General features: G+C 59.2%; 201 protein-coding genes, 6 tRNA genes, 3 rRNA genes and 3 pseudogenes (1 of these 213 cut by a window edge). 131 read left to right on the plus strand and 82 right to left on the minus strand.

Annotation, left to right across the window (positions count from 1 at the left end; all coding sequences use genetic code 11):
• The 52 genes from LT42_RS20805 to bfr all read left to right on the plus strand — a co-directional run.
• Nucleotides 1-515: ribosomal RNA gene (locus LT42_RS20805) — 16S ribosomal RNA — on the plus strand; the annotation flags it as partial.
• A gap of 121 nt (nt 516-636) precedes the next feature.
• Nucleotides 637-713: transfer RNA gene (locus tag LT42_RS20810), tRNA-Ile, on the plus strand.
• A gap of 10 nt (nt 714-723) precedes the next feature.
• Nucleotides 724-799: transfer RNA gene (locus LT42_RS20815), tRNA-Ala, on the plus strand.
• Between the two features lie 231 nt (nt 800-1,030).
• A 23S ribosomal RNA gene (locus LT42_RS20820) occupies nt 1,031-3,921 on the plus strand.
• A gap of 146 nt (nt 3,922-4,067) precedes the next feature.
• Nucleotides 4,068-4,183, plus strand: a 5S ribosomal RNA gene (rrf, locus tag LT42_RS20825).
• Between the two features lie 197 nt (nt 4,184-4,380).
• Entirely contained in the window at nt 4,381-5,337 is a 957-nt protein-coding gene (gene birA / locus LT42_RS20830) for a bifunctional biotin--[acetyl-CoA-carboxylase] ligase/biotin operon repressor BirA (RefSeq protein ID WP_037018507.1), read from the plus strand.
• A gap of 76 nt (nt 5,338-5,413) precedes the next feature.
• Nucleotides 5,414-5,743, plus strand: a complete 330-nt coding sequence (locus LT42_RS25800) for a hypothetical protein (RefSeq protein WP_152597718.1) — start codon at nt 5,414-5,416, stop codon at nt 5,741-5,743.
• Between the two features lie 230 nt (nt 5,744-5,973).
• Nucleotides 5,974-6,058 (plus strand) — tRNA-Tyr (locus tag LT42_RS20835).
• Between the two features lie 27 nt (nt 6,059-6,085).
• Nucleotides 6,086-6,159: transfer RNA gene (locus LT42_RS20840), tRNA-Gly, on the plus strand.
• 27 nt (nt 6,160-6,186) lie between these two features.
• A tRNA-Thr gene (locus tag LT42_RS20845) sits at nt 6,187-6,262 on the plus strand.
• Between the two features lie 176 nt (nt 6,263-6,438).
• Nucleotides 6,439-6,514: transfer RNA gene (locus tag LT42_RS20850), tRNA-Trp, on the plus strand.
• A 45-nt stretch (nt 6,515-6,559) separates the two neighbouring features.
• Nucleotides 6,560-6,928, plus strand: a complete 369-nt coding sequence (gene secE, locus LT42_RS20855; RefSeq protein WP_037017694.1) for a preprotein translocase subunit SecE — start codon at nt 6,560-6,562, stop codon at nt 6,926-6,928.
• Nucleotides 6,929-6,937: 9 nt separating this feature from the next.
• Complete coding sequence (gene nusG, locus LT42_RS20860) at nt 6,938-7,471, plus strand: transcription termination/antitermination protein NusG (protein ID WP_003317113.1); 534 nt, start codon at nt 6,938-6,940, stop codon at nt 7,469-7,471.
• Nucleotides 7,472-7,590: 119 nt separating this feature from the next.
• Nucleotides 7,591-8,022 (plus strand): 50S ribosomal protein L11, encoded by a 432-nt coding sequence (gene rplK, locus LT42_RS20865; protein WP_037017696.1) that lies wholly within the window; start codon nt 7,591-7,593, stop codon nt 8,020-8,022.
• On the plus strand, nt 8,022-8,717 hold the full coding sequence (rplA, locus tag LT42_RS20870; RefSeq protein ID WP_037017698.1) for a 50S ribosomal protein L1: 696 nt from the start codon (nt 8,022-8,024) through the stop codon (nt 8,715-8,717). Before rplK ends, rplA begins: the two co-directional genes overlap by 1 nt.
• A gap of 197 nt (nt 8,718-8,914) precedes the next feature.
• Nucleotides 8,915-9,415 carry a 50S ribosomal protein L10 gene (gene rplJ, locus LT42_RS20875; protein ID WP_037017701.1) on the plus strand — a complete coding sequence of 167 codons (501 nt, stop codon included), beginning with the start codon at nt 8,915-8,917 and terminating at the stop codon, nt 9,413-9,415.
• Nucleotides 9,416-9,492: 77 nt separating this feature from the next.
• The gene (gene rplL / locus LT42_RS20880; protein ID WP_019409897.1) at nt 9,493-9,858 is read left to right on the plus strand and encodes a 50S ribosomal protein L7/L12; all 366 of its coding nucleotides are present in this window, start codon (nt 9,493-9,495) and stop codon (nt 9,856-9,858) included.
• 220 nt (nt 9,859-10,078) lie between these two features.
• Nucleotides 10,079-14,152, plus strand: coding sequence for a DNA-directed RNA polymerase subunit beta (gene rpoB / locus LT42_RS20885; protein ID WP_037017706.1), 4,074 nt, complete (start codon nt 10,079-10,081; stop codon nt 14,150-14,152).
• 63 nt (nt 14,153-14,215) lie between these two features.
• Nucleotides 14,216-18,415, plus strand: coding sequence for a DNA-directed RNA polymerase subunit beta' (rpoC, locus tag LT42_RS20890; protein WP_037017708.1), 4,200 nt, complete (start codon nt 14,216-14,218; stop codon nt 18,413-18,415).
• Nucleotides 18,416-18,617: 202 nt separating this feature from the next.
• A complete protein-coding gene (gene rpsL / locus LT42_RS20895) occupies nt 18,618-18,989 on the plus strand; it encodes a 30S ribosomal protein S12 (protein ID WP_002555494.1) in 372 nt (123 codons plus the stop codon).
• A 116-nt stretch (nt 18,990-19,105) separates the two neighbouring features.
• A complete protein-coding gene (rpsG, locus tag LT42_RS20900) occupies nt 19,106-19,576 on the plus strand; it encodes a 30S ribosomal protein S7 (RefSeq protein ID WP_002555493.1) in 471 nt (156 codons plus the stop codon).
• Between the two features lie 30 nt (nt 19,577-19,606).
• Nucleotides 19,607-21,712, plus strand: a complete 2,106-nt coding sequence (gene fusA, locus LT42_RS20905) for an elongation factor G (RefSeq protein WP_037017711.1) — start codon at nt 19,607-19,609, stop codon at nt 21,710-21,712.
• 31 nt (nt 21,713-21,743) lie between these two features.
• On the plus strand, nt 21,744-22,937 hold the full coding sequence (gene tuf, locus LT42_RS20910) for an elongation factor Tu (RefSeq protein ID WP_037017712.1): 1,194 nt from the start codon (nt 21,744-21,746) through the stop codon (nt 22,935-22,937).
• A gap of 139 nt (nt 22,938-23,076) precedes the next feature.
• The gene (gene rpsJ, locus LT42_RS20915) at nt 23,077-23,388 is read left to right on the plus strand and encodes a 30S ribosomal protein S10 (RefSeq protein WP_003186070.1); all 312 of its coding nucleotides are present in this window, start codon (nt 23,077-23,079) and stop codon (nt 23,386-23,388) included.
• Between the two features lie 81 nt (nt 23,389-23,469).
• Nucleotides 23,470-24,105: a 50S ribosomal protein L3 gene (gene rplC / locus LT42_RS20920; protein WP_037017715.1), complete on the plus strand. Its 636-nt coding sequence runs from the start codon at nt 23,470-23,472 to the stop codon at nt 24,103-24,105.
• A gap of 12 nt (nt 24,106-24,117) precedes the next feature.
• Nucleotides 24,118-24,720: a 50S ribosomal protein L4 gene (rplD, locus tag LT42_RS20925; RefSeq protein WP_037017717.1), complete on the plus strand. Its 603-nt coding sequence runs from the start codon at nt 24,118-24,120 to the stop codon at nt 24,718-24,720.
• A complete protein-coding gene (rplW, locus tag LT42_RS20930; RefSeq protein WP_008374165.1) occupies nt 24,717-25,016 on the plus strand; it encodes a 50S ribosomal protein L23 in 300 nt (99 codons plus the stop codon). Before rplD ends, rplW begins: the two co-directional genes overlap by 4 nt.
• 14 nt (nt 25,017-25,030) lie before the next feature.
• Nucleotides 25,031-25,855, plus strand: a complete 825-nt coding sequence (rplB, locus tag LT42_RS20935) for a 50S ribosomal protein L2 (protein ID WP_003210080.1) — start codon at nt 25,031-25,033, stop codon at nt 25,853-25,855.
• Between the two features lie 16 nt (nt 25,856-25,871).
• Nucleotides 25,872-26,147 (plus strand): 30S ribosomal protein S19, encoded by a 276-nt coding sequence (rpsS, locus tag LT42_RS20940; RefSeq protein WP_002555486.1) that lies wholly within the window; start codon nt 25,872-25,874, stop codon nt 26,145-26,147.
• Between the two features lie 13 nt (nt 26,148-26,160).
• Nucleotides 26,161-26,493 carry a 50S ribosomal protein L22 gene (rplV, locus tag LT42_RS20945; protein WP_003103908.1) on the plus strand — a complete coding sequence of 111 codons (333 nt, stop codon included), beginning with the start codon at nt 26,161-26,163 and terminating at the stop codon, nt 26,491-26,493.
• Nucleotides 26,494-26,506: 13 nt separating this feature from the next.
• Nucleotides 26,507-27,193 carry a 30S ribosomal protein S3 gene (gene rpsC, locus LT42_RS20950; protein WP_003176422.1) on the plus strand — a complete coding sequence of 229 codons (687 nt, stop codon included), beginning with the start codon at nt 26,507-26,509 and terminating at the stop codon, nt 27,191-27,193.
• A gap of 12 nt (nt 27,194-27,205) precedes the next feature.
• Nucleotides 27,206-27,619 (plus strand): 50S ribosomal protein L16, encoded by a 414-nt coding sequence (rplP, locus tag LT42_RS20955; RefSeq protein ID WP_003186052.1) that lies wholly within the window; start codon nt 27,206-27,208, stop codon nt 27,617-27,619.
• On the plus strand, nt 27,619-27,810 hold the full coding sequence (gene rpmC, locus LT42_RS20960; RefSeq protein ID WP_002555481.1) for a 50S ribosomal protein L29: 192 nt from the start codon (nt 27,619-27,621) through the stop codon (nt 27,808-27,810). Before rplP ends, rpmC begins: the two co-directional genes overlap by 1 nt.
• Nucleotides 27,811-27,812: 2 nt before the next feature.
• On the plus strand, nt 27,813-28,079 hold the full coding sequence (rpsQ, locus tag LT42_RS20965) for a 30S ribosomal protein S17 (RefSeq protein ID WP_003194644.1): 267 nt from the start codon (nt 27,813-27,815) through the stop codon (nt 28,077-28,079).
• Between the two features lie 23 nt (nt 28,080-28,102).
• On the plus strand, nt 28,103-28,471 hold the full coding sequence (gene rplN / locus LT42_RS20970) for a 50S ribosomal protein L14 (protein WP_002555479.1): 369 nt from the start codon (nt 28,103-28,105) through the stop codon (nt 28,469-28,471).
• Between the two features lie 11 nt (nt 28,472-28,482).
• On the plus strand, nt 28,483-28,797 hold the full coding sequence (rplX, locus tag LT42_RS20975) for a 50S ribosomal protein L24 (RefSeq protein ID WP_002555478.1): 315 nt from the start codon (nt 28,483-28,485) through the stop codon (nt 28,795-28,797).
• Nucleotides 28,798-28,817: 20 nt separating this feature from the next.
• Nucleotides 28,818-29,357, plus strand: a complete 540-nt coding sequence (rplE, locus tag LT42_RS20980) for a 50S ribosomal protein L5 (RefSeq protein ID WP_037017720.1) — start codon at nt 28,818-28,820, stop codon at nt 29,355-29,357.
• A gap of 13 nt (nt 29,358-29,370) precedes the next feature.
• The gene (gene rpsN, locus LT42_RS20985; RefSeq protein ID WP_003186042.1) at nt 29,371-29,676 is read left to right on the plus strand and encodes a 30S ribosomal protein S14; all 306 of its coding nucleotides are present in this window, start codon (nt 29,371-29,373) and stop codon (nt 29,674-29,676) included.
• A 213-nt stretch (nt 29,677-29,889) separates the two neighbouring features.
• Complete coding sequence (gene rpsH / locus LT42_RS20990) at nt 29,890-30,282, plus strand: 30S ribosomal protein S8 (protein ID WP_037017722.1); 393 nt, start codon at nt 29,890-29,892, stop codon at nt 30,280-30,282.
• A gap of 12 nt (nt 30,283-30,294) precedes the next feature.
• Nucleotides 30,295-30,828, plus strand: coding sequence for a 50S ribosomal protein L6 (gene rplF / locus LT42_RS20995; RefSeq protein WP_037017725.1), 534 nt, complete (start codon nt 30,295-30,297; stop codon nt 30,826-30,828).
• Nucleotides 30,829-30,838: 10 nt separating this feature from the next.
• A complete protein-coding gene (rplR, locus tag LT42_RS21000; RefSeq protein ID WP_037017727.1) occupies nt 30,839-31,189 on the plus strand; it encodes a 50S ribosomal protein L18 in 351 nt (116 codons plus the stop codon).
• 3 nt (nt 31,190-31,192) lie between these two features.
• On the plus strand, nt 31,193-31,693 hold the full coding sequence (rpsE, locus tag LT42_RS21005) for a 30S ribosomal protein S5 (RefSeq protein ID WP_037017729.1): 501 nt from the start codon (nt 31,193-31,195) through the stop codon (nt 31,691-31,693).
• A gap of 2 nt (nt 31,694-31,695) precedes the next feature.
• Nucleotides 31,696-31,872 (plus strand): 50S ribosomal protein L30, encoded by a 177-nt coding sequence (gene rpmD / locus LT42_RS21010; protein ID WP_028621547.1) that lies wholly within the window; start codon nt 31,696-31,698, stop codon nt 31,870-31,872.
• A 3-nt stretch (nt 31,873-31,875) separates the two neighbouring features.
• Nucleotides 31,876-32,307: a 50S ribosomal protein L15 gene (rplO, locus tag LT42_RS21015; protein ID WP_037017733.1), complete on the plus strand. Its 432-nt coding sequence runs from the start codon at nt 31,876-31,878 to the stop codon at nt 32,305-32,307.
• Nucleotides 32,308-33,639, plus strand: coding sequence for a preprotein translocase subunit SecY (gene secY / locus LT42_RS21020; RefSeq protein WP_037017736.1), 1,332 nt, complete (start codon nt 32,308-32,310; stop codon nt 33,637-33,639).
• A gap of 28 nt (nt 33,640-33,667) precedes the next feature.
• On the plus strand, nt 33,668-33,784 hold the full coding sequence (gene rpmJ, locus LT42_RS25445; RefSeq protein ID WP_002555468.1) for a 50S ribosomal protein L36: 117 nt from the start codon (nt 33,668-33,670) through the stop codon (nt 33,782-33,784).
• Between the two features lie 131 nt (nt 33,785-33,915).
• Entirely contained in the window at nt 33,916-34,272 is a 357-nt protein-coding gene (rpsM, locus tag LT42_RS21025; protein WP_037017739.1) for a 30S ribosomal protein S13, read from the plus strand.
• A 30-nt stretch (nt 34,273-34,302) separates the two neighbouring features.
• Entirely contained in the window at nt 34,303-34,692 is a 390-nt protein-coding gene (rpsK, locus tag LT42_RS21030) for a 30S ribosomal protein S11 (protein WP_002555466.1), read from the plus strand.
• Between the two features lie 18 nt (nt 34,693-34,710).
• On the plus strand, nt 34,711-35,331 hold the full coding sequence (rpsD, locus tag LT42_RS21035) for a 30S ribosomal protein S4 (protein WP_037017742.1): 621 nt from the start codon (nt 34,711-34,713) through the stop codon (nt 35,329-35,331).
• A gap of 22 nt (nt 35,332-35,353) precedes the next feature.
• Nucleotides 35,354-36,355, plus strand: a complete 1,002-nt coding sequence (locus LT42_RS21040) for a DNA-directed RNA polymerase subunit alpha (RefSeq protein WP_007970428.1) — start codon at nt 35,354-35,356, stop codon at nt 36,353-36,355.
• Between the two features lie 42 nt (nt 36,356-36,397).
• Nucleotides 36,398-36,784 (plus strand): 50S ribosomal protein L17, encoded by a 387-nt coding sequence (rplQ, locus tag LT42_RS21045; protein WP_037017745.1) that lies wholly within the window; start codon nt 36,398-36,400, stop codon nt 36,782-36,784.
• Nucleotides 36,785-37,036: 252 nt separating this feature from the next.
• The gene (bfr, locus tag LT42_RS21050) at nt 37,037-37,501 is read left to right on the plus strand and encodes a bacterioferritin (protein WP_037017748.1); all 465 of its coding nucleotides are present in this window, start codon (nt 37,037-37,039) and stop codon (nt 37,499-37,501) included.
• Between the two features lie 70 nt (nt 37,502-37,571).
• On the opposite strand, the gene uvrA is transcribed toward bfr, so the two are convergent.
• Nucleotides 37,572-40,406, minus strand: coding sequence for an excinuclease ABC subunit UvrA (gene uvrA, locus LT42_RS21055; protein ID WP_037017751.1), 2,835 nt, complete (start codon nt 40,404-40,406; stop codon nt 37,572-37,574).
• A gap of 189 nt (nt 40,407-40,595) precedes the next feature.
• Here uvrA and LT42_RS21060 point away from each other — a divergent pair, with 189 nt between their 5' ends.
• Both LT42_RS21060 and LT42_RS21065 read left to right on the plus strand, forming a co-directional pair.
• Nucleotides 40,596-41,990, plus strand: coding sequence for an MFS transporter (locus LT42_RS21060; protein WP_037017754.1), 1,395 nt, complete (start codon nt 40,596-40,598; stop codon nt 41,988-41,990).
• A gap of 9 nt (nt 41,991-41,999) precedes the next feature.
• Nucleotides 42,000-42,539 carry a single-stranded DNA-binding protein gene (locus LT42_RS21065; protein WP_037017756.1) on the plus strand — a complete coding sequence of 180 codons (540 nt, stop codon included), beginning with the start codon at nt 42,000-42,002 and terminating at the stop codon, nt 42,537-42,539.
• 90 nt (nt 42,540-42,629) lie between these two features.
• On the opposite strand, the gene LT42_RS21070 is transcribed toward LT42_RS21065, so the two are convergent.
• The 3 genes from LT42_RS21070 to LT42_RS21080 are packed head-to-tail and all read right to left on the minus strand — an operon-like array spanning nt 42,630 to nt 46,146.
• Nucleotides 42,630-43,109 carry a nuclear transport factor 2 family protein gene (locus LT42_RS21070; RefSeq protein WP_037017759.1) on the minus strand — a complete coding sequence of 160 codons (480 nt, stop codon included), beginning with the start codon at nt 43,107-43,109 and terminating at the stop codon, nt 42,630-42,632.
• Nucleotides 43,110-43,157: 48 nt separating this feature from the next.
• A complete protein-coding gene (locus tag LT42_RS21075) occupies nt 43,158-43,736 on the minus strand; it encodes a TetR/AcrR family transcriptional regulator (protein WP_037017762.1) in 579 nt (192 codons plus the stop codon).
• A gap of 55 nt (nt 43,737-43,791) precedes the next feature.
• On the minus strand, nt 43,792-46,146 hold the full coding sequence (locus LT42_RS21080) for an FdhF/YdeP family oxidoreductase (protein ID WP_037017764.1): 2,355 nt from the start codon (nt 46,144-46,146) through the stop codon (nt 43,792-43,794).
• 235 nt (nt 46,147-46,381) lie between these two features.
• Between LT42_RS21080 and LT42_RS21085 the strand changes: the two genes are divergently transcribed.
• Nucleotides 46,382-48,517: a mechanosensitive ion channel family protein gene (locus LT42_RS21085; RefSeq protein WP_081955435.1), complete on the plus strand. Its 2,136-nt coding sequence runs from the start codon at nt 46,382-46,384 to the stop codon at nt 48,515-48,517.
• Between the two features lie 384 nt (nt 48,518-48,901).
• Here the strand turns inward: LT42_RS21085 and LT42_RS21090 are convergent, their stop codons facing one another.
• On the minus strand, nt 48,902-53,215 hold the full coding sequence (locus LT42_RS21090) for a DEAD/DEAH box helicase (protein WP_037017768.1): 4,314 nt from the start codon (nt 53,213-53,215) through the stop codon (nt 48,902-48,904).
• 177 nt (nt 53,216-53,392) lie between these two features.
• On the opposite strand from LT42_RS21090, the gene LT42_RS21095 reads away from it, so the two are divergent.
• Both LT42_RS21095 and LT42_RS21100 read left to right on the plus strand, forming a co-directional pair.
• Nucleotides 53,393-54,277 (plus strand): sugar nucleotide-binding protein, encoded by an 885-nt coding sequence (locus LT42_RS21095; RefSeq protein WP_037017771.1) that lies wholly within the window; start codon nt 53,393-53,395, stop codon nt 54,275-54,277.
• Nucleotides 54,270-55,199, plus strand: coding sequence for an NAD-dependent epimerase/dehydratase family protein (locus tag LT42_RS21100; protein WP_037017773.1), 930 nt, complete (start codon nt 54,270-54,272; stop codon nt 55,197-55,199). The genes LT42_RS21095 and LT42_RS21100 overlap by 8 nt, the downstream gene beginning before the upstream one ends.
• A 67-nt stretch (nt 55,200-55,266) precedes the next feature.
• Here LT42_RS21100 and LT42_RS21105 read toward each other — a convergent pair whose 3' ends face one another.
• The 5 genes from LT42_RS21105 to LT42_RS21125 all read right to left on the minus strand — a co-directional run bounded on the left by LT42_RS21105 (nt 55,267) and on the right by LT42_RS21125 (nt 59,475).
• Nucleotides 55,267-55,953: an OmpW/AlkL family protein gene (locus LT42_RS21105; RefSeq protein ID WP_037017776.1), complete on the minus strand. Its 687-nt coding sequence runs from the start codon at nt 55,951-55,953 to the stop codon at nt 55,267-55,269.
• 367 nt (nt 55,954-56,320) lie between these two features.
• Entirely contained in the window at nt 56,321-56,845 is a 525-nt protein-coding gene (locus LT42_RS21110; RefSeq protein ID WP_037017778.1) for a DUF3299 domain-containing protein, read from the minus strand.
• Nucleotides 56,846-56,855: 10 nt separating this feature from the next.
• Nucleotides 56,856-58,121, minus strand: coding sequence for an ABC transporter permease (locus LT42_RS21115; protein WP_037017780.1), 1,266 nt, complete (start codon nt 58,119-58,121; stop codon nt 56,856-56,858).
• 1 nt (nt 58,122) lies between these two features.
• Nucleotides 58,123-58,833 carry an ABC transporter ATP-binding protein gene (locus tag LT42_RS21120; protein WP_037017783.1) on the minus strand — a complete coding sequence of 237 codons (711 nt, stop codon included), beginning with the start codon at nt 58,831-58,833 and terminating at the stop codon, nt 58,123-58,125.
• Between the two features lie 63 nt (nt 58,834-58,896).
• Nucleotides 58,897-59,475, minus strand: a complete 579-nt coding sequence (locus LT42_RS21125) for a DUF2796 domain-containing protein (protein WP_037017786.1) — start codon at nt 59,473-59,475, stop codon at nt 58,897-58,899.
• Between the two features lie 289 nt (nt 59,476-59,764).
• On the opposite strand from LT42_RS21125, the gene LT42_RS21130 reads away from it, so the two are divergent.
• Entirely contained in the window at nt 59,765-60,118 is a 354-nt protein-coding gene (locus LT42_RS21130) for a hypothetical protein (protein ID WP_037017788.1), read from the plus strand.
• A 146-nt stretch (nt 60,119-60,264) separates the two neighbouring features.
• Here the strand turns inward: LT42_RS21130 and trxA are convergent, their stop codons facing one another.
• The 3 genes from trxA to LT42_RS21145 form a co-directional block, all read right to left on the minus strand.
• The gene (gene trxA, locus LT42_RS21135) at nt 60,265-61,137 is read right to left on the minus strand and encodes a thioredoxin (RefSeq protein WP_037017791.1); all 873 of its coding nucleotides are present in this window, start codon (nt 61,135-61,137) and stop codon (nt 60,265-60,267) included.
• A 136-nt stretch (nt 61,138-61,273) separates the two neighbouring features.
• Nucleotides 61,274-61,939, minus strand: coding sequence for a class I SAM-dependent methyltransferase (locus LT42_RS21140; RefSeq protein WP_037017795.1), 666 nt, complete (start codon nt 61,937-61,939; stop codon nt 61,274-61,276).
• Nucleotides 61,936-62,388: a YbaY family lipoprotein gene (locus LT42_RS21145; protein WP_037017798.1), complete on the minus strand. Its 453-nt coding sequence runs from the start codon at nt 62,386-62,388 to the stop codon at nt 61,936-61,938. The genes LT42_RS21140 and LT42_RS21145 overlap by 4 nt, the downstream gene beginning before the upstream one ends.
• A gap of 175 nt (nt 62,389-62,563) precedes the next feature.
• Between LT42_RS21145 and nrdR the strand changes: the two genes are divergently transcribed.
• From nrdR to ribA, 10 genes are all read left to right on the plus strand, one after another.
• Nucleotides 62,564-63,028 (plus strand): transcriptional regulator NrdR, encoded by a 465-nt coding sequence (gene nrdR / locus LT42_RS21150; protein ID WP_037017800.1) that lies wholly within the window; start codon nt 62,564-62,566, stop codon nt 63,026-63,028.
• 2 nt (nt 63,029-63,030) lie between these two features.
• Nucleotides 63,031-64,170: a bifunctional diaminohydroxyphosphoribosylaminopyrimidine deaminase/5-amino-6-(5-phosphoribosylamino)uracil reductase RibD gene (ribD, locus tag LT42_RS21155; RefSeq protein ID WP_037017802.1), complete on the plus strand. Its 1,140-nt coding sequence runs from the start codon at nt 63,031-63,033 to the stop codon at nt 64,168-64,170.
• Between the two features lie 46 nt (nt 64,171-64,216).
• A complete protein-coding gene (locus LT42_RS21160; protein WP_037017805.1) occupies nt 64,217-64,888 on the plus strand; it encodes a riboflavin synthase in 672 nt (223 codons plus the stop codon).
• 17 nt (nt 64,889-64,905) lie between these two features.
• Nucleotides 64,906-65,997, plus strand: a complete 1,092-nt coding sequence (ribBA, locus tag LT42_RS21165) for a bifunctional 3,4-dihydroxy-2-butanone-4-phosphate synthase/GTP cyclohydrolase II (RefSeq protein WP_037017807.1) — start codon at nt 64,906-64,908, stop codon at nt 65,995-65,997.
• Between the two features lie 147 nt (nt 65,998-66,144).
• The gene (ribH, locus tag LT42_RS21170) at nt 66,145-66,621 is read left to right on the plus strand and encodes a 6,7-dimethyl-8-ribityllumazine synthase (protein WP_037017809.1); all 477 of its coding nucleotides are present in this window, start codon (nt 66,145-66,147) and stop codon (nt 66,619-66,621) included.
• Nucleotides 66,618-67,118, plus strand: coding sequence for a transcription antitermination factor NusB (gene nusB / locus LT42_RS21175; RefSeq protein WP_037017811.1), 501 nt, complete (start codon nt 66,618-66,620; stop codon nt 67,116-67,118). The genes ribH and nusB overlap by 4 nt, the downstream gene beginning before the upstream one ends.
• A gap of 37 nt (nt 67,119-67,155) precedes the next feature.
• Nucleotides 67,156-68,121, plus strand: coding sequence for a thiamine-phosphate kinase (thiL, locus tag LT42_RS21180; protein ID WP_037017813.1), 966 nt, complete (start codon nt 67,156-67,158; stop codon nt 68,119-68,121).
• Complete coding sequence (locus LT42_RS21185; RefSeq protein WP_037017816.1) at nt 68,118-68,627, plus strand: phosphatidylglycerophosphatase A family protein; 510 nt, start codon at nt 68,118-68,120, stop codon at nt 68,625-68,627. Before thiL ends, LT42_RS21185 begins: the two co-directional genes overlap by 4 nt.
• Before the next feature lie 52 nt (nt 68,628-68,679).
• Nucleotides 68,680-69,426 (plus strand): substrate-binding periplasmic protein, encoded by a 747-nt coding sequence (locus LT42_RS21190; RefSeq protein WP_052075372.1) that lies wholly within the window; start codon nt 68,680-68,682, stop codon nt 69,424-69,426.
• A gap of 106 nt (nt 69,427-69,532) precedes the next feature.
• The gene (ribA, locus tag LT42_RS21195; RefSeq protein WP_037017819.1) at nt 69,533-70,150 is read left to right on the plus strand and encodes a GTP cyclohydrolase II; all 618 of its coding nucleotides are present in this window, start codon (nt 69,533-69,535) and stop codon (nt 70,148-70,150) included.
• Between the two features lie 864 nt (nt 70,151-71,014).
• On the opposite strand, the gene dxs is transcribed toward ribA, so the two are convergent.
• The 6 genes from dxs to LT42_RS21225 form a co-directional block, all read right to left on the minus strand.
• Nucleotides 71,015-72,904 carry a 1-deoxy-D-xylulose-5-phosphate synthase gene (dxs, locus tag LT42_RS21200; RefSeq protein ID WP_037017822.1) on the minus strand — a complete coding sequence of 630 codons (1,890 nt, stop codon included), beginning with the start codon at nt 72,902-72,904 and terminating at the stop codon, nt 71,015-71,017.
• Nucleotides 72,905-73,061: 157 nt separating this feature from the next.
• Nucleotides 73,062-73,949 carry a (2E,6E)-farnesyl diphosphate synthase gene (gene ispA / locus LT42_RS21205; protein WP_037017826.1) on the minus strand — a complete coding sequence of 296 codons (888 nt, stop codon included), beginning with the start codon at nt 73,947-73,949 and terminating at the stop codon, nt 73,062-73,064.
• Complete coding sequence (locus LT42_RS21210) at nt 73,946-74,188, minus strand: exodeoxyribonuclease VII small subunit (RefSeq protein WP_037017828.1); 243 nt, start codon at nt 74,186-74,188, stop codon at nt 73,946-73,948. Before LT42_RS21210 ends, ispA begins: the two co-directional genes overlap by 4 nt.
• Before the next feature lie 1,246 nt (nt 74,189-75,434).
• Complete coding sequence (gene nfsB, locus LT42_RS21215; protein ID WP_037017831.1) at nt 75,435-76,088, minus strand: oxygen-insensitive NAD(P)H nitroreductase; 654 nt, start codon at nt 76,086-76,088, stop codon at nt 75,435-75,437.
• 28 nt (nt 76,089-76,116) lie between these two features.
• Entirely contained in the window at nt 76,117-77,316 is a 1,200-nt protein-coding gene (locus LT42_RS21220) for an L-dopachrome tautomerase-related protein (protein WP_037017834.1), read from the minus strand.
• 45 nt (nt 77,317-77,361) lie between these two features.
• Nucleotides 77,362-78,375, minus strand: a complete 1,014-nt coding sequence (locus tag LT42_RS21225) for a zinc-binding alcohol dehydrogenase family protein (RefSeq protein ID WP_037017837.1) — start codon at nt 78,373-78,375, stop codon at nt 77,362-77,364.
• A gap of 115 nt (nt 78,376-78,490) precedes the next feature.
• Between LT42_RS21225 and LT42_RS21230 the strand changes: the two genes are divergently transcribed.
• Nucleotides 78,491-79,396, plus strand: a complete 906-nt coding sequence (locus LT42_RS21230; protein ID WP_037017840.1) for a LysR family transcriptional regulator — start codon at nt 78,491-78,493, stop codon at nt 79,394-79,396.
• A gap of 186 nt (nt 79,397-79,582) precedes the next feature.
• Here the strand turns inward: LT42_RS21230 and LT42_RS21235 are convergent, their stop codons facing one another.
• Nucleotides 79,583-81,367 (minus strand): IlvD/Edd family dehydratase, encoded by a 1,785-nt coding sequence (locus LT42_RS21235; RefSeq protein WP_037017843.1) that lies wholly within the window; start codon nt 81,365-81,367, stop codon nt 79,583-79,585.
• Nucleotides 81,368-81,499: 132 nt separating this feature from the next.
• Complete coding sequence (locus tag LT42_RS21240) at nt 81,500-82,675, minus strand: fumarylacetoacetate hydrolase family protein (protein ID WP_037017845.1); 1,176 nt, start codon at nt 82,673-82,675, stop codon at nt 81,500-81,502.
• A gap of 122 nt (nt 82,676-82,797) precedes the next feature.
• On the opposite strand from LT42_RS21240, the gene LT42_RS21245 reads away from it, so the two are divergent.
• Entirely contained in the window at nt 82,798-83,739 is a 942-nt protein-coding gene (locus LT42_RS21245) for a LysR family transcriptional regulator (protein WP_037017847.1), read from the plus strand.
• 535 nt (nt 83,740-84,274) lie between these two features.
• On the plus strand, nt 84,275-85,660 hold the full coding sequence (locus LT42_RS21250) for an MFS transporter (RefSeq protein ID WP_052075361.1): 1,386 nt from the start codon (nt 84,275-84,277) through the stop codon (nt 85,658-85,660).
• Nucleotides 85,661-86,081: 421 nt separating this feature from the next.
• On the opposite strand, the gene LT42_RS21255 is transcribed toward LT42_RS21250, so the two are convergent.
• Nucleotides 86,082-87,053 carry an IS110 family RNA-guided transposase gene (locus tag LT42_RS21255; RefSeq protein WP_037011250.1) on the minus strand — a complete coding sequence of 324 codons (972 nt, stop codon included), beginning with the start codon at nt 87,051-87,053 and terminating at the stop codon, nt 86,082-86,084.
• 511 nt (nt 87,054-87,564) lie between these two features.
• Between LT42_RS21255 and LT42_RS21260 the strand changes: the two genes are divergently transcribed.
• The 3 genes from LT42_RS21260 (at nt 87,565) to LT42_RS21270 (ending at nt 90,307) form a co-directional block, all read left to right on the plus strand.
• Complete coding sequence (locus tag LT42_RS21260) at nt 87,565-88,317, plus strand: maleate cis-trans isomerase family protein (protein ID WP_037017849.1); 753 nt, start codon at nt 87,565-87,567, stop codon at nt 88,315-88,317.
• Nucleotides 88,318-88,374: 57 nt separating this feature from the next.
• A complete protein-coding gene (locus LT42_RS21265; protein WP_037017852.1) occupies nt 88,375-89,262 on the plus strand; it encodes a LysR family transcriptional regulator in 888 nt (295 codons plus the stop codon).
• 208 nt (nt 89,263-89,470) lie between these two features.
• Nucleotides 89,471-90,307 carry an MBL fold metallo-hydrolase gene (locus LT42_RS21270; RefSeq protein WP_037017855.1) on the plus strand — a complete coding sequence of 279 codons (837 nt, stop codon included), beginning with the start codon at nt 89,471-89,473 and terminating at the stop codon, nt 90,305-90,307.
• A 64-nt stretch (nt 90,308-90,371) separates the two neighbouring features.
• On the opposite strand, the gene LT42_RS21275 is transcribed toward LT42_RS21270, so the two are convergent.
• Nucleotides 90,372-91,643 (minus strand): cytochrome P450, encoded by a 1,272-nt coding sequence (locus LT42_RS21275; RefSeq protein ID WP_037017857.1) that lies wholly within the window; start codon nt 91,641-91,643, stop codon nt 90,372-90,374.
• Between the two features lie 105 nt (nt 91,644-91,748).
• The gene (locus LT42_RS21280; protein ID WP_037017861.1) at nt 91,749-92,018 is read right to left on the minus strand and encodes a DUF2934 domain-containing protein; all 270 of its coding nucleotides are present in this window, start codon (nt 92,016-92,018) and stop codon (nt 91,749-91,751) included.
• 446 nt (nt 92,019-92,464) lie between these two features.
• Here LT42_RS21280 and LT42_RS25960 point away from each other — a divergent pair, with 446 nt between their 5' ends.
• Complete coding sequence (locus LT42_RS25960; protein ID WP_070356540.1) at nt 92,465-93,154, plus strand: SOS response-associated peptidase family protein; 690 nt, start codon at nt 92,465-92,467, stop codon at nt 93,152-93,154.
• Nucleotides 93,155-93,272: 118 nt separating this feature from the next.
• On the opposite strand, the pseudogene LT42_RS21290 reads toward LT42_RS25960, so the two are convergent.
• Nucleotides 93,273-94,031: pseudogene (locus LT42_RS21290) on the minus strand (ZIP family metal transporter); the annotation flags it as partial.
• 725 nt (nt 94,032-94,756) lie between these two features.
• Here LT42_RS21290 and LT42_RS21295 point away from each other — a divergent pair.
• The 3 genes from LT42_RS21295 to LT42_RS21305 all read left to right on the plus strand — a co-directional run bounded on the left by LT42_RS21295 (nt 94,757) and on the right by LT42_RS21305 (nt 96,749).
• Nucleotides 94,757-95,182 carry an HPF/RaiA family ribosome-associated protein gene (locus LT42_RS21295; protein ID WP_037017867.1) on the plus strand — a complete coding sequence of 142 codons (426 nt, stop codon included), beginning with the start codon at nt 94,757-94,759 and terminating at the stop codon, nt 95,180-95,182.
• A 17-nt stretch (nt 95,183-95,199) separates the two neighbouring features.
• On the plus strand, nt 95,200-96,375 hold the full coding sequence (locus LT42_RS21300) for a baeRF3 domain-containing protein (protein WP_037017868.1): 1,176 nt from the start codon (nt 95,200-95,202) through the stop codon (nt 96,373-96,375).
• 80 nt (nt 96,376-96,455) lie between these two features.
• Nucleotides 96,456-96,749, plus strand: coding sequence for a hypothetical protein (locus LT42_RS21305; RefSeq protein ID WP_037017871.1), 294 nt, complete (start codon nt 96,456-96,458; stop codon nt 96,747-96,749).
• Nucleotides 96,750-97,082: 333 nt separating this feature from the next.
• Here the strand turns inward: LT42_RS21305 and LT42_RS21310 are convergent, their stop codons facing one another.
• The 5 genes from LT42_RS21310 to LT42_RS21330 form a co-directional block, all read right to left on the minus strand.
• Nucleotides 97,083-97,535 (minus strand): REP-associated tyrosine transposase, encoded by a 453-nt coding sequence (locus LT42_RS21310; protein ID WP_037017873.1) that lies wholly within the window; start codon nt 97,533-97,535, stop codon nt 97,083-97,085.
• A 397-nt stretch (nt 97,536-97,932) separates the two neighbouring features.
• On the minus strand, nt 97,933-98,658 hold the full coding sequence (locus LT42_RS21315) for a ferritin-like domain-containing protein (protein ID WP_037017875.1): 726 nt from the start codon (nt 98,656-98,658) through the stop codon (nt 97,933-97,935).
• Between the two features lie 10 nt (nt 98,659-98,668).
• Nucleotides 98,669-99,838 (minus strand): hypothetical protein, encoded by a 1,170-nt coding sequence (locus LT42_RS21320; RefSeq protein ID WP_037017877.1) that lies wholly within the window; start codon nt 99,836-99,838, stop codon nt 98,669-98,671.
• A 134-nt stretch (nt 99,839-99,972) separates the two neighbouring features.
• Complete coding sequence (locus tag LT42_RS21325) at nt 99,973-100,707, minus strand: DUF421 domain-containing protein (protein WP_052075363.1); 735 nt, start codon at nt 100,705-100,707, stop codon at nt 99,973-99,975.
• Nucleotides 100,708-100,709: 2 nt separating this feature from the next.
• Entirely contained in the window at nt 100,710-101,396 is a 687-nt protein-coding gene (locus LT42_RS21330) for a DUF421 domain-containing protein (protein ID WP_052075364.1), read from the minus strand.
• Between the two features lie 299 nt (nt 101,397-101,695).
• Here LT42_RS21330 and LT42_RS21335 point away from each other — a divergent pair, with 299 nt between their 5' ends.
• Nucleotides 101,696-102,748 (plus strand): M42 family metallopeptidase, encoded by a 1,053-nt coding sequence (locus LT42_RS21335; RefSeq protein ID WP_037017879.1) that lies wholly within the window; start codon nt 101,696-101,698, stop codon nt 102,746-102,748.
• Nucleotides 102,749-102,976: 228 nt separating this feature from the next.
• Nucleotides 102,977-103,228 carry a hypothetical protein gene (locus LT42_RS21340; RefSeq protein WP_037017882.1) on the plus strand — a complete coding sequence of 84 codons (252 nt, stop codon included), beginning with the start codon at nt 102,977-102,979 and terminating at the stop codon, nt 103,226-103,228.
• Here LT42_RS21340 and LT42_RS21345 read toward each other — a convergent pair.
• The 6 genes and pseudogenes from LT42_RS21345 to LT42_RS21370 all read right to left on the minus strand — a co-directional run bounded on the left by LT42_RS21345 (nt 103,225) and on the right by LT42_RS21370 (nt 109,431).
• A complete protein-coding gene (locus tag LT42_RS21345) occupies nt 103,225-103,776 on the minus strand; it encodes an ATP-dependent Clp protease proteolytic subunit (protein ID WP_037017885.1) in 552 nt (183 codons plus the stop codon). The genes LT42_RS21340 and LT42_RS21345 overlap by 4 nt on opposite strands.
• A gap of 2 nt (nt 103,777-103,778) precedes the next feature.
• Nucleotides 103,779-105,974 (minus strand): ATP-binding protein, encoded by a 2,196-nt coding sequence (locus tag LT42_RS21350; protein WP_037017888.1) that lies wholly within the window; start codon nt 105,972-105,974, stop codon nt 103,779-103,781.
• A gap of 208 nt (nt 105,975-106,182) precedes the next feature.
• On the minus strand, nt 106,183-106,533 hold the full coding sequence (locus LT42_RS21355; RefSeq protein ID WP_037017891.1) for a con-10 family general stress protein: 351 nt from the start codon (nt 106,531-106,533) through the stop codon (nt 106,183-106,185).
• A gap of 342 nt (nt 106,534-106,875) precedes the next feature.
• Nucleotides 106,876-107,031, minus strand: a pseudogene (locus LT42_RS25460) (con-10 family general stress protein); the annotation flags it as partial.
• A 388-nt stretch (nt 107,032-107,419) separates the two neighbouring features.
• On the minus strand, nt 107,420-108,589 hold the full coding sequence (locus LT42_RS21365; protein ID WP_037017895.1) for a zinc-dependent alcohol dehydrogenase: 1,170 nt from the start codon (nt 108,587-108,589) through the stop codon (nt 107,420-107,422).
• Nucleotides 108,589-109,431: an SRPBCC family protein gene (locus LT42_RS21370; protein ID WP_037018523.1), complete on the minus strand. Its 843-nt coding sequence runs from the start codon at nt 109,429-109,431 to the stop codon at nt 108,589-108,591. The genes LT42_RS21365 and LT42_RS21370 overlap by 1 nt, the downstream gene beginning before the upstream one ends.
• A 360-nt stretch (nt 109,432-109,791) precedes the next feature.
• Between LT42_RS21370 and LT42_RS25465 the strand changes: the two genes are divergently transcribed.
• The gene (locus LT42_RS25465) at nt 109,792-110,055 is read left to right on the plus strand and encodes a DUF1652 domain-containing protein (RefSeq protein ID WP_081955440.1); all 264 of its coding nucleotides are present in this window, start codon (nt 109,792-109,794) and stop codon (nt 110,053-110,055) included.
• A 38-nt stretch (nt 110,056-110,093) separates the two neighbouring features.
• Here the strand turns inward: LT42_RS25465 and LT42_RS21375 are convergent, their stop codons facing one another.
• Both LT42_RS21375 and LT42_RS21380 read right to left on the minus strand, forming a co-directional pair.
• Nucleotides 110,094-111,155, minus strand: a complete 1,062-nt coding sequence (locus LT42_RS21375) for a chemotaxis protein CheB (RefSeq protein ID WP_037017897.1) — start codon at nt 111,153-111,155, stop codon at nt 110,094-110,096.
• A gap of 143 nt (nt 111,156-111,298) precedes the next feature.
• On the minus strand, nt 111,299-111,520 hold the full coding sequence (locus tag LT42_RS21380; RefSeq protein WP_037017900.1) for a PLDc N-terminal domain-containing protein: 222 nt from the start codon (nt 111,518-111,520) through the stop codon (nt 111,299-111,301).
• Between the two features lie 474 nt (nt 111,521-111,994).
• Between LT42_RS21380 and LT42_RS21385 the strand changes: the two genes are divergently transcribed.
• Nucleotides 111,995-116,125 carry a CheR family methyltransferase gene (locus LT42_RS21385; RefSeq protein ID WP_037017902.1) on the plus strand — a complete coding sequence of 1,377 codons (4,131 nt, stop codon included), beginning with the start codon at nt 111,995-111,997 and terminating at the stop codon, nt 116,123-116,125.
• Nucleotides 116,126-116,167: 42 nt separating this feature from the next.
• Complete coding sequence (locus LT42_RS21390; RefSeq protein ID WP_152597721.1) at nt 116,168-116,917, plus strand: DUF6933 domain-containing protein; 750 nt, start codon at nt 116,168-116,170, stop codon at nt 116,915-116,917.
• 220 nt (nt 116,918-117,137) lie between these two features.
• Here LT42_RS21390 and LT42_RS21395 read toward each other — a convergent pair whose 3' ends face one another.
• The 7 genes from LT42_RS21395 to exaC all read right to left on the minus strand — a co-directional run bounded on the left by LT42_RS21395 (nt 117,138) and on the right by exaC (nt 123,191).
• On the minus strand, nt 117,138-117,647 hold the full coding sequence (locus LT42_RS21395) for a TIR domain-containing protein (protein ID WP_037017908.1): 510 nt from the start codon (nt 117,645-117,647) through the stop codon (nt 117,138-117,140).
• A 103-nt stretch (nt 117,648-117,750) separates the two neighbouring features.
• On the minus strand, nt 117,751-118,008 hold the full coding sequence (locus tag LT42_RS21400; protein WP_037017910.1) for a hypothetical protein: 258 nt from the start codon (nt 118,006-118,008) through the stop codon (nt 117,751-117,753).
• A gap of 8 nt (nt 118,009-118,016) precedes the next feature.
• On the minus strand, nt 118,017-118,739 hold the full coding sequence (locus tag LT42_RS21405; RefSeq protein WP_037017912.1) for a LexA family transcriptional regulator: 723 nt from the start codon (nt 118,737-118,739) through the stop codon (nt 118,017-118,019).
• Nucleotides 118,740-119,175: 436 nt separating this feature from the next.
• Nucleotides 119,176-119,703, minus strand: coding sequence for an inorganic diphosphatase (gene ppa, locus LT42_RS21410; protein WP_037017915.1), 528 nt, complete (start codon nt 119,701-119,703; stop codon nt 119,176-119,178).
• Between the two features lie 114 nt (nt 119,704-119,817).
• Entirely contained in the window at nt 119,818-120,642 is an 825-nt protein-coding gene (locus LT42_RS21415; RefSeq protein WP_037017918.1) for a M90 family metallopeptidase, read from the minus strand.
• Between the two features lie 4 nt (nt 120,643-120,646).
• Complete coding sequence (locus LT42_RS21420; RefSeq protein ID WP_037017920.1) at nt 120,647-121,294, minus strand: DedA family protein; 648 nt, start codon at nt 121,292-121,294, stop codon at nt 120,647-120,649.
• A 376-nt stretch (nt 121,295-121,670) separates the two neighbouring features.
• Nucleotides 121,671-123,191 carry an acetaldehyde dehydrogenase ExaC gene (gene exaC, locus LT42_RS21425; protein ID WP_037017923.1) on the minus strand — a complete coding sequence of 507 codons (1,521 nt, stop codon included), beginning with the start codon at nt 123,189-123,191 and terminating at the stop codon, nt 121,671-121,673.
• Between the two features lie 733 nt (nt 123,192-123,924).
• Between exaC and mpl the strand changes: the two genes are divergently transcribed.
• From mpl to LT42_RS21440, 3 genes are read left to right on the plus strand one after another with little or no spacing between them, the layout of a single operon-like run.
• A complete protein-coding gene (gene mpl, locus LT42_RS21430; protein ID WP_037017926.1) occupies nt 123,925-125,274 on the plus strand; it encodes a UDP-N-acetylmuramate:L-alanyl-gamma-D-glutamyl-meso-diaminopimelate ligase in 1,350 nt (449 codons plus the stop codon).
• Nucleotides 125,271-125,900: a flavin prenyltransferase UbiX gene (gene ubiX / locus LT42_RS21435; protein WP_037017930.1), complete on the plus strand. Its 630-nt coding sequence runs from the start codon at nt 125,271-125,273 to the stop codon at nt 125,898-125,900. Before mpl ends, ubiX begins: the two co-directional genes overlap by 4 nt.
• Nucleotides 125,901-125,909: 9 nt before the next feature.
• A complete protein-coding gene (locus LT42_RS21440) occupies nt 125,910-126,197 on the plus strand; it encodes a YceK/YidQ family lipoprotein (RefSeq protein WP_037017933.1) in 288 nt (95 codons plus the stop codon).
• 214 nt (nt 126,198-126,411) lie between these two features.
• On the opposite strand, the gene LT42_RS21445 is transcribed toward LT42_RS21440, so the two are convergent.
• The 3 genes from LT42_RS21445 to LT42_RS21455 all read right to left on the minus strand — a co-directional run bounded on the left by LT42_RS21445 (nt 126,412) and on the right by LT42_RS21455 (nt 129,713).
• A complete protein-coding gene (locus LT42_RS21445) occupies nt 126,412-127,053 on the minus strand; it encodes a Rossmann-fold NAD(P)-binding domain-containing protein (RefSeq protein ID WP_037017936.1) in 642 nt (213 codons plus the stop codon).
• 349 nt (nt 127,054-127,402) lie between these two features.
• Complete coding sequence (locus LT42_RS21450; RefSeq protein ID WP_037017939.1) at nt 127,403-129,097, minus strand: C13 family peptidase; 1,695 nt, start codon at nt 129,095-129,097, stop codon at nt 127,403-127,405.
• Nucleotides 129,098-129,257: 160 nt separating this feature from the next.
• Nucleotides 129,258-129,713, minus strand: coding sequence for a MaoC family dehydratase (locus LT42_RS21455; protein WP_037017942.1), 456 nt, complete (start codon nt 129,711-129,713; stop codon nt 129,258-129,260).
• 192 nt (nt 129,714-129,905) lie between these two features.
• Here LT42_RS21455 and LT42_RS21460 point away from each other — a divergent pair, with 192 nt between their 5' ends.
• From LT42_RS21460 to LT42_RS21470, 3 genes are read left to right on the plus strand one after another with little or no spacing between them, the layout of a single operon-like run.
• A complete protein-coding gene (locus LT42_RS21460) occupies nt 129,906-130,268 on the plus strand; it encodes a CidA/LrgA family protein (RefSeq protein WP_037017944.1) in 363 nt (120 codons plus the stop codon).
• Nucleotides 130,269-130,270: 2 nt separating this feature from the next.
• Nucleotides 130,271-130,981 carry an LrgB family protein gene (locus LT42_RS21465; RefSeq protein WP_191945689.1) on the plus strand — a complete coding sequence of 237 codons (711 nt, stop codon included), beginning with the start codon at nt 130,271-130,273 and terminating at the stop codon, nt 130,979-130,981.
• 10 nt (nt 130,982-130,991) lie between these two features.
• Entirely contained in the window at nt 130,992-131,582 is a 591-nt protein-coding gene (locus LT42_RS21470) for an LON peptidase substrate-binding domain-containing protein (protein ID WP_037017948.1), read from the plus strand.
• Nucleotides 131,583-131,652: 70 nt separating this feature from the next.
• Here LT42_RS21470 and LT42_RS21475 read toward each other — a convergent pair whose 3' ends face one another.
• Nucleotides 131,653-132,969, minus strand: coding sequence for a bifunctional DedA family/phosphatase PAP2 family protein (locus LT42_RS21475; protein WP_037017950.1), 1,317 nt, complete (start codon nt 132,967-132,969; stop codon nt 131,653-131,655).
• A gap of 4 nt (nt 132,970-132,973) precedes the next feature.
• Nucleotides 132,974-133,669: a DNA-3-methyladenine glycosylase gene (locus tag LT42_RS21480; RefSeq protein WP_037017953.1), complete on the minus strand. Its 696-nt coding sequence runs from the start codon at nt 133,667-133,669 to the stop codon at nt 132,974-132,976.
• 1,300 nt (nt 133,670-134,969) lie between these two features.
• On the opposite strand from LT42_RS21480, the gene LT42_RS21485 reads away from it, so the two are divergent.
• The 12 genes from LT42_RS21485 (at nt 134,970) to lipA (ending at nt 146,506) form a co-directional block, all read left to right on the plus strand.
• Entirely contained in the window at nt 134,970-136,244 is a 1,275-nt protein-coding gene (locus tag LT42_RS21485; protein WP_037017956.1) for a glutamate-5-semialdehyde dehydrogenase, read from the plus strand.
• Between the two features lie 43 nt (nt 136,245-136,287).
• Nucleotides 136,288-136,971 carry a nicotinate-nucleotide adenylyltransferase gene (gene nadD / locus LT42_RS21490; protein ID WP_037018525.1) on the plus strand — a complete coding sequence of 228 codons (684 nt, stop codon included), beginning with the start codon at nt 136,288-136,290 and terminating at the stop codon, nt 136,969-136,971.
• 67 nt (nt 136,972-137,038) lie between these two features.
• Nucleotides 137,039-137,458: a ribosome silencing factor gene (gene rsfS, locus LT42_RS21495; RefSeq protein ID WP_037017958.1), complete on the plus strand. Its 420-nt coding sequence runs from the start codon at nt 137,039-137,041 to the stop codon at nt 137,456-137,458.
• A 9-nt stretch (nt 137,459-137,467) separates the two neighbouring features.
• Nucleotides 137,468-137,935, plus strand: coding sequence for a 23S rRNA (pseudouridine(1915)-N(3))-methyltransferase RlmH (gene rlmH, locus LT42_RS21500; protein ID WP_037017961.1), 468 nt, complete (start codon nt 137,468-137,470; stop codon nt 137,933-137,935).
• Between the two features lie 31 nt (nt 137,936-137,966).
• Entirely contained in the window at nt 137,967-139,865 is a 1,899-nt protein-coding gene (mrdA, locus tag LT42_RS21505; protein WP_037017964.1) for a penicillin-binding protein 2, read from the plus strand.
• Nucleotides 139,866-139,896: 31 nt separating this feature from the next.
• Entirely contained in the window at nt 139,897-141,000 is a 1,104-nt protein-coding gene (gene rodA / locus LT42_RS21510; RefSeq protein WP_052075374.1) for a rod shape-determining protein RodA, read from the plus strand.
• Nucleotides 141,001-141,017: 17 nt separating this feature from the next.
• The gene (gene mltB / locus LT42_RS21515) at nt 141,018-142,028 is read left to right on the plus strand and encodes a lytic murein transglycosylase B (protein ID WP_037017968.1); all 1,011 of its coding nucleotides are present in this window, start codon (nt 141,018-141,020) and stop codon (nt 142,026-142,028) included.
• A complete protein-coding gene (locus LT42_RS21520; protein WP_037017970.1) occupies nt 142,028-143,068 on the plus strand; it encodes a septal ring lytic transglycosylase RlpA family protein in 1,041 nt (346 codons plus the stop codon). The genes mltB and LT42_RS21520 overlap by 1 nt, the downstream gene beginning before the upstream one ends.
• A 193-nt stretch (nt 143,069-143,261) precedes the next feature.
• Nucleotides 143,262-144,422, plus strand: coding sequence for a D-alanyl-D-alanine carboxypeptidase family protein (locus LT42_RS21525; protein ID WP_037017972.1), 1,161 nt, complete (start codon nt 143,262-143,264; stop codon nt 144,420-144,422).
• Between the two features lie 98 nt (nt 144,423-144,520).
• Nucleotides 144,521-144,796 carry a DUF493 domain-containing protein gene (locus tag LT42_RS21530; RefSeq protein ID WP_037017974.1) on the plus strand — a complete coding sequence of 92 codons (276 nt, stop codon included), beginning with the start codon at nt 144,521-144,523 and terminating at the stop codon, nt 144,794-144,796.
• Nucleotides 144,796-145,443: a lipoyl(octanoyl) transferase LipB gene (gene lipB, locus LT42_RS21535; RefSeq protein ID WP_037017977.1), complete on the plus strand. Its 648-nt coding sequence runs from the start codon at nt 144,796-144,798 to the stop codon at nt 145,441-145,443. Before LT42_RS21530 ends, lipB begins: the two co-directional genes overlap by 1 nt.
• Before the next feature lies 1 nt (nt 145,444).
• Nucleotides 145,445-146,506, plus strand: coding sequence for a lipoyl synthase (lipA, locus tag LT42_RS21540; protein ID WP_052075365.1), 1,062 nt, complete (start codon nt 145,445-145,447; stop codon nt 146,504-146,506).
• A 485-nt stretch (nt 146,507-146,991) separates the two neighbouring features.
• Here lipA and LT42_RS21545 read toward each other — a convergent pair.
• The 5 genes and pseudogenes from LT42_RS21545 to leuS form a co-directional block, all read right to left on the minus strand.
• Nucleotides 146,992-148,137 (minus strand): annotated as a pseudogene (locus LT42_RS21545) (lytic murein transglycosylase); the annotation flags it as partial.
• Between the two features lie 279 nt (nt 148,138-148,416).
• Entirely contained in the window at nt 148,417-148,575 is a 159-nt protein-coding gene (arfA, locus tag LT42_RS21550; RefSeq protein ID WP_037017982.1) for an alternative ribosome rescue factor ArfA, read from the minus strand.
• Nucleotides 148,576-148,851: 276 nt separating this feature from the next.
• Nucleotides 148,852-149,889, minus strand: coding sequence for a DNA polymerase III subunit delta (holA, locus tag LT42_RS21555; protein WP_037017985.1), 1,038 nt, complete (start codon nt 149,887-149,889; stop codon nt 148,852-148,854).
• A 42-nt stretch (nt 149,890-149,931) separates the two neighbouring features.
• Nucleotides 149,932-150,537: an LPS-assembly lipoprotein LptE gene (locus tag LT42_RS21560; protein WP_037017987.1), complete on the minus strand. Its 606-nt coding sequence runs from the start codon at nt 150,535-150,537 to the stop codon at nt 149,932-149,934.
• An 85-nt stretch (nt 150,538-150,622) separates the two neighbouring features.
• Nucleotides 150,623-153,229 carry a leucine--tRNA ligase gene (leuS, locus tag LT42_RS21565; protein WP_037017990.1) on the minus strand — a complete coding sequence of 869 codons (2,607 nt, stop codon included), beginning with the start codon at nt 153,227-153,229 and terminating at the stop codon, nt 150,623-150,625.
• A 301-nt stretch (nt 153,230-153,530) separates the two neighbouring features.
• On the opposite strand from leuS, the gene LT42_RS21570 reads away from it, so the two are divergent.
• Entirely contained in the window at nt 153,531-153,902 is a 372-nt protein-coding gene (locus tag LT42_RS21570; protein ID WP_037017993.1) for a hypothetical protein, read from the plus strand.
• An 85-nt stretch (nt 153,903-153,987) separates the two neighbouring features.
• The gene (locus LT42_RS21575) at nt 153,988-154,749 is read left to right on the plus strand and encodes a YdcF family protein (protein WP_037017995.1); all 762 of its coding nucleotides are present in this window, start codon (nt 153,988-153,990) and stop codon (nt 154,747-154,749) included.
• A gap of 900 nt (nt 154,750-155,649) precedes the next feature.
• Here the strand turns inward: LT42_RS21575 and lnt are convergent.
• The 5 genes from lnt to miaB all read right to left on the minus strand — a co-directional run bounded on the left by lnt (nt 155,650) and on the right by miaB (nt 161,144).
• Nucleotides 155,650-157,170 (minus strand): apolipoprotein N-acyltransferase, encoded by a 1,521-nt coding sequence (lnt, locus tag LT42_RS21580; RefSeq protein WP_037017998.1) that lies wholly within the window; start codon nt 157,168-157,170, stop codon nt 155,650-155,652.
• A 27-nt stretch (nt 157,171-157,197) separates the two neighbouring features.
• Nucleotides 157,198-158,040 (minus strand): HlyC/CorC family transporter, encoded by an 843-nt coding sequence (locus LT42_RS21585; protein WP_037018000.1) that lies wholly within the window; start codon nt 158,038-158,040, stop codon nt 157,198-157,200.
• Nucleotides 158,041-158,045: 5 nt separating this feature from the next.
• Nucleotides 158,046-158,546, minus strand: coding sequence for an rRNA maturation RNase YbeY (ybeY, locus tag LT42_RS21590; RefSeq protein ID WP_037018004.1), 501 nt, complete (start codon nt 158,544-158,546; stop codon nt 158,046-158,048).
• Nucleotides 158,539-159,555, minus strand: coding sequence for a PhoH family protein (locus LT42_RS21595; protein ID WP_037018006.1), 1,017 nt, complete (start codon nt 159,553-159,555; stop codon nt 158,539-158,541). Before LT42_RS21595 ends, ybeY begins: the two co-directional genes overlap by 8 nt.
• Nucleotides 159,556-159,815: 260 nt before the next feature.
• Nucleotides 159,816-161,144 carry a tRNA (N6-isopentenyl adenosine(37)-C2)-methylthiotransferase MiaB gene (gene miaB, locus LT42_RS21600; RefSeq protein WP_037018008.1) on the minus strand — a complete coding sequence of 443 codons (1,329 nt, stop codon included), beginning with the start codon at nt 161,142-161,144 and terminating at the stop codon, nt 159,816-159,818.
• 129 nt (nt 161,145-161,273) lie between these two features.
• On the opposite strand from miaB, the gene LT42_RS21605 reads away from it, so the two are divergent.
• Complete coding sequence (locus LT42_RS21605; protein ID WP_037018011.1) at nt 161,274-161,600, plus strand: DUF1820 family protein; 327 nt, start codon at nt 161,274-161,276, stop codon at nt 161,598-161,600.
• Between the two features lie 24 nt (nt 161,601-161,624).
• Here LT42_RS21605 and LT42_RS21610 read toward each other — a convergent pair whose 3' ends face one another.
• From LT42_RS21610 to LT42_RS21625, 4 genes are all read right to left on the minus strand, one after another.
• A complete protein-coding gene (locus LT42_RS21610; RefSeq protein WP_037018530.1) occupies nt 161,625-162,194 on the minus strand; it encodes a tetratricopeptide repeat protein in 570 nt (189 codons plus the stop codon).
• A gap of 191 nt (nt 162,195-162,385) precedes the next feature.
• Nucleotides 162,386-163,669, minus strand: a complete 1,284-nt coding sequence (hemL, locus tag LT42_RS21615) for a glutamate-1-semialdehyde 2,1-aminomutase (protein WP_037018014.1) — start codon at nt 163,667-163,669, stop codon at nt 162,386-162,388.
• Between the two features lie 56 nt (nt 163,670-163,725).
• On the minus strand, nt 163,726-164,352 hold the full coding sequence (thiE, locus tag LT42_RS21620; RefSeq protein ID WP_037018016.1) for a thiamine phosphate synthase: 627 nt from the start codon (nt 164,350-164,352) through the stop codon (nt 163,726-163,728).
• A 24-nt stretch (nt 164,353-164,376) separates the two neighbouring features.
• A complete protein-coding gene (locus LT42_RS21625) occupies nt 164,377-165,174 on the minus strand; it encodes a hydroxymethylpyrimidine/phosphomethylpyrimidine kinase (RefSeq protein ID WP_037018533.1) in 798 nt (265 codons plus the stop codon).
• Between the two features lie 1,795 nt (nt 165,175-166,969).
• Here LT42_RS21625 and LT42_RS21630 point away from each other — a divergent pair.
• From LT42_RS21630 to LT42_RS21645, 4 genes are all read left to right on the plus strand, one after another.
• Complete coding sequence (locus LT42_RS21630; RefSeq protein ID WP_037018019.1) at nt 166,970-168,931, plus strand: sensor histidine kinase; 1,962 nt, start codon at nt 166,970-166,972, stop codon at nt 168,929-168,931.
• A 584-nt stretch (nt 168,932-169,515) separates the two neighbouring features.
• Nucleotides 169,516-171,162 (plus strand): acyl-CoA dehydrogenase family protein, encoded by a 1,647-nt coding sequence (locus tag LT42_RS21635; RefSeq protein ID WP_037018535.1) that lies wholly within the window; start codon nt 169,516-169,518, stop codon nt 171,160-171,162.
• 60 nt (nt 171,163-171,222) lie between these two features.
• Nucleotides 171,223-172,719, plus strand: a complete 1,497-nt coding sequence (gene amn / locus LT42_RS21640; protein ID WP_162835424.1) for an AMP nucleosidase — start codon at nt 171,223-171,225, stop codon at nt 172,717-172,719.
• Between the two features lie 91 nt (nt 172,720-172,810).
• Nucleotides 172,811-173,443, plus strand: coding sequence for a pseudouridine synthase (locus tag LT42_RS21645; protein WP_037018025.1), 633 nt, complete (start codon nt 172,811-172,813; stop codon nt 173,441-173,443).
• 860 nt (nt 173,444-174,303) lie between these two features.
• Here LT42_RS21645 and LT42_RS21650 read toward each other — a convergent pair.
• The 3 genes from LT42_RS21650 to LT42_RS26350 all read right to left on the minus strand — a co-directional run bounded on the left by LT42_RS21650 (nt 174,304) and on the right by LT42_RS26350 (nt 175,854).
• Nucleotides 174,304-174,498, minus strand: a complete 195-nt coding sequence (locus LT42_RS21650; protein ID WP_037018027.1) for a DUF2788 domain-containing protein — start codon at nt 174,496-174,498, stop codon at nt 174,304-174,306.
• 24 nt (nt 174,499-174,522) lie between these two features.
• The gene (locus LT42_RS21655; protein ID WP_037018030.1) at nt 174,523-175,002 is read right to left on the minus strand and encodes an Lrp/AsnC family transcriptional regulator; all 480 of its coding nucleotides are present in this window, start codon (nt 175,000-175,002) and stop codon (nt 174,523-174,525) included.
• Nucleotides 175,003-175,257: 255 nt separating this feature from the next.
• Entirely contained in the window at nt 175,258-175,854 is a 597-nt protein-coding gene (locus LT42_RS26350) for a hypothetical protein (RefSeq protein ID WP_070356542.1), read from the minus strand.
• Between LT42_RS26350 and LT42_RS26055 the strand changes: the two genes are divergently transcribed.
• The gene (locus LT42_RS26055; protein WP_208855926.1) at nt 175,840-176,631 is read left to right on the plus strand and encodes a DUF6515 family protein; all 792 of its coding nucleotides are present in this window, start codon (nt 175,840-175,842) and stop codon (nt 176,629-176,631) included. The genes LT42_RS26350 and LT42_RS26055 overlap by 15 nt on opposite strands.
• A 133-nt stretch (nt 176,632-176,764) precedes the next feature.
• Here the strand turns inward: LT42_RS26055 and LT42_RS21670 are convergent, their stop codons facing one another.
• Nucleotides 176,765-177,682: a cation diffusion facilitator family transporter gene (locus LT42_RS21670; RefSeq protein WP_052075366.1), complete on the minus strand. Its 918-nt coding sequence runs from the start codon at nt 177,680-177,682 to the stop codon at nt 176,765-176,767.
• A 24-nt stretch (nt 177,683-177,706) separates the two neighbouring features.
• Nucleotides 177,707-178,132 carry a hypothetical protein gene (locus LT42_RS21675; RefSeq protein WP_037018032.1) on the minus strand — a complete coding sequence of 142 codons (426 nt, stop codon included), beginning with the start codon at nt 178,130-178,132 and terminating at the stop codon, nt 177,707-177,709.
• Between the two features lie 534 nt (nt 178,133-178,666).
• On the opposite strand from LT42_RS21675, the gene hrpB reads away from it, so the two are divergent.
• Together hrpB and LT42_RS21685 are read left to right on the plus strand one after the other, a co-directional pair.
• Nucleotides 178,667-181,198 (plus strand): ATP-dependent helicase HrpB, encoded by a 2,532-nt coding sequence (gene hrpB / locus LT42_RS21680; RefSeq protein WP_037018036.1) that lies wholly within the window; start codon nt 178,667-178,669, stop codon nt 181,196-181,198.
• A 131-nt stretch (nt 181,199-181,329) separates the two neighbouring features.
• Nucleotides 181,330-183,459, plus strand: a complete 2,130-nt coding sequence (locus tag LT42_RS21685; protein ID WP_037018038.1) for a TonB-dependent siderophore receptor — start codon at nt 181,330-181,332, stop codon at nt 183,457-183,459.
• Nucleotides 183,460-183,552: 93 nt separating this feature from the next.
• On the opposite strand, the gene LT42_RS21690 is transcribed toward LT42_RS21685, so the two are convergent.
• Together LT42_RS21690 and LT42_RS21695 are read right to left on the minus strand one after the other, a co-directional pair.
• Nucleotides 183,553-184,647: an endonuclease/exonuclease/phosphatase family protein gene (locus tag LT42_RS21690; RefSeq protein ID WP_037018041.1), complete on the minus strand. Its 1,095-nt coding sequence runs from the start codon at nt 184,645-184,647 to the stop codon at nt 183,553-183,555.
• A gap of 9 nt (nt 184,648-184,656) precedes the next feature.
• Complete coding sequence (locus LT42_RS21695; protein ID WP_037018042.1) at nt 184,657-185,310, minus strand: YciC family protein; 654 nt, start codon at nt 185,308-185,310, stop codon at nt 184,657-184,659.
• A 189-nt stretch (nt 185,311-185,499) separates the two neighbouring features.
• On the opposite strand from LT42_RS21695, the gene LT42_RS21700 reads away from it, so the two are divergent.
• The 5 genes from LT42_RS21700 (at nt 185,500) to LT42_RS21720 (ending at nt 191,882) form a co-directional block, all read left to right on the plus strand.
• Entirely contained in the window at nt 185,500-186,327 is an 828-nt protein-coding gene (locus LT42_RS21700; RefSeq protein WP_037018044.1) for a DUF2076 domain-containing protein, read from the plus strand.
• A 303-nt stretch (nt 186,328-186,630) separates the two neighbouring features.
• Nucleotides 186,631-187,110: an NYN domain-containing protein gene (locus LT42_RS21705; protein WP_037018047.1), complete on the plus strand. Its 480-nt coding sequence runs from the start codon at nt 186,631-186,633 to the stop codon at nt 187,108-187,110.
• 556 nt (nt 187,111-187,666) lie between these two features.
• Nucleotides 187,667-188,293 carry a 3'-5' exonuclease gene (locus LT42_RS21710; protein ID WP_037018050.1) on the plus strand — a complete coding sequence of 209 codons (627 nt, stop codon included), beginning with the start codon at nt 187,667-187,669 and terminating at the stop codon, nt 188,291-188,293.
• Between the two features lie 1,291 nt (nt 188,294-189,584).
• Nucleotides 189,585-190,484, plus strand: a complete 900-nt coding sequence (gene yedA / locus LT42_RS21715; RefSeq protein WP_037018052.1) for a drug/metabolite exporter YedA — start codon at nt 189,585-189,587, stop codon at nt 190,482-190,484.
• A gap of 60 nt (nt 190,485-190,544) precedes the next feature.
• The gene (locus LT42_RS21720; RefSeq protein ID WP_037018054.1) at nt 190,545-191,882 is read left to right on the plus strand and encodes an RNA helicase RhlE1; all 1,338 of its coding nucleotides are present in this window, start codon (nt 190,545-190,547) and stop codon (nt 191,880-191,882) included.
• Between the two features lie 383 nt (nt 191,883-192,265).
• Here the strand turns inward: LT42_RS21720 and LT42_RS21730 are convergent, their stop codons facing one another.
• From LT42_RS21730 to gmd, 3 genes are all read right to left on the minus strand, one after another.
• Nucleotides 192,266-193,387 carry a glycosyltransferase family 4 protein gene (locus LT42_RS21730; RefSeq protein WP_037018546.1) on the minus strand — a complete coding sequence of 374 codons (1,122 nt, stop codon included), beginning with the start codon at nt 193,385-193,387 and terminating at the stop codon, nt 192,266-192,268.
• Nucleotides 193,388-193,522: 135 nt separating this feature from the next.
• On the minus strand, nt 193,523-194,419 hold the full coding sequence (locus LT42_RS21735) for a GDP-mannose 4,6-dehydratase (protein ID WP_037018059.1): 897 nt from the start codon (nt 194,417-194,419) through the stop codon (nt 193,523-193,525).
• A complete protein-coding gene (gene gmd, locus LT42_RS21740) occupies nt 194,419-195,450 on the minus strand; it encodes a GDP-mannose 4,6-dehydratase (RefSeq protein WP_037018062.1) in 1,032 nt (343 codons plus the stop codon). The genes LT42_RS21735 and gmd overlap by 1 nt, the downstream gene beginning before the upstream one ends.
• Nucleotides 195,451-195,885: 435 nt before the next feature.
• On the opposite strand from gmd, the gene LT42_RS21745 reads away from it, so the two are divergent.
• From LT42_RS21745 to LT42_RS21785, 9 genes are read left to right on the plus strand one after another with little or no spacing between them, the layout of a single operon-like run.
• Nucleotides 195,886-196,989: an FAD-binding oxidoreductase gene (locus LT42_RS21745; RefSeq protein ID WP_276209560.1), complete on the plus strand. Its 1,104-nt coding sequence runs from the start codon at nt 195,886-195,888 to the stop codon at nt 196,987-196,989.
• Nucleotides 196,990-197,001: 12 nt separating this feature from the next.
• Nucleotides 197,002-197,775, plus strand: coding sequence for a glucose-1-phosphate cytidylyltransferase (rfbF, locus tag LT42_RS21750; protein ID WP_037018069.1), 774 nt, complete (start codon nt 197,002-197,004; stop codon nt 197,773-197,775).
• 8 nt (nt 197,776-197,783) lie between these two features.
• Nucleotides 197,784-198,872, plus strand: a complete 1,089-nt coding sequence (rfbG, locus tag LT42_RS21755) for a CDP-glucose 4,6-dehydratase (RefSeq protein WP_037018072.1) — start codon at nt 197,784-197,786, stop codon at nt 198,870-198,872.
• Between the two features lie 21 nt (nt 198,873-198,893).
• Nucleotides 198,894-200,207 (plus strand): lipopolysaccharide biosynthesis protein RfbH, encoded by a 1,314-nt coding sequence (gene rfbH / locus LT42_RS21760; protein WP_037018075.1) that lies wholly within the window; start codon nt 198,894-198,896, stop codon nt 200,205-200,207.
• Between the two features lie 3 nt (nt 200,208-200,210).
• Nucleotides 200,211-201,926 carry a thiamine pyrophosphate-binding protein gene (locus LT42_RS21765; protein WP_037018078.1) on the plus strand — a complete coding sequence of 572 codons (1,716 nt, stop codon included), beginning with the start codon at nt 200,211-200,213 and terminating at the stop codon, nt 201,924-201,926.
• Nucleotides 201,923-202,858, plus strand: coding sequence for an NAD-dependent epimerase/dehydratase family protein (locus LT42_RS21770; RefSeq protein ID WP_037018081.1), 936 nt, complete (start codon nt 201,923-201,925; stop codon nt 202,856-202,858). Before LT42_RS21765 ends, LT42_RS21770 begins: the two co-directional genes overlap by 4 nt.
• Nucleotides 202,845-203,249 carry a GtrA family protein gene (locus LT42_RS21775; protein WP_037018083.1) on the plus strand — a complete coding sequence of 135 codons (405 nt, stop codon included), beginning with the start codon at nt 202,845-202,847 and terminating at the stop codon, nt 203,247-203,249. The genes LT42_RS21770 and LT42_RS21775 overlap by 14 nt, the downstream gene beginning before the upstream one ends.
• Nucleotides 203,242-204,174, plus strand: coding sequence for a glycosyltransferase family 2 protein (locus tag LT42_RS21780; RefSeq protein WP_037018086.1), 933 nt, complete (start codon nt 203,242-203,244; stop codon nt 204,172-204,174). Before LT42_RS21775 ends, LT42_RS21780 begins: the two co-directional genes overlap by 8 nt.
• Before the next feature lie 18 nt (nt 204,175-204,192).
• Nucleotides 204,193-206,487 (plus strand): DUF7024 domain-containing protein, encoded by a 2,295-nt coding sequence (locus LT42_RS21785; RefSeq protein ID WP_276209561.1) that lies wholly within the window; start codon nt 204,193-204,195, stop codon nt 206,485-206,487.
• 147 nt (nt 206,488-206,634) lie between these two features.
• Here LT42_RS21785 and LT42_RS21790 read toward each other — a convergent pair whose 3' ends face one another.
• The 5 genes from LT42_RS21790 to LT42_RS21810 all read right to left on the minus strand — a co-directional run bounded on the left by LT42_RS21790 (nt 206,635) and on the right by LT42_RS21810 (nt 215,659).
• Complete coding sequence (locus LT42_RS21790; protein WP_037018089.1) at nt 206,635-210,357, minus strand: glycosyltransferase; 3,723 nt, start codon at nt 210,355-210,357, stop codon at nt 206,635-206,637.
• Complete coding sequence (locus LT42_RS21795) at nt 210,357-211,958, minus strand: class I SAM-dependent methyltransferase (protein ID WP_052075367.1); 1,602 nt, start codon at nt 211,956-211,958, stop codon at nt 210,357-210,359. Before LT42_RS21795 ends, LT42_RS21790 begins: the two co-directional genes overlap by 1 nt.
• Nucleotides 211,955-213,172 (minus strand): ABC transporter ATP-binding protein, encoded by a 1,218-nt coding sequence (locus LT42_RS21800; RefSeq protein WP_037018092.1) that lies wholly within the window; start codon nt 213,170-213,172, stop codon nt 211,955-211,957. The genes LT42_RS21795 and LT42_RS21800 overlap by 4 nt, the downstream gene beginning before the upstream one ends.
• Entirely contained in the window at nt 213,169-213,963 is a 795-nt protein-coding gene (locus LT42_RS21805) for an ABC transporter permease (RefSeq protein ID WP_037018095.1), read from the minus strand. Before LT42_RS21805 ends, LT42_RS21800 begins: the two co-directional genes overlap by 4 nt.
• Before the next feature lie 253 nt (nt 213,964-214,216).
• Nucleotides 214,217-215,659 carry a mannose-1-phosphate guanylyltransferase/mannose-6-phosphate isomerase gene (locus LT42_RS21810; protein WP_037018098.1) on the minus strand — a complete coding sequence of 481 codons (1,443 nt, stop codon included), beginning with the start codon at nt 215,657-215,659 and terminating at the stop codon, nt 214,217-214,219.
• Between the two features lie 578 nt (nt 215,660-216,237).
• Here LT42_RS21810 and LT42_RS21815 point away from each other — a divergent pair.
• From LT42_RS21815 to LT42_RS21825, 3 genes are read left to right on the plus strand one after another with little or no spacing between them, the layout of a single operon-like run.
• A complete protein-coding gene (locus LT42_RS21815) occupies nt 216,238-218,001 on the plus strand; it encodes a type I secretion system permease/ATPase (RefSeq protein WP_037018100.1) in 1,764 nt (587 codons plus the stop codon).
• A gap of 12 nt (nt 218,002-218,013) precedes the next feature.
• Complete coding sequence (locus tag LT42_RS21820) at nt 218,014-219,339, plus strand: HlyD family type I secretion periplasmic adaptor subunit (RefSeq protein WP_037018103.1); 1,326 nt, start codon at nt 218,014-218,016, stop codon at nt 219,337-219,339.
• A complete protein-coding gene (locus LT42_RS21825) occupies nt 219,336-220,727 on the plus strand; it encodes a TolC family outer membrane protein (protein ID WP_037018105.1) in 1,392 nt (463 codons plus the stop codon). Before LT42_RS21820 ends, LT42_RS21825 begins: the two co-directional genes overlap by 4 nt.
• A gap of 11 nt (nt 220,728-220,738) precedes the next feature.
• Here LT42_RS21825 and LT42_RS21830 read toward each other — a convergent pair whose 3' ends face one another.
• Nucleotides 220,739-221,899 (minus strand): glycosyltransferase family 4 protein, encoded by a 1,161-nt coding sequence (locus tag LT42_RS21830; RefSeq protein WP_037018107.1) that lies wholly within the window; start codon nt 221,897-221,899, stop codon nt 220,739-220,741.
• A gap of 169 nt (nt 221,900-222,068) precedes the next feature.
• On the opposite strand from LT42_RS21830, the gene lapG reads away from it, so the two are divergent.
• The 3 genes from lapG (at nt 222,069) to LT42_RS21845 (ending at nt 225,456) form a co-directional block, all read left to right on the plus strand.
• On the plus strand, nt 222,069-222,764 hold the full coding sequence (lapG, locus tag LT42_RS21835; protein WP_081955445.1) for a cysteine protease LapG: 696 nt from the start codon (nt 222,069-222,071) through the stop codon (nt 222,762-222,764).
• Between the two features lie 8 nt (nt 222,765-222,772).
• Nucleotides 222,773-224,719, plus strand: a complete 1,947-nt coding sequence (gene lapD / locus LT42_RS21840; protein ID WP_037018109.1) for a cyclic di-GMP receptor LapD — start codon at nt 222,773-222,775, stop codon at nt 224,717-224,719.
• 416 nt (nt 224,720-225,135) lie between these two features.
• Entirely contained in the window at nt 225,136-225,456 is a 321-nt protein-coding gene (locus LT42_RS21845; RefSeq protein WP_037018111.1) for a YceK/YidQ family lipoprotein, read from the plus strand.
• Between the two features lie 522 nt (nt 225,457-225,978).
• Here LT42_RS21845 and LT42_RS21850 read toward each other — a convergent pair.
• Entirely contained in the window at nt 225,979-226,317 is a 339-nt protein-coding gene (locus LT42_RS21850; protein WP_037018113.1) for a hypothetical protein, read from the minus strand.
• Nucleotides 226,318-226,400: 83 nt separating this feature from the next.
• Nucleotides 226,401-230,686: the 3' end of a retention module-containing protein gene (locus tag LT42_RS21855; protein WP_037018115.1), read on the minus strand. It continues 5,998 nt past the right edge of the window; only the last 4,286 of its 10,284 coding nucleotides appear in the window; the start codon falls outside the window, past its right edge; its stop codon occupies nt 226,401-226,403.

Below are 230,686 nucleotides of genomic sequence, written 5' to 3' on the forward strand. Positions count from 1 at the left end.
TCGGGAACATTGAGACAGGTGCTGCATGGCTGTCGTCAGCTCGTGTCGTGAGATGTTGGGTTAAGTCCCGTAACGAGCGCAACCCTTGTCCTTAGTTACCAGCACGTTATGGTGGGCACTCTAAGGAGACTGCCGGTGACAAACCGGAGGAAGGTGGGGGATGACGTCAAGTCATCATGGCCCTTACGGCCTGGGCTACACACGTGCTACAATGGTCGGTACAGAGGGTTGCCAAGCCGCGAGGTGGAGCTAATCCCAGAAAACCGATCGTAGTCCGGATCGCAGTCTGCAACTCGACTGCGTGAAGTCGGAATCGCTAGTAATCGCGAATCAGAATGTCGCGGTGAATACGTTCCCGGGCCTTGTACACACCGCCCGTCACACCATGGGAGTGGGTTGCACCAGAAGTAGCTAGTCTAACCTTCGGGAGGACGGTTACCACGGTGTGATTCATGACTGGGGTGAAGTCGTAACAAGGTAGCCGTAGGGGAACCTGCGGCTGGATCACCTCCTTAATCGAAGACTCAGCTTCTTCGCAAGTTCCCACACGAATTGCTTGATTCATTGAAGAAGACGATAGAAGCAGCTTTAAGCTCCAAGCTGATAGCTCACGCTAACAGTTACAAGCTCGAAATTGGGTCTGTAGCTCAGTTGGTTAGAGCGCACCCCTGATAAGGGTGAGGTCGGCAGTTCGAATCTGCCCAGACCCACCAATTTTGTTATGGGGCCATAGCTCAGCTGGGAGAGCGCCTGCCTTGCACGCAGGAGGTCAACGGTTCGATCCCGTTTGGCTCCACCATAACTGCTTCTGACTGCTGAAAGCTTAGAAATGAGCGCTCCATCCGATGGATGATGAGTGTTGATTTCTAGTCTTTGATTAGATCGTTCTTTAAAAATTTGGGTATGTGATTGAAATATAGACTGGGCACCTCTTTCACTGGTGCGTGTCCAGGCTAAGGTAAAGTTTGTGAAATGCAAACTTTCGGCGAATGTCGTCTTCACAGTATAACCAGATTGCTTGGGGTTATATGGTCAAGTGAAGAAGCGCATACGGTGGATGCCTTGGCAGTCAGAGGCGATGAAAGACGTGGTAGCCTGCGAAAAGCTTCGGGGAGTCGCAAACAGACTGTGATCCGGAGATGTCTGAATGGGGGAACCCAGCTGTCATAAGACAGTTACCTTACACTGAATACATAGGTGTATGGAGCGAACCAGGGGAACTGAAACATCTAAGTACCCTGAGGAAAAGAAATCAACCGAGATTCCCTTAGTAGTGGCGAGCGAACGGGGACCAGCCCTTAAGTTGATTTGAGATTAGCGGAACGCTCTGGAAAGTGCGGCCATAGTGGGTGATAGCCCTGTACGCGAAAATCTCTTGTCAATGAAATCGAGTAGGACGGGGCACGAGAAACCTTGTCTGAACATGGGGGGACCATCCTCCAAGGCTAAATACTACTGACTGACCGATAGTGAACCAGTACCGTGAGGGAAAGGCGAAAAGAACCGCGGAGAGCGGAGTGAAATAGATCCTGAAACCGTATGCGTACAAGCAGTGGGAGCCCACTTTGTTGGGTGACTGCGTACCTTTTGTATAATGGGTCAGCGACTTATTTTCAGTGGCGAGCTTAACCGAATAGGGGAGGCGTAGCGAAAGCGAGTCTTAATAGGGCGTCTAGTCGCTGGGAATAGACCCGAAACCGGGCGATCTATCCATGGGCAGGTTGAAGGTTAGGTAACACTGACTGGAGGACCGAACCGACTACCGTTGAAAAGTTAGCGGATGACCTGTGGATCGGAGTGAAAGGCTAATCAAGCTCGGAGATAGCTGGTTCTCCTCGAAAGCTATTTAGGTAGCGCCTCATGTATCACTGTAGGGGGTAGAGCACTGTTTCGGCTAGGGGGTCATCCCGACTTACCAAACCGATGCAAACTCCGAATACCTACAAGTGCCGAGCATGGGAGACACACGGCGGGTGCTAACGTCCGTCGTGAAAAGGGAAACAACCCAGACCGTCAGCTAAGGTCCCAAAGTCATGGTTAAGTGGGAAACGATGTGGGAAGGCTTAGACAGCTAGGAGGTTGGCTTAGAAGCAGCCACCCTTTAAAGAAAGCGTAATAGCTCACTAGTCGAGTCGGCCTGCGCGGAAGATGTAACGGGGCTCAAACCATGCACCGAAGCTACGGGTATCACGCAAGTGATGCGGTAGAGGAGCGTTCTGTAAGCCTGTGAAGGTGAGTTGAGAAGCTTGCTGGAGGTATCAGAAGTGCGAATGCTGACATGAGTAACGACAATGGGTGTGAAAAACACCCACGCCGAAAGACCAAGGTTTCCTGCGCAACGTTAATCGACGCAGGGTTAGTCGGTCCCTAAGGCGAGGCTGAAAAGCGTAGTCGATGGAAAACAGGTTAATATTCCTGTACTTCTGGTTATTGCGATGGAGGGACGGAGAAGGCTAGGCCAGCCTGGCGTTGGTTGTCCAGGTTTAAGGTGGTAGGCTGAAATCTTAGGTAAATCCGGGGTTTCAAGGCCGAGAGCTGATGACGAGTGTTCTTTTAGAACACGAAGTGGTTGATGCCATGCTTCCAAGAAAAGCTTCTAAGCTTCAGGTAACCAGGAACCGTACCCCAAACCGACACAGGTGGTTGGGTAGAGAATACCAAGGCGCTTGAGAGAACTCGGGTGAAGGAACTAGGCAAAATGGCACCGTAACTTCGGGAGAAGGTGCGCCGGTGAGGGTGAAGGACTTGCTCCGTAAGCTCATGCCGGTCGAAGATACCAGGCCGCTGCGACTGTTTATTAAAAACACAGCACTCTGCAAACACGAAAGTGGACGTATAGGGTGTGACGCCTGCCCGGTGCCGGAAGGTTAATTGATGGGGTTAGCTAACGCGAAGCTCTTGATCGAAGCCCCGGTAAACGGCGGCCGTAACTATAACGGTCCTAAGGTAGCGAAATTCCTTGTCGGGTAAGTTCCGACCTGCACGAATGGCGTAACGATGGCGGCGCTGTCTCCACCCGAGACTCAGTGAAATTGAAATCGCTGTGAAGATGCAGTGTATCCGCGGCTAGACGGAAAGACCCCGTGAACCTTTACTATAGCTTTGCACTGGACTTTGAATTTGCTTGTGTAGGATAGGTGGGAGGCTTTGAAGCGTGGACGCCAGTCTGCGTGGAGCCAACCTTGAAATACCACCCTGGCAACTTTGAGGTTCTAACTCAGGTCCGTTATCCGGATCGAGGACAGTGTATGGTGGGTAGTTTGACTGGGGCGGTCTCCTCCTAAAGAGTAACGGAGGAGTACGAAGGTGCGCTCAGACCGGTCGGAAATCGGTCGTAGAGTATAAAGGCAAAAGCGCGCTTGACTGCGAGACAGACACGTCGAGCAGGTACGAAAGTAGGTCTTAGTGATCCGGTGGTTCTGTATGGAAGGGCCATCGCTCAACGGATAAAAGGTACTCCGGGGATAACAGGCTGATACCGCCCAAGAGTTCATATCGACGGCGGTGTTTGGCACCTCGATGTCGGCTCATCACATCCTGGGGCTGAAGCCGGTCCCAAGGGTATGGCTGTTCGCCATTTAAAGTGGTACGCGAGCTGGGTTTAGAACGTCGTGAGACAGTTCGGTCCCTATCTGCCGTGGACGTTTGAGATTTGAGAGGGGCTGCTCCTAGTACGAGAGGACCGGAGTGGACGAACCTCTGGTGTTCCGGTTGTCACGCCAGTGGCATTGCCGGGTAGCTATGTTCGGAAAAGATAACCGCTGAAAGCATCTAAGCGGGAAACTTGCCTCAAGATGAGATCTCACTGGAACCTTGAGTTCCCTGAAGGGCCGTCGAAGACTACGACGTTGATAGGTTGGGTGTGTAAGCGCTGTGAGGCGTTGAGCTAACCAATACTAATTGCCCGTGAGGCTTGACCATATAACACCCAAGCAATCTGCAGACAGACAGCAGATTGCGGTGTGTGAAGACGCATGAAGACGAAAGTTTGCGACCACACAGACAGACACCTGATCACATACCCGATTTGCCGAAGCGTTCGAGAGGACGAGTCGGCACCCGAATTTCTTGACGACCATAGAGCGTTGGAACCACCTGATCCCATCCCGAACTCAGCAGTGAAACGATGCATCGCCGATGGTAGTGTGGGGTTTCCCCATGTGAGAGTAGGTCATCGTCAAGATTAAATTCCAGAACCCCATCTGCTTACGCAGATGGGGTTTTGTTTTTGCGCGCGATTAAGTGCCAGTGCCAGTGCCCAGCCATTAGGCGAGTTGGGACATCAGGAGGGGGCGGGGCTTCCTGCGGATGTCTTACGCACCCTTGTTTGGCCTGACTAAGCGATTATCATGCGCTGCTTACTCCCACACGGTCGAAACCATGCAAACGCTGCTGAAGCTACTAGGGGATGGTGAATTTCACTCTGGCGAGGATCTCGGGCTGGCACTTGGTGTAAGCAGAACCGCAGTTTGGAAGAAGCTGCAGCAAATCCAGAACGAATTGGGGATCGAATTTCATAAGGTGCGGGGTCGTGGTTATCGTCTGGCGTCGCCGCTCTCTCTGCTGGATGCCAGTGCTCTTGATATCGAGCATGCGCGGCTTGGTTGGAAATGTAAGGTTCACGTAATCATTGACTCGACTAACGCGGAAGCATTGCGACTACTCCAGACCCAGGAGACGCTTCCTGCTCTGGTGGTAGCAGAGCAGCAGACCGCCGGCAGAGGTCGGCGGGGTCGGCAGTGGGTGAGTCCCTTCGCTCAGAACCTCTATTACAGCATTGCGCTCAGGCTGGACGGAGGAATGCGTCGACTCGATGGTCTGAGTCTATTGGTTGGTCTTGCAGTAGTGGACACGGTACGGGACCTCGGTGTCACGAGCGCTGGCTTGAAATGGCCCAATGACATTTTGGTCGGTCCCAAGAAGCTTGCAGGCGTCCTGTTAGAGCTTACTGGGGATCCTGCCGATGTCTGCCATGTAGTGATTGGTATTGGCCTTAACATCAACATGCGTGAGTCCGACGGCGTGGGGCAGGCTTGGACGTCAATGTCCCTGGAGCTGGGTCGCGTTTTAGACCGCAATGAAGTGATTTGCGCGCTTAGCCACAAACTCAGCTTATATCTGGCAGGGCATCAACGCGATGGATTTACCGCATACAGACAGGGTTGGGAGAGCAAGCACCTCTGGCAGGGATTGATGGTCACGTTGTCTACAGGCGCTGAATCCATTGAGGGGCGTGTGCTGGGAGTGGGGGTCGATGGCGCTCTGCGTTTGATGGTAGACGGACGAGAGGAGCACTTTAGCGGCGGAGAGGTGAGCCTTCGACTCGCCGGCGATTAGTCGGATACATGTCCTCAAACTGCAGCGATTGCCACCTGGCGCGGGTTGATGAGGTAGATATGCCCTGGGCATTTTGATGTTGGTTTTGATAAATGTTCTATACGTTGCTTGGCGCTATCGGGATGCGGCGCTGCAACCGAAAGAACTTGCGCCGCTGCTGACCAATCGCTCCTATGGCGGGTCAATCCGCCTGCTCAACGAGTCAGTTCCGGAAGCAGTAACTTTAGGTTCTCTAAGCGGCGAGCAAGCATGCCTGTATTTAGGGGGTATGGCCAACGAGCGCGCGGCCCACCTGATTGCGCGACGCCTTAAAAGTTTGGACATCGACGCTCGTCGTAGCAAGAGGACTGAGGTCCGTACTGATGATCTGTGGCTCAGCATTTCGCCCAAAGCAAGCGCTTGGTGAGTGACCCGGCCTTGGCAGATCTGCATTCTGATTTTCCGGGACTAAAAACTAAAATAATGTCATGCGCAGGCATTGCAACTGAAGATTAGTTTGAATAGAATGGCGCCCGCTTCGCAGTGCAGATCGAAAGAACGCGGCGAAGAGTGTGAAGTCAATCGTTGTAACCTCAAGTTTTTATTGAGAAAAAGGTTGACAGAAGGGTGGCATGGTATAGAATGCTGCCTCGCTTAGGAGGGGTTCCCGAGCGGCCAAAGGGATCAGACTGTAAATCTGACGTCTACGACTTCGAAGGTTCGAATCCTTCCCCCTCCACCATAATTTGAGCGTAAGCATCAAAGCTCAGCGGGTATAGTTTAGTGGTAGAACCTCAGCCTTCCAAGCTGATGATGCGGGTTCGATTCCCGCTACCCGCTCCAGGTTTTGTTGGTTGTGCAGCGTGTTTTGCTCTTGTAGCTCAGTTGGTAGAGCACACCCTTGGTAAGGGTGAGGTCAGCGGTTCAAATCCGCTCAAGAGCTCCATGAATAAGGCAGGTACAGAAGTATCTGCCTTTGCTTTAAGCGTCGGTGCAGCTGCATCAAGATAGCTGCTACAGCGGCGACGCGACAGCGCAGCGACGTAGCCTCAGGGCTGTTTTCGAGGCGGTGTTGAAATCTTCCCGTCGGGTCCGCATAATACGCGGCCTGATTTTGCTTTTAGGTCAGTAGCTCAATTGGCAGAGCGACGGTCTCCAAAACCGTAGGTTGGGGGTTCGATTCCCTCCTGACCTGCCAGATTTCGAAAAGTTATCTGGCTTTCTTTTCACAGGATTTTAGTAGATGAATCCAAAGGCTGAAGCCCAAGACTCCCGTTTTGATCTCGTTAAGTGGCTTGTTGTAGTGCTTTTGGTGGTCGTGGGTGTCGTTGGAAATCAATACTACTCCGCGCAGCCAATCCTGTATCGCGTTCTCGCCTTGCTCGTTATTGCCGCTGTGGCTGCCTATGTGGCGCTGCAGACTGGTAAGGGCAAGGCTTTTTTCGTGTTGGCCAAGGAAGCTCGCGCTGAGATTCGCAAAGTCGTGTGGCCTACGCGTCAAGAGACAACCCAAACCACGTTGATCGTGGTGGCTGTTGTTCTTGTTATGGCGCTGCTGCTGTGGGGTTTAGATTCCCTGCTCGGCTGGCTTGTTTCCTTGATTGTCGGCTAAGGGTGTCCCGTGGCTAAGCGTTGGTACGTAGTGCACGCCTACTCAGGCTATGAGAAGCATGTCATGCGCTCTCTGGTTGAGCGTGTAAAGCTTGCAGGCATGGAAGATGGCTTCGGCGAGATTCTGGTCCCCACTGAAGAAGTAGTGGAGATGCGTAACGGCCAGAAGCGCAAGAGCGAGCGGAAGTTCTTCCCTGGCTATGTGCTTGTCCAGATGGATATGAATGAGGGTACCTGGCACTTGGTCAAGGACACTCCTCGTGTTATGGGCTTTATCGGTGGCACAGCTGACAAGCCTGCGCCGATTACCGACAAAGAAGCCGAAGCCATCCTGCGTCGCGTGGCCGATGGTAGCGATAAGCCTAAGCCCAAGACTCTTTTTGAGCCTGGCGAAGTAGTGCGCGTGACTGACGGTCCGTTCGCTGATTTCAATGGCACGGTTGAAGAAGTTAACTATGAAAAGAGCCGGATCCAAGTGGCGGTGCTCATTTTCGGACGCTCTACCCCGGTAGAGTTGGAGTTCAGTCAGGTCGAAAAGGCGTAACTGAGCTCAGAATCCCATACCCCGCAGCCTTGGGCTGTGGGGTTTTTTCGTCACCGGGATAAACGCGCAAGTAACCGGGGAGCCTTTCGAGGCGCTAGAACCCGTAATTGGAGTGCCTCATGGCCAAGAAGATTACCGCTTACATCAAGCTTCAAGTGAAAGCCGCTCAGGCTAACCCGAGCCCACCTGTTGGTCCTGCACTGGGTCAGCACGGCGTGAACATCATGGAATTCTGCAAAGCGTTCAACGCCCGTACTCAGGGTATTGAGCCAGGTCTGCCGACTCCTGTGATCATCACTGTCTACAGTGACCGCAGCTTCACCTTTGAAACCAAAAGCACCCCGGCTTCGGTACTGCTGAAAAAAGCGGCTGGCCTGACCAGCGGCTCGGCTCGTCCGAACACCGTAAAAGTTGGCACAGTGACCCGTGCTCAGCTGGAAGAAATCGCCAAGGCAAAAAATGCCGACTTGACCGCTGCTGATATGGACGCCGCCGTGCGCACCATCGCCGGTTCCGCTCGTAGCATGGGCCTTAACGTGGAGGGTGTGTAATGGCTAAGCTGACTAAGCGCCAAAAAGCTATCGCTTCCAAGGTTGAAGCTGGCAAATCGTATAACTTCAACGACGCTGCTGCCCTGCTGGCAGAGTTGTCGACAGTGAAGTTCAGCGAATCTGTAGATGTTGCTGTGAACCTCGGTGTCGATCCTCGTAAATCCGACCAGGTCGTACGTAGCGCTACCGTGCTGCCGCATGGCACTGGCAAGACCGTTCGTGTAGCCGTGTTTACTCAGGGTCCAGCTGCTGAAGCTGCTCTGGCTGCCGGCGCTGATCGTGTTGGTATGGACGACCTGGCTGCTGAAATGAAAGGCGGCGACTTGAACTATGACGTCGTAATTGCTTCCCCGGACGCAATGCGGGTTGTTGGTCAGTTGGGTCAGATCCTCGGTCCACGCGGCCTGATGCCTAACCCTAAGGTCGGTACCGTTACTCCGGACGTCGCCACTGCGGTTAAAAACGCGAAGGCTGGTCAGGTTCGTTATCGCACCGACAAAAATGGCATTATCCACACTTCCGTTGGCAAGGTCGGCTTTGAAGCAGACAAGCTGCGTGAGAACGTTGAAGCGCTGATCGCTGACCTTAAGCGTATCAAGCCAGCTTCCTCTAAAGGTATTTATGTCAAGCGCGTGACACTGAGCACTACTATGGGCCCAGGCCTGGTCATTGACCAAGGTTCGTTGGACGCGTAAGACCGGCATGGCGTGGGTAACTGCGCTATTGCAAAAATTGGGGTCCCTGCCTGGCGGGGGCTATCCAAGACCGTAGGCGGCGCGAGCCTTAAACCAAAAGCCTACGCAGATGGTGCTCCCGGTTCCTTACCGAATCAGACACCAAAACGACATTTGGCTTCGGTCAGATGAAACGGTAACAAGCAGGAGTTAGACCCGTGGCAATTAAACTCGAAGACAAGAAGGCCATCGTCGCTGAAGTCAACGAGGCTGCCAAAGTCGCTCTGTCTGCTGTTGTGGCTGATGCCCGCGGTGTGACAGTAGGCGCGATGACCGGACTCCGTAAAGAGGCTCGTGAAGCTGGCGTGTACGTACGTGTTGTGCGTAACACCTTGCTCAAGCGCGCAGTTGCTGACACTGAATACAGTGTTCTCAACGATGCGTTCACCGGCCCGACCTTGATCGCTTTCTCCAACGAACATCCAGGTGCTGCTGCCCGCTTGTTCAAAGAGTTCGCAAAAGGTCAGGACAAGTTCGAGATCAAGGCAGCTGCGTTTGAGGGCAAGTACCTCGCAGCTAATCAGATCGACGTACTGGCAACACTGCCAACCCGCAACGAAGCGATTTCGCAGCTGATGAGCGTGATTCAAGGCGCTACCAGCAAGCTCGCTCGTACGTTGGCGGCAGTCCGCGAACAGAAAGAAGCCGCCGCAGCCTAAGGGCTGGCACTTCCTCTCGCGTAATTTGTTTATTTTGATGGTCGCGTAGGCCGTCCCCCAATTCAGGAATTAGAGTCATGTCTATCTCTCAAGACGATATCCTCAACGCCGTAGCTGAAATGTCTGTTCTGCAGGTTGTAGAGCTGATCAAAGCATTCGAAGAAAAATTCGGTGTCAGCGCTGCCGCTGCTTCCGCTGGTCCAGCTGCTGCTGCTGCCGTTGTTGAAGAGCAAACTGAATTCAACGTCATGCTGCTGGAAGCTGGCGAGAAGAAAGTTAACGTCATTAAAGCAGTTCGTGAACTGACCGGTCTGGGCCTGAAAGAAGCCAAGGCAGTCGTTGACGGCGCGCCAGCAATGGTCCTGGAAGCAGTAGCTAAAGACGCTGCTGACAAGGCCAAGGCCACCCTGGAAGAAGCAGGCGCTAAAGTCGAGCTGAAGTAAGCATCGACTTTGCGTTTCCAGCCCAAGCGTTAAGCGAAAGGCTGATGGCTGGTGGCTTCTGCCACCGGCCTTTTTCCGTTGTTGGCAGCTGATTCGGTTAGCGCTGATTACGTGATCTACCCACCTCGACGGTGGCGCGAACCATGGGGTTCGCAAGATTTTTCTGGCTGCTCCCGTCGGGGGGAGCCAAACAAGCAGGTGACCAAGCTGGGGAACGCTGATGGCTTACTCATATACTGAGAAAAAACGTATCCGCAAGGACTTTAGCAAGTTGCCGGACGTCATGGATGTGCCTTACCTCCTGGCCATCCAGCTGGATTCGTATCGTGAATTCTTGCAAGCGGGAGCGACTAAAGATCAGTTCCGCGACGTGGGCCTGCATGCGGCCTTCAAATCTGTTTTCCCGATCATCAGCTACTCCGGCAATGCTGCTCTGGAGTATGTGGGCTATCGTCTGGGCGAACCGGCTTTTGATGTCAAGGAATGCGTGCTGCGCGGTGTGACTTACGCCGTACCGTTGCGGGTAAAAGTACGTCTGATCATTTTCGACAAAGAATCGTCGAATAAAGCGATCAAGGACATCAAAGAGCAAGAAGTCTACATGGGTGAAATCCCCTTGATGACCGAAAACGGTACCTTCGTTATCAACGGTACCGAACGAGTAATTGTTTCCCAGCTGCACCGTTCCCCGGGCGTGTTCTTCGACCACGACCGCGGCAAAACGCACAGCTCCGGCAAGCTGTTGTATTCGGCTCGCATCATTCCTTACCGTGGCTCGTGGCTGGACTTCGAATTCGATCCGAAAGACTGTGTCTTCGTTCGTATCGACCGTCGCCGCAAACTCCCTGCATCGGTTTTGCTCCGTGCACTGGGTTACACCACTGAGGAAGTGCTTGATGCCTTCTACACCACCAACGTATTCCATGTTCAGGGCGAGAACCTGAACCTGGAGTTGGTGCCTCAGCGCCTGCGCGGCGAAATTGCCGTCCTGGACATCCTGGATGACAAGGGCAAGGTAATTGTTGAGCAAGGCCGTCGTATTACGGCTCGCCACATCAACCAGCTCGAAAAGGCGAACATCAAGACGCTTGAAGTTCCGCTCGACTACGTTATTGGCCGCACTAGCGCCAAGGCCATCGTGCATCCGGCAACGGGTGAGATCATTGCCGAGTGCAATACCGAGCTGAATACCGAGATCCTCGCGAAAATTGCGAAAGCTCAGGTTGTTCGCATCGAGACGCTGTACACGAACGACATCGATTGTGGTCCGTTCATTTCCGACACTCTGAAGATCGACTCGACAGGCAATCAGCTGGAAGCCCTGGTCGAAATCTATCGGATGATGCGTCCTGGTGAGCCACCTACCAAGGACGCTGCAGAGACCCTGTTCAACAACCTGTTCTTCAGCCCGGAGCGTTACGATCTGTCGGCTGTAGGTCGGATGAAGTTCAACCGTCGTATTGGCCGTACCGAGATCGAAGGTTCCGGTGTCCTGCACAAAGACGACATCGTTGCCGTGCTGAAAACCCTGGTAGACATCCGTAACGGTAAAGGCATCGTCGATGACATCGACCACCTCGGTAACCGTCGCGTTCGATGCGTAGGCGAGATGGCCGAGAACCAGTTCCGTGTAGGTCTGGTACGAGTCGAGCGTGCGGTCAAAGAGCGCCTGTCGATGGCGGAAAGCGAAGGTCTGATGCCTCAGGATCTGATCAACGCCAAGCCTGTTGCTGCGGCGGTGAAAGAGTTCTTCGGTTCCAGCCAGCTGTCGCAGTTCATGGACCAGAACAACCCGCTGTCCGAGATCACTCACAAGCGTCGTGTCTCTGCACTCGGCCCTGGTGGTTTGACCCGTGAGCGTGCCGGCTTTGAAGTTCGAGACGTACACCCGACTCATTACGGTCGTGTATGCCCGATTGAAACTCCGGAAGGTCCGAACATCGGTCTGATCAACTCCCTGGCTGCTTATGCTCGCACCAATCAGTACGGCTTTCTTGAGAGTCCGTACCGTGTAGTGAAAGAAGGCCTGGTTACCGACGAGATTGTTTTCTTGTCAGCGATTGAAGAAGCCGATCATGTGATCGCGCAGGCTTCTGCTGCCATGAACGATAAAGGCCAGCTGATTGACGAACTGGTAGCAGTGCGTCACTTGAACGAGTTCACCGTCAAGGCGCCGGAAGACGTCACCCTGATGGATGTTTCGCCGAAGCAGGTAGTTTCGGTTGCAGCATCGCTGATCCCGTTCCTTGAGCACGACGACGCCAACCGTGCGTTGATGGGTTCAAACATGCAGCGCCAGGCTGTTCCAACATTGCGCGCTGACAAGCCGCTTGTTGGTACCGGCATGGAGCGCAACGTTGCGCGCGACTCCGGCGTTTGCGTCGTGGCCCGTCGTGGCGGCGTGATCGATTCGGTAGATGCTAGCCGTATCGTGGTTCGCGTTGCTGATGACGAAGTTGAGACAGGCGAAGCCGGTGTCGACATCTACAACCTGACCAAATACACGCGCTCGAACCAGAACACATGCATCAACCAGCGTCCGCTGGTGAGCAAGGGTGATCGTGTACAGCGCAGCGATATCATGGCTGATGGCCCGTCCACCGATATGGGTGAACTGGCGCTGGGTCAGAACATGCGCATCGCGTTCATGGCATGGAACGGCTTCAACTTCGAAGACTCCATTTGCCTGTCCGAGCGTGTTGTTCAAGAAGATCGCTTCACCACAATCCACATTCAGGAACTGACCTGTGTGGCGCGTGACACCAAGCTGGGTCCTGAAGAGATCACTGCTGACATCCCTAACGTGGGTGAAGCAGCACTGAACAAGCTTGATGAAGCCGGTATCGTTTATGTAGGTGCTGAAGTAGGCGCTGGAGACATTCTGGTAGGTAAGGTCACTCCGAAAGGCGAGACCCAGCTGACTCCGGAAGAGAAGCTGCTGCGCGCAATCTTCGGTGAAAAAGCCAGTGACGTTAAAGATACCTCCCTGCGCGTACCTACAGGTACCAAAGGCACCGTCATCGACGTCCAGGTCTTCACGCGTGATGGCGTTGAGCGCGATGCTCGTGCGCTGTCGATCGAGAAGAGCCAGCTTGACGAGATCCGCAAGGACTTGAATGAAGAGTTCCGCATCGTTGAAGGCGCAACCTTCGAGCGTCTGCGTTCTGCTCTGGTAGGTCGTACCGCCGAAGGTGGTGCTGGCCTGAAAAAAGGCCAGGAAATCACTAACGAAGTTCTGGATGGTCTGGAACATGGTCAGTGGTTCAAGCTGCGCATGGTTGAAGATGCGCTGAACGAGCAACTCGAGAAGGCCCAGGCGTATATCGTTGACCGTCGCCGTCTGCTTGATGACAAGTTTGAAGACAAGAAGCGCAAGCTGCAGCAGGGCGATGACCTTGCGCCGGGCGTGCTCAAGATCGTCAAGGTCTACCTTGCCATTCGCCGCCGCATCCAGCCGGGCGACAAGATGGCCGGTCGTCATGGTAACAAGGGTGTGGTCTCCGTGATCATGCCGGTTGAAGACATGCCGCACGATGCCAACGGCACGCCGGTGGATATCGTCCTCAACCCGTTGGGTGTACCGTCGCGTATGAACGTCGGTCAGATTCTCGAAACTCACCTGGGCCTCGCGGCTAAAGGCTTGGGCGAGAAGATCAACCGCATGCTCGAAGAGCAGCGTAAAGTTGTTGAGCTGCGCAAGTTCCTGAACGAGATCTACAACGAGATTGGCGGCCGCCAGGAAAGTCTTGATGACCTGTCTGATCAGGAAATTCTGGACCTGGCTAAAAACCTGCGTGGCGGCGTTCCAATGGCTACCCCGGTATTCGACGGTGCCAAGGAATCCGAGATCAAGGCGATGCTCCGCTTGGCGGACATGCCGGACAGCGGCCAGATGCAGCTATTCGACGGCCGTACCGGTAACAAGTTTGAGCGTCCGGTCACCGTTGGCTACATGTATATGCTGAAGCTGAACCACTTGGTGGACGACAAGATGCACGCGCGTTCCACTGGTTCGTACAGCCTCGTTACTCAGCAGCCGCTGGGTGGTAAGGCTCAGTTCGGTGGTCAGCGTTTCGGGGAGATGGAGGTCTGGGCGCTGGAAGCATATGGCGCGGCGTACACTCTGCAAGAAATGCTCACAGTGAAGTCGGACGACGTGAACGGCCGTACCAAGATGTACAAGAACATCGTGGACGGCGATCACCGTATGGAGCCGGGCATGCCCGAGTCCTTCAACGTGTTGATCAAAGAAATCCGTTCGCTCGGTATCGATATCGATCTGGAAACCGAATAACACGTGACGCGAATCGAGGGTGGGTCAGTATGACCGCCCTCTGCTCCGCCAGGAGGAAAGGCCTTGAAAGACCTACTGAATTTGCTGAAAAACCAGGGTCAAGTCGAAGAGTTCGACGCCATCCGTATCGGATTGGCATCGCCTGAGATGATCCGTTCGTGGTCGTTCGGTGAAGTTAAAAAGCCGGAAACCATCAACTACCGTACGTTCAAACCTGAGCGTGACGGCCTGTTCTGCGCCAAGATCTTTGGCCCGGTCAAGGATTACGAGTGCCTGTGCGGTAAGTACAAGCGCTTGAAGCATCGTGGCGTCATCTGCGAGAAGTGTGGCGTTGAAGTCGCACTGGCCAAAGTCCGTCGTGAGCGTATGGCTCACATCGAGCTGGCGTCGCCGGTTGCTCACATCTGGTTCCTCAAATCGCTGCCTTCCCGTATCGGTTTGCTGATGGACATGACCCTTCGTGATATCGAGCGCGTTCTCTACTTCGAGAGCTACGTCGTTATCGACCCGGGCATGACCACGCTCGAAAAAGGCCAACTGCTGAACGACGAGCAATACTTCGAAGCCCTCGAAGAGTTCGGTGATGACTTCGACGCCCGCATGGGTGCCGAGGCTGTCCGCGAGCTGCTGCACGCCATTGATTTGGAGCACGAGATTGGCCGTCTGCGCGAAGAGATTCCGCAGACCAACTCGGAAACCAAAATCAAGAAGCTGTCCAAGCGTCTGAAGTTGATGGAAGCCTTCCAGGGTTCCGGCAACCTTCCAGAGTGGATGGTGTTGACCGTTCTGCCGGTTCTGCCGCCAGATCTGCGTCCACTGGTCCCACTGGATGGTGGTCGTTTCGCGACCTCCGACCTCAACGATCTCTATCGTCGGGTGATCAACCGTAATAACCGCTTGAAGCGCCTGCTGGATCTGTCAGCTCCTGACATCATCGTGCGCAACGAAAAGCGCATGCTGCAGGAAGCTGTGGATGCATTGCTCGATAACGGTCGTCGCGGTCGCGCTATTACAGGTTCGAACAAGCGTCCTCTGAAATCCCTGGCTGACATGATCAAGGGTAAGCAGGGTCGTTTCCGTCAGAACTTGCTCGGTAAGCGTGTTGACTACTCTGGCCGTTCGGTAATTACCGTAGGTCCGACGCTGCGTCTGCATCAGTGCGGTTTGCCGAAGAAGATGGCACTTGAGCTGTTCAAACCGTTCATTTTCGGCAAGCTCGAAATGCGTGGTCTCGCTACCACCATCAAAGCTGCCAAGAAAATGGTCGAGCGCGAGCTGCCGGAAGTATGGGACGTTCTCGCCGAAGTCATTCGCGAACACCCAGTGCTCCTGAACCGGGCACCTACACTCCACCGTCTGGGTATCCAGGCGTTTGAGCCGGTTCTCATCGAAGGTAAGGCGATCCAGCTGCACCCGCTGGTCTGTGCGGCATACAACGCCGACTTCGACGGTGACCAGATGGCCGTTCACGTGCCGTTGACGCTGGAAGCCCAGCTCGAAGCCCGTGCGCTGATGATGTCGACCAACAATATCCTGTCGCCAGCTAACGGTGAGCCAATCATCGTTCCTTCGCAGGACGTTGTACTGGGTCTGTACTACATGACCCGTGAAGCGATCAACGCCAAAGGCGAAGGCCGTGTGTTCGCGGATCTGCAGGAAGTTGACCGTGTATTCCGTGCCGGCGAAGCCGCACTGCATGCAAAAGTAAAAGTACGCATCAACGAAACGGTCAATGACCGTGATGGTGGCAGCGTCAAGAACACTCGTATTGTCGACACAACCGTCGGCCGTGCGCTGCTGTTCCAAGTGGTTCCGGCCGGCCTGTCATATGACGTCGTCAACCAGCCGATGAAGAAAAAAGCGATCTCCAAACTGATCAACCAATGCTATCGCGTGGTTGGCCTAAAAGAGACCGTTATCTTCGCTGACCAGTTGATGTACACCGGTTTCGCCTATTCGACGATCTCGGGTGTTTCCATCGGCGTTAACGACTTCGTTATCCCTGATGAAAAAGCTCGCATCATCGACGCCGCAACCGACGAAGTGAAAGAGATCGAAAGTCAGTACGCCTCCGGCCTGGTTACTCAGGGCGAGAAGTACAACAAGGTGATCGACCTCTGGTCCAAGGCCAACGATGAAGTTTCCAAGGCGATGATGTCGAACCTCTCGAAAGAGAAGGTTGTCGACCGTCACGGCGAGACCGTTGACCAGGAATCCTTCAACTCGATGTACATGATGGCCGACTCTGGTGCGCGGGGTTCCGCAGCACAGATTCGCCAACTGGCAGGTATGCGTGGTCTGATGGCCAAGCCTGACGGCTCGATCATCGAAACGCCGATTACTGCGAACTTCCGTGAAGGTTTGAGCGTACTTCAGTACTTCATCTCTACTCACGGTGCTCGTAAAGGTCTGGCTGACACCGCGTTGAAAACCGCCAACTCCGGTTACCTGACTCGTCGTCTTGTAGACGTGGCGCAGGATCTGGTTGTGACCGAGGTGGATTGCGGTACTGAGCATGGCCTGGTCATGACTCCGCACATCGAAGGCGGTGATGTCGTAGAGCCGTTGGGTGAGCGCGTATTGGGTCGAGTAATCGCCCGTGACGTATTCAAGCCTGGCACCGAAGACGTCATTGTTCCAGGCGGTACGCTGGTAGACGAGAAGTGGGTCGAGTTCATTGAGCTGAACAGCATCGATGAGGTGATCGTACGTTCGCCAATCAGCTGTGAGACCCGCTACGGCATTTGCGCCAAGTGCTACGGCCGTGATCTGGCTCGTGGTCACCAGGTGAACATCGGTGAAGCTGTCGGCGTTATTGCAGCCCAGTCGATCGGTGAGCCAGGTACACAGCTGACCATGCGTACATTCCACATCGGCGGTGCGGCAAGCCGTACTTCTGCAGCGGACAGCGTACAGGTCAAGAACGGCGGTATCGTTCGTTTGCATAACCTGAAGCACGTCGAGCGTCTCGACGGCCATCTGGTCGCGGTTTCGCGTTCGGGTGAGCTGGCAATCGCCGATGAATTCGGTCGTGAGCGCGAGCGTTACAAGCTCCCGTACGGCGCCGTAATTCTTGTGAAGGAAGGTGACAAGGTCGACGCTGGTGCCATCGTGGCCAAGTGGGATCCGCACACTCACCCAATCGTCACCGAGATGAAAGGTACCGTGACGTATGTGGGCATGGAAGAAGGTATTACGATCAAGCGCCAAACCGACGAGCTGACCGGTTTGACCAACATCGAAGTACTGGATGCGAAAGACCGTCCGGCAGCAGGCAAAGACATTCGTCCTGCGGTCAAGATGGTTGGGGTCGATGGCAAGGATCTGCTGCTGCCAGGTACAGACGTACCGGCTCAGTACTTCCTGCCAGCGAACGCCCTCGTCGGTGTTGCGGATGGTGTGCAGGTAGGTGTGGGTGACGTTATTGCCCGTATCCCGCAAGAAACCTCCAAGACCCGTGACATCACCGGTGGTCTGCCGCGCGTTGCCGACTTGTTCGAAGCGCGTCGCCCGAAAGAAGCATCGATTCTGGCTGAGGTCAGCGGTACGATCGCGTTCGGTAAAGAGACTAAAGGTAAGCGCCGTCTGGTGATTACACCAAACGACGGTACTGATCCGTATGAAGAGCTGATTCCGAAGTGGCGTCACTTGAACGTCTTCGAAGGTGAGCAAGTTAGCCGTGGTGAGGTTATCTCCGACGGCCCTAGCGATCCGCACGACATCCTGCGTCTGCTGGGTGTTAGCGCGCTGGCGAAATACATCGTCAACGAGATTCAAGACGTTTATCGCCTGCAAGGCGTGAAGATCAACGACAAGCATATCGAGACGATCCTTCGTCAGATGCTGCGTAAAGTTGAGATCGCTGAGTCGGGTGATTCCAGCTTCATCAAGGGCGACCAGATGGAGTTGACGCACGTACTGGTTGAAAACGAGCGATTGGCAGCAGACGAGAAATTTGTTTCCAAATTCACTCGTGTGTTGCTGGGTATCACCAAGGCCTCGCTGTCCACCGAGTCGTTCATTTCGGCGGCCTCCTTCCAGGAGACCACACGAGTACTGACCGAAGCGGCGGTTACCGGCAAGCGCGATTACTTGCGCGGCCTGAAAGAAAACGTGGTCGTGGGTCGTTTGATCCCGGCAGGTACCGGCTTGGCATATCACAGCGAGCGTAAGCGTCGTCGTGAGGCTGATAAGCCGATGCGTGTGAGCGCGAGCGAAGTTGAAGCCGCGCTGACCGAAGCGTTGAACTCAAGCACTAATTGAGAGTAGGGCCCCGGTTCTAATGGTCATTTGGCTCACCCGGTTTCGACGGGTGGCCACTGGCTGTTGACATCGGGGCTTTGCCTTGACTGGGGGCGGGATCCTCTTTAGACTCTTGTACCCCTAAATCTGGCGGGACGCTTGTCCTGCCATTTTGCTTTTCTTGTAAGACAATAGCGTCGCAAGACAACAGTGGAGCTAGTAGATGGCAACTATCAACCAGCTGGTACGTCAGCCGCGTAAGCGTATCGTCGAGAAATCCGACGTGCCTGCGCTGCAGAACTGCCCGCAGCGTCGTGGTGTGTGCACTCGTGTGTACACAACTACGCCGAAGAAACCTAACTCGGCATTGCGTAAGGTCTGCCGTGTGCGTCTGACCAACGGTTTCGAGGTTTCCTCGTACATCGGTGGTGAAGGCCACAACCTGCAAGAGCACAGCGTCGTACTGATTCGCGGCGGCCGTGTAAAAGACTTGCCAGGTGTTCGTTATCACACCGTTCGCGGTTCGTTGGATACTTCCGGTGTTAAAGGTCGTAACCAGGGTCGTTCGAAGTACGGTACCAAGAAGCCTAAGTAGTAGTGGCTTTTTGTAAAAACTGAATCATCTTATTTTCTGAGTCGATAAGAGTAAGGTCGGAGGCGCCAGTAGGTGCTGATTCCGAGCGAACCTGAAGACCGTTTGAGGGCTTATCCATGCCAAGAAGACGCGTAGCAGCCAAGCGCGAAGTGCTTGACGATCCAAAATACGGCAGCCAGATTCTGGCCAAGTTCATGAACCACGTTATGGAAAGCGGCAAGAAAGCCGTTGCCGAGCGTATCGTTTATGGCGCGCTGGAAAAGGTTAAAGAACGCAAGAACAGCGATCCCCTGGAAATCTTCGAGAAAGCTCTCGACGCCATCGCTCCGCTGGTCGAAGTGAAGTCGCGCCGTGTAGGCGGTGCTACTTACCAGGTTCCGGTCGAAGTTCGTCCGTCCCGTCGTAATGCTCTGGCAATGCGTTGGCTGGTAGACTTCGCGCGCAAGCGCGGTGAGAAGTCTATGGCTCTGCGTTTGGCCGGCGAATTGTTGGACGCCGCCGAAGGTAAAGGTGCTGCGGTCAAGAAGCGTGAAGACGTGCACCGTATGGCTGAAGCCAACAAGGCTTTCTCGCACTACCGCTTCTAATTTCAGCGTCACTAATTTTGCGAGGGCTTTATGGCTCGTACTACACCGATCAACCGTTACCGTAACATTGGTATCGTTGCTCACGTGGATGCTGGTAAAACCACCACCACCGAGCGCGTCCTTTTTTACACCGGTAAAAGCCACAAGATGGGCGAGGTGCATGACGGCGCCGCGACCACCGACTGGATGGTTCAGGAGCAGGAGCGTGGTATTACCATTACTTCTGCTGCTATTACTGCCTTTTGGCAGGGTTCCGAGAAGCAGCACAAAGACCAATACCGCTTCAACGTCATTGACACGCCGGGCCACGTAGACTTCACCATTGAAGTTGAGCGTTCCCTGCGTGTACTCGACGGCGCGGTTGTGGTGTTCTGTGGTACTTCAGGGGTTGAGCCTCAGTCCGAAACCGTATGGCGTCAGGCCAATAAGTACGGTGTTCCGCGTATCGTTTACGTGAACAAGATGGACCGTGCTGGTGCCAACTTCCTACGCGTTATCGCGCAGATCAAGCAGCGTCTGGGTCACACTCCAGTGCCGATCCAGTTGGCAATTGGCTCCGAAGACAATTTCCAGGGTCAGATCGATCTGATGTCCATGGAAGCGGTCTACTGGAACGATGCCGATAAAGGTATGGTCCCTGTACGCAAGCCTATTCCTGCTGAATTGCAGGAGCTGGCTGATGAGTGGCGCAGCAACATGGTTGAGGCTGCGGCTGAAGCCAGCGAAGAGCTGATGAACAAATACCTCGAGGGTGAAGAACTCACCAACGAGGAGATCAAGGCTGCTCTGCGTCAGCGTACTATTGCTGGTGAGATCGTTCTTGCTGTTTGCGGTTCTTCCTTCAAGAACAAGGGTGTTCCCCTGGTTCTCGACGCCGTGATCGACTACCTGCCGGCTCCAGTCGACATTCCTGCTATCAAGGGTTCCAACCCTGATAACGAGGAAGAAGAAATGGAGCGTCATGCGGACGATAACGAGCCGTTCTCGGCCCTGGCGTTCAAGATTGCTACCGACCCATTCGTGGGTACCCTGACGTTCGTCCGTGTGTACTCGGGCGTACTGGCCTCCGGCGACGGCGTGATCAACTCCGTTAAGGGCAAGAAAGAGCGCGTGGGTCGTATGGTGCAAATGCACGCAAACGCCCGTGAGGAGATCAAGGAAGTACGCGCTGGTGACATCGCGGCCTTGATCGGCATGAAGGACGTCACCACTGGTGAAACCTTGTGCAACGCTGACAAGCCAATCATTCTGGTTCGGATGGACTTCCCGGAGCCGGTTATTTCGGTTGCCGTAGAGCCTAAGACTAAGGATGACCAGGAAAAAATGGGTATCGCACTGGGCAAACTTGCTCAGGAAGACCCTTCTTTCCGCGTTAAAACTGATGAAGAGACGGGTCAAACGATCATCTCTGGCATGGGCGAGTTGCACCTGGACATCCTGGTTGACCGGATGCGCCGTGAGTTCAACGTCGAAGCCAACATCGGTAAGCCTCAGGTTTCGTATCGTGAGCGCATCACGAAGAACTGTGAAATCGAAGGCAAGTTCGTTCGTCAGTCCGGCGGTCGTGGTCAGTTCGGCCACTGCTGGATCCGTTTTGCCCCTGCTGACGAAGGTCAGGAAGGTCTGCAATTCGTGAACGAAGTGGTGGGTGGTGTTGTTCCTAAGGAATACATCCCGGCTATCCAGAAGGGTATCGAAGAGCAGATGAAGAACGGCGTCGTTGCCGGCTATCCGCTGATCGGCCTGAAGGCTACCGTGTTTGATGGTTCTTACCACGACGTCGACTCGAACGAGATGGCGTTTAAGGTGGCTGCATCCATGGCGACAAAGCAGCTGGCCCAGAAGGGCGGCGGTGAGTTGCTTGAGCCGATCATGGCTGTAGAGGTTGTTACGCCTGAAGACTATATGGGTGACGTGATGGGCGACCTTAACCGTCGTCGCGGCATGATCCTGGGTATGGAAGATACGGTTTCCGGCAAGGTAATTCGCGCCGAGGTTCCGTTGGGTGAGATGTTCGGTTATGCGACCGACGTTCGCTCCATGTCCCAAGGTCGCGCAAGCTACTCTATGGAATTCAAAAAATACAATACAGCTCCGTCGCACATCGTCGAAACTGTAACCAAAAAACAAGGCTGATTCAGCGCCTTTAGGCTAGGAGTTATTTGTCGTGGCTAAAGAAAAATTTGATCGTTCCCTTCCGCACGTCAACGTTGGCACCATTGGTCACGTTGACCACGGTAAAACCACACTGACCGCTGCTCTGACCCGTGTTTGCTCCGAAGTTTTCGGTTCGGCTCGTGTTGACTTCGACAAGATCGACAGCGCACCAGAAGAAAAAGCTCGTGGTATCACCATCAACACCGCGCACGTTGAGTACAACTCGGCAACGCGTCACTACGCTCACGTTGACTGCCCAGGTCACGCTGACTATGTGAAGAACATGATCACTGGTGCTGCCCAGATGGACGGCGCTATCCTGGTCTGTTCGGCTGCCGATGGTCCGATGCCACAAACTCGTGAGCACATCCTGCTGTCTCGTCAGGTTGGCGTTCCGTACATCGTGGTCTTCCTGAACAAGGCTGACCTGGTAGACGACGCTGAGCTGCTGGAACTGGTTGAGATGGAAGTGCGCGATCTGCTGAGCACTTACGACTTCCCGGGCGACGACACTCCAATCATCATCGGCTCTGCCCGTATGGCGTTGGAAGGCAAAGACGACAACGAGATGGGCACCACTGCCGTCAAGAAGTTGGTTGAAACTCTGGACAGCTACATTCCTCAGCCAGAGCGTGCTGTTGACAAGCCGTTCCTGATGCCAATCGAAGACGTATTCTCGATCTCTGGTCGCGGTACTGTTGTGACTGGTCGTGTTGAGCGCGGTATCGTCAAGGTTCAGGATCCACTGGAAATCGTTGGTCTGCGTGACACTACTGTCACTACCTGCACCGGTGTTGAAATGTTCCGTAAGCTGCTCGACGAAGGTCGTGCTGGCGAGAACTGCGGCGTTCTGCTGCGCGGCACCAAGCGTGACGACGTTGAGCGTGGCCAGGTTCTGGTCAAGCCAGGCACTGTCAAGCCGCACACTCAGTTCGAAGCTGAAATCTACGTGCTGAGCAAGGAAGAAGGCGGTCGTCACACTCCGTTCTTCAAAGGCTACCGTCCACAGTTCTATTTCCGTACTACCGACGTTACTGGTAGCTGCGAACTGCCGGAAGGCGTTGAGATGGTTATGCCAGGTGATAACGTGAAAGTTTCCGTTACCCTGATCAAGCCAATCGCAATGGAAGACGGTCTGCGTTTCGCTATCCGTGAAGGCGGTCGTACCGTCGGCGCTGGCGTCGTAGCCAAAATCATCGCGTAAGCGTTGATCTTCAAAAAGAGCCCCCGCTTGCGGGGGCTTTTTTATTGGGTTGACACCCTGTTAGCTCGTCTATAGAATTGCGCCTCCTTTAAACGGGCGTATTGCGCTCGGTGGGACGTAGCCTGGAGTCTGAAATCCAATGCAAAATCAGCAAATCCGTATCAGGTTGAAGGCTTTTGACCATCGCCTGATCGACCAATCAACCCAGGAAATCGTGGAAACCGCGAAACGTACTGGTGCTCAAGTGCGTGGTCCAATTCCATTGCCAACCCGTAAAGAGCGGTTCACCGTTCTGGTCTCCCCGCACGTCAACAAAGACGCGCGTGACCAGTACGAGATCCGCACTCATAAGCGTGTTCTGGACATCGTCCAGCCAACGGATAAAACCGTTGATGCGCTGATGAAGCTTGACCTTGCGGCAGGTGTGGAAGTGCAGATCAGCCTCGGCTAAGACTTGGGTCTTAGTCGTGTAACGCTCTGAAATGGGCGGCCATAGCGGGTGAAAGCCCCGTACACTCATGAGGTTTACAACATGACTATTGGTGTAGTCGGTCGTAAATGCGGTATGACCCGTATTTTCACCGAAGAAGGTGTCTCCATTCCGGTTACGGTCATTGAGATCGAGCCGAATCGCGTCACCCAGTTCAAAACCGAAGAAGTCGATGGCTATCGTGCAGTGCAAGTCACTGTCGGCGAGCGTCGCGCTTCCCGTGTGACTGCTGCTCAGGCAGGTCACTTCGCTAAAGCGAACGTTGCCGCGGGTCGTACCGTCCTGGAATTCCGTCTTGAAGAAGGCGAATACAAGGCAGGCGATCTGATCAATGCAGAAATCTTCGCCGCTGGCCAGATGGTAGATGTTACCGGTCAGTCCAAAGGTAAAGGTTTCCAGGGTACGATCAAGCGCCACAATTTCCGTGGCCAAGATAATACTCACGGTAACTCCGTGTCCCACCGCGTCCCAGGCTCTATCGGCCAGTGCCAGACTCCTGGTCGTGTATTCAAGGGCAAAAAAATGTCCGGTCATATGGGCGCTGAGCGCGTGACCGTGCAGTCCCTGGAAGTAGTGCGCGTGGACGCTGAACGCAATCTGTTGTTGGTCAAAGGTGCTGTTCCTGGCGCTACTGGCGGCAATGTGGTTGTACGTCCAGCAGCCAAGGCTCGCGGTTAAGGGGAAGCTGACATGCAATTAAATGTAAATGACGCTCAAGCGATCGAAGTTTCCGAACTGACATTTGGCGGCGAGTTCAACGAGACGCTGGTTCACCAAGCGGTCGTGGCCTACATGGCTGGCGGTCGTCAAGGTAGCAAGCAGCAAAAGACCCGTTCTGACGTATCCGGTGGCGGTAAGCGCCCTTGGCGTCAAAAGGGTACTGGCCGTGCTCGTGCCGGTACTATCCGTAGCCCGATCTGGCGCGGCGGCGGTACCACATTCGCAGCGCGTCCTCAGGATCACTCGCAAAAGCTGAACAAGAAGATGTATCGCGCAGCACTGCGCTCCATTCTTGCTGAGCTGGTGCGTACTGATCGTCTGGTCGTAGTTCAGGATTTCGCTGTTGAATCGCCGAAAACCAAAGATCTGCTGGGCAAGCTGAACGACATGAGCCTGACCGACGTTTTGATCGTGTCGGACGCTGTTGATCAGAACCTGTACCTGGCTGCTCGCAACCTGCCGCACGTTGATGTGCGTGATGTTCAAGGTTCCGATCCAGTTAGTCTGATCGCATACGACAAAGTGTTGATCACTGTGTCGGCCGTGAAGAAATTCGAGGAGCTGCTGGGATGAACCAGGAACGCGTATTTAAAGTTCTGCTTGGCCCGCACGTTTCCGAGAAGGCTACGGTTCTGGCAGACAAAAAAGGTCAGTTCGTTTTCAAGGTTGCTACTGATGCAACCAAGCTGGAAATCAAGAAGGCCGTCGAAAGCCTGTTCAGCGTGAAAGTAGAGCGTGTCACTACCCTGAATGTTCTGGGTAAGACCAAGCGCACTGCTCGCGGTCTGGGCAAGCGTAATGACTGGAAGAAGGCAGTTATCTCCCTTCAGCCAGGCCAAGATCTCGATTTCAGCAGCAGTGCTGAGTAAGGAAGGGGTGCATCATGGCAATCGTTAAATGCAAACCGACTTCCCCTGGCCGCCGTTTTGTGGTCAAGGTGGTCAACCAGGAGCTGCATAAAGGCGCTCCTCACGCACCGCTGCTCGAGAAAAAATCGAAGACTGGTGGTCGTAACAACAATGGCCGTATTACTACCCGTCACATCGGTGGTGGTCATAAGCAGCATTACCGTCTGGTCGACTTCCGTCGCAACGATAAGGATGGCATCGCTGCCACCGTCGAGCGTATCGAATACGATCCAAACCGTACTGCACACATCGCACTGCTGCTTTACGCAGATGGCGAGCGTCGTTACATCATCGCGCCTAAAGGCGTGAGTGCTGGCGACCAGCTCATCGCAGGTGCTCTGGCTCCAATCAAGCCAGGCAATGCTCTGCAGCTGCGTAACATTCCAGTGGGTTCTACCGTTCACGGCATCGAGTTGAAGCCGGGTAAAGGCGCTCAGATCGCTCGCTCCGCTGGTGCTTCTGCTCAGCTGATCGCTCGTGAGGGTGTCTACGTAACCTTGCGTCTTCGCTCCGGTGAGATGCGTAAAGTTCTGGCTGAATGCCGTGCGACTCTGGGTGAGGTCTCGAACTCCGAGCACAGCCTGCGTTCGCTGGGTAAAGCTGGTGCCAAGCGCTGGCGTGGCGTTCGCCCAACCGTTCGTGGTGTTGCCATGAACCCGGTTGACCACCCACATGGTGGTGGTGAAGGTCGTACCTCTGGTGGTCGTCATCCGGTATCGCCGTGGGGCTTCCCGACTAAGGGCGCGAAGACTCGTGGTAATAAGCGTACCGACAAAATGATCGTCCGTCGTCGCAAGTAAATAGAGGGATACGACAGTGCCACGTTCTCTGAAAAAAGGTCCTTTTATTGATCTTCACCTACTGAAGAAGATCGAAGTGGCGGCGGAAAAGAACGATCGCAAACCAGTTAAAACCTGGTCGCGTCGCTCAATGATCCTGCCACAAATGGTCGGTTTGACCATTGCAGTGCATAACGGTCGTCAGCATGTTCCTGTTCTCGTGAACGAAGACATGGTCGGCCACAAACTAGGCGAGTTTGCCGGTACCCGCACTTATCGTGGGCACGTGGCAGACAAGAAAGCCAAGCGTTAAGGGGTAAGGAACGATGGAAGTAGCCGCTAAGTTGTCGGGCGCTCGAATCTCCGCCCAGAAAGCCCGCTTGGTCGCCGACCAGATCCGCGGGAAGAAGGTGGGCGAAGCGCTCAACCTGTTGGCTTTCAGCAGTAAGAAAGCCGCCGAGATCATGAAGAAAGTGCTGGAGTCGGCCGTAGCCAACGCCGAGCATAACGAAGGCGCAGACGTTGATGACCTGAAGGTCTCCACCGTTTTCGTCAACGAAGGGCGTTCGCTGAAGCGCATCATGCCACGTGCCAAAGGCCGTGCTGATCGCATCGTCAAGCGGTCTTGCCATATCACTGTCAAGGTTGCTGACAAGTAACGGAGTCGAAGAGATGGGTCAGAAAGTACATCCCATTGGCATTCGCCTGGGAATCGTCAAGGAGCACACCTCCGTCTGGTACGCAGACGGTCGGACTTATGCGGACTACTTGTTCGCTGATCTGAAGGTGCGTGAGTATCTCCAAGACAAACTAAAAAGCGCGTCCGTAAGCCGTATCGATATCCATCGTCCGGCTCAGACTGCACGCATCACCATCCACACTGCTCGTCCGGGTATCGTTATCGGGAAGAAAGGTGAGGACGTTGAGAAGCTGCGTCAGGACCTGACCAAGCAAATGGGTGTGCCTGTGCACATCAATATCGAAGAAATCCGCAAGCCGGAGCTCGACGGTATGCTGGTTGCGCAGAGCGTAGCTCAGCAGCTGGAGCGTCGCGTTATGTTCCGTCGCGCTATGAAGCGTGCAGTTCAGAACGCCATGCGCATTGGTGCCAAAGGCATCAAAATCCAAGTGAGCGGTCGTCTCGGCGGTGCTGAAATCGCACGTACTGAATGGTATCGCGAAGGTCGTGTGCCATTGCACACCCTGCGTGCCGACATCGACTATGCCAACTACGAAGCTCACACCACATACGGTGTGATCGGTGTAAAGGTTTGGATCTTCAAAGGCGAAGTAATTGGTGGTCGCCAAGAAGAGCTGAAACCACAAGCACCAGCGCCTCGTAAAAAAGCTGCTAAGTAAGGGGTACGCCAAATGTTGCAACCTAAGCGTACGAAGTTCCGCAAGCAGATGACCGGCCACAACCGTGGTCTGGCACTGCGCGGTAGCAAAGTCAGCTTCGGCGAGTTCGCGCTGAAGTCTGTTGCTCGTGGTCGTCTCACCGCTCGTCAGATCGAGTCAGCGCGTCGTGCACTGACCCGTCACGTTAAACGTGGCGGCAAGATCTGGATCCGTGTATTCCCGGACAAGCCTGTCACCAAAAAGCCCCTCGAAGTTCGTATGGGTAAAGGTAAGGGTAACGTGGAGTACTGGGTTGCCCAGATTCAGCCAGGCAAAGTCCTGTATGAGATCGAGGGTGTTTCCGAAGAGTTGGCGCGTGAGGCTTTCGCCCTGGCTGCTGCAAAGCTGCCGCTCGCCACCTCCTTTGTTAAGCGGACGGTGATGTGATGAAAGCGAATGAACTTCGTGAAAAATCAGCACAGCAACTGAACGAGCAACTGCTCGGCTTGCTGCGCGACCAGTTCAATCTGCGTATGCAGAAAGCAACTGGCCAGTTGGGGCAGTCTCACCTGCTCTCGCAAGTTAAGCGTGACATCGCTCGCGTGAAGACTGTGCTCAACCAGCAGGCAGGTAAGTAATCATGGCTGAAGCCGAAAAAACCGTCCGTACGCTGACTGGCCGTGTCGTCAGCGACAAGATGGACAAGACCATCACCGTACTGATCGAGCGTCGCGTCAAGCACCCAATCTACGGTAAATACGTTAAGCGTTCGACTAAGCTGCACGCGCACGACGAAACCAATCAGTGCCACATCGGCGACAAGGTCACTATTCGTGAAACTCGTCCGATGGCCAAGACCAAATCTTGGGCACTGGTTGATGTTCTCGAACGCGCTGTGGAAGTCTAAGGGCTAGGGGTCGGAGAAATTATATGATTCAGACTCAATCCATGCTCGATGTGGCCGATAACAGCGGCGCACGCCGCGTTATGTGCATCAAGGTGCTTGGTGGCTCTCATCGTCGTTACGCTGGTATCGGTGACATCATCAAAGTTACCGTCAAGGAAGCAATTCCGCGCGGTAAAGTGAAGAAAGGCCAGGTGATGACTGCAGTAGTAGTCCGCACCCGCCACGGTGTTCGTCGCGCAGACGGCTCCATCATCCGCTTTGATGGCAACGCTGCTGTTCTGTTGAACAACAAGCAAGAGCCGATCGGCACCCGTATCTTTGGGCCAGTGACCCGTGAACTTCGTACTGAGAAGTTCATGAAGATCGTCTCGCTCGCCCCAGAAGTGCTGTAAGGAGATCCGACATGCAAAAGATTCGTCGTGACGACGAGATCATCGTGATCGCCGGCAAAGACAAAGGTAAGCGCGGTAAGGTGCTCAAGGTTCTCGCTGATGACCGTCTGGTCGTTGGTGGGATCAACCTGGTGAAGCGTCATACCAAGCCAAACCCGATGTCGGGCGTACAGGGCGGTATCGTCGAGAAAGAAGCGCCATTGCACGCTTCTAACGTCGCCATTTTCAACGGCGCAACCAACAAGGCTGACCGCGTTGGTTTCAAAGTTGAAGACGGCAAGAAAATTCGTGTCTTCAAGTCGACCCAAAAAGCGGTTGATGCTTGAACACTGCTAGGTAGAAGACCATGGCACGACTAAAAGAGATTTACTGGAAAGAAATCGCACCGAAGCTTAAGGAAGAACTTAAGCTCTCGAACGTGATGGAAGTTCCACGCGTTACCAAGATCACCCTGAACATGGGTCTGGGCGAAGCGATCGGCGACAAAAAAGTCATCGAGCACGCTGTTGCAGACCTGGAAAAAATCACCGGCCAAAAAGTCGTTGTGACCTACGCTCGCAAATCTATCGCTGGCTTTAAAGTCCGTGAAGGTTGGCCGATCGGCGTCAAAGTGACTCTGCGCCGTGAGCGTATGTACGAATTCCTGGATCGTCTGCTGTCGATCTCCCTGCCTCGGGTTCGCGACTTCCGCGGCCTGAATGCCAAGTCCTTTGATGGTCGTGGTAACTACAGCATGGGCGTTAAAGAGCAGATCATTTTCCCGGAAATCGACTACGACAAGATCGATGCCCTGCGCGGTCTGGACATTACCCTGACCACCACTGCTCGTACGGACGAAGAAGGTCGCGCATTGCTGCGTGCTTTCAAGTTCCCGTTCCGCAACTGATTGGAGTAGGACCATGGCCAAGAAGAGCATGAAAAACCGTGAGCTGAAGCGTCAGCTCACCGTTGCCAAGTACGCTACCAAGCGTGCTGCGCTGAAAGCGATCATCGTGGATCTGAACGCAAGTCCAGAAGCACGCTGGGAAGCAACGGTCGCACTGCAGAAGCAGCCACGTGACGCAAGCGCCTCGCGCATGCGTAACCGTTGCCGCCTGACAGGTCGTCCGCACGGCGTATACCGCAAATTCGGCCTCGGCCGTAACATGCTGCGTCAAGCAGCAATGCGTGGCGACGTACCAGGTCTGGTTAAAGCCAGCTGGTAAGCAGTTATTCTCGTAATGCGCACTTCGTGTTCATCCCGAACCGATGTTCGTAAAGCCTGAATTTGAATCAAGCCCCTTTTGGGGCTTGATTCATTTCTGGGGTGCGCCTAGAATTGCCGGCTCGCCAGAGCCCGTGCTTGCACGTGCCCGGAATTTTAAGGCGATAGGTTGTAGCCGCAAGGCTCATTTTTTTGTATCAGGAGCGTCTAGCCCATGAGTATGCAGGACCCGTTAGCGGACATGCTAACTCGTATCCGTAATGCCCAGATGGCTGAAAAGCCCGTCGTAAGCATGCCATCTTCCACGTTGAAGGTTGCTGTAGCCAAAGTCCTGAAGGACGAAGGTTACATTGCGGGTTATCAGATCAGCAGCGAAACCAAGCCGTTGCTGTCCATCGAGCTGAAGTACTTCGAAGGCCGTCCGGTCATCGAAGAAGTGAAGCGCGTTAGCCGTCCAGGCCTGCGTCAGTACAAGTCCGTCGATGAGTTGCCAAAAGTTCGTGGCGGCCTCGGTGTGTCTATCGTCTCCACCAACAAAGGTGTGATGACGGATCGTGCTGCGCGCGCTGCCGGTGTCGGCGGCGAAGTGCTTTGCACAGTGTTCTAAGGGGGGATAAGCATGTCACGCGTAGCTAAGAACCCCGTTAAGTTGCCAGCAGGCGTCGAAGTCAAACTCGTCGGTCAGCAGCTTTCGGTGAAGGGTGCCAAGGGCACTCTAGACCTGAACATTCATTCGTCCATTGAAATTGTTGAAGAGTCCGGTGAGCTGCGTTTTGCTGCTCGCAACGGCGATCAGCAAACTCGCGCAATGGCCGGTACCACTCGTGCGTTGGTAAACAACATGGTCCAAGGCGTAAGCCAAGGCTTCGAGCGCAAGCTTCAGCTGGTCGGTGTTGGTTACAAAGCGCAAGCAAAAGGCACGGTGCTGAACCTGGCCCTTGGCTTCTCGCACCCAGTGGACTACGAATTGCCGGAAGGCATCACCGCTGAGACTCCCAACCAAACCGATATCGTTATTCGCGGTATCGACAAGCAGTTGGTTGGTCAAGTGGCCGCTGAGATCCGCGACTTCCGCCGTCCAGAGCCGTACAAAGGCAAAGGCGTGCGTTACGCGGACGAAGTCGTCCGTCGTAAAGAAGCCAAGAAGAAGTAGGGCATAGCAAATGACCGTCAAAAAAGTTACCCGACTGCGTCGCGCTCGCAAAGCACGCCTGAAAATGCACGAACTCGAAGTCGTGCGTCTCTGCGTGTACCGCTCTTCGCAGCACATTTATGCCCAGGTCATCTCGGCCGACGGCAGCAAAGTCTTGGCAAACGCCTCGACTTTGGACAAAGAACTGCGTGATGGGGCCACTGGCAACATCGACGCGGCCACTAAAGTTGGCCAGCTGATCGCTGAGCGTGCGAAAGCCGCTGGTGTATCGCAAGTGGCTTTTGATCGTTCTGGCTTCAAGTACCACGGTCGCGTTAAGGCGCTGGCTGATGCTGCTCGTGAAGGCGGGCTGGAGTTCTAAGTTATGTCAAATAACGACCAAAAACGCGACGAAGGCTACATCGAGAAGCTGGTTCAAGTTAATCGCGTAGCAAAAACCGTTAAAGGCGGCCGTATCTTCACTTTCACCGCGTTGACCGTGGTGGGTGATGGTAAAGGGCGCGTTGGCTTCGGCCGTGGCAAGTCACGTGAAGTGCCTGCTGCGATCCAGAAGGCAATGGAAGCTGCTCGCCGCAATATGATCCAGGTTGATCTGAACGGCACAACTCTGCAGTACGCCATCAAGTCCGCTCATGGGGCTTCGAAGGTCTACATGCAGCCTGCGTCTGAAGGTACTGGCATCATCGCTGGCGGCGCAATGCGTGCTGTCCTCGAAGTTGCTGGCGTTCATAACGTTCTTGCCAAGTGCTACGGTTCGACCAACCCAGTCAACGTTGTTCACGCAACGTTCAAGGGTTTGAAGACCATGCAGTCCCCTGAGTCCATTGCTGCCAAGCGCGGCCTGAACGTCCAGGAGATCTTCTGATCATGGCTACCGTTAAAGTAACGCTGATCAAAAGCATGACCGGCCGCATCCCTAACCACAAATTGTGCGTTAAGGGTTTGGGTCTGCGTCGCATCGGTCACACTGTAGAAGTCGTTGATACCCCGGAAAACCGTGGGATGATCAACAAGGCTTACTACATGCTGCGAGTCGAGGGTTAATCGATGAAACTCAATGATCTGAGTCCAGCGCCGGGTTCCCGTCGCGAAAAGCATCGTCCGGGCCGTGGTATCGGTAGTGGTTTGGGTAAGACCGGTGGCCGTGGCCACAAGGGTCAAACCTCCCGCTCCGGTGGCACTATTGCTCCGGGCTTTGAAGGCGGTCAACAGCCGCTGCATCGTCGTCTGCCTAAGTTCGGCTTCGTCTCCTTGAAGGCTATGGACCGTGCTGAAGTTCGCACTTCCGAGCTGGCAAAGGTTGAAGGCGTCGTCACTGTGCAGTCCCTGAAGGATGCCAACGTGATCAACCAAAACGTACAGCGTGTGAAAATCATGCTGTCCGGTGAAGTTACTCGCGCAGTCACCCTCAAAGGTATCGCAGCCACCAAAGGTGCGCGTGCGGCTATCGAAGCAGCTGGCGGCAAGTTCGAGGAATAAATGGCTAAGCAAGGTGCTCTCTCATCGCTCGGCAAAAGCGGCGGGTTGTCCGAACTCTGGGCTCGTCTGCGTTTCCTGTTCCTGGCGATTATCGTCTATCGGATCGGTGCGCATATCCCAGTTCCGGGTATCAACCCTGACCGCTTAGCCGACCTGTTTCGACAGAATGAGGGGACCATTCTTAGCTTGTTCAACATGTTTTCCGGCGGTGCGCTGGAGCGGATGAGTATTTTTGCGTTGGGGATCATGCCGTACATTTCGGCATCGATCATCATGCAGCTCATGACCGCAGTCAGCCCACAGCTGGAACAGTTGAAGAAGGAAGGTGAAGCTGGTCGTCGCAAGATTAGCCAGTACACCCGCTACGGCACCGTCGTCCTTGCTCTGGTTCAGGCTATTGGCATGTCCATTGGTCTAGCCGGGCAGGGCGTTGCGTTTTCGGCAGATATCGGCTTCCACTTCGTTGCAGTCACCACATTTGTTGCTGGTGCCTTGTTCATGATGTGGTTGGGCGAGCAGATCACCGAGCGCGGTGTTGGCAACGGTATCTCGATGTTGATTTTTTCGGGTATCGTGGCCGGTCTTCCGAGAGCGATCGGGCAGTCTTTCGAGTCTGCGCGCCAAGGCGATATCAATATTTTTGCCTTGGTCGCCATCGGTTTGCTGGCAGTAGCGATTATCGGTTTCGTGGTGTTCATCGAGCGTGGCCAGCGACGTATTGCTGTGCATTACGCCAAGCGTCAGCAGGGCCGTAAGGTCTTTGCAGCGCAGACAAGCCACTTGCCGTTAAAAGTGAATATGGCCGGCGTCATTCCGGCCATCTTTGCAAGCAGCATTCTGCTGTTTCCGGCTTCGTTGGGTGCCTGGTTTGGTCAGTCCGAGGGCATGGGCTGGTTGCAGGACATCTCGCAGTCGATCGCTCCTGGTCAGCCGTTGAATATTCTGCTGTTTAGTGCAGGGATTATTTTCTTCTGCTTCTTCTATACGGCGTTGATGTTCAATCCGAAAGACGTAGCGGAAAACCTGAAGAAGTCCGGTGCCTTTATTCCGGGTATTCGTCCTGGTGAGCAGTCTGCGCGCTATATTGATGGCGTCCTGACTCGTCTGACCATGTTCGGTGCTCTATATATGATGGCCGTGTGCTTGCTGCCCCAGTTTCTCGTGGTAGCCGCAAACGTGCCGTTTTACCTTGGCGGGACCTCGTTGCTGATCGTGGTCGTGGTTGTGATGGACTTCATGTCCCAAGTGCAATCTCACCTCGTTTCGCACCAGTATGAATCCCTGATGAAGAAAGCCAACCTGAAGGGCTACGGCAGCGGCATGCTGCGCTGAAGCACCCATAAGGTTAGAGGAGTTCGTGATGAAAGTTCGTGCATCGGTGAAAAAGCTGTGCCGTAACTGCAAGATTATTCGCCGCGAAGGTGTTGTTCGAGTAATTTGCAGCGCGGAACCACGTCACAAGCAGCGCCAAGGCTAAATGTGATCTGTGCTAAAAGCCCAGCAGCTAGTGCGCTGCTGGGTTGATTATTTGTTATTACAGCGATATTATCTCGCGCCCTATTTCTTGGCTTCCGGGGCGTAGGTAGCTGTCAATTGGAGTCCCACTGAATGGCCCGTATTGCAGGCGTTAACATTCCAGATAACAAGCATACTGTTATCTCGCTGACCTACATCTATGGTGTCGGTCGCACAACTGCACACAAAATCTGTGCTACCACCGGGGTAAACCCGGCGGTCAAGATCAAAGATCTGAGCGACGAGCAGATTGAACAGCTGCGTGGCGAAGTCGCGAAGTTCACCACTGAAGGTGATCTGCGTCGCGAAATCAACATGAAAATCAAGCGCTTGATGGACCTCGGTTGCTATCGCGGTCTGCGTCATCGTCGTGGTCTTCCAGTACGCGGTCAGCGTACCAAGACTAACGCGCGTACCCGTAAAGGTCCGCGTAAGCCGATCCGCAAGTAATCGCCCCAGCGAATCGACAGGAATTAAATCATGGCAAAACCTGCTGCTCGTCCTCGTAAAAAAGTTAAAAAGACAGTGGTTGATGGCATCGCCCACATCCATGCATCTTTTAACAACACAATCGTGACCATCACCGACCGTCAAGGTAACGCTCTTTCCTGGGCAACCTCCGGTGGTTCGGGTTTCCGCGGTTCCCGCAAGTCCACCCCGTTCGCTGCTCAGGTAGCTGCTGAACGTGCTGGTCAAGCTGCGCTGGAATACGGCCTGAAAAACCTCGACGTTAACGTCAAAGGTCCAGGCCCAGGTCGTGAATCTGCTGTCCGTGCTTTGAACGGCTGCGGCTACAAGATCGCCAGCATCACCGACGTGACGCCAATCCCGCACAACGGGTGCCGTCCGCCGAAGAAGCGCCGCGTGTAATCCAGGAGATTGTAAAGAATGGCTCGTTACATTGGTCCAAAATGCAAACTCGCTCGTCGCGAAGGCACCGATCTCTTCCTGAAGAGCGGCGTGCGCGCGATCGAATCGAAGTGCAACATCGAAGCAGCACCTGGTATCCACGGCCAACGCCGCGGTCGCCAGTCCGACTACGGCACCCAACTGCGTGAAAAGCAGAAGGTCCGTCGTATTTATGGCGTTCTCGAGCGTCAGTTCAGCGGTTACTACAAAGAAGCTGCCGGCAAGAAAGGCGCTACAGGTGAAAACCTGCTGCAACTGCTCGAATGCCGTCTGGACAACGTTGTATACCGCATGGGCTTCGGTTCGACTCGTGCCGAATCGCGTCAGCTGGTCTCGCACAAGTCGGTAAGCGTCAACGGCAAAACCGTTAACGTTCCGTCCTACCAGGTTCGCGCTGGTGACGTGGTGGCAATTCGTGAAAAGGCGAAGAACCAACTGCGTATTGTCCAGGCTCTCGATCTGTGTGCCCAACGTGGCCGCGTAGAATGGGTAGAAGTAGACACTGAGAAAAAATCTGGCGTCTTCAAAAGCGTCCCAGCTCGCAGTGATCTGTCCGCCGACATCAACGAAAGCCTGATTGTCGAGCTCTACTCCAAGTAAGGGCTAGAAAATAGGTGCATCCATGCAGATTTCGGTAAATGAGTTCCTGACACCCCGCCACATTGATGTGCAGGTTGTCAGTCCGACCCGCGCCAAGATCACACTCGAGCCTCTCGAGCGTGGTTTCGGCCATACCCTGGGCAACGCGCTGCGCCGCATCCTGTTGTCCTCCATGCCCGGCTGTGCAGTAGTCGAGGCCGAGATTGACGGTGTACTCCATGAGTACAGCGCCATCGAAGGTGTACAGGAAGATGTCATTGAAATCCTGTTGAACCTTAAAGGTCTGGCTATCAAGCTGCACGGTCGAGACGAAGTTACGCTGACCTTGTCGAAGAAGGGTTCGGGGGTGGTTACCGCTGCCGATATTCAGCTGGATCATGATGTCGAGATCGTTAACCCCGATCACGTAATCGCTAACCTGGCGTCTAACGGCGCCCTGAACATGAAGCTCGTGGTAGCTCGTGGTCGCGGTTATGAACCAGCAGACTCGCGTCAGAGCGATGAAGACGAAAGCCGCAGCATTGGTCGCTTGCAGCTCGACTCTTCGTTCAGCCCGGTTCGTCGTATCGCATACGTGGTGGAAAACGCCCGTGTCGAGCAGCGTACCAACCTGGACAAGCTGGTTATTGATCTGGAAACCAACGGTACTCTGGATCCTGAAGAGGCTATCCGTCGTGCAGCAACCATTCTGCAACAGCAGTTGGCTGCGTTCGTCGACCTCAAAGGTGATAGCGAACCGGTTGTAGTCGAACAGGAAGACGAGATCGATCCGATCCTGCTTCGTCCGGTTGACGATTTGGAACTGACCGTACGTTCGGCCAACTGCCTTAAGGCGGAGAACATTTACTACATCGGCGACCTGATTCAGCGCACCGAAGTAGAACTGTTGAAGACTCCGAACCTGGGCAAGAAATCCTTGACCGAGATCAAGGACGTTCTGGCTTCTCGTGGTCTCTCCCTCGGCATGCGCCTCGACAACTGGCCGCCTGCAAGTCTTAAGAAGGACGACAAGGCGACTGCCTGATCGTCGTAATCACCGAACGTAGTGTTTGGTAAGGAATGAACCATGCGTCATCGTAAAAGTGGACGTCACCTGAGCCGTACCAGCTCCCACCGTAAGGCCATGTTCCAAAACATGGCGGTGTCGCTGTTCGAGCACGAGCTGATCAAAACTACCCTGCCAAAAGCCAAAGAACTGCGTCGCGTTGCTGAGCCGCTGATCACTTTGGCCAAGGTTGACAGCGTAGCTAACCGTCGTCTGGCATTTGACCGTACTCGTTCGAAAGAAATGGTCGGCAAGCTGTTCAACGATCTGGGCAAGCGTTATGCGACTCGTGAGGGTGGCTACCTGCGCATCCTCAAGTGCGGTTTCCGCGCTGGCGACAACGCGCCTATGGCGTACGTCGAGCTGGTCGATCGTCCTGTCGGTGGTTCGGTAGAAACCGCTGAGTAAGACGTCAGTCAGTACAAAAAACCGGGCCTAGTGCCCGGTTTTTTGTTGTCCCCCAAAATTATTCTTGTAGCCTGGCGATGCCACAAGCACGCTGTGATTCTAAGTGATAAACGGAACCTGCCTCATTTACCTGCGTTTTCGGCACCTAGTGTCAGAGAATCGCTGCATTTGCGCATTTATTTACTTATTCGCAGCGTGACCTCAGGGACATGTTGGTTCAAACTACTGCCTTTCCCGAGGAGATGTACGGCGATGCAAGGCCACCCGGATGTAATCGATTACCTCAACACGCTACTCACTGGTGAACTGGCTGCGCGCGACCAGTATTTCGTCCATTCACGGATGTACGAAGACTGGGGCTTCGGTAAGTTGTACGAACGCATTAATCACGAGATGGAAGAAGAGGCGCAACACGCTGATGCATTGATGCGCCGGATTCTCATGCTTGAAGGGACGCCGCGTATGCGGCCCGATGATCTCGACGTGGGCACGACGGTGCCAGAGATGCTCGCAAGCGACCTTCGTCTTGAATATAAAGTACGAGCTGCGCTGTGTAAGGGCATTGCGCTCTGCGAGCAGCATAAAGACTATGTCAGCCGAGACATTCTGCGGATACAGCTGGCCGACACGGAAGAGGATCACACCTACTGGCTTGAGAAGCAGTTGGGACTGATCAAATCAATTGGGCTTGAGAATTACTTGCAGTCCCAGTTCTGAGCGACTCGCACATCATAAAAAGCCCCTGCCGCTTGAGAGCGTCAGGGGCTTTTCTATTCCTGGGGGCTGGTTATGCGCGATCCCGCTCCAGCAGTGGCTTCAGATAGTGACCCGTGTATGACTGCTTCATCTCAGCCACTTGCTCTGGCGTACCTGTTGCGATGATCTGACCGCCCTTTGACCCTCCTTCCGGCCCCAGGTCCACCAGCCAGTCGGCCGTCTTGATCACGTCCAGGTTGTGCTCGATGACGACGACGGTATTGCCGTGGTCTCGCAACCGGTGCAAGACGTCCAGTAGCTGCTGGATATCCGCGAAGTGCAGCCCTGTCGTCGGCTCGTCCAGAATGTAGAGCGTTTTGCCCGTATCACGTTTGGAGAGCTCACGGGACAGCTTGACCCGTTGAGCCTCGCCTCCCGAAAGGGTCGTTGCAGACTGGCCCAGCTTGATATACGACAGACCCACGTCCATAAGCGTCTGCAGCTTACGGGCGAGGGCAGGCACGGCGTCAAAAAACGCCCGGGCCTCCTCAATCGTCATCTCCAGGACTTCATGGATGCTTTTGCCCTTGTATTTGACTTCAAGCGTCTCGCGGTTATATCGCTTGCTCTTGCACACGTCGCAAGGCACATAAATATCAGGCAGGAAATGCATCTCGACCTTGATCAGGCCGTCACCCTGGCATGCTTCGCAGCGTCCGCCTTTTACGTTAAAGGAGAACCGGCCAGGGCCGTACCCCCGTGACCGCGATTCAGGCACGCCGGCAAACAGCTCCCTGATCGGCGTAAAGAGGCCGGTGTAGGTGGCGGGGTTGGACCGTGGCGTACGTCCAATGGGGCTCTGGTCAATGTCCACGACTTTGTCCAGATGCTGCAGGCCGTCAATGCTGTCATGCGCCGAAGCTTCAAGGGTCGTAGCACCGTTAAGCGCCGTGGCGCTTAGAGGGAACAGCGTGTTGTTGATCAGCGTCGACTTGCCTGACCCGGAAACGCCCGTTACGCACGTCAGCAAGCCGATCGGGATCTCAAGGTCCACATTGCGCAGATTATTGCCGCGTGCGCCTTTGAGTTTGAGCGACAGTTTCTTGTTGCGCGGCGTGCGCTTGGCAGGCACCTGGATTTTCACGCGTCCGGAGAGGTATTTGCCGGTTAAAGAGTCCGGGTGATCCATCACTTCCTGCGGCGTGCCCTCTGCGACGATGTGACCGCCATGAACGCCCGCGCCCGGGCCGATGTCGACGACGTAGTCAGCCAGCCGAATCGCGTCCTCGTCGTGCTCCACCACAATGACCGTGTTGCCGATGTCCCGTAGGTGTCGCAGGGTGTCCAGCAGACGATCGTTGTCGCGCTGGTGCAGCCCGATGGAGGGCTCATCGAGGATATACATGACGCCGACAAGTCCGGCGCCGATCTGGCTGGCAAGACGAATGCGCTGTGCCTCACCGCCCGAAAGGGTGTCAGCGCTACGATCCAGTGTCAGGTAATCGAGCCCGACGTTCACGAGGAACTGCAGGCGTTCGCGGATTTCCTTGAGGATCTTGTCAGCGATTTCTCCCCGTCGGCCGGTCAGCTTCAGGTCGCCGAAGTAATGGGTCGCGTCACCAATTGGCATATTAGTCACTGCTGGAAGAGTCTTTTCCCCCACCCACACGTGACGTGCCTCACGACGCAAGCGAGTCCCTCGACACTCAGGGCAAGGCTGTGTACTGAGAAACTTTGCCAGCTCCTCGCGTACGGTGGTCGACTCGGTTTCGCGATAGCGGCGCTCAAGATTGGGAACGATGCCTTCAAACGGGTGCGCGCGCTTGACGATGTCGCCGCGGTCGTTCAGGTATCGGAAGTCAACGTTCTCCTTGCCGCTGCCACCCAGAAGCACTTTCTGCAGGTCAGTTGGTAATTCTTTGAACGGCACTTCAAGACTAAAACGGTAATGCTTGGCCAGCGAACCGAGCATCTGGAAATAATAGACGTTTCTTCTGTCCCACCCGCGTATCGCGCCTTCCGCCAAAGTCAGCTCACCGTTGACGAGTCGCTTGGTATCGAAAAATTGCTTAACGCCCAAACCGTCGCACGTCGGGCACGCGCCAGCAGGGTTGTTGAATGAGAAAAGCTTTGGCTCCAGCTCGCTGATGGCGTGGCCACAGATTGGGCAGGCGAAGCGGGCCGAGAAGATCATCTCCTCGCCGGGCTCGTCATCCATTGGAGCGACCAGCGCAATGCCATCGGCAAGCTTGAGCGCGGTTTCGAAAGACTCGGCCAGACGTTGTTGCAGGTCAGAGCGGACCTTGAAGCGGTCAACGACGACATCGATCGAGTGCTTCTTCTGCTTGTCGAGCTTGGGCAATTCGTCAAGCTCACACAGCCGGCCGTTAACCCGCGCACGCACGAAACCCTGCGCACGCAACTCTTCGAATACCGCCAGATGTTCGCCTTTGCGCTCGCGTACCACGGGAGCAAGCAGCATCAGCTTGGCGCCTTCCGGCTCGGCGAGAACCAGGTCTACCATCTGGCTGACTGTCTGCGCTTCCAGCGGGATATCGTGATCAGGGCAGCGCGGTTGACCGACGCGCGCATACAGCAGGCGCAGGTAGTCGTAGATCTCAGTGATGGTGCCGACGGTCGATCGCGGGTTATGCGATGTGGACTTCTGTTCGATCGAAATCGCAGGCGACAGGCCTTCGATAGTGTCGACGTCCGGCTTTTCCATCATGGAGAGGAACTGACGCGCATAGGCGGACAGCGATTCGACATAACGCCGCTGGCCCTCGGCATAAAGCGTATCGAACGCCAGGGACGACTTTCCTGAGCCGGACAACCCGGTGATGACGATCAGCTTGTCGCGTGGAAGGGTCAGGTCGATGTTTTTCAGGTTGTGGGTTCGAGCCCCACGAATCAAGATCTTGTCCAAAGCTGGCCTCGCACGGCGGGCGTGTAAAACGTGGAAGTATACGGGGAAATACTGGATGGATACACACTATCGAGATTAGCGCCGCCTCACTCGGAAATCAGAAAATTCCTGCGATGCGCGGCAAACCGTCGTATGTGCTCTACACGATGGGACTGGTAGAATCGCCGCCGGTTCATACGAGGTTCCTTCATGCACGATTCTCACAGCGAGCGCATGAGCGGCAGCGAAACCCGCGCGGCGGGCGGTCTGGCGCTGGTGTTTGCCTTCCGTATGCTAGGCATGTTCATGGTGCTGCCCGTCCTTGCAACTTACGGGATGGACCTTGCCGGCGCGAGTCCCGCGCTGATCGGGCTGGCCATTGGCGCCTATGGTCTGACCCAGGCTGTGCTCCAGATTCCATTCGGCATCATCTCTGATCGCATTGGCCGTCGCCCCGTCATCTACCTGGGGTTAATCGTCTTCGCGCTCGGCAGTGTGCTGGCCGCTCAGTCCACATCGATCTGGGGCGTGATCGCCGGGCGGATCCTGCAGGGTGCCGGCGCTATTTCTGCAGCGGTAATGGCGTTGCTTTCTGATTTGACTCGCGAGCAGCACCGTACCAAAGCGATGGCGATGATTGGCATGACCATCGGGGTGTCGTTTGCCGTAGCCATGGTCGTAGGGCCGATTCTGACCGGTGCGTTCGGGTTGTCGGGGCTGTTTCTGGCCACGGGTGCGATGGCGCTGGTCGGCATTGCCATAGTCGCCTTCATTGTCCCCAAATCAACCGTGACGCTGCAGCATCGTGAGTCAGGGCTGGCACGACAGGCATTGGGCGCTACGCTCCGTCATCCCGATCTGCTGCGTCTGGACCTCGGTATCTTTGCGTTGCACGCCATGTTGATGTCCAGTTTCGTGGCGTTGCCGCTGGCGTTGGTCGAGAAAGCGGGCCTGCCCAAAGAGGAGCACTGGTGGGTCTACCTGACTGCTCTGTTGATTTCGTTCTTCGCCATGATCCCGTTCATCATCTATGGCGAAAAAAAGCGGCAGATGAAGCGCGTCTTGCTAGGCGCGGTGCTGGTGCTGCTGCTGACCGAGCTCTTCTTCTGGGAGTTCGGGGACACGCTGCGAGCGCTGGTCATCGGCACCGTGGTGTTCTTCACCGCGTTCAATTTGCTTGAAGCGTCACTGCCTTCGCTGATCAGCAAGGTGTCGCCGGCGGGGGGAAAGGGGACTGCGATGGGGATCTACTCCACCAGCCAATTCCTCGGCTCCGCAGCTGGGGGCATCCTGGGTGGGTGGCTTTTTCAGCACGGTGGACTGGATGTGGTGTTCCTCGGCGGCGCCGGTCTTGCCGCCATCTGGCTGGCGTTTGCTGTTACCATGCGCGAACCTCCCTACGTAACCAGCCTTCGCTTGCCGTTGTCGCCCGAGGCTCAACGCGACACAGGCCTTGCCGACCGCGTGATGGCCGTACGGGGAGTAACAGATGCCGTAGTGGTTGCCAATGAGGCAGCTATTTACATCAAATTTGACAAAGAACTGTTGGATCGGGCGTCTTTCGACGAAGTGGTCAATCCAGCGTCGGAAACGTGTAAAGCCTAGGAGAACGTTATGGCCCGTGGGGTTAACAAAGTCATATTGGTCGGCACATGCGGCCAGGATCCCGAAGTCCGCTACATGCCTAACGGTAATGCCGTGACTAACCTGAGTCTGGCAACAAGCGAACAGTGGACCGACAAGCAAACCGGTCAGAAGGTCGAAAAGACCGAATGGCACCGTGTCTCGATGTTCGGCAAGGTCGCCGAAATCGCTGGCGAGTACCTGCGCAAAGGTTCGCAGGTCTATATTGAAGGCAAGCTGCAGACCCGCGAGTGGGAAAAAGACGGCATCAAGCGTTACACGACTGAAATCGTTGTCGACATGCAAGGCACCATGCAATTGCTGGGCGGCCGTCCTCAAGGCGATGGCGCTCCTCAGGGCCAGGGTGGTGGCGGTTATCAGAACTCCCAGAACTCCGCGCCGCGTCCACAGCAACAGGCGCGCCCGCAGCAGTCCGCCCCTCAGCCACAGCGTGAGTCGCGCCCCGCGCCACAACAAGCGCCGCAGCCGGCTCCTGATTTCGACAGCTTTGACGACGACATTCCCTTCTAAGAAGCGCGTCATCCAGGCACGTGAATAACGTAAACAAAAGCCCCCGCACAGTTTCGCTGTCGGGGGCTTTGTTTTGGGGCTGCGGGTTGGCTACAAGCCCAACTCTGACAAGCCTGGATGGTCATCGGGGCGGCGCCCGAGGGGCCAGCGAAAGTTGCGCTCCGCTTCCTTGATGGGCATGTCGTTGATGCAAGCGAAGCGACGTGCCATCAGGCCGTCTTCGTTGAATTCCCAATTTTCATTGCCGTACGAGCGAAACCAGTTCCCGGAGTCGTCGTGCCATTCGTAGGCGTAACGCACGGCGATCCGGTTGTCGGTAAATGCCCAGAGCTCTTTGATCAGGCGGTAATCGAGTTCCTTCTTCCACTTGCGGGTAAGAAAGTCCTTCGCCTCGTCACGGTTCTCGACGAATTCCGCACGGTTGCGCCAGCGCGTGTCGAGCGTGTACGCAAGAGAGACCTTCTGCGCATCGCGGCTGTTCCAGCCGTCCTCAGCCAATCTAACCTTCTCGATGGCGGATTCGTGGGTGAAAGGGGGAAGTGGCGGGCGAGTCTGAGCATTGGACGACATGGTGGACCTCCAGGCAGGGTTGTATCGGCGTTGGTGAGATGTCTTGGACTAGGCCTCAGCGGCCAAGTGTTTTTCGAGAATCAGTCGCGCGACGGCTTGGGCGTTGTCAGCACTGCTGTAGTCGCCCATTACGCGAGCAACCGTAATCGCGCCCTCCATGAGGATCAGTAGCTGATTGGCTAAGGGATCGGGGTCGGCAATGTCCAGCTGTTCACATAGTTCGAGCGTGTAGGCGAGCAGCTTCTGCTTGTGCAATTTGGCGATCAGGCGGATCGGGTCTTGAGGATCGCCCACTTCGCCTGCGGTGTTGATGAACGCACAACCGCGAAAGCCTTCGGATTCGAACCAGCGCTTGAGGACCGTGAACATATTCAGGATGCGCGCCCGGGCGTCGGGCGCCTGATCGGACTCGGCGCGAAACCAGTTCATCCAGCGCACGTCACGCGCGTTTAGCGCAGCAGCGGCTACTTCGTCTTTGGTGGCGAAATACCGATAAATGCTCTTCCGCGCGACGCCCGACGTCTTCACCAGGAGATCCATGCCCGTGGCCTGGATCCCGTTTTGGTAAATGAGCTGTTCGGCGGTCGCGAGTATTTTCTCGCGGGTGATGCTCGTTGATGTATTCATGCCTCGAAAGGTAGAACGTCCGTTCTCCCTCGTCAAGGCATTGGCCGGAAATACCTCAATGCACCTGATCAGCTTCTGGCAGGGCGCGCTTCAATACGGCCGCGTCGGGGGTGGCTTTAACAAGCGTTACCGGGATGGATTTTGCTGCGGGCACTTTGCTGCGGTCGGCGTGGTGCCAGAGCGGCACGAGTGCGTTGCATTCCGGGTAATACGCCGCGCAGCAGGCTTCGGGGATGTCGTACGCGATGATCTGCAATGGTCCTACCGAGCGGTGAACCTGCGGCTCGATCGCTGTAGTGACGGTGACCCAGCCGCCCGGTTCGAAGCCCATCCGGACCACGTCATTGCGATTCATGAAGATAACCGCCCGCGTCCCACTGACGCCGCGGAAGCGATCTTCGTATCCGTAGATGGTGGTATTGAACTGGTCATTGCTGCGTAACGTCATCAGCTGCAAGACATCGCGCCGATCATGGTTGGGGTAGACATCGTCGTTTTCCTCAAGCCGTTCAGGCGTAACAAACATCGCACGCCCGCTCTCCGTCTTCCATTCACGCTTCGCTGCGGGAATAGGCCGGTGGAAGCCGCCTGGCTCCCACATGCGGGTCTCCATGTCATGGAATATTTCCGGGAAAACCTGCGCAATGCCCTGACGGATGAGGGCGTAGTTGCTGCGCCAGGCGTCCCAATCAATGCGCGAAGTACCGGGTAACGTCGCTTCCGCGATGCCTGCAAGGATCGTGATTTCGGCGCGCGCATGTTCGCTGGCAGGTTCGCTCTGTCCCCGCCAGGCCCGGACGCAGCCGGTGCTGTCTTCGGTGGTGTTAACCTGCTCCACGCCATTTTGCCGATCCAGCTCGATGCGTCCCAGACATGGCAATATCCAGGCGTTTTTACCTGGCACCAGGTGAGTGCGGTTCAGTTTCGTGGCGATTTGCACGTTCAGGTCAAGCGTGTTCCAGGCGGGTTCCATCCGGGAGGTATCAGGAACGGCACGCAAGAAATTCCCGCCGAGCCCGATAAAGCCGCGCACGCTGCCGTCCAGAATGCCCTCGCACGCTTCAACGGTATTCACGCCTTTGTTCTCAGGAACTGCAAAGCCATACAACTCCTGAATCTTGTCCGCTGGCACCTTTTTCGGGTCTTCGGTGATGCCAACGGTGCGCTGCCCTTGCACATTCGAATGGCCGCGCACAGGACAAATACCAGCGCCGCGCTTACCGATGTTGCCGCGCAGCAGGAGCAGATTGACCAGCATTTGAACATTGATGACGCCGCGACGGTGCTGGGTGATGCCCATGCCGTAGATGATCATGACGCGCTCGTGTCTTGCGTAAACGGTAGCCACCGCCTCCAGCGCACTGCGGCTCAATCCCGCCTGACGTTCAATCGCCTCCCAGGGCGTTTCAATCGCGCGGTTGCAGAACTCACCAAAACCTTCGGTGTGCTGGGCAATGAAGGCCTGATCGATGATTCCAGGTCGCCCATTCGCAAGAGCTATTTCGTCCATTTCAAACAACGCCTTGGCGATGCCAAGAACAGCTGCGGTGTCGCCGCCGATCGCCAACTGATGGTACTGCGTACTGATAATCGTCGACTTCGGCCCGAGCATTTCCACCGGGGACTGTGGATTAACGAAGCGCTCCAGACCCCGCTCGCGTATGGGGTTGAACGTGATAATGGGCACATCGCGCTGCCGGGCTTCTTGCAGTTGGTGCAGCATTCGGGGGCTGTTGCTGCCCACGTTCTGCCCGAAAAACAGGATGCAGTCAGTGTGTTCGAAGTCGTCCAGCGTGACGGTGCCTACCGGCACGCCAATGCTCTCCTGCAAACCCACCGACGTGCTTTCGTGGCACATGTTCGAGCTGTCGGGCAGGTTGTTGGTGCCGTATGCGCGTGCGAAGAGCTGATACATGAACGACGTCTCCAGCGACGCCCGGCCGGAGGCATAGAACACAACGCTGTCCGGCGTCATGCCTTTCAACTGCGCACCGATATCCCGATAGGCCTCGGCCCAGGATGTTTCCTGATACCGGTCAGTCGCGGCGTCGTAGCGCATCGGATGCGTGAGGCGACCTTGTTGTTCAAGGTCGTAATCAGGCCACTGGCGCAATTCGGTCACGGTATGACGAGCAAAAAACGCGGGATCGGTTTTCAGCGACGTCAGCTCCCAGGCAGTGGCTTTTGCCCCGTTTTCGCAAAATTCGAGGCTGTGCGGCTTGCCGGGCTTGGCCCATGCACAACTGACGCAGGCAAAGCCGTCAGGTTTGTTCTGCTTGATCAACGCCACGCCTGCACGAACCATTGCCTGCTCGCGCCTGAGGATCTCCGTCACTGACTTCGCCGAACCCCAGCCGCCAGCTGCGGAGGTATAGGGGCGATAACGTGCTTTGGGATGGATGAGCGTCATGGAGAGGTCCTCGGCATAGCGGGCGCACTGGAGACAGTCGCCTTCGTAGAATCTACGACGAAGCGCTTTGGTAAAGGTTCGTTACATTTCGCCGTCAGCAGACCGCCAACGATGAACATGACGATCGGGTGATCGGAGCGAACTTGCCCCGGCGAATCCGATCAGTTCCATTAAGCCGTTTTTTCTGCGGTTAGCTGACCGAGGAGTGACTTGAGTTTTGCCGAACTTCAAATCCATGCTGTTTATTGTCCTGCTGCTGACCGTTGGCAGCGTTCCTGTGTTTGCTGCTGATGCCCCGGCCGCAGCGTCTGCTCCGGCTGCCGCCCCCGCCGACGCTGCCCCGGAGGACCCCGCCAAAGCGGAGATTCTGGTCAAAGGCGGTCTGCTGGGCGCCATTAGTACCAGCATCGACAGCGTGCAAGACAAACTGGACGTTGATGGTCACTTGCTGGACTCGTGGCGCCTGCGCGCAGACCGGGCGGCCGACGAGATCGACGCACTGGTCAGCAAACCCCAATCGCGGCCCACGTGGCAGATCGCCGGCGACTTCGCGATGCTTTCTCTGGTGTGGGCGGGGGCCTTCATTGTGCTCAACCGCATCGGCGCATTCATCGCGGCGCGGCTGGCACGTCATCGGTTTCTGGCCAGGCGCACCCGGGTACTTGGGGTTTTTGGCTATGTATTACCGTACACAGTGCCTGCACTTATTTGCCTGCCGCTGACACTGTACGTGAGCCACTTCATGCCAACATCGGTCGGGCGCGCGCTGGCGCTGTGTCTGGCCTATTCGACGAGCAGCGGTATCTTCTCCACCTCGGTGCTGCTGTCGCTGATCATGCTGTTCAACTGGGACCACAAGCGCCGGGCCGTGGCGATCATCCGTCATTACGCACCGCACCCGCTGTTCGTCATTGGATTTCTCGCTGCGCTGAGCGACGCGCTGACCAGCCCGCAGATCGCCAGGCTTTTTGGTGGCAACGTGACCACCAGCATTGCAGCCGTCACTGGGCTAATGGCCTCGGTGATATTTGGCATCGTCGTCGTCCGCATGCGCCGCCCCGTCGCGCATCTGATTCGCAACCGCTCATTGAGCGCACGTCTGGCCCGGCCAGCGGTGCAGCAAACGCTGAAAATCTTCTCTAACCTGTGGCACTTGCCGATTCTGTTGATGGTGCTGGTCTCGGCAGTGAGCCTGATCGGCGCTGGCGAAGGCAGTCAGGAGGCCCTGCGTTGCGCATTGCTGACTACCGTGTTGCTGATCGGCGCGGTGTTTCTCAGCACGTTGTTTCAGCACATGTTCAAGCCTACCCAGCAGCATACCGGGCGCGTGTACAAGGAGCGCCTGTTAAGTTTGTTGCATGCGGTCCTGCGCATCGCACTGGCTATCGGCTTCATCGAGCTGCTGGGGCGAATTTGGGGGATTTCTCTGTTCGAATTTGCTCAGCGCAATGCCTTGGGGAAAGTCATCAGCGACTCGTTGAGCAGCATCGGCCTGATCCTGTTAGTGACCTGGCTGCTTTGGGTGGTCATGGACACAGCGATTCAGGAAGCGCTGAAGCCACCGACAAACGGACGTTCGGGGCATCAGCCGAGCACTCGGGTCAAGACCATCCTGCCACTGCTGCGTAACGCCATGAAGATCATTCTGGTGGTGATCTGCACCATCACGACCATGGCCAATCTGGGCATCAATGTTGCGCCGTTGCTCGCAGGCGCCGGCGTCGTCGGTCTGGCGATTGGTTTCGGATCACAACAGTTGGTACAGGACGTCATCACCGGGCTGTTCATTATCATTGAAGACACCATCTCGATCGGCGACTGGGTGGTGCTGGATTCAGGCCATGCCGGCACGGTGGAGAGCCTGACGATCCGCACTCTACGCCTGCGTGACGGCAAGGGCTTCGTGCACTCGGTGCCATTCGGGCAGATCAAGGCCGTGACGAACCAGTCCAGACAGTTCGCGTACGCTTTCTTCTCGTTCCAGTTCACCTACGACACAGACGTCGACTCGGCGACTTCACTGATTCGCGAAGCGGGCCAGGCAATCAGCGATGATTTGCTGCTGTCGAGCAAGCTGCAAGGCCCGCTGGAAATTTTCGGGCTGGACCGCATGGACATGAACGGTATCGTGATCACCGCGCAGTTCAGAACTTCCTCGGGTGGGCAGTACGCGGTGAGTCGCGCGTTCAATGACCGACTCAAGCGGCTTGTGGATAAATCAGAAAGTGTCCGGTTCGCCCAAACTTATCCACAGCTAGTGATGAGTCCATACAATCGTCAGGCGCCTGGAGACGATAATGTTCCTGAGCAACCGGCGCTGCCGGGCAGGGCATCAGTGGTGAACAAGGACGGCTCAGAAAGTCCAGCTTGAGTTAAGCAGTGGCGGGCGCCGTTTCAGGCGATCGAAGGCACCATGGCTGGCGCTGATAGGCTGCAAGGGCGCCCTTGCCCGCTAAGGCGTCAGCACATCCGACCTCGTACGTGCCTGGCGCACCGGGTTCGCCAGCAAGCCGGCTCCTACAGATTTGTGTACGCCGCACATTTCAAAGGTTGCCTGGATCGACTGTAGGAGCGCGCTTGCCCGCGAAGGCGTCAGCACATCCGACCTCGTACGTGCCTGACACACTGGGTTCGCCAGCAAGCCGGCTCCTACGCATTGGGGGGGCAATCTCACATCATGGGCGATGTTCAGGATGGATGCGCCCAACCGACCCACAACCTACCTGAACTACCTGAACTACCCGAACTACCTGAACTACCTGAACAACCGATCCCGCACCTGCAGCATCAGCGCCTCATCCACCTCGCCCCAATAGTGCGGCTTGCCAGCGATGATCGCGGCGATAGGGATGCCATCGCGATACACCAGTTTGTTACCCACCACCGCCGGGACTTTCGCACCGGGAAGCAAGGTGCCGGCGAGGTTGAGCGGGTCGACTCCACTGACAGCGACAAGGCTGCCATCCGGCGGACGTTTGCGGACTTCCCGCAGCAGAGGAATAGCCTCGGGCAGGGCAAATTGTTCACCCGCCAGCCCTGCCACAAAGCGACCACCGCGAATCTCGCCCCGCGCTTCGAGACGATGGAACGTGCGCAGCAGTTCGCGCCACGTCGGCAGCCATTCGGCCTCTCGTTCCAGCAGCCGCCAGAACACCACGCCGTATCGGCGCAGCAAAGTCAGGGCGATGTGCTCCAGGGTGTCGCTGTCGATCCGCTGCGAAGCGCCTTCCGCCTTCGCCGGGGCGCGGCGCAACAACGCCCAACGCCCAGCGTCGTCCATGCCGCCGATGAAAGCGCCGCGGTTGCGGCGACTGGTGTGACTGGTGCGCTTGCTTGCCGGCGTAATCAGCGCCCGTAGTCCGGCGAAACTGTCAGCGTTGACCAACCCTGCACCGACCAGCTCCTGCAGTGCGGTTTCCAGCTCGGCGCGCAACAAGCGAGCTTCGCTGGTGAGCTCATCAAAAAACATCGCGCCTTGACTCGACAGCACTTCATGAACCCGTTGAGCCCGCAGTGACAACTCGGTCGGCGCCGGCTGCTCTGTCAATTCGGTCCACAAACGAACCTGCGAGCGCGGCAGAAGCACAATCGGCGTACTGCGCAGCGCGGCACTCCCCACCTTGCTTCGGCTGGTCAGACGCATCCATACCATCTTGCCGGACCGACACAGGTCGTCCAGCCAGATCGATGAATAGTCCTTCAAGCGTGCGGGAAGCAGCTCACTGTCCCACGCGCCGGCCGCAGATGAAAAACCCTCAAGCTGGGCAACGACCTCCGGGAGCGCCGCTTTGCCCTGGCTCTGGGTAGAGGCCGAAAGGTGCTGCCAGTCAAACAGAAACCGGGTGAAATCCTGCAGCGACACCGGTTCGATTTCCCGGCGCAGACGCTTGACCGTGTAACGGTGGATACGCGAAAGCAGATGCCGCTCACACCATTCTTCCGCGCGGGCGTCAGGGTTGAACTGGCCGCGCAGCACGTACCCCTCGTTCTCCAGCCGCGCCAGTGCCTGTTCCACCTCGCTGGAAGTCAGCGCCAGCGGCTCGGCAATCGCCTTAACGGTGAGTGGGCCGAATCCGCCGAGCCGCGCGCGTACCAATTCCAAGCGCGCTTCCTCCTCATTCCAGGCTTCATCGAACCCGGGCAACACCGCCAGCGGCGGGTGCATTTCGGCGGCAGGATAGACCGCTTGCAGACAGCTCAGGCGCTCGAGCGGGATCCACAGGGCCTGATCGGGCGTGATCTGCAAGCGCGTGGCGCGTCCTGAGCGGGCAAGGCTTTCCAGCCATTTCATCCAGTTGACTTGCTCGCGTGCTTCAACGCCCGTAATGCACCCCAGCGTCATCAGCGCCTCGTGCATCTCGTCGACGTTTTGCGGCCGCGGCCAGGCTTCTTCCGCTACCGCTTTGATAGCATCGGCATCCAGCGCACCGAGGTCGTCGGAAGATTCCGGGTCGGTCCAGCGGCGATTGAGCACCGCCTGGGTGCGACGCTCTTCCAATGGTGCGTTGTCCAAAAACGCGTATGGCTTGGCGTTGAGTATTTCGGCAGCCAGTGGGGAGGGTGCCGGCAGGTCACGGCTGACCAGACGCACCTCGCCGTTTTCCATGCGCCGCAGCAGGGTCAGCCAGCCCTCGGCATCCATGGCTTCGTGCAGGCAATCGTCTAGCGTCTGCTCGACTAACGGATGCTCCGGCACCTCGCGCTCGCCTACCAGATTCTCCAGGCAGGCGATCTGATCCGGAAACAGCGTAGCGATCAGGTCGTCGCTTTTGATTCGCTGCAACTGAGGCGCCACTTTTCGCCCGCCGGCGTAACGCGGCAGCGCCAATGCCACTCCCGCGTTCCAGCGCCAGCGCACACCAAAAAGCGGCGCATCCAGTACGGCTTGAATCAGCAAGTGCTCAGCGGTGCTGGAAGTGAGATAACGCCAAACCTCATCAAGCGTGAAGCTGTGGACCGTGGACAACGACAGCACGATGGCGTCTTCGCTGGCGGCGGCCTGTAGCTCGAAGTTGAAGGTGCGGCAGAAGCGCTTGCGCAACGCCAGCCCCCACGCCCGATTGACCCGGCTGCCAAACGGCGAATGAATCACCAATTGGGTGCCGCCGGACTGATCAAAAAAACGCTCCATGACCAGCGTGTCCTGAGACGGCAACGCTCCCAGAGCCGAATGCGCGCGGGCCAGGTATTCGACGATCTGCTCAGCGCTGGGGAGGTCCAGGCCCAGCGAGTTCATCAGCCAGTCGGTGCAGGGGTGCAGGTCACCGGGGTGGGCGCTGAGCTGTTGATCGATATCGGCCTGCAACCGTGCAACGGCGAAAGACAATTCATCGCTGCGCCCTGGCGCCTCGCCCATCCAGAACGGAATGTTTGGCGGCATACCATGGGCGTCCTCGACGCGGACGCGGCCGGACTCGACCCGCAGGATCCGGTACGACGTATTGCCCAACTGGAAGATGTCGCCCGCTGCGCTTTCCACGGCAAAGTCTTCGTTGACCGTGCCGATGTTCAGCGCCTGGGGTTCGAGGACCACGCTGTAATCGGCGTTGTCCGGGATCGTGCCGCCACTGGTGACGGCTGTGAGTTTGCTGCCGCGTCGGCCGCGCAAAGTGCGTGTCACCGCGTCACGATGCAGGTAAGCCGCGCGTACGCCCTGGCGACCGGTAAAGCCCTCGGCGAGCATGCTCAACAGCGCCTGGTAATGGTCCTCGTCGACATCGGCGTAGGGAGAAGCCTTGCGGAACAGGCTTAGCAACTCATCTTCCTGCCACTCCTGACAGCTGACCTCGGCGATGATTTGCTGCGCCAGCACGTCCAGCGGCGCCTTGGGGATGACCAACGTGTCGAGCTCGCCACGACGCACACAATCCAGAAGCGCTGCACATTCAATCAGATCGTCGCGTGAAACAGCGAACAGGCGACCTTTGGGTGTCCCGCCAACGTGGTGGCCGGAGCGACCGACACGCTGCAAAAAAGCCGCGATGGAGCGGGGCGAGCTGATCTGGCACACCAGATCGACGTCGCCGATATCAATGCCCAATTCCAGCGACGCTGTAGCGATCAGCACCTGGAGGTCGCCGCGTTTGAGTCGCTGCTCGGCATCCAGCCGTTGCTCCTTGGCCATGCTGCCGTGGTGCGCGGCGACCGCATCCTTGCCCAGGCGCTCGCTCAGATGCCGAGCCATGCGTTCGGCCAGGCGCCGTGTGTTTACAAACACAAGCGTGGTGCGGTGTTCTCGCGCGAGTGTCGCCAGCCGGTCGTAAACCAGCTGCCAGACGTCGCTGGACATGACCGCGCTCAAGGCAACCGGCGGCACTTCGATAGCCAGGTCCCGTGGCCGCGCATGGCCAATGTCGACGATGGCGCACGGGCGGGTGACCGGGTCGCTGCCCACCAGAAAACGCGACACCCGCTCGATGGGTTTTTGCGTCGCAGACAGCCCGATGCGCAGCAGCGGCTTTTTGCACAGCGCCTGCAGTCGCTCCAGCGTCAGCGCAAGATGACTGCCGCGCTTGCCGGCCGCGATGGCGTGAATCTCATCGACGATGACGGTCTGTGTGCTCGCCAACATACGCCGGCCGGAGTCGGAGCCCAGCAGCACATAAAGCGATTCCGGCGTCGTGACCAAAATGTTCGGCGCGGTCTTACGCATGGCCGTGCGTTCTTTCTGCGGCGTGTCCCCGGTGCGCACGGCGGTGCTGATGCGCAGCCCGGGCAGGCCTTGTTGCTCCAACTGATCAGTGATGCCGGCCAACGGATTTTGCAGATTGATCTGAATGTCGTTGGACAACGCCTTAAGGGGCGAGACATACACCACGAACGTCTCGTCCGGCAGCTCGCCGCCATTTTCCAGGCCTTGATGCACCAGATCATCGATAACCGCGAGAAACGCCGTGAGGGTTTTGCCGGAACCGGTGGGGGCGGCGATCAACGTCGATTGGCGCCGTTTGATCAACGGCCACGCCTGGGCCTGTGCAGCCGTGATGGCCGGAAATGTAGAGCGAAACCACGCGCTGACCGCCGGATGGAAGGCGTCGAGCACGGGGTCGGGCGTTTGCGGAAGGTTCATGCCCAATTAATGCGGGCGCATGCGCACAGATGCAAGGGCCAGTGATCGGGCACGTCATCAGAGCCCAAGTGCAGGCGCGCTGGCCCGGGGCAGTTGGGACTTGCCCGTTGACGTGTTATGTTTGCGGACGTTTTTCACCTATTTTTAATCGATCTGAAGACTGAGCCTGCTGACTCTATGCGAATGCGCCTTATGCTGTTGGGCGGCGGGAATGCCCTTGGGCAGGCGTTGATTCGTCTGGGTGCCGAGGAGGACATTGGTTTCCTCGCACCGCGTCCACCGCAAGATGGTTGGGATGCGGCAAGCCTGACGCAACTGCTCGATGACACCCGCCCGGATGCCCTGATCAATCTCGCCTACTACTTCGACTGGTTCCAGGCGGAGCGGGTGAGCGCCGACAGGCTGGACAATCAGGAACGCTCCGTCGAGCGTCTGGCCGAGCTGTGCCAGCACCACAATATCGTTCTCGTTCAACCCTCCAGTTACCGGGTTTTCGACGGTTCGCGGGCCACGGCCTACAGCGAAAAAGACGAACCCGTACCGCTGGGCTCTCGCGGCCAGGCCTTGTGGCGCATCGAGCAGAGCGTGCGCGCGACCTGTCCGCAGCACGTGCTGCTGCGCTTCGGCTGGCTGCTGGACGACAGCGCCGAGGGTGTTCTGGGACGCTTTCTGACTCGCGCCGAAACGACCGGTGAGCTGCTGCTGGCAGATGACCGTCGTGGTAATCCGACGCCGGTCGATGATGCCGCCAGGGTGATCATTTCGGTGCTCAAGCAACTGGATTGCGCGGCGCCGTTGTGGGGCACTTATCATTACGCGGGACATGAAGCGACCACGCCGTTGGCATTCGGTCAGGCGGTGTTGACCGAAGCCCGGTTGACGCGCACGTTGGCGATTGAAACACCCACTGCGCAGGCCCATGCCGCGCGCCCGGACGCCAGCGAAGAACCACAAAACGCCGTACTGGCCTGCAAGAAAATCCTCCACACTTTCGGTATCAAGCCACGCGCCTGGCGCGCAGGCCTGCCCAACTTACTGGACCGCTATTACCGCCATGTCTGACGCCCCTGTCCTGATCACCGGCGGCGCCGGTTTCATCGGTTCGCACCTGACCGACGCGCTGCTCGCCAAGGGCTATGCCGTACGCATTCTCGACGACCTGTCCACGGGCAAACGCAGCAACCTGCCGCTGGACAACCCGCGTGTCGAGCTGATCGAAGGCGATGTGGCTGACGCTGAGCTGGTGGCCCGTGCGGCGGTGGGCTGCCAGGCCGTTGCGCATCTGGCTGCGGTGGCGTCGGTGCAGGCTTCGGTCGATGACCCGGTGAAGACCCACCAAAGCAATTTCATCGGCACGCTGAATGTCTGCGAGGCGATGCGGCAGGCGGGCATCAAACGGGTGGTCTTCGCGTCCAGCGCGGCCGTTTACGGCAATAACGGTGAAGGCGAGGCGATTACCGAGGACACTCCGAAGGCGCCGCTGACTCCTTACGCCTCAGACAAACTGGCCGGTGAGCAGTACTTGGATTTCTATCGCCGCCAGCACGGTTTCGAGCCCGTCGTGTTCCGCTTCTTCAACATCTTCGGCCCGCGCCAGGATCCTTCTTCGCCCTATTCAGGGGTGATCAGTATCTTCGCGGAGCGCGCCGTGAAGGGCCTGCCGATTGCGGTGTTTGGCGACGGCGAGCAGACGCGCGACTTCTTCTATGTCCAGGACCTGGTTGATCTGGTGGTGCAAGGCATTGAGAAACCAGTGGTGGAGGAGGGAGCGGTGAACGTTGGCTTGAACGCGACGACCTCGCTGAACCAACTGCTGGCAGCCCTCGCTGACGTGGTGGGTAATCTGCCCACAGTCAGCTATCTGCCGGCGCGCTCGGGTGACATCAAGCATTCGCGCGCCAGCAACCAGCGGCTGCTTGCGCGCTTTGACGTGCCTGAGCCGACACCGCTGAAAGTCGGGCTGGCGCGTCTTCTGGGCCGCTGATACTGCGCAACAAAGAAAGGCACCGATGAGGTGCCTTTTTCATGCCTGACCGCACGAGCGCAATCGCTCAGAACTTGTAACCCACGCCCACCATGTACACCCATGGATCGACGTCCACGTTCACCTTAGTCCGGCCAACGCTCAGCGCAGAAGGGCCGTCGAGCGTGGCTTGCGTGTCGATGTCCACGTACCAGACCGCCGCGTTGAGCATGATCGTGTCGGTCAACATGTAGTCCGCGCCGACTTGGCCAGCCCAGCCCCACGAGTTCTTGATGTGCAGGTTATTCATGCCCTGGCCTTTGCGTTCGCTGCTCAGGTTTTCATCATAGAACCAGGTGTAGTTCACGCCGACACCGGCGTATGGCTGGAATTTCGACGTCGCGTCCATGGGGTAGTACTGCAACGACAGCGTCGGCGGCAGCTGCTTCACGTCAGCCAGCTTGCCATCCAGCCCCGGGCCCAGGCCTTTGAGCGCGACGGTGTGCTGGAACGGTGTCGCCGCCAGCAGCTCGACGCCGACGTGGTCGGTCAGCATGTACGCGAAAGCCAGACCGAGCTGGGTGTCGCTGTCGAGGGTCGCTTTGGTGCCAGGCACTTTGGCCCCATCAAGCTTGAGGTTTCCACTTTGTTCGTTGGGCGCCGTCGTCGCTGCACCTGCGCGGATAATGAAATCACCGGCCTGATGGGCGTGAGCAGCGAGGGGGATACCGAGTGCAAGCGCAAGCAGGGGCGCGCTGAGCAGGTACTTGTGCATAGGGGCTCCGTAAGGGCATAAAAAAGGGATGCCATATGTTACGAAGCGTCTACATCGCGGTTTTTGACCTGGCTCAATGAAAAGGCGATTAAGGGGTGGCCGCCTGAATGTCCACGCTCCCGGGATGGACAGGGGGCACGGCATTCGAGCCGGGCTATAGATTATGCGGGGTGCATGAGCAAGTCCCCGGGTCTGCGCTGGCAGGATGTTGAAATGGCGATGTGCAGCTATCCCCCTGTAGGAGCCGGCTTGCTGGCAAATGCGCCCGTTCAGACGCAGCAGCTTAGCCCGTCTAGGCCGGTTCGCCAGCAAGCCGGATCCTGCAGTTCCGCGTCCAATCGAGCTCATCGGTGTATGGGATCAGTGCTCACTGCTCATCCGGCATTTCGTACACCAGAATCTTGTCCGCCTCCATCTGATACCCCGCATCAGCCAGTTCGCTGGTGGACGCCTTGACTTGCATCGGGCCTTCGATCCAGTACGGCTGGTACAGCTCATCCACCTTGACCCCCAGTTCGCTGGTCACGTGAACGATCTGGTTCGGCGGCGGCGGTGGGACGTGAATGCATGCGCCGAAATACGGCACAAGCAAAAACTCCGTCACCCGGCCTTCTTCGCTGACTTCCAGCGGCACGATGTACCCCGGCAGCCGCACCTGTTGGCCGTCCAGCGATTTGACCACCGGCGCATGGGGTGCGAGTTGATGCGCGGCGGGCGCCGATTCGACTGACAGCGTGTCCGCCATGCTCGACAAATTATGAATGGGCGCCGTGATCAGCTTCACCGGCGGGGCGTCGGGCGGGATCATTTCCTGCCAGGTCAGCACGCGCAGATCCTGTGCCCACAGCGGCGCCGCGACGAGCATCAACAGCAGCATCCAACCCACTCGCATTACCACGCCCTCATAAACGAATCGACAACCCGTCCGCCAGCGACTGACGGTAGGCACGCCACGCCGGAACAGTCCCCATCAACAACGCGGCGCACAGAATACCCGCCAGCAACGTCCACTCGTACGCGCTGGGCAGTGACAACGGCAAATACAGTCCGTAGTTCGCCTGGACGTAACCCTGCGCGGACGCGATGCCGATGTAAAGCAGCGCCAGCCCGCAGACCGAGCCCGCCAGCGCCAGCGCAAACGCTTCCAGCACCAACAGGCTGGCGATATGCCAAGGCCGCGCGCCTACCGAGCGCAGAATGGCCATCTCCCGGCGCCGCTCGTTCAAGCTGGTCAGAATCGCCGTTAGCATGCCGATCAATCCCGTGAGTACGACGAACAAGGAGATCACGAACAGGGCTTTCTCGGCCGTGCCCATCAGGCTCCACAGCTCCTGCAATGCAACGCCCGGCAAAATCGCCAGCATGGGCTCGCCGCGAAATTCATTGATGTCCCGCTGCACCGCGAACGTCGCAATCTTGCTGTTCAGCCCGAGCATGAACGCAGTGATGGCAGTGGGCGTGAGGTCCATGTTGCGCGCCTGATCGGCGCTGATACGCCCGGCCCCTTGCGCCGGCACGCCGTTATGCCAGTCGATGTGAATGGCCTCCATGCCGCCCAGGCTGATGTGCAGGGTTCGATCAACCGGTGTGCCGGTGCGTTTCAAAATACCCACGACGGTGAAGGGTTTGTCGTCGTGCTTGACCAGGCTCACGGTCGCGACGCCATGGGCCAGCACCAGCTTGTCCCCCAGTTTGTAATGCAGCGCGTCAGCCACCTCGGCGCCCAGCACGACTTCGAACGGGTCGGTGGCGAATGCTCGGCCGTCCGCCAGCTCCAGATGCTGCTGCCGGCCGTACTGGTAGTGCTCGAAGTACGATTCGTTGGTGCCCATGACCCGATAACCACGATGGCTGTCACCGAGCGAGATCGGGATGGCCCATTTCACCTGCTTGCTGTTGGCGAAGTGCTCGAAGCTGTCCCAGCGAATGTTGTTGGTGGCGTTGCCGATGCGGAACACCGAGTACAGCAGCAAATTGACCGAGCCGGAACGCGCGCCCACGATCAGGTCGGTCCCGCTGATGGTGCTGGCAAAGCTGGCACGGGCTTCGGTGCGCACGCGTTCGACCGCCAGCAGCAGGCAGACAGACAGGGCGATGGCAAAAGCGGTCAGGAACGCGGTGAAGCGGCGGTTGGCGAGACTGGCGAGCGCCAGGCGAAGAAGATACATCTCAAACCTCTGCAGCGACGGCGGCGCGATTAAGGTCGGCCAGTGACAGGTGACGGTCGAACAGCGGTGCCAGGCTTTGATCATGGCTGACAAATAACAGGCTGGCGCCGGCGTCGCGGCATTCGGCGAACAGCAGCTGGATGAACGCTTCGCGAGTGTCAGCATCCAGCGCCGATGTCGGTTCGTCGGCGATGACCAGTTCCGGCTGGCCGATCAGGGCGCGGGCAGCGGCGACGCGTTGCTGCTGGCCGATGGACAGCGAGTCGGCGCGTCGGTTGAGCAGGCCCGCGTCCTTCAAACCCAAATGAGCGAGCAACGTCTCAGCGGCCTTATCCACGCTGCCATGGCGCTGCGTGGCCCGTTGCGTGCGCAACCTGGAAAAACGGCAGGGCAGCTCGACGTTCTCGCGCACCGACAGGAACGGCAGCAAATTGAACTGCTGGAAGATGTAACCGGTGTGATCGACGCGAAAGTGATCGCGAGCGCTGGCCGACAGCTGGGTCAGTTCCTGGCCCAGCAAGCGAACACTGCCACGGCTGGGGCGCTGCACACCGCCCAGCAACCCCAGCAGCGTGGTTTTGCCGCTCCCACTGGGGCCTTTGAGGAATAACGTTTCGCCGGCCTCCAGGCGAAAAGTCGGGATATCCAGCAGTTGCGGATGCCCCGGCCAACTGAAACCGAGTTCGGACAATTCAATAAGAGCTTGAGTCATGACCACACGTGCGTCTGAAAAGTGATCGGCCGGGAGGCCCGGCCGCCGAATAAGCCGGGCTGGTTAGAATTTGACCACCGGATTGCTCGGACGCACTTCGGCGCCCATCTGCCGTTTTGGTGTCACCAGTTGTACTTGAATGGTCTGGGTGGCAGGGAAACTCTTGAACAGCTGCGTCAGGTCAAGCTTGTTGATAACCGTCGGCACGCTGCAGGTGAACTGATAGTGGCCGTGAATTTCGCTGTGCTCGTGTTCGGCAGCGTCGCCATCGGCGTGATCATGGTCATCGTCGTCCTTGTCGCCGAACAATGTGCTTTCAACACGCTGTTTGGTCACCGTGCATCCAGCCGCTTCGGGGATGCTGAACAGGGCATGGGGCTTGAGCAGGGTTTCCTTGGCCAGCGCCAGGGTCATTTTGTCCGCGTCGGTCGTTGCCGCATGTTCAAAGCCGACGATGTTCATCGCTGGCGTGTCCAGTTCCAGCTCCAGTGTGCGGCCGTCCAGCGCCATGTCCAGCCGCGCGACGCCATGCACATGTGCGCCAAGGCTGCCGTGCTCATGATCGTGGTCATGTTCGTCCGCGGCGTGGGCGATGGCGAGGGGCAGCAAGGCAAAGGGCAGGGCGAGTAGTAAACGACGCATGAGAAGGGCTCCGGAGGCAGGTCTGAAATTTGTTATGTGATCTTATAACAATGTATTGCGAGGTTTCTTAACTTTTTCCGTGCAGCTTCTTGCGACGAGTTTCCCCCGAGCCTTTTGCAGGCGCGTGCTTGCTTGCGATCTCGGTACGCCTGAAGCAATTACGTCTTACGAACAGGAGCAATCGGGGACAAGCGCGCCCCTACAGCGGAGATTCGTGGTGGCGGGATCGCGTGCGGCTCTTCAATTCCTGTGGGACCATGCCGGTCCGCTCTATCAGAGGACACACCTCATGCTGCGAATCCGTGGAACCGTTGGCGACCTGCCGGTGGACCTGACTGTGGAAATGGATGAGTCCGACTGGGCCCGGTTGGGAAGCCACCTGGGTATTCAAGTGCAGGACCCTGTGCCGCAAGGTGACATGCCTGCCAAGCCTGCCGCCAGCCGAAACGACGCCATTTGGGACATCGCTCAGGAACTGCTGCGCAAAGCGGGCCACATGACCGGGCCTGACTTGCTCGGTCAGCTTGAAGGTTTGTCTGGCAGCACCGCTGCGGGCAAGCGCCTGATGGTACGCATGCGCCACAGCGCCAGCGTGAAGGTTGAGAGCCAAGGCGACACGCCGGTCTATCACTGGATCGAGTGATATGGCTCTGTCTCGTCACGCCTCTACCGATCGACAATCTGGCCATGTGGGAGCGAGCTTGCTCGCGAAGGCGGTAGTCCCGAAACATGTTCGAGCCTGACACACGGCCTTCGCGAGCAAGCTGTCACCCACAGGGTTTGACGCTGTCAGTAGAGCGCCGCAAACAACCGGCGGCGATAGGTGGTCACCAGCGGATGGTCGTTGCCCAACAGGTCAAACACCTGCAGCAGCGTCTTGTGCGGCTGGCCTTCGTTGTAGCTGCGGTTGCGGATGAACAGCTTGAGCAAGCCTTCCAGCGCCGCTTCGTATTGCTGGCGGGACAGTTGCTGTATCGCTAACTGGTGGGCGGCTTCGTCGTCCTGCGGGTTCTGCGCCAGACGCGATTTAAGGTCCGCGACGTCAGGCAGCGCTGCGGCTTCAGCCAGGAAGGTCAATTGAGCCTTCGCACCGGCCAGCGCAGCCTTGTGATCATCACCCTTGACCGCGTCGAGCACGGTGCGCGCTTCCGTGAGCTCGCCACGCTCGGCCAGGCAGCGCGCGTACAGAATCAGCGCGGCCGCGTTGGTGTTGTCCTCGGCAAGAATCGTCTGCAGTACGGCTTCGGCTTCCGCAAAATGGCTTTCGGCAAACATCGCTTGGGCCGTTTCCAGAGGATCGGCTGCGGCGGGAGGCGGCATCTGCACATGAGGCTCAAGCAGCGCGCGAATCTGTGATTCAGGCTGGGCGCCGGCGAAACCATCGACCGGCTGCCCGTCCTTGAACAGCACGACGGTCGGCAGGCTGCGAATGCCAAAGCGCGCAACGATGTCCTGCTCGGCGTCGCAGTCGACCTTGGCCAGCAATAATTCGCCCTGATAACTCTCGGCGATCTGTTGCAGCAGCGGCATCAGCACCTTGCACGGCGCGCACCACTCGGCCCAGAAATCCACCAGCACGGGTTTGTGAAACGAATTCTCGATGACCATCTGATCGAAAGTGGCAGTGGTCGCATCGAAGATGTACGGCGTGTCCTGGCTCATCGCTAGTCTCGAAAAAAGGCTTGATGGCGCGAACTATAAAGGGCTGGGGGGAATGTCGAAAGCAGGCTTGATGCCCTGCCTCAAATGCAGGAGCGCGCTTGCCCGCGATCGGCGACGAAGTCGTCGTAGAACCGGCTTATTCGATAAGGGGCCGCTGCGCGTGATAAAGGCTAACCTTGCGAAACTCCCAAGGCTCTGCCAGATCCGGCAGCGTCAGCGCTTCAAGAATGCCCAGGCGTCTATACAGAGGATGCTGAAAATCCCGAACGCGGGAGTCGGCCACCAACGCCTGTTTCCCACGACTGAGAAACTGATCCAGCAAAGGTAGATTGGCCCGGTCGTATAGCACGTCAGCTACCAGGATCAGATCAAAGCGGTCTTCCTCGGCAAAGAAGTCGTTCGAATACTGCAGGGTCACGCCATTCAGCTCAGCATTGGCCCGGCAGGCCTGAATGGCCACGGGATCAAGATCACAGGCGACCACTTCAAGGGCGCCGGCTTTCATCGCCGCAATGCCTGCTACACCGGAACCCGCGCCGAAATCCAGAATTCGTTTGCCTTTAACCCACTGCGGCTGCTCGGCGAGGAACCGCGCCAGTGCCAGGCCGCTCGCCCAACAGAAACTCCAATAGGGTGGGTCTTCGAGGATGCGCCGGGTTTCCTCGGGGCTGAAGGCACGGTCCATATTGTTCGCGTCGATCAGCCATAACCTCAGGTCCGTGCCGGGCAGCGGCTCGGCGACCAGTTGCGCGTCGCCCAGCAGCTCGCTCAGTGCGGCTTGTAGTTGACGCGGGGCGGTCACGGCGCAGGAGCGAATTGCAGCTGGCCCAGCGCCTGTGTGGTGGGTTGAGCGATCAGGACCGAAGGCAGGTGCAGAATCAACTGCCCTGATTGGCTGGCGCGGCCACGCAGCTCAACACGGGCACCCACCGGGAATGCTTCCGGATTGAAGCGCAGCTGGAACGGCAGCGACTGGTTGTTACCCATCAGCTTGGTACTGCTCAGCAGTTTTTGCGGGCGATTGCGGTCATCGATCACCAGCAAGGCCAGCTCGACTTCGGCGCCCGCCGGCACGCCCAGCAACTGACCGCTCAATTCGCGCTGGAAGGGCTGCAACGGGCCTGGGCCGTCCGGCAATTTAATAGCGTTGGGCGCCGGTTTGGCAGGTGTTGCAGGTTTTGGCGCCTCGGCCGTGCTGCAGGCGGCGAGCAGGCCCATAAGGCTGATTACAGCAAGCGTACGTAGCGTCATGAACAGCTCCAGACAAAAGCAGAATGCGGGCGAGGTATGCACGGCAACGCGCAGTATCGCCGAGTGTGGCGGGTTTCACCGCATCGGATGCGCGTCTATATACCTCAAACCCCGAGACTTGTCTTGCCGGCGAGATGCGCTACCATGGCCCTCCCTTTTTTTGTTGCCTGCCACCATGCACTGTCCCTTTTGCGGTGCCAACGACACCAAAGTCATTGACTCGCGCCTCGTTGCCGAAGGCGACCAGGTTCGCCGCCGCCGTGAATGCGTCGCCTGCGGTGAACGCTTCACCACGTTCGAAACCGCTGAGCTGGTTTTGCCCCGGTTAATCAAGCAGGACGGCAGTCGCCAGCCCTTCGACGAAGAGAAGCTGCGCGCGGGCATGCAGCGCGCACTGGAAAAACGCCCGGTCAGTGTCGAGCGTCTGGAAGCTGCTCTGGCCCACATCAAAAGCAAGCTGCGAGCGACCGGCGAACGCGAAGTGAAATCGCTGATCGTCGGTGAGCTGGTCATGGGCGAACTGCAGAAACTCGACGAAGTGGCTTACATCCGCTTTGCTTCTGTTTACCGGCGGTTTCAGGATCTCAACGAATTCCGCGAAGAAATCGACCGACTGGCACGCGAGCCGGCTAAAGAGTGAGCATGACCTCCACAGAGCAAAGCGTGCTGGACGCTGCCTACATGGCGCGGGCGCTGGAGCTGGCGCGCAAGGGCGTCTACTCGACCCATCCCAATCCGCGTGTGGGCTGCGTGATCGTCAAGGACGGCGCGATTGTCGGCGAAGGCTGGCACGTGCGCGCCGGTGAGCCCCACGCCGAGGTGCATGCGTTGCGTCAGGCGGGCGACAAGGCCAAAGACGGTACCGCTTATGTCACCCTCGAACCCTGTAGTCATCACGGGCGCACGCCGCCGTGCGCCGATGCGTTGGTCAATGCCGGCGTAGCGCGTGTGGTCGCGGCCATGCAAGACCCCAATCCCGATGTCGCCGGTCGCGGCCTGTTGCGACTGATGAACGCTGGCATTGCGGTGCAGAGCGGCGTACTCGAAGGCGAGGCGCGAGCGCTGAACAAGGGCTTTCTCAAGCGCATGGAACACGGCCTGCCGTATGTGCGGGTCAAGCTGGCGATGAGCCTGGACGGAAGGACGGCGATGGCCAGCGGCGAAAGTCAGTGGATCACCGGCCCCCAGGCTCGCTCGGCTGTGCAGCGCCTGCGTGCGCAATCGAGCGTGGTGCTGACCGGCGCCGACACCGTGCTGGCCGACAACGCCCGGCTCACCGTTCGCCCGGATGAACTGGGCCTCAACGCTGAGCTGACCGCACTAGCCTCGACCCGGCCGCCGCTGCGCGTGCTCATCGACGGTCGCTTGCGCGTGCCACTTGACGCACCGTTCTTCAAAGCGGGCAGTGCACTGGTGGCAACCTGCGCAGCAGCCTCGGCGCGCGGTCGCTATCACGACGAAGGCCATGAAATGCTGGCGCTGGCCAGCAGCGGCGGTCACGTCGATTTGCGCAAACTGCTGACCGAACTGGCGGCACGTGGCGTCAATGATGTGCTGGTCGAGGCCGGGCCCAAACTGGCTGGCGCTTTTACCCGGCTGGGCCTGGTGGATGAATTCCAGCTCTTTGTGGCGGGCAAGTTCATGGGCTCCTCGGCGCGGCCGTTGCTGGACCTGCCGCTCGCGCAGATGAGCGAGGCGCTCGAACTCAAGATCATCGAAATGCGCGCCGTGGGGGATGACTGGCGAGTCATTGCGATACCCGCGCCGCACCCCGGCGTATAATTTCGGCTTTCGCGCCCTGCGCTGGCCCTGTTTTCCAGGAGCACCCATGTTTACCGGCATCATTGAATCCATCGGCAGCATCCGCGCCATTACTCCGAAAGGCGGCGATGTCCGCGTTTACGTAGAGACCGGCAAGCTCGACCTTTCCGACGTCAAACTGGGCGACAGCATCGCGGTCAACGGCGTCTGCTTGACTGCCGTTGACCTGCCTGGCGACGGCTTCTGGGCGGATGTCAGCCGCGAGACGCTCAACGTCACCGCCTTTGTCGATCTCAAAACCGGCAGCCGCGTCAATCTAGAAAAGGCCCTGACGCCGACCACCCGCCTGGGTGGGCACCTGGTCAGTGGTCACGTTGATGGTGTCGGCGAAGTGTTGTCGCGGGAAGAGAACGCCCGTGCGATTCAGTTCCGCATGCGCGCCCCCCGCGAACTGGCCAAGTACATCTCGCACAAGGGCTCGATCACCATCGACGGCACCAGTCTGACCGTAAACGCGGTCAATGGCGCCGAGTTCGAGCTGACCATCGTCCCGCACACGCTGGCCGAAACCATCATGGGCGACTACCGCCCGGGCCGGAAGATCAACCTGGAAGTCGACCTGCTGGCACGTTACCTCGAGCGTCTGCTGCTCGGTGACAAGGCCGCCGATCCGACGCCAGCCCAGGGCGGCGGCATCACTGAAAGCTTTCTGGCCTCCAACGGCTACCTCAAATCCTGAATTGAAGGGGGTGCCGCGTGGCGCTCAACAGCATCGAAGAACTGGTTGAAGACATTCGCCAAGGCAAGATGGTCATCCTCATGGATGACGAAGACCGCGAGAACGAAGGCGATCTGATCATGGCCTCCGAGTGCGTCAAGGCCGAGCACATCAACTTCATGGCCCGTTACGCGCGCGGTCTGATCTGCATGCCAATGACCCGTGAGCGCTGCGAGACTCTGAAATTGCCGCTCATGGCGCCGCGTAATGGCTCCGGCTTCGGCACCAAGTTCACCGTGTCCATCGAAGCCGCCGAGGGCGTGACCACCGGTATTTCCGCTGCTGACCGCGCGCGCACCGTGCAGGCCGCTGCGGCGAAAGGCGCCAGAGCCGAAGACATCGTCAGCCCGGGGCACATCTTCCCGCTGATGGCGCAGGCCGGCGGCACGCTGTCCCGCGCCGGCCATACCGAAGCGGCCTGTGACCTGGCGCGCATGGCCGGTTTCGAACCCACGGGCGTGATCTGCGAAGTCATGAATGACGATGGCACCATGTCCCGCCGCACGGAGCTGGAAGCCTTCGCCGCCGAGCACAACATCAAGATCGGCACCATCGCCGACCTCATTCATTACCGGATGATCCACGAGCGTACCGTTCAGCGGATTGCCGAGCAGCCGCTCGACAGCGAATTGGGCCAGTTCAATCTGGTGACCTACCGTGATTCCGTTGAAGGCGACGTGCATCTGGCGCTGACGCTGGGCAGAATTTGCGCAGAAGAAGCCACGCTGGTTCGCGTCCATAACATGGACCCGCTGCGCGACCTGTTGATGGTCAAACAGCCCGGCCGCTGGAGCCTGCGCGCGGCCATGACCACCGTGGCCGAGGCTGGAAGCGGCGTGGTGCTGTTGCTGGGGCATCCCCTCGACGGCGACACGGTGCTGGCCCATGTGCGTGAGACTGCGGGCGGCACGCCCATCAAGACGCCGACCACTTACAGCACGGTCGGGGCCGGTTCGCAGATTCTTCGTGACCTCGGCGTGCGTAAAATGCGCCTGATGAGTTCACCGATGAAGTTCAATGCGATATCCGGTTTCGATCTGGAAGTTGTAGAATACGTGCCCTCCGAATAAAGACCGGCAGGCGACAGGCCCCGACAGCGCTCCGCTGTGGGTGGTTCTTGCCCCTGCGGTCCCCCGATTCGTGGCCTAAAATCCCTGAGAGCGCGCACTGATGCGCGCTTTCATGCTCTTTAATACGAGAACACGAGACTCAGCCGAATGACCCTGAAGACCATCGAAGGTACCTTCATCGCCCCCCAAGGCCGCTATGCCCTGGTGGTTGGCCGCTTCAACAGCTTCGTCGTCGAAAGCCTGGTGAGCGGTGCCGTTGATGCCCTGGTTCGCCATGGCGTGAGCGAGAGCGACATCACTATCATCCGCGCACCGGGCGCGTTTGAAATCCCGCTGGTTGTGCAGAAGGTCGCTCAACGCAGCGAATTCGCCGCCATTATCGCGCTTGGCGCCGTCATTCGTGGCGGCACCCCGCACTTTGAATACGTCGCTGGCGAATGCACCAAGGGCCTGTCCCAAGTGTCCATGGAGTTCGGCGTGCCTGTTGCTTTCGGCGTGCTGACGGTCGACTCCATTGAGCAGGCGATCGAGCGTTCCGGCACCAAGGCGGGCAACAAAGGCGCTGAAGCAGCCCTTTCCGCTATTGAGATGGTCAGCCTGTTGGCGCAGTTGGAGGCCAAGTGATTAACGACGAAAGCGATCAGTTCAACCCACGCGATCCCCGTGCCGCAGACGCTGGCAAGCCCTCTAAAAGCGAGAAGCGTCGTGCAGCTCGGCAGATGGCGACCCAGGCGCTGTATCAGCGCCACATGGCGGGTCAGGCGCTGAACGAAATCGAAGCACAGTTTCGTGTCGACAACGACTTCACCACGGTCGATGCCAGCTATTTCCACGACATTCTGCATGGCGTCCCGGCCAATCTGGACAAGATCGACGCGGCGCTGGCGCCGTGTCTGGATCTGACCATCGAAGAACTGGACCCGGTGGAGCTGGCGGTATTGCGTCTGTCGACCTGGGAGCTGCTGGAGCGCATCGACGTGCCGTACCGCGTGGTCATCAACGAAGGTATCGAGCTGGCGAAAGTCTACGGTTCGACCGACGGCCACAAGTTCGTCAACGGTGTGCTCGACAAGCTGGCTCCGCGCCTGCGTGAAGTCGAAGTAAAGGCTCACAAACGCTAAGGTTTCCGGGTTTCCCCGGAACCTGAGCGTCTGCGCCATGGGCGAGTTCGAGCTGATCCGCAATTACTTTGCCGCTGCGCCCTGTGCGCAGCCAGGCGAGGGCGTTGCCTTGGGCATCGGCGATGACTGTGCTCTGTTGTCGGTGGCAGCTGGCGAGCAACTCGCCATCTCCACTGACACGCTGGTCGCGGGGGTGCACTTCCCCGAGGTCTGCGATCCCTTCCTGCTTGGCCAGCGCGCACTCGGCGTGTCGGCCAGCGACCTGGCTGCCATGGGCGCCAGCCCCCTCGCATTTACCCTTGCTCTGACTCTGCCGCAGGTTTCCGCAGACTGGCTGGAAGCCTTCGCGCGCGGTTTGAACACAATGGCCCAAGGCTGCGGCTTGCGCTTGATCGGTGGCGATACGACACGCGGGCCGTTAAGCATTACTGTCACCGTGTTCGGCACCGTTCCTGCCGGGCAGGCATTGACCCGAAGCGGCGCCAGGCCAGGCGATCTTCTGTGCGTGGGAGGTCCGCTGGGGGACGCCGCAGGGGCGTTGCCGCTGGTGTTGAACCAGCGAAGCACCGAAGCGTCTACCACTCAGGCCTTGCTGGCGCGTTACTGGTCGCCGCCGCCGCAGTTTGGTTTGGGAATGGCGCTGCGGGGCAAAGCCAGCGCAGCGCTGGATATCTCCGACGGGCTGCTCGCCGATTGCGGTCATATCGCAACGGCATCGGGCGTACGCTTGCTCGTTGAGCGCGAAAAAGTGCCCATGTCTGACGCGCTGCTGAGCTTTTTCGGATATGACGCGGCGTTGAATGCCGCGCTCAGTGGGGGCGATGACTACAGACTGGCGTTCACACTGCCGCCATCATGGCTGGCTGAGTTACAGGCCGCAGGCTGGCCTGTCTTCGTTCTGGGTCGAGTGGTCGATGGGCAGGGTGTGGCGCTGATCGATTCACTCGGGCAAGACGTCACTCCGTTGACTCGGGGCTATCAACATTTTCAGGAGACACGGTGACAGATCATCCTAATCAGGTCCCGGCGGAAAACGTTCCTCCGTCCGTATGGACCAATCCGTGGCATTTCCTGGCCTTCGGTTTCGGCTCCGGCACGCTGCCCAAAGCGCCGGGCACCTGGGGCTCCATGGTCGCTGTGCCGTTTATTCCGCTCTGGCAGATGCTGCCCGACTGGGGTTACTGGCTGGTCCTCGGCATCACCATCCTGTTTGGCTTCTGGCTGTGCGGCAAAGTGGCGGACGACCTGCGCGTCCACGACCACGAAGGCATCGTCTGGGACGAAATGGTCGGGATGTGGATTACCTTATGGTTAGTGCCCGAAGGTTGGGTCTGGCTACTGGTGGGTTTTCTGGTGTTCCGCTTTTTCGACATTCTAAAACCCTGGCCCATCCACTGGATCGACAAACACGTGCACGGCGGTGTCGGCATCATGCTCGACGACGTTCTAGCCGGCGTCTTCGCCTGGTTGGCGATGCAGGGGCTGGTCTGGCTGTGGGCTGTGATGTAGGCCGCCTATGAACCGTGTCGTGGCGCGTCTTCTGTTAAGCCTCGGGCTGCTGATGCTCGCCGCTTCGGCGACTGTATTTGGGACGACGCCTGCATCGGCCGACGAGAAGCCTTCCGATATTCTGCTGGTGAGCGAGCACTGGATTGGCTACACCGAAGCCGACGGCACCGGCTTGGGCTGGGAACTGATGCGCGAGATATTCGAGCCGGCCGGCGTCAAGGTCGAGCAGCGCATCGAGCCCTATACGCGGGCGGTCGGCCTCGTGCAGCGGGGCGAAGCCGATGCCTGGATTGCCGCATACAAGGATGAAGTGGAAGGTACGCTTTACTCGGTGTGGCATTACGACATCGACGAGATTTACGGCCTGGGTCTGGCATCGAAACCGGCGCCTTCCCTCAATACGCTCGCCAAGTATCGCCTGGCATGGGTGCGCGGTTACGAATACCAGCACTACCTGCCCAATGTGTTGCACTTCAACGAAGTCGCCCGACGCGATCACATCCTGCCCATGCTTGAATACGGTCGCTCCGACTTGTACATCGATGCCAGGCCGGAGATGGATTTCATCCTTGCTCAAAGCAGCGATCCGCAGCGCTACCGTTTGACGTACCTGACTTCCATCCCTTTGTACCTTAGCTTCGCTGATACGCTGCGGGGGCATGCCTTGCGCGATCTGTTCGATGCCCGGATGAGTGAACTGGTGCGCAGCGGCAAGCTGAGGCCTGTATTTGCAAAGTGGAAGCATCCCTATCCGTTCGATGTGTCCGCTGGTGAGGCTCGGACGGGTGCGAGCCACTGATCAAACATGTTGATCTGATTGGTCGGTAATTCGGCCTAAGCGTCCGCGGGAACCTGCTGTTACAATGTTGCGAATTTCCAGCCCTCATACTGATCAGGAGCACACGGTGCCTGTCGTATTTGTCGCGGCTTCCAAGCTGCCTACGCCTTTTGCCACTTTCAAGATGAACGGCTTTCTCGAGCAGGAAAACGGCCGTGAGCATGTCGTTCTTACCCTCGGGGATGTAGCAGACGGCGCCCCGGTCCTTGGCCGTGTGCATTCCGAATGCCTGACCGGTGATGCGTTGTTCAGTCAGCGTTGCGACTGCGGTTCTCAGCTCGAAGCGGCATTGCGCGCCATTGCCACAGAAGGTAGGGGCGTGCTGCTGTATTTGCGTCAGGAAGGCCGGGGTATTGGTTTGATGAACAAGATCCGCGCTTATGAACTGCAGGACGGTGGCGCTGATACCGTCGAAGCCAACGAACGCCTGGGCTTCGCCGCTGACCAGCGCGATTACGCCATCTGCCTGCCGATGCTTGAACACCTGGGCATCAAGTCGTTGCGTCTGATGACCAACAACCCGCGGAAGGTCAAAGCACTGACCGACATGGGCATCACCGTCGCCGAGCGAGTGCCGCTGCATACCGGCCACAATCCGCACAACAAGCTCTATCTAGCCACCAAGGCGGGCAAACTGGGCCACATGATGGGCAACGAGCATCAGAGCGAAGTTGACCCGGCCTGACGCTTCGCAGCTTATGCCACCACGACCACAGACATGCCGCTTCGCGAGCAAGCTCACCCCCACAAAATGGCGGTTGTTCCTGAAATAAGGGGCGACGAACAACTGTAGGAGCGCGCTTGCCCGCGAAGGCGTTGTATCAGCCAGCACCGCAACCCCAGACTCACCGCTTCGCGAGCAAGCTCACTCCTACAAGGGTGCCGGTCTCCGGAAATAAGGGGCGACAAGCAACTGTAGGAGCGCGCTTGCCCGCGAAGGCGTCATATCAGCCAGCGCCACAACCCCATACACACCGCTTCGCAAGCAAGCTCACTCCCACCAAATGGCGGTTGTCCTTGGGCTAGGGGTCGACGAGCAACTGTAGGAGCGCGCTTGCCCGCGAAGGCGTCGCATCAGCCAGCACCGCAACCCCAGACACACCGCTTCGCAAGCAAGCTCACTCCCACCAAATGGCGGTTGCCCCTGAAATAAGGGGCGACGAGCAACTGTAGGAGCGCGCTTGCCCGCGAAGGCGTCGTATCAGCCAGCACCGCAACCCCAGACACACCGCTTCGCGAGCAAGCTCACTCCTACAAGGGTGCTGGTCCCCTAAAATAGGTGGCGACGAGCAACTGTAGAAGCGCGCTTGCCCGCGAAGGCGTCATATCAGCCAGCACCGCAACCCCAGACACACCGCTTCGCGAGCAAGCTCACTCCCACCAAATGGCGGTTGTCCCTGAAATAAGGGGCGACGAGCAACTGTAGGAGCGCGCTTGCCCGCGAAGGCGTCTTACCGGCTTACGACGTGGCGGCAGGTATATAGCTTCGCAAAAAAGCCCACTCCCGCCACAGCATCGCTGCGTCAGGAGTGGGCTTTGTCGGCAAATACTACATTTTGAGCAGGCGTTGATTGATCGAAGCTTCGATACCAGCAGCATCCAGCCCGCATTCTGCAAGCATCTGCGCCGGCTTGGCGTGTTCTACGTAGGCATCCGGAAGACCCAGATGCAGCACTGACTTCAGGATGTTTTCCCGAGCCAGAAACTCGCTGACTGCCGCACCCGCGCCGCCCATGATGGCGTTCTCTTCCACAGTGACCAACAAGTCGTGGCTGCTGGCCATTTCAATCACCAGTGCCTCGTCCAGCGGTTTGACGAAACGCATATCTACGACGGTCGCATCGAGCTTCTCTGCGACGAGCATTGCCTCGGTCAGCTGTACGCCGAATGCCAGAATGGCGATCTTGCTGCCAGTGCGGCGAACCACGCCCTTGCCGATTTCCAGCGGATCGAGTCCGCTTTCGATGACGGCATTCGGGCCATTACCGCGCGGATAACGCACAGCCGCAGGGCCTTTGAATAGGTGGCCGGTGGTGAGCATTTTGCGCAGCTCGTTTTCATCGCTCGGCGTCATGATCAGCATGCCGGGGATGCAGCGCAGGTAAGAGAGATCGAAACTGCCGGCATGGGTCGGACCGTCTTCCCCGACGAGGCCTGCTCGGTCGATGGCGAACAGCACGTCCAGATTCTGCACCGCAACGTCGTGGATCAACTGGTCGTAGCCGCGCTGCAGGAAGGTCGAGTAAATCGCAACGACCGGCTTGGCGCCCTCGCAGGCCATACCCGCCGCCAGTGTAACGGCGTGCTGCTCGGCGATGGCCACGTCGAAATACCGATCGGGGAACCGCTCACTGAACGCAACCAGATCGGAGCCTTCCTTCATGGCGGGCGTGATGCCGACCACGCGCTCGTCGGCCTCGGCCATGTCGCACAGCCATTGCCCGAAGACGCCCGAATACTTGGGCCCGCCGGCTTTTTTAGGCAAAACCGGAGCGTTCAACGGGTCCAGTTTGGTGATCGCGTGATAGCCAATCGGGTCCACCTCGGCCGGCGCGAAGCCTTTACCCTTTTTGGTAACCACGTGCAGAAATTGCGGGCCTTTCAGATCACGCATGTTGCGCAACGTGGCGATCAGGATCGGCAAGTCGTGGCCGTCGATCGGACCGATGTAGTTCCAGCCCAGCTCTTCGAACAAGGTACCGGGGACCAGCATGCCTTTAGCGTATTCCTCGGTACGACGAGCGATTTCCCACGCGCCGGGCAGACGCGACAGCACCTTCTTGCTGCCCTCGCGCATGCTGCTGTACGTGCGACTCGAAAGGATTTTCGCCAGGTAATTGGACAGCCCGCCCACATTGCGCGAGATAGACATGTCGTTGTCGTTGAGGATCACCAGCATGTCGGCGTTGACTTCGGGCGCGTGGTTCAGCGCTTCGAAGGCCATGCCGGCAGTCAGTGCGCCGTCGCCAATCACGGCAATTGACTTGCGCTCGCTGCCCTGCAACCGGGACGCAACTGCCATGCCCAGCGCTGCACTGATAGACGTGCTGGAGTGGCCGACGCCGAAGGTGTCGTACTCACTCTCGCTGCGACGCGGGAATGCCGCCACTCCGCCTTTCTGGCGCAGGGTCGACATATTCTCGCGACGGCCTGTAAGGATTTTGTGCGGGTACGCTTGATGACCGACGTCCCAGACCAGCCGGTCGTCGGGGGTATCGAAGACGTAGTGCAGCGCTACGGTCAGCTCGATGACACCAAGGCCTGCGCCGAAGTGACCGCCGGTCTGGCCAACGGTATAGAGCAGCTCCAGGCGCAGTTCGTCGGCCAGGGCTTCAAGCTCTGCTTCACCTAACCGGCGCAGGCCGTCCGGCGTCACTGCCTTGTCGAGCAGAGGCGTGGACGGGCGCTCGCGGGGAATCTCTTTGAACGTCGTGGGCATCAGGCGAATCGTTATAAGTAAAAGAGGCGGCAGTTTACCTGATGCATTGCAGGCTGCGCACGATGTGCAGCATTGCGATGTTCACAGGCAACGATTGCCGAAGGGAACGGGCAGCAGCGATGTGCCGTTTGTGCCCGTCAAGTCCTATGACCTGCGCTCAGTTGCGGCGTTCGACGATATAACGCGCCAAGGCTCGCAGCGGCTCGGCGCCATCGTCGAATGGTCGTAGCGCAGCGAGGGCCTGATCACGCAATTCGAACGCGTAATGCTTGGCTTCTTCCAGACCCAGCAGCGCCGGATAAGTCGGCTTGTCGCGTGCGATATCGGCGCCCTGGCGTTTGCCAAGCGTCGCGGTATCGCTCTCGACGTCCAGAATGTCATCCTGCACCTGGAAGGCCAAACCCACGGCACGCGCGTAGATCTGCAGGGAATCGAGCTGGACCTGCGTCGGGTTGCCGCTGGCTAAAGCGCCGAGCCTGACACTGGCTTCGATCAATGCGCCTGTCTTGTGCCGGTGCATGAACGCCAACGCCGTCTGGTCGAGTTTGAGTCCCACCGAGCCCAGGTCAATGGCCTGACCGCCGACCATACCGGCAGGTCCTGCCGCGTGGGCGAGGGCGGCGACCATCTTCAGGCGGGTGTCGGCGTCTTGGGGTGTCAGCTGTTTATCAGTCAGCACGCTGAAAGCCAGCGTCTGAAGGCCATCGCCAGCGAGAATGGCGCAGGCTTCGTCGAAGGCCTTGTGGGTCGTTGGCAGGCCGCGACGCAAATCGTCGTCGTCCATGGCCGGCAAGTCGTCATGTACCAGCGAATAGGCATGGATCAACTCGACCGCGCAGGCCGCGCCGTTTGCGTGTTCGGCATTGCCGCCCAGAGCTTCGCAGGCGGCGTAGACCAGCAGCGGGCGCACGCGCTTTCCGCCATTGGTCACGCTGTAGCGCATGGCGTCATAAAGACGGGTGAGTTCGGGGGCGGGCGCGTTGAACAGGGTCTCCAGCGCCGCATTGACGCGCGCTTGGCAGAGAGCCTGATACGCCGCGATCATTCCGGCTGATCCGCTTCGAATGGCTCTTCGGCCAATTCGCCGTCGCGCTCCAGCAAAACCTGAACCTTTTGCTCAGCCTGGGCTAGCGCACTTTGACACTCTCGCGTCAGGCGGATGCCTTGTTCGAAAGCGGTCAACGAGTCTTCGAGCGACAGCTCGCCGTTCTCCAGACGCTCGACGAGCACTTGCAAATCCGTGAGGGACTGTTCGAAATCCAGTGCAGCTTTCTTGCGGGCCATGGCGGCTATCCCGGTAGACGTTAAACCGGCAGGACACTAGCAGAGCTCAGGCATCGGGGCAAATGAGAAGGTGAGGCACGATCCCTGGCAACAGGCATGCTGGCGAAGGCGCGGGCCAACAAATGGAATTTCCTGACGCCCGGCCCGTAGTAGCCGGCTTGCTGGCGAAAGCGTCGTGTCAGCAAATGGGATTTTATCTGACCGAACCCGTTCGCCAGCAAGCCGGCTCCTACAGGTCATGTGCCAGGGCATGCACCGCGTGTTGTCCGAGCCAGCGTTGTTGCGCCAGGTGCGGTCATGCGAACGTTATCTTCCACCCTCAATGCAGCGCATGACGCACCATTCGTAGGAGCCGGCTTGCTGGCGAAAGCGCCGCGTCAGCAAACGGAAATTCATCTGACCGAACCCGTTCGCCAGCAAGCCGGCTCCTACAGGTTATGTGCCATGGCATGCACCGCGTGTTGTCCGCGCCAGCGTTGTTGCGCCAGGTGCGGTCATGCGAAGGTTATCTTCCACCCTCAATGCAGCGCCTGACACACCATTCGTAGGAGCCGGCTTGCTGGCGAAAGCGCCGTGTCAGCGAACGGAAATTTATCTGTCCGAACCCGATCGCCAGCAAGCCGGCTCCTACAGGTCATGTGCCAGGGCATGCACCGCGTGTTGTCCGAGCCAGCGTTGTTGCGCCAGGTGCGGTCATGCGAAGGTTATCTTCCACCCTCAATGCATCGCCTGACACACCATCCGTAGGAGCCGGCTTGCTGGCGAAAGCGTCGTGTCAGCAAACGGAAATTCATCTGATCGAACCCATTCGCCAGCAAGCCGGCTCCTGCAGGTCATGCGCCATGGCGTGCATCGCGTGTTGTCTGCGCCAGCGCAGTTGCGGCAGGTTGCGGCCATGCGAAGGTTTATGTTCAACCCCCAATGCGCGGCCTGACACACCATTCGTAGGAGCCGGCTTGCTGGCGAAAGCGTCGTGTCAGCAAGGGAAATTCATCTGACCGAACCCGTTCGCCAGCAAGCCGGCTCCTACAGGTTATGTGCCATGGCATGCACCGCGTGTTGTCCGAGCCAGCGTGGTTGCGGCAGTTGCGGCCATGCGAGGGTCTATCTTCAGCCCTCAATGCGCCGCCTGACGCCCGGCCCGTAGGAGCCGGCTTGCTGGCGAAAGCGCCGTGTCAGCAAACGGAAATTCATCTGACCGAACCCGTTCGCCAGCAAGCCGACACCGCGACGCGGAAGATTGCGATCAGATAAACGTAAACACCGCCTCGGCCGGCAAGCGTGATTTTGGCAGTTTGGCGTTGAAGTCGCTGTCGCTGCGATAGCCCAGGCTGACCACCACCAGACTGGTAAGCCCCTTGTCCCGCAAGCCCAGTTCTTCGTCGAGATTTTTGAAGTCGAAGCCTTCCATGGGGGTGGCGTCCAGGCCCAGCGATGCGGCGCCCAGCAATAAAGTGCCCAGCGCCAGATAGGTCTGCTTCTCCATCCAGTGCTGCACGTCTTTCTGATCGTACTTGTGCATGCTCACGTAGCCGCGCCGGGTCTTGTCCTGACCGGCTTTGGCCTCGTCACTGGCAAAACGCCCGTCGAGTGCTTCCTGCGCCAGCAGCGCTTGCAGGTGCGACTCCGGCATTTCAGTGAGCGTGCACAGGACGATCAAGTGCGAGGCGTTGAGCATTTTCGCTTCGTTATAGGCAAATGCGCCTTCAGCGGACTTGGCCACGCGCCCCTTGCCCTGCTCGTCAGAGGCAACGACGAAATGCCAGGGCTGTGAATTCACCGATGACGGGCTGTGACGCAGTTGATCGAGCAGCTCGTTGATCGTTTCCTGAGGGATCTTGCGTGAAGCGTCGAACGCTTTGGTGGTGTAGCGCGATTTTGCGAGGGCGGTCATCTGCATGATGGAGCTCCGAAATTAAACGATGAGATCAGCGAGTGGGGGCTGGCGCGGCGTCGATCTTCACCCGCAGCAGGCTGTAAGGTTTCTCGCGCAGGTCCTTGCCGTCATGGAAGCCGGCCTGGCGCTGCAACTGGTTGGCAGTGAAATACAGATAGCCGTCCGGGCCCACCGACAAGGTGTCAGGCCACAACACGCGGGGGTCGTGGACGATGGTCTGCCAGCTGCCGTCGGCAAGGCGTTTGCGGATGCCGTTATGCTCGTAGTCGCCGGCGTACACCGCGCCGTTGGCGTCCGCTTCCAGGCCGTCGGAGGCGCCTTTCTCGCCGAGGTCTTTGACCGCAGCGCTCAGTTGCGCCTCGCTGACCTTTGCATCGCGCAACAGAGCCGTCGGTACCGCGAACAAGTGGCGGCTGGAGAGTGGGCTGAAATACAGCGTCTTGCCGTCAGGCGACAGCGCGATGCCATCCGATGCCACGCCCAGTGTCTTCGGCTTGCCATCAGGACCTTTGCTGACAAGAGCAGCCTGACCTTCCACCACCGGCACGAACGTCGGGTCGACCGAGGTGGATTTTGCCCCGCTCAAGCGCCGGGTCGCTTTGCCGCTGGCGATGTCCATGACGATGATCGCGCCGGGGCCCGAGACCGATGAGTCGGTCACGTACACCGTGCCTTCCTTGCCGGCACGGAAATCAAAGCGCATGTCATTGACGTAGGTGCTCGGCAAGATGACGTTGGCCGGGAAGACCAGGGTCTTCACCACTTTGTTCGTGGCCAGGTCCACCGCGACCAGCTTGGCGCCCCCGGCTTTGGGCGCTGCGAAATTCGGCGCCGCGGTGTCCAGCAACCAGACGCGGCCCTGTCCGTCGGCAACCACACTCTGCACGCTGATCAGCCCCTTGGCCGGATCTTTAGGGTCCGCCTTGTTGAAGGACGCGTCGGGGTAAGCGACCACTTTGCCGTCGCGTATTTCACCGACGGTAAACGCCACGTCATCGCCCCACTGCGGGAAGTTGACGAAGATGCGCCCGGTCTCCGTGACCGTCACGCCCGTTGGCATCGCGTCATGGAAGGTAAAGACCTGCTCCAGCTGACCGATGGTTTTCTCTGCCGGCGCGTTGGCGGGGAAGGATGAAGCGCTGGCGGCTACTGCAGCGGCCGAGCTGTTCTGGCTGATCAGGGCGACTGAAAGCGCCAGCGTCGACCAGAGGATGTTGTGTTTAGCGGACATAAGCGAACTCCAGGCCTGCCGCGGCAGGCCATTCAAAAAATATGATCAGGCCGAGAAACCTTCGAGGACGATCTTGCCTCGGGCCTTGCCGCTTTCGATCACGGCATGGGCGCGGCGCAGGTTTGCAGCGTTGATGGCACCGAAGTGTTCACCGAGGGTGGTCTTCAGCACGCCTTGATCAATCAGTTCGGCGACACGGTTGAGCAGTTCGTGCTGAGCGATCATGTCCGGCGTTTCGTACAGCGAACGAGTGAACATCAGCTCCCAGTGCAGCGACAGCGCCTTGCGCTTCATCGGTACGACGTCGAGCGCTTTCGGATCATCGATCAGTGCCAGCTGGCCTTGCGGCTTGAGGGCTTCGATGAGCTGAGTGAAGTAGGTGTCGGTGTGCGTCAGGCTGGCGACGTGGCTCACTTGGCCGACGCCAATCTGCTCCAGTTGCTCCACCAATGGCTGACTGTGGTCGATGACGTGATGAGCGCCCAGGCTTTGGACCCACTCGCGGGTTTCCGCGCGCGATGCGGTGCCGATCACGGTCAGCTTGGTCAACTGACGCGCCAGCTGTACCAGGATCGATCCGACGCCACCGCCGGCGCCGATGATCAGCAGGCTTTCACCTTCGCCACCGCCTTCCTCGACACCCAGCCGATCGAAGAGCAATTCCCAGGCGGTGATCGAGGTCAGCGGCAGTGCGGCGGCGTGGGCGTCGTCGAGGGATTTTGGCTTGTGCCCGACGATGCGCTCATCGACCAGGTGGAATTCGCTGTAGCTGCCCGGGCGGGCAATGGAGCCGGCGTAGAACACTTCATCGCCCACCTTGAACAACGTCACTTCGTTGCCGGTTTCGCGAACCACACCGACAGCGTCCCATCCGACCACTTTGGGTTCGGTAGCAGCAGAGCCAGCGCGAATTTTGGTATCGACCGGATTCACCGAAATCGCTCTGACTTCGACCAGCAGATCACGGGGACCGGGCGTCGGCTTGGGCAGGTCCATGTCGATCAGCGCGTTGGGGTCTTCGATGGGCAGGCCGTGCTGGGTGAAGGCAATGGCTTTCATGGTGATCTCTCTGAATGGGATGAAATGGGGTTAGCAAGGTTGGACCTATCTTGTTCTTGTTCGTCAGGCAGAAAAACCCGCAGAATCCGGGAACACTTTCACGGCTGGAGTGAAAATGATCCGCATTGATGACCTTGCGCTGTTCGTCCGCACTGCTGCACTGGGCAGTTTTTCCAATGCGGCGAGGGAAGTGGACCTGTTGCCGGGCCAAGTGGCAGCGGCCATCAAGCGTCTCGAACGCGAGCTGGATATCCGGCTGTTTGCTCGCTCGACGCGCAGCTTGCGCCTTACCGCAGAGGGCGAGCAGTACCTGCCAACCGCACAGACAGTGCTTGATGCTCTAAAGGACGGCCGGGAAAAGCTGCGGCGTGAGAGTGCTGAACTCCAGGGCACGCTGCAAGTGGCGGCTCCGTCGGACCTTGGGCGCAACCTGCTGCTGCCCTGGCTTACGGAGTTTCGCAGTCAGCACCCGGCGCTGAGCTTGCGCCTGTTCATCTCCGATCAAGTCGCCGATCTTTTCCGCGATCCAGTGGACGTGGCCATTCGCTACGGGGTGATCGAAGACGCCAATTACATCGCGCTTTCGCTGGCCTCCTGGAACCGGCGAGTGCTGGTCGCTTCGCCGGAGTATCTGGCGCGCAAAGGCCGGCCGATGGTGTCCGACGATTTGCTGCGGCACGAGTGCTTGCTGTTCACCCTGGGCGGGCGGGTGTACGACAAATGGCGGCTTGGGGGGCGCGTGTTTTCGGTGTCGGGGCCATTGCTCACCGATGACGCCGATCTGGTAAGGCGCTGGGCAGTGGCGGGGCAGGGCGTGGCATACAAGTCGTGGCTGGATGTCTGCGAAGACGTGCGCGCCGGACGGCTGGAACTGTTGCTGCCCGATTACCCAGGCGAGCCGACCCCGCTCAATCTGGTCTGCCCGCACCGCAAGCAGTTCTCACCGGCGGTGCAGCAGTTGCACTCGCTGCTGCGCAACCGGTTTGCCGAGATGGAGAAAGGGCTGCCGGTGTTGTTGTGATGCGTTGAAGATGCTTGCGCCTCGTCGTCCATACGCCCCGCTATCGCTCAGCAAATGCAGCCCTTGTGGGAGTGAGGTTGCTCACGAAGACTGCATCCCGGCCGCTGAACATTCTGCAGATACACGGCTATCTTCGCGAGCAAGCTCACTCCCACAATTCAGATGGCCGCCGACAGGTTTATGGCATCAATGCGAATGCCGCGGCTCGCCGCTTCGTGCAATCACCCGCAGGTGCAACGTCGCAGGCTCCAGACAGCCGCCTGTGGATAACTGCCCCACCAATTGGCGATACAGCTCCTGCCACGGCGTTTGCGAGGCAGGCATCTTCGGTTCGAATTGCGCGCGGCGCTCAGCCATTTCTTCATCGCTGACCAGCACGTTGACGCTGCGGTTGTTCAGGTCCACGCGCAGGCGGTCGTTGGTTTTAAGCAGCGCCAGACCGCCGCCGATTGCCGCCTCCGGTGACATGTTGAGAATCGACGGGCTGGCGGAGGTGCCGCTCTGCCGTCCATCCCCCAGACACGGCAATGAGTCGATGCCCTGTTTGATCAGCGCAGACGGCGGCGCCATGTTCACGACCTCGGCGCTGCCGGGATAGCCAACGGTCCCCGCGCCACGAATCACCAGGATGCAACGCTCGTCGACTTCCAGCGAAGGGTCGTTGATGCGTGCGTGGTAGTCCTCCGGGCCCTCGAACACAATGGCCCGCGCCTCGAAGCTGTTTTCGGCGCCCGGCTCTGACAGGTAGGTTTTGCGGAAAGCCTCGCCCACCACTGACATCTTCATGATCGCGCTGTCGAAAAAGTTGCCGCTCAATACGATAAAACCGGCGCGGTGTTTGAGCGGGTCTTCGTAAGGGCGAATCACGTCAGTGTCATGGGCGACCGCGTTGCGCACGATGTCACCAATGGTTTTGCCAGAGACCGAGCCGCACGCCTCGTGCAGCTTGCCGGCCTTCTGAAGCTCGTGCATGACCGCCGGGACGCCGCCTGCGCGGTGGAAGCCTTCGCCGAGGTATTTACCGGCGGGCATGCAGTTGACCAGCAGTGGCACGTCTTCGCCGATGCGCTGCCAATCGTCCAGGCTCAGCTCCACGCCCATGTGCCGGGCAATGGCGATGAGGTGCGGCGGGCAGTTGCTGGAAGCGCCCAGTGCCGAGGCAACCGCAATCGCGTTTTCGAAAGCTTCCCGGGTCATGATTTGCGAAGGGCGCACGTCTTCGCGCACCAGATCGCAAATCCGCTTGCCGGTCATGTAGGCCATCTGCCCACGCTCGCGGTAGGCCGCCGGAATGCTCGCGCAGCCTGGCAACGACATGCCCAGCGCTTCAGCCAGTGCATTCATCGAAAGGGCGGTGCCCATGGTGTTGCAATGGCCCACCGATGGCGATGCCGCCGTGGTCATTTCCATGAAGCCTTCATAATTGATCTCGCCCGCCGACAGCAGGTTGCGCGCATGCCACAGCACGGTGCCGGAGCCGATCAACTCGCCCTTGTGACGACCGTCCAGCATCGGCCCGCCGGACAAGACGATAGCCGGCAGGTCAGTAGTCGCTGCCGCCATCAGGCAGGCCGGAGTGGTTTTGTCGCAACCGGTGGTCAGCACCACGCCGTCGATGGGGTAGCCGTGAAGAATCTCGACCAGCCCCAGGTACGCCAGGTTGCGGTCAAGGGCGGCGGTGGGACGGCGGGTCTGCTCGGCCATCGGGTGGACCGGAAACTCCATGGGAATGCCGCCTGCGTCGCGGATGCCGGCCTTGACCCGCTGCGCCAGTTCCAGGTGATGACGGTTGCAGGGCGCCAGGTCGCTGCCGGTCTGGGCGATGCCAATGATCGGCCGGCCCGATTGCAGCTCCTCGCGGGTCAGGCCGTAATTCATGTACCGCTCGACGTACAAGGCCGTCATGTCGGCGTGATCCGGGTCATCGAACCATTGCTGGCTGCGAAGGGGGCGTTTAGGCGTGTCGGACATGATTCGGGTCTCTCTTGGAATTAGGGGGGGTGAGTCGCGATGACAGGACGCGTTTGTGTAGGATCCGGCGTGCTGGCGAACCCGCGGTCTAGCTGACGGAACTGCGCCGCCTGACACATCAATCGCTCAGGATTACAACAAGCCGCGCACCGCAAGATTGCGCATCAGTGCGCCGACGCCGAACTTCCACGGCGCTGCTTCGCTGCTGTGGGTAACCTCGTTGTGCAGGCTGCCGAACAGGCTGCTGCTGATACTGACCTGATCGCCGAGTTTGTGGGTGAAGCCGCCGCCAGCGTGGTCGCGGTCTTCGGTCGGGGCGAAGAGGGTGCCTAAGAACAGCAGGAACCCGTCGGGGTATTGATGATTGGCGTTAAGCGCCTGACCAGCAATATCTGCCGGGTCGCGACTGATTTGCGCCATCGAGCTTGAGCCTTTCATCACGTAGCCGTCTTCGCCCTTGACCTGCAGATCGACCACGCAATTGCGCACGTCGTCGAGGGAAAACGTCTCGTCGAACAGGCGAATGAACGGGCCGATGGCGCACGATGCGTTGTTGTCCTTGGCCTTGCTCAGCAAAAGCGCGCTGCGGCCCTCGAAGTCACGCAGGTTGACGTCATTGCCCAGCGTCGCACCGAGAATCTGTCCGGCGCTGTTGACCGCAAGCACGACCTCCGGCTCGGGGTTGTTCCATTCGGATTTGGGATGAATGCCGACCTGGCTGCCGCTGCCAACCGCCGCCAGCACCGGGGCTTTGGTGAAGATCTCGGCGTCTGGCCCGATGCCGACCTCAAGGTATTGCGACCACATGCCTTGCTCAATCAGCAGCGCCTTGAGGGTGCTGGCTTGCTCCGAGCCCGGCTTGATAGCGCGCAGGTTGTCGCCAATGGCGTTCTGCACAATGGCCCGCACGCTCTCGGCCTTTGCGGGATCACCTGCGGCCTGTTCCTCGATGACCCGCTCGATCATGCTCGCGGCGAACGTCACGCCTGCAGCCTTGATGACCTGCAAATCCGCCGGGGCCAGTAAGTAAGGCTTGGTGGCGTCGGGGGTTGTGGTCGAATTGGCCAGTAATTCTTCGATGCTGGCGATGCGCGTGCCTTGAGCGTCGCGCACGGCGTTAAGCGGGGATTCCAGCTCCAGCAACTCGCTCAAGGTGGCGAAGCTGGACGACAGATCGAACACGCCATCGTTACGCAACACCACCGGCGACGGACCACTGACTTTACCGGGCACCCATGCGCGGCCGATCAATGTGCCGTTCAGGCCGTCGGCGGGGAGGGTGTTTTCAGGGGTGAGCTGGATAGGCATGGGGACATCCTCGAACATTTTTGTGGTTTTGATCACGACCCTAATCAGCGCTGGCGATAAACTCCAATGACATCTGCTCAATTATCGATAACACTGGGTTATCGCTTCTGGAGGGCGCTCGCGTGTCGGACATTTCTTTTTCCACTGTCTGTAATTGGCTGAAGTTCAAGCATCTCGTGCTCATCGAAACGTTGGCTCGGACCCGAAATATGCACGCCGCCGCGCAGCACATGAACCTCAGTCAGCCCGCGGTGAGCAAAATGCTGCGCGAGATCGAGCGGTTGCTGGGATTTGATGTGTTCGAGCGTCTGCCGCGCAACATGCCACCGACCGCGCTCGGCGAACACGTGGTGCGCTACGCGCAAATCGCGCTGAATGACGCGAGCAAGTTCGTTGACCAAATCAGCAGCCTGCGCGAGGGCGGGCATGGTTTTCTGAAAGTGGGGGCGATCTTTGCAGCGACCGCGGTGGTACTGCCAGAAGCCATCGTGCAGTTGAAACAGCGCTGGCCGCTGCTGTCGATCGAGGTGGTGGAGCAGACCAGCGACCATCTGATGGAGATGCTCGACGACAAGAAACTCGACCTGGCAGTGGCGCGCTATACCCATGAGAACCAGCAGCAGGTGTATGACTTTCAGGCGCTGGCGCCGGAGCCGTTCTGCATGGTGGTCAACAGTCGTCATCCACTGACCGAATTGGCGCAGACCCCATTGCAGGAGCTGGGCAACTGGCCGTGGATTCTTTATCCGCTGGGTACGCCGATACGCGCGCGGATGGAGCTGGCGTTTGCCAAAGCCGGGATCGCTACGCCGACGAACACCATCGACACCATTTCGATGCAGACCTTTTTACAGGTTCTACAGGCCGGACCCATGATCGCCATGCTGCCGGCGTCCATGGCCCAGCCGCATCTGGACTCTGGCCTGCTTAAAGTGCTGAACACGCCCCTTAAACTGGCGCCTCAGGACTACGGCATTCTGACCCGCCGAGGTGAGCCATTGCTCGGGGCTGCGTCGGAATTTGCCGCGATACTGCTCGCCAACGCGCACCTGGCGCGTGGGTAGTTCGCCAGACGAGGATGGCTTTAATACGCAGCGAGCCGCCCAGGCAGGCGACGTTATGCCGAAGTTTTCGGGTTTGCCCGATCAATTGTAGGAGCACGCTTGCCCGCGAAAAATATCCGCCGTGGCAGTGGAGGATCCGACCCACCGCGTTCGCCAGCAAGCCGGCTCCTACAGATTTGCGTACGCCTATGGTCTCCGGGGTTGCCCGATAAACTGTAGGAGCGCGCTTGCCCGCGAAGAATATTTCAGCCACCACATGAGCCACTGACCCACCGCCTTCGCGAACAACCGCGCCCTTCAAGCGGGCGCGCTTCCGCAATCGATGTGGCGCTGCCCTCGCTTTTGCAACCGTCCTGCACCCTACCAAATGGCTGCGACGTCACACTCAACTGGCGCCTACTTACGATAACCAATCGTTATCAATCAATGGAAACAAGTCATTATCCTAATCAAACCTGTTATCGGTAACATCCGTCCGTGTTTCGACCCTCCATAACAACAATACAGGCGCGTCCGAGTGCCTGGAGGTCCCATCATGGAAACCGCTTCCCATCGCCTGCCCGAGTCCTCGGGGCCCGGGCACGCCAGCTTTGAAGACCGCACCTATCGCAAAGTCATTTTCCGCATCCTTCCGGTTCTGTTGCTGTGCTACATGGCCGCCTACCTGGACCGCGTGAACATCGGCTTTGCCAAGCTGGACATGCTCAACGACCTGCAATTCAGCAACACCGTCTACGCCCTCGGCGCGAGCATGTTTTTCTGGGGCTATTTCATCTTTGAAGTCCCGAGCAACCTTCTCTTGCATCGCTTCGGCGCTCGCTTCTGGATTGCCCGGATCATGCTCAGCTGGGCAATCGTGTCCATGGCGGTCGCCTTCACCGTTCCGCTGGCGAAGTTTTTCCATGTCGAATCTGAAACCATGTTCTACGTGCTGCGCTTTTTGCTCGGCATCTGTGAGGCCGGGTTCTTCCCGGGCGTAATCCTCTACCTCAATTACTGGTTTCCAATACGTCGGCAAAGCCGTGTGATGGCAGGCTTCCTGATGGCAATGCCGATCAGTCTGACGCTGGGCGGTGTGATTTCCGGCTGGCTAATGACCCATATGCAAGGCGTCAACGGCATGGCCGGCTGGCAGTGGCTGCTCATCATCGAAGGCATCCCCTCGGTGGTGATGGCATTCGTGGTGCTGGCGTTCATGGCCAACAACATCGACGCTGCCAAATGGCTCTCGCCCCAGGAAAAGGCCATGCTCAAGGCCAATCTGGAAAGCGACAGCAAGGGCAAGGCGTCGAGCCTGCGCGAGGTGTTTTTCAACGGGCGAGTGTGGCTGTTGGTGTTGATACTGCTGACATTCAACACCGGTTTCTACGGCTTGGCGTTCTGGATGCCGTCGATCATCAAAAGCGCCGGCGTCTCCAACCCGCTGGACATCGGCCTGCTGACCGCCATTCCCTACGGCATCGCGGTGATCGCCATGACCCTCAACGCGCGGCACTCCAACAAGACCGGCGAGCGGCGCCTGCACGCAGCGATTCCAGCCATCATCGGCGGCATCGGCCTGATTCTCAGCGCCTACTTCGCCAGCAACGTCGTGCTGTCGATCATCTTCCTCAGCGTATCCGCCTCCGGCGTGTTGAGCCTGATGCCGATCTATTGGACCCTGCCTGGGACTGTCTTGTCGGGTGTCGCCGCCGCCGCGGGGATCGGCATGATCAACGCCATCGGTAACCTGTCGGGTTTCACGGGCTCGATGATCACCGCTGTGGCTGAAAACTTGACGGGCAACATCAACAACGGCACCTACGTACTAGGCGCTTGTTTGTTCATCAGCGCCGGGCTGATTTTGTCGATCCCACGGGCGATGCTGGGCAATCACAAGGCGCAAGCGCCTGCGTCGACCGAGGCGCTTTCTCACGCGTAGTCATGATAGCGCGCTCCTGCATCGGGATTGCGCCGTACAAACCCCTCTGCGGCAAACGCCTACACCGGGTTTGCCGCCGAACACACCCTTCTGCGGCAAACGCCTGCACTGGGTTTGCCGCCGTACAAACCCTTCTGCGAAAAACGCCTGCACTGGGTCTGCCGCGGTACAAATCCTTTTTGCGACAAACGCCTGCACTGGGTTTGCCGCCGTACACATCCTTCTGCGACAAACGCCTGCACTGGGCTTGCCGCCGTACAAACCCTTCCGCGGCAAACGCGATCTGTAGATATCGTCTTAATGCTCCTACTGCAAGCCCAGCAGCGCGCTAGCGCTGCTGCTTTTCAAGCAGGCACGAATATACGCCCGCGGCCCATCCCGCAGCGACATCCTAGCCATTCAAGTCCTACTTGATCAGCCGTTAATGAGCCAAAGCAATTTCAGGTTCGAAAGGCCTGTTGCTTTTAAGCACGCCATAGACCAAGTGCAACATCTTACGCATCACTGCACAGATAATTTGCCGGGGAGCCTTTCCGTTCGCCTTCAATCTCTTGGCGAACTCTCTCAGCACCACATTGTGTTGTATTCCTACGATCGCGGGCATGTAAAGGCCGCCCCTGAGTCGCGACGAGCCGGTTCGACTTATGCGGGTTGGACCCACGTAGCCTCCAGAGCGGTCCTGTCTGGGCGATAATCCAGCGAAGGCAGAAAGTTTTTTCGGTCCTTCGTAGTCCAGAGGGTCTCCCAGTTCCGCGAGGATCAGCGCGGCGGTCTTCTCGCCTAGACCATCAATGGAGGTCATCAACTCGCTCTTGCCGCGTAGGTCAGGATCATCGTCGATGTGTTGCTTGATCGCTTTTTCCGTTTTGGTGATTTCTTCCAAGACATGAGCAATCACCGATTCGATCGACGTTACGACGTTCGGGCTGGCAACTTCCAAGCGGTTTTTCTCCATCTGGCGGATCTCGTTGAGATCTTCCAAGCGGCGGACCAAAGCCCTCAGACGGCGCCGCGACTGTGGCTCAGGCACCCAAAGCCGTAACTTGCGATGCTTCTGCATGGCGAAATCGGAGATGAGTTTGGCGTCAGTCTTGTCAGTCTTGTTGCGTGACAACTCCGACTTGGCGTGAGCGGCGGTGGTGGCAGGGTTCGCGATATGAAGCCGATATCCCTTTTGAAAAAGGAAGTCAGCCAACGCTTCGTGATAATTACCCGTGGCCTCGATGACAATCAGCGCGTCCGCTGTGGCGTGCTTGCGAAGCCAGGACTCGAACTCGGCAAAGCCCTTGGCATCATTGCTCAACTTGCCCTTGGTGCGGTGTTTGCCATTGTCCAACGGCGTCGCAACATCAAAAGTATTCTTGGCCATGTCAACGCCAACGAATGAAGACATGCTGTTCTCCTTTTCAACTAAAGATCAATCATCGCGTCACTCGGCTTCGACCTTGTAAATGCGAGCTCACAAAGTGGCTCTAGATATCGTACGAGCTCAATGAGTGAGGTTGGAAAGGCGGAGAATGGATCTACTTCGCAGGCTACAACGCCACTAGGAGCCGGTCATCTTCACGCCTTTCCCTCGATGATCAGTCGAGAACTTTACCTTCTGAGAAGACAAAGTCGAGATACAAGGAGCCGGCTTGCTGGCGAACGCGGTGGTTCAGCGCTGAAGGTGTCGACTGACACGACGCATTCGCCAGCAAGCCGGCTCCTACAGGGCGATTGAGGTCGGCTTGACGTGACGTGGTTGACATCGGACCGTGACCTGCCGACCTGCCGACCTGCCGACCTGCCTGCCATCGCCCACCGCGATGGCAGCCTCGCCATTCCCTGATATACGCCTCATCCGGACGCTCCTAGCATGGGTCGCACTTGACCCGCGCCGTCTGGCGAAATGGAGAAACCCTGTGAAGCATTTCCGTATTGGCCAAATCGTGCCCAGCTCAAACACCACCATGGAAACCGAGATCCCGGCGATGCTTACGTCTCGCTATTCCCTGTTTCCGGACGAGTATTTCACCTTCCATTCGTCACGCATGCGCATGATGAAAGTCAGCCCGGAAGAACTGAAAAAGATGGACATCGACAGCGACCGCTGCGCACTCGAACTGAGCGATGCACGAGTGGATGTCATGGCCTACGCCTGCCTGGTCGCGATCATGTGCCAAGGCGCCGGGTATCACTCGGTTTCTCAAGCGCGGCTGAGCAAGACCGTCGCCGGTAACGCCTCAGATGCCCCTGTGTTGAGCTCGGCCGGCGCGCTCATCGATAGCTTGCACATGCTCGACTACAAGAAAGTGGCGATCATCACGCCTTACATGAAGCCCCTTACCCAGCAGGTCGTCGATTACATCGAGGCGGCCGGAATTGAGGTGGTGGACGCCATCAGCCTGGAGGTTTCCGACAATTTGCAGGTCGGAAGGCTTGACCCCATGGATCTGGTTTCCCACGCCGATCGGCTTAACATCGGGCAAGCCGACGGGGTGGTGCTGTCGTGCTGCGTACAGATGCCCTCGCTACCAGCCATCCAGGTCGTACAGGACCGGCTCGACAAACCCGTGCTGTCGGCATCGGTGGCCACGGTTTACCAGATGCTCAAAACTCTGGGCCTCAAGGCGCAGGTTCCGAACGCAGGGCATCTGTTGTCTGGCGCATTCTGAGTCGACGTCCGACGGGGTACTATGGCGGCCACACAGGCAGCACGCCCGGTATCCCACATGAAGCTCGACCCCGTCTCGTTGCGACTGTTTGTCAGCGTCGTCGAAGAAGGCACCATCGCCGCCGCGGCCAAGCGCGAGCACATTGCAGCGGCGGCGGTCAGCAAAAGACTCAGCGAGCTGGAAGACCTGCTCGACTCCCGATTGCTCAACCGCACCAACAAGGGCATCACCCCCACGGACGCCGGCCTGTCACTGCTGTTCATGGCCCGCAGTGCATTGAATAACCTCAATGACATCGTCGTGCAGATGCGCGACTACTCCAACGGGACACGCGGGTCAGTGCAGGTGCTCGCGAACATCTCTGCCATCACTCAATTCTTGCCTGGCTTGATCAAGTCATTCATGGCGCTGTACCCGCTGATCAATGTGGTGATCGAGGAGCAACAGAGCCTGGCGATCACCAAAGCCGTCGCCGAGAACCGTGCTGAGGTGGGCATCTTCACGCGACTGCCCCACGGGGCCGACATTGAAGTGTTCCCGTTTCGCCGCGACCGACTGGTGCTAATCGTCCCTGCTGACCACCCACTCGCCGCGCGCCAGTCTGTACGCTTCAGCGAGACCCTTGACCACGGCTATGTCGCCTTGCGCAGTGGCACCCATCTGAATTTCCAGCTCATCAAGGCCGCCAACGACGCGGGTCGCTCACTGCGCATCCGCATGGAAGTCGCCAGCTACGACGCGCTGTTTCTGATGGTGCAGGCGGGCATCGGCGTTGGCATCATGCCCGAAGGCAGCGCAGGTATTTACCACCTGAACGGCGCGAAAATCATCCGGATCGAGGACGAATGGGCGAGCCGTGAACTGAGTGTTTGCGTGCGCTCGCGCGCTGGATTGTCGGCGGCAGGCGAGCTGTTTTTGCAGCATCTGCTCACGCAAAAGCCTTAAGCGGTCCCGTATCGCCACAGGCGCTCGGCGCGTACGTCTGTGCGTGGCCAGTCGTTCTGGGCCACATGAAAACCGTCCGTGAAAGCCTGCGCCAAAAAGCTGAATCATCCGCACCTCGACGGGTCATCCAGTCAAGCCAGTTCGAATTTTCCGTGCATCTGGCCACTCAACCCTGACGGTTTGAATCTCCAGCGCAGGCGACTTCATCATGAACATTCATCATTTGGATTGCGGGTGCATGTGTCCCTTTGGCGGACGCTTGTTTGACGGGAGCACGCCTGGGCTGTTCGCCCACTTGGTCTGCCACTGTTGGCTGATAGAAACCGACCGTGACGGACTGATCCTGGTGGACACCGGGTTCGGCAGCGCCGATGTCGACAATCCGGACCGCATTGCGCCGTTCTTTCGGCGCCTGAACAACATCAAACTCAAGCACTCGCTGACGGCAATGGCGCATGTTCGGCAACTGGGGTTCCAGCCCTCGGATGTTCGCCACATCGTGCTGACGCATTTGGACTTCGACCATGCTGGCGGGCTGAGCGATTTTCCCGATGCCATGATTCATGTGATGCAAAACGAATACACCGCGGCCAAGACGCTGGACAACTGGCGTGCCGTCCGTCGCTACCGCGAGCCGCAATGGCAGCGCAGCCGCTACTGGCGCTTTTATGAACCCGGCGGCGAGCAGTGGAATGGCTTCTCCAGCGTTCGGCCGGTTCTGGACAGCGACGTGGACATTTTGATGATGCCACTGCCCGGCCACAGCCCCGGCCATGCCGGCATCGCCGTGAACAATCAGGGCCACTGGAAACTGCACGCCGGAGATGCCTACTTTCATCGCGACGAAGTGCACAAGCCCAGCCGTCATTGCCCGCCTGGGCTGAGGTTCTACCAACGGATGATGGACCACGATCATGCGGCGCGCGTCACCACGCAAAACCGACTGCGCGCTTTGGCGCTGACCGAACTGGAAGGCTTGCGAATCATGTGCAGCCACGACCGGATTGAACTGTGCGACCTGCAGGCGGCGTCGCTGGATGCGTGATCAAACGCAGACCGCTGCTACAGCCATTTAAACGCGCACACGCGAGCCGGCCGGCAAACGTTGCCTAGTCAGGATGGACGCTGGTGCTGCTGGCCCGAATACCTTTGATCAAGTAGCGATCCGTTGGCAGCATCGGCAGGCGACGCAAGTCGATGTCCGCAGGCAATGAGTGATCGCTGTATTCCACATCGTTGACCAGCTTCAATGTGGTGAGCTTGAGCAGTGCGATCGTCAATCGCTCGCCGGGGCAGCGATGGCCTTCTTCGGGCGAGCCGCCGCCCTGTGTGATGAACTCGAATGCTCCGGGTGTTTTATGCACGAACCTCTCGGGGCGAAACAGCTCTGCATCAGCCCAGAGCGTGCCGTCACGATTGGTGCCGAACAGGTCCAGCAGCACGCGCCGGCCTTTTTTGAATTCCAACCCCTGCCAGGAAAATGTCTGCCGTACGCGAGCCGCCGCGAAGGGGAAGAAGCTGTGAAGACGGCGCACTTCCTGAACGAAGGGCTCGACGAGCTGGGGCTGTTCCACGAGCCGGTCTCTCCACTCCGGGTGCCAGCGCAAATTGAGCGCGCAAAACAACACGAAGTGCGCCACCGCAACCGTCGGGCGCAGCACGTTAAGCAATTCTACAGCCGCGGTCTTGACGCTCAGCGGCCGGCCATTCGCGTCGACATGGGCGCTGATCACTGCAAGCGCGCTGTCGGCAGCGGGCACGTATTCACCGGCACGAGTGCGCTTTATCCAGCGGCCACACCAGCGCTCCGCGCGACGACGAGCAATCACTGAGCGCAGGTAGCGCGGGCCGACACTGCCTGCGCCGTCGATCAACGAAGCAAGGTCTGCTCGCACTGGCGCAACATCCTCGGACCGCAGCGGCATGCCCGCCCAGGCGCACACCGCCCTGCAGAAAATTGCCTGCACCTCCACGAAGAGATCGATGGGCGCATCTGTCGCGGTGGTTAACTCATGCATGCGACTGTCCCACTCGCGCTCGGCCTGTGCGAGCAACGCGTCGATCCCGGATTGAGTGAGCAGCGACAGAAACATTCGCTTGCGCACGCGATGCGCCTGTCCGTCCAGGGCCTGAACACCACCTCGCCCCAACAAGGTCGTTTGCAGCATCAAGGGGGCGGCTTTTTCGCGAGTGAACCGTGCTTCGTCGTAGAAAAGCTGCGCTGCAGGTTCACCTTTCATGCACAGGGTGCGTCTGCCGAGCAGGCGCGTCTGGAAGACATCGCTTTGCAGTGCCTTGCAGCGTTTCGAGATAAACCCATAACCCTCGATCAGCAGTCGCACGGACTCGTCGAAGCGGGCGCTGTCTGGAACATCGGCCACGTCAGCCTCCTCTGAAAAAAGATCGCATCGTTCGCTGCGCTGGCATGACACACAACTTGGCGAGATAAACCCGTTGGCCCAGACGTGCGACCAGCGGCAGATCCGTCAGCTTCTTTTAGTTGTGCGTTTGCCTTTGCTTCTGGCGCCTGTGTGTGGGGGCGTCTCAGCGCGGGCTGCATCGGTGCTGAGGTTGTCCAGCGACTCTCCGACGCCCGGAGGCGTCACGCTGCTGGAAATAGAGCCCGGCAAACCATCGTTGCCGTTGTCGTCATATTCCTGCCTGGCTTGTAGCCAGTGTTCAAAATCCTGGCCGTCGGGCCGGCCTCGTTCTTCCCAGATGCGATAGGCGGTTTTTCTGAGGGTTTCCTCATCCATTTTTTATGCTCCTTCAAGTCAGTGGATTGGCTGTCGAGCTCAAAAAGCGCTCTCGCTTACGCGCGTCTCCGGCAGCAGCGCTGCGTGATCAGCTTGAAGGGTTGAGGGCGGTTGAAACCGAATGGTTTAACGCGTGCGAGCCGTTGGCCGACAGTCGGTGCATTGGCGTGGGTCCCGCTTTTTGCATTCACTCAGGTGCATGCGCCGACACTGCCGATCCAAACGAGGACATGCATAAGCGATTGAAATTACGAAGGTTCCGCTGGTCGGCTTTGCACCCTTCACGGACGAACCCAGCTCGGGTACCCCGCTCGAAATTGCGTAGCCCTTCACAAAGAAGAGGGCACGAGAATTTTCGCACTGCTGTTCTGTGCCTTGGCAAAACCGGCGACGGGGTTGGCGATAAGAGGACAACAGCAGCGCCTTCAAACTGCCAGGTGTCCGATATGTGTGAATGCATTGCTCAGCTGTACTCTTCCGACGCGTACCTTCACTGCCTGGCGCATGGCGCCTGGCCTCCGGAACTCACGGGCACGCAGCCCCTTGAAAGCGTGGGGCCGGGAGGCAGCCGTGTCTGCCCGGACCTCAGGGACCATCACCACATCATTCGCCCAAACCATCGATTGGCCGCGGTAATGAACAGAAACGGCGAGTTGTGCTGCCAGCATGTTCGCTGGGGATGGTCCCCGGTCTGGAGCATGGGCACCCGGCCGCCGCTGACGCATTTGCCGCTGGAAATCGTCATGCGTTCAAAAGTATTCGACCGCATGCGCAGCACAGGCCGTGCGGTGGTGGCAGTGGACGGTTGGTTTGATTTCAGCCTGGATAATACGAGCACTGGCGCGGGCCGTTTCACCTACAAGCGACCTGTTGGCGGCGAGCCGACTTACCTTGCGGCTCTGGCGCAGGTCAGCGAATCCCCGAGCGGGTGTAACGGGCTGGTGCTGGTGACGTATGGGGGTGGAGGCGCATTGGGGCCTTTGCAACTGCTTGCTCTGGACCGTGACAGCGCGATGCGCTGGCTGGACCCTTCCCTTGATTGGCAACAAGCACTGGAACTGGCTTCGCGCAATTCGGATGCGGACCAGAACTTTGAAACCGTTGCCGCACGACAACGATTCAACGTCCGGCGCTGACTTCACCTTCTCTGCAACCAGTTTTGTGGGACCGGCTTCAGCCGGGAAGCTGCTGGCCCCCAGGATGAGGTTCTCCCTCATCCGCTCCCAGACATGATTCCAGCGGCCGCCTTCCAGCTCAATTCAGCGCAGTGTCCATAAACATCATCACCGCAAACCCCAACATCAGCCCCAGCGTCGCTGGGGTCTGGTGACCGTTGCGGTGAGTTTCGGGGATGACCTCGTGGGACACGACGAAGATCATCGCGCCCGCAGCGATCCCCATGCTGACCGGATAGGACCAGGCAAAGCCGGTCGATGCTGCCAAGCCGATAATGGCACCCAGTGGCTCCATCAGCCCCGAGCCCATCGCGACCAACGCCGCTTTACCCGCGCTAAGGCCGGTGGCTCGCAGCGACATCGCCACCGCCAGCCCTTCAGGAATATCCTGCAACAAAATCGCGCTCGTCAACGGGATACCCACGCCCAGGTCACCGTTGGACAGGCTGACGCCGATGGCCATGCCTTCAGGCAAGTTGTGCAGTGTGATCGCCAGAACGAACAGCCAGACCCGATGGATTCGTTCGGAGGTCGGCCCTTGCCGGCCAATGGTTTCATGCTCGTGCGGCACCAGGTTATCCAGCGCCAGCATCAAGGCCACACCCAATGCCAGCCCGGCGATTACCACTGTCGCCGCCAATGGCGCGCTGTCGGTATGGGTTCTCGCGGCCTCAAGCCCGGGCAGAATCAGCGAGAACGTACTCGCCGCGAGCATCATGCCGCCTGCAAACCCCAGCATGACGTCCTGAACCTTGGCCGAGATCTCCCTGAGGGCCAATGCCACGGCCGCACCCAATGCCGTGGCGATGAAGCCACCGGTCCCGCCCGCGAAGGCGTACCAGGCGTATGGGCCTTCGGTGTGGAACACCGCTTTGACGACGCTCCAGACCGTCAGGATTACAGCCGCTACCGCGAAGGCGCACGTCAGTGTCCATAAACGTGGCTGCTGCTTGAAGCGCCGGGACCAGCCTGAGGCGGCGACGGTTGATTTCATCGAAAAAACACCTTGCTCTAAGTCGTGACTTAGCATGGACCGGTCCGCTGAACAGAGGTTGCGTCCAAATGCCAGGGAGGTATTGGCGAAGCTGCCGCCTGTCGCACCAGTAGATTTTCAGGAACAACCGCAGGTCCGTTCAAAAGAGTTGAACAAAAAATAAAAGTGGTTGGGCACGCTCATGAATATTCCAGCGCATTTCGAATTTCACTATGTACAAAACGGCGTCAAGAAAAGTGTGACGCTCTTTACTGCCTCGTTGTTTCAAACACACCCGCCGGTGAACACCGCTCGGCTTAATCAACAGCCCCAGCGGGTAAGCGAACAGCGGGCTCATCAGTAGCCGCAAGGCGAGTGGGCCGGCGCGTTGAGTTGGTTATTGCGTACCGCGCACTGCCGACTGCCACGGAACGCAGGACGGCTGAATAAAACACCGCTTCGTTAGTTAACAGTCGAGACCGCTGCAACTACCGCTCAGTTGCCCAAGTGTTCGTTGTCAGGAACTGATGCGCGCGAGTCTCTTCTACAGGCAAACAGACACATTCTGTATCGACGTGGAGGATGGATATATGCAAGTTCAAGTGGACAGCAATCATATTGAAGGCAGTGCCGAACTTCAGGAGTGGGTCGGCAGTGCAGTGGTCGATGAACTGGAGCGCTACACCGAACTTTTGAGCCGTATTGAAATACATGTCGGTGACGTCAATGCGCAAAGGTCCGGCGCTCAGGACAAGAGGTGCCAGATCGAAGCGCGGCCCAAGGGGCACAGCTCACTGTCGGTCACGCATCATGCAGAAAGTCTTGATCTGGCAGTTGCCGGTGCTGCTCGCAAAATGAGCCACGCGCTGGACCATCTGGTAGGCCGCCTGTCCCCCAAAGTTGAATCCACAGGGCACCTCACGGCGCCACCGGTCCAGGAAGATTCCGCAGCCGAAATCGACGCGATGCTGGAAGACGAGTTCCTGGCCAAACAGGCGGATTTGGGAAAAGAGTAAAAGCGTAGGAGTACGTTATGGTCACGATTCAACCGTTTACCCAACAGACTCTGAGTTCGCTGCTGGCATTGGCAGACCGACCGAACTTGAGCGTGTACATGCCCACCCACCGCACTTTCCCGGAGCGCACCCAAGACCCGATCCGCTTCAAAAATCTCATCAAGACGTTGGGCGGCGCGCTGGGGCAGCATTATCCGCAAATCGCCCCCGACACCCTGCTTGAGCCTTTCCAGGCGCTGGTGGATGACCACGACTTCTGGAATGGCTGTCCGGAGGGAATCGCCGTCTTTGGAGGCCTCGAACATTTTCATGTGGTGGGGCTGCAGCAGCCCGTGCCGGAAATCGCTGTCGTCAACAGCCACCCGTATCTCAAGCCTTTACTGCGACTGGCGCCCATGACCGAGCGCTATCAAGTGCTGTGCCTGTCGAGAAACAGCGTGTGCCTGTACGAAGGCTCGGCGCAGACCCTGCAAAAGATCCAGCTGCCGGACGCCGTACCGACCACCCTTGAGCAGGCGTTGGGCGATGAACTGACGCCACGCAACCAGCAGGGGCATCCGGATGGGTTCAGCGGCGGCGGCGAGCGTGGCGATCCGATGATGCATGAGTCCGGCGGAGGCGGTAAGCAGGACGAGATCAATCTGGACCGCGAGCGGTTCTTCCGGATTGTCGATCGCAAGATCACGGAACATTGCTCAAGCCTGTCCGGGCTGCCGCTGATTCTGGTCGCCTTGCCGGAGAACCAGGCCGTGTTCAGAGCCGTTAGCCGCAATGCTTCATTGTTGCCGACGGGGATTGAAAAAGACCCCGCAACCCTGGCATCGGACAAGCTTCGTTCGCTGTGCGGCGAGATGATGCGCCTGCGACACGATGAGCGCCTTAACACTGCGCTTGATCGTTACGGTGTCGCCGTGGGGCAGCGCCAGAGTGCCAGCGAGCTGCCGGAAATTGCCCACGCCGCCACAGAGGGCAGGGTCGCATTGCTGCTGGTCGAGGCTGAGCGCTGGGTGCAAGGCAGTTTGAACCCCGAAAGCGGCGACGTTGTGCTGCAGCCCGACGCGTCGGCAGAGTCGGAAGACGTGCTTGATGAGTTGATCCTGTCGGTGATCCGCTGCGGCGGCGAGGTGGTGGTCGTGCCTCCTGAACGGCTGATGCCGACAGAGACAGGCGCTGCGGCCGTCTACCGATATTGATGCAGGGGCTGCTGCAGGGTGCGGGTTTCAAGCCCGCACCTTTTCGGATGCAGACCTGAAACGAAACCAGGAGCCGAACGATGACCAATACCACCAAAGAGAGGGAAGTCAGGGCCTGGCACTTGCTGCTCGAGGACGACAACTACCGGCTCGATCTCCCGGACGATTTTTATCAGACGCTGATCAATCGGGCCGATGAGCTGGTGCTGCGCGAGGTGATCGACTTGTCGGAATGGCAACAGCTCAAAGACACCGCCGATGAGGTCTACGCCAAGACGCTGCAAGGGCTGTCTGTCTGCCAGCGGGACCGCGTGGACACAGTGGCGATTGATCTGCACATCGACACTGCCCGAAAAACAGCCAGCCAAAGTTGAGGCGACGCTGAGCTTTGCCCGCCATCCTCCAGAAACGCTCCCTGATGCATTACCATCAATGGGATAACGAGGGTAGGTGGCCGAGAGCTATGTGTCGTGATCCAACAGACCCAGCGCGTGGAAGGACGCCTTCGCGGGCAAGCGCGCTCCTACACCGGACCGTATCGACCTACGATCTCGGTGGACAATCCCCAGTCCACAGCCGGCATGTGCCTGCACCGTCTGCGTGGCCGCGTCTGTTTGGGCCGACGATAATTGCCGCGATTATCGTCTTGGCGACAAAGGACGCAACGCCGCGGTTAATTGTAGGAGCGCGCTTGCCCGCGAAAAATCTCACAGCCAAACAGCATCCCACAGCGGGTAATCGCCAACGTGTTTTACCAGACCGGCCCTCAATGGGTTGGCGACGATATAACGCGCGACCGCCTGCAAATCCTCTTCACGCCTGATTGCCCGGTCGTGATAACCCTTCTGCCATACCCTGAGCGGGGTGCAACCGGCCCGCATTATCGAGAGCGCGCTACCCGACTTGACCCGCCGCACCAGCATACCCAGCGTCCCCGTATTCAACGTTACCAGCCAATGGAAATGGTCGGGCATGACGACCCAGGCGAGAGACTCCGCTACGCCTGCCTGCTGGGCTCGCCGGAATTCATCAACCACATATCGGCCAGTGCGCCAGTCGGAAAAAAGAGGTTGTCTGCCATTGACGACGGAGGTCAGCAGGTAGATCTGGCCAACCTCCGAATATCGTCCTGACCGCAAATCAGCGCTTCTTTGTGGCATTGGCGTTCCTTCGCATATGTTCCAGGGGCTAGCTCAGGCTAGAACAGAACCGATCAGCCCGGCAGTGAACAGATATTCCGGATGTGTCTGTGAGGACGCCTTCGCGGGCAAGCGCGCTCCTACAAGGGACCGCGCGCCAGCGATTTTCGTGCATCCCGCAGTCCCCGTTGATTGAGCTGTCTGGCGTTGAACGGAAATGCCTCCAACGACGCGGTCAATTGTAGGAGCGCGCTTGCCCGCGAAAGGAATTAGAGCCTCCGCATCCTTCGAACTTATACCCACTCCCGCTACCGCTCTTAGCTGCCCGAACAGCCCCTGATGTTTTCCCTTCACTCAGACGTGCCACCGCAGCCAATGGCACGTCCGTACCCACCGTCCAATTGCCCAGGGTCAATCGCTAACTGACCTGCGCCATCAGATTGTCACGCACATAAGCCCGTACAGTGCTCAGGTGCTTCTCTTCCTGCTCCAGCGCATGTTGAAACTCCTTGGCAATCAGCGGGTGACCTGCTTGCCGCGTCAGGTCAATCAACAGCCCCCACGCGTCGTTGTCTTCCAGTTCAATCGTCAACAGCGTGTTCAGGCATTGTGAAACCGTGGTGCGCGGATCGGTAAGTACCTGCATCACCCCCAGGGCCTTCACCCCGGCGACATCGGCACACGGCGTCATGCTCGTGGGGTCAGCCCCCAGTGTTTCGATCGCTCGCCAGACCATCTCCATGTGCTCTTGCTCTTCACGCTGGATGTGGCGCAGCGACTCGGTCAGCTCCAGGTTGCCGCCCTCGGCAGATGACGCCTTGGCGATCATCGCGTCATACAGCCGAACCCCGGTGCGCTCGAATGCCAGGCGTTCACCGAGCTTGTCCATCAACACTTCGGGGTTATGCCCTCGCAGCTTGTCCAGCGCGCTTTTGAGCATGCCCTTGGCTGAACCGGGCACGGGAATCGAGCCCACATTGTCTGCGTCGACAATCGCCTGCTGGCGCTCCTCGAACAACTGCATGCCGTCGGCCGGGATGTCGGCGGGGAAGCGTTCAGTGGCTTCGATTTGCTTCTGCGTGTCCAGAGGGGACATCTGAGCGCCGGTGCGATTCATGCGCAGCTTCAATTCTGTGTTGCTCATGTGGGATTCCTCACGCTTTACGGTTCAGTTCGGTGCCGGGTTTCCAGGTGTAGCCGGCCGACACAGCCATTGCCGGTACGCCCTTGGAGTTGAGCTGCGCCCGGTACTCAAGCGAGGCGTGGCCTTCGTTCTCTTTGCTCACGTAATCGATGCCATGGGCGCGCAGGTCCACTTCCCGGGAGAGGGTTTCGCGGACGAAGTCACGCTGGCTTTTGAACGCGATCATGTTCGGCAAATCGCCCGCGAGGATTTCAGCGGGGTCGCGCCGCTCATGCTTTTTGAACAACTCGCACGCCAGATTCAAATGCCCCAGTTCGTAATCCAGGAAGCGCTCCCACATCGCCTTGATGCGCGGATTCTCTTCTTGCTCCGCACAACTGGCGTAGGTGTAAACCTCCATCGCCTCATGGATCAGCCATTTCTCCATGAACGTCTCGCTGGGGTCCTGAAGTGAGCCGTACTGAGTGACGTGCTGCTCCTCGACCGAGGCGATTTCGGCATACAAGGCGCGGGCGACCGGGTCGGCGAAGGTCGGGCCGATGTTCATGTAGTAATCGTGGGTCTGGTATTCCGCCCCGGTGATCAGCGCGGCATGGATCTTGGTGATCAATGTCGCGCTGTCCTTCTGGTAGTTGTCGCGCAGGTCGTCGCTGGGTGCCCGGTGGTGCTCGCTGGTAGGCCGGCCAGGGACGATGTCGGTGTAGCCCTGCAGGATGTTGTTGGCATCCTTGCCCTCGAGCCGATCCAGCATCGCGGAGTAGCGGTACAAGTGGTCGAAGTCTTCAAGCAACCCGAAGCGGTAGGTTTGCGCCTGATACGGGTCAGGCTCGGTTTGCGCGACCGCGGCGGTCACCTCGATGGCGACCTGTTCATAAGCCACGGTCGTTTCCAGTGGTGAGTGATCGGCACTGAGCATCCAGTTCACCATGGTCATCTGGTGCTGTTCGGCTCGACGCACCAGCGCCAGCGGTGCCTGCAGTTCTTTGTGGAAGCGTGCCCCGAAGTGTTTCAGGCGCAGGGCATCAGACTCCACGCCATTCATCAGGATGACGCGTACGCGGGTAAATGCATCATCGTCGAGTTTTGAAATCGGCTTGCCAGCCATGTCCTTCCAGGTGAACACCTGCTTGTCCAGGGGCGTGCCTTTGTTGTCGAGCAAGTTGGATAGGGTCGTCGTCATCTGCAGTCTCCAGTCGCCGGATTGAAAACATTTGCCGGGTTCAACTTACCGACTGCACGGCCAGAGGCCGGACTTCCCGTGTCTGACGGGCGGCCGCCTGGCAAGCGGCGCCGCCTGACGAATGGTCGAATCACTCACTGCAAATGGGGATCAGAGCCGCCCTCGTCGTGCAGCTCGGAGCGCAGGTCCTCGCCGACCGCGACGGTCCACTGCACGTTATGGCAATACGAGCACTTTTGCGTCTGCCCACCGGGTCGGATTTCACAGACGTTGCCGCAGCAACAGCAGGCCAGACGACCGCTGTAATGGCCCGGCAGATCGAGTGCAAAGCGGGCAGGGGGCATTAACCGCAGGCCATGGCGCGGGCGTTTGTAGCGGACGATGCTGAAGTCCCCGGTTGATTCGAGGTACACCCGCCTTAGCTCGCCCAACTGATGGACGCCCTGGGCGCGCAACTCGGAAAAGACCCTCGCCGGCGTCAGTCGCGAGGCGTGCAGGTTGCCCATCAGCAGGCGCCCGTCGATCAGCAACAGGGTGACATCGCCCTGCACGCGAACTTCGATGGAGCGCTTGCGAACCGAAAGGGTCGATAACCCACGCTGAAAAATCAGCGCGCAGATCAGCAGCACTGCAGCGGGCAACAAACCTTGTTGCGCGGTTTGCAGCGGCACGCCAACGGCAGCACCCAGGGTAATCATCACGGCAAGCTCGGACACACTCAGCTGTGCAGCCATGCGCTTGCCCATCAGGCGCATGGTGACAAACAGCAGGACATAAATAACGGCGCTTCTGAGCAACACCTCCAGCAGAAACGACCAAGGGTTGTCGCCGATCAGGATGCGGTGCGCGTTGGAAAGAAATTGTTCCATGGTCAGTCGTCCAACTCGCGGGCGGCGGGTATCCATTCCGTGTCGCCACAATTGATGCACGTGTTGCGCTGCTGCTGGGTGTCGGGCTCCGTGTGCCCGCAACTGCTGCAACTCACTTCGGTGGCCACGGCGACGGCCTCACGCAGCCGCGAGTCTATCTTCGGGAGTATCGAAAGCCCGGGGCGGGGCGATTCGGCGTAGACAATCGAAAGATCGCCAGAAGGCTCCAGGTAAACTTTTTTCAACTGACCCAGGTGCTGAACCTGCCGCAAGCGAAGCATGGCGAACAGCCGCTCGCGCGACAGTGCCGCACGTTTGAGCTCGTCCAGCTGAAGCTCGCCATGGTGGATGATGGTGCTGACGGCCCCGGAGATCACGGTCTCGAACCCCGGCGAGCGAACGCTCCATTTCGCCATCGCATACTGCAGAACGATTACCGCCATCATGATGAAAACCGGTGGCAGCAGGCCCCGTTCAGTGGCTTGCAAAGGCACGCCCACCGCGCCGGCGAGTGTCACCACCACCGACAGCTCGAACAAGGTGTACTGCGAAGCGACCCTGCGGCCGAGCATGCGCATTGAGCAGATAATCAGCGCAAACAGAACAGCTGCGCGCAGGGCGATTTCCAACAGCGTGACCCAGTTTCCTTGCCCGAGGAGGAGACGATGGGCTGTCTCGGCCGTAAACATGCGTGTTTCACCACAGTGCTGCGTTGTGTGTTCATCACCTGACGGCGATAGCTCTAAATTTTTTTGACGTGTTGCATTGGCAGAGTGCCAAGAGCATCACGGGTCGGCCGGACAAGTGGTCGCCGGGGCTACATTCAGGCTACGTTCAGGCTACGTTGAAGCTACGTTCAGGCTCAGGGGCCGAACCATGATGGGGCTGGACAGTCACTTTTTGGACACGGCACGGGCTGGGACCGCCTGATCTGCCATGACCATGCAGGCGTTTTTTACCTGCAGCGAAATCGTTGCTGGAGATGTGAATGAACAGCGAGAACAAAAGCCTTCTGGAAAAACTGCTCATGGCCTATGGGCCCGGTGGTCAGGAAGATGAAGTGCGCGCTATCTGCAAGACAGAGCTGGCGCGTTATTGCGATGAAGTGACTGAGGACCGCGCTGGCAATGTCGTTGGCCGCATCAAGGCATCGCGTGATGCCGATCCCGACGACGGCATAAAAATCATGGCGCACCTCGACGAGATCGCGATGGTCGTCAAGCTGGTCGACGAAGACGGCACGCTGCAGGTTCAAGCGCTCGGCGGCGCACAGCCAATCAGCTTCGGCGCGGCGCCGGTGGATATTTTGGGTGACAGCGGCGTATTGCCCGGTGTCTTGTCGTTTGGGTCGATGCACAGCAGCGGCGGCTCTCAACAAAGCAAGGATGTGCTGCAAGGCAACGTCCAGTGGGCCGATGTGCATGTTGTTACCCGACGCGCGCGCGAGGACCTCGCCAACGCCGGCGTGCGGCCGGGCACTCGCGTGGTCCTGAGCAAACACTGGCGTGCGCCGTGGTATCTGCCGGATGCGATTGCGGCGCACTTTCTGGATGACAGGGCGCCGCTGCTTGCGGTCATCCTGACCGCCAAAGGTCTGAGCGAGAGACGTGCGGAGCTGAACCAGGATGTATGGCTGGTTTGCACAACCCTTGAGGAAGAATCCAACGCCGGCGCGATGTACGCTGCGTCCCGGTTGCCGGGGGACACGATCATTGCGGTGGAGGTGGGCCCGGTTCTGGCTGAATACGGTACACGCCTGGACGACCACCCCATCATCAACACCGGGGACCAGAAAGGCGTTTATACCCGACGTGTCGTTACCGACCTGATGGCCGCCAGCGAACGGGCAGGGTATGAGGCACAGGTGGCGCTGCTGGTGGAATTTGCCTCGGATGCCAGCGCCGTCATGAGCGTCGGCTCGGCGGCCAAGGCCGGGTGCATCGCGATCCCCACGGAGAACACACACGGGTTTGAAATCATCACTGAGAATGGCATCGAAGCCTGTGCCGCTGCGCTGACCGAATATGCCCTCAATCGGTAACCCGCCTTCGCCGTTTCGCTAGCAGGAGGTTAGATAGACTCCTGCCGGAAGGTGGCGCGGTCATTCGTCTACAATCGACATATTGCCATTGAACTGTCTTGGCGAAACCGTATAAAACGGACTGTCACGTTGCCAGGCTGGCAAGCGTCACGTGCTTCGGCGCATACGCTTTCTGACCTTCAACGCTTCGTTTGTTGGAGCTTGAGCACCTAGGGAACAGCCAGCTAAATGAGTAATCCATACGAGATCGAGCTTCTGACCGTGAAGCTCGAACTGCAGGCAGCCACGGACGAGTACATGCGCCTTGTCAGGCAAAACACTGCCTTTGGTCCGCAATGGACGGCGGCCAGCGAACGGCACGCCCGGGCCGTGGCGAACTGGCGCCGGGTGGTCGCACGCCCAAGTGCGCCCAACGTCAGCATCACGGCGCCTCGGGACATTGACCAGATTCATCTGATTGTGCGGCGGGTGGCCGGCTAAGCGTGAATGCAGTAACTGACGCAGGCGGCGTTGATTTGCGGTTGTTCAACCGCATGGATCATCCCGGTGGCCAGCGCTTGCTGAGGGTCGATAATGCGCGGTGCAGCGGTCAGGTACTTTTCGGTTTCCAGCACCTCACGCGCATCGACCGTGCGCTCCGCGACAATTCTTGCGTACAGCTGCAGGTCGTAATCCAGGCTCATCGCATACTCGGACATTCTTGAGTGGTCCACTGAACCACTGACGTGCCAGTGAAACGGGTGAAACAGGAACTTGCTGTGCACGCAGGCTGTGCGCCGCTCGCCAGCCAGGAACACAATATTGCCCATCGATTCAACCGTGCCGAGGTTATGGGTATGCACCGGGATCGGCAGCGACAGCAAGAAGTTGTACATCGTGAAGCCGTAGCTGCATTCGCCGCCCATGGTCGCAATGTTGACCACCAGGCACGAGGCACCGCGTTCGATGGCCAGTGACGACTTTTCAATCAGTTGGCCGCACGTGGCGGAAGTGATGGGGGCGGTGAAGTTAATGACGTGCATCGTCATGGTTATCTCCTGTTTTCAGATTCGGCAGCCTCCGAAGCGAGCGCGGACCTTACGTAGTCCGACAGCTCTGTGACGCTGAAGGGTTTGGAAAGCACTTTGCCCAACGACAGCCCCTCGGTGATGCCCTCGGCATTGGCATAACCGGTGATGAACAACACTTTGAGCTGAGGGCGCTGTGCCTTGAGGGTCTTGGCCAGAGCAAGGCCGTTTATGGCCCCTGGCAGACCGATGTCAGTGATAAGCAGGTCAACGCGGTCCAGCTTCTCGAACTGCTTCATCGCTGATGCGCTGTCGATGGCTTCATAGGGGGCGTACCCCTGATCGGTAAGCAGCTCCACTGCAATCTCGCGCAGGCCCGTTTCATCGTCAACCACCAGAATGACCTCACCGTTGCCCCTGTCTGAAGGAAGTGACGCAGCGTTCGCCACTGCCTCAAGCGTGTTGTCGGCGTTGCGCGTATCCAACGGGAAGTACATCGAAATGGTCGTGCCGACGTTCAGGGTGCTGTGGATGCGGATCTGCCCGCCGGACTGCTGGGTGAAACCATAAATCATCGAGAGCCCCAGCCCGGTGCCCTGGCCTGGTTTTTTGGTGGTGAAAAACGGATCGAACGCGCGCCTCAGCACATCCTCGCTCATTCCGCAGCCATCGTCGGTGACTGAAATAAGCACGTACGGACCCGGCTGCATTTCCTTGTCCTTGCCGGTGCGTTCGTCGATGTCCAACCGCTGAGTGCGCAGGGTTAACGTGCCGCCTGCGGCCATCGCGTCCCGCGCATTGATGGCCAGGTTCAGCAAGGCATTTTCCAGCTGATTGGTGTCGCAACTGATGCACCCCACCGACGCCAGGTCGCAACGCACGACCACGTCGGGGCCCATCGTTCGGCGAATCATGTCTTCGAGCCCGGCGACCACTTCGTTGGGGTCCACCACCTTGGGGTCAAGCGGCTGCTGTCGTGAAAACGCCAGCAACCGGCCGGTCAGCGCGGCGGCTCTCTTGACGGACGTCAAGGCAAGCGTCTGGTACTTGCCGATGTCCGCCACACGACCCGCTGCAATGCGCATTTGCATCAACTCAAGGCTGGCCGAGATGCTGCCCAGCAGGTTGTTGAAGTCGTGGGCGATCCCGCCAGTCAGCTGCCCGACGGCTTCCATCTTCTGGCTCTGCCGCAACTTGGCTTCGGCAGCTTCACGTTCGCGTTGCTCTTCCTGCAACTGTCGGGTGCGTTCGGAAATTCGTGCTTCCAGGTTGTCATTCCAGTCCCTGAGGGAGGCTTCAAGCCGAACGCGATCGCTGATGTCCTCCACCGTGCCATACCATTGCTGGCAATGGCCTGCCTCATCCAGTTCCGGATAAGCGCGGACCTGATACCAGTCGTACTTGCCGGTGTTTTTTTGCAGGCGCACCTGAACATCAAAGGGTGTCAGGCTGGCCAACGACGCGCTCCATTGTTTGATGATCATGGGCATGTCGTAGGGATGGGTAAATTCTCGCCACCCCTGGCCCATGGTTTGTTCGCGCTCCAGGCCTGAAAATTCTGCCCATCGCGCATCAATGGAGGTGACGGCGCCGTTGGCGTCTGCCGTCCAGGGGATTTGCGGGTTTAACTCGACGGCCCGGCGCAAGCGACGCTCGCTTTCCCGAAGTTTCGCTTCGGCCTCCCTGAGCGCATCGGTGATCCGGAACCGTTCGAAACAGGCTGCGATCAAGCTTGCGTAACTGCGCAGGAAATCCACATCGCTTTCGGTGAAAGCGCGGGGCGTGCGGCTGTCCACCTCAAAAATACCGATGGGGCGTTGGTCATGGGGCGCGTAAACGGTGACGTTGACGAACGCGGCGACGCGATTGTCGATCTGGAAAGGGTGAAGGGTGAAGCGGTTTTCCAGTGCAGTGCTTTGCGAAATAACAGGGTGCTCGACGCTCAGGGCATACCATTCAGGCGTGCCGTACTCCAAATCGAGGGTTTCTTGCCCCACTACCCCAGACGTCCAGCCGACACCGCTGCGGACCCACATCTGGCGCTTTTCCGAATCGATCTGAATGAATTTGGCCAGGTGCGTTCCCAAGCCCTCACCGGCACCTTTGCAAGCCGCCTGAAGGATCGCGTCAAGATCCGCACCAATGACGGCTTGCTCCCCGAACTCGGCAAGAATCCGCCGTTGGCACAGCAAGTGGCGCTCCGTCGCTGAACTAGTCATTGATTTGCCTCGCGTCCTCAGTTGGTCGTGGAGCTTCCAAGTGGACGCAAGTATGGCAAGTGTGGGCAAATCCGCCGAACCGGACGGCAGAAAATATAAAACCCTGAAGGCATGCCGCAATGAACGATCGGGTATCCCCGACGCGTTCGCGCGGCATGCTCAGGGTGATCATTGTGGAACAGGGGAGCCAGGCTCCCCTGCAGCTGGGTCAGGAATCACTCCGGCCACCACCGTGGCTGTTCTGCCCGCCTTTACGTCCTGCTTCGGACGCTTTCTCGCGGTCGTTGGCAAAGTTGCCGCCGCTGTTCTGGCCACCTTTGCTGCCCGCTTCGGCTGCACGCTCAGGATCGTTCTTGAAGTTGCCGCCGCTGTTCTGGCCGCCTTTGCTGCCGGCTTCGGCTGCGCGCTCAGGATCGTTCTTGAAGTTGCCTCCGCTGTTTTGGCCGCCTTTACTACCAATCTCCTGGTAGAACTCTTTGTCGTGGCTGGCGGAAGTGGCTTCGCCACCTTTTTTGCCCGCTTCGCTGACCGACATGCTGCCTTGTTTATCTTGTGCCATTTTCAATGTCCTCTCGAATGGATTAATTGAATCTAAACAAACTAGCGACTGCCTTCAAAGTGTGGCGCAGAACGACTGCCATCATTCCGGCAATCGCGCTCAAGCAGGGCAGTACTGTATCGCCCTTCTGCGTCGCCCTTGGAAGAACGTTTTTCATAAACTTGTCGGTGTGTTCCATATCGACCGGATGGCGTCGGCTCGCTGAGCAGTGACGTTTCGATATGTTCAAAACGACTGCTAAAAGTGCCGTCCTTAACTTCCCCGGACAAAGCGTTCCGGTTGTTTGCAAAGTAGCGATCCACGATAGAAACCCCGACTCGTTAATGAATAAGCGCTGGTGTATTACTCAGATTTACGACCACCACCGTGGCTGTTCTGGCCGCCTTTTCTGCCGGCTTCCGAGGCTTTTTCGCGATCGTTGGCGAAGTTGCCGCCAGAGGCCTGTCCGCCTTTTCTACCCGCTTCCGATGCTTTCTCACGATCGTTTGCAAAGTTACCTGGATTTTTATTACTGGTTGTCATAATAGCTCTCCGAAATCAGTTTGCTGTTGCGTTCATGATCCATCGTTGATGACGGATACTTCTGGGATAGCGGTGAGGAGAAAATTGCTTTCGAGATTTTAAAGGCGGCCGATGAACGGTAGTGTCACTTAAAACTTGTACAAAGTGGCTCTTCGATTGATCGGTTTGTATAAGTTTTTTTTGCACTTGAACGGATGGTTTTAGGTGGTTTGGTGCATGGACTAAATACTGGCGTTAGTTTCTCTGACGCAGCAATGCCCTCGTTAATTATTTAAAACGAGCGTTTGCTTAGTTTAAGAAGGGCTGGGCGAAAGATGTCCGATGCGGCGTTCATCACCGCATCGGACGGGGGACTTAGCGGTTTCTAAGGCTTGAAGACCGCACGCAGGCAGTGCTCGGATTTTTCTTTGAACATCTTGTAGCCCTCTGGAGCATCCTCAAGGCTCATGGGGTGGGTCAGCAGGTAGGACGGGTCGAGTTCGCCTTTCTGAATGTATTCAAACAGGGTATTGGCATAGCGCTGGCCCGGTTGCTGCCCCGACTTGAGCGTGAGTGCCTTGTTGACGATTGCACCCATAGGGAATTTGTCCAGCAGCCCGCCGTACACCCCGACCACCGACACGGTTCCGCCTTTGCGGCAGGCGCGAATCGCTTGCCGGAGCACCGTGCCGCGTTCGGTGTGCAAGCGCAGCATCTGTTTGGCCTTGTCGTAGGCGTAGTCGATCTCTGTGCCGTGCGCTTCCATGCCGACACAATCGATGCACCGATCCGGCCCGCGTCCTCCCGTCAGTTCCAGCAGTGCCTCATGCACATTGGTTTCTTCATAGTTGATGGTGATCGCCTTGCCGCGCTCACGGGCCAGGCGCAGCCGGTCAGGGTAACGATCAATCGCAATGACTCGCTCGGCGCCCAGCAAATAGGCGCTGCAGATCGCCATCTGGCCCACACCCCCGCAACCCCACACGGCCACCGTGTCACCCGGTTGAATATCCGCGTTGTCGGCGGCGAAATAGCCGGTGGGCGCGGCATCGGAAACAAACACGGCCTGCTCGTCAGTCACCCCGTCGGGAACTTTGAACAGGTTCACGTCGGCGTAGGGAACTCGAATGTACGTCGCATGACTGCCCGGATAGCCACCAAACGCATGGCTGTAACCGATGATGCCGCAGCACGGCTGGCCGTAGGCAAGATCAGTGGCGGAGGGGTTGGGGTTGGAATTGTCGCAGCAGGAAAAGTCCGAGCGCTGACAATGTTCGCAGTTACCGCACCCGATGATGGAAATCGTGATGACCTTGTCGCCTTTCGACAGCCCGGTAACGCCCGGGCCGACCTCGACGATTTCGCCCATGAACTCGTGACCGATGATGTCCCCAGGCTTCATGGCCGGCACATATCCGCCCAGCAAGTGCAGGTCGGAGCCGCACACAGACGACAGCGTGACGCGGATAATCGCGTCGCGCGGGTTGAGGATTGAGGGGTCGGCAACGTTGTCGACTTGAAGAAGATTGGGGCCTTGCCAAGTCAGTGCGCGCATCAGACCACCCCCCGCTCAACGGCTACGCCGGTTTTGACCGAGTCCGGGCCGTGTGAGGAGCCCGCCTCATTTTCCAGCTGCCCGTGCAGATAGAAGAAATCATTGTCGTCATCAGGGCGCAGTCGTGACGTGGTGACTTCGCCCGTCTCCATCTGCTGCTTGATGGCCTGTAGGGCATTCAACAGCGCTTTATCCGAAAACGCGCTGATCGCCCGTGCGATGCCATAACCGAGCTTGCCCAGCGAAGGCTTGCACACCACCACTGCTTTGACTTGAGTGCCACGGCCAGCGGGCGCTTCGCTCAGGTGCACCGATATGTCGTGCTGCCATCGGGTGCCCTCAGGCGTGTGCCACTGCAACTCGTTTGTCGCTTCGCTTGGCACGCTGATCAGCGTCCACTGGACCTTGCGACCGACCGGCGCGCGTACGGTCCAGCTGGTTCTGTCAGGGCCGAGCGCCTCGACGCTTTCCACCCAGCGCAGTAAAGCACCGACTTTTTCGGGTTGAGCGAGAAAATCCCTGACTTCCTCCAGCGGGCGGCTGATGGTCACGCTTCGGCTCAGCGCCTCGCTGATCGGCCAGTTGTGCTCGGCGCTGAAGCGCTGTTCAAAGGGCGTCGGCGTCAAGGCTTGCTTCAGGGCGCAATGCCCCGTAGCTCCACGAAACACCCCATAAGCGCCAGCGAAGATTTGCAGGAAACCTCCCAATCCGCCACGCCGAAGGCCATTGACGACCAGCGCCGTACCGGCCGCCAGCGAGAGGCCGCGTTCCACGGAGGTCATGGTCCCTGGAGAGGAAATCTGTTGGCTGGTGTGCGTTGCGATTAACGGTTGTTCAGACATATCAAGCATCCCTGAGTCATGAACGCAGCGAGGCAGGCATGGATGGGTCTCAGGCAAACAATGTCCGAGCCGCCCTTGTCGCTGAGCTCCGGTTAACGTCTGGCGTACGCATCAGGCTCCGGTAACATGTTGAGTTACCCGGAAACGAAGAGGGCGAGCGGCCGCCGGTCCTAGGGGTAGAAGAGTCATCGCGGTGCGTGGTTCAGCTCACGCAAACAGTTGCCGGATGAACGGCGGCCCACGCACTGCCCAACGTTCAACCTGCCGCTTGGCGCTATCGATGCCGCCAGGGCGATGAATAAATATGCCGAACAGGCGCATGGCCCGTTCCGTCAAACCTGTATCAAGACGGAGGTGTTTATGAGCGTTCCATTTTTATCCACACTCGAAATACGCAACTTGATTGAGCGCGCGTTACTCCCCGACCTTTGCACATGCGAATGCACAGACGGGCGGACGTTGGACTTGACGCTTCAAAAACTGGACGATCCCGCGCAAAAGGTCGTGTTGAACGGCATACCGCTGGAGTCTTTGCAGTCCAGCCGTGCCATTGCCAACCTGATCGGCGAAGCGCGGTACCTGCTGGTGCAGGGCACAACGCAACGCCATCGAGTCAGCGGCTAAATTGTGCCGATATTGAAGGGGTAGTTGGACTTGGACGGTCAGACTTCAGACGGGTCTGACACCCGACGATACTTGTCGATTTCGTTGTCGAGTGAGCCGATCAAACGCATCAATGCCTCGACGTGAGCATCGAGCTGCTGGCCTGCGAGTTGATACTCCGCAGCCACGTCGGGACGATCGGACAACTGAGCAGCAGCGACCTGCCGGTCGAGTAGGGCCTTCTTCTCATGCAACGACCGAATGGCCACCCAAAGCGCCTCTTCGATCACAACATCTTGTTGTTCGGCCAACGTCTTGACCGTGTAGCTGTGCCCGGTGTGACAGCGGAAGCGAGGCGGCGCGAAGCCCATCTCCCACAACCCCCCGCCGCACTCAGGGCAGGTCAGATTCGAGATCTCACCGTGACGGCTCAACTGCTTTACCGAGATACTTCCTCCTTGCAGGCAGATCTCATGCTCCGTTTCGAACGGTTCAATACGCCGGGGTTGCGGAGCCGGACTATCTGCCTCGTCGGGCTTGCCCACCAGAGCCACCAGGCACTTGCCGATTTCCGCCAGCGGCAGGCAGTGATCGACCGAGGCATAACGCAAGGCGCTGGCGGGCATGCTCGGCGCCTCGGCTTCGGCAGGGTCCTGCACGACAGTGACCCCGCCACTCGCTTTAATCGCCTGCAAACCGACAGTCCCGTCATCCAGGTCACCGGTCAGCACCACACCGATGACGGCGCGTCTCAACGTGATTGCCGCAGAGCGGAACAGCGGGTCAATCGCGGGGCGGGAGTGATTTTCCTTCGCGCCCCGCACAAGGCGCATGGCCCCGCTGTCCAGCAGCAGGTGCAAGTCGGGAGGCGCGATGTAGATGTGACCCTCAAGCGGAGCCTTGCCGTCTTCGGCAAACGTGACCGGCATTGGCGTGTGGGTCTCAAGGAGTGTGGGCAACACGCTGTGCTGTTTGCCAATGTGCATCGTCACAAGCACCGCTGCGGGCAGGTCGGCAGGCAGTTGCGCGACGACTGTACGCAAAGCGGCGAGGCCACCGTTTGAGGTGCCGATCACGATAAAGCGACGGGCAAGGGGAGCAGCATCGTTTGGGTGGGGCATTGGCCAGTGTCTCTTTCAGTCGGTGTTCAACAGCGCGTCCATGGCATTCATCATGCGTACCACATCAGCGTCCAGTGACGCATTGTCACGCCAGGCGTGAGGCGCGAAACGACGCCTCCCCAATCAAGAAGAGGCACCGTCATTCAACCCTTACTGTGTTCAGGGGAAGAAGGGGATCGGACAATGCCGCGCGGGCCTGCAATACCCCAGATGGCCCAGCCTACGACCGGAATGATAAGTACGAGCGCGGCCCAGGCAACTTTGACCGACCCGCTCTTGTTGCTTCGAGAGACGCTGTAAATGATCCAGGCGTCGATGAGCAATATGATCAACAGCATTGCAGTCGTGAAGAGTGTGATTTCCATGTGAGTAACTCCCGCCGATAGTTAACCGGAAGACCGGCCCGAGGCTTGTTAGTCTTCATCAACGCGCGGATTAAGTGACGAGCGGCGAGGTCGGTCATCCTGTGGGTCAGATTGCAAATCGCTCTGCAGCGGCCATCTAACGCGCCTTCGCTAGTTACCCGGCGATGACTTTGTTAGTTAGACCTGGAGTGGGTCAAACATCAACACGTCATGATCACTCGAACACCATCGTTTGGTGGTGTGCTTGAACCCTCTACCCATAACGGCCTAGTGCTAGACGTCACGCAGCACTCAGCAGCGACTCGACGCGCTGCGCCATGGCAGTTTCTGCTCATATGAATGGCGCAGGCCCCGTTACTGTCTGATAAGCAGCCAAGGTTCGGCTGGACGCGCTTCTGAATACCACCCAATATATCAAGATCATCTAGCATTCCTTCGCCGAAACCCGCGGGAATTCTTTGGAAAGGAAGCTCCATGTCTCACGAAGTTGAACCCCAGCCCAGCCACCCCGCACAAGTAGGCAAGCTGCCCAGCCATTTGTCTTTTCCGGTTGTAGGGATCGGCGCTTCAGCAGGTGGGTTGGACGCTGTCAGGCGTTTTTTTGAGCACATGCCGAGCGACAGCGGCATGGCGTTCGTCGTGGTCTTCCACCTCTCTCCGGACCACGAGAGCAGTGCCGCAAAGCTGATTGGCCAGATGACCACGATGCCCGTCATCCAGGTCGAGTCTGTGCTACCGATTGAAGAAAACCACGTCTACGTGATTTCGCCGGCGCAGTACCTGTCGATGAATGACGGCTATTTGCGCATATCGCCTCAGGGTCCACGACGTGGTGCTCACGTCACCATCGATCTGTTCTTCCGCGATCTGGCCGATGTGCACAGGGAAAGAGCGTTTTGCCTCGTACTGTCCGGCGCTGGGGCAGACGGCGCCGTCGGCCTGTCACGGATCAAGGAGCAAGGCGGCGTTACGCTTGTGCAGTCCCCATCCGATGCCGAACACGACGGCATGCCCCAAGCCGCGATCCGCACCGAAATGGTCGACTTCGTGCTGCCCGTGGCTGATATGCCGGCGAAGCTCATTGAGCTCTGGGAAAACTCCCGGCACATACAGTTGCCAGCGTCCAATGATCTGGAGGCGTACGCCGTGGCGCCCAAAGACGAACGCTCCGTAGCGATTGCAGAGCAGACATTGCATGACATTCTCGTCAGGTTGCGGGTCGGAACCGGCCATGACTTCAAGCACTACAAGCGTGCCACCGTGTTGCGTCGTATCGAGCGGCGCATGCAGGTCACCGCGCAGCCAACGTTGACGGGCTACTACGAATATCTGTGCGCGAACCCGTCCGAGGTTAAAGCGCTGCTGGACGACATGCTGATCGGCGTCACCAATTTCTTCCGGGACCGTGAAGCCTTCGACGCGCTCGAAAGGGACGTCGCTCCCCAACTGTTCTCCCGTTACGCAGATCACACTGAGCAACATGACCTGAGGATCTGGTCCGCGGGCGCCTCCACCGGCGAGGAAGCCTATTCGCTGGTCATGCTGTTGTCGGATCACAAGGCAAGCGTCGGTTCGGACGTCGGCATCCAGGTGTTCGCCAGCGATATCGACGACAGAGCCATATCGGCGGGACGCGCAGGGTTGTATTCACAGGCCATCGTGACGGACATCTCGCCGACGCGGCTGCGGCAGTATTTCACCAAAGAAGATGACCGCTACCGCGTGCGCAAAGAGGTGCGCGACAGCGTGCTGTTTGCCAAGCACAGCCTGCTGACCGATCCGCCGTTCTCGCAGATCGACCTGATCGTGTGTCGCAACCTGCTGATCTACCTTGACCGGGACGTGCAGCGCGAAATCCTGCAGATGTTCCACTTCGCCCTGAACCCCGGTGGCTTCTTGTTCCTGGGCAGCTCGGAGTCGGCTGACCTGTGTCAGGAGCTGTTCAGCGTCGTTGACAAGAAAAACCGAATCTTCCGCGCGCGCACCGGTGCCATACCGTCACATCGCATGCCCACGCTGCCACGCGGTGGCTATGCCCAGGTCACGTCCGCACCACGCCCGCCGTTCGTCGAGCCCGTGCGCAAGCCTTCCATTGGGTCGATCCATCAGCGGGCGCTGCAGCAGTTTCTGGTGACGCCGAGCATTCTGGTCAACAACGTGGCGGACGTGCTGCACATCAGTGACGGCGCGGGTCGCTACCTGCACCACGTCAGCGGCGAGGTCACTCGGAATCTGTTGTCGCTGATCATTCCGGACCTCAGGCTGGAACTCAGAACCGCCGTTTTTCAGACGCAACAGACAGCGCTGCCGGTCAAGACCCGCCCGGTCATGCTGAGCAGGGACGGGCGGCATTTCCAGGTCGTTATGACGGCGTATCCATTCAGCGACGAAATAAGCGACATGGAGTGCATCCTGGTTGTCTTCGCCGAAGACGAAATAGACGCCAAGGACCTCAGCGAAAACCCCAAGACGCAATCCGAAAATCAGATGCTCTCCAACCTGGAGCGTGAGCTGCAGCGCACCAAGATACAGCTGCAGGACACCATTGAGCATTCCGAGATCTCCAGCGAAGAGCTGAAAGCGTCCAATGAAGAAATGCAGGCGGTCAACGAAGAACTGCGTTCCGCCACTGAAGAGCTTGAGACCAGCAAGGAAGAACTGCAGTCGATCAACGAAGAACTGCTGACCGTCAACCATGAGCTGAAGATCAAGGTCGAAGAGACCGATCAAGTCAACGATTACCTCCGCAACCTGATTTCATCGACCGATATCGCCACCGTATTCGTTGACCGCAACTGCTGCATCAAGTGGTTCACGCCCCGCGCGACCGATATCTTCAGCATGCTCACGGTCGATACCGGGCGGCCGCTGATGGACATCACGCATCGTCTGCACTACGACGACATGATGAGCGACGCGCTGAAAGTGTTCGAAACCCTGAGCGTCATCGAGCGCGAAGTGGAAGGCAAGAACGGCCGCTGGTACATCGCCCGTCTTCTGCCTTACCGCTCTGGCTCCGATCAAATCGATGGCATCGTCCTGACCTTTATCGACATCACCACCCGTCGCGACGCCGAAGAAGAACTCAGGCTTGGGGAAGAGCGACTGCGCCTGATCTCCGAGAACACCCGCGATTACGCGATCATTGTGGTTGATGAACAAAGCCGGATTTCCAGCTGGAACAATGGCGCCGAAGCGATTTTCGGGTATTCCAAAAGCGAGGCCGAAGGCAAGCCGTTCGCGTTTCTCTTTACCGACGAAGACAAAATCGCCGGCATTCCGGAACAGGAACTGAGCGTTGCCCGCAAGCTGGGTCGCAGCGAAGACGAGCGCTGGCACCTGCGCAAGGACGGTCGCAAGTTCTATTGCAGCGGCGAGGTTTCGTTGTTGCGAGGCGAGGGCTTCCAGGGGTTCGTCAAGATCGCCCGCGATTTGACCCAGCACATGCGCCTGCACGAAGAGCAATCGCAGCATCTGGCAGAGACTCGTCAGTCCAGTGAGCTGAAGGATGAGTTCTTTGCCGTCATGTCCCACGAGCTCAAACATCCGCTCAACCTGATCCAGCTCAATGCGCACCTGCTGCGCAGGCTGCCGGCCATCAAGCGGGAAACCGCAGCGTTAAAAGCCGTGGCCTCCATCAACGATGCCGTTAACAGTCAAGCGCGGATAATCGACGACCTGCTGGACGTTGCGCGTATTCGCACCGGCAAATTCAAGCTGGAAAGCAGCGTGGTGGATTTCCTGGAGTTGGTGAAAGAGATCCGCGGTGTCGTTGAACACAGCGAACACCAGCGCAGCATTACTTTTGACATGCCGGACGGCGAAGGCATTTACATCGAGGCGGATGCCACGCGTGTGGAGCAAATCGTCTGGAACCTGATCAACAACGCGATCAAGTTCACCCCGGCGGGCGGTTCGGTGACGGTCAGCGTCACGTCCGCAGACAGCTTTGCGTGGCTGCAGGTCAGTGATACAGGCCCGGGCATCGAGAAGTCCCAGCTTGAGCACATCTTCCAGATGTTCGGCCAGGCCAACCATCGGCCGAGCAATGGCCATAAAGGCGGGCTTGGCATTGGCTTGTCGCTGGTCAAACAGCTGGTTGAAGCCCACGGCGGTTCGATCAGTGCGCATTCCGACGGACCGGGCCAGGGCGCGACTTTCAAAGTCGGCTTCCCGTTGAGCAGCCCGCCGGTGAGATCGATCCAGAGCGAAGCACTCGAGAACGAAGGTCAGCTCAGCGGGATCAAGGTCCTGCTGGTGGATGACTCGCCCGAGGTGCTGGAAACAATGACGCTGCTGCTGGAGATGGAACAAGCACACGTCGTTGCCATCGCAGATGCCAGGCAGGCGCTGAATGTCGCCAAAGATACCGCCTTTGATGTAGTGATTTCGGACGTTGGCATGCCGTTCATGGATGGCCACGAATTCGTGCGGCTGCTCCGGCAAATGCCTGACTATGCCCGTACGCCATGCATAGCGCTGACGGGCTATGGCGCCGATCAAGTCACCGCCGGCAAGGATGCGAGCGGCTTCGATGAATGCGTCGGCAAGCCTGTTCCCTATGACGACCTCATTGAGGTGCTGCGTCGATTGGTGCTTAAGTAATAAGGTCGGCAGCCTGCTTGCCACTCACTGACGCAGCTGCCTTTGGCTGCGTCGGCGGGGGGCAGTGTTGCTTTAACCTCGACCAGGGAACCTCGCTATTCCATGCTGATTTTTGACTGCACCCAAGACGCGTGCGATTTTTTCTCGAAGAAAATCAAAGGCAAGAACACCAGTATTGTGCAGCCCGCAGCTGCCGCCCAGGCGCTGGAAAATGAAAGCGCCACCGATGAGCGGGTTGATCGCTGGCAGCTGCACGCCATCACGTTCGGTCGCACTAACGTGCTTGCCGCCATGAAAGTCGACACGCGGTACGCCATGCTCTTTGTGGGGCTCAAGCGTAACGACGTGCAAGGTTTTCTTGAGCAGTTCACCCGCCGGTATATCGGTTCTTTGCTTGAACTCGCGGTCAACGTGCGGCAGCAAATGCCGGATCGCGCCGATCTCCAGCGGCGCATCGATGCATGGGATGAAAGTCTCAAGCCAGTGCATTTTTTCAAGCGCGGCGACCGAAGCGTTCAGACCCACCTCAATGAGGTCCTCGGCTTTGCCGCCTATGACGCCTATGAGGGGCGAGGGCTGGCGGTGGAGTACGACGATCTGGTTGAGTTTGATGCTTCAGTTAACAGCATGATTCGAACGGTCCGAGGCACCGATAGCTTCATACCCGTGCAGCGTGAACTCCAGCAGGCCTGCCCGCGATTTGGCATGGACATGACCGAGGCGCAGATCGATGAGGGTTATAGCCGGTTGAGAAGCATGCGACGGGGGGTTGAGATTGAGGATGAGGATTGACTGCCAGCGGAAACCTGTAGGAGCTGGCTTGCGGGCGAATGCATTTGTCCAGACGCCGCGATGTCGTCAGATCGGCCGGGTTCGCCAGCAAGCCGGCTCCTACAGATCATCATCAATCGCGCCATCCCCAATACAGGTCACCACAGATTCAGGCCATCCCCATAAAGGTCACCGAAAAGTTCAGGGCATCACGAACCCAGGCCATCACAATCCCAAGCCATCACAACCCCAGCTCATCATAGATCCGTTGCACATACCGATGCGTCCCCTGCATCTCGCCCTTCCCATAACCCGCGACATAGTTGTCCAGTGCATACCGAATGATCTTGGGCTGAAACGGCACCGACACGTTGAAGTGGTTGTGGTCGAGGAGTGGCTGGGGAATGTTCTCTGCGACGATGTCACGGCTCTGGCAGAGATTGGCGATGACGATGGGCAGGTCAAGTTCGAGAATCACCTCGATTTCATAAGCAAGAAACGAATCCCCGTCGCCACCTTTGCGTCGACAGTCCTCGCTGCCCAGCAGGATCACCTGACTGGTGTTGTTCAACCGCTCGCGCAACTGGCGTTTGATGGTCTCTGGTGAAAGGCTGCCCCGCGCTTCGTATAAGTCGTGGGCGTTGAAGAAATCAAAATCGGCGTGCTCGTTTTGGCGCCAGGCCTTCATTAACCAGTAGTGGGAAAGGTCTTCGCTGGCGAAGGCGATGTAGGTCTTATTGCGATGACTCATGGTGAACTTCCTGTAATGAAACGAAGGCGGTTGTCCGCTTCGTTGGTGAGGGCGCTCAGTCCATTGATTGCCGGATTTTGGGTATGCAGCGGCGCCGTCTGGTTCAGCCGGGCTTATCGAAAGGGAAGTTAAAAAGCCGGCTTGTGGCCGGCTTCTCGGTGACGGGTTTGATTGGTTTTTGGCCAACCGCACCCGTCCGCAAAAGTGCGCGCTGCGAGCAGGCGCTTGTGAGGAAGACCGGGCGTGCCTCGGAGGCGGCGTCAGGTCGATCACCCGCCCGCGTGTGGCCGACAGGTGTTGAAACGAAGGCGCGCAGGATACCCATGTTGTCGGCGTATGCCCAGTTGAAATACAGGCTCATCGCGTGCCTCACCGCAAGGTGGCCGGGTGACGGCGGTTATTGAGCGTGGACCACCAGAAGACCCAGCCCAGGATGTGAATGTGCTGCGCCTGAATGTCGTCGGCGCTGAAGATCTCGTCGGGGTACTCGCTGCAGTTATGGCTGCGCAGACGCAAGCTGCCGCCGGGCAGACGGTAGAGGTATTTCACCCGCAGCATGCCGTCGTGCTCCAGGGCGTACATTTCCCCGTCGATGATGTGCACCCGCCCGCGGTCAATGCCGATGAGCGAGCCGTCCTGGATCTTGTCCGCCATGCTGTTGCCCACCATCGGCACGCAGATGGCGTTATGCAGCTCCACATCCATGGTTTCGAGCACGCGCCGCGACAGGCGCACCTTGTGGTTGTGCATCTCGCCAACGGCAGTGCGGCCCGAGCTTTGCGTCTGCAGTTCGGTGTAAACCGGCATCTCCAGTTCTTCCCGCACGCTTCGCTCTACTTTGGGTTTTGGCGTGTCCAGCGGAGGGACACTTTCCCGACCCGGTCCGGGATGCTTGGGTCCCTCGCCGCTGCGCAGCCACGCCGAATTGACACTGAGCAGCTCGGCGACTTCTTCAATGCGCGCCACCGGGATACCGCGCTTGAACCAATTGTTCACGTGTTGGGGGGTTACTTTTCGGTTGGCGGCAAAGTCCGTTGCGGAGAGATGGCACTCTCGCAACAGTGCGCGCAGTCGATCACCTGATGTCTTCATGGGCCGGAGTGTACGGCGGCTTGCACCCCGTATAAATGAACGAAGTGTTCAAATGTGGACGCCGTCATGCTTGAAGTTGAATGCAGGGATTACAACGTTACGCGGGATTTGTAAGCCATTTCTTTCACTGTTTGCTTTCTTGTCAACAGTGACTGAAACCGGCGCAGCGTGGTGCTGTTGGCATTGAACGCGCGAAGAGGCGCCTGTTAAAGCGCGGGTACGGGATATTGAGTTACCGGACGATTGATTGAATGCGCACGTGTGAGGCGTGAATTAAACGTGCGGTGTTTATTCGGCGGGTTTTAAACATCTGGCCGATGAAAACAGGAAAAATATCTGATCTGCGAAGGGGGAAGTGTACGGCGGGGAACAGCGGGGGAGGTCAGTGAGGGTGGCTCCGTCGACGCGACGCACGCTTCGACGGAGCACAATCGGATCAGCCCTTGTAGGCCGCAACCGATTTGGTGATCGCTTCGCGAGCGGCGTCAGCGCCAGCCCAGCCTTCGATCTTCACCCATTTGCCTTTTTCGAGGTCTTTGTAGTTCGCGAAGAAGTGCTCGATCTGCTGGATCAGCAGCGGCGGCAGATCGGTGTATTCCTTCACGTCCACGTACAGCTGGGACAGCTTGTCGTGCGGGACTGCGATGATTTTGGCATCGCCGCCGCCGTCGTCGGTCATGTTCAGCACGCCGACCGGACGGGCACGAATGACCGAGCCTGGGGTGACCGGGTAAGGCGTCACCACCAGCACGTCCAGGGGGTCGCCGTCGTCGGCCAGTGTGTTGGGGATGAAACCGTAGTTGGCCGGGTAGAACATCGGGGTGGCCATGAAACGGTCAACGAAAAGGCAGTCGCTTTCTTTGTCGATTTCGTACTTGATCGGCGCGTGGTTGGCCGGGATCTCGATTGCGACGTAGATGTCATTCGGCAGGTCTTTGCCGGCCGGAATCTTGCTGTAGCTCATTGGGCTTTGCCCCCTTGGTTGACCATTCGGAATCTGGCATGCAACGCCAAAAAGTGGCCGGATTATAGGCATATTCCAGAAGCCTTGCCATGCGTGACGGCGGGCTTCTGTGCGTCATGTGGAGCCTGATAGACCGGCGTCCCGGCCTAAAGTGCCGCGCTGGAATGCCGTGAGTCGCGCCAGCGGATCCTGACGATAAAAGGCTTTGAGTTGTCGATAGACCTCCGGATACGTCTCGACCAGCAAGTCCGGGCCGCTGAAGAAGTATTCGCTCATGACCGCGAAGAATTCCGCGGGGTTTTCCGCGGCGTAAGGGTCGATTGCTGTCTCGGCGTCCGGGTTGGCATCGAGTTGGCGGTGGAGGTCGTCGTAGGCGCTTTGCATGGCACTGGCCCACTCGCTGATGCGCATGTCGGGGTGCAGGGGCGGCAAGCCGTTTGCCTCGCCGTTTAGCATGTCCAGCTTGTGCGCCAGCTCGTGGATCACCAGGTTGTAGGCTTCCCATCCGCCACTCGCAAGCACACCCGGCCAGGCCAGAATCACCGGGCCTTGCGACCACGCCTCGCCACTGTGCTCGCCGTCCCATTCGTGTTCGACGCCGCTGGCATCGCGATGACGTTGCGGGCTGATGAAATCATCGCCGTACAGGATGATTTCGTGAAAACCCTGATACCAGTTCAGATCGCCCAGGGCGAGCAAGGGCAGCTGCGCCTGAGCGGCAAGGAACAGTCGTGATTCGTCATCCAGTTCGACGCCTTCCAGCGCGGTGAGATGCTTGGCCTGAAGAAACAGCACGCAACTGTCCAGCAGGCTTCGATCCTCTTTTGCGCTCAACCCGTCGAGCATTGGCAGGCGCTCGCGCACGCGCTGCCAGACCTGCGGGTCAACCGGATGCCGCGCCAGCGTGCGCTGTTTGCGCCACTCACGGAACGACCACATCGGTTCAGCGCGCTTCGGCGGAACGACCTGTGCGGCTGCGTACCAGGCCGATGATCATCGGCAGCAGCGAGATCGCGATGATCGCCAGCACCAGCAGGGTCAGGTTCTTTTTGATGAACGGGATATTGCCGAAGAAGAAACCGAGCGTGACCAGACCGCCGACCCACAGAACCGAGCCGAGCACGCTGAACCCGAGAAAGCGCAGGTAAGGCATGCGGCCGATCCCGGCCACGAACGGGGCGAAGGTGCGGATGATCGGCAGAAAGCGCGCCAGGGTGACGGTTTTGCCACCGTGGCGACCGTAGAATTCCTGAGTTTTGGTCAGGTAATCGCGACGGAAGATCTTCGAGTTCGGGTTGCTGAACAGCTTGTCGCCTGCCGTGCGGCCGATGATGTAGTTGGTGCTGTCGCCGAGTACCGCCGCTGCCATCAACAGGCAGGCCAGCAGCACAGGGTCCATCGCACCGCCGGCCGCCACTGCGCCGGCGATGAACAGCAGCGAGTCACCTGGCAGGAAAGGCGTGACCACCAGACCGGTTTCACAAAAAATCACCAGGAACAGGATCGCGTAAACCCAAGTGCCGTATTGGGTCACCAGCAGGTCGAGGTAGACGTCGAGGTGAAGAATCAGATCAAGCGGATTGAAATCCATGTACGGCACCTGGTTTAGAGACCCGATCCGGGTCGTGCGGGGCGAAGAGGAGGGATGTGGGCGGCATTATAGAGGCAAGCGATGGGACGTGGCTGTAACCGGTGTCGCGATATGACTTTTCGATCTCTCATTGCAGCAGGGCGCTGGGCCCCAATGCCCTGGGAAAAAACACGGACTGTCATTACTAGAACTTTCCACTGACCGGATTCACTTTGTAGGAGCCGGCTTGCTGGCGAACGCGGTGTGTCATTCGACATCTGCGGTGCAGATCCACCGCGTTCGCCAGCAAGCCGGCTCCTACGGGTCCGAATCTTCGCCGACCCTGCAACAAAAACGGCCTCCGAAGAGGCCGTTGCGTGTCATCCGGTCACGCAGATCAGAAGAAGCCCAGCGGGTTGATGTCGTAGCTCACCAGCAGGTTTTTGGTTTGCTGATAGTGCTCGAGCGCGACCTTGTGGGTTTCGCGGCCGACGCCGGATTTCTTATAGCCGCCGAACGCCGCGTGGGCGGGGTACAGGTGGTAGCAGTTGGTCCACACGCGCCCGGCCTTGATGGCCCGACCCACGCGATACGCGCGGTTGATGTCGCGGGTCCAGACGCCGGCGCCCAGCCCGAACTCGGTGTCGTTGGCGATGGCCACGGCTTCAGCTTCGTCCTTGAACGTGGTCACGCTGACCACTGGGCCGAAGATTTCTTCCTGGAAGACGCGCATCTTGTTGTTGCCCTTGAGCAGCGTCGGCTGGATGTAATAGCCGGTGGCCAACGAGCCTTCGAGTTTCTCGACCTTGCCACCGGTCAGCAGCTCGGCGCCTTCGCCCTGAGCGATTTCCAGGTACGAAAGGATTTTGTCGAATTGTTGCTGGGACGCCTGGGCGCCCACCATGGTCTCGGTGTCCAGCGGATCGCCGCGCTGGATCTTCAGGACCTTCTTCATCACCACTTCCATGAACTGCGGGTAGATCGACTCCTGTACCAGGCATCGCGACGGGCAGGTGCAGACTTCGCCCTGGTTGAAGAACGCCAGCACAACACCTTCTGCGGCCTTCTCAATGAACTCCGGCTCGGCCTGCATGATGTCTTCAAAGAAAATGTTCGGCGACTTGCCGCCCAGCTCAACGGTGGACGGAATGATGCTGTCGGCCGCCAGTTTCATGATGTGCGAACCCACAGGCGTCGAGCCGGTGAAGGCGATTTTGGCGATGCGCTTGCTGCTGGCCAGTGCTTCACCCGCCTCACGGCCATAACCTTGAACGACGTTGAGCACGCCTTTGGGCAGCAAGTCGCCGATCAGCTCCATCAGCACGGTGATGCCCAGCGGCGTCTGCTCGGCGGGTTTGAGCACGATACAGTTCCCGGCGGCGAGGGCGGGCGCGAGTTTCCAGGCGGCCATCAGCAATGGGAAGTTCCACGGGATGATCTGCCCGACCACGCCCAGCGGTTCGTGGATGTGGTACGCCACCGTGTTGCCATCGATTTCCGCAGCGGTGCCTTCCTGAGCACGCAATACTCCAGCGAAGTAACGGAAATGATCGACCGCCAGCGGGATGTCCGCGTTCAGGGTTTCGCGTACGGCTTTGCCGTTGTCCCAGGTCTCGGTGATCGCGAGGATTTCCAGGTTCTGTTCGATGCGATCGGCGATTTTCAGCAGGGTCAGCGAACGCTCCTGAACCGACGTCTTGCCCCACGCGTCGGCGGCGGCATGGGCTGCGTCGAGGGCTTTATCGATGTCTTCGGCCGTGGAACGCGGGAATTCTGCGATCAGCTTGCCGGTGATCGGCGAGGTGTTTTCGAAATACTGGCCTTTGACCGGCGGCACGAATTCGCCACCGATGTAGTTGCCGTATTGGGTCTTGAAGGTCACGAGCGAGCCTTCAGTACCGGGGTGGGCATAACGCATGGTGAATATCTCCTGGCTCTTGTGATTGTGTGGGGATAACGCGTGCGGCGCATGGGTAGAGCGTAGAGCAAATTGGACAACCAACGTTGGCACATGACCCGCACCGCCTGCAAGTTGGGGTGAGGTCCGACCGCTTTCCCGGCTAAAGCCGGTCCCACCAGGCGCATGCGTCGACCCCGGCTGCGCTGCAATGCCGGCAAACGAATAATCCTGGCTGGCGCTGTATTTTGTAGGAGCGCGCTTGCCCGCGAAGGCGTCCGGTCAGAAACATCGATGGCGTCTGACCCACCGCCATCGCGGGCAAGCGCGCTCCTACAATTGTTCGTCGTAAGGACCAACTCTGTGGCATATCACCTGACGCTTTCCCGGCTAAAGTCGGTCCCATAGGGGCGTGCGTCTAAGCCGGCTGCGCTGGAATGCCGGCAAACGAATAATGCTGGCTGCCGCCATATTTTGTAGGAGCGCGCTTGCCCGCGAAGGCGTCCTGTCAGAACCATCGATGGCGTCTGACCCACCGCCATCGCGGGCAAGCGCGCTCCTACAATTGTTCGTCGTAAGGACCAACTCTGTGGCATATCACCTGACGCCTTCCCGGCTAAAGCCGGTCCCACGGGGGCGTGCGTCTAAACCGGCTGAGCAGCAATGCCTGGGCATGCGCCGTTTTCGGCAATTCCCCCGTGCGCATTCGTTGTCTTCTACGCTAACCTGCGCCCCATGTTTTAAGAGGTCGGTCATGCACATTCATATTTTGGGTATCTGCGGCACGTTCATGGGTTCGCTGGCGGTTCTCGCCAAGAATCTGGGCCATACCGTCACGGGCTCCGATGCCAACGTTTACCCGCCGATGAGCACGCAGCTCGAAGCGCAGGGCATCCAGTTGATGCAAGGTTATGACCCCTCGCACCTGGAGCCGGCACCGGATCTGGTCGTGGTCGGCAACGCCATGTCTCGCGGCAATCCTACCGTCGAATATGTGCTGAACAAAGGTATGCCCTACGTCTCCGGCCCGCAGTGGCTCGCGGACCACGTGCTTCGTGGGCGCTGGGTGCTCGCCGTCGCAGGCACCCACGGCAAAACCACCACCAGCAGCATGCTCGCCTGGGTGCTGGAACACGCCGGCATGGCCCCGGGCTTTTTGATTGGCGGCGTGCCGCAGAACTTCGAAGTCTCGGCGCGACTCGGCGACACGCCGTTTTTCGTCGTCGAAGCGGACGAATACGACAGCGCCTTCTTCGACAAACGCTCCAAGTTTGTCCACTACGGCCCGCGTACCGCGATCCTCAACAACCTTGAGTTCGATCACGCCGACATCTTCCCGGACCTGCCTGCCATCGAACGGCAATTCCACCATCTGGTGCGCACTATTCCGAGCGAAGGCCTGGTCATTCACCCCACCACCGAGCCCGCGCTTGAACGCGTCATTCAGATGGGCTGCTGGACACCGGTGCAAACCACCGGGGAGGGCGGTCAGTGGCAGGCGAAACTGCTCAGCGACGACGGCTCGAGATTTGAGGTGTTGTTTGAAGGTGCCCCCCAAGGCGTCGTTGACTGGGGCATGACCGGACAGCACAACGTGGCGAACGCGCTGGCAACTCTGGCCGCAGCCCGTCACGTTGGCGTGGTGCCGCGGCAGGGCGTCGAAGCGTTGAGCGCCTTCAAAAGCGTGAAGCGGCGCATGGAGAAAGTCGCCGAAGTGCGCGGTATCACCATTTATGACGACTTTGCGCATCATCCGACGGCCATTGCCACCACGCTGGATGGGCTGCGTAAAAAAGTCGGCCAGGCGCGAATCATCGCCATTGTTGAGCCGCGCTCCAACTCCATGAAGCTGGGCGCCCACCGCGACGGCCTGCCGGAGAGCGTGGTTCAGGCCGATCAGGTGTATTGGTATGCGCCGGCCAATCTGGGCTGGGACCTGGCCGCCACCGCCGCCGCCTGCACCATTCCCTCCCAGGTCTGCGACAGCCTCGAAGGCATCATCGAGCAGGTCAAGCGTCAGGCCGAGCCGGGCACGCATGTGGTCATCATGAGCAACGGCGGTTTTGGCGGCCTGCATGGCAAGCTTGCCGAGGCGCTGCAATGAGCGGCCCGGAACGCATTACGCTGGCCATGACCGGCGCGTCCGGTGCGCAATATGGTTTGCGTCTGCTGGACTGCCTGGTGCGCGAAGACCGTGAGGTGCACTTCCTTATTTCCAAGGCCGCGCAGCTGGTCATGGCCACCGAAACCGACGTCAGCCTGCCGCCCAAACCGCAGATGATGCAGGCGTTCCTCACCGAATACACCGGGGCGGAAGCGGGGCAGATTCGGGTCTACGGCAAAGAAGACTGGATGTCGCCCGTGGCGTCCGGCTCCGGTTCCCCCAGTGCGATGGTCGTGGTTCCGTGCTCGACCGGGACGCTGTCGGCGATTGCCACCGGCGCCTGCAATAATCTGATTGAGCGTGCGGCGGACGTGACGCTGAAAGAGCGTCGGCAGCTGATCATCGTTCCCCGAGAAGCGCCGTTTTCAAGCATCCATCTGGAGCACATGCTCAAGCTGTCGAACATGGGCGTGGTCATACTGCCGGCCTCGCCGGGCTTCTATCATCAGCCGCAGACCATTGATGACCTGGTGGACTTTGTTGTCGCGCGGATTCTCAACTTGCTAAACATTCCTCAAGACATGCTGCCGCGATGGGGCGAGCACCACTATGGCGCTGACGAGTAAGTGAGGCGGATGAACAAGCTGGTTGTGGTCATGCTCGGGCTGCTGCTAACGACGGGCTGCTCGACTGTGCGAACCCTCGACGCCAATCAGCCCGGCGCGCCGATCGTCTATGCCGGCACGCGGCTTGACCTGTATGCCATGGAGGGCGGCTGCTGTGAAAAGGATCGCTTCGGAGCCGAGGCACCGAAATACCCAATGCTCGACCTGCCCGGTAGCGCGCTGCTCGATACGTTGTTGCTGCCGCTGTCCATCCTCACCGCGCTGGGCGTAGGATTCCAGGCATCGGGCGGGATGTAATTTCCGATCCCTATGTGCGAGCCAGCAGCGCCGCAGATATTCCTGTCGAGAGGTCCATTGTGGGAGTGAGCTTGCTCGCGAAGACGGCATTTCAGGCGCTAAAGATGTAGCGGATGTCTCGGCCTCTTCGCGAGCAAGCTCACTCCCACAGGTTTCGACCGTCATCGATCGCGGGGCGAGATCAGTCTCTCTGCTCTTTCGGCGGCCGTTGATGCTATTTGCCCAAGCGTCGCAAATCATCCGAATCAACCAGCCGCGTACCGTCCTGTTCTTCCAGCGCGAGTCGCCAGAGGGCCCGTGCGAGATTGCAGGCCTCGATGCCGCCGTATTTGCCGGGAATCAGTTTGGCGATGGGCGCGGCCAGTTGCTCCACCAGGCGCTGGTCCTGGCGCTCGCCGATCAGCAGCGAAGGGCGGGCGATGGTCAGTTGCGGCCAGTTCTGAAGCTTTAGCGCTTCTTCCATCTCGCCTTTGACGCGACTGTAGAAAATGCTCGATTTCGGGTCCGCGTTTACCGCGCTGACGACCAGCAGATGCCGCGCACCCAGCTCCCGGGCGCGCTTGCCGAATGCCACGACCATGTCCAGATCGACCGCACGGAAGGCTTCCTGCGATCCCGCCTGCTTGATCGTACTGCCCAGGCAACAGAAGGCGATATCGACGGGACCTTCCAGGCCAGGCAGCAGATGTTGAAGCTCGCCCACCGGGTTCTCCAGCCGTGGGTGTTCGGCCAATGGACGACGGCTAGGTGCGAGCACGCGGCTTACGGTCGGTTCGTTGAGCAGGCGGTCGAGCAAATGCTCGCCGGTCAGTCCGGTGGCTCCGGCAAGCAAGATGTGCTGAGGCGTCAAGTACATGATCTTTCTCCCTTGATACGCCACAAGCATAGGCGCTGTACCGGAACAGACTGCAAGCGAAGCGGGAGGGTTTCACAAAAACACATGAAATGTTCATGCGCCTCGGCCCTTCAGGCGAGCTCAGCGATGTTCACACGGGTCGGCATTCAGCGCAGTGCAGCCCCATGATCCTTCGTGTGATGGACACAAACTTGTAGGAGCCGGCTTGCTGGCGAACCCGATCAGGCATTCACCCCTGCAGCGTCTGAACGCCTGCATTCGCCAGCAAGCCGGCTCCTACAAATGTCATTGCCGCCAAGTGAAGGTTCTGCGTCGCCGGGGTGGCCATGCCGGTGCTCGTAGGCCGGCGTCAGCGCCGCACTGTGTTCAACGCGCGCTCTGCCTGGCTTTTGCGCAACTGGCGCCAATGGGCGATGACGCCTTTGGGTGCCCACATCTGCGGCTCGGAGGCTTCGAAGCTCTCGTCCGTCTCGCGCTGGGCGACAATGCCCCGCGCTTCGTTGAAGGCCTGCACCAGATCGTCGGTTTCAACCAACGCCTTGGCGAACAGCGCCTCGCCGAAATAGGTGAAATCCGCCTCTTCGGAGCAGCCAAAAGACACCCGGTCTTCGCGGGAAGCGGTGATCACCATCGTGCGCTCGTCCTTGATCGCCGGGATAAAACCACCCGAATAGCAGGCGGAAATCACCACCACCTTGTCGCGATTCTTCAGCGGCGCCAGCACCCCGGCCATCTCGTCTGCAGGCAGATCGGACAATTCCAGACGCGGCTGATCCAGCACCAACTCGTGCTCATGAGTGCCGTGGCTGGTCAGGTAAATGAAGATCAAATCTTCCGGTCCGCTGCGCTTGGCCAGCGTCTGCACCGCGCGGCTGATGGTTTCGCGCGTTGCCAGCGGGCGGTCGGCCATGTGGTCACGATGGTTGACCAGCGTGATCTGACCAAACGCACCGAAGCGCGTCGCCAGCAGCTTATTGACGTAATCGGCTTCGCGCAGGAAGACGCTTTGCTTGCCATCGCCACCCACCACCAGGCTGTAAAGCTCGATGGCCGGCGTTGAAGCAGGCACGCCGGCAAGCGCCTTCTCGACGAGGGCGCCCTGAGCGAGCAAGCCGGTTTCCAGCGGATCCGGCAACAGCTTGCCAGCGCCATCACGTACACGCTGACCGTTCGACCACGTCCCGCTCTGCACGTCCCCCTCGGCCGTCGTCAGCACGCCGCTGCCTTGATAGTTGTCGTTCTCGAACTGGCCGACATAAACGCTGCCGTCCGGAAGCCGCAAGCTGCCTGCGCCTGCGAAACGCCAGTTCTTGAATTCCCCTTGATAGCGCGTGCCATCGGAGCCGATCAGTTCGCCCTTGCCGGTGAAAGCGCCGTCCTTAAACTGCCCCGACCAGACATCACCGTCGGCATTTTCGTAGCGGCCACGGCCGTTCAGCTGATTGTTATGGAAGCCACCGACGTACTGATCGCCATCGGCACTGTTGAAATTGCCCGTGCCCTCCAGCTGGCCATCGACGAACTTGCCGCTGAACTGGTTGCCCGCCGAATCGCTGCGCTGGCCTTCGCCGTTGGGTTTGCCGTGGGCGAACTGGCCCTGGTACTCACTGCCGTCGTCCAGTTCCAGATGGCCGGCGCCGTCGTACAGGTCAGCCTTGAATTCGCCGCGATAGCTCATGCCGTGCTCTTTCAGCGTGCCTTCGCCGTCGCGTCGGCCCAGCTTGTAGCCGCCGACGTAGCTGCCCGCGCTGGTCGTGAGCGCGCCCTGACCGTGAAAGAGACCGTCCTGAAAACCGCCCCGGTACACGTCGCCGTTGCTCGCATGCCATTCACCCTGGCCGTTCCATTGCCCGTTTTTGAATTCCCCGGCGTACCAGCTGCCATTGGGGTAATCGATCCGGCCTTTGCCTTGCAGCACGCCGTTGATGACGTCGCCACGATAGCGGCCGCCGTCAGGCAGGCGCGCGTCAGGCGGCAACAGCGATTCGCCGTCGCTGCACGCGGTAAGAAGGAGGGTCAGGGCCAAAGGAGCAAGCGCGCGCATGGTAAATCCCGAAAAAAAGATGTTTCGGCGTGATCTGATCGCGTACCTGTATCGAGTCGCTCACACAGCCGCAGCGAGTATGCCGCAGCGAGGAACGCTCATGAAACAGTCTGTTACGACTGTTTCATGTTTTGCGGGCGCTTGGGCGCGAGCGGCGGCGTTACACAAAGCAGAGCGAAAGCGGTTCAGCAACGAACGCAGGCTTGTCCTGGCCTTCGATTTCAAGCGTTGCGCTGGCTTTGAGCAGCCATTGCCCCGGCTTCTTCTCCGTCACCTGCACCAGGCTGACTTTTAGACGAACGCGCGAATTCACTTTCACCGGCTGAATGAAACGCACGCTGTCCAGGCCATAGTTGATCGCCATCTGCATGCCCTCGGGCACGACCAGCAGCGACTCCATCAACCTGGGCATCAGCGACAGCGATAGAAAACCATGGGCGATGGTCGAACCAAAAGGTGTCTGCGCCGCTTTGACCGGATCGACATGAATGAACTGAAAGTCTCCGGTGGCCTCGGCGAACAGATTGATCCGCGCCTGATCGATGGTCAGCCAGTCGGAATGTCCGAGATCCTTGCCTTCGTAATGTTTGAGTTCCGTAGCGGGCACGTAGGGCATTAAGGCGTTCCTTGTTCGTTGTTGTATTTATAAATGATCGTCAGGGCGGGCAATCGGGGCCCGTGAATGCCCTGATTGAAGATCAGCACGCGCCATGCCTTGGGTCAATCAGCCCTCGACTGGCGAATACCAGCCCATAGGCAGCGCGGGCGGCGTGCTTATAATGGCGCGCGAACCTGCTGGAGATTTTTCATGTTGCTAAGAGGCCTGACCTGGCTTGTGCTGTTCCAACTGATCGGAACCGCACTCAACCACCTGTTTCTGTCGATACTGCCCGGCCCGATCATCGGTCTGGTGCTGTTGATGATTTACCTGATGACCCGAGGCGAAGTCAGTGAACCCATCAGCCTGGCGGCCAGCAGCCTGTTGCGTTACCTGCCGTTGCTGCTCGTACCGCCCGCAGTGGGCGTGATGGTCTACGCCGACCAGATCGCCGAGGATTTCTGGGCGATTGTCGGCTCGCTGGTCATTTCGCTGATGGTCTCGCTGACCTTTGCCGGCTGGTTGATGCAGAAACTCATTGACCGCCAGGCCAGACGCCGGGAGCTCTCATGAGTCTGGACTGGCATGGCGCCTGGCTGTCGGTGATTCATCATCCGCTGTTCGGCATCGCTATCACGCTGGGCGCCTATCAACTGGTGCTGGCCGGCTACGAGAAAACCCGCTGGGTCTTTCTGCAGCCCGTGCTCATCTCGATGCTGGTGGTGATTGGCGTGCTGGTGGGCTGCGGACTTTCCTATGTGGAGTACCGCAAAAGCACTGAAATCCTCAGCATTCTGCTGGGCCCGGCGACGGTCGCACTGGCCGTGCCGCTTTATCTGAATCTGCGGCGGATACGCCAGCTGTTCTGGCCGGTCTTGACTACGCTGGTGGTGGGCGGCGTACTGGCCACCGGGCTGTGCGTTGGCCTGGGCTGGCTGCTGGGCGCCGATCACATGATCCTGATGACCATGGCGCCGAAGTCCGTTACCTCGCCCATTGCCATGCTGGTGGCCGAGCAGATTGGCGGGGTCGCCGCGCTGGCCGCGGTTTTTGTGTTGATAACCGGGGTGATCGGCGGCATATTCGGCCCCGGTTTGCTGACCCTGGCGCAGGTGACCAGCCCGGAGGCCAGAGGCATGGCCCTGGGGCTGACCGCCCACGCCGTGGGGACTTCAGCGGCTCTGCAGGAAAGTGAGGAATGCGGCGCCTTTGCGGCGCTGGCGATGAGTTTGATGGGTGTCGCCACGGCCTTGTTCCTGCCGTTGGCGGTGTCTCTGGTTGCTTGAGGATGGATTTATGTCGTTGCCGTTGTTTCCACTCAATGCCGTGCTGTTCCCCGGGTGCGTGCTGGATCTGCAGATATTCGAGGCGCGCTACCTCGACATGATTGGCCGCTGCATGAAGCAGGGCGAAGGCTTTGGCGTGGTCTGTATCACCGAAGGCAGCGAGACGGGCGAGGTACCGGACGGTTTCTCGATGATCGGCTGCGAAGCGCGGGTCACCGATTTCGAGAAGCAGGACAACGGCCTGCTCGGGATTCGCGTCGTGGGCGCTCGGCGCTTTCGGGTCAAGGACTACAGCACCCAGCGCGATAACCTGTTGATCGGTGAGGTCGAGTGGCTCGATGACCCGCAGGAGCAACCGTTGCAGGAGGAGGACGACGACCTGGTCGCGCTGCTTGCCGCATTGGCCGAGCACCCGATGGTGGCAGCCCTGAACATGGGCCTGACGGCCAGCGGTCAGCATTCGTTGGCCAATCAACTGGCCTACCTGCTGCCGTTTGCCGAAGAAGACAAAATCGAGTTGCTGGAGATCGAAGACGCCGAAGAGCGGCTCGACGCGATTCAGGACCTGCTGGACGAGATGCAGGGCGACATGCAGGCCTGACGCCGTGTCAGGCGTTTACCTGAAGGGAGCGCGGCGTGAAGCTGCCCATCGCCCCTTGGCTCAGGGCGTCTCAATACTGATAGCGGATCAATCCGTGAGGGAATGAGTGCAAGCCGAAGCCACCAAACAGCGCGACCATCGCCGGCAGCACTAGCCACCACACCTTGATCGGCAGCGCTTCCAGTGGCTTTTTGTTCTGCACGAAGGCAAGGCTCGCCGCGCAGGTGAAGAACGCCAGCAACATGCCCGCCGTCACATCCGTCGGCCAATGCACGCCCAGATACACCCGTGACATGGCGATCGCCAATGCCGGGATTGCGCCCAGCAACAGCCAGGTCAGTCGCAGTCGCACCGGTTGCCCGCGACCCGCAAGCACCGCCAGTGCCATGAACAGCGCAAACGATGCCGAGGCATGCCCGCTGGGCATGCTGTAGGTGGCCAGTGGTTCGGTCAGGACCTCTGGCCGGGCGCGAGCGAAGGTGTATTTCATGCTCTGATTGATCAGCGCAGCGCCCAAGGCTGTGCCCACAACGAATATCGCGTGGCGCCACCGGCGTGTGACAAGGAGCAGCACCGTCAGCAGAGCGGCCGCGCAGAACTGCGTCCGGAAGTCTCCCAACCCCGTCACCATCACCACAAAGTTCTCGGCAGCCGCACTCCGGCTTGCCTGCACCACCGTCATGATGCCCTGGTCGAAATCGGCGAGGTACGGCCAGCCGAGAAACACACAGCCCAGCAGGATGAACGCCGTCAGCGCGATGAGTTTGGTCGCGTACGGTTTGTGCCTCAGGCTGGCCTGGACACTGATGCCCAGCAGGAGCGCCAGGCCTCCGCCGACCACGGCCGCTTGTGGCCAGAAATTTTCGGGCAACGGCAGGCGGATGGCCGCACCGGTGGCCCAGCCCGGCAGGATGTAGACCACTGACCAACCGGCAGCGGCGATCAGGCTGACACCGGCAAAGCGCACAAATGGCATGTCGCACATGCCGGCGACCATGGGCAGCATCGGCCGCAGCGGGCCGATAAAGCGGCCGACCAGCAGGCTGGCGATCCCGTAGCGCTGGAAGTAGGTTTCGGCGCCGCCGATCCATTCCGGATGATTGCGAAGGCCGGGCAACTGGCGGATGTTCTGATGAAAGCGCCTGCCCAGAAAGTACGACACCAGATCGCCCAGGATGCCGCCCAGAAAACCCAACAGCAGCGCTTCACTGAGCGGCAGCACACCGCTGCCGGCCAAGGCGGCGATGGCGAAAAGCAAGACGGTGCCAGGGACAACGATGCCGGCGATGGCCAGGCATTCAATGAACGCGACGATGAAAACCGCCGCGCCCAGCCATGAGGGATTGGCGCCTAGCCAGGAGGTGATGCTGTCGAGCCAAGCGCCCATGAATTTAGTTTCCTTGCTCGATGAGGATGTAGTCGCGTCCTTCGACTTGACCGCGTCTGACCGGGTTCCGTGTGCAGAACCTTGCATAAGCGGCGTCAACGAATCGGTACATCAGGTGTTCGTCGCGACCGGCAGGAATGCCGAGGCGCGTCGTCTGGATAATGCGTGGCGGCCGCTGACCGACGTCTTCGACAAACAGTTGCTCTTCATCGAAGCGCTTGGCGTCCCACATCGGCACTTTCAGGCCCAGCGCTTTGCACAGCAAGGTTTGCCCTGCGCACAGCCGCTCGGGCGGGCGCACGTTGCCACTGGCGTCAGGGTTGTTGAGGAGCATCTGGGCCAGGGCGTTTTCATCGGATACGGCATCGACCCACGGGTAGCCCGATTTGATCAACACGGCATTGCCCGGACCTTCGGCACTGAAGTTGATCGAGTCGCCGCCGCGGGCGTAATACATATAAATGTGCCCGCCCTCCAGAAACAGCGCCTTGCGTTTCTCCGTGTAGCCGAGGGAAGAGTGGCTGCCCTTTTCAGAAACGTAATACGCTTCCGTCTCAATGATCCGCGCCGACAACCACAAATCGCCGACCTTGTGCCGTATGACCTTGCCGAGCAGGTCGCGGGCAAGCGTCTGCGCATCACGATGGAAGAAACTGTCCGGCAGCGCGCGGGCTGTTGGGGTGGGCGTAGAGTCGGGCATGGACAAAGGCGGTCAGTGAATGGACCGCGATCATATCAACATCGGCCTTAATTGGAGCTGAATGGCTGAGGGCAGGCTGAGGAATCAGTGCGGGCCAACGGCCGATGTGTAGGAGCGCGCTTGCCCGCGAAAAACAGTGCCAGCACCCAATCCGTCACTGGCTCGCCGCCAATGCCCGATGGAGCAGGTACAGCCGACACATCTTCGCTACGCAGCATGCATCCGGCACATCTTCGGCGGCAGCAAGATTTTTCGCGGGCAAGCGCGCTCCTACAGCCGACCGTTTTCATTCAGCAGCACCTCCTGCAGATGACCGAGTCGTTCATTCAGCAGCACACCCTGCGAATCACAGGGCAATCCCCATGCTGCTGGATGAGTGCGGGCTTACGGTCGACATGTAGGAGCGCGCTTGCCCGCGAAAAACAGTGCCAGCACCCAATCCGTTACTGGCTCGCCGCCAATGCCCGAGGGAGCAGGTACAGCCGACACATCTTTGCTACGCAGCATGCAGCCGACACATCTTGGGCGGCAGCAAGATTTTTCGCGGGCAAGCGCGCTCCTACAGCTGACCGCTTTCATTCAGCAGCACCTCCTGCAGATGACCGAGTCGTTCATTCAGCAGCACACCCTGCGAATTACCGGGCAATCCCGATGCGGCTGGATGAGTGCGGGCTTACGGTCGACATGTAGGAGCGCGCTTGCCCGCGAAAGGTAGTGCCAGCACCCGATTCGTCATTGGCTCGCCGCCAATGCCCGATGGAGCAGGTACAGCCGACACATCTTTGCTACGCAGCATGCGGCCGACACATCTTCGGCGGCAGCAAGATTTTTCGCGGGCAAGCGCGCTCCTACAGCCGACCGTTTTCATTCAGCAGCACCTCCTGCAGATGACCGAGTCGTTCATTCAGCAGCACACCCTGCGAATTACCGGGCAATCCCCATGCGGCTGGATGAGTGCGGGCTAGCGGCCGACATGTAGGAGCGCGCTTGCCCGCGAAAAACAGTGGCAGCACCCAATCCGTCATTGGCTCGCCGCCAATGCCCGATGGAGCAGGTACAGCCGACACATCTTTGCTACGCAGCATGCGGCCGACAAATCTTCGGCGGCAGCAAGTTTTTTCGCGGGCAAGCGCGCTCCTGCGCCTAAACCCCCAGCCAGCATCAGGGCCTTGCCTGTGTTGGGAGACGTTCAACTCATGAAAAACCGCCTTATTCCGACCATCCGCCCGTCGCCGCTGTCGTTCGGCACGCCCGACAGCTATAATCCGCCGCTTTCCCATTTGCCAAGACCCCCGAGACCATGACTGAGTCCGTTCTTGACTACATGACCCGTCTGGGTCGCGCCGCACGCGAAGCCTCGCGCGTCATCGGCCGCGCCAGCACTGCGCAGAAGAACCGCGCCCTGGCAGCCACGGCTGCCGCGCTGGATGCTTCTCGCGCCGAGCTGACCGCTGCCAACGAGCAGGATCTCGCTGCCGGCCGCGCCAATGGTCTCGAACCCGCTCTGCTCGAACGTCTCTCCCTGACCCCGGCACGTATCGACAGCATGATCGCCGGCCTGCGTCAGGTCGCCAGCCTGCCGGACCCCATCGGTACCCTGCGGGACATGAACTTCCAGCCATCAGGCATTCAGGTCGGCAAAATGCGCGTGCCGCTGGGCGTGGTGGGCATCATCTACGAGTCGCGCCCCAACGTGACCATCGACGCCGCCAGCCTCTGTCTCAAATCCGGCAACGCCACCATTCTGCGGGGCGGCTCCGAGGCCATTCATTCCAACCGCGCCATCGCCGCCTGCATCCAGCGCGGCCTGGACGAAGCCGGTTTGCCGGCTGCCGTCGTGCAAGTCGTCGAAACCACCGACCGCGCTGCCGTGGGTGCGCTGATCACCATGCCGGAGTACGTGGACGTCATCGTCCCGCGTGGCGGCAAGGGCCTGATCGAGCGCGTCAGCCGCGACGCCAGAGTCCCGGTCATTAAACACCTGGACGGCATTTGCCACGTCTATGTCAGTGCCCACGCCGACCTGGCCGCCGCCCAGCGCATCAGCTTCAACGCCAAGACCTACCGGTACGGCATCTGCGGCGCGATGGAAACCCTGCTGGTAGATCAGGCAGTCGCTGTGGATTTCCTGCCGTCAATGGCCGCGCAATTTCGCGAGAAAGGCGTTGAGTTGCGCGGTTGCGAACGCACCCGCGAACTGATCGACGCTTTGCCGGCCACCGAAGAAGACTGGCACACCGAATACCTGGCGCCGATTCTCTCGATCCGCATCGTCACGGGGCTGGATCAGGCCATCGAGCACATCAACCACTACGGTTCGCACCACAGCGACGCGATTATCTCGGACTCTCAAGCCCAGACCCGCCGGTTCATGGCCGAGGTCGACTCGAGTTCAGTGATGGTCAATGCACCTACAAGCTTCGCCGACGGCTTCGAGTACGGCCTGGGCGCCGAAATCGGCATCTCGACCGACAAGATTCACGCGCGCGGCCCGGTTGGCCTCGAAGGCCTGACCTGCGAGAAATACATCGTCGTTGGCGATGGCACTCAGCTGCGCGGACAGGGGCCGGTCTGACTTGGCCGACGTCGGTCAGCCTTCGGGCAACAGCGCGCAGGCAATGGCTCAATCGGCTGCAGTCCCGCTGAACACAGCCAGTGCGCCTAAGCGTGTCGGGATACTGGGCGGCACATTTGACCCGGTGCATATTGGCCACTTGCGTGGCGCACTGGAAGTCGCTGCGTTGCTGGAGCTCGATGAGCTGCGCCTGACGCCCAGTGCGCGGCCGCCGCATCGCGACACGCCCAGCGTCTCGGCGCAGGACCGGCTGGCCATGGTGCAGTGCGCAGTTGATGGAGTGCCGCCGCTGACGGTCGACGATCGCGAGCTGTTGCGCGACAAGCCGTCGTACACGATCGACACGCTGGAATCGATGCGCGCCGAACTGGCCGCCGATGACCAGCTATTTTTATTGCTCGGGTGGGACGCCTTTTGCGGGCTGCCCTCATGGCATCGTTGGGAAGAATTGCTGGAGCACTGCCACATCGTGGTGCTGCAACGCCCGGACGCCGACAGCGAGTCCCCCGATGCGATGCGTAACCTGCTCGCGGGACGCGCCGTCAGTGATCCAAAGGCCCTCAAGGGGCCGGGCGGAAAGATTACGTTCGTCTGGCAGACGCCGCTTTCGGTGTCTGCCACCCAGATCCGTCAACTGCTGGCCAGCGGTAAGTCGGTACGTTTTCTGGTGCCAGACGCGGTACTGGCCTACATAGAGGCGCACGGGCTTTACCGGGCGCTGAACTGAAGGTGTGTTTCGACGCAGCCAAGCGCGCGAAGAAGCACCCAAACATACGAGTTGAAAAGAGTTTTATATGACTGAAAAAGCTGCTGTAAACCCAATCATCGAAGTGATCAAAGCTGCACTGGAAGACGTCAAGGCCCAGGATATCCAGGTGCTGGACGTGCGCGACAAGCAGAGCATCACCGATTACATGGTCATCGCCACCGGTACCTCCAATCGCCAGATCAACGCCATGCTCGACAAGGTGCGTGAAGAGGTCAAGAAGCAGGGTCTCAAGCCGCTGGGCGAAGAAGGCAAGGGCGACAGCGACTGGGTGCTGCTGGACCTGGACATCGCCATCGTTCACATGATGACCGCGTCTGCCCGTCAGTTTTACGACCTTGAGCGCCTGTGGGCCGGTGCCGAGCAAAGCCGTTCGGCCAGCGCCGCACACCACAGCCCGGAAAATGCCCACGAGCATTTCGACAAGCTGAACAAAGGCCAGGCATAAGGCTTCCTCGTGCGTCTGCGACTGATCGCTGTTGGTTCCCGCATGCCCAAGTGGGTGGAAGAAGGCTGGCACGAATATGCCAAGCGTCTACCGTCCGAGTTGGCGCTGGAACTGGTGGAAATTCCGCTCAACACCCGTGGCAAGAACGCCGACGTGGCACGCCTCATCCGTCAGGAAGGCGAGGCCATGCTGGCGAAAGTGCAGCCGGGTGAGCGGATCGTCACGCTTGAGGTGCACGGCAAGCCATGGAGCACCGAGCAACTGGCGGGCGAGCTTGATCGCTGGCGCCTGGATTCGCGCACGGTCAACCTGATGGTGGGCGGTCCGGAAGGGCTGGCCCCGGAAGTCTGTGCCCGGGCCGAGCAGCGCTGGTCGTTATCGCCGTTGACCTTGCCGCACCCGTTGGTGCGCATTCTCATCGGTGAGCAGATTTATCGTGCCTGGACCGTGCTGTCCGGTCACCCTTATCACAAGTAGCGCCGCTGCCTTCACTGTGAACCTGCCCTAAATGTCTCAGCCGATCCGCCTGAAAGACCACGAAAAGGACGCACGCCTGGTGCGCAGCCGAGTCGTGGTCGGTGCAGTCGCGGTCGTCGTGCTGATCTGCGTATTGGTTGCGCGGCTGTATTTCCTTCAGGTCATCCAGTACGACTACCACTCGACGCTGTCGGAGAACAACCGCGTTCACGTGCAGCCGATCCCGCCGAGCCGCGGGTTGATCTACGACCGTAACGGCGTAGTGATCGCCGACAACCGGCCCAGCTTCAGCCTGAGCATGACGCGCGAGCGTTCCGGTGACTGGACGCAGGTGCTGGACACCATCGTCCAGGTGCTTGAACTGACGCCTGACGACCGGATCATTTTTGAAAAGCGCATGAAGCAGGGGCGACGACCGTTCGAGCCAGTCCCGATCCTGTTCGAGCTCACCGAAGAACAGATCGCCCGTATTGCCGTTAACCAGTTCCGCCTGCCGGGCGTCGAAGTGGTCGCGCAGCTGGTTCGTCATTACCCTCAAGGCGAGCACTTCGCGCATTCGGTGGGGTATATGGGCCGAATCAACGAGAAAGAGCTGAAGAGTCTCGATCCGGTGAACTACAGCGGCACTCACCACATGGGCAAGACCGGCATCGAGCGCTTCTACGAGCCCGAGCTGCACGGCCAGGTGGGCTACGAAGAGGTCGAAACCAACGCCCGCGGCCGCGTCCTGCGCGTGCTTAAACGGACGGATCCAGTACCCGGCAAGGACATCGTCCTGAGCCTCGACATTCAGCTGCAGGAAGCGGCCGAAGCTGCACTGGCAGGGCGTCGCGGCGCGGTGGTGGCGCTGGACCCGAACACCGGCGAGGTGCTGGCGATGGTCAGCCAGCCAAGCTTCGACCCGAACCTGTTCGTCACGGGCATCAGCTTCAAAGCGTATTCCGAATTGCGCGATTCGGTTGATCGGCCGCTGTTCAACCGCATTTTGCGGGGGCTCTACCCGCCGGGCTCGACCATCAAACCCGCCGTGGCCATCGCAGGTCTCGACACGGGCGTGGTGACGGCGAGCACGCGGGTCTTCGACCCCGGCTACTACATGCTGCCCAACTACGATCACAAATACCGCAACTGGAACCGCACAGGCGATGGCTGGGTGGACCTGGACACGGCCATCATGCGTTCTAACGACACCTACTTCTACGACCTGGCGCACAAGGTCGGGATCGACCGGCTTTCGGCGTACCTGAACAAGTTCGGCATCGGCCAAAAGGTCTCGCTGGACATGTTTGAAGAGTCACCCGGTTTGATGCCTTCCCGCGACTGGAAGCGCGTCACCCGCCGCCAGGCATGGTTCCCCGGCGAGACGCTGATTCTGGGCATCGGCCAGGGCTACATGCAGGCCACACCGTTGCAACTGGCCCAGGCCACTGCGCTGGTGGCGAACAAAGGGAAATGGAATCGTCCCCATCTGGCCAAGACCGTTGAAGGGCAGAAGCCTGTGGACGAAAACCCGATGCCGGACATCGTGCTGCGTGATCCGTCTGACTGGGGCAAGGTCAACCACGGCATGCAACAGGTCATGCATGGCGCGCGCGGTACCGCCCGCAAGGCTGCCATCGGCGCGCAGTACCGCATTGCCGGGAAGAGTGGCACGGCGCAGGTCGTCGCGATTCGGCAGGGCGAGAAGTACGACCGCTCGAAGGTCCAGGAACGCCATCGCGACCATGCCTTGTTCGTCGGCTTCGCGCCGGCCGACAGCCCGAAGATCGTCGTTGCGGTCATGATCGAGAACGGTGAGTCGGGCTCGGGCGTGGCTGCGCCAGTGGTGCGGCAGGTCATGGACGCCTGGCTGCTCGACCCCCAGGGGCACTTGAAACCCGAATACGCCAGCAATGCACAGCCTCCGGAGACCGCGGCCCGTGAAGAGTAATTTCGACCGCATCCTGTCCAGCGAAGATGTGATGCGCCGTCGCGCCACGTTCCTTCAGAAAATCCACGTTGATGGCCCGCTGCTGATCCTGCTGCTGACGTTGGCGGCGGGCAGTCTGTTCGTGCTGTATTCGGCCAGCGGCAAAAGCTGGGACCTGCTGATCAAGCAAGCCACTTCTTTCGGTATCGGCCTGGTGTCGATGTTCGTCATCGCGCAGCTCGAACCCAGATTCATGGCCCGCTGGGTGCCCGCCGCCTATGTGATCGGCGTATTGCTGCTGGTGGCGGTAGACGTCATGGGGCACAACGCCATGGGCGCCACGCGCTGGATCAACATTCCCGGGGTCATTCGCTTCCAGCCGTCGGAATTCATGAAGATCATCATGCCAGCGACCATCGCCTGGTACCTGTCCAAGCGCACCTTGCCGCCGCACCTCAAGCATGTGGCGGTCAGCCTCGGCCTGATCGGGCTGCCGTTCATTCTGATCGTGCGCCAGCCGGACCTCGGCACCTCGCTGCTGATTCTGGCGTCAGGCACATTTGTGTTGTTCATGGCCGGCCTGCGCTGGCGCTGGATCATCGGCGTGGTGGCCGCGGCGGTGCCAGTCGCGGTTGCGATGTGGTTTTTCTTCATGCACGACTACCAGAAGCAGCGGATCCTGACGTTCCTCGACCCGGAGAGCGACCCGCTCGGCACCGGCTGGAACATCATTCAGTCCAAGGCGGCGATCGGCTCTGGCGGCGTGTTCGGCAAGGGCTGGCTCATGGGCACCCAGTCGCACCTGGACTTCCTGCCTGAAAGCCATACCGACTTCATCATTGCCGTGCTTGGCGAGGAGTTCGGTCTGGTAGGCATTTGCGCGCTGCTGCTTATCTACCTGTTGTTGATCGGTCGCGGGCTGGTCATCACCGCCCAGGCGCAGACCCTCTACGGCAAGCTGCTCGCGGGCAGCCTGACCATGACCTTTTTTGTTTACGTTTTCGTCAATATCGGTATGGTCAGCGGTCTGCTGCCGGTGGTAGGCGTGCCGTTGCCCTTCATTAGCTACGGCGGAACTTCGCTGGTGACGCTGCTGTCAGCGTTTGGTGTTTTGATGTCGATCCACACGCATCGCAAATGGATCGCTCAGGTTTGATTAAGGTGAAGAACTCAATGCAAGTAGTGCGTGGCTGGGCTGCTCGATATGCGCCGCTGGTCGGTCTGATGGGCATCTTCGGCTCAGTGCAGGAATCACTTGCCGGTGACTATGACGGCTCTCCTCAAGTCGCCCAGTTCGTCAGTGAAATGACCCGCGATTATGGTTTTGCGGGCGAGCAACTGATCGATGTTTTTCGCGATGTCCAGCGTAAGCAGGCGATCCTCGATGCGATTTCGAGGCCGGCCGAGCGGGTCAAACCGTGGAAGGATTACCGGCCAATGTTCCTTACCGACGCACGAGTGGCGCGCGGCGTGGACTTCTGGCGCCAGCACGAAGCGGCCCTGACGCGCGCCGAGCAAGAGTACGGCGTGCCGGCTCAGGTGATCGTCTCGATCATCGGCGTTGAGACATTTTTCGGCCGCAATACCGGTAATTACCGGGTAATGGACGCATTGTCGACCCTGGCGTTCGACTATCCCCAGCGCGCCGATTTCTTTCGCAAGGAACTGCGCGAGTTCCTGCTGCTGTCGCGTGAGCAGCAGGTCGATCCGCTGACCCTCAAAGGCTCGTACGCTGGTGCCATGGGCTTGCCCCAGTTCATGCCAAGCAGTTTTCGCGCCTACGCCGTGGACTTCGACGGCGACGGCCACATCAATATCTGGAATGACCCGGACGATGCGATTGGCAGCGTGGCCAGCTATTTCAAACGTCACGGCTGGGTGGCCGGCGAGCCGGTTGTCAGTCGCGCGGACGTGCGCGGCGAGCGCGTCGATGAGGGCTTGAGCCCCGGCATCGATCCGGTGAAAAACGTCGGGGAGTTGCGAGCGTTGGGCTGGGCGAGTCATGATGCACTGCGCGATGACATGCCGGTCACGGCGTTTCGCCTCGATGGCGACAAAGGCCCCGAGTACTGGATGGGCCTGAAGAATTTTTACGCGATCACGCGTTACAACCGCAGCGTGATGTACGCCATGGCCGTGCATCAGCTGTCTGAAATGCTTGTTAAAGCCCGGGACGTCAAGTAATGCGGTCACTGCCGATGCAACAACCATTGAAGCTGATGGCCTTCGCGGCACTGACCCTGCTGGTCGTCAGTTGCTCAACCAGCCGCCCGACGACCACTCAGAAGCAAGGCAACGTGATTCGTTCGCAGCCGGGGCTGGACATCAACCGAGCACACAAAGACGGCGCGCCCTGGTGGGACGTCGATGTCTCGCGCATCCCCGACGCCGTTCCGACCCTGCACACGGGGCCTTACAAGGCCAACCCCTACACGGTGCTGGGCAAGACGTACTTTCCGCTCAGTGATTCCCGGACCTATGCCCAGACCGGAACGGCTTCCTGGTATGGCACTAAATTCCACGGTCAGAACACCGCCAACGGTGAGGTCTATGACCTCTACGGCATGAGTGCGGCACACAAGACCCTGCCGCTGCCCAGCTATGTCCGCGTGACCAACCTGGACAACAACCGCACGGTGATTCTGCGCGTCAACGACCGCGGCCCGTTCTATTCGGATCGCATCATCGACTTGTCCTATGCCGCTGCGAAGAAGCTCGGTTATGCCGAAACCGGCACCGCGCGGGTGAAAGTCGAGGGCATAGACCCTTCTCAGTACTGGGCTCAGCGCGGCAAGCCGGCGCCGCTGATGCTTGATCAGCCGCAGGTGGCCAGCAACACGCCGCCGCGCCAGGTTCAACCGGCGGCCCCGGTGATCACCGCTTCGGCGGGTACGATCGAACAATGGACACCGCCGCCTCAGCAGCACGCTGCGCCGGTAACGCCCGTGCCGATTGACGCAAAAAAAAACGCTTCAGGACCAGCGTCTGGGCTGTTTCTCCAAGTGGGAGCCTTCGCCAACCCGGACGCTGCGGAACTCCTGAGGTCGAAATTGAGCGGGATGGTCAGGGCGCCGGTGTTCGTGAGTTCGATCGCACGCAATCAACAGACGCTTTATCGCGTGCGGATGGGACCGGTCGACACGCCGGGTGAAGCCCAGCAGCTGCAAAACAGCGTGAGGTCGGCCAATCTCGGCTCTCCAAGCGTTGTGACGTCGGACCAGTAACGCTTTATCAGCGACTCGCGCCCCGCATCTGGGGCCGATTTCGTTACCTGACCGACGACTTGCCGCCCGCGCTTGACGTTGTCAGCAGCTTTTCACGGCACGTTCTGTAGAATGTTAGCCCGTTTGCCGGGGTAGCCCGGCACCCGCTTTGCCCGCAAGGGCATGTTTGCCCATTAGCATTTTCGAGAGACGGATGAACATCACCAGCTTTGCAAAACGCCTTTGCCTGCTTATCCCGCTATTCACCGCGCCTGCCGTGTTTGCGGCAGAACAGATGACGCCATCGCCACCGCAACTGGCTGCCAAGGCTTATGTGCTGATGGATGCCAACAGTGGCAACGTTCTGGTCGAAAACAATGGCGACCAGCGCCTGCCACCGGCCAGTCTGACCAAGCTGATGACCGCTTACATCGCCACGCTGGAAATCCGCCGCGGCCAGATCGGTGAAAACGACCCGGTGACCGTGAGCGAGAACGCCTGGCGTACCGGCGGTTCGCGGATGTTCATCAAAGTCGGCAGCCAGGTCACGGTCAGTGACTTGCTGCACGGCATCATCATTCAGTCCGGCAACGATGCCAGCGTCGCGCTCTCCGAGCACATCGCCGGCAGCGAAGACGCGTTCGCCGACCTGATGAACAAGACCGCTGCCGACCTGGGCATGGTCAACAGCCACTTCATGAACCCGACCGGCCTGCCGAACCCCGATCACTACGCCACAGCCCATGACATGGCCCTGCTGGCGCGCGCGATCATCCATGAAGACCCGGCTCACTACGCGATCTACTCGCAGAAAGAGTTCTTCTGGAACGGCATCAAACAGCCGAACCGCAACCTGCTGTTGTGGCGTGACAAGACCGTCGACGGTCTGAAAACCGGTCACACCGAAGAAGCCGGCTACTGCATGGTGTCCTCGGCCGTTCGTGACGGCATGCGTCTGATCGCCGTTGTGTTTGGTACCAACAGCGAGCAGGCTCGCGCTGCCGAAACGCAGAAGCTGCTGACCTACGGTTTCCGTTTCTTCGAAACCCAGACCTTCTATCAGAAAGGCACCGAGCTGGCTCAGGCGCCTGTCTGGAAAGGCACCGAGCGTCAAGTCAAGGCCGGTCTAGCTGAAGACCTGACCATGACCATGCCTAAAGGCGAGCTGAAGAAGCTGGCAGCCAGCATGACCATGAATCCACAGCTGGTTGCACCGATCGCCAAGGGCGACGTCATCGGCAAGGTTGATGTGAAACTGGACGACAAAGTCGTACACAGCGCCAACCTGATCGCTCTGGACGGCGTCGAGGAGGGTGGTATCTTCCGTCGCCTGTGGGATAGCATCCGCCTGTTCTTCTACGGTCTGTTCAACTGATCAACCCTTGATCGCTCGCTGACCGTTGCTCCGTACGCCCCCGTCGCCGAACGCGCCGGGGGCCTGTCCGTTTTCCGGCTTACGAGGCCGTTACCGCCATGACAGATTCCGAAGTAAAAGCGCCAAAAATCGAATTTCCCTGCGCCGACTATCCCATCAAGATCATCGGTGACACGGGTGTGGGCTTCAAAGACAAGGTCATCGAGATCGTCGAGAAGCACGCGACCGTGGACATGAAATCCCTGGCCGAGCGCCAGAGCAGCAACGGCAAGTACACCACCGTCCAGCTGCACATCATTGCCACTGGGCAAGATCAGCTCTATGACATCAACAGTGAATTGCGCGCCACCGGCTTCGTCCATATGGTGTTGTGATGGGCGCGGTTCTGGGCGTTCGTGACCTCGGACTGGCCGACTACGAGCCCACCTGGCAGGCCATGAAGCGCTTCACCGACGGCCGCACGCGCGAGACCGCCGATGAGGTCTGGCTGGTGCAGCACCCACCGGTGTTCACTCAGGGGCAGTCCGGTAAACCCGAGCACTTGCTGCTGCCGGGAGATATCCCGGTCGTGCAGGTCGATCGCGGCGGCCAAGTGACTTATCATGGTCCCGGCCAACTGGTTGCCTATCTGCTGCTGGACGTGCGCCGTCTGGGCTTTGGGGTTCGAGAACTGGTCACCCGGATCGAGCGCAGCCTGATCGACCTGCTGGCAGGTTATGGGGTCGATGCCGCAGCCAAGGCTGATGCACCAGGGGTTTATGTAGACGGCGCCAAGATCGCCTCGCTGGGGCTGCGCATTCGCAACGGCTGTTCATTTCACGGCCTTGCGCTGAACGTCGATATGGATCTGGACCCTTTTAAACGGATTAATCCCTGCGGGTATGCGGGGCTGGCAATGACCCAGCTGCGTGAACAGGCAGGTCCGATTGAATTTGCCGAGGTTAGTGCCCGGCTGCGTGCGCAGCTCGTCAAACACCTCGACTACGCTGAGCAGACGACCCTAACGGGCGGAATCGATTGATATGACTACTGCGTATGAGGCAGCTGACACTGCCGTGAATACAGAGAATGCCGTACAAACCCTGATCCCGACGGTGAACGTTGCCACGCCTGAGCGTGTGGCGCGTCCTAAGGTGGAAGCCGGCGTGAAGCTGCGCGGCGCGGAAAAAGTCGCGCGCATCCCGGTGAAGATCATCCCGACGGTGGACCTGCCGAAGAAGCCGGACTGGATTCGCGTGCGCATCCCGGTTTCGCCTGAGGTCGACCGCATCAAGGCGCTGTTGCGCAAGCACAAGCTGCACAGCGTTTGTGAAGAAGCTTCCTGCCCGAACCTGGGCGAATGCTTCTCCGGCGGCACTGCGACGTTCATGATCATGGGCGACATCTGCACCCGTCGCTGCCCATTCTGCGACGTCGGTCATGGCCGTCCGAAAGCGCTGGATGTTGACGAGCCGAAGAACCTCGCCGTTGCCATCGCTGACCTGAAACTCAAGTACGTAGTGATCACCTCCGTCGACCGTGACGACCTGCGCGACGGCGGTGCTCAGCATTTCGCCGACTGCATCCGCGAGATTCGCGCGCTGTCCCCGAATGTGCAGCTGGAAACCCTGGTGCCGGACTACCGCGGCCGCATGGACATCGCGCTGGAGATCACCGCTGCGACGCCGCCAGACGTGTTTAACCACAATCTTGAAACCGTGCCGCGTCTGTACAAGGCCGCACGTCCGGGTTCGGACTACCAGTGGTCGCTGACTCTGCTCAAGCGTTTCAAGGAAATGGTCCCGCACGTGCCGACAAAGTCCGGTTTGATGCTTGGATTGGGCGAGACCGACGAAGAAGTGATCGAAGTCATGCAGCGCATGCGCGAGCACAACATCGACATGCTGACGCTGGGTCAGTACCTGCAGCCGTCCCGCAATCACTTGCCGGTTCAGCGCTTCGTACACCCGGACACCTTCGCCTGGTTCGCCGAAGAAGGTTACAAGATGGGTTTCAAAAACGTAGCCTCCGGCCCTCTGGTCCGCTCGTCGTACCACGCAGACGAGCAGGCCAAGCTGGTGAAGTCGTTGCTCACCGCGAGCTGATCACTGCTTTTTTTATGCGATATGGAAAAAGGGCCGGATAGAAATATCCGGCCTTTTTTATGCGTTACGTTCACGGCGGTGTGGCGAACATGCATCGCCCTAACGGCATACGCATTCTGTAGGAGCCGGCTTGCTGGCAAATGCGGTTTGCCAGTCGAGCCCGTCGTCATTCATCGGACGCGTTCGCCAGCAAGCCGGCTCCTACGGGTGTGTGTTTCCGCGCTCGAATGCATCGTTGCATTCGGAGACTCACGACCCGCATCGGTAATCTTCCCCCGCCACACGGTTTGTGCCATGCACTGCCTCAACGACGCCGCAAGGTGTAGGAGCGCGCTTGCCCGCGAATGGCCGGTACAGCCGACACATCTTTGGAGGCCTGCCAATTTTTCGCGGGCAAGCGCGCTCCTACAGTTGATCGCTATTGGCAAACCACCCACCGTGAGGGGAGGGCTGTATCGGGCTGGAGGGCGTCGCTGAACGCTGCGTCACGGCTTGCGCAGATGCTCCAGCAGTTCCTGCGTCGGATAACCGTCCGCGGGCCAGCCAAAGGATTGCTGCGCGCTGCGAATCGCCTTGCGCGTGTTGGCGCCGATGATCCCGTCAGGGGCGCCTGCGTCGTACTGTCGGGCCGAGAGCAGCGTCTGCAGCTCGATGCGTTCGGATCGGCTCAACGGACGATCGCCCCGCGGCCAATCTCCTTGCACGTAACCACCGCCCGTAAAACGCTCCGACAACAGCCCGATTGCCAGCGCATAGGACGAAGAGTTGTTGTACTTGAGGATGGCGCGGAAGTTATCCATCACCAGAAATGCCGGGCCTTTATAGCCCGCAGGCAGCAACAGGGCCGCCTGTTGCTGCAAGAGATTGGTCGGCAGCGCTGACCCGTTTGGCAATTTCAGCCCCAGTTGTTGCCATTCGCCGATGGGTTTTCGGGTTGAGGCATCCGCGAGTGCGTAATCAAAACCCTGCGCCAGTTGCACCTCAAACCCCCAGGGCTGGCCTTTCTGCCAGCCTGAGCTTTGCAGGTAGTGAGCGGTGGACGCGAGGGCATCGGCCGGGGAGTTCCAGATGTCCCGGCGACCGTCTCCGTCGAAGTCGACGGCGTGGGTGTTGTAAGTGGTGGGGATGAACTGGGTCTGGCCCATCGCCCCGGCCCAGGAACCCAGCATGCTCGGCGCATCGATATCGCCATGCTGGATGATCTGCAAGGCGGCGATCAATTGGTCCTGCGCGAACTGTGGGCGACGTCCCTCATAGGCGAGCGTTGCCAGGGAGCGAATCACCGACTGCGTGCCCTGGAACTGGCCAAAGCTGCTCTCCATGCCCCATACGGCCACCAGTGCCTGACGATCAACACCGTAGCGCTGCTCGATAGCGCTCAGCGAGTCAGCGTATTGGCTTAGCAGCGCCTGCCCCTTGCGCACACGCACTGCTGACATCGCGCCGTCCAGGTATTCCCACACGGGGCGGCTGAATTCAGGTTGGCTGCGATCGGCCTTGACCACGCTCATGTCAGGGGTGACGCCGATGAAGGCTTTATCGAACACGTCCGGCCGCACGCCGGCGCTCAGCGCCTGAGCGCGGAACTGGCTTTGCCATTCACTGAAACTCATGGCCGGCTGGATTTCGAAATTGCCGTCATCAGGTTGCGCGACGGCACCTGAGGGCGCGGGCAGGCTCTTGACGATTTGTGCCGCGGGCGCGGACTGAAGAGGGGTGGCAACTGCAGCGGTAGGCTGCTCGGCACAGGCCACCAGCGCGAAGAGGCTGGAAGCGGCGATCAACTGGCGAAGGTGCCAGCGACGGGGAAAGCTTGGGAGCATTCTGGGGTCCACAGGTATAAACCGTAAGGTGCAGACCTTAACATGCCGGCCCAGTCGATGGGGGGCCAGACAGGTAACGCAGTGTTTTCAAGCCGCCATAACGGAAGAAGCCTCCCAGCTTTTAGACTGGAAGGCTTCGCGGCGGTAGCTGCCTTTGCCCTTGCCGGGTTGTTCCTGACGGCTGCGGAACAATGGCTGGGCGATGATGGATTTGGCCTTGTTCGGCCGCTTTTTGGCTTTGCTCATGGCGTTCTCGCTCAAGTAGTGAAGTGAAGCGGGGGAGATAATCTGCCAGACCGGGGCGGGTGTCCAATTGACCTGAGCTATCAAGTATTTGCTCGTGTCGCTATGCCGGCTTATTCACGATTCAAACTGTAGGAGCCGGCTTGCTGGCGAACGCGACCTTTCAGGTACACCTGAGTGAGGCAAGAAGCCGTTTCGCCAGCAAGCCGGCTCCTACAGGAAGGTGGAGGGCCTGAAGATAGCAGGTCTGGCGGATTTGGCAGGTAGTCCCGTGGGCCACTATTCCGAGGGCAGAGCCAACCGCTGGCCTGCCATCAGCAGGGCCAGCCGGCTTAGGCTACTCCAGACTGAGCCCGCCGCCTGGCCTTTGATTTGAGCGTCGATGTGTTGAGCGTCCATCAACAGTTGACCCCAGCGTCGCGCGGAGTGGCGTTGCAGGGCTTTGCTCATCAACGGCTTGCGCTTGTCCCAGATGGGCGGACGCGCCTGACTGAATGCTTTGTCCAATGGGATACCCTGGCTGAACTGCAATGCCAGATTGGCCAGCACACGCAGCTCACGGGACAGCGCCCAGAGAATGACCGGAGGTTCGACGCCTTCGCCGCGCAGGCCTTCAAGCATCCGCAGCGCGTGAGCCGCTTCGCCATTGAGGATGGCGTCAGTCAGACCGAAAACATCGAAGCGCGCGCTGTCAGCCACTGCTGCCTGTACGGTTTCGACAGTGATCTGGCCTTCGTCAGCCATCAGCTTGAGCTTTTCGATTTCCTGCGCGGCCGCCAGCAGGTTACCTTCGACCCGCGCGGCGATGAGTTCGATGGCGTCCGGCGTCGCGGCCAGGCCGGCCTGCGAGAGCCGCTGACGAATCCATTGCGGCAGCTGGCTGGCATCCACCGGCCAGATCTGCACGAACTGGGTCTGCGGGCCTTCGACCAGCGCCTTGCCCCACTTGGTTTTCTGCGCCGAACCGTCCAGCTTGGGCAGGCTGATCAGCAGCAGCGTGTCTTCGGCGGGGCGACCGCAGTATTCCAGAAGCGCTGCCGCGCCTTTGTCCCCGGGCTTGCCGGAAGGCAGACGTAACTCCAGCAGTCGGCGCTCAGCAAACAGCGACATGCTCGCACCCGCCTGGAGCAGCGTGCCCCAGTCGAAGCTAGAGTCAGCGCTGAACACCTGGCGTTCGTCAAAGCCCTGCTGACGTGCAGCCGCGCGAATGGCATCGCACGCTTCCTGGCACTGGAGAGGGTCATCGCCGCTGACGATGTAGACAGGCGCTAGCGCACCCTGGAGGTGTTTTGAAAGTTGGGCGGGGGCGAGTTTCATGATTCAGAAAAGATCAGGGCCGGCGAACCGGCCCCGATGCCGTCACTTGGACGGGATTTCGATGGGCGACTGCTGCGGCGTCTCGTCGCGAATCCGTTGGGCGGCGGCTTCGGCATCGGCCTGCGCACGGGCAGCGGCGTCGGCCTTGGCTTGCAATTCGTCGAGGCGCTCAGGTGTCAGCTGTTGCAGGCGGGCCAACAGTTTCTGCACGAGGTCGTTGCGCATTTCCTTGCGGATCTGCGTGGCTTCCTGGTCTGAGCCGATCAGGTTGTTGCCGTCATGCACAAAAACCTTTTGCGCCTGAACCGTGTCATCGAGCAACAGCACATCCTTGCTGCCGTGAATTTCATACTTCAGCACGGTGGTCAGCTCGTATTCGGCCGAACGGCCCGAACCGGCATAGCTCGCGGTGCGCTGGGTTTCGTCTTCGCGGGCGATGAACAGCTTGTATTGCGCGCCGGTGTAGACATGCACGCCGCTGCTGGTCAGGGTCTGACGCAGCTGAGTGACGACGTCGCCGTAGGCATCACGGGCGCTGACGTCCAGCTCCTTGATCGACACGGCGTTGGTACCGGTGCCGCGCAACTGGAAACCGCAGGCGCTCAGCAAAACCGCGAGTCCCATCACCAGCAGATTGCGTTTGATCATCTTGTTGCTCCCTTGAATCCGTTAGAGCGCGGCATCCCGCGCTCTTGAAATAGGTTCGGCACCCGCTCGCAGGTGCCCGATTGCGTCAGCTGGCGACGATGTTAACCAGTTTGCCCGGCACCACGATCACTTTGCGGATCGTGAGGCCATCGATGAAGCGCAGGACGTTCTCGTTTGTCCGAGCGGCCGCTTCGACTTCCTCGCGGGTGGCGCTGGCTGGCATGTCGATATGACCGCGCAGCTTGCCGTTGACCTGAATTACCAATTGCAGTGTGTCCTGTACCAGCGCCGACTCATCGACCACTGGCCATGCGGCATTGATAACCGGATCAGGGTGGCCCAGCGCAGCCCACAGCTCGTGACTGATATGCGGGGTGATCGGTGCCAGCAACAGAGCGACGGTCTCCAGACCCTCCTGCAGCAGCGCGCGGTCCTGGCCAGCGGCCTGCGGTGCTTTTTCCAGCACGTTCATCAGCGTCATCACCTGAGCGATGGCGGTGTTGAATTTGTGATGCTGCCCCACGTCCTGACCGGCCTGCTTGATCGCCAAGTGAATCGAGCGGCGGATGGCTTTCTGGTCATCATTCAGCGCGGTGGTGTCGAGTGCGCCCGGCAGGCCTGCGGTCACATGTGCCTGAGCCAGACGCCAGACGCGCTTGAGGAAGCGGTGCGAGCCTTCAACGCCGGAATCCGACCATTCCAGGCTCATGTCCGGCGGCGATGCGAACATCATGAACAGCCGGCAGGTGTCTGCGCCGTACTGATCGATCATGGACTGAGGGTCGACTCCGTTGTTTTTCGACTTGGCCATTTTTTCGATGCCGCCGATTTCCACCGGCTGGCCATCGGCGATCAGTTTGGCGCCGATGATCTTGGCTTTGCTGTCGCGCTCGAACTCGACGTCTGCCGGGTTGAACCAGGTTTTGCTGCCATTGGCTTCCAGACGGTAGAACGTCTCGGCCACTACCATGCCCTGGGTCAGCAGGTTCTTGAACGGCTCGTTGGAGCTGACCAGGCCTTCATCGCGCATCAGCTTGTGGAAGAAGCGCGCGTACAGCAGGTGCAGGATGGCGTGTTCGATGCCGCCAATGTACTGGTCGACCGGCAGCCAGTGGTTCGCGGCCTTCGGGTCGACCATGCCGCCCTCGTAATGAGGCGAGGCGTAGCGTGCGAAGTACCAGGACGACTCGACGAAGGTGTCCATGGTGTCGGTTTCGCGCTTGGCCGGGGCGCCGCATTTCGGGCAGCTGCACTCGTAGAACTCGGGCATGCGCGCCAACGGCGAACCCGCGCCGTCCGGCACCACGTCTTCGGGGAGCTTGACCGGCAGTTGGTCTTCCGGGACAGGCACGTCGCCGCACGTGTCGCAATGGATGATCGGGATCGGGCAGCCCCAGTAGCGCTGGCGGCTGATGCCCCAGTCGCGGAGGCGGAACTGGGTGCGGGACTTGCCCAGGTCTTTCTTGAGCAGCGCGGCCTCGATGGCATCGAAAGCGCCGGCGAAATCAAGGCCGTCGAATTCGCCGGAGTTGATCAGCGTGCCATGTTCGTTATAAGCGTCCTGCCACGGTGTCGGGGTCTCGTCGCCAGCGCTGGTACGTACTACCGGGATCACCGGCAGGCTGTACTTGGTGGCGAACTCGAAATCACGCTCGTCGTGAGCGGGCACCGCCATGACTGCGCCGTCGCCGTAATGCATCAATACATAGTTGGCGACCCACACCGGCAGCTTCTCGCCGGTCAGCGGGTGCTCGACGAACAGCGAGGTTGGCAGGCCTTTCTTTTCCTGGGTGGCGACGTCAGCTTCGGCGACGCTGCCACTTTTGCATTCGTGGATGAACGCCTGCAGCTCAGGATTGTTCTGCGCGGCCAGTGTCGCGAGCGGATGTTCGGCGGCAACAGCGACATAGGTTGCGCCCATCAGCGTGTCAGGGCGGGTGGTGAAGACTTTCAGGGTGCCGGTTTCGCCGATGGACGCCTGGTCGTACGGGAACTGCACTTCCATGCCGCGGGACTTGCCGATCCAGTTGCGCTGCATGGTCTTGACCTGTTCAGGCCAGCCCGGCAGCTCGTCGAGACTCTCCAGAAGCTCATCCGCATAAGCGGTGATCTTGAAGTAGTACATCGGGATCTCGCGCTTCTCGATCACCGCGCCCGAACGCCAGCCGCGCCCGTCGATCACTTGCTCGTTCGCCAGCACGGTCTGATCGACCGGGTCCCAGTTCACGGTGCCGTTCTTGCGGTAGATCACGCCTTTTTCGAACAGGCGAGTGAACAGCCATTGCTCCCAGCGGTAGTAATCGGGTTTGCAGGTGGTGACTTCGCGTGACCAGTCGATCGCCAGACCCAGGCTTTTGAGCTGGTTCTTCATGTAGGCGATGTTTTCGTAGGTCCACTTGGCCGGAGCAACGTTGTTTTTCATGGCGGCGTTTTCGGCCGGCATGCCGAACGCGTCCCAGCCCATGGGCTGCAACACGTTTTTGCCCTGCATGCGCTGATAGCGCGCGATGACGTCGCCAATTGTGTAGTTGCGCACGTGACCCATGTGTAGCTTGCCGCTGGGGTAAGGGAACATCGACAGGCAGTAGTACGTGTCCTTGCCTGGCTGTTCACTGACTTCAAAAGACTTTTGCTCGTCCCAGAAGGTCTGGGCGGCGGCTTCGATTTCGCGGGGCTGGTAGAGTTCGTGCATGGCTACTTTTGGCTGAAATGGGTGACCCTTGACCTCTTCTCGGCGTGGCCGGGTCAGGAAGTCTTCGCATGCCGGACGAGGCCGTCGGCGTTGCGATGCATCCATGCCCGGTTGGGCGGAAGTGGAATTACAGGAAGCGCCGTAGCATACATGAGGCTACCAAGCCGAGGGAAACCCTGATTGCGTGGCGCAGACCTGCCACATGCAGCATCCACCGTTGGTCGCTGCATCGCGCCGGTTTTTGTGGCACCGCTAAGCTCACTGACGGGGGTTAAGTGTTTACTTTCAGTGAGGTGAACGGATGGCAGAGCTGCGGCATGAAGTAGAGAACCCTGATGTGTATGACCGTTTGATTGATCGTCTGGGCCTGGCTCTGGATACGGCGAAAACAGCTGTGCGGCTTCGAAACGAATCCCCCGCCGAGCTTGAGTTGCGCGGATTGAGTCACGCCGAGTTTGAGTTGATCGAGGCTTATCTGGGCAGAAGCGAAGTCGTCTTCAAAGAAGGCTCTGCGACTGTCACGAGGGAGGCTTTCAGTCCCTCGACGGAGCCTTCCGAGCCAATGCGAGGGCCACATCCAAAAGCCAATGTCATCTGGCTCAAGGATCAGCGCCGAGCCAAGGTGTCGGCTAAGTTGAGTCGCTACAGTTCCACCAAACATTTCAAGCGTTAACTTCTGCGGGGGCTGACCCCGGCCAATCGAGCATTGCTGCTTCGCGTCATTGCTTCTAGGCTTCGGGCATCTTTGGAGATGCCCGATGCCCTTTCGTTATTTCATCAAAAATCTGCTCCTTCCTCCGGGCATTTTCCTGCTCCTGTTAGTGCTTGCCTGGTGGTTGAGAAATCGCCGCCCGATGTTGGCGCGCGTGATGTTCGTGCTTGGTGTGGGCGGCATGACGGGGATGAGTCTGCCAGTCGTGGTGGAGTGGACGGCGAGGGGGATTGAGAGCGTCCCGCCACTGCCGCAGAGCGAATGGGCAACGCTGGCGCAGCGCGCTGATGCGATCGTAATTCTTGGGTCGGGCCGCGAGCGCAATGCCCCAAGCTGGGGTGCTGACATCCCGACCGGCGTTGCGCTGGAACGCATGCGCTATGCCGCGCGTTTATCGAAGGCGTCCGGTTTGCCGGTGCTCACCACCGGCGGCCTGCATTATGGTGAGCCGCCGAGCGAGGCAGCGATTATGGCCGACTCGTTGCGCGACGACTTCGGCGTGAACGTCCGCTGGCAGGAAGGAGAAAGCCGCACGACTTGGGAAAACGCCAACATGACGGCGGCAATTTTACTCCCCCAAGGCATCAAGCGCGTGGTGGTGGTGACCCAGGCATGGCACATGCCGCGTTCAGTCTGGAGTTTCGAGAAAGCCGGTTTTAACGTGGTCGCAGCGCCGGTCGGATTCTTGAGCGTGGACAACGCCCGCCCATTCGGCGGCTGGATGCCCGAGGCGAAAGCGGTGTGGCAGAACGGCCAGTTGATCAACGAAGTGGCGGGGCTGGTCGGGTACAAGTTGTTTTACCGGTGACCTAGCGGGCTGGTTCGCCTGTAGGCGCGCGTGAGAGTCCCGCGAGGCAACCCGGCTTTCCGAGATGGAACTGACACACCCGAATCTGTAGGAGCCGGCTTGCTGGCGAATGCGTCAGGCAGGCGCTGCAACGGTGACTGGCCAATCTGGTTCGCCAGCAAGCCGGCTCCTACAGATCGAGTAGGCACGGAGAATGTCGGAGACGTTAAATCGAGGCAGGCACGGAAGATGTCGGAGACGTTAGATCGAGGCAGGCACGGAGAATATCGAAGACATTAGATCGAGGAGGCACGGAAAATGTCGGAGACGTTAAATCGAGGCAGGCAAGCTAGATGTCGGGGACGTTGTCTGTAGGCGCGCGTGGGTGTCCCGCGAGCCGACCCAGCGCTTTCCGAGATGGAACTGACACACCCGAATCTGTAGGAGCCGGCTTGCTGGCGAATGGGTCAGGCCAGGCGCTGCAACGGTGACTGGCCAATCTGGTTCGCCAGCAAGCCGGCTCCTACAGATCGAGTAGGCGCGGAGAATATCGAAGACATTAGATCGAGGCAGGCAGGGTAGATGTTGAAGACATTGTCCGTAGTCGCGTGGCGTGTCCCGCGAGGCAACCCGGCTTTCCGAGATGGAACTGACACACCCGAATCTGTAGGAGCCGGCTTGCTGGCGAATGCGTCAGGCAGGCGCTGCAACGGTGACTGGCCAATCTGGTTCGCCAGCAAGCCGGCTCCTACAGAACGAGGCAGGCACGGAAAATGTCGGAGACGTTAGATCGAGGCAGGCACGGAAAATGTCGGAGACGTTAGATTGAGGCAGGCATGGACAATCTCCCCAATCAGAAATCGACGAGGCCCCGGCAGCCTCCGGGTTTGGAAACCGCCAGGTCGCATCAACGTTCGGGTATTACACCGCCTTCGCAATCCTGCCGGCAAAAAATGCCCAGCCCACCAGCAGCAACGACAGGATGATCAGTGGCCATGAGCGCCAGTGCAGGTAGGGCGTCAGGTTTTGCATCGGGGTGACTTCGCCGTACATCACGGCGCGCTCGAACTGCGGCACCGTCGTGGTGATCTCGCCAAACGGGTCGATCAGCGCGCTGACGCCGTTGTTGGTGGCGCGGATCATCCAGCGGCCGGCCTCCAGCGCGCGCATCTGCGCCATCTGCAAATGCTGCAGCGGGCCGATCGAGGTGCCAAACCAGGTGTCGTTGCTCACCGTCAGCAACAGGTCGCTTTGCGCGGCGAGCCCTGCTGCAAATTCGGGATAGACCACTTCGTAGCAGATGTACGGCGCGATCTCATAACCCTTCGCCTGCAACAACGCCTGCCCGGAAGGGCCGCGCGCGAAGTCGGACATCGGCAGGTTGAAGAATGTGATCAATCCGCGCAACAGATCCTGCAGCGGAACGTATTCGCCAAACGGCACCAGCTTCTGTTTCAGGTAAGTGCCGTCGCCTTCACCTGTTACGGTAATGGCGTTGTAGTAACGGAATTCCCCGTGAGTGCCCTTTTCCCGCAACGGCACGCCGGTGATCAGCGCCGAGTCGCGATCAGCCGCGAACTTGCCCATCACCGACAGATACCCCTCAACCGACTCCTTCAGCACCGGCACCGCCGTTTCCGGCCAGACGATCAGATCAGCCCGCTTCGAGGTAAACGTCATGTCCCGGTACAGCGCAAGTTGCGCATTCAGCGCCGCCGGATCCCATTTCATGCTTTGCTCGACGTTGCCCTGCATGGCCGCAACGCTCAACGGCTTGCCGGAAGGCTCGGTCCAGGCGTGATTTTTCAGCGCCAGTCCCACAACCCATGGTGCGAGCAGCAGCACAATGCCCGCCGCCATTAAAGGCAGGCGTGTGCGCAAACGAGGCAGGTTGCACAGCAATGCGGCGGTCAGCGCGAGCGCGAAGGAAAGCAGCCACATGCCGCCCACGGGCGCGAGACCTTTGAGCGGCCCGTCCAACTGGCTGTAGCCGGAATAGAGCCAAGGGAACCCCGTGAGGAACCAGCCACGGAACATCTCCTGACCGAACCACAATGCAGCGAACGCCAGTGCATCGGCCAGAGGGGCTTCGTTGCGGCGGATCCACCGGGCCCAGATCCACGCCGGCAAGGCAAAAAAGAACGCCACCGAAGCGCAGAACAGCACCATCAGGAACACTGCCAGCCAGACCGGTGCTTCGCCGTAGGTGTGAATGCTGACGTAAATCCAGCTGGTGCCGCCGCCGAACAGGCCGAACCCGTATGACCAGCCACGCCACAGGGCCTGGCGTGGTGTGAGGTCGCGTAGCCCGAGGTAGAAAAGCACCAGCGCGACAATCGCCAGCGGCCAGATATCGAAGGGTGCCAGGGCCAGGGTAATCAACGCGCCGGCCACCATGGCCAGCAGGTTACCGGGCCAGCCGGGGCGGGTGATCCAGCGCATTTACATTCCTTAAAACGGGTAAAGGCCCTACGAGCGGTTGATCGGGCTCAGGCGCAGCAGGTGAATACGACGGCTGTCGGCATTCAGGATGCGAAAACGGTACGCGCCGATTTCGGTGATCTCGTTACGCTTGGGCAAATGCCCGAACGCGTTCATCACCAGGCCGCCAACGGTATCGAACTCGTCGTCGGAGAAGCCGCTGTCAAAGAACTCGTTGAAGCTCTCGATGGGCGTCAGTGCCTTGACCAGGAAGTCACCGCTTGGCAGCGGCTTGATGTAGCTGTCTTCCTCGACGTCATGCTCGTCTTCGATGTCGCCGACGATTTGCTCAAGCACGTCTTCAATGGTCACCAGGCCGGCGACGCCGCCATACTCGTCGATGACGATAGCCATGTGATTATGATTGGCACGGAATTCCCGCAGCAGCACGTTCAGACGCTTGGATTCCGGGACGAAGGTCGCCGGGCGCAGCAGGCTCTTGACGTCGCCGCTGCCGCCGTCTTCTTTCAGAATCAGCGGTAGCAGGTCTTTGGCGAGCAGGACACCAAGCACGTCATCGTGGCTTTCACCGATGACCGGATAGCGAGAGTGCGCGGAATCGATCACCGCAGGCAGGAACTCGCGGGGCGTCTGGCTGGCCTTGATGCTGATCATCTGCGAGCGCGGCACCATGATGTCGCGCACCTGCAGGTCGGCGACCTGAATGGCGCCTTCGACGATGGCCAGCGCTTCACTGTCCAGCAGTTTGTTCTGGTGGGCTTCGCGCAGCAGCTCCAGCAGCTCCTGGCGGTTTTTCGGCTCATGGGCAAATGCCTGGGTCAGTTTGCCCAACCATGACTTTTGCCCGTTGCTCGATCGGTCTTCGCTCATAGCCCTTACTCGTGGTCCTTGGCTGATGTTTCTAAAAGAGGGGTGTCGCCAACTTCATCGTCGGCGTAGGGGTCCGGATAGCCAAGCTCTGCAAGCAACTCTCGTTCCAGCGCTTCCATCTCGTCGGCTTCTTCATCGTCGATGTGATCGTAGCCCAGCAAATGAAGGCAGCCGTGAATCACCAGATGCGCCCAGTGGGCGTCCGGCGATTTACCTTGCTCGGCGGCTTCACGCGCGACAACGGGAACGCAGATGACCAGATCACCCAGCAACGGAATATCCAGCAACTCGTCAGGGACGTCAGCGGGAAACGACAACACGTTGGTGGCGTAATCCTTGTGCCGCCAAGTGTGATTGAGCTCCCGGCCTTCGGCTTCATCGACGAGGCGAATGGTCATCTCGGAATCAGCAGAACGCTGGCGCAGGCCCATTTCACACCAGAGGCGGAACTGGGCTTCGCTCGGAGCGCTTGCCTGACTCGCGACTTGCAGATCCAGCTCAAGCATCGCGGCGTGGTTCCCGGGAGTCCTGAGCGGTGGTCGGATGATCGGTGCGTTCTTCGTAGCGCTCGTAAGCCTCGACGATGCGCTGCACCAGCGGGTGGCGAACGACGTCTTTGGGCTTGAAGTGGGTAAAGCTGATTCCCGGCACTTCCTTGAGCACTTCAATGACGTGGTTCAGGCCGGACTTGGTGCCGCGTGGCAGGTCGATCTGGGTGATGTCACCGGTGATCACTGCCGTGGAGCCGAAGCCGATCCGCGTCAGGAACATCTTCATCTGCTCGACGGTGGTGTTCTGGCTCTCGTCGAGAATGATGAAGCTGTTGTTCAGCGTGCGACCGCGCATGTAGGCCAGCGGTGCAACCTCGATGACCTGTTTCTCGATCAACTTGGCAACGTATTCAAAGCCGAGCATCTCGTACAGCGCGTCGTACAGCGGGCGCAGGTACGGGTCGATCTTCTGCGACAGGTCGCCGGGCAGGAAGCCGAGTTTTTCGCCCGCCTCAACGGCAGGACGCACCAGCAGGATGCGGCGAATGGTTTCGCGCTCGAGCGCATCCACTGCAGCGGCGACGGCCAGATACGTCTTGCCGGTACCGGCCGGGCCGATGCCGAAGTTGATATCGTTGGCGAGGATTTCTTTCACGTACCGTTGCTGATTCAAGCCGCGCGGGCGAATCATGCCTTTTTTGGTACGCAAGGCCACGCCGACCTCGGCCGCAGGATGGTTGTCCAGCTCTTCGACACCGGATTCCTGCAGGAACAGATGGACCATGTCCGGTGACAGTTCGGTCGCTTTCGTTTCCCGATACAGCCGGCGCAACAGGTTCTCTGCCGAAATGGATTTTTTGCGATCGCCAATGATCTCGAACTGGGCTCCGCGATTGCGGATCTCGATGTCCAGGCGCTGTTCGATCAAGCGAAGATGCTCGTCGAATTGCCCGCACAGATTGGCGAAGCGATGGGCCTCGATAGGTTCAAGGCTGAAGCGATGTGGTTCGATAGGTGCGTTCAAAGTGGTTTTGGGCCGCCCGACGGCAATGTGAAGTGACGTGAAGGATAACCCCTGCAGGCAACGTCTGAAAGGGCTCACTTACTAACGGGTAAATGAGCGGTTCAGGGACGCTGGAGGGCACCCTGTAACAGACAGTTCGCCAGGGCTGCGAGCTTGGTCACACGCCGGGGCAGCCGACGTATGGCTGCCTTCTCGCGGGGTCTGATGCCCGGCGCTGCCTGCAGGATTCATGCGTGACGTCTACATGGGGGCGTATTCGCCTATTGCAACAACGACCCGCGGAGCGAGTGAGGTTGGGCGCTGTCGATGTACACGTCAGCAAACTGGCCAATCAACCGGGGGTTATCGCAACGGAAGTTGACGATGCGGTTGTTCTCGGTGCGGCCCTGCAATTCGCCCGGGTCCTTTTTCGAATAGTCGGTGACCAGAATCCGCTGCACGGTGCCGGCCATCCTGCGGCTGATCTCCAGGCCTTGCCGATTGATCAGGTCCTGCAACTGCTTGAGGCGTTCTTTCTTCACCTCTTCCGGGGTGTCGTCAGGCAGGTCTGCAGCCGGGGTGCCCGGGCGCGCGCTGTAAACGAAGGAGTAGGAGAAATCCATGCCGACGTCTTCCACCAGCTTCATGGTCTGCAGGTGATCCTTCTCGGTTTCGCCCGGGAAGCCGACGATGAAGTCGGAGCTGATGCAGATATCCGGCACCGCTGCGCGCAGCTTGCGCAGACGCGACTTGTATTCAAGGACGGTGTGGTTGCGTTTCATCGCTGCCAGAATTCGGTCGGAGCCAGACTGCACGGGCAGGTGCAGGTGCTTGACCAACTCCGGCACGTCGGCGTGAGCCTGAATAAGGCTGTCGGAGAACTCCAATGGGTGCGAGGTGGTGTAGCGAATGCGGTCGATGCCGTCGATGGCTGCGACCACGCGGATCAGTTCGGCAAGGTCCGCCAGCCGACCGTCGTGGGTCGTGCCGCGGTAGCCGTTGACGTTCTGGCCCAGCAGGGTCACTTCGCGCACGCCGTTTTCAGCCAGGTGGAAAACCTCGCTGATGACGTCGTCGAACGGCCGGCTGACTTCTTCGCCGCGGGTGTAAGGCACCACGCAGAAGGTGCAGTACTTGCTGCAGCCTTCCATGACCGACACATACGCAGTCGGGCCATCGACGCGGGGCTCGGGCAGGTGGTCGAACTTTTCGATTTCCGGGAACGACACATCGACCTGCGGCAGGCGCGTGATGCGTGCCGCGTCGATCATTTCCGGGAGGCGGTGAAGGGTCTGCGGACCGAAGACTACGTCAACGTAGGGCGCGCGATCGCGGATGGCCGCGCCTTCCTGGCTCGCCACGCAGCCCCCGACGGCAATGACCATCTCGGGGTTCGCCAGCTTGAGTTCACGCCAGCGGCCAAGCTGGGAGTACACGCGGTCCTGCGCCCGCTCACGGATCGAGCAGGTGTTGAGCAGGATGACGTCGGCGTCTTCTGCCCGTGCGGTGACTTCCAGTGCTTGATGTTCGCCCAGCAGATCGACCATGCGCGAGCTGTCGTACTCGTTCATCTGGCAACCGTGGGTTTCGATGTAAAGCTTCTTGGCCATGCGGGTTCATCAGGTGATTCAAAGAACCGCGCATTATAGGGATGCGGGCCCCGGGTTCCTAGCGTCGTCTAACGAGCGGCATGCTATAGTTCGCGCCCTTTTCAAAACGCTGATCACTGCCTGCCTGTTATGACCAAACGCGAAGCTCCAATCTACAAGGTGATTTTTCTCAACCAGGGACAGGTGTTCGAAATGTACGCCAAACAGATCTATCAGAGTGATCTGTGGGGTTTTCTGGAAGTGGAAGAATTCGTCTTCGGCGAGCGCACGACCGTGGTAGTCGACCCCAGCGAAGAGAAGCTCAAAGCTCAATTTGATGGCGTGGTGCGCAGCTTTGTCCCGATGCACTCGATTGTGCGCATCGATGAAGTGGAGCGAATGGGCACAGCGAAAATCAGCGAAGCGCGCCACACCGGTAACGTCATGCCGTTCCCGATGCCGATGCCGGACAAGTAACCGGCTTCAGAGAGCTGATTGCGCTCAGGGCTTGGTGGCGCTGTCGGCAGGGAAGGGCGCAAATGGCGTGCGTCCTTCAGCGGTTTGCAACTCCAGCAGGTATTTGCGGAAGATCTGCCCCAGCACCTGCGTAGCGACGTCCAGGTCTTCGCGCTTCATTTGCGCAGACACTTCGTCTGCTTGATCCAGCGCATCTTCCGAACCGTTGACCGCCGCCATCTTCAGCACGATGTACGCCTGAATGTTATTGGCCTGCACGCCTTCGCCCCGGAAAAACATCAAGCCGAGCTGATACTGCGCCTGGGCGTGGCCTTGCAAGGATGCCTGCTCGAAGTAATTGAGGGCCTGGGGTAAATCGCGCGGCGCGTTTTTACCCTCGTAGTAAAACTCCCCCAACTCGTATTGCGCCTGCGCATCCCCGCCCTGAGCCGCCTGCTGGCAGGCCGACAACGCTGCTGGCAGGTTGTCTGGCTGGGCATTGAGGGTGCAACGACCCACCGCTGGGATCAACAACGAGTTGCCACCTGCATTTGCCAGCAGGGGATGAAGAAGCAACAGGCAGCCCAATGCAAGGGTGCGGCCGGTGCGGTTCATGGAAGTCGATTTACCTCTGAAAAAGGTGCGGGCATGCCCGTCCAGCGAGATGTGCTGGCTGCGCATTATGAAATAAGCGGGGGCCACCTTACAAAGTCTTTACTGATTTTCTGCTGCGCGGGCTTCATCGGCCTGCTTTCAGGGAGGTTAGCCATGAGTGCCCGGGCGGCATCCGTTCCGCCCGGTCTGCGTTATTTCAGTTGGGCGAACGCTTTCTCGGCAGCATCCAGCGTCAATTGCAGCTCGGCATCGCCGTGGGCAATCGAGGTGAAACCGGCTTCGAATGCGCTTGGCGCCAGGTACACGCCGCCTTCCAGCATGAGGTGGAAGAACTGCTTGAAGCGGCTGGCGTCGCTGGTCATCACGTCCTGGAACGTCACGATCTCTTTGGCATCGCTGAAGTACAAGCCGAACATGCCGCCCGCCTGGGTGGTCACGAACGGGATGCCGGCTGCGTCGGCCCGCTGTTGCAGGCCTTCGAGCAGGCGCGTGGTGAACGCGCTCAGTTCGTCGTGGAAACCCGGACGGCTGATCAGGCGCAGCGTGGTCAGACCCGCCGCCATCGCCAACGGGTTACCCGACAGCGTACCGGCCTGATACACAGGACCCAGCGGCGCGATGTGCGACATGATTTCGCGCTTGCCGCCGAAGCAACCGACCGGCATGCCGCCGCCGATGATCTTGCCGAAGGTGCTCAGGTCTGGCGTTACGCCGTAGTAAGCCTGCGCACCGCCAAGGGCAACGCGGAAGCCGGTCATGACTTCGTCGAAAATCAGCACCACGCCATGTTCGTCACACGCTTCGCGCAGGCCCTGCAGAAAGCCCGGCGCAGGCGGTACACAGTTCATGTTGCCCGCAACCGGCTCAACGATAATGCACGCCACCTCCTGACCGACGTCGGCGAGCATGGTCTTGACCGCCTCGATGTCGTTGAACGGCAGGGTCAGCGTGTGCTTGGCGAAGGCTGCGGGAACACCCGGCGAACTCGGCACGCCCAGGGTCAGCGCGCCCGAACCGGCCTTTACCAGCAAGCTGTCAGAGTGCCCGTGATAGCAGCCCTCGAACTTGATGATGCTGTCGCGACCGGTAAAGCCGCGCGCCAGACGGATCGCGCTCATGGTGGCTTCGGTACCGGAGCTGACCATGCGGACCATCTCCATCGACGGCACGATCGAGCAGACCAGGTCGGCCATCTCGGTTTCCATCTCGGTCGGAGCGCCATACGACAGACCGTGCTCCAGTTGCTTGCGCACGGCATCCAATACGTCCGGGTGGCTGTGGCCCAGAATCATCGGGCCCCACGAGCCGACGTAGTCAACGTAACGCTTGTCGTCTTCATCAGTGACGTAGGCGCCGACGGCGTGCTTGAAGAACAGGGGCGTGCCGCCGACGCTTTTGAAAGCGCGGACCGGAGAATTGACGCCGCCAGGGATGTGTTTCTGGGCGTTGGCGAATAGCGTTTCGGAGCGGGACATAATGAGGTCTCTGTTTGAATCGGAATGAGTGAGTGCGCAACCGGCCTGAAGCAGAATCAGGCGGGCTTGAACAAATCGTTGAAAGCGCGGGCGCGGCGGGTGACTTCCTGGGTCGACTCGGCCCCAAACAGCCCATGCACGACGGCGAGCAAATCGGCGCCGTGGGCGACGAGTGGGGCGGCGTTTTCCAGCGTAATCCCGCCGATCACCGCGATCGGCAATTTGATGCGCTTGCGCGCCTGGCTGAGCAGGTCGAGGCTGCACGTGGGCGCGCCGGGTTTGGTCTGGGAATTGAAAAAGCGGCCGAAGGCGACATACGTGGCGCCATCCGCCCTAGCCTTGTCGGCCAGCTCAAGCTGCGCGTGGCAGGTCGCACCCACGACTGCCTTGTGCCCCAGCAAGGCGCGGGCATCCGGCAGCGATCCGTCGGTTTGCCCCAGGTGTACGCCGACGCCTAGGCGTGCGGCTACTTCGGCGTCGTCATTGATGATCAGGCGGGTTTTGTAGCGCTCGCAGAGTTTGAGCAGCGCCGAGGCCTCGCGCAGACGGCGGGTCTCGTCACAGGATTTGTCCCGGTACTGCAGCAGGGTCACACCGCCATCCAGGGCAGCTTCGACGTAAGACAGGAATTTGCCGGCCAACAGCTGGCTGTCGGTCACGGCATACAAGCCACGTAGTCTCATCAAGGGTGCCTCTTATTCGTGGCGTTACGAGCAGAAATCCAGCGGCAGGCGACGGGGAACAAATTGCCCCCGACCCAGCTGTTCGGCATCGCGCAGGGTGCGCCAGGTGTAATCCAGCGCCAGTTGCACAGCACCGATCAGGTCCTGACCGTGGGCCAGCCTTCCCGCCAGCGCACTGGCCAGCGTGCAGCCGGAACCGTGGTAGCTGCCCGGCAGACGCTGACAGGTAAAGGTGCGCGACTGACCGCCGCGGATGTACAGGCGGTTATGCACTTCGTGCTCATCGCCGTGCCCGCCGGTGATCAGCAAATGCTCGCAGAATGGCAGTAGCTTCTCGGCGCATTCATCCGCCGTACCCTCGGGCAGCTCGGCGAGAATGCGCGCCTCGGGCAGGTTCGGTGTGGCGATGGTTGCCAGAGGCAGCAGGCGCTCGCGCATCGCGTAGCCCACTTCATCCTTGCCCAGTCGACCGCCGCCACCGGCGCGCAATACCGGATCGCAGACCATCGGCAAGTGCGGATGGGCCGTCAGCAGATCGACGACGGTGTCGACCATCTCCAGCGAACCCAGCATGCCCAGCTTCACCGCCGCAACGGTGGAGTCGTTGAGCACGGCATTGGCCTGCGCCAACACCCATTCACGGTCCAGCACACGGAAGTCAGTGACATTCACGGTGTCTTGAACGGTCAGGGCGGTCACTGCAGGAGCAGCGTGACAGCCCTGAGCGAGCAGGGCTTCGATATCTGCCTGCAAGCCGGCGCCGCCACTGGGGTCGTGGCCGGAGAGACAGAGGACAACAGGGCGGGAGCTATAGATATTCATGGTGCGCGAGCTTACCACTAAAGTTTTTGCCGGTGGGACCGGCTTCAGCGGGGAAGAGGCCGGTGCAAACACAATCATTTTGCGGCAGTACGCATGCTCTTGGTAGGACCGGCTTCAGCCGGGAAGAGGCCGGTGCGTTCACCGTTGATTTTGCAGCGAGACATCTGACGCCTTCCCGGCTAAAGCCGGTCCTACCAAGTGCATCGCGTCCAGCCTGTACCACGAGGCAATTTCCTGGCTAACAGCATTCCACTGTGTGCATGCGGTGTTCAGTAGGACCGGCTTCAGCCGGGAAGAGGCCGGTGCGTTCACTGTTGATTTTGCAGCGAGACATCTGACGCCTTCCCGGCTAAAGCCGGTCCTACCAAGTGCATTGCGTCCAGCCTGTACTACGAGGCAATTTCCTGGCTAACAGCATTCCACTGTGTGCATGCGGTGTTCAGTAGGACCAGCTTCAGCCGGGAAGAGGCCCGTGCGTTCACCATTGATTTGCAGCGAAACATCTGACGCCTTCCCGGCTAAAGCCAGTCCCACCAAGTGCATCGCGTCCAGCCTATACCACGAGGCAATTTCCTGGCTAACAGCATTCCACTGTGTGCATGCGGTGTTCAGTAGGACCGGCTTCAGCCGGGAAGAGGCCGGTGCGTTCACCGTTGATTTTGCAGCGAGACATCTGACGCCTTCCCGGCTAAAGCCGGTCCTACCAAGTGCATTGCGTCCAGCCTGTACCACGAGGCAATTTCCTGGCTAACAGCATTCCACTGTGTGCATGCGGTGTTCGGTAGGACCGGCTTCAGCCGGGAAGAGGCCGGTGCGTTCACCATTGATTTGCAGCGAAACATCTGACGCCTTCCCGGCTAAAGCCCGTCCTACCAAGTGCATCGCGTCCAGCCTGTACCACGAGGCAATTTCCTGGCTAACAGCATTCTTCTGTGTGCATGCGGTGTTCAGTAGGACCGGCTTCAGCCGGGAAGAGGCCGGTGCGTTCACCATTGATTTTGCAGCGAGAATCTGACGCCTTCCCGGCTAAAGCCGGTCCTACCAAGTGCATTGCGTCCAGCCTGTACCACGAGGCAATTTCCTGGCTAACAGCATTCCACTGTGTGCATGCGGTGTTCAGTAGGACCGGCTTCAGCCGGGAAGAGGCCGGTGCGTTCACCGATGATTTTGCAGCGAGACATCTGACGCCTTCCCGGCTGAAGCCGGTCCTACCAAGTGCATCGCGTCCAGCCTGTACCACGAGGCAATTTCCTGGCTAACAGCATTCCACTGTGTGCATGCGGTGTTCAGTAGGACCGGCTTCAGCCGGGAAGAGGCCCGTGCGTTCACCATTGATTTTGCAGCGAGAATCTGACGCCTTCCCGGCTAAAGCCGGTCCTACCAAGTGCATCGCGACCAGCCTGTACCACGAGGCAATTTCCTGGCTAACAGCATTCCACTGTGTGCATGCGGTGTTCAGTAGGACCGGCTTCAGCCGGGAAGAGGCCGGTGCGTTCACCATTGATTTTGCAGCGAGACATCTGACGCCTTCCCGGCTAAAGCCGGTCCTACCAAGTGCATCGCGTTCAACCTGACATGTGAACGAGCCCATCCTGCACAGTGCACAGATTTAGATGGTGTCATCGAGCTATCAGTCGTTATCCTGTGGCGCTTGATCCGTTCCGCCAAATGAGTACCTGCAAGTGCGTTGCCCGCTGAGCCAATCGACAGATACAAAGGTCATTCGCAGAGCTGCGAACCCGTCCCACGATTCCACGGTGCCTTGTGGCAGTCATCCGTGTCAGGGCGGTGTCGCGTGCGTCTGTTTCTGACCTTCATTCTCTGTCTGCTGCCCGTATTGGCCAGCGCTGTTGACTTCGATGAAAACACCCGCAGCTTGGCACTGGGTCCCGAGACGCAGGTGTTTGAAGACCCGACGGGCGATGCAACCATCCAAGAGGTCTCCTCGCCAGACGGCTTGAAACGTTTTCGGCCGCTCACCGGGCAATCGCTCAACGCCGGCTATTCGCGTTCGGCGTTCTGGCTCAAGGTGCGTCTGACCTACCGTCCCGCCAACCCGCTGGCCTCGGCTGACTGGCTGCTGGAAATGGCTTACCCGCCCATGGACCACGTTGATCTGTACCTGGGCGACGACGACGCCCGGCCGACCCTGGCGTGGAACACCGGCGACATGCTGCCGTTCTCCAGCCGGCAGATTAAGCAGAACAATTATGTGTTCGATCTGAACCTCAATGCCCACGAGACCAAGACCGTCTACCTGCGCGTCGCCAGCCATGGTTCGGTTCAGGCGCCGCTCAACCTGTGGGCCAGCCACGCTTATATAGAAGAGCAACCGTCGCGGCTGTACATCTTGGGCATGATCTACGGCGTGCTGGCGGTGATGCTGGTCTACAACCTGTTCATCTACCTCAGCGTGCGCGACACCGCCTATCTGCACTACATCCTCTACATCACTTTTTTTGGCCTGTATCAGGTATCGGTGAACGGCGCAGGAATCGAATATTTCTGGCCGGATAACCCATGGTGGGCCAATACCTCGACGACCTTTCTGATTGCCGGCGCCATCCTGTTTGCCAGCCAGTTCACCCGCAAATTCCTGCAGACGCCCAGCCTGAGCCGCTGGCTGGACGTACCGTTGCTGCTGATGATGGTCTGCGCGGCGGTGATCATGGCGCTTGCGTTGACCATGGATTACGGCATCGCCCTGCGGCTGGTCACCGGACTGGTATTGCTGTTCACCCCGGTTGTGCTGCTGATCGGCCTGGCGGCGTGGTTCAAGGGCCGGCGCGTGGCGCGCTACTTTATTTTCGGCTGGTCGGCGTTTCTGATTGGCGGGGTGGTCAACGCAACGATGCTGCTGGGGCATTTGCCCAACACCTTCTGGACGATGTACGCCAGCCAGATCGGCTCTGTCATTGAGGTGGCTTTGCTGTCGCTGGCGTTGGCCGACCGCATCAATGCCATGCGCGAGCGCGAAGCGCACATCCTGGAGGAGTCGCGCCATGGGCTTGAAACCCTCAACCAGCAGTTGGCGGTGAGCAACCGCTTGAAGGACGAATTTCTTGCCACGCTCACCCATGAACTGCGTACGCCCATGAACGGGGTGATCGGCTCGCTGGAGTTGATGCAGATGGACGTCGCCGAGAGCGAGATTGAGCTGTATCGCCAGACCGCCGCGGATTCGGCGCAGAACATGATGGGCATCGTTAACGGCATCCTTACGCTGACCGAACTGCAAGCGGGCCGAATCACCGTGCGCACTGAACCGTTCAGCCTGCGCCATCTGCTGTTCCAGCTTCGCAGCCGCTTTGAACCGCTGGCGCGCGGCAAGGCGCTGGGAATGAGCGTGGAGCTTGACGAGATGTTGCCGGACAGCCTGGAGGGCGACGGCGTGAAGCTGCGCCAGTGCCTGGAGTGCCTGCTGGACAACGCGATCAAATTCACCAAAACCGGGGCCGTGAAGGTCCGGGTTAACGGCCAAAGCGCAGACGCCGGGCACATAAGGCTGGTGATCGACGTGATCGACACCGGCATAGGCTTCAGTCGGCTGGATGAAGAGACGTTGTACGCCAATTTCTTCCAGGTCGACGGCTCGACGACCCGCGAATACGGCGGACTGGGCATCGGCCTGGCCATTTGCCGACAACTGATCGAATTGCAGGGCGGGCGCTTGAGCCATCAGTCCGAGCCTGGCAACGGCAGCCAGTTCCGCTTGAGCCTGGACATCAAACGCGCAGATTCCGCGCCGGTCGTGTAGATCGCTTGGCAGGGATTGCCGGCCAGCACTTAATACGCAACCACTGAGCGAACGCTGCCGGGTGTAGGAGCGCGCTTGCCCGCGAAAAATCTTGCTGCCGCCAGAGATGCGTCGGCTGCATCTGATACGGGCGGGGCGAGCGGTGGTGTGTCAGTGACGCATTGGGTGTTGCCGCCATTCTTCGCGGGCAAGCGCGCTCCTACAGTGGGTGCGTGCATGGCTTGCGCTCCCGGGTGGCCTGTCGAATGCGACAGTCTTGTTTAGCTGGATGGGCGAATGCCCCCAGTTGTAGGAGCGCGCTTGCCCGCGAAAAATCTTGCTGCCGCCAGAGATGTGTCGGCTGTATCTGATGCGTGCGTGCGTGCGTGCGTGCGAGCGGTGGTGTGTCAGTGACTCATTGGGTGTTGCGGCCATTTTTCGCGGGCAAGCGCGCTCCTACAGTGGATGTGCGCACGGCAACGCAGCGAAAGCGCCGTGATTTCGTCGGGTTTGGCGCTGTCGTTGTGGCGGGGCGCGTGATTCACTAGAGCTTCCGCACGATCGCCGCGTGCTGCCCGGACCGGAGTCGCCTCATGGACCAGCGCATCAACCTGCATCAATTTGCCGAGACCCATGAGGTCACCAATCAGCCGCCTTCGCTGGACGGCATCAACCTTTACCGCATCGACCTGCCGCTGCAAGAATGGTCGCAGCGCTTCGGTGCGGGTTGGGCGCAGGACCAGATCGACGCCTACGGCGCATTGGCCGGCGGCCCGTTGATGGAAGCGGGGTTCCTCGCCAATCAGAACAAACCCGTATTCGCCAGTCATGACCGTTATGGGCATCGCATCGATCTGGTTGAGTTCCACCCTGCCTACCATCAACTGATGCAGACGGCGATCGAACACGGCATTCCTTCGTTGCCCTGGACTGATCCTCGTGAGGGCGCTCATGTAGCCCGCGCCGCCATGAGTTACCTGCACACCCAGGCCGAAGCGGGCAGCGGTTGTCCCCTGACGATGACCTTCGCCAGCGTGCCTGCGTTGCGCCTTCAGCCTGATCTGGCCGAAACGTGGTTGCCGAAGATCCTTGCCACCCAATACGACCCTCGCAATGTCGGCATCGCCCACAAGGCCGGTGCAACCATCGGCATGGCCATGACCGAAAAGCAGGGTGGCACCGATGTGCGCGCCAACACCACGCGCGCGTATCCGGTCGGCCAGCCGGGCCCCGGCCAGGCCTATGAACTGGTCGGGCACAAATGGTTTTGCTCGGCGCCGATGTGCGATGCCTTTCTCACCCTGGCCCAGACCGATAAGGGCCTGACATGCTTCCTGCTGCCGCGCCATCGCCCGGACGACACCCGCAACGAGTTCTACATACAGCGGCTGAAGAACAAACTGGGCAATTGGTCCAACGCGTCCAGCGAAGTGGAGTTTCGCGGCGCTTTGGCCTGGATGGTCGGCGAGGAAGGGCGCGGCGTACCGACCATTATCGAAATGGTGGCGATGACCCGCTTCGATTGCATGACCGGCTCCAGCGCGCTCATGCGTCAGGCCCTGACCCAGGCCGCGCACCACTGCGCCCATCGCAGCATCGGCGGTCGCGTCCTCAGCGAACAGCCGCTCATGCAAAACGTGCTCGCCGACCTGGCGCTGGAGAGCGAAGCCGCCCTGGCGCTGACCTTGCGTATGGGACGTTCGCTGGAGCGCCTGGATGACGGCCATGAAGCCCGTTTCGCACGGCTGGTGACGGCAGTGGGCAAATACTGGATCTGCAAGCGAGCGCCAGCGATGATCAACGAAGCGGCCGAGTGCATGGGCGGCGCGGGGTATGTCGAGGACACGATCCTGCCGCGCCTGTATCGGGAAGCGCCGGTCAATTCGACGTGGGAAGGTTCCGGCAACGTGCAATGCCTGGACGTCTTGCGCGCGCTGTCCAAAGAGCCTGGTGTGCTCGATGCTTTGTTTGACGAACTCGGCGATGGGCATGGCGACAAGCGTCTGGCTGCGCATATTCAGCAACTGAAGGCAGCGTTCCAGGACACCAGCGATATCCAGTACCGCGCCCGGCAACTCACTGAAGACATCGCCGTCGCGCTTCAGGCGAAACTGCTGCTGGAAGCAGGCAATGAGGTGGTCAGCGACGGCTTCATCGCCGGCCGCCTGGACCAGCCGGGTCGGGTCTACGGTGCCTTGCCGCGTGGGGTCGATGTGCAAGCGCTGGTCGCGAGGTCCTCACCGCAGGCATAACGCGTCCATTACCGCACGTGCCGCAGCCAGATCGTGCCTTCGTCATCTGTTGCAGGCAAGATGTGCGCTTGCAAGATCAGAAGGGTATGCATCGTGACTGAAGCTTTTATCGTCGTAGAAACTGCCGAACAAGCCGTCGACCGGCTCGCCGAGCTGCACGCACGGGCAACCAATGCCTTGAGCCAGGCGCTCAAGCGCTACTTGAAAGACCGCGTTGAACCCGATGCCGCCGAGCGTCTGATGTTCCGCTATCCGGAAATCCGCCTGACTTACCACTGCCATGGCGAAGTCCCACTCACCACGCGCGCTTATGCCAAGGTGCAACTGCCTGGCACCTACAGCGTCACCGTTACCCACCCGGCGGCGTTCCGCAAATACCTGCTCGAACAGCTTGTGCCCCTGATGAACGACTTCACCGTGACGGTAGAAGTGGGCGTGAGCGAGCAAAATATTCCTTATCCGTACGTGGTTGAGCAGGGCGATGAGCTGGCCGGCACGGGTGTGACGGCTGCGACGCTGGCACGGGTGTTCCCGAGCACCGATCTGTCGGCTGCCACCGATGGTATCGCTGACGGCCTGTACGACTGGGCCAATACCGATCCGCTGCCGCTCGCGCTGTTCGACGCCGCCCGTGTCGATTTCTCGCTGCGCCGTCTGGTGCACTACACCGGCAGCGACTGGCGCCACGTCCAGCCGTGGATTCTGCTGACCAACTACCACCGCTACGTTGACCAGTTCATCGTTCATGGGCTGGAAAGACTGCGCGATGATCCGCGTTTCGTGAAGATGGTCCTGCCGGGCAACGTCATCGTCGACAAGAGCATGGATTACGGCGAAGCCCAGGCCATCGTCTCCAGCGTGGTCTGGCACCGTTATCAAATGCCGGCTTACCACCTGATTGCCGAAGACGGGCATGGCGTGACGCTGGTCAACATCGGCGTCGGCCCGTCCAACGCCAAGAACATCACTGATCACCTCGCCGTGCTGCGTCCGCATTGCTGGCTGATGATCGGGCACTGCGGCGGTCTGCGTCAGTCGCAAACCATCGGCGACTATGTGCTCGCCCACGCGTACATGCGCCGCGACGGCATTCTTGATCGCGTTCTGCCGCCCAATATCCCGATTCCGGCGCTGGCCGAGGTGCAGTTGGCGCTGCAGGAATCAGCCGCGCAAGTCACTGGCGAGCGTGGCGAGGACCTGAAGAAGCGTCTGCGTACCGGCACCGTGCTGACTTACGACGACCGCAACTGGGAATTGCGCTGGGCGCAGGAGCGGCCGTTGATCAACCTGTCTCGCGCCGTGGCGGTGGACATGGAAAGCGGCACCATCGCCGCGCAGGGTTACCGCTTGCGCGTGCCGTATGGGACGCTGCTGTGCGTGTCCGACAAACCGTTGCACAGCGAGATCAAACTGCCGGGTTCGGCCAACGCGTTTTATGAGCGTGCCGTGACTCAGCATTTGAAGATCGGCATTGCCGCGCTGGATCTGATGCGCACGCAGCTCAACTCGCTGCACTCGCGCAAGCTGCGCAGCTTCGACGAACCACCGTTCCGTTAAGGCGCTAGGCGTTGAGCGAAAGGGCCACTAAAGTGGCCCTTTCTGTTTTTAGTGGTCTTTTCCGTTTCCGTCACTTGTTTACCGGTTTCCCATGTCCCGTAATTCACGTCCCGATTCCCGCCGTCCCTCACCTGATCGCACGGGCGCACCCCGGCGTGTCGCCAAGACGCCGCCTGCCGAACCTCGGCTGGTGCTGTTCAACAAGCCGTTCGACGTGCTGACCCAGTTCAGCGATGGCGAAGGCCGGGCGACGCTGAAGGATTTCATCGATATCCCCGGCATCTACCCCGCAGGGCGTCTGGACCGCGACAGCGAAGGCTTGCTGCTGCTGACCAACGACGGTCAGTTGCAGGCGCGCATCGCCGATCCCAAACACAAGCTGGCCAAAACCTACTGGGTGCAGGTCGAGGGCGAGCCGACGGACGAGCAGTTGCAAGCGCTGCGTGACGGGGTCGAGCTGAACGACGGCCCGACCCTGCCTGCACAGGCCCGGCAACTGGACGAACCACAGCTCTGGCCACGTGATCCGCCGGTGCGCTTCCGCAAAAGCGTGCCGACGAGCTGGCTCGAATTGGTCATCAAGGAAGGACGAAACCGGCAGGTGCGTCGGATGACGGCGGCGGTCGGGCTGCCGACGCTGCGACTGGTGCGTGTGCGCATTGGGGATTGGAGTATTGAGGGTCTGGATCAGGGTCAGTGGAAGGAAGTGCCGGCGAAGCTTTGATTTCTAACTGGGTAATTAGGGGGCTGGCACGCTCTTTCGCGGGCAAGCGCGCTCCTACAGTGGGTCCGTGCATGGCTGACGTTGCTGGGCGGCTTCATCACCGCGAACGTCCGGTTCCGCTGGCTGGATGACGCTACAAATCCTGCTGGCTGAGCGAATGCGGACAGGTGTAGGAGCGCGCTTGCCCGCGAAAAAAGGTGCTGGCGCCGGAGAGGTGTCGGGTGTACCTGCTGTATGCGGGCGATTGGTGGTGTGGCAGTGTCGAATGGGGTGCCGCCGACATTTTTCGCGGGCAAGCGCGCTCCTACAATGGGTCCGTGCATGGCTGACGTTGCTGGGCGGCTTCATCACCGCGAACGTCCGGTTCCGCTGGCTGGATGACGCTACAAATCCTGCTGGCTGAGCGAATGCGGACAGGTGTAGGAGCGCGCTTGCCCGCGAAAAATGGTGCTGGCGCCGGGGAGGTGTCGGGTGTACCTGCTGCATGCGGACGATTGGTGGTGTGGCAGTGTCGAATGGGGTGCCGCCGACATTTTTCGCGGGCAAGCGCGCTCCTACAGTGGGTCCTTGCCCGGCTGACGTTGCTGTGCGGTCCACATAATCGCGACCGTCCGGTTCTGCTGGCTGGATGACGCTACAAATGCCTCTGACTGGGCGAATGCGGACAGGTGTAGGAGCGCGCTTGCCCGCGAAAAATGGTGCTGGCGCCGGAGAGGTGTCGGGTGTACCTGCTGCATATGGGGGATTGATGGTGTGTCAGCGCGGAATTGGGTGCTTGCTCTATCTTTCGCGGGCAAGCGCGCTCCTTCAGTGGGTGCATGCAGGCTGCGCGAGCTGGGCTTTTGGTCGCAGCTTTGTCGCTACAGATACGCAATCACCACACTCTTGATCACAAACGCCAGAATCCCCAGGCCCAACACGCCGAAGAGAAGAAAGGTGCCGAAACGTCCGGCTTTGGACTTCTTCGCCAAGTCCCAGACGATGAAACCCATGAACCCGACCAGCCCGGTGATCAGGAGCGTCATCATCCATTCTTCGAACGCTGCCGGATCCATGCACGACTCCTTGCCAGACGCGGGTTAGCCGCGCAGGTGAACCAGCGGCAGTTCGGTGCTCGCCAGTACCTGGTTCAGCACAAAGCTCGAGCGCACGCTGGTCACTCCATCGATACGCGTCAGATGGCCGAGCAGGAATTTCTGGTAATGGTCCATGTCCGGCACGACCACCTTGAGCTGGTAATCGGCGTCGATCCCGGTCACCAGGCTGCACTCCAGCACTTGCGGGAGGTTGAGGATGTGCTGCTCGAAGTTCTCGAAGCGATCGGGCGTGTGACGGTCCATGCCGATGAGCACGTACGCAGTCAGGCTTAGCCCCAGCTTTTTGCGGTCCAGCAGCGCGACCTGGCGCACGATATAGCCGTCGTCCTCCAGTTGCTTCACGCGTCGCGAGCAGGGCGAGGGTGACAGGCCGATGCGCTCGGCCAGCTCCTGATTGGAGATCCGCGCGTCCCGCTGCAGTTCGGCCAAAATACTCAGGTCATATCTGTCGAGCTTGCTCACGTTGAGGGCCTTTAATGAATGGATTGCGCTGGATTATCTATCTGAGGCGAATTATTGCGCAAGCGGTGTTTTCATCAGCAACATTCGCAATCCTGTGTCGTCTGCCGAAGCCTATTCTTTTAACCAGAATCACTGCCCGGACATAGCGTCCAGCGCGGCCCGCCCAATCAGGCCAGCCGCGGCCTCCAGCCCGACAGGGTTGATCAGGCCACCGGGCTACGCACTGTCCAGAAGACGATGCGAGGTGAGCCGGCGTCAAAAGCGTCGAGCCAGGACGAAGTATTCGAGAGAGGGCCATTGAGCCCTCTTTTTTTGCGCCCGAAATTCAGCACTGAACGGCGCTAGCGCTTCTAGGGTTTCGTTCGCCACGCTGATAGAGTGCGGCGAACGGCGCACCCGACCCGCAGTCCTATCCATAGGTATCCGCGCCGCAGTGAGGAAAGCATGAATATGCGCATCTGGCGTTTGGCAGGTGTCAGTCTCTTGGCCTTGAGTGTCAGCGCTCAGGTGTTGGCCGACGACAATAATCAGCAGCAGCAGCAGCAGCAGCAGCAGCAGCGCCAACAGCAGCAGCGCGGCTTCGAGATGCAGCGCCAGCAGCAAGAGAACCAGCGCGGTTTTGCCGACGACCAACAGCGTCAGCAACAGCAACAACGCCAACAGCAGGCGCAGCAGCAACAGCAGCAGCGCCAGCAGGAACAGCTGCAACAAAATCGGCAGATTCAGCAGAATCAGCAAGAGCGCGCCAATCAGCAGCGCCAGCAGCAGGAACGCGAGCGCAATCTGCGCGACGACCAACGCCAACAGCAGCAGCAACAACAGCAACAGCGTCAGCAGATGCAGGACCAGCAACGCCGTCAGCAGGAACAGCAGCAGCAGCAGCGTCAGCTGCAGGACCGTCAGGGTGGCTTGCCCATTCAGGGTCGGCCTGACACGGTCGTTCAGACGCAGGAGCCGCGTCAGGGTTTTTACCGGGACCAACCTCAAGACAGCCGCTGGCGCGGGGGTGATCATCGCCCCGACAACGGCAACTGGCAGGCCGGCCGTCCCGGTGGACATGGCGACGGTTGGGGCGCGGGCCCGCGTTATCGTCCCGGCTACCAGATCGACCGCATGCCGGGCGGTTATTCGCGGGTGCCCTATCGCGGTGGGGATTATTACTACTCCAGCGGGTACTGGTATCGCCCGCAAGGGCCGCGTTATGTGGTCGTAGAGCCGCCGCGCGGTGTTCGCGTCCGCTACCTGCCGGACTACGCGCAACAGGTCTGGCTGGGCAGCTCGCTGTTTTTCGTCGCTGCCGGGACGTATTACACCTACGAGCAGAACACCCAGGAATACGTGGTAGCCGAGCCGCCGCAGGGTGTCGAGCCGGTCTTTTCACCGCAGCAGCCGCAGCAGCAGCCGATTCAGCAGGCAGCGAACCCCTACGACGTAGTGGCCTATCCGCCTAACGGCAAGCCGCAACAGGAAATCGAACAGGATCGCTACGATTGCTACCGTTACGCGGTGCAGCAGAGCAACTTCGACCCGGCCAGCGCCGGCTACCAACCCGCACCGGAAGTGCTGGGTGTGTACCGTCAGGCGATGGCCAGTTGTTATGCAGGGCGGGGGTATAGCATTCAGCAGTAACAGCGCGGGTCTGTAACCGCATATGCCTGAGTGGGACCGGCTTCAGCCGGGAAGAGGCCGGTTTGAACGCCATCAAATTTGCGGCGTGACAACCGACGCCTTCCCGGCTAAAGCCGGTCCCACAAAGGCGTTGTCAGCTCAAAATCGGGCCGCCTTGGTGTGCGCCATCGCGGTTCACGACTTCCTGCGGATCGGCATGCACCAGCACTTCGGCTTTGGGAAATGCCTCCTGAATCGCCGTTTCAACCCGCTCGCACAAGTCATGCGCCACCGACAGCGTCAACGTGCCCGGCAGTTCCAGGTGCAGTTGCACGAACCAATGGTTGCCCGAGATCCGAGTGCGCAGGTCGTGCGCGCCGAGCACGCCTGGTACGCCCTCAGCCAGTTCGAGCATCTTTGCGCTGACGTCCACCGGCAACTCCGCGTCCATCAGCACCGACACGGTCTCGCGGGCGATGGAGATCGCGCTCCACAGAATGTAAAACGCGATGGCCAGACCGAAATACGCGTCCAGCTGGGAATAGCCGTAGTACGCCAGCCCCAGCGCCAGCATGATGCTGAAGTTGAGCAGCAGGTCCGAACGATAGTGCAGCGAGTCCGCGCGAATTGCCGCCGAGCCTGTGGCTTTCACCACGCGGTGCTGCAGCGCCAGCAGCGCGATCGTCAGGCCAATCGAAAGCACCATCACCAGCAAGCCCAGCCCCGGATCACCGAGCGGATGTGGGTGTTGAATGCGGTCGATCGCCTGAAAGCCGATCAGAAACGCACTCACCGCGATGAACAACGCCTGCGCCATGCCTGACAACGCTTCGGCTTTGCCGTGACCATAACGGTGATCGTCATCGGCCGGGCGCAATGCGTAGTGCACCGCCAGCAGATTGAGAAATGACGCCGCGCCATCAAGCAAGGAGTCTGTAAGGCCGGCCAGCAAGCTGACCGAACCGCTGAGCCACCACGCCACCGCTTTGGCGACAATCAGAATGCTCGCCACCGCCAGCGACGCGCGGGTGGCCAGACGCAATAAGCGGGCGTGTTCGGGGCTGGTGCTCATGGCGCTTCCTTCAAATCAAAAAACTCAAGCCGACGGCACGAGGCCCAGAGCGGCAAGCTGCTGGGTACTGCCTTTGTGCTGAATCAGGCGCGGGTCGTCCAATGGCAGCGAGCGGCCAAGTTCAGTCTGGATAATGGCCTGCAGTTTGAGATTGTCGACCGTGCCGTCAGTGCGAACCGCCGGCGCCAGCTTCTGCGGATCGACCTGCGCTTGTTTGCCGCCTGGCAGGTAGATCGCGCCCGTAGCGAAGTCCACGCCGAAAGCGATTACGCCGGGGATGATGTAGAACAGCAGGCCGATGGCGTCGAGGATGACAATAGCCGGGTCCATCCGGCCGCTGCCCTGAATCTGGCCACGACGTTCAGGGTAAAAAATACTGCCGCAGGCAGTCAGTTGCGTCAGCAGACTGGCAACCAGAACACCGCCAATCAAACGGGAAGGAATGCGCATGGGGATCTCCTCAGAAGAAGTCGCAACTATACAAGGCAAACGCCTAAGCAATAAGAGTATCCGTAGGGGGAGGGAGTTCGGTGGGGGGCATGTGCTCAGGCTTGGTGTAGGTTTGGGCATGACTGCCCAGCCAACGCATGGACATCGAATGGTCGTTGAAGCTAAGTCTCCACTCTGCTGTTTTGTCGATGGTCGCGCCCTTGGGGCACGTTGCTCCAGCCAAGCGCGCTAACCGATGATGGCGGGCGCCACTCGACTGGAAAGGCAAGGACGAAGTCCCCTTGTAGGTTTGACGTGGGTACGTTCTGTGATAAATTCGCGTCGCTGCCCTAGCTGCTCCACTCCCGGGCTTTTGAAACGGTGATGAGACTAGGTTAAGTTGTGGCCCCGCTTGCGGGGCTTCCTCGTTTCTGGCATTTGAGATTCCTCATTTCTACGGTTCTCCACGACATCCTCCCTGGCGTCTAGATCTCTCCACCTGCCGAGGAGCACCAATAGTCGCGCATATACTCCCAGGCCCATCTCGGAGCCCACATGAATTCACTGCCCATCGATGCCGTCCTGCCCGCTTTGCGTCAGGCCCTTGCCGACCGCAACGAGGCGGTGCTCGAAGCGCCGCCGGGCGCGGGCAAAACCACGCGCGTGCCGCTGGCGCTGCTGCATGAGGACTGGCTGGCGGGGCAGACCATCCTGATGCTTGAGCCGCGGCGTCTGGCTGCGCGTGCTGCTGCTGAAAGATTAGCGAGCGAGCTGGGGGAGCGCGTCGGCGAGACCGTGGGTTACCGGATTCGCCTGGACAGCAAAGTCGGCCCGGATACCCGCATTGAAGTGGTCACCGAGGGGATTCTCACCCGGCGCTTGCAGGATGACCCTTCGCTGGAAGGCGTCGGGCTGCTTATATTCGACGAGTTTCATGAACGAAGTCTCGACGCTGATCTGGCGCTGGCCCTGACCCTCAACGGTCGCGCGCTGTTTCGTGACGAGCAGCCGCTGAAGATTTTGCTGATGTCGGCAACCCTCGAAGGCGAGCGCTTGTCCGTGTTGCTCGACGACGCGCCGGTCATCAGCAGCGAAGGCCGTATGTTTCCGGTGACGATGCAGTGGGGGCGGCCGTTCCAGCCGGGGGAGTTCATCGAGCCGCGCGTGGTGCAAACCGTGCTTGATGCGCTGGGCAACGAATCCGGCAGCGTGCTGGTATTTCTGCCCGGGCAGGCGGAGATCCGTCGCGTCAATCAGCAATTGGCTGATGCGATTGGCGAGCGCAGTGACGTGATGTTGTGCCCGTTGCACGGCGAACTCGATCTGAGCGCCCAGCGTGCGGCAATCGAGCCCGCCCCCACAGGCAAACGCAAAGTCGTGCTGGCCACCAATATCGCCGAAACCAGCCTGACCATCGACGGCGTTCGGGTGGTGGTCGACGCGGGGCTGGCGCGGGTGCCACGCTTCGATCCCGGCAGCGGCATGACGCGTCTTGATACGCAGCGGATATCCCGGGCCAGCGCGACTCAACGCGCGGGCCGGGCAGGGCGGCTTGAACCGGGTGTGTGCTATCGATTGTGGTCCGAGGCGCAGCACGATCAACTGGCGGCGTACGGCGCGGCCGAGATCCTTCAGGCCGATCTGGCCGGCCTGGCCTTGCAGCTCGCGCGATGGGGTGTCGAGCCGGCGCACTTGATCTGGCTGGACCTGCCGCCGGCGGCTGCCTATGCCCAGGCCCAGGACCTGCTGGCGCGACTGGGCGCTTTAACGCGGGAGCCGGGCGGCGCATGGAAAATCACTGCCCACGGCCAGTCGATGGCGCAGGTGCCTGCCCATCCTCGCATCGCCCATTTGTTGTTGCGTGGTCATGAGCTTGGCTTGGGCGCGCTGGCCTGTGATGTGGCTTCGCTGTTGGGCGAGCGCGATATTCTGCGCGGCGCCGGTGCTGATCTACACAGCCGGCTGACCTTGCTGGCGGGCGCCGAGCGAGCCGCGAGAGGCGCCCAGGGCGGGGTGCAACGGGCGCGACAGTTATCGAGGCAATATCGCGGGTATCTAAGGGGGGCGGCATGCAAAGCGGTCACTGACCCTGATCATCCTCGCTGGCTCGGCGCGCTGCTGGCGCTGGCGTATCCCGATCGCGTTGCGCAACAACGCAGGCCTGGCGGCGCGGAGTATCGGCTCGCCAATGGCCGCGCCGCCTTGTTTGCCGAACCCGACGCGCTGATGAAACAGCCATGGTTGGTGATTGCTGACCTGGGCAGTCGGCAGGGCCAGCGCGAGGAGCGGATTTACCTGGCGGCCGAGTTCGAGCCTGCATTGTTTGAAAGCGTGCTGGCCGAGCAGGTGACGGTGTTCGATCAGCTGGATTGGGATGAGCGCGAAGGCGTGTTCCGCGCTGAGCGTCAGCGCAAGGCTGGCGAGCTGATTATTAGCCGTGAGCCGTTGACCGGTCTGGATGATTCAGCGCGCGGTCAGGCCTTGCTGGCGTTGGTGCGACGCAAAGGCCTGGAGCTGCTGCCGTGGACGCCGGAGTTGCGCCAATGGCAAGCCCGCGTCGGTCTGCTGCGTCAGCTGGATCTCCAAAAGCTGAGCGAAAGCGAGTGGCCTGATGTCAGCAATGACGCGTTGCTGGCAACGCTGGAGCATTGGCTATTGCCGTATCTGGGCAAGGTCACGCGGTTGAGCCACTTTGGCAATCTGGACCTGTCGTCGATCTTGCATAACCTGCTGCCGTGGCCCTTGCCGCAGCGGCTCGAAGAGTGGGCGCCGCACCATTTGACCGTTCCTTCGGGATCCTCCGTGCGCCTTGACTACAGCGAGTCACCGCCTGTGCTTGCGGTGCGCCTGCAGGAACTGTTCGGCCTGGCCGACACCCCGCGCATCGCCAATGGCCGGCAGAGCGTCAAACTGCACCTGCTGTCCCCGGCGCGCCGCCCAGTGCAAGTGACCCAAGACCTCGCCAATTTCTGGCGCAGCACCTATGCCGAAGTGAAGAAGGATTTGAAGGGCCGGTATCCGAAGCACTATTGGCCGGACGATCCGTTGATCGCCGAGCCGACCGCGCGGGTGAAACCGAGGAAATGAACGGGCTGCGCCTTGGCATGACAACGAGCGAATGGAAAAAAACTTCACACGCAAGATGAGGTAAATGCTGCTTCAACTCGTGTAATAATAACGAATCGCATTTGCGTTGGTTTTATTTACGGAGTCAGCTCGTGGTCAAGCGCTTTAACCGGATTCATGCATCAGTCCTGCTGTGCTCCGCTCTACCTGGTCTTGCAACGGCTGCTCAGACGGTTACCGAACTGGCGCCCAGTGTCATCCAGTCCACACGCGATGCAGCTGACGGCTCGGGAAGCTACACGGTTTCTGAAGGGAGTACGGCCAGCAAGACCTCCACCCAGAATCGGGATGAAGCCCAAACGGTCAACACGGTCACTGCGCAAACCCTGGACGACTATCAGGTCAAAGACCTGAATGACGCCATGCGCTTCGTTAGTGGTGTGTCCCAGACGAATACGTTGGGGGGCACGAAGGATGCTGTGATCAAGCGCGGATTTGGCAGCAACGACGACAACTCCATCTTGCGGGACGGGGTCCGCTCGGCGATTGGCCGCAATCTCGGCGCCACCACCGATCACGTGGAAGTGTTGAAGGGCCCTGCGTCGCTGATGTATGGCGCGCTGGAGCCGGGCGGGCTGATCAACGTGATCAGCAAGCAACCGCAGTTCACCCAAAGCACGACATTGACGGGCTCTGGTTTCAGTGAAGGCGGCGGGACGCTTGGGGTGGACACCACCGGACCGCTGGGTGATACCAATCTGGCTTACCGGCTGGTTGCCGAGCGCTCCCACGAGGACTACTGGCGGAATTATGGTGTTGATGAGCACACGCTTATCGCGCCATCGATCGCCTGGGTCGGCGACCGCGCCAGTTTCTCGCTTGCCTACACCTACAACGATTACGCGAGTCCCTTTGACCGCGGCACCGTATTTGTCAAAGGCCGCCCGGCCGACATCAGTTACCGCGATCGCCTGGATGAGCGCTGGGCCAAGACCGTCGGCATCAGCCAAAGCACCACCGCAAAGTTTGAGTACCAGCTCAATGACGACTGGCGAAGCCGGTTGACCTACGGCTGGACGGAGGATCGTTACAGTCTGGCGATTGCCCAGCCCAGCACCTTGAACGGCAGCAACCTGCGCCGGATCGCCAATGGCGGGCACTATGACTATGAGAGCCGCTATACCGCGCTGGACTTCATAGGCGATCAGCAGTTGCTCGGCCAGCGGCACGAGATCGTCGTCGGGGTGGACAACGAGTCGCTGGATAAATACCGCGGTAAAACCTACCGCAACGCCAACAGCTCCGCCGGCAACCTCAACATCCAGAACCCCACCTACGGCAATCTGGCTGAGCCTTCGACCGTCAGCGCAGCGCAGAGCAACGCCGAAAATAACCTGGTCACGACCTCGGCGTACTTCAAGGACAACTGGCACCTCAATGACCGCTGGATTTTGGTCTTTGGTGGTCGTCAGGAACACTGGGATCAATACAGCGATCAGGGGCTGGGCAGTTCCTACGCACCGGGTGCCGATTCCAATGGCGATAAATTTCTGCCCTTTGGCGGGATCGTTTATCAGCCGGCCGACAACGTCGCGCTCTACGCAAACTACAGCCGTTCCTTCGTGCCGAATGATGCCGACGATGCCGGCAACAGCTTCAAGCCTACCGAAGGTCGCAGCTACGAAGTCGGTATCAAATACAGCCCGGTCCAGGCCCTCAACGTGAACCTGGCCGTGTACGACATCGTCAAGAAAAACCTGGTAAACAGCGTGCTGCAGAGCAACGGCGACAGCATTGACGAGGCGGTAGGGAAGGCCCGCTCGCGAGGGGTCGAGCTGGATGTGACCGGAGAGATAGCGCGTAACTGGAGCATCATCGGCACCTACGCCTATGACCACACGGAGGTGCTGAAAAACGCAGAATCCCCCGAGCAGGAAGGCAACCGTTTGCCCAATGCGCCGATGCACACCGCGAGCCTGTACCTCAGTCACCAACTCGGGCTGCCTGCCGAAACCGGCAAGTGGCATGTCGGTGCAGGTGCCCGATACGTCGGAGAGCGGCCGGGCGACGACGCCAATAGCTTCTGGCTGGACAGCTACACGACGGCCGATGCCTTTGTGCGCTGGGATTTACCCACCCATGACTACAAGACCAGTCTGCAGCTGAACATCGACAACCTGTTCAACAAGGAATACTACCCGGCCACCACGGGCAGCAGCACGCTCCAGGTGGAAGAGGGTGCGCTCCGAACCGCGCGACTTACGGCCAGCGTTACGTTCTGATTGCAGCGACCGGTGCCGGGGAATCCGGCACCGGTCGGTCAGGATCAAGTGCCCCTCTCATGCGCCCGCAAACAGGGCCCTACAACGGTGTTTCTATTCCGTCTTCGCTGGCACTCTGAACCGCGCAATCACCGGCATGTGATCAGAAATCAACAGCGTGTCCGCCTGCCTCACCCGCGCTTCAATCTTCTTCAATTCAGGGCTGTAGAACACAAAGTCCTGCGTCCGGTCCGGACCGCTGAGGGTTGGGTCGTTGGGGAAGCGGGTGTACCACTTGCGCCGGTCCTCGCCGTTCACCTCGTCGTTGCTCGGGATCATCGGGAAGCTTTCCCACAAGCCCTGAAGCTCACTCACCGCCGAATACGGTGCGCGTTGTTCAACGGCCAGTCGCTGATATTGCCCCAGCGGCAGCAAGTTGAAGTCGCCGCCGGTGATCCACAACGTGCCGTTTTGCTCGAAGGATTGTTGCAACTGACGCACCGCCGCCACCTGTCGCTGTTGCACGTCGCTGCCTGACGCAACGCCGCTCAGGTGCGTGTTGGTCACGGCCAGGCGTCGGTCATCGCTGAGGGGGAGGTAACTGACCAGCAGCGCAGGTTGGGGTTGAAACAGTCGGCTGATGAAATTGCCGGAGGAGGAGGGCAGGTGCAGGCGTTCGGCGCTGTCGAGTTGATACCGGCTCAGCGTCGCCAGCTTGCGTCCGACGCTGCCGAAGATGTGCCGGTCCGGTACAAAGTCCGACTTCCAGTAAAACGCTTCGGTGCTGCACGGGTAGAGATCCGCGACGCGCGCCTGGAGCAGGGCGAGTTGGTTGCCGTAGTCGGTGTTCTTCGCGCCGTCGTCAACTTCCTGCAACAGCAAAACGTCCGGTTGCTCGTCACGAATGACCCGCGCCACCTCGTCGAGGTTATAGGCCAGGTCTTCCGGCGTGGGGCGTTCGTCCGGGCCGTTGCCATCGGGCAGGTCGTACCAGAACACGTATCGCTTGCCGGCCAGGTATTGAATATTCCAGGTCATCACCTTGAGCGTCTGACCTGCCGCCAGTACCGGTGGCTTTGCATCCATTGCGTTGCAGGACACCGCCACGTTCTCCCGTCGGGCAGGATGCCAGGTCAGGTCATACAGCAGAATCCCGGACAGCCCGACGAATACCGCGACGTACAGGAGATAGCGCACCGGACGAGCCATTGTCGTGCCTCAGGTTGACCGGGCAGGGGTGTCGATGAGCATGAACAGCCGGAACATCACCACGCTGATGAACAACTGCAAGAAGCTGGAAATGCTGTCCACCGCGATCGACAGCATCGGGCTTTGCTGGTCCGGCAATACGTAATAGCTCAGGGCTTCCAGCAGCGACAGCGGAATGTAAACGCACAACACGCAGGTGAAAATGCGCAGCACGTGGCCCTGGGTCATCCTGAAGCTTTCACGCATTGCCTCAAGCGGGCCCATGCCACGCAGCACCAGCAGGTACTCCGACAGCACCAGTTTGATCATCACCCACACGCCCGGCAGGATGAACAGCGACATGCCGGCCATAATCAACAGCGTGCTCAACGCGGTCAGCACTGCGAACATGGGCCACAGGCGCAGCGCCGCCGCGAACAGATTCGCCTTGGGCGGCTCTTCGCCGCGGGTTTTGGCGTCCAGAAAGAGAATCAGTGCGCCGGTGTAGAGGGGGTAAAACAGCAAACCGACCAGCAATTGCACGGTCCCTGGGCCTTGGCCGAAGCCGATTAGCTGCTTGGTCAGTGCCTCCAGAATCACCAGCGGCAGGCACAGCGTAAGAATGCTGCCGAAGTTGCGTCGGAAGAAGTACAGCGAGTCTTGCAGAATGGTCAGCGGATTCATGAACGGATCACAGGGCTAAGCAGGCCAACACTGTAACGTAGACCCGCAGAACGGGCCAACCGGCGGGATGAGGCGGGTGTTCTTAACTTTTTTTACATCCTATTGAATCCCCCTTGAAGGCCCCCATTACTGGATGCGTACGAGCAATGGCTCGAAACAGAATTCCTACGGCAATCTAACGAGGTCGCCATGAACAGCGAAGAACAAACCCTGATCGACGGCTTGTTTGGCAAACTCAAACAAGCGGAAACCGAATCGGCCCCCCGTGACGCGCAGGCCGAAGCGCTGATCAAGGAGCACTTGACTCGCCAGCCTGCCGCGCCTTACTACATGGCGCAGTCGATTCTGGTGCAGGAAGTCGCGATCAAGCAGCTGGAAACTCAGAGCCGTCAGCGCGACGAGCAGATCCAGCAATTGCAGGCGGAATTGCAGCGTCTGCGATCTGCAGCGCCAGCCGCGCCGTCCAACAGCGGCGGCGGGTTCCTGTCGAGCATCTTCGGCGGCGGCTCGCGTGAACCGCAGGCTCAGCAGCCGGCTTCGTCTTTCTCCCGGCCATCGAGCCCGCAGCCTTCCACTGGCGGCTGGCGTGACAGCGGTCCTGCAAGCCCGCCGCCCTACAACGCGCCGCAGCAGAATTACGCTCAGCCACAGCAAAACTATGCCCAACCGCAACAGGCCCCGGCTGCACCGGTCGGCAGTGGCTTTCTGGGCGGCGCGCTGAAAACCGCAGCAGGCGTGGCCGGTGGTGTGATGCTGGCCGAGGGCATCAGCAGCCTGTTCCACCACAACAGCCAACCGCAGGAAATCGTCGAGATCATCCAGGAACAGCCGGCATTGCCTGCCGCCGAGCATGATCAAGGCGGCAGCGGTGGTTGGGGTGATGATCAGCAGCGCGTGACGGGAAATGACAACACCGGCAATGATGCCTGGGGCAGTGATCCAAACGGGTTTGCCGACACCGATTACGGCGGCGACACAGGTGGTGGCATGTTTGATGACGACGATTCGTTCGTCTGATGTCGTAGGCGCAAACCCCACCGCACTGTAGGAAACGCGGTGGGTCAGCAGTCCCTGTAGGAGCGCTTGCCCGCGAAGAATTTGTTCTGACGACAGATATGTATCGGATGTACCGGCCTCTTCGCGGGCAAGCGCGCTCCTACACCGTTCTGTGATGAATCGCGACTGCGGGGTGTCAGGAATACAGATCGTGTCCCCCAGTCACCTCCGCACCCAATCCTTCAATCCCTCCCTCAAACTGGCATACTGAGCGCCGGTCCGGTTTTCGGCCCCTGTCGCTTGTCAGCGCATTGAGGAATTTGGGTGAGAAGAATCGCGGTCTTCGCCGACGTACAAAACCTGTATTACACAGTACGTCAGGCTCACGGTTGCCACTTCAACTACGCCGCCCTGTGGGCCGACATCAGCCAGCGTGGCGAGATCGTCGAGGCGTATGCCTATGCCATTGACCGTGGCGACAGCAAACAACAGCAATTCCAGCAGATCCTGCGCAACCTCGGTTTCACCGTCAAACTCAAGCCTTACATCCAGCGCAGCGACGGCTCGGCGAAAGGCGACTGGGACGTGGGCATCACCATCGACATCATGGACGTCGCGCCGAATGTGGACGAGGTGGTGCTGGCGTCGGGCGATGGTGATTTCGACCTGCTGCTGGAGCGCATCATCAGTAAGCACGGCGTCGAAGCGATCGCCTACGGCGTGCCCGGGTTGACCGCGAATTCGTTGATCCGCGCCGCCAGCCGGTATGTGCCGATTGAAGGCGGGTTGCTGCTCAGAGCCTGATTGCCCATGCTGACCAAGGTTGATTGAAAGCACGTTATTCGCGAGACGTGACCGCAAAAGCTGACAAACACCGCCGAACCTGTAGGAGCCGGCTTGCTGGCGAACCCGGTCCGGCTCATGATCACGGGTCGACTGCTCCACCGCGTTCGCCACCGTCGTAACCTCCGACAGCTCCTACAGTGGTGCGCCACCAAGGCGATCAGGGACGTGCCACGGAGGCGATCAGGGACGTGCCACGGAGGCGATCAGGGGCGTGCCACCAGGACGATTTCCGAGGTTGAGCCGCGTGGCCAGCCGGTCTGCGCTGATTGAAAGCACGGTGTTCGCGAGACGTGACCGCAAAATGACAAACACCGCCGAACCCGTAGGAGCCGGCTTGCTGGCGAACCCGGTCCGGCTCATGATCACGGGTCGACTGCTCCACCGCGTTCGCCACCGTCGTAACCTCCGACAGCTCCTACAGGGGTGTGTCGTGTTCGCCGAAAGGGTGTTCACTGCTGCATTGATCCAGCGCTAATCCCTAAAACGCTAAACCCGCTATTTTGAAGGTCATTCCATGCAAGAACGCATCGCCGTCATCGACTTCGAAACCACCGGCATTTCCCCCAGCAGCTACTGCCGCGCCACGGAAATCGCTGTGGTCATCGTCGAGCAGGGCGTGATAGTCGAGCGTTATCAGAGCCTGATGAACGCCGGCGTGCGCATCCCGTCGTTTATCGAATCCCTCACCGGGATCAGCAACAGCATGCTACGCACGGCGCCACCGGCCGAACGCGTGATGAACGAAGTCGCCGAGTTCGTCGGTCTGACGCCGCTGGTGGCGCACAACGCCTCATTCGACCAAAAGTTCTGGGATTTTGAGCTGTCGCGCATCAAGCGCAATCGCGTGCAAAGCTTTGCCTGTTCGATGTTGCTGGCCCGGCGTCTACTGCCAAGCGCGCCCAACCACAAACTCGGCACCCTCACCAGTTGGGCAGGCTTGCCCCACACCGGCAAGGCTCACCGGGCCATGGCCGATGCCGAAATGGCCGCCAACCTCACGCTGCACCTGGGCCACCAACTGCGCGACACTCATGGCCTGGCGGGTGTTTCTCACCAGTTGTTGTGTACATTGCAGAAAGTCCCGGCGAAGAAAATTGCGGATGCCATCAGCAAGCATCGCGGCCTTGCGGCGAGTCGGTAGGACCGACTTCTACTCCCACAGGTGTACACGCGTCGCCTTCCCGGCCAAAGTCAGTCCCACTGAATGCATGTTGTCAGTAGGACCGGCTTCAGCCGGGAAGAGGCCACCTGTCGCGACATCACATTTGCAGTGCAGCAACCGACGCCTTCCCGGCTAAAGCCAGTCCTACGGGTGTACGCGTTGCCTTTCCATCCAAAGCCAGTCCCACTGGATTAACGCATGCTGTCAGTGGGACCGGCTTCAGCCGGGAAGAGGCCATTCAGCGCGACATCACATTTGCAGTGTGGCAACCGACGCCTTCCCGGCCAAAGTCAGTCCCACTGAATGCATGTTGTCAGTAGGACCGGCTTCAGCCGGGAAGAGGCCACTTGTCGCGACATCACATTTGCAGTGTGGCAACCGACGCCTTCCCGGCCAAAGTCAGTCCCACTGAATGCATGTTGTCAGTAGGACCGGCTTCAGCCGGGAAGAGGCCATTCAGCGCGACATCACATTTGCAGTGTGGCAACCGACGCCTTCCCGGCTAAAGTCAGTCCCACTGAATGCATGTTGTCAGTAGGACCGGCTTCAGCCGGGAAGAGGCCACTTGTCGCGACATCACATTTGCAGTGCAGCAACCGACGCCTTCCCGGCCAAAGTCAGTCCCACTGAATGCATGTTGTCAGTAGGACCGGCTTCAGCCGGGAAGAGGCCACTTGTCGCGACATCACATTTGCAGTGCAGCAACCGACGCCCTCCCGGCCAAAGCCAGTCCCACTGAATGCATGTTGTCAGTAGGACCGGCTTCAGCCGGGAAGAGGCCACTTGTCGCGACATCACATTTGCAGTGTGGCAACCGACGCCTTCCCGGCCAAAGTCAGTCCCACTGAATGCATGTTGTCAGTAGGACCGGCTTCAGCCGGGAAGAGGCCATTCAGCGCGACATCACATTTGCAGTGTGGCAACCGACGCCTTCCCGGCTAAAGCCAGTCCTACAGGTGTACGCGTTGCCCTCCCAGCTAAAGCCAGTCCCGTTGGATGAATGCGTGCTGTCAGTAGGACCGGCTTCAGCCGGGAAGAGGCCCTTGAGTACAACATCACATTTGCAGTGCAGCAACCGACGCCCTCCCGGCTAAAGCCAGTCCCACAGCTGTACACGCATCGCCTTCCCATCCAAAGCCAGTCCCACTCAAACGCAGCGTCAGGGCATATAAAAGTGTACGGGTCGAATAAACCCCATTTGTAACTGACGCCACCGCCCCGGACATTTCTAGAATCAGTCCCACAATAAATGACTGCACTAGAGCCCTTCATGCCTGCCGCCCGCCGTTTTCCCCTGCTGCTCATCGGGGCCTTTTTCGCGCTTTATGTGATCTGGGGCTCAACCTACCTAGCCATCCGCATCGGCATTGAAACCTGGCCCCCATTGATGATGGCCGGGGTGCGTTTCACCATCGCCGGCTCCATCCTGTTCGCCTTCATGCGCTTTCGCGGCGCGCCTATGCCCAGCTGGAAACAGTGGAAGGCCGCCGGCATGATCGGCTTTCTGTTGCTCGCCTGCGGCAATGGCGGCGTCACCCTGGCGGAACATGCCGGCGTTGCCTCCGGCGTCGCCGCATTGGCGGTGGCCTCGGTGCCGCTGTTCACCTTGCTGTTTGGCCTGTTCTGGGGCCATCGTAATACGGGCCTGGAATGGGCTGGCATCCTGCTCGGCCTCGTCGGCATCTCCTTGCTCAACCTCGGCTCCAACCTGCAGGCCAGCCCCATGGGCGCGGCGCTGGTGATCTTTGCTGCCGCTACCTGGGCCTTCGGTTCGGTGTGGAGCCGCTACCTGCCGCTGCCCTCAGGCCCGATGGCCAGCGCCTGCGAAATGCTGGTAGCCGGCGCCGTGCTGTTGCTCGGCAGCTTCGTCAGCGGTGAGCGCGTCACCCAGTCCCCCGGCCTGTCCGGTTGGCTGGTGATGGCCTATCTGGTGGTGTTCGGCTCCATCGTCGCGTTCAGCTCCTACATGTACCTGCTCAAAAATGTCCGGCCCGCTGCCGCGACCAGCTATTGCTACGTCAACCCGGCGGTGGCGGTGCTGCTCGGCGTGTTGTTCGCGGGCGAACACATCGGCTGGGCAGAAGGCGCAGCGATGGCCGTGATCATCAGCGCCGTCGTGCTTATCGGCCTGCCGCAGTGGCGCAAGCAGAAACCGGTAGAGAAAGGGTAAACTGCGCGCAATCGTCTTCTACAGACGCGTGTGCGCTGATCTTTTTCCAACGGTATTCAAATGACATTCGCCTCCCTCGGCCTGATCGAACCCCTGCTGCGTGCCCTCGAAACACTGGGCTACCAGACGCCCACCCCCGTTCAGGCCCAGGCCATTCCGCCCGTGCTCGAAGGCCGCGACCTCATGGCCGCCGCCCAGACCGGCACCGGCAAAACCGCAGGCTTCGCGCTGCCATTGCTGCAACGCCTGACCATGGAAGGCCCCAAAGTCGCGCCCAACTCGGTGCGTGCGCTGATCCTGGTGCCGACCCGCGAGCTGGCCGAGCAGGTTCACGAAGCCATCGCGCAATACGGCGAACACCTGCCGCTGACCACTTACGCGGCCTATGGCGGCGTCAGCATCAACCCGCAGATGATGAAACTGCGCCGAGGCGTCGACGTGCTGGTGGCCACCCCCGGCCGCTTGCTTGATCTGCATCGCCAGAACGCCGTCAAGTTTTCCCAGCTTCAAACCCTGATCCTCGACGAAGCCGACCGCATGCTCGATCTGGGCTTCTCCGAAGAGCTGCGCAACATCTACGCCGCCTTGCCGAAACGTCGCCAGACGCTGCTGTTCTCCGCGACCTTCTCCGATGCCATTCGCGCGCTGGCCGAGCAAATGCTCGACAACCCGCTGAGCATCGAAGTCAGCCCGCGCAACGTGGCGGCGTCGTCGGTCAAGCAGTGGATCGTCACCGTCGACAAGAAGCGCAAAAGCGAGCTGTTTATCCATCTGCTCAAGAAGCAGCGCTGGAGCCAGGTGCTGGTGTTCGCCAAGACCCGCGTCGGCGTCGATCAACTGGTGGAGCGCCTGCAAGGCCTGAGCATCAACGCCGACGGCATTCACGGTGACAAACCCCAAGCCACCCGCCAGCGCGCGCTGGATCGCTTCAAGAGCGGTGACGTGCAGATCCTCGTCGCGACCGACGTCGCCGCCCGTGGTCTGGACATCGACGACCTGCCGACGGTGGTCAACCTCGACCTGCCTATCGTTGCCGAAGACTACATCCACCGCATCGGTCGCACCGGCCGCGCGGGCCAGACCGGCGAAGCGATCTCCCTGGTGTGCGCCGACGAAGTCGACCTGCTCAGCGCCATCGAAGTGCTCACCCGCCAGACCCTGCAACGCCGCGAAGAACCCGACTTCATCCCGGAACACCGCGTACCGGTGACCGATGCCACCGGGCAGATTCTCAAGAAACCGAAAAAGCCGAAGAAACCCAAAACCAGCGGGGGCGGCGGTAAACGCAATCTCGGTAAGTGGGTGGACAGCGGGGAGACTGCGGCGGAAGTGCCTGCGGCCAAGCCTATTCGGAAAGTGCCGGTGTTCAACACCGGGCCGCGCAAGCGTAAGCCGTAAGGAAAATACGGCGCGAGTCCGGGCGATCTCACCAGTGCCCGGACTTCAGCGCGATCAATGTAGGACCGGCTTCAGCCGGGAAGAGGCCTGCATGAGCACCGTCAGATTTTCAGCGTGACAACCGACGCCTTCCCGGCTAAAGCCAGTCCCACTAGGTGACCGCGCTGTGTCAGTGGGACCGGCTTTAGCCGGGAAGAGGCCAGTGTGATCGCCATCAATTCTGCGGTGTGACCACTGACGCCTTCCCGGCTAAAACCGGTCCACAGGGTGAACGCTGCGGTCAGTGGGACCGGCTTCAGCCGGGAATAGGCAGGTGTGATCGCCATCAATCCTGCGGCGTGACAATGCCCCTTTCCCGGCTAAAGCCAGTCCTACAAAAATGCCTATCGCTTGCGCAGCACGTCCTGATACAAATCGGCGTACGCCTTCACCATCGTCGGCGCCGTAAACATCGACTCAAACCGCTGCACCGCTCTCAATCCCATCTGCTTGGCGAGCTCTCTGTCATTCCAGAGCGTCTCCATCGCTACCGCCAACGCATTTGAATCACGCGGCGCCACGACCAGCCCCGTCTCGTTCGCGATGTTAATAAAGGTGGTCCCCGTGCCCATCTCGCACGAGATCATAGGCTTGCCGTACATCGCCGCTTCCAGCAGCGAGATGCCGAACGACTCCGAACGCTGGTGTGACGGAAAGACAAACGCCTCACACAGCATCAGCAGCGCGTTCTTGTCCTCATCCGGCAGGCTGCCCACAAACACGACATTGTTGAGCCCAAGCGCATTGGCCTTAGCCTTGAGTTCAAGCTCCTGATGCCCGCCGCCCATGATCACCACCGGCAAGCGATTCTTCGCCGCAGCTTCCAGCAGGAAATCGAGGCCCTTGTAATAACGCAGCGCACCGACGAACAAAAAGAAGCGTTCGCCCAGTTGCTGTTTCCAGTGCGCAAGCTTCGCAGGCGACGGGGCAGGGTAGGTGGCTCGGTCAAGACCAAACGGAATGATCTCTACCTTGTCCTTGAAGCGAGTCAGCACCTCGCTACTCGCGGCGTAGTTGGGGGAGGACACCACAATACGGTCCACGCTGCTCAGGAAGCGGTTCATCAACGGCGCATACAGCTTGAGCAGCGTCTTCTGCTTGATGATGTCTGAGTGGTAACTCACCACCGCCGGCTTTTTGATCTGCGCGGCGAAGTGCGCGATGTCCATGTACGGCCACGGGAAGTGGTAATGCACGATGTCCGCTTCGCTCGCCAACTCCTTGAAGTCGCGAATGCCCGACAGCGAAAACCCTGTCGACGCCACATACAAGTCCTGCTTCGAACGGTGGGCAATATGGTTACCGACCGTCTCGTTGCGCGCGGCCCCTTCTTTACTCAGGGAAAGCACTTCGGAATGGATACCGTGAGCCTGGCAACCCTGTGCCAGCTGAAAGATGACTTGCTCGACGCCACCACCCTTGCTTTCCGGGAAGTAGGTTTTGAAGAAGTGCAAAACTTTGGTCATCAGCATTCTCTGACGAAACGATAACGTCCGCTGTTCTCGCGAGGTGTGCTTTGCGTGTAAAGCGGAGATGTGTGATGCGGAGAATAAAGGAAAACCCGAAGCGCCTCACAGCGCTTCGGGTTGGATGTTGCGGAGTTACGCGTCGGCCAGCATCCAGCCAAGCGTTTCGCTCAGCTCGGGTGTCTGCCAGCCTGGGACCAGAGACTTCAGCTTGCTGTTGTCGCCGCACAAGGTCTTGACCTCGTTGGCCCGCACGAAAGCAGGGTTCACTTCGACGGTGAGGTCGTGGCCCGTGATGGCGCGACACATGTCGAGCACTTCGCGGAGCGAGTGAGTCTTGCCCGAACTGACGTTCACGTACTGACCAAACGGCTTGGCCTCCAGCAGCCCGCGGTAGGCGGACACCAGCGCACGGACGTCGCTGAAGTCGCGCCAGACATCCAGGTTGCCCAGCTCGATCTTGTCGGCCTTCTCGCGGAAGTGCTTGACGATTTTCGGGAGCAGGAAGTTATCCGCCTGCCCCACGCCGGTGTAGTTGAACGGACGCGCGATGATGATCGGCAACCGCCCGAACCACAGACTGGCCATGTATTCCATGGCCAGCTTGCTGACGGCGTAATCGTTGGCCGGCGCCGGCGTGGTGCTCTCGTCAAGCAACCCTTCCGACGCATTGCCGTAAACATTGGCACTGCTGGCGATCAAGACGCTTTCAGGCGCTTTGCCGCAGTGGGCAATCGCTTCCAGCAGGTTGCGCGTACCGATCAAGTTGACCTGATAGAACGCATCTGCCGCGCCGTGTCCGACAAAGGCCAATGCCGCGAGATGAACAACGATGTCCGGCTGAAGCTCTGCCAGCAGCTTGCTCAGACTCACCAGATCGGTAAGGTCAGCCTGATGATAATTGGCATCATCGGACGGATGACTGCCCAGACCGACGACCTCGCAGCCTTGGGCTACGAGCTCGGCCGCCATGTAGCGCCCCGTGAATCCATGAATACCCGTTATCAGCGCGCGCTTGCCGGCCATACTCATCAGAACGAAAACCCTTTCTCGTTACGACGCAGGTCGGCTTCAACCATCATGCGGCACAGCTCTTCCAGGTTGGTCTTCGGCTCCCAGCCCAGGACTTCCTTGGCCTTGGCCGGGTTACCAATCAACAGCTCAACTTCAGTCGGACGGTAGAACTTAGGATTGACCGAGACCAGGACCTTGCCAGTGTCGGCGCAAGTGCCTTTCTCTTCTTCCGCTTCACCACTCCAGTTGATGGTGATACCGACAGCCTTGAATGCCATCGCGACGAAGTCACGAACGGTTTCAGTGCGGTTGGTGGCCAGGACAAAGGTGTCCGGCTCATCAGCCTGCAGCATGCGCCACATGCCTTCGACGTACTCTTTGGCGAAACCCCAGTCGCGCTTGGCGTCCATGTTGCCCAGTACCAGCGAGTCCTGCAGACCCAGCTTGATCTTGGCAACAGTGTCAGTGATTTTGCGCGTCACGAACTCACGGCCGCGCAGTGGCGACTCGTGGTTGAACAGGATGCCGCTGGTCGCAAAAATGCCGTACGACTCGCGATAGTTGATAGTCATCCAGTGCGCGTACAGCTTGGCAACGCCATAAGGGCTGCGCGGGTAGAACGGAGTGTCCTCGACCTGAGGAATGGCCTGAACCTTACCGAACATCTCGGAAGTCGACGCTTGGTAGAAGCGGACTTTCGGGTTAACGATACGGATGGCTTCCAGCAGATTGACAGCGCCAAGGCCGGTGATTTCGGCGGTGGTGATCGGCTGTTCAAAGGAAACGCCCACGAAGCTCTGCGCAGCGAGGTTGTACACCTCGGTGGCTTCGGTGGTCTGCAGCAGACGGATGCTGGCCGACAGGTCGGTGAGGTCGTACTCGACCAGGTGCAGGTTTGGATTGTTCTGGATGCCCAGTTCTTCGATCCGCCAGAAATTGACAGAACTGGTACGACGATAGGTGCCGTAGACGGTGTAGCCCTTGCCAAGCAGCAGTTCAGCCAGGTAGGCGCCGTCTTGACCAGTGATGCCGGTAACAATTGCTTTCATGCGAGGATCGAGCTCCGTTGGTAGTTATATATTGGTGGCGAAAAGCCGGCAGCGTTGCAGCGACCGCTGGGCGCGCGCGAATTGTTTGCGGGGAAATATACACCGAACAGACAATAGGCTCGATAGGCGCCAGATAAAACTGCTCTCAAGAGGTCGACATGTAGCACTGCATTTACCCAACAAAGCTTGTGCCAACTACGTAAGCGCACCGCAAACGGCGCCATCCGCCTCGCCCCCATCTTGCTCAGTCCTGTCGGCGAGCCTTAAGCGCGGTGGCGTGATTTTCCGCCCATGGGTCATGCACCGTCAGAACTGGGCTTGCAAAAATCCTGCACTACAGCGGGCACACAGCGTGTAAACTCCGTCCCCCGTAGCAACTTCAGAAGCAGTCAACACGTGCGCAGTACTTCACGGCCCGGCCCGTAGCGGGTGGTCTTGAAGCATCTTCCGCCCGTCTGTTTTTTGTTGTTCGTCGCCCTCAGTCTTCTTCACAGGCGTTGCCAGACGTTAACTTCTGCAGCCTTTCAGTATTTCGAATCCGGTAACCCCATGGTTTCAGTAAAGCTCCATAGTGGGCAAACATTCATTTCCGAGTCTGGCGCCTCGTTGCTGGACAGCGCAAAAGCTGCTGGCATAACGCTTGAGTACAGCTGTCGCACTGGTCGTTGCGGCGTGTGCAAAGCCATGGTGCTCAGCGGTGAAACTGAGGCCCTCAAAGGAGAGGCGTCGCTGACCGTCGACGAGATGGCTGCGGGAATGATTCTGACCTGCTGCCGCCGTGCGATAACCGATGTGGAGATAGACGCCGAGGATATCGGTGCGCTGGGCGATATCGAAGTCAAAACCCTCCCTTGCCGGATTGATACAATCACTCACCTTGCGGACAACGTGGTTGAAGTCATTCTACGGGTCCCGCCTGCCAGCAAGCTTCATTACCTGCCTGGCCAGTATCTGGACGTGATCGGGGCGGGCGGCTTGCGTCGCAGTTATTCAATTGCCAATGCCCAGCGCAGCGACGGCAAGCTGGAACTCCAGATCCGGCAAGTTGAGCACGGCTCGATGTCACGTTACTGGTTCGGTGACGCCAAGCCCAATGACCTTTTGCGCTTGGAAGGCCCGCTAGGGACATTTTGTCTGCGTGACAAGAGCGCTAGTACGCTGATTTTTCTCGCGACCGGTACCGGCATTGCGCCGGTCAAGGCGATGCTTGAACAATTGCAGGCTAATCCGGACCTGGCGGCGGGCAAGAAGATTTTCATCTATTGGGGTGGGCGCAGCCTTACCGATATTTATTGGGCCCCTAATCTTGAGGGCCTTGACGCGGTATTTATTCCTGTGCTCTCACGGCCAGATGCGCAATGGCAGGGCCGTACTGGTTACGTCCAGGCCGCTCTGCTTGAGGACGGGATCGAACTTGATCACGCAGTGGTTTATGCCTGCGGGTCGGAAAGCATGATCCATTCCGCCCGTGAAGTTCTTCATAGCGCCGGGTTACCTGTCAAACACTTTTACTCCGATGCATTCGTGAGTTCGAACTAACAAGGAGCGGTTATGAAAGCGGTCATTCTGGCAGGTGGGCTCGGCACGCGCTTAAGCGAAGAGACTGGTACACGGCCTAAGCCAATGGTTGAAATCGGTGGCAAGCCGATTCTGTGGCACATCATGAAAATGTATTCCTCCCACGGCATCAATGATTTCATCATCTGCTGTGGCTACAAGGGCTACATGATCAAGGAATACTTCGCCAACTATTTCCTGCACACGTCGGACATCACGTTCAACATGCGCGAGAACACCATGAAGGTTCACGACCAGCGTGCTGAAGACTGGAATGTGACGTTGGTAGATACGGGCGAAACGTCGATGACGGGTGGTCGCCTGCGCCGTGTCGCGGATTACGTACGCGATGATGAGGCTTTTTGCTTCACCTACGGCGATGGCGTTGGCAGCATGGACATCAGCGCTGCCGTCGCCTTTCACAAGGGCCACGGCAAAGCTGCCACGCTCACCGCAACCTTCCCGCCAGGCCGCTTTGGCGCGCTGGACATCAGCGAAGGCCAGGTCCTTAATTTTAAGGAAAAGCCTAAAGGTGACGGCGCCATGATCAATGGCGGTTTCTTCGTGCTCTCTCCGCAAGTGCTGGATTACTTGGAAGGCGACAGCACAGTCTGGGAGCAGGGGCCGCTGATGAGCCTCGCCGAGCAGGGCCAACTGATGGCGTTCGAGCATCCTGGTTTCTGGCAGCCGATGGACACCCTGCACGATAAAAATCTGCTCGAAAAGTTGTGGCAGAGCGGTGAAGCGCCTTGGAAATTCTGGGACTGAGAACGACTATGAAAGCTGCTGTCTCCGCTGATTTCTGGAAAGGCAAAAAAGTTTTCCTGACCGGCCATACCGGCTTCAAGGGAAGCTGGCTGGCTCTGTGGCTGCAGGGCATGGGCGCTCAGGTGAAAGGCTTTGCCTTGTCGCCGCCGACCACGCCTTCACTCTTCGAGCAAGCGCAGGTTGAGCGGGGCATGGAGTCGCAGATCGGCGACATCCGCGATCTGCAGGCCGTGACAGAAAGTATGGTTGGCTTCAATCCGGACATCCTGATTCACATGGCGGCACAACCGCTGGTCAGGCTGTCGTACCGCGAGCCGGTTGAAACCTACGCTACCAACGTCATGGGCACTGTTCATGTGCTCGAGGCTGCGCGCAAATGCCCCGGCCTGCGCGCCATCGTGAATGTCACCACTGACAAATGTTACGAGAATCAGGAATGGGAATGGGGCTATCGCGAGAATGAGCCCATGGGTGGCCACGATCCGTACAGCAACAGTAAAGGCTGTGTGGAGCTGGTCACCAGCGCCTATCGCAACTCGTTCTTCAATACCGAACACTCCGCTGCATTAGCGTCAGCGCGCGCTGGCAATGTCATCGGCGGTGGCGACTGGGCCGACGACCGATTGATACCGGACATCCTGCGCGCTGTCGAGCAGGGCAAGCCTGTTGTCGTGCGCAATCCGAAGGCCACCCGTCCTTGGCAGCATGTACTTGAGCCGCTCAGCGGTTATCTTGTTCTCGCCCAGCACCTATGGGAGCATGGCCAGTCATTCGCTCAGGGCTGGAACTTCGGTCCTCGCGACGAAGACGCTCAACCTGTCGAATGGATACTTGATCACATGGTCCAGGCGTGGGGAGCTGGCGCTAGCTGGCAGCTTGATAGTGACCCGCAGCCGCACGAAGCCCGCTATTTGAAACTGGACATCTCCAAGGCCCGCGCTCACTTGAAGTGGGAACCAACATGGGGCCTGGAAACGACGCTGACTCGCATCGTCAACTGGCACAGAGCCTGGTTGGAGAATGCCGACATGCATGTCAGCTGCGTAGAAGAAATAAACAGCTACATGGCAGCCATGCCACTGGCGCCTAACCGATAATTAGCTTGAGCAGGAAATACTATGACCCCCGATATGCTCCGTCAGGAAATCAGCCAGCTCGTTGAGCGCTACGCCCAGACGGCCTTGGCGGCCAAACCTTTTGTCGGGGGTGAATCCGTCATCCCTCCTTCGGGCAAGGTAATCGGCGCGCGTGAACTGCAGCTGATGGTTGAGGCCTCTTTGGATGGCTGGCTAACCACTGGTCGCTTCAACGCTGAATTCGAGAAGAAACTGGCTGCGTTCCTGGGTGTGAACTACCTGCTGACCGTGAACTCCGGTTCTTCGGCCAACCTGGTGGCGTTCAGCACCCTCACGTCACCAAAACTGGGTGATCGTGCAATCAAGAAGGGTGACGAAGTCATTGGGGTTGCGGCGGGTTTCCCGACCACCGTCAACCCGATCGTTCAGTTCGGCGCGATCCCTGTGTTCGTCGACGTGGAAATGAACACCCACAACATCAATGCAGACTTGATCGAAGCGGCCATCACGCCGAAGACCAAGGCCATCATGCTCGCTCACACCTTGGGAAACCCGTTCAATCTGGGCAAGGTGAAGGCGCTATGCGAAAAGTACAACCTTTGGCTGGTCGAAGATTGCTGTGACGCGTTGGGCGCGACTTACGACGGCAAGATGGTAGGCACCTTTGGCGACATCGCGACACTCAGCTTCTACCCTGCTCACCACATCACCATGGGTGAGGGCGGCGCGGTATTCACTAATGATGCCCAGCTACGGATGATCGCGGAATCGTTCCGTGACTGGGGCCGCGATTGCTACTGCGCGCCAGGCTGCGACGACACGTGCGGCAACCGTTTCGGGCAGCAGTTCGGCAGCCTGCCACAAGGTTATGATCACAAGTACGTGTATGCGCACTTGGGCTACAACCTGAAGATCACCGACATGCAAGCGGCTTGCGGCCTGGCCCAGCTTGATCGAGCGCCGGAGTTCATCGAAACCCGCAAGCGCAACTTCAAACTGTTGAAAGAGCGTCTGTCCAGCCTGAGCGACTTCCTTGAAATTGCCGAGCCTACGCCTAATAGCGATCCTTCCTGGTTCGGCTTCCCGGTGACTCTCAAAGAGACTGCCGGCGTCAAGCGTGTGGATCTGCTGAAGTTCCTCGATCAGAACAAGATCGGCACCCGTCTGCTGTTCGCAGGCAACCTGACGCGCCAGCCGTATTTCCATGGCGTCGAGCATCGCGTAGTGGGCGAGCTGACCAACACTGACCGCACCATGAACCAGACCTTCTGGCTCGGCGTGCAACCGTCGCTGGGTCAGGAACAGTTCGACTATGTTGGTGAAAAACTGGAAGAGTTCTTCGGGATCGGTTTCTAAATTATGAAAGCATCGGATGCAGTCGCTAAGGTTCTGGCGGACACTCATGTCCTCTATGGTTTTGAGCTCATTGGTGGAATGATTGCGCACTTGGTGGACAGTATTAACTTGCTCGGCAAGACCAAGTTGGTATCCATGCACCATGAGCAAGGCGCCGCCTTCGCTGCATCCGCCGTCGCACGCGTAACGAATCATAAAGTGATGGGCGTGGCACTGGGCACAAGCGGCCCGGGCGCCACTAACCTGATCACAGGAATTGCAGACTGCTGGTTGGACAGCCATCCCTGCCTGTTCCTGACCGGCCAGGTCAATACCCATGAACTGAAGGGTGAGCGGGCTATTCGCCAACAGGGTTTTCAGGAACTGGACAGCGTTGCTTTGGTGAGCAGCATCACCAAGTACGCTCACCAGGTTACCCACGTCGATGAACTGATTCCCTGCCTGCTCAAGGCGATTACCACCGCCCGGGCCGGCCGGCCGGGGCCCGTCCTGCTCGACATTCCAATGGATGTTCAGCGCGCCGAAGTTGACGACGCTGTGCTTGAGGAATTGCTGAGCGCGTGGGCTCGTGAGTTGGACGTTGCGCCGGCGCAGAAAGACTCGCATGCGGACGTCTGGGCGTTGCTGGAAAAAGCTCAGAAGCCGCTATTCCTGATTGGTGGTGGTGCCGTGAACACGCCTGAGTTCAGCCAATGGTTGAGCGAGGTCCGTAGACTGGGCATCCCCCACGTTGCGAGCCTGAAGGGCGCCGAGAAGGTGCCCGCCAGCGAGCACTACATTGGGATGCTCGGTGCTTACGGGACGAGGGCGGCGAACTACGCCGTGCAGAATTGCGACCTGCTGATTGTGTTCGGAAGTCGCATGGACGTACGCCAAACCGGCGCCAAGCCCGAAACCTTCGCGCATCACGCGCACATTGTGCAGTTCGACCTGGACGCCGCTCAACTGGACAACAGGGTGAAGGCGCAACAGTCGATCCATGCCGACCTTGAAGCGGTGTTCGCTTCCTTTATGGCGCACGCTCCGATGCTCCCGCCCGCGCCGCCGTCCTGGCATGCAAGTTTGGCGCAGGTGTTCGAGCAATCGTTCAAGGACGAGTACACCGACTTGGGTTTCAGCCCTTTCGCTTTGTTCGGCGCCCTCAACGAATTGACCGAAGGCCGGGCGCTCGATTACGTCGCCGATGTAGGCAATAACCAGATGTGGGCCGCGCACACGTTGCGCCTGAACCCCGGCCAAGCCATGCACCACTCCGGCGGTCTCGGCACGATGGGCTTTGCCATTCCGGCGGCCGTAGGTGCTTGCATCGCTGGGCACAAGGCAGTTGTGGTGATTACCGGTGACGGCGGAGCCCAGCTGAATATTCAGGAGCTGGACATCATCGCCCGTGAGCGGCTGCCTATCCTGACAGTGGTACTGAACAACCACTCGTTGGGCATGGTGCGCGGTTTTCAGGAAATGTATTTCGAGGGTCGTAACTCCTCGACGTACTGGGATGGCTATACCTCGCAATTCAAGGCCTTGGGCGAAGCCTACGGCATTGATTCGCGGAGCGTGATCGACCTGGAGGCGTTCAAGTCTGCGGTCGTTGAGTTCCTGGCGAACGGTAAGCCAATGCTTATCGAAGTATTAATGCCAGACGCCCGCGAATGCCGACCTCGCCTTGAGTTCGGCCGTCCCATCCACGAGCAGTCGCCGTTGCTGGACCTGGGTCAATGAAGGTTGCCATCCTTGGAGCCAGCAGCCACATCGCCAAGGACCTGATAGCCAGTCTCGCTCAATCCACGGCGTACAGATGCACGCTGTTTGTGCGTACGCCCGCTACCCTAGACGCAGGCGTTCAAACGATCGCGGCAAGCGAAGGCTTTCCGGTTCTCGACTACGCCGCTTTCGATGACAGCTGCGAGTTCGATGCAGTTATCAACTTTGTCGGTGTTGGCGATCCGGCCCGTGCTGTACAGATGGGCCAGGCGATTTTCAGCGTCACGGAGCAGTACGATAATCTGGCCCTGGCCTACTTGCGTAGCCACCCTGTCTGCAAATACATCTACCTGAGCAGCGGCGCCGCCTACGGCACCAACTTCTCGGCGCCGATCACGGACGACTCGGCTGCCGTGTTTCCTATCAACGCGCTGCAGCCGCAGCACTGGTATGGCGCGGCCAAGTTTCAAGCCGAGTGTCGCCACCGCGCGCTGCCGGAAGCGGCCATCACTGATGTGCGAGTCTTCAGCTACTTCAGCCATCGCCAGCCGTGCGAAGCGAGGTTCTTCCTGAGTGACATCCTGCGGTCCCTGCATACGGGCACCGTGCTAGAAGTCGCGCCGGATGACATGCTTCGGGATTACCTCACGCCTGCAGACTTCATGCAGTTGATCGGCCGTGTTTTGCAGGCACCTCCGGGTAACGATGCAGTGGACTGCTACAGCCTTGCGCCGGTGAGCAAGTTCGAACTGCTGGCAGCGGTGAGCGAGGAGTTCGGTCTGAAGTTTACGGTCGCCGGTGAACAGGCCCGAGTGAATGCTACGGGACCCAAGGCTCATTACTATTCGCACAATCGCAGGGCAGAGCAGTTGTTCGGCTATGTTCCCGGCGATTCGTCGCTGAGCGGCGTGTTGCGCGAAATCAGGCAGGCGCTGCATGCAAGAGACTGAAAAAGCATGGCCACGGCTTCACGCGCTTCTCAAGATAAAACTGGTCCGGTTTGCGTTGGTGGGGATGTTGAACGCGGCGTTCGGCTACGGTTGTTTTGCCGGCTTCCTTTACCTCGGTCTGCATTACAGCATGGCGTTGCTGCTCGCCACCATTCTGGGCGTATTGTTCAACTTCAAGAGCACTGGCGCCCTGGTGTTCGGTTCGAAGAACAATAAACTCATCTTTCGTTTCGTGGCCGGCTATGCCGTTGTCTACGCAGCCAACGTAGCCGGGATTGCTGTGCTGAAGTTGCTGGGCGTAAACCCCTACTTAGCCGGCATCGCTCTGATCGTGCCCATGGCTTTACTCTCATTCGTCATTAATAACAGGTATGTTTTCAATTATGCGTAAGCTCATCAGCATAGTGACCCCTTGCTACAACGAAGAAGCCAATATTGATGAGCTGTACCAGCGCATCGTCGAGGTGATGTCGCGCCTTGACTACGATTACGAACATATCTTCATTGATAACTGCTCGACCGATAGCAGCATCGTCAAGTTGCGAGCACTGGCTGCGCAGGACAACCGGGTCAAATTGATCCTGAACGCCCGAAATTTCGGTCACATCCGTTCTCCTTATTACGCCCTGCTCCAGGCTCGGGGCGACGCTGCCGTGCTGATTGCTTCGGACCTGCAAGATCCGCCCGAGATGATCGAAGAGTTCGTGAAGAAGTGGGAAGAGGGCTTCAAGACCGTGATGGCGGTTAAGCCAGAGAGCGAAGAGTCGCGTCTGATGTTCATCGCGCGCCGCGCCTATTACCGCTTCGTCACCCGCATCTCCGAAGTTCCGCTGGTGCAGAACGCAACAGGTGCAGGCCTGTTTGATCGGGCGGTGCTGGACATACTCAAGAAGATAGATGACCCGTATCCGTACTTCCGTGGTCTGCTGTGTGAGATTGGGTTCCCGATAGCCACCGTGCCGTTCAAACAACCTCGACGCCTGCGCGGCATCACCAGCAACAACTTTTATACCTTGTATGACATTGCCATGCTGGGAATTACCAACCATTCCAAAGTGCCGTTGCGGCTGATGGTAATGGGGGGAGCACTGCTCGCGGGCCTAAGCCTGCTGGCTGCATTTGGCTTCCTGATTGCGAAGCTTGTATTCTGGAACTCCTTTCAGGTAGGTATCGCGCCGCTGCTTATCTCATTGTTCTTCTTCAGCTCGGTCCAGATCCTGTTCTTGGGAATGCTGGGAGAGTATCTGGGCTCTGTTCATACCAAAATTCGCAACATGCCGCTCGTGGTTGAAAGCGAACGCGTAAATTTTGACTAAATAACCCGAGCAAAAACCTTGAATTCAGACATCAGTACACGTCCGCACCGCCATCGCGACATAGGCGGTTTCCCTACATGGCGGACGACCCTTGCTTGCGAGTGGAAGCTTCTGCTCATTGGTGCCATCGCGACATTCTTCCTCGCAAGTTTCTTCATGAGCGGCTTGCACGGGTTGGTCCCTGATCTGTCCAGACCGTATGGGTACGAAGCGGATGGAATGTTTCATGCCTGGATGGCTCAGCGGGTTGCGGAAGGCTGGCTGTTTGATAATGCGCGCAGTGGCTATCCGTTCGGTTCGAGTTTCCTTGATTTCCCGGGCTCGGATTCTGCTGATCACTTATTGATCAAAGTGCTCGCGCTTATCGCGGGTGGTTGGCCGGCCGGCGTAAAGTTGTTTTATCTGTTCAGCTTTTCTTCCTGCTTTATCGGCACCTACATAACCGCACGGGCATTCGGCCTGAACGGCAAGTTTGCGGCTACCATGAGCGTGCTTTACACGTTTATCCCGTTCCATTTCTTTCGATTGAATCACCTTTTTTATACATGGTACTTCGTCGCCCCGGTGTTTTTCTATCTGGCGCTCGATATCTACCACACGCGCGCTGCCCCGGCCAAAGCTCCCGCCAAGTCGACGTTACGCAAACTCTCTCTTACGGCATTGTGCATGGTGGTGCTGGCTTCCTTTGGCGTGTATTACGCACTGTTCGGCATGATCATCTTGGCATCGGCTGGGGTATTGAGTGCCGTCAGATGGCAGAACGTTCAGGGTGCGAAAAAAGCAGTGGTGCTGAGCATTGCCATTGTGTTCGGTGTTTTTATCAACATCGCACCTAATATGCTTGGAACGTATAGGAACGGGCCCAATCTGGAAGTCGCTCAGCGCTCGTTCGGCCAGTCCGAGGTTCTAGGTCTGAAGATGATGCAACTCCTCATGCCGCGCCCTGACCATCGCGTTGGTCGCTTGGGGCAGGTGGGTTTGCAATATAACCAAGGGTCGCCGCTGATTAACGAAAACTCGTTCGCGCCTTTGGGTATCATCGGTGCAGCGGGCTTCATGCTGGCCTTGTTGTATTTGATATTTGCCCCCGCTCGCTTGGAGGCTGACGGTAGGCTGCGCCTGCTGGCTGCCGTTACCTTGGTGTTGTTTCTATTCGCGACGATTGGCGGGCTAGGCTCGCTGTTCGCGATGGTAGTTTCCCCGTCAATCAGGGGATGGAACAGGATCAGCATTTTTATAGCGTGCGGCGCGTTGCTGTTCTTTTTCATCTCGCTGCAACTCATATTGGAGAAGAAATCTCCTCAGTTCGCTAAGTATTCAATGGCTATCTCGGCAATGCTGCTGTTTGTCGGTCTATACGACCAGACTGCACCGGTCTGTAAGCATTGCAATGCAGCCGTTGAGGAGTCATTCGACAGCGATAAGCGCTTTGTTGCGGCGATCGAAAATACGCTTCCTGCGGGCAGTGCCGTGTACCAACTGCCCTATATTGGCTTTCCCGAAGAGCCAATTATGAATCGCCTTTCCAACTATCAGCTTCTGGCAGGCGTGCTGCAATCGAAGGCATTGCACTGGAGCTTTGGCGGTATGAAAGGCAGGCCAGGTGATCTGTTCTATCGCGGACTTGCGCAAGAACCGATGGCGCGTCAGCTTGAAGTCATTCGCAAGCTGGGCTTCGACGGCATTTATATTGATCGCCGAGGTTATGCAGATAACGGCCAGGCACTGGTGCAGGAGCTTTCAGGCCTGCTACAGCGACAGCCACTGCTTCAAAGTGACAACAAAGAACTGGTGTTCTTCAGGCTCGATGGCAGCGAGCACCCCGATTTAAGCGGTCTCTCTATAAAACAGATTCAGCGGCAGGCAGGCTTCTTGGTCGACGCTATGGGGGGGCGTTACAGCGGTAACTTGGCGACCGGGATTGACTTTACCCGCATCGGGATGCCTGAGTTTATAAGCGCCGCTGAGGGCTTTTACGATGTAGAGCCGTGGGGGCGTTGGTCTTCTGCAAAAGCGGTGTTCGATTTTACCGATCCACTGCCTCAAAAATTTACTCTTGTGCTGAAAGTTATGCCCTATGGGCCAAACGCGACCGATCCGACTCGCGTCGAAATAGGCAGTCGTGTCTATAGTGTTCAGATTCCTCAAGGGACATCGGAAGTGCGGTTGGATGTGGACCTGGAGGGCTCAAGCGCTGACCGCATAACTTTCATCCCGCCTAAGCCGATCTCGCCCAAGAAACTGACCGGGAGTACGGACGATCGGATCCTTGGCATCGGGTTTGTGTCAATGCGGATCCTGGGTAGCAAGTGATCTTGACCTTTAGCCCTTGGCTCTGCCTTCAGCGCCAAGGGCTACTGCAGTTTGTCCATCTATAAGCCGGGTTGCGGCTTTTGCACAGGTCCAGAAACAGAACCCCCCCCTGCCTGTAATTAAGCCAGGGGGAGGGTACTCCGGTGCTTACTCAGCGAGCGCCTGCGATGATAGATACAGCTGTCCCGCGCTCTGATCCCACGTCATCCAAGGCATTCCATCAGGTTTCGGCTGCGCTGCGCTGCGGTGCAGTTCAAGCCAAGCCGTGACGCTTTTCGCAAGTGACTGCGCATCCTCTCCCTTAAAGTAGAAGGCATGCTCACCCGCCACTTCACGGAACACAGGAATATCGCGGGCAATCAACGGCAACCCGTATTGCGCGGCCTCGATAAGCGGCAGGCCAAAACCCTCACCAAGCGATGCAGCAATCAACGCATCGGACTGTGCATAAAGACTGCACAGGTATTCATCGTCGATGCCCTCAAACCAGAACAGCCGCTTGCCGATTTCCGGATGGTTTCTCAGTCTCTCGACCAGTGCTTCCACCATCCAGCCTTGCTTCCCGACAATCAGCAAATTGGCGTCTTGCTGATTTGCCCAAAGCAGCTCGAATGCATCCAGCACCTGCGCATGGCCCTTCCTTGGCTCTACAGTGCCTACCATCAAAAAAGACGGACGGGCTTGCAAGCTGGTGAGCACATTCTTAGGGATAGCTGACGTACCTTCGGCGCTGGTTGGCTTGGTGATGTCAGCCCCCAGATGGAACCACGAGATATTGAAAGGTCGCTTGGAAGGTTTGCGATTCTCTGCAACCCACTCAGCCATCTCATCCGCAACGGCTTTGGAGATGCAAATCACACCGTCCGACTCTGCGACGGTCTCCAGCCATCCATCCAGGATGTCGGCCGCCCCGGCAGGGAAGCACTGCGCCAGCTTTTTGAGCAGCAGGTCGTACACGACGAATTGCACCGTGACGCCACGACGTCTCATATCCGCGAGAGCTTGCCGCTGTCTCGGGACAATGACGGGTTGCAGATCCAGACCGATGAAGTGGTCCCCGGAGTGGTAAACCACCGGCTCATCCTCAAGAAGATGAGTCGGGCAATTCAGGAATCCCAAAGTGAACTGTCTTGCGTACCTGTAGCCATCCACGTCCTCGGTGGCATAAACAGGCTCAACCCGATAATTGCCCGGAGGCATCGAAAGCCACACCTCGAGGATGCTCCGCACGACGCGCTGGATACCGCTTTTGGCATCTCGATTCACCAGTTCGGAAATGTCCACGAGTAACTGCGGTTTGCAGATCGTGGGTTTCAGGCTTTGGTCGATGGACTCAGCAATGGCCATTGAGCTTTCGTAGCTGAAGCCTTGCTTTTCCAGACCTGCAATCGACGTCACGACCTCGGACACCGAGTGATAAGAGTCCTCGTGGAACTTCTCGATGGCCTGCCGGTAGAGGAAGGCACAGGCCCGAGGTGAGTGCCGGGTATGAATAAGTTGCTGACCCTGGGCGCCGATACGTTGACGCGCGGCAGAGTCTTGACGCAGGAGATTCAATGAGTCCGACAGCTCGGCATCGTCGAAATCGTCCGGCAGCTTGACCAGGCTCGAAGTCGGTATGTCCGACATGCTGCCGTTGGCGTTTACGATCGTTGCAATGCCGTAATTCAGGCAATCGAGGACGGCGGCGGAGGTTTCTCCGCGTGACAGCGTCCGCAACTGGACTGCCGCATCGGCAACCTCCAGATAGGCCTTGAACATGTCAGCGTCCGCCCAGCCGGTGATCTTGATACGGTCGCGGCATGGGCTGGCGTTGATCTTCTTGAGCAGGTTTTCGCCGAACTCACCTTCACTGTTCTGGCCCACGAAGACCAGATGACAGTGCTCATCTTGCGCCAGTTCGGATTCAAGCCAGGCATCCAGCAGACGATTGTTCAGCTTGGAAGGGCCGAGCAAGCCGAAGCTGCACACCACGAAGTCGCTATCAGAGAAACCCAGTTTCTCTTTCGTCGCTGCGTGGGTTCGCGCGTTGGGGAAGCGAGGGGTACGCAGCAATGGGATCTGGGCCCACTTCAGACCAGAGTTTTCCCCATACCACTGCTGTGCCAGCCGAATCGAGTAATGCGAATGGACGATGATCCCCTCGGCTTGCTGAAGGACTCGCAAATTGCACGAGTACTTCCAAACCGCGTCGGCGGTGTCCGCGCCATTGATACGCTGGCTGACCGCTTTGTATCCGTGTCCGAGGTATAGCGACCGAGTCCAGAAACCTGGCTGGCCCTGATGAAGCTCCATGTGCGCCACGATGCCCGACAGAAAAAAATCGTGAAGGACGACGGTCCCCGGGATTTTTTCGATCAAACGGAACATATGGTCATGGAAGGTCGAGTTGCCGAAGTGATAAATAACGCGATCAAACACGTGAGCGTTTTCTTCAAACCAGGCAACCGAGCGCAGCTTGTAGTTGATCCCGGCGTCGGCAGGCGTTACGGAATCCTGGGCCACGATCACATCAATCTGGTAGTGGACGGCAAGTTCAGGAAGCAGTTCGGCGCTGTAATCGCTGATCCCGCTACGGGCAGGCGGGAGCGGGGACACATAGGCCAGGCGAGGTCGCTTCGGCGCACGGACCGGATTCGGAATCGAACGGCGGCCGGCGATCAGTTCCTTGACTGCCCGCACGGCTCGGATCGCTGTCTCGTCCCAACCGAATTTACGAGACTGCTGGATGGCCAACTCTGCCAGTTTGGCCCTGAGGGCATCATCAACCAGTACTTGTTCCATCTTCGCGGTGATGGAGTCGATCTGATACGGGTCAAATAGCGCATCCGGGTTGCCAAGCACTTCTGGAAGACTCGACGTGTTCGAGGCGATGACGGGTTTGCCGCAGGACATGGCTTCCAGCGCAGGCAAGCCAAAACCTTCGTGCAGCGACGGGAAGATAAACAGCTTGCACGCGTTATATAGAGCGATAAGGTCGTCTTCGCTCACGTAACCGGTAAAGCAGACGTCCGCTTTCTTCAAGCCGCATGAGACAACAAGGTCCTGAAGACGGGAGCGTTCGTCCGGCTGAATGCTGCAGACGATCACCAACTGATGCCCGCGGCGGACCGGCTTGGACAGCTTGGCGAAAGCGCTGATCAGGCCTTCGATATTCTTTCGCGGATCAATACCGCCCGTGTACATGACGAACTGGCGGTCGATCCCCAGACGGTTCTTCAGGCTTGCATCCTGCTGTTCGTCGAACTTCGGCCGGTAATGGTCTGTGTCGATAGCGGTGGAAATATTGACGACTTCCTCGGGTGTGAACCCGAGGTGGTCAATGACTTCCGATCGCGATGAACTGGATATCGCCAGCACCAGATCGGCGCGGCGCAAGTGTTGAAGCTTGGTTTCGTACCAACTGCGAACCGGCGGTGAGGCCAGGTAAGCGTCTGGATTGATGTAGGGAATGAGGTCGTAAACGATCGAGGCCGTGGGAATCGAAGAGTTCAGCATCTTGATGCTGGTCACCACATCGTCGACCAGGCCTTCAAACAGGCTGGTGACCAGGACAAGGTCCGGGTCCAGATTGGCAATGAACGCCTCACGCACCAATTCGGAAGCCTGCCGATTCCAGGCATTCTCCGGGTTGAGCGCGCTGACCTTGCTGCTCGGAACCCATGTCTGGATATGGCTGGCCGGCAACAGACCGTAAAGCTCGTCACGGATGTGATCGACAGCGTCGCCGAACAGAGCATTCAGGACGACGAATACTTCGATGTCGCCGCGGTTTTTGATGAAGGCCTTGGTGAACGACAGTGCGTACCGCCCGATGCCCCGATTTCTGTTTTCCGCTTGGGCGCCCTGAAGGTCAATAACGACGCGCATCAATTCGAATCCTTACGTTGTTCGTTGCTGTTGAGGCGGTTGTAGATAGCCTTCGCATTTTCCGTGAGGTGAGCCGGCGGAGGTGGGGTGTTTCCCGGATCGGGGTTATAGGCTGGCATGGGCTCCGGGTACTGAACGGTCTGTGGCGCGACCACGGCATCCGCTCTGAGACGCGCAGCAAGGGCTTGCAGTCGGGTTTGCACGCCAGGAATGCGGAACAGCACGCGCTTGATGTTCTTGCGCAGCCCTGGTCGGTTGAGAACGCCTTTCAAGACTTTCTTGATGGCCCGCTTGAGTGTGCGTGAAGGTGACGAAGTCACCGATCTGCCTAACATTGCGCCACCGCGCAAGGGGCTCGTCACCCGCCATGAAGTGCTGTTTTTTATCTGGCCTACGTACTCGTTCAACACGTGATGCTCGGCATGCAACGCTCTGATTCTTTCATCCCTTTGAGCGACATCTTCTTTCAACGTATTGATCTGGCTGAGGCGGTTTTCGGCCTCGGTGTACCACATGTGCGCGTTTCTGGAGGACTCATCGAGTAGTTTGACCAGCGATGCGTTTGCGAACTCGAGCGAGGTGTTGGCATTTTCCAGAGAAGTATTCGCCGATTTCAGCTTGTCCAGCTTGAAGTCGAGAACGGCAGCTTTAACGTCTTGAACCTGGTTCGTCATCGCCGAGTACTCTAGCTCGACGTGATCGATACGTTGATTCAACAGCGCGGCCGTACTGCTCATTATCTCGCGCTGTTCCTCCAGCTTCTCTGCCTGGTTGGCTTCGAGGCGTGATTGCAATTCACCGAACGTTACCGTTTGATTCGTTGCAAGACGCTGCTCCATTTCGCCGAGCTTTGCCGCCTGGGTTTCCTCAAAACGACGTGACAGGTCATCCAGACTCAGCCCGTAGGCCGCGTCGAACGCCGGGTCGAACGCCGACACATCCAGCCTTCCTGAGTCTTTTTGAGCAATGATTGCGTAATCCGGGCTGGTTCCGCCAATCACGTCCATCAACCCAACGTTAGGACTGTCCGCCAGTGCCGTGTTTTCTTGCAGGCGCAACAACTTCGAACGGGTAAAGCCGCTGAATGAAACGAGGAATTCCAGCAGCATGTGCGGAATAGGCTTTTCATGTGTGGGGTCGAGATAGAAGTTCTGCGTCCCTACAATCAGGTTTTCTGCGTTAGGCGTTTCAAGGATCAGCAGCCCCCCGGGTTTGAGCACCCGGTTGGCTTCTGCGACCAGCAGTTTCAGGTCGTCAAACGGAATGTGCTCCACGATGTGAAAGCCGCTGACGACGCAGAGCGAGTCGCTTGGCATACTTCGCAGATAAACCAGCGCGTCGGCTTTTTCAGCAGGCAACTGGCGAGCCTGACAGGCCTCTAGCATCCCTTCGTCCAGATCAACGCCAGTGGCGTTGAATCCGTTTTCGACCAAAGTTTCCAGCCACTCGCCCCGCCCGCAGCCCACGTCGAGCGCGCGGCAATCGCCATACAGACCTTGCAGCGGAAGGATGAACGGAAGGTAAACCTGCAGTCGCTGCTTGATGGTTTCGTGCGAGCCGCGGTGCTTGTCTTCGAAGGCGCGATAGAACTGCTCAGTCACTGAATGCACTCCACAGTGGGTTGTATCCAGGCTGAGCCAACAAAAGGAATTTTGTCCGCATTGATCACGTTAAACACCAGTGCTAAATCTCGCCATTCGTAGTTTGCGTTGAGGTGAGTGTCTGCCGTATGCAAGGCGACAGCGATGGAGTATGAGCCAACGCCAATATTGGCGTCGAACCTGAAGACATACTCCAACTGGTTACCCCCTTCGAGCGCACCCATCTTCTTGTCCAGATGATGGGTGTTGGTGCCATAGATAGGCTGACCAAGGCGATCTTTGATCATGTAGCCCACCACCAGTTCTGGAATGGAGCTGTTAATGCTGACCTTTACTTTCAAGCTCAGTGATTGCCCGACGGACACGAATTCCACCGGCGCATCAAGTTCGTTGTAGAGCGCAAGACTCTCGATCGTCGCCTCGCCAGAGCCCGAACGTGTTTGCACGCTTCCGTCGGCAAGTTTGTGCACTTGAACGGTGGCGTTTTCCTTCTCGGAAATAATGGCGTTGTAAAAATCCATCACCTCTTCCGGCGCGCCGTCCTTGATCACCGTGCCGCCCTCAATCAGCAGCACGCGGTCGCACAGCGCCTGGATCGAGCTTCGGTCGTGGGAAACGATCAGCAACGTGGTGCCTTGATCCTGGAACTCACGGATCCTGTCGAAACTCTTGTGCTGGAAATAGCTGTCCCCAACCGAAAGCGCCTCATCCACGATCAGAATTTCAGGGCGCTTGGCAGTGGCGACCGCGAAGGCGACCCTCATCTGCATGCCGCTGGAATACGTCCGGACCGCTTGGTCAAAGTATTCGCCCACCTCGGCAAACGCCTCGATTTCAGCCATGACCTCATCGATCTGCTGAGTGGTGAAACCCATCAAACCCGCAGCGTGATAGACATTCTGACGACCCGTGAGCTCCGGGTTGAAACCCATGCCGAGCTCCAGAATCGCCGCGATTCGGCCGTGCACCTCGACAGAACCCGTTGTCGGTTGCAGCGTGCCGGTCAGCATTTTCAGCAACGTCGACTTGCCCGCACCGTTCTGGCCAACGATGCCGATGGCTTCGCCTGCATTAATCTCGAAATTGATGTGCTGAAGCACCCAATGCTCTTCGCGGGGAGCACTTTTGATGCCCAGCCAGCAGCCAATACGCTGCCACTCGCTGCGGTAGGTCCGGTAGGCTTTGCCAAGGTCTTTCGCGCGCAACAGGCTCATAGGGCATCCACCATTTCAGGCGCTGCTCGGCGGAAGATGTAAAGGCCGAAGCCCAGCAGCAGGCATGTGATCAAAACAGTGATGCCTATCTGCGAGAAGTCAGGCGCCACGTTGTAAACGAAGACATCGTGGTAAGCCGTCACGATTGGGTACATCGGGTTCCAGGCAATAAGTGACTTGAGGTCTTCGGGGATGATGTTGATTGGGTAAACGATCGGCGTGAACCAGAAAAGGATCTGCAGCACGATCGGGATGACCTGGCCGATATCGCGCACGAATACGTTGAGTACACCGAGGATCAAGCCCAGCCCGACAGCCAGCGCCGCGACGATGAGAATCAACGGGATGGCCCACAGCATCTCCCAGGTCGGCCACTGTCCGAGGCAAATGAATACGGCCAGCACGGAGACCAGCAGCAACAGATTATTAAGCAACGCCGAGCCCAGGACGATAAAGGGAAGGGTGATTCGCGGGAATCTCATCTTTTTCATGAGGTTGCCGTTCTCGATGAACAGCGTCAGGCATCGATTGATGATCTCGGAAAACAGGCTCCACGCCAGCGTTCCTGCCATCAGGTACAGAGCGTAGGCGTATTTGTTTTCGATACCGGGCAGTTTCGCGGCGAGAACGTTGGACAGAATCAGCGCGTAGATCAGCACGTTGGCCAACGGGTTGATGATCATCCACAACCCGCCCAGGCTGCTTCGGGAGAAGCGGGCTACGAATTCGTTGCGGATGGAGGTGCCGATAAAGCTCCGGTAGCTGTACAGCCCTCTCAACAATCCAAACATGTGTTCACCTTAAAATCCTGAAACTTCAAATGGGGCTCACTCACTGGCATTGCTTCTCCCGCGGTCTGGCGTTGGTCGAAAACGCGCATAAACTGATCAGATGAAGGACAACAGCTGGGCATTCTGGAAGTAGACCCAGTCCCGCCGAGAGAAATTTTTCCTGGCGAGAGGGGGCTTTGGGGGGGCAAGAGCGGTCCATGGTCGTCGGCTCCAGCCAAAAACCATGATTACCAAGACCGAAATGTGGGCTGTCTTATCGACCTGCGCGGCCATAGACATCTTCAAAACGAACGATATCGTCCTCACCCAGGTAATCTCCGCTCTGCACTTCAATCAGAACCAGATCGATGACTCCAGGGTTGGTGAGACGATGGGTATGTCCAGCCCGAATAAACGTCGATTCATTCGTGTTCAGCATCAGCTCCTGATCGTCATTGACCACAACGGCCATGCCGCTCACCACGATCCAGTGTTCGCTGCGGTGATGGTGCATCTGCAATGACAGCGAAGCTTTTGGCTTGACCACGATGCGCTTGATCTTGAAGCGCTCTCCGTTTTCCAGGGTCGTGTAAGTACCCCACGGACGATGCACCGTCTGATGGAGCTGGTGCAGTGTGTGCCCGGACTTTTTCAACTGGGTGACGATGTGCTTGACGTCTTGCGCGTGGTCTTTATGGGCGATCAACAACGCATCAGCGGTATCAATCACGAGCAGATCTTCCACGCCCACCAGTGCGGTCAGCCGCTCTTCGCTGTTGACGTAGTTGTTGCGCGCACCGTGAGACAGGACTTCTCCTTCAAATCGGTTGCCATTTGTATCGGTATCGGTCAGCTCGCTGACTGCGTTCCACGACCCGATGTCGCTCCAGCCGATGTCGCACGGAACGGTGGCGACTTTGTTTGATCGTTCCATCAGCGCGTAGTCAACGGAAATGTCCGGCACCTTGGCGAAGGACTCTGCGTCCAGGTTCAGGCAGCGGTAGCCATCCCCCTTGGTTTGACGTGACAGGCTAATGGATTCAGCAGCGGCGGACAGGACGTCTGGGGCATGCTTGGAAAGTTCTTCCAGAACCGTGCCTACCTGGAAGCAGAACATGCCCGAGTTCCAGAAGTAGTTGCCGGCAGCAACGTAGGATTGGGCGGTTGGCAAATCTGGCTTCTCGACGAAACGCGACACCTGCAACCCGCTTTCGCTGCCGATAGGGGCGCCTGCCTCGATGTAGCCAAAACCTGTCTCCGGGTACTGCGGCTTGATGCCGAAGGTCACGAGCCATCCATTGCCTGCCAGTCGCACAGCTTTGGCGACTGCTTCGGAAAAGGCTGCCTCGTTCTGGATGAGGTGATCTGCTGCCAGCACGAGCATGAAGGCATCAGCGCCGTGGGCTTCTTTCAACTGCAGCGCCGCCATTGCAACTGCTGCTGCTGTGTTACGGCCGAAAGGCTCGAGTATGTACGCCTGGGCCGGGCCGGATTTGGTGGCGTGCCGGTATTCGTCCTCGGTTTTGAACAGCAACTCTTTGTTCGTGACCGTCAGAATTTCCGATACGCCTTCAAGCGCAGCGGCACGCAGGAAGGTTTTCTGGATTAGGTTTTGCCCGTCAGGCAATGTCATGAACGGCTTCGGGTGGGCCTCGCGCGAGACGGGCCACAACCGGCTACCAACACCGCCGGACATAATTACCGGTATCAATTCCATATTTCTAAATCCTTGCGCGTAACCAGGCAGCGATGTGTGAATGAGGTCGGATCATACGCGGCCCGACCAGATGAATGCGGTTGGGCAGAGACACTCGTCATTTTTTATGGGAGCGGCCGCGCGAAGCACGCAAGAATATCAGACTGACGCGAGTATGCGGGGCCCCCGCAGTCTGTTTGCGAGTTGTAAGTAACGTCACCCGTCAGAGCCCTCATTTTAAACGCCAGCCGTCCATTGAAATGTCTCTGCCACGCCGGTGCTGCGGTGCCGGTTAAATTAGCCCGTACAGCTGCGTAGCTTGGCGACAGGTTGCCACCGATCAAGGGTAGTGGCACCCCCCACCCAATCCCGGCACTATCAAAACGCATCACCAGCGCCTGAGCAGGTCTCGCCTCACGCCGGCCTTTCATCTAAATGATGGCCCGGCGTCGAATAAGACCGGTTGTCCAGTGTCGAGATAGCAGGAAATGAATCTGATCGCGGAACGCTATCGCGGTTGGCGGCTCTTATGCTGCCGGCGCGTAGCCGCTGTGACACTCTTTCGGCTTCGCAGCCCTCTATCTTCAATAATGGATTCTATGAGTCGTCCACACGAAAACAACCTGCAGGCGGCGCTCAAGGCGTGTCGCGGAAGCTTCCTCTCGGTCGGGTTCTTCAGTCTTTTCGTGAACACGCTGATGCTGGTGCCGACCTTCTACATGATCCAGATATCAGGTCGGGCGGTGCCCAGCAGCAGCACGTCCACGCTGATCATGCTGACCCTGATCCTCACTTTGCTGATGGTGACGCTCGGCTCCCTGGAATGGGTCAGGTCGCGGATCATGGTGCGCATCAGCAACCGGCTGGATGTGTTGCTCAGTCGCGACGTGTACCGGGCCAGCTTCAAGCGCGCGTTGAGCAGCGGCGGGATGGACGCCTCCGCGCAATCGCTGAATGACCTGACGTCGCTGCGGCAGTTTCTGACCGGCAACGGCCTGTTTGCGTTCTTCGATGCGCCGTGGCTGCCGGTGTACACCGCCGTGATGTTCCTGTTCCATCCCTGGTTTGGCTGGATCACCGTCGTGTCGGCGGTGCTGCTGGTGGCCCTGGCGTACGTCAACCACCGCTATACCGGTGGCGCGCTGGCCGAGGCCAACAAGCAGAGCCTCACGGCCAATCTGCAGACCACCAAGAGCCTGCGCAATGCCGAGGTCATCGAGTCGATGGGCATGCTCGACACGCTGATGGGCCGTTGGGCGGTGCGGCAGCGGCGTGTATTGGTGTTGCAGTCCGGCGCCAGCGACAAGAGCGGCGTCATCACCTCGATCTCCAAGACCTTCCGCATGTGGGCGCAGTCGATGATGCTGGCGGCGGGTGCGTATCTGGTGATCGTTCACGAGATCAACCCTGGCCTGATGATGGCCGGCTCTATCTTGCTGGGGCGTGCGCTGGCTCCGATTGATCAGATGATCGGCAGCTGGAAAGGCTTTGTGTCTGCGCGCGTGCAATACCAGCGCCTCAACGACACGCTTGAAAAACTCAACGCGGAGCCTGAGCGCATGTCGCTGCCGGACCCGGAAGGGCACGTGCAGGTTGAAAACCTTGTGGTCGCGCCGCCGGGTGCCAAGGCGCCTGTGCTAAGGAACATCACTTTTGTCACGCCGGCGGGCAGCATCGTCGGCATTGTCGGGCCCAGCGCGGCGGGCAAGTCGACGCTGGCGCGGGCGCTGCTGGGCATCTGGGCGCCACAGCACGGCGTGGTTCGGCTTGATGGCGCCGACATCAGTACTTGGGACAAGCAGAAGCTGGGGCCGCACTTGGGTTATCTGCCTCAGGACATCGAGCTGTTCGAAGGCAGCATCAGTGACAACATCGCCCGCTTCGCCAAGGTTGATCCTGAGCAAGTGGTGCTGGCGGCGCGCATTGCCGGCGTTCACGAGATGATTCTGCAATTGCCGGACGGGTACGACACGGTGATCGGCAGCGAAGGCGTCAACTTGTCCGGTGGGCAGCGTCAGCGCATCGGCCTGGCGCGTGCGGTCTACGGCAGCCCGCGGTTGATCGTCCTGGATGAGCCGAACTCCAACCTCGATGAAGTTGGCGAGCGCGCGCTTGGCGTAGCCCTGCAAAAGATGAAAGAGACCGGTGCCACGGTGTTCATCATCTCGCACCGGCCGAATGTGCTTTCACGGCTGGACCGGATCATGGTGCTGAACGGCGGCACGCTGTCGATGTACGGCCCACGCGATCAAGTGATTGCCGAACTGGCTCAGCAACAGGCCAAAGCTCAAGCCCAGGCGCAGGGTCAGACCCCGCCTCGGGTTGCTCCAGCTGCGCCCGGCGCAATTCAGCCCAGCGCCTGACAGGAATTCTGAATGACCAGTAATGCAATGACCGTGCTCGAAGAGCACTCTGATGACATGCCCACCTCCGACCGTGGCATTCGCCGGGTCGGGATGACCATCGTGTTGGTGACCTTCGGGTTGTTTGGCACCTGGGCGGCGTTCGCCCCGTTGGGCAACGCGGTGTATGGGTCCGGCGTCGTCACCGTGCAGAGCTACCGCAAAACCGTTCAGCACCTGGAAGGTGGCATCGTCAAAGAACTGCGTGCCCGCGACGGCGACACCGTGCACAAGGGCGATCCGTTGATCATCCTCGACGATGGCCAACTCAATTCCGAATACGAATCCACCCGCAACCAGCTGATCACCGCGCGCGCCAAAGAGGCTCGCCTGCGTGCCGAGCGGGATGACTTGCCTGCCATTCCTGCGCTGAAAATCGACGGAGTGGAGAGCGAACGTGCCCGTGAGGCCATCGACGGTGAGGCTCAGGTGTTCCGGTCGCGGCATGATGCGCGGCTGGGCGAAATTTCGGTGCAGAAGGAGCGTATCGGTCAGTTGAAGCAGCAGATCATTGGCCTCAACGACATGATCGCAACCAAGGTCAGCCTGGAAAAATCCTACACGGGCGAGATCACCGAGCTGAAGGACCTGCTGCGTCAGGGTTTCGTCGATAAACAGCGGCTGCTTGAGCAGGAGCGCAAGCTGGACATGCTCAAGTCTGAGGTGGCGGACCATCAGTCAACCATCACCAAGACCCGTCTGCAGATCAACGAAACCGAGATGCAGATCGTTCAGACCAACCAGAAATTCAGTTCCGATGTGGCCAAGGACCTGAGCGACGTGCAGGCCCAGGTATTCGATTTGCAGGAGAAAGCCAGCGCGCTCAAGGACAGGCTGTCGCGCATCGTGATTCGTGCGCCCGAAGACGGCATGGTGCTGGACATGAAAGTCCACACCATCGGCGGGGTGGTCAGCGCGGGAACACCGCTGCTGGACATCGTGCCGGAGTCTTCGGACTTGGTGGTCGAGGCGCATGTGTCGACCAATGACATTGACCGCATCACAATCGGCAAGCTCACCGACATTCGCTTCAGCGCGTTCAACGCGGCCACGACGCCGGTGATTCAAGGCGAGGTCACGCGCATTTCGGCTGACCGGCTGACGGACGAGAAAACCAACGAGGGGTACTACCTTGTGCGCGTGAAGGTCACCGATGAAGGCTTGAAGCGCTTGGGTGATCGCAAGCTGCAGCCCGGGATGCCCGCCGAGGTGCTGATCAATGCCGGCGAACGCACCATGCTGCAGTATCTGCTCAAGCCTGCGCGCAACATGTTCGCCAAGTCGATGATCGAGGAATGACAGTGGTACGTTTTCTTCCCGTTCTGCTGCTTGGTGTGTTCGCCCTCAAGGCTCAAGCGGTGCAGCCCGCTGCCCCGCAACAGGTCAGCGCTTCAACCTACTCGCTCGACCTGATGACGCTTTACAAAGAGTCGAGGCTTGAAGACCCGCGCATCCTCTCCGCCTACGCGCACGCCCGGTCTGCCAAACAGCAGGAGCGTGAAGCGTTCGGTGGGTTGCTGCCGCAGGTGTCGGCGAACAGCAACATCAACCGGATTTTGCGCAAGGATGAGCAGACGCGGGACATCTACGACAACAAAAGCTATTCGCTGAACCTGAGCCAATTCATCTACAACAAGGAAGCGTGGGAGCGCTACCAGAAGGCCAAGAGCGTGACGTTGCAGAAAGCCTCGCAGTCCGAGGACTCCCAAGCTGAAGCCACGGTAGATCTGGCCAAGCGTTACTTCGCCGCGCTGGCCGCTGACGACGCGCTGGAACTGGTGGTCGCCGAGCGTCGTGCCACCCAGGGCAGTCTTGATCGCATCAATGCGCTGTATGCCAGGCAGATGGCCAAGATCACCGACATGCTCGACCTCAAGGCCCGGGTCGACCTGTTGATTGCGCAGGAAATCGAAGCGCGCAATCAGGTGCGCCTGTCACGGGAAGGCTTGTCCGAGATTGTTGGCCGCCCGATTAATGATCGCTTGAGCCGCATTCGCAACGACATTGCCCTTGAAGCACCGACCCTGGCCCTTGATGCCTGGATCGCCCAGGCGCTCAACAGCAACCCTCGGCTCAAGGCGTATGAGAGCAACCTGGCGGCGGCTGATGCAGCGATACGCGAAGGGAAGGGAGGGCATTACCCTTCGCTGAGTTTCAACCTCGGCGCTTCGCAGAGTGACGTCGGCTACGACAACACCCTGACGCCACGCAGTGACAGCTACGTCGCCACCATTGGCTTGAAAGTGCCCATCTACAGCGGCGGTTCGACCTCAGCACGGGTGAGTGGGCTGTATGACGAGCAATACGCCGCCGAGCAGGACCTGGAAGGTGTGCGCAGGCAGGTGGTGAAGGAAACCACCAACGCTTATCTCACGGCTCAGTCGGCCGTGGACAAGATCCGCGCCGGGCAGAACGCGCTGTCCTCCGCCAAGCAATCGAGCATCGCCGCGCAAAAGGCCTTTGCCTACGGTGTGGTCAACGCGGTTGATGTGCTGACGGCAGTGCAGAACGAATTCAAGGCGCGGGGCGAGCTGTTGAAGTCGCAGTACGACTTCATCACCAACTTGTTCATCCTCAATCGCTGGGCAGGCAAGCTTTCGCAGGAAAGCGTTGCCAGCGTCAACGTGTGGCTCGGTGGCGACGACTCCGAAGCGCTAAAAGACCTGAACAATGCAGCGCCCAAGTAGCTGAAAACGACTCACACTTGCGAGTGTGCCGCCAGCACCTTGCGGTACACCGCCAGCGTTTGCCGCGCGCATTCTTCCCATGTGAAGCGAAGCGCGCGCTCCAGGCCCAACTCGATGCGCTCTGCTCGGAGCGCATCGTTGCTCAAGACATCAAGCATGGCTCGCGAAATGCTCGCAGGGTCCAGCGGGTCGACCGCCCAGGCGGCATTGCCGGTGACTTCAGGCAACGAGGTTGTGTTGGACGCGATGACCGGGCACTTGGCAGCGAATGCTTCGATGACCGGCAGGCCAAAACCTTCATATAAAGAAGCGAAGACCAGCGCGCCGGCGCTTTGCAGCAGTGCGAAGACGTCGGACTGCGGCAGGTAACTCAGCCAGCGCCCTTCGCCGCGTTCTTCCAGTGCCTTGAGCTGCGGAATAAGCTCTTCGTTGGCCCAGCCGTCGCGACCCACAACGATCAGCGGGTGTTGCTTGCGTACCGCCTCGGGCAACAGGTTGAATGCCTCAAGCACCTTGGGCAGATTCTTACGAGGTTGCAGGGTGCCAATGAACAGGAAGAAACCGGGTTTCAGGCCGTGCTTTTCCAGTACTGCGTCGCGGGTCTGCTGAGGAATGCGCTCGAAGTAAATCGGGTCTACGCCCAGCGGCGTCACGCTGATCTTCTCGGGGGCGATCCCCATGTGCGTGACCAGATCCTGTTTGCTGTGTTCGGAGATGGTGATCAGGTGATCAGCGCTGTGAACGCTTCTTGCGAAGAGCCAGCCTTTGAGGGTCTTGAGGTTTTGCCTGATCCATTCCGGGTGAATCAACGGAATGGCGTCCATGACCGTGGCAACCACAGGCACGCCCTTGATCCTCGGGATCTGATGATCGGTGGCGTGGACAATGTTGACGTCGCGGGCAATGGCGGCGGAGTTGGGCAGCGGCAGTTTGAGAACGCCGCTGGACAGCACCTGAATGCGGAAGTCGGTTGAGAGCGTCTTCGGTACGCCGCAGGCGAGTTTGGGCAAATGGCGACCGAACGCGTATGGCTTGATAGTGATGTCGGGTTCTTCGCTCGGCTTGAGCGCTTCCATCGCCTGCCACAGGGACCGCGTGTAGACGCCAATGCCATCCAGATGCCCGGCACGTTCACATCCAGCCCACACGGTGCAGCTAAAACCAATATCCATACGCGTTCCAAACCCACCCGGCGACTCATGAAATGAAAGGCCGCGAGCCTATCATGAGTGGGCTTTTCGGGCATTTCCTTCCGTGCGTGATCTCATCGCGCCATTGCGTTTCCCGACCCAACCCCTCACCATCGCTTTCCGTTATCCATTGCCTGATGGACTAGACAAATTGGCGACACGCCCGGCTCAAAAGCGCCCTGGAATATGGCTGCTGCTGGCGCTTGCACTGACGTGCACGGCGTGTGTGAGCTATCTGCACGCGGATTGGGATTTTTCCCTGATCAGCCGGCGTGCCGAAGCGTTATATGGGCCGTTGGGGGCAGGGCGGCAGCGGATCGATGCCTGGCAGAACCTGCTGGCGACCGAGAAGCAGGTCAGCGAGCTGGACAAGCTGAAGGTCGTGAACCTGTTCTTCAACAAGCAGATGCGTTACGCCGAGGACATCGACCTGTGGCATGAGGTCGATTACTGGGCCACGCCGGTCGAGTCGCTGATCAAGGGGGCGGGGGATTGTGAGGATTACGCGATCGCCAAGTATTTCAGCCTGCGCCGCCTGGGCGTGCCGAGCGAGAAGCTGCTGATCACCTACGTCAAGGCGCTGCGCCTGAATCGCGCGCACATGGTGCTGACCTATTACTCGACCCCCAACGCGATGCCGTTGGTGCTCGACAGCCTGATCGATGACATCAAACCCGCCAGCGAACGCACGGACCTGTTGCCGGTGTATGCCTTCAACGCAGAAGGGCTTTGGTTGCCCGGCGCGCAGGGCAACAAGAAAGTGAGCGACACCAAGCGTCTGTCCCGTTGGCAGGACGTGCTGAAAAAAATGACCGCCGAAGGCTTCCCCGCCGAGCCCGAGAATTAGGAGTACTGATGTCTCTGTTCAAACAGCTGTTGATCGCAATCTGTCTGTTTTTGGTGGTCGCGTTTGCGGGGAGTTTTGTCGTCAGCCTCGAAAGCTCGCGGGCGCAGTACGTCAATCAGTTGCGCTCGCACGCTCAGGACGCCGCCACGTCGCTGGCGTTGTCGCTGACGTCCAACATCGACGACCCGGCGATGGTCGAGTTGCTGGTGTCGTCGATCTTCGACAGCGGTTATTACGCGAGCATCCGTGTGGTGGACTTGGCGAGCGGCGACGCGATTGTCGAGCGCAGTGCGACGCCGGACAACCAGGGCGTGCCGCAGTGGTTCATCGATGCGATCGGGCTGGAGCCGGCGGGCGGCGAGGGGGTTGTCAGCCGGGGCTGGCAGCAGACTGCGCGGGTCGAGGTGGTGAGCCATCCGATGTTCGCGTTGGCCAAGTTGTGGCAGAGCGCGCTGGGCAGCCTGGGTTGGTTGCTGGTGTGCGGCGTGGTCAGTGCGATTCTGGGGGCGATGCTGTTGCGTCGTCAGCTTAAGCCGCTGGACTACATGGTGGCGCAATCCCAGGCGATTGGTCGTCGCGAGTTTCTGACGCTGCCCGAGCTGCCGCGCACGCCTGAGCTGCGGCGGGTGGTGCAGGCGATGAACCAGATGGTCGAGAAACTCAAGGCACTGTTTCAGGAGAGCACCGAGCGCAGTGAAAAGCTGCGCATCGAGTCGTATCAGGACAGCCTGACCGGGCTGTCGAACCGTCGTTATTTCGATATGCAGCTCAACGCGCACGTCAGCCATCTGGAGGACGGGCGCGCGGGGTATCTGATGCTGTTGCGGGTCAAGGACCTGGCCGGGCTGAACCAGCGTCTGGGTGGCAAGCGGACCGACGCGTTGCTGGTGGCGGTGGCCGAGCAGCTGGTGCGTCACTGCGAGAAGTATCCCGAAACCCGCAACCTGATCAGCCGCAGCCGTGGCGGTGAGTTTGCGGTGCTGGCGCCGGGCATGGTCCACCATGAGGCCGTGCAGTGGGTGCAGAATCTGGAGGCAGCGCTGCAGAGTCTTGAGGCCACTGGCGCTTCGGATGTTTCGCCGGTCGCGCACATGGGCCTGGCGCCGTACAGCCCGGGCGATGCCTCGCTGACCTTGCTGGCGTTGGCGGATCAGGCGTTGTCTCAGGCCGAAAGCGGCGGCGAGCAGTCTTGGTACTGCATCGAGCGCGGGGCGATTGGTGATCTGGGTGAGGATCAGCATGAGTGGCACAGGACGCTGGACCGGGCGCTGGCCCATGGGCGTTTTCAGCTGTTCTTTCAGCCGGTGGTGGCGTCTGGCGACGGGACGACCGTGTTGCATTACAAGGTGTTGTCGCGGCTGGTCGATGCGGACGGGGTGACGATTCCGGCGGGGCGTTTTCTGCCGTGGCTGGAGCGCTTTGGCTGGTCGAGCCGTCTGGATCTGCTGATGCTGCGGGAGGTGCTGGCGCATCTGGGTACTCACAATGAGCGGCTGGCGCTGAACCTGTCGGCGGCCACGCTTAACGATGCGGCGGCGATGAACGAAGTGTTCGCGGCGCTGCGTCAGCATCCCAAACTGGGCCCGCGCCTGACGCTGGAGATCGGCGAGGAGCAAGTGCCCGAGCAGGCGGTGCTGGAGAAGCTGACCCGACGCCTGCAAGAGGCCGGGTATTCGCTGGCGTTGCAGCGCTTTGGTGGGCGTTTCAGCATGATCGGCAACCTGGCGCATCTGGGGCTGGCGTATCTGAAGATCGATGGCGGTTACATTCGCGCGATTGATGAGGAAAGCCACAAGCGGTTGTTCATCGAAGCGGTCCAGCGCGCGGCGCACAGTATTGACCTGCCGTTGATTGCGGAACGGGTCGAGACCGAAGGCGAGCGCCGGGTGATTGTCGAGATGGGGATTGAAGGGGTGCAAGGGCGGTTGTTTGGCGATCCTGCGCCGTGGAAGTGATGGGCTCAGAAATGCGTCTGCCGGTGAACTCAATGATGCTGGCTGACGCGCGATGTGTACGAGCGCGCTTGCCCGCGAATGCGGTGGATCAGTCACCCCTTTAGCGACTGACAGAACGCATTCGCCAGCAAGCCGGCTCCTACGGATTTGGGTGGGTTGATCAATAGGCGTTGTGTCAGGCGTGGGGGGCGGCGCCCCGAAAAACGCTTTCGCGAGCAAGCGCGCTCCTACGCCCTTCGGGCAGAAGCAGACCGCGATCCATGCCATCCTTTCGGGTATTGCCGACCAACAGGGGCCTGATCCAACGCGGACTGCCGGCGGTGCGTCGTCCACCATTGCGTTGGGTGGTCAAGCTTGGGTTTACATCGACACGCGACCCGCGTCGTTATTTCAAATCAAACAATGGAAGCGCACTTATGAAGCTATGGACTGCAGCATTAATGATGGCAACCCTCTCAGGGTGCGGCACTATCAAGACCCTCAACGACGAGAAAGGGGCCGCGGACACATTGGCGCGACACAGCTCCAATTGCCAGTCCATCCCCCGTGCCTACAGCGGTGCGGTTTACCAGTTCTGCACCTTGAACGCTCCACCAGTTTCCGGCCCACACTGGTCTGCACCCACCATTGCATTGGACATGGCCCTTTCCGCGGTCGCCGATACCGTGCTGCTTCCCTATACGGGGTATCAGCAATACCAGCAGGGCGACATCAAGGTCCGACGTAAGCAGTACTGATCGGTCTGCGCCGTCACTTGGGGCTGAAAGTTTTGTGAGCAAGCTCATTCTCATAGAACAAAAATTGATGGCGGTCATGCTGGCCTCTTCCCGGCTGAAGCCGGTCCCACCAAGAGTCGCGCCTGCATTCAGTAAAATGTGTGGTGATCAAACCGGCCTCTTCCCGGCTAAAGCCGGTCCCACTAAGGCACCGCATTCACATTGTGGGACCGGCTTTAGCCGGGCAGTTGATCTGGCCCTTGATCTGCTTTTGATCTTCATACGCAAAAGGCTCGAACACCGCCAATCGCGACTTGGGTGCAGGCTGAACGCAGGGCCCACGGAGCGAGACCGGAGTGAAGGAACCCTGAGGAACGAAGGGCCCAACCAGGAGCAAGCACCCTTGGTTACTTGGGGATGGTGCGACTTTCGACTTTTCTAAGTAACTCGCCGAAGGCGAAACCCGAGGCCGTTAGGCCGACGCGCGCTAATTTCGCGCGACAGCGCGTCGTTGCAAAACGGTGCGTACGAAAGGAGAGGCCTTCAGATCAGCCGTTGTTCGTCGTCGTTGATCAGATCGCTCAGGCCGCCGAGTGTTTCCCGGGCCTGGGTACGGTCCATCAGTTTTGCCTGTGCGGCGGCGGGGAGGTCGGTGATGTTGAGGATGCCTTTGCTCGTCAGGACCTGAATCAAGTCATCGAGTACCCGGATCATGTCCATGTCGCTGGACTTGAGCTGGATCAGGCTCTTCTCTACCACTTCATTGGCAAACCAGGCTTGCACCTGATGATCATCCGGCGGCAGTTGCTCGCTTGCTTCGGCGAAAGCCGTTGCTTCCACGCGAACTAGCGTTCCGTCGGCATCGCGCTGAACGTAAAACATGGCTCATTCCTCAGGGACTAACCGAACTGGCGACCGTCAAAGACGGTCGCCAGCACAGTACAACAGCTCTCGCGACGCAGCTATCAGTGGTGATCGACTTTGATGGTCGGGTCCGCACCGCTCACCAGCGAGTTGACCATGGCATTGCTCCAGGTCACGCCTTCCACCTTGATGTGCACATCGGCCGTGGTCGCCGCGGCAGCCGCGGTGACGTTGGACGCGAACTGCCCGGTGGTGCTGACCTGCAGAATGGTGTCATGGCCATCGTTGCTGACTTGCAGGTACTTGCTGAGGGTGTCGGTGTCTTCACCTTGCAGCAGGTCACGCAGGTCAATGCGGTCGCCAGCGTCCTTGTTGAAGTCCTTGATCACATCAAAGCCGCCGCTGTTGGTGTCGCCGGCTTTCCAGGTAAACGTGTCCGCACCGGCGCCGCCGAAGAGGATGTCGTTGCCTTTGCCGCCGACGAGCACGTCATTGCCACCCTGACCAAACAGGATGTCATTGCCATTGCCGCCCAGCAGGGTGTCATTGCCGTCCAGCGAGGTGGACGACTTGGCAGCCAGGTCAGCCACCTGATCGAGGTGGTTGGTCACGAACGAATGCAGCGTCTTGTCATCGATGGTCGACACATCGACGTGCAGCGTGTCCGCCGCGAACGCCTTCAGCGCCGTGGTGCCACCCTGTGTGTTGAAGGTGATCAGATCACCGAACAGGATGTCATTGCCGTCGCCACCGTTGAGGGTGTCGCTGCCCGGCGCGATGGCTTTCTGGTCGCCCAGTACCGCTTTTGCCAGGTCGTCGGCGTTGACGTTGTTCAACGAATGATGGTCGCTGTCGTAGCGATCAAGGGTGGCCGTCTTCACGCCCGAGCCCAGGCCGATCGCTTCGATGGTGGGCGACTGCTTCAACAGCAGCGCGTAGCCGGTGTCCGCGTCATCGATCACCTTCTGGCTGCCGTTCATCTCGGGAGACGTCAGGCTGTATTCAAAACCGCCCTTGCCGTCGGCATGGCTGGAAAGCGTACCGACCTGTTGCTTGGTCCCGTCAGCCGCGTAGGTGAAGACGTTGCCTTTGGAGTCAATGGCTTCTTTGCCGTTGACGCTGAAGGTGTGCGCCTGTGTCCAGCTCGCCAGCGCCATCGCCACGGTGACATCGGAGCCATTCACGTTGCCCAGCACCGTGCTGGTGTTCTGGTAAACGTTAGGCTCGCCGTCGGTGATGAAATAGGTGCGGTTCTCACCCGTCGGGTTGCTGCTGTTCAAGCCGGCGAACCAGTTTGCGGTGGTCTTGAACGGGTCTTCGTAGTTGGTGGTACCGCCCGAGGTCATGCCGGCCAGCGCTGCGGTCAAGGTCTTCATGGCCGCGGCCTTGTCAGACATGTCCACCGCCACCTGTGAGCGCACGTTGGTGTCGAAATCCACCAGCAGCACGTTGACCTTGCCGGCGTTGGCCGTCTGGGCACCGTTCGCCAGTTTCTCGAACACCGACTGCAGCTGAGTCTTCGCCGTGTCGAGGTTTTTGCCCATGCTGCCCGAGCTGTCCACGATGAAGGCGATGTTGTAGCTCTTGCCCTGCACGATGGTCGTACCGCTGACGTCGCCGACGATAATGTCGCCACCCAGGGTGCCGTTCACCGGCGTCGGGTCGGTGCCAGCCAGACCTTCGATTGAAGTGTAAGTCTGCGCTTCGACGTTGACGGCGATCACCTTCGTGTCGGTGGCGCTCTTCACGCTGGTAGCCACGCCGTCCACGTCCGCTTCGGTTGCGGTGGCGGTGATGGTCAGGTTGAACTTGCCGTTGAAGCCAGGCGTGGTGATGCTCAGTGTCGACAGGTCGAACGTGCTGACATCGACCCCTTCGCTCACGTTCGTCACGGTGGCCGTGTGGCCAGCAGCGTCGGTCAGAGTCGAGCCCGCCGGCGCGCCGGTGGCCTTGATCACGTGCGTCTCGGAACCGTCGAGGCTGTCACCGAACATCACTTTGACCGAGCTGAGCTTGATCGCGTTGCCTTCAGTGCCGTGGTTCAGTTCGTAGGCTGAGTAGTAACCCTCACCACTGCCGGCCGTGCCTTCTTGCAGCGACGAGATATTCGGGTTGGCAGCCTTCAGGTCATCGACCGACGCGTAAAGCGTCGTGTTGGTGCTGTCCAAAGCGACTGCCACAGAGCCGGATTTGGAGGCGTCCAACAGCGTGATGTTGTAGTTGCCCGGCCCGGCCTGGTTGTAGTGATAGACGTCCAGGGTGTAGTAGCCCGACGCGGTAGGTGTGAAGCCCGCGCCCGAAATCTTGCTGCCCGCGCCCCATGTCGCGGTTGCCGCCGTCTGGCCGCCCACGGTGATGAGCAGACTGTCGTCCGCATTACCGCCGAAGGTGTAGGTGTGACCGGCTTCCATGAAGATCAGGCCGGACAGCTTGGTCCCGGTGCCTGCGGCAATCGAGGAGTCCGCTGCACCTGTAGCGAAGCTGTGAGTGGTCGGCGCACCAGCGCTGTTGAAACCCGCCTTGAGGGCCGACTCGCTCGCGCCCTGACCATTGGTGCCCAAGTCCAGGGTGCCAACATACACATCCTTCGTCAGGCCGTGCGTCACGACTGCGCCTTCGCCCAGCGTGACCACTGGCTTATCGGCGACCGGCGAAATGCTGATCGTGCCAGTTGCTTTAACCGTGCTGGCCAGGCCCTGATCATCGACTGCCTGATAGGTGAACTTGGTGATACCCGCCCAATCTGCGGCCGGCTTGAAGTACACCGTCGCAGCGTTGCCGATGGCGGCGATGTTGCTCAGGCTGGTCAGTGCGACCTTGCCCGCAGCATCGGCGTAGAACGTGCCGTGTGCAGCCATGTCGACCAGGTTGAAGTGGTCGATTTTGCTGTCTACGTCGGTCGCGCTGAGGTTCACCGCGATTGGCGCGTTGTCTTCGATGCCTTTGGCGGTGGTGGCATCGGCCACCGGTACATCGTTGACCGTCGTGATGTGAATCGTCGACGTGGTGCTGGCGATGTTGTTGGTGGCGCTGCCGTCGTTGACGCTGATGTTGATGATGCGGTCGTCTTTGACAGGATCGTGAGACGTGCTGTCGTAGGTGATCGACGAAATCGCCGTCTGGTACTGCGCCGCAGTGCCCCCAGCGAACGTGATGACCTTGCCGGTCACAACGTTATTGGTCATGACGTCGGTCAGGGTGTACTTCAGGCCTGCGGTGTCACCGATGGCCAGCAGATCGCCCGCCTTGTAGTTGGTCAGCGTGACCGTAGCGCTTTGCAGGGTCGGGGTGTCAGCGTCATTTAAGGTGAAGTCGGCCGCAATCTTGCCCGGACCTTTGCCCGGCGCGTTGACATCGCCGCCGACCAGGGTCTCGTTCCAGGTATTGCCGAAGTCTTTGCCATTGCCAACATGCCCAATAACCGGCGCGTCGTTCACGGCAATCACGTTGATCTGGCTGTCGTGGACGACGGTCAGGTTCTTGCTGCCGTTGGCATCCGCGTCAGTCACCGCAATGGTCACGTTACGCGCCGCAGTGCTTGGGTTTTCACTGCTGTTGGCGTAGGTGATCGACTTGATCACGGCTTCGTAGTCGGCAATCGACGCCTTGCCGGTCAGGTTGATGAAGATATGGCCATCAGCGTCGTTGCTGAGGCTGTATTTGATCCCCAGGCCTGTGTCGCCGTTGTTTGTGTCTTTGTAGTACTTGGAAACGATCAGGTCTTCAGCCTGAATGCCGGTCAGCGTGATCTTCGCGCTGGTCAGCTCTTTGCTGTCGACGTCGGTGATGCTGAAGTTCTTGACGATTGGCGTCGCTGTGCCGTTTTCGGTGTACGTGATGCTGCCGAAGTTGACGACTGGCGCGTCGTTGACCGGCGCGACATTGATGGTGCCGTTGGCTGGTGTGCTGTCAGCCTTACCCTGGTTATCCACTGCGGTGTAAGTGAACGTGGCATCACCGCTCCAGTTGCTGTCCGGCTTGAAGTAGACGGTCGCGCTGTTGTTGGTCGCATTGATGAGGCTGCTGCCGTTCAGCACCTGAGTCGCTTGAGCATCGGCGTAGAACGTGCCGTGTGTGTCCTTGTTGCTGGCCAGGGTGAAGTGGTCGACGTTGCCATCGACGTCGGTGCCCGTCAGCTTGACGGCGATGACGCTGTCTTCGTTGCCGGTGGCCGTTGCAGGCTTGGTGACCGGAGCGTCGTTGACCGAGATCACATTGATCGCGCTGCCGTGGACGACGGTCAGGTTGTTGGTGCCGTTGGCATCTGCGTCGGTGACAGCAATGGTCACGCCGCGTGGCGTGGTGACCGGGTTGTTGCTGCTGTCGGCGTAGGTGATCGAATTGATCAGGGTTTCGTAATTGGCAACCGAAGCCTTGCCGGTCAGAT

Origin of the sequence: Pseudomonas lutea, assembly GCF_000759445.1 — a bacterium.
In the GTDB taxonomy this organism is placed as follows: Bacteria; Pseudomonadota; Gammaproteobacteria; order Pseudomonadales; family Pseudomonadaceae; genus Aquipseudomonas; species Aquipseudomonas lutea.

Bases quoted from the DNA above. Each gene is read 5' to 3' on its own strand.
- LT42_RS21160 (WP_037017805.1), top strand. From the start codon at position 64,217: ATGTTTACCGGCATCATTGAATCCATCGGCAGCATCCGCGCCATTACT.
- LT42_RS21110 (WP_037017778.1), bottom strand. From the start codon at position 56,845: ATGCGAGTGGGTTGGATGCTGCTGTTGATGCTCGTCGCGGCGCCGCTG.
- rfbF (WP_037018069.1), top strand. From the start codon at position 197,002: ATGAAAGCGGTCATTCTGGCAGGTGGGCTCGGCACGCGCTTAAGCGAA.
- rplL (WP_019409897.1), top strand. From the start codon at position 9,493: ATGTCTATCTCTCAAGACGATATCCTCAACGCCGTAGCTGAAATGTCT.
- arfA (WP_037017982.1), bottom strand. From the start codon at position 148,575: ATGAGCAAAGCCAAAAAGCGGCCGAACAAGGCCAAATCCATCATCGCC.
- rpsN (WP_003186042.1), top strand. From the start codon at position 29,371: ATGGCCAAGAAGAGCATGAAAAACCGTGAGCTGAAGCGTCAGCTCACC.
- miaB (WP_037018008.1), bottom strand. From the start codon at position 161,144: ATGGCCAAGAAGCTTTACATCGAAACCCACGGTTGCCAGATGAACGAG.
- LT42_RS26055 (WP_208855926.1), top strand. From the start codon at position 175,840: ATGCAGGACCAGCAACGCCGTCAGCAGGAACAGCAGCAGCAGCAGCGT.
- rplW (WP_008374165.1), top strand. From the start codon at position 24,717: ATGAACCAGGAACGCGTATTTAAAGTTCTGCTTGGCCCGCACGTTTCC.
- lnt (WP_037017998.1), bottom strand. From the start codon at position 157,170: ATGCGCTGGATCACCCGCCCCGGCTGGCCCGGTAACCTGCTGGCCATG.
- LT42_RS21335 (WP_037017879.1), top strand. From the start codon at position 101,696: ATGAACAGCGAGAACAAAAGCCTTCTGGAAAAACTGCTCATGGCCTAT.
- rpmD (WP_028621547.1), top strand. From the start codon at position 31,696: ATGGCTACCGTTAAAGTAACGCTGATCAAAAGCATGACCGGCCGCATC.
- amn (WP_162835424.1), top strand. From the start codon at position 171,223: ATGTGCGCTTGCAAGATCAGAAGGGTATGCATCGTGACTGAAGCTTTT.
- LT42_RS21315 (WP_037017875.1), bottom strand. From the start codon at position 98,658: ATGAGCAACACAGAATTGAAGCTGCGCATGAATCGCACCGGCGCTCAG.
- LT42_RS21105 (WP_037017776.1), bottom strand. From the start codon at position 55,953: ATGCACAAGTACCTGCTCAGCGCGCCCCTGCTTGCGCTTGCACTCGGT.
- LT42_RS21125 (WP_037017786.1), bottom strand. From the start codon at position 59,475: ATGCGTCGTTTACTACTCGCCCTGCCCTTTGCCTTGCTGCCCCTCGCC.
- LT42_RS21645 (WP_037018025.1), top strand. From the start codon at position 172,811: ATGTCCCGTAATTCACGTCCCGATTCCCGCCGTCCCTCACCTGATCGC.
- LT42_RS21120 (WP_037017783.1), bottom strand. From the start codon at position 58,833: ATGACTCAAGCTCTTATTGAATTGTCCGAACTCGGTTTCAGTTGGCCG.
- lipA (WP_052075365.1), top strand. From the start codon at position 145,445: ATGACTACTGCGTATGAGGCAGCTGACACTGCCGTGAATACAGAGAAT.
- LT42_RS21830 (WP_037018107.1), bottom strand. From the start codon at position 221,899: ATGGATATTGGTTTTAGCTGCACCGTGTGGGCTGGATGTGAACGTGCC.
- LT42_RS21240 (WP_037017845.1), bottom strand. From the start codon at position 82,675: ATGCCTATCCAGCTCACCCCTGAAAACACCCTCCCCGCCGACGGCCTG.
- LT42_RS21370 (WP_037018523.1), bottom strand. From the start codon at position 109,431: ATGTCTGAACAACCGTTAATCGCAACGCACACCAGCCAACAGATTTCC.
- LT42_RS25960 (WP_070356540.1), top strand. From the start codon at position 92,465: ATGTGTGAATGCATTGCTCAGCTGTACTCTTCCGACGCGTACCTTCAC.
- rplP (WP_003186052.1), top strand. From the start codon at position 27,206: ATGTTGCAACCTAAGCGTACGAAGTTCCGCAAGCAGATGACCGGCCAC.
- LT42_RS21485 (WP_037017956.1), top strand. From the start codon at position 134,970: ATGACTGAGTCCGTTCTTGACTACATGACCCGTCTGGGTCGCGCCGCA.
- LT42_RS21480 (WP_037017953.1), bottom strand. From the start codon at position 133,669: ATGCCCGACTCTACGCCCACCCCAACAGCCCGCGCGCTGCCGGACAGT.
- LT42_RS21790 (WP_037018089.1), bottom strand. From the start codon at position 210,357: ATGCGCGTCGTTATTGACCTTCAGGGCGCCCAAGCGGAAAACAGAAAT.
- rpsK (WP_002555466.1), top strand. From the start codon at position 34,303: ATGGCAAAACCTGCTGCTCGTCCTCGTAAAAAAGTTAAAAAGACAGTG.
- LT42_RS21730 (WP_037018546.1), bottom strand. From the start codon at position 193,387: ATGACCAAAGTTTTGCACTTCTTCAAAACCTACTTCCCGGAAAGCAAG.
- leuS (WP_037017990.1), bottom strand. From the start codon at position 153,229: ATGCACGAACTCTACCAGCCCCGCGAAATCGAAGCCGCCGCCCAGACC.
- ispA (WP_037017826.1), bottom strand. From the start codon at position 73,949: ATGATCGCGGCGTATCAGGCTCTCTGCCAAGCGCGCGTCAATGCGGCG.
- LT42_RS21670 (WP_052075366.1), bottom strand. From the start codon at position 177,682: ATGAGCACCAGCCCCGAACACGCCCGCTTATTGCGTCTGGCCACCCGC.
- ribH (WP_037017809.1), top strand. From the start codon at position 66,145: ATGACCCTGAAGACCATCGAAGGTACCTTCATCGCCCCCCAAGGCCGC.
- rpoB (WP_037017706.1), top strand. From the start codon at position 10,079: ATGGCTTACTCATATACTGAGAAAAAACGTATCCGCAAGGACTTTAGC.
- LT42_RS21295 (WP_037017867.1), top strand. From the start codon at position 94,757: ATGCAAGTTCAAGTGGACAGCAATCATATTGAAGGCAGTGCCGAACTT.
- LT42_RS21440 (WP_037017933.1), top strand. From the start codon at position 125,910: ATGAACAAGCTGGTTGTGGTCATGCTCGGGCTGCTGCTAACGACGGGC.
- rpsJ (WP_003186070.1), top strand. From the start codon at position 23,077: ATGCAAAATCAGCAAATCCGTATCAGGTTGAAGGCTTTTGACCATCGC.
- ybeY (WP_037018004.1), bottom strand. From the start codon at position 158,546: ATGCTTGAGCTGGATCTGCAAGTCGCGAGTCAGGCAAGCGCTCCGAGC.
- LT42_RS21145 (WP_037017798.1), bottom strand. From the start codon at position 62,388: ATGACGCTACGTACGCTTGCTGTAATCAGCCTTATGGGCCTGCTCGCC.
- LT42_RS21690 (WP_037018041.1), bottom strand. From the start codon at position 184,647: ATGGCTCGTCCGGTGCGCTATCTCCTGTACGTCGCGGTATTCGTCGGG.
- LT42_RS21250 (WP_052075361.1), top strand. From the start codon at position 84,275: ATGGAAACCGCTTCCCATCGCCTGCCCGAGTCCTCGGGGCCCGGGCAC.
- rfbG (WP_037018072.1), top strand. From the start codon at position 197,784: ATGAAAGCTGCTGTCTCCGCTGATTTCTGGAAAGGCAAAAAAGTTTTC.
- hemL (WP_037018014.1), bottom strand. From the start codon at position 163,669: ATGTCCCGCTCCGAAACGCTATTCGCCAACGCCCAGAAACACATCCCT.
- LT42_RS21310 (WP_037017873.1), bottom strand. From the start codon at position 97,535: ATGCCACAAAGAAGCGCTGATTTGCGGTCAGGACGATATTCGGAGGTT.
- LT42_RS21820 (WP_037018103.1), top strand. From the start codon at position 218,014: ATGACCAGTAATGCAATGACCGTGCTCGAAGAGCACTCTGATGACATG.
- nfsB (WP_037017831.1), bottom strand. From the start codon at position 76,088: ATGCAGATGACCGCCCTCGCAAAATCGCGCTACACCACCAAAGCGTTC.
- rpsC (WP_003176422.1), top strand. From the start codon at position 26,507: ATGGGTCAGAAAGTACATCCCATTGGCATTCGCCTGGGAATCGTCAAG.
- LT42_RS21075 (WP_037017762.1), bottom strand. From the start codon at position 43,736: ATGAATACATCAACGAGCATCACCCGCGAGAAAATACTCGCGACCGCC.
- LT42_RS21100 (WP_037017773.1), top strand. From the start codon at position 54,270: ATGTCTGACGCCCCTGTCCTGATCACCGGCGGCGCCGGTTTCATCGGT.
- LT42_RS21700 (WP_037018044.1), top strand. From the start codon at position 185,500: ATGAACAGCGAAGAACAAACCCTGATCGACGGCTTGTTTGGCAAACTC.
- LT42_RS21305 (WP_037017871.1), top strand. From the start codon at position 96,456: ATGACCAATACCACCAAAGAGAGGGAAGTCAGGGCCTGGCACTTGCTG.
- LT42_RS21340 (WP_037017882.1), top strand. From the start codon at position 102,977: ATGAGTAATCCATACGAGATCGAGCTTCTGACCGTGAAGCTCGAACTG.
- lapD (WP_037018109.1), top strand. From the start codon at position 222,773: ATGTCTCTGTTCAAACAGCTGTTGATCGCAATCTGTCTGTTTTTGGTG.
- LT42_RS21520 (WP_037017970.1), top strand. From the start codon at position 142,028: ATGCGGTCACTGCCGATGCAACAACCATTGAAGCTGATGGCCTTCGCG.
- LT42_RS21585 (WP_037018000.1), bottom strand. From the start codon at position 158,040: ATGAGCGAAGACCGATCGAGCAACGGGCAAAAGTCATGGTTGGGCAAA.
- LT42_RS21040 (WP_007970428.1), top strand. From the start codon at position 35,354: ATGCAGATTTCGGTAAATGAGTTCCTGACACCCCGCCACATTGATGTG.
- secY (WP_037017736.1), top strand. From the start codon at position 32,308: ATGGCTAAGCAAGGTGCTCTCTCATCGCTCGGCAAAAGCGGCGGGTTG.
- rplC (WP_037017715.1), top strand. From the start codon at position 23,470: ATGACTATTGGTGTAGTCGGTCGTAAATGCGGTATGACCCGTATTTTC.
- LT42_RS21710 (WP_037018050.1), top strand. From the start codon at position 187,667: ATGCAAGAACGCATCGCCGTCATCGACTTCGAAACCACCGGCATTTCC.
- bfr (WP_037017748.1), top strand. From the start codon at position 37,037: ATGCAAGGCCACCCGGATGTAATCGATTACCTCAACACGCTACTCACT.
- LT42_RS21775 (WP_037018083.1), top strand. From the start codon at position 202,845: ATGCAAGAGACTGAAAAAGCATGGCCACGGCTTCACGCGCTTCTCAAG.
- LT42_RS21405 (WP_037017912.1), bottom strand. From the start codon at position 118,739: ATGAAGACATCAGGTGATCGACTGCGCGCACTGTTGCGAGAGTGCCAT.
- LT42_RS21815 (WP_037018100.1), top strand. From the start codon at position 216,238: ATGAGTCGTCCACACGAAAACAACCTGCAGGCGGCGCTCAAGGCGTGT.
- secE (WP_037017694.1), top strand. From the start codon at position 6,560: ATGAATCCAAAGGCTGAAGCCCAAGACTCCCGTTTTGATCTCGTTAAG.
- LT42_RS21780 (WP_037018086.1), top strand. From the start codon at position 203,242: ATGCGTAAGCTCATCAGCATAGTGACCCCTTGCTACAACGAAGAAGCC.
- mltB (WP_037017968.1), top strand. From the start codon at position 141,018: ATGCAAGTAGTGCGTGGCTGGGCTGCTCGATATGCGCCGCTGGTCGGT.
- exaC (WP_037017923.1), bottom strand. From the start codon at position 123,191: ATGCGTTATGCCCACCCCGGTACTGAAGGCTCGCTCGTGACCTTCAAG.
- rplN (WP_002555479.1), top strand. From the start codon at position 28,103: ATGATTCAGACTCAATCCATGCTCGATGTGGCCGATAACAGCGGCGCA.
- LT42_RS21605 (WP_037018011.1), top strand. From the start codon at position 161,274: ATGACCAAACGCGAAGCTCCAATCTACAAGGTGATTTTTCTCAACCAG.
- LT42_RS21470 (WP_037017948.1), top strand. From the start codon at position 130,992: ATGTCGTTGCCGTTGTTTCCACTCAATGCCGTGCTGTTCCCCGGGTGC.
- LT42_RS21375 (WP_037017897.1), bottom strand. From the start codon at position 111,155: ATGCCCCACCCAAACGATGCTGCTCCCCTTGCCCGTCGCTTTATCGTG.
- hrpB (WP_037018036.1), top strand. From the start codon at position 178,667: ATGAATTCACTGCCCATCGATGCCGTCCTGCCCGCTTTGCGTCAGGCC.
- trxA (WP_037017791.1), bottom strand. From the start codon at position 61,137: ATGAGCCAGGACACGCCGTACATCTTCGATGCGACCACTGCCACTTTC.
- LT42_RS21720 (WP_037018054.1), top strand. From the start codon at position 190,545: ATGACATTCGCCTCCCTCGGCCTGATCGAACCCCTGCTGCGTGCCCTC.
- LT42_RS21800 (WP_037018092.1), bottom strand. From the start codon at position 213,172: ATGAGCCTGTTGCGCGCGAAAGACCTTGGCAAAGCCTACCGGACCTAC.
- LT42_RS21270 (WP_037017855.1), top strand. From the start codon at position 89,471: ATGAACATTCATCATTTGGATTGCGGGTGCATGTGTCCCTTTGGCGGA.
- LT42_RS21850 (WP_037018113.1), bottom strand. From the start codon at position 226,317: ATGTTTTACGTTCAGCGCGATGCCGACGGAACGCTAGTTCGCGTGGAA.
- thiL (WP_037017813.1), top strand. From the start codon at position 67,156: ATGGGCGAGTTCGAGCTGATCCGCAATTACTTTGCCGCTGCGCCCTGT.
- LT42_RS21695 (WP_037018042.1), bottom strand. From the start codon at position 185,310: ATGAATCCGCTGACCATTCTGCAAGACTCGCTGTACTTCTTCCGACGC.
- LT42_RS21095 (WP_037017771.1), top strand. From the start codon at position 53,393: ATGCGAATGCGCCTTATGCTGTTGGGCGGCGGGAATGCCCTTGGGCAG.
- rplX (WP_002555478.1), top strand. From the start codon at position 28,483: ATGCAAAAGATTCGTCGTGACGACGAGATCATCGTGATCGCCGGCAAA.
- LT42_RS21355 (WP_037017891.1), bottom strand. From the start codon at position 106,533: ATGGCACAAGATAAACAAGGCAGCATGTCGGTCAGCGAAGCGGGCAAA.
- thiE (WP_037018016.1), bottom strand. From the start codon at position 164,352: ATGAGACTACGTGGCTTGTATGCCGTGACCGACAGCCAGCTGTTGGCC.
- LT42_RS21460 (WP_037017944.1), top strand. From the start codon at position 129,906: ATGTTGCTAAGAGGCCTGACCTGGCTTGTGCTGTTCCAACTGATCGGA.
- LT42_RS21610 (WP_037018530.1), bottom strand. From the start codon at position 162,194: ATGAACCGCACCGGCCGCACCCTTGCATTGGGCTGCCTGTTGCTTCTT.
- rpsG (WP_002555493.1), top strand. From the start codon at position 19,106: ATGCCAAGAAGACGCGTAGCAGCCAAGCGCGAAGTGCTTGACGATCCA.
- rpmC (WP_002555481.1), top strand. From the start codon at position 27,619: ATGAAAGCGAATGAACTTCGTGAAAAATCAGCACAGCAACTGAACGAG.
- LT42_RS21345 (WP_037017885.1), bottom strand. From the start codon at position 103,776: ATGACGATGCACGTCATTAACTTCACCGCCCCCATCACTTCCGCCACG.
- LT42_RS21255 (WP_037011250.1), bottom strand. From the start codon at position 87,053: ATGTCTTCATTCGTTGGCGTTGACATGGCCAAGAATACTTTTGATGTT.
- LT42_RS21060 (WP_037017754.1), top strand. From the start codon at position 40,596: ATGCACGATTCTCACAGCGAGCGCATGAGCGGCAGCGAAACCCGCGCG.
- LT42_RS21625 (WP_037018533.1), bottom strand. From the start codon at position 165,174: ATGAATATCTATAGCTCCCGCCCTGTTGTCCTCTGTCTCTCCGGCCAC.
- LT42_RS21230 (WP_037017840.1), top strand. From the start codon at position 78,491: ATGATCCGCATTGATGACCTTGCGCTGTTCGTCCGCACTGCTGCACTG.
- rplO (WP_037017733.1), top strand. From the start codon at position 31,876: ATGAAACTCAATGATCTGAGTCCAGCGCCGGGTTCCCGTCGCGAAAAG.
- LT42_RS21085 (WP_081955435.1), top strand. From the start codon at position 46,382: ATGCTGTTTATTGTCCTGCTGCTGACCGTTGGCAGCGTTCCTGTGTTT.
- LT42_RS21395 (WP_037017908.1), bottom strand. From the start codon at position 117,647: ATGAGTCATCGCAATAAGACCTACATCGCCTTCGCCAGCGAAGACCTT.
- LT42_RS21530 (WP_037017974.1), top strand. From the start codon at position 144,521: ATGACAGATTCCGAAGTAAAAGCGCCAAAAATCGAATTTCCCTGCGCC.
- LT42_RS21765 (WP_037018078.1), top strand. From the start codon at position 200,211: ATGAAAGCATCGGATGCAGTCGCTAAGGTTCTGGCGGACACTCATGTC.
- LT42_RS21845 (WP_037018111.1), top strand. From the start codon at position 225,136: ATGAAGCTATGGACTGCAGCATTAATGATGGCAACCCTCTCAGGGTGC.
- LT42_RS21210 (WP_037017828.1), bottom strand. From the start codon at position 74,188: ATGGCCCGCAAGAAAGCTGCACTGGATTTCGAACAGTCCCTCACGGAT.
- LT42_RS21300 (WP_037017868.1), top strand. From the start codon at position 95,200: ATGGTCACGATTCAACCGTTTACCCAACAGACTCTGAGTTCGCTGCTG.
- rplK (WP_037017696.1), top strand. From the start codon at position 7,591: ATGGCCAAGAAGATTACCGCTTACATCAAGCTTCAAGTGAAAGCCGCT.
- rplA (WP_037017698.1), top strand. From the start codon at position 8,022: ATGGCTAAGCTGACTAAGCGCCAAAAAGCTATCGCTTCCAAGGTTGAA.
- lipB (WP_037017977.1), top strand. From the start codon at position 144,796: ATGGGCGCGGTTCTGGGCGTTCGTGACCTCGGACTGGCCGACTACGAG.
- LT42_RS21810 (WP_037018098.1), bottom strand. From the start codon at position 215,659: ATGGAATTGATACCGGTAATTATGTCCGGCGGTGTTGGTAGCCGGTTG.
- rpsE (WP_037017729.1), top strand. From the start codon at position 31,193: ATGTCAAATAACGACCAAAAACGCGACGAAGGCTACATCGAGAAGCTG.
- LT42_RS21570 (WP_037017993.1), top strand. From the start codon at position 153,531: ATGGCAGAGCTGCGGCATGAAGTAGAGAACCCTGATGTGTATGACCGT.
- LT42_RS21805 (WP_037018095.1), bottom strand. From the start codon at position 213,963: ATGTTTGGATTGTTGAGAGGGCTGTACAGCTACCGGAGCTTTATCGGC.
- LT42_RS21065 (WP_037017756.1), top strand. From the start codon at position 42,000: ATGGCCCGTGGGGTTAACAAAGTCATATTGGTCGGCACATGCGGCCAG.
- LT42_RS21385 (WP_037017902.1), top strand. From the start codon at position 111,995: ATGTCTCACGAAGTTGAACCCCAGCCCAGCCACCCCGCACAAGTAGGC.
- dxs (WP_037017822.1), bottom strand. From the start codon at position 72,904: ATGCCCACGACGTTCAAAGAGATTCCCCGCGAGCGCCCGTCCACGCCT.
- LT42_RS21735 (WP_037018059.1), bottom strand. From the start codon at position 194,419: ATGAGTATGGCCGGCAAGCGCGCGCTGATAACGGGTATTCATGGATTC.
- rodA (WP_052075374.1), top strand. From the start codon at position 139,897: ATGCGCCGTCGCGCCACGTTCCTTCAGAAAATCCACGTTGATGGCCCG.
- LT42_RS21560 (WP_037017987.1), bottom strand. From the start codon at position 150,537: ATGATCAAACGCAATCTGCTGGTGATGGGACTCGCGGTTTTGCTGAGC.
- fusA (WP_037017711.1), top strand. From the start codon at position 19,607: ATGGCTCGTACTACACCGATCAACCGTTACCGTAACATTGGTATCGTT.
- rpsL (WP_002555494.1), top strand. From the start codon at position 18,618: ATGGCAACTATCAACCAGCTGGTACGTCAGCCGCGTAAGCGTATCGTC.
- LT42_RS21265 (WP_037017852.1), top strand. From the start codon at position 88,375: ATGAAGCTCGACCCCGTCTCGTTGCGACTGTTTGTCAGCGTCGTCGAA.
- LT42_RS21320 (WP_037017877.1), bottom strand. From the start codon at position 99,838: ATGACGACGACCCTATCCAACTTGCTCGACAACAAAGGCACGCCCCTG.
- LT42_RS21455 (WP_037017942.1), bottom strand. From the start codon at position 129,713: ATGCCCTACGTGCCCGCTACGGAACTCAAACATTACGAAGGCAAGGAT.
- LT42_RS21675 (WP_037018032.1), bottom strand. From the start codon at position 178,132: ATGCGCATTCCTTCCCGTTTGATTGGCGGTGTTCTGGTTGCCAGTCTG.
- rplB (WP_003210080.1), top strand. From the start codon at position 25,031: ATGGCAATCGTTAAATGCAAACCGACTTCCCCTGGCCGCCGTTTTGTG.
- ubiX (WP_037017930.1), top strand. From the start codon at position 125,271: ATGAGCGGCCCGGAACGCATTACGCTGGCCATGACCGGCGCGTCCGGT.
- LT42_RS21400 (WP_037017910.1), bottom strand. From the start codon at position 118,008: ATGAGCCTGTATTTCAACTGGGCATACGCCGACAACATGGGTATCCTG.
- LT42_RS25800 (WP_152597718.1), top strand. From the start codon at position 5,414: ATGTTGGTTTTGATAAATGTTCTATACGTTGCTTGGCGCTATCGGGAT.
- rplE (WP_037017720.1), top strand. From the start codon at position 28,818: ATGGCACGACTAAAAGAGATTTACTGGAAAGAAATCGCACCGAAGCTT.
- LT42_RS21330 (WP_052075364.1), bottom strand. From the start codon at position 101,396: ATGTTTACGGCCGAGACAGCCCATCGTCTCCTCCTCGGGCAAGGAAAC.
- LT42_RS21415 (WP_037017918.1), bottom strand. From the start codon at position 120,642: ATGTGGTCGTTCCGTGAGTGGCGCAAACAGCGCACGCTGGCGCGGCAT.
- LT42_RS21575 (WP_037017995.1), top strand. From the start codon at position 153,988: ATGCCCTTTCGTTATTTCATCAAAAATCTGCTCCTTCCTCCGGGCATT.
- LT42_RS21380 (WP_037017900.1), bottom strand. From the start codon at position 111,520: ATGGAAATCACACTCTTCACGACTGCAATGCTGTTGATCATATTGCTC.
- ribD (WP_037017802.1), top strand. From the start codon at position 63,031: ATGACCTCCACAGAGCAAAGCGTGCTGGACGCTGCCTACATGGCGCGG.
- rplD (WP_037017717.1), top strand. From the start codon at position 24,118: ATGCAATTAAATGTAAATGACGCTCAAGCGATCGAAGTTTCCGAACTG.
- rpsD (WP_037017742.1), top strand. From the start codon at position 34,711: ATGGCTCGTTACATTGGTCCAAAATGCAAACTCGCTCGTCGCGAAGGC.
- rplQ (WP_037017745.1), top strand. From the start codon at position 36,398: ATGCGTCATCGTAAAAGTGGACGTCACCTGAGCCGTACCAGCTCCCAC.
- ppa (WP_037017915.1), bottom strand. From the start codon at position 119,703: ATGAGCTACAGCAAGATTCCGGCCGGCAAAGACCTGCCGAATGACATC.
- rplV (WP_003103908.1), top strand. From the start codon at position 26,161: ATGGAAGTAGCCGCTAAGTTGTCGGGCGCTCGAATCTCCGCCCAGAAA.
- LT42_RS21450 (WP_037017939.1), bottom strand. From the start codon at position 129,097: ATGCGCGCGCTTGCTCCTTTGGCCCTGACCCTCCTTCTTACCGCGTGC.
- rsfS (WP_037017958.1), top strand. From the start codon at position 137,039: ATGACTGAAAAAGCTGCTGTAAACCCAATCATCGAAGTGATCAAAGCT.
- holA (WP_037017985.1), bottom strand. From the start codon at position 149,889: ATGAAACTCGCCCCCGCCCAACTTTCAAAACACCTCCAGGGTGCGCTA.
- LT42_RS25465 (WP_081955440.1), top strand. From the start codon at position 109,792: ATGAGCGTTCCATTTTTATCCACACTCGAAATACGCAACTTGATTGAG.
- yedA (WP_037018052.1), top strand. From the start codon at position 189,585: ATGCCTGCCGCCCGCCGTTTTCCCCTGCTGCTCATCGGGGCCTTTTTC.
- nadD (WP_037018525.1), top strand. From the start codon at position 136,288: ATGGCTCAATCGGCTGCAGTCCCGCTGAACACAGCCAGTGCGCCTAAG.
- rpsM (WP_037017739.1), top strand. From the start codon at position 33,916: ATGGCCCGTATTGCAGGCGTTAACATTCCAGATAACAAGCATACTGTT.
- LT42_RS21825 (WP_037018105.1), top strand. From the start codon at position 219,336: ATGACAGTGGTACGTTTTCTTCCCGTTCTGCTGCTTGGTGTGTTCGCC.
- LT42_RS21080 (WP_037017764.1), bottom strand. From the start codon at position 46,146: ATGACGCTCATCCATCCCAAAGCACGTTATCGCCCCTATACCTCCGCA.
- rplF (WP_037017725.1), top strand. From the start codon at position 30,295: ATGTCACGCGTAGCTAAGAACCCCGTTAAGTTGCCAGCAGGCGTCGAA.
- LT42_RS21115 (WP_037017780.1), bottom strand. From the start codon at position 58,121: ATGTATCTTCTTCGCCTGGCGCTCGCCAGTCTCGCCAACCGCCGCTTC.
- rfbH (WP_037018075.1), top strand. From the start codon at position 198,894: ATGACCCCCGATATGCTCCGTCAGGAAATCAGCCAGCTCGTTGAGCGC.
- LT42_RS21525 (WP_037017972.1), top strand. From the start codon at position 143,262: ATGAACATCACCAGCTTTGCAAAACGCCTTTGCCTGCTTATCCCGCTA.
- LT42_RS21190 (WP_052075372.1), top strand. From the start codon at position 68,680: ATGCTCGCCGCTTCGGCGACTGTATTTGGGACGACGCCTGCATCGGCC.
- LT42_RS21365 (WP_037017895.1), bottom strand. From the start codon at position 108,589: ATGCGCGCACTGACTTGGCAAGGCCCCAATCTTCTTCAAGTCGACAAC.
- LT42_RS21070 (WP_037017759.1), bottom strand. From the start codon at position 43,109: ATGTCGTCCAATGCTCAGACTCGCCCGCCACTTCCCCCTTTCACCCAC.
- LT42_RS21130 (WP_037017788.1), top strand. From the start codon at position 59,765: ATGCTGCGAATCCGTGGAACCGTTGGCGACCTGCCGGTGGACCTGACT.
- LT42_RS21235 (WP_037017843.1), bottom strand. From the start codon at position 81,367: ATGTCCGACACGCCTAAACGCCCCCTTCGCAGCCAGCAATGGTTCGAT.
- LT42_RS21220 (WP_037017834.1), bottom strand. From the start codon at position 77,316: ATGTCCGCTAAACACAACATCCTCTGGTCGACGCTGGCGCTTTCAGTC.
- LT42_RS21280 (WP_037017861.1), bottom strand. From the start codon at position 92,018: ATGGATGAGGAAACCCTCAGAAAAACCGCCTATCGCATCTGGGAAGAA.
- rplR (WP_037017727.1), top strand. From the start codon at position 30,839: ATGACCGTCAAAAAAGTTACCCGACTGCGTCGCGCTCGCAAAGCACGC.
- rpmJ (WP_002555468.1), top strand. From the start codon at position 33,668: ATGAAAGTTCGTGCATCGGTGAAAAAGCTGTGCCGTAACTGCAAGATT.
- LT42_RS21225 (WP_037017837.1), bottom strand. From the start codon at position 78,375: ATGAAAGCCATTGCCTTCACCCAGCACGGCCTGCCCATCGAAGACCCC.
- LT42_RS21770 (WP_037018081.1), top strand. From the start codon at position 201,923: ATGAAGGTTGCCATCCTTGGAGCCAGCAGCCACATCGCCAAGGACCTG.
- LT42_RS21445 (WP_037017936.1), bottom strand. From the start codon at position 127,053: ATGTACTTGACGCCTCAGCACATCTTGCTTGCCGGAGCCACCGGACTG.
- rpsQ (WP_003194644.1), top strand. From the start codon at position 27,813: ATGGCTGAAGCCGAAAAAACCGTCCGTACGCTGACTGGCCGTGTCGTC.
- LT42_RS21350 (WP_037017888.1), bottom strand. From the start codon at position 105,974: ATGACTAGTTCAGCGACGGAGCGCCACTTGCTGTGCCAACGGCGGATT.
- rpsH (WP_037017722.1), top strand. From the start codon at position 29,890: ATGAGTATGCAGGACCCGTTAGCGGACATGCTAACTCGTATCCGTAAT.
- LT42_RS21090 (WP_037017768.1), bottom strand. From the start codon at position 53,215: ATGAACCTTCCGCAAACGCCCGACCCCGTGCTCGACGCCTTCCATCCG.
- LT42_RS21475 (WP_037017950.1), bottom strand. From the start codon at position 132,969: ATGGGCGCTTGGCTCGACAGCATCACCTCCTGGCTAGGCGCCAATCCC.
- gmd (WP_037018062.1), bottom strand. From the start codon at position 195,450: ATGAAAGCAATTGTTACCGGCATCACTGGTCAAGACGGCGCCTACCTG.
- mpl (WP_037017926.1), top strand. From the start codon at position 123,925: ATGCACATTCATATTTTGGGTATCTGCGGCACGTTCATGGGTTCGCTG.
- LT42_RS21420 (WP_037017920.1), bottom strand. From the start codon at position 121,294: ATGGATTTCAATCCGCTTGATCTGATTCTTCACCTCGACGTCTACCTC.
- LT42_RS21650 (WP_037018027.1), bottom strand. From the start codon at position 174,498: ATGGATCCGGCAGCGTTCGAAGAATGGATGATGACGCTCCTGATCACC.
- nrdR (WP_037017800.1), top strand. From the start codon at position 62,564: ATGCACTGTCCCTTTTGCGGTGCCAACGACACCAAAGTCATTGACTCG.
- birA (WP_037018507.1), top strand. From the start codon at position 4,381: ATGCAAACGCTGCTGAAGCTACTAGGGGATGGTGAATTTCACTCTGGC.
- mrdA (WP_037017964.1), top strand. From the start codon at position 137,967: ATGTCTCAGCCGATCCGCCTGAAAGACCACGAAAAGGACGCACGCCTG.
- LT42_RS21325 (WP_052075363.1), bottom strand. From the start codon at position 100,707: ATGGAACAATTTCTTTCCAACGCGCACCGCATCCTGATCGGCGACAAC.